Source organism: Paraliobacillus ryukyuensis, assembly GCF_003315295.1.
GTDB classification, from domain to species: domain Bacteria; phylum Bacillota; class Bacilli; order Bacillales; family Amphibacillaceae; genus Paraliobacillus; species Paraliobacillus ryukyuensis.
In genome coordinates this window covers 1-207,957 of sequence record NZ_QNRI01000004.1, presented here as the reverse complement: position 1 = coordinate 207,957, position 207,957 = coordinate 1, and the positions used below count along the sequence as shown (strand labels likewise).

Here is a 207,957-nt window from a genome sequence, read left to right as displayed (position 1 = left end):
TTAACGCGTTTCTCTAATTCATTTTCTGTTAATGTGTCTAAGCGTTCTTGCGTCATTTCTTGATCGGTTGATTGCGGATAGTAGACAGCATATAAGTGTTTTAATTGACCGTTACTATCCTTCACACCCCATCTTTGCAAAGCTTGATAATCATATTTTAAAGACGTTTTTACATTCCCGTCTGCATCTGCAGGACTAACACCTAACAATGCAGTGACTACTCCACTTGATTTACTTTTTCGTTCTATACCTAACAGATTATGGCCAAATGTAGCTTCAAAACCTCGCCAACGCCCCACACGCTCAAGCATATCAACATAGCGAACAATTTCACCATTTTCTATTGCGATGCGGAACTGTAATTCTAAATTAAATTCACTTGCTATTCGTTTCAAAAATGCATATGGATTCGTGTGCTCTTCAATCACAAACGTTCGCAATCCTGTATGCGCAATCTTGCCGCGCTGCCATCCAGTATCGACTAATGTATCTGTTACATGTTTAGCAGCTGTATCAGTACCGGTTGTTTTAGGGCTGATTATTTTGGTTTTTTTTAATCGTAAATAACTAGCCGTTGACCATACGTTAATATGGTGACTACCATTTTGATTAAGCGCCTGTTTATGCTCATCAATAATAAATTCGGCGTAACCTACTTTTCGATCAGGTACAACAATACGGTTTTGATCATCAATATACTTAGAAAATGATTTATCAGAAAAAGTCGTAAAATCAAACGTATCACGATTGTTTTGTAACTCAATCGTTCGTACATCGTTCCAATAGTTTTTCTCGGAGATGTAATCAGCAACTAATCCAGTCTGTTTATCTGTGATATGAATTAAAGATTGCAACGATTCTCACCTCCATTCTACTTATACGTTGGTCGATAGCGCACATAACCTTCTATCGCTCCATCTGGCAATAATGCCAATGTGTTTTGTCCTGACTCTAAGGTAAATGGCGTTGCACCAAAGTCTTTTAGATCATTGCGTAGTTCGCCATTAATACGTATTTCTGGATCGTAATTTTGATTATCTCGATGATCAAACGTGATCATATCGCCAGCTTGCGCAATATACGGTATACCTTCCACATCATTTAATTTAAAACAGCGCATGAGCAATACTTCCATATCTTCTTCGTTCGTATCATAAAACTTTTGAAAAGCTAATTGAATTTGAGATACCTCTTGAAGCACTTGATCGGATTCTAAGGTTCTTGTCCATTCACGAACAACGACACGGCCAGAACCATCTTGCAATTGTTGCATGATAAGTGTCCAGTTGTTACCTTCACGCTTCACTTTCATTCTTCCGTAAATATCTTCTAAGTTTTTTGGCAAGGTTAAATATTCTGTTCGCTCCCCGTTTCCAATTTCTAAGCAAATACCAAAGTGATCATAGCCATACCATTTATCTTCAATCCAAGCACGGAAAACAATATTATTCAGATCGTCTAAACCGTACATTTCAATCCGACCTACCGAACCACCTCGTGATTCCGCATAAAAACGAAAGCCCATATCAGCTAAAAAATCTTGAACAGGTTCTGATAAGCTATGTTTTTTTGCAGGACCGTACCATTCATAAGCGCCTGCATTTGGATCTAAAAAAACAGGATAGAATCCATAATTAGTAACGCCGAATGAGCCTTTTATATAGCCCTCACCTATCACATCTGTATCTACCCAACCAAGCATAGCTTCCATATCATGATGAAAAATTTTTTCTTCTTTGTTTACTGGTGTTGTCGTAACATCTGTTGGTTGCCCGATTAACATGAACTCTCGTCCGTTAGACACCATCGCAAATGTAATAGGTGCTAATACTTCTAATTCAAACACCGGTTGCGCTTCTGCGGTACCTTGGACATCGATAATTGTCCCTTGACCTGTTAGTCCCTCAACAATTTCTTCACCAAAAGCATATGGATCTGGACAGACAAAGGTGATGGTTCCACTTCTTAATACGGATATCTTTTCAAAGTCATCTATTGTATTTTCAACAACTGCATAATAAATGCGCCCTGGTTCATCATCAAATTCTAATGGAACAGGTTCATCAGTCAAAAGCCATGCTGCTAATTCATCTTTTTTGGCTAATGCATCATCATCATCGATAATACGAAAACCGATAGGTTGATGAATGACAAGAGAATCAATCTCAGTACTTTCTAACCGAGCACCATGATAACCTGGCATGGTTAATAAATTTCTTTTTCTAGCAGCAAAAGGAGGTTTGCTTCGACCACGTTCAATATATAACCATTCTTTTCTGATCCCGTTAAACGTTAACGATTCGTATTTAGGCAAATTCGTTTCTCACCCTCTCATTTCTAGTTTGGATTTCTGTCACAACAGGTTCAAGGCTTTCACCTAGTACATTACTATCTAAATACATATTAGTATCTTTACTTAATAATTGAACTAGTATTTTGTTCTGTTCCAACGTTGCATTTAATAGTTCTTTTGTATAATCAACAACTGAGGTTGATCTAGTAGATTGACTTGGTGATGTAGTTTGTTTACCTAGTAAAGCTAATAGCTTATTAAACGGATTGTTTTTTAATGTTTGAACAATCTTATCCGCCTCACCAGTTGGACTAATTCCAGAAGCATAACCAGGAATAGAACTAATCATGTTTGTAGTTTCTTTGTGCGTGAACACTTGTGTACCTTTTGGAACGTCATACAAACCAAATCCAGCCATCGCCCAATTGTTGTTATGCTTCACTAATTCTGGACCTTCTTCACCTAACCAAGAGACACCACCAGGATGAGAGTCAGTGCCTTTTGCAAATCCTAAGGCTCCACCAATTAAATTAACACCCACATTTACACTGCTCGGTATTAAATCCCAAATATTATTACGTCTAGCTAAACTAACATCAACGTTTTTGTTTTCTCTTTTCGTTACTTCATCGTTAAGTTTATCAGCTGTTCCGTTATCATCTACATCAACGTTTTTATTAACATCTTGGCTTAAAATATCATTAAGCAACAAGCCATTTTGTTGTACATTTTTAACCTTATTGTTGTTGTCATCTATGCCATAACCTTGACCGGCAATGGCATCGCTACCCATATTAATTTGATCTTTCACTTGATCCCATAACCCTGCTTCGCGTAAGACATCTTCTAAGACTTGATCGTTACGAATAAGCTTACTATCTAGCTCGCCTACCTGGTTATTAATCTCACTTGTTGTCGCACCTTCTTTTTCAAGGTTTTTGATAAGTTCTTCTCTTGTTTTAGCAAGCTCACCATTTTTCGTCTGTATCTGGCCAATGATGTTTCCTTCTTCAACTTTAATCTCTGAAGTCTTGGCTAAATTATCTATTCGTTGTTGTTCTTCTTGTGATAGTTTACTAAGTTTGTTATCAAGCAAAGAATTAATATTGTTGTATAGACCTAGTTCTTCAAAAATATAAAGCTTGGTCTTTTCTCTTTCGTTGTTACTTTCAATCAATTTATTTAAACGATCTTGTTCTTCTTCATTGAGCTGACCATTCTTTTGTCTTTTTTCTTCTAATTTTGCTATCTCTTCATTATTCTTAGCTATGGATTGATCTAATTGTTCAAGTCCTTTCTGTCCCTCTTCATTGATACCTATTTGCTTTAAGATAATGTTTTGATATTCAGCATCAAATGCTTTTATCTTTTCTAGACTTTCTTTTTCATTTGCTATTTTTTCACGCGTCTCTTTTGTGCTATTTGTGAGAGTATCATAAATTTCACTATATTTTCCGTTTTGAATATCTATTAAATCGTTTTTTTCGTTTGTTAATTTAATTTGTTCTTCCGTAGATAAAGTTTCTGTATCTATTATGTTTGCAATTTCACGAATTCTTTCTCCTCTTGCTTCCTCTGACATTTCTTTAGCTTTTACAAGTTGAGTAATCCTGTCCTGGTATTGTTCATGCTCTTTATTAAGCTTATTAATCTCTTTCCTTGTTTCTTTTTCTTTTTCAAGATTCTTTAATCTTTCACCTTCCAACTCAATTCGAGTAGCTTCGTACATAGAAGAAATATATTCATTTACTTCCTCCGTGTTTTTAGCAAATGCATTACCTTGTTTTGAAACATTGGTCTTCACATCAGGTGTTTGATCAATAATTTTCTTATTTGCTTCAAACAGTTCATTTAACTCATCTTTTGAAAGTCCACTTTCTTTAGCTAGATTATTATATTGTTTTTGAAGTTGTTCAATTTCGCCCGGATTACTAGATTCTGATATCCTGATATTTAAGTCATTTAATCTAGCTAATTCTTCGTTACTTATTTTTGCTTTTTCTGAGAGCCTATCAAAGGTTTCGGCGCTATTTTCTAATTCCAAAGCTTGATCATTTAAAGACTTCGCCACTTCTAATGTCGCTTCTTCAGTTTCATTGTTTCTTTTAGTCAAAGTATATAAACCGACACCCAAAGCACCAACACCTGCAACAGCCAAACCTACTGGCCCTGTTCCTAAAGCCATTGCTCCTATACGACCAAGTAATCCTTTACCGCCTACTTTACCTAGACCTTTAAATAGACCGCCTGTAACTTTCATTAAACCGCCTATACCAGAACTTAATCCGCCAACAACGGATAAAACAGGACCAGCTGCCGCTGCAATCCCGCCTAACATGACAATGTTTTTCTTACCTTCTTCGTCTAATTCTTCAAACCAATCGGTTACATCTTCAATACCATCTTTCACATCTGGTAATACATCTCTCGTAAAATCGAGAAGTGTTTCTCCAACTGGTAATAATACCTCTTTAGCTTCTCGCCAAGTAGAAGCCCATTGTTTAGAAATAGATTGCTCGGCATTTTTTGTCATATCTTCCATGGTGCCATCGACACCTTCAATACCTTCGCCTATTTCGCCCATAGAATACATAGCTGTTGATTCGAGATCTTCCCACTTGGTACCGTACAAATCAACGCCTACTTGATTCGCTTCTACTTGATCGTCCATGCCCTCTAGTTCTTTCAACACAGCATTGGATACATCTTTGACCGTTTTTTCACCGTCTTCGTACTGTTCCCATACTTCCTGTGTCGCATCAGAGAGTTTACCTATGGCATCGGATGTCGTTGCGCTACCATCTTTTATACGAATTTGGAATTCTTTCATTACGTCGTTAATGTAATCTAGATTATAAACACCTGCATCGGTACCTTTTTGTAGTAACTCAAAATACTCTTCAGCTGAGTACCCCATACTAGCAAATAAGGTGGAATATTCGCTTAAGTTGTCAAACATCTCATTGCTAAAGTTAAGACCTTTTTGTGCTCCTCTAGCCATCAAATCAAAAGCTTCGTCTGCCTCAATACCGAACCCTTTCATCACATTGTTTCCAGCTCTCGTGACCTCATTGACATCTGATTCAAAGGTGTCTGCAAGAAGAAAGGCTTTTTCTGTAATACGTTCTAGATCTTCATTGTTTACATTACGTATGTTTTGCTTCACCTGTAGTAAAGCTTGATCAATTTGATCGGCACTCTCTCCAAAACCGTTGTTATATATGTTGCGCGAGATATTCGTTAATTCTTTGGTTTCTTCAGCAGTTAGACCTAAAGTGTTTTGAATTCGTACAGCAGAATCTTCATAACTTCCTGCAACAACTCCTGCAGCAGCTCCTAGACCTAAGATGGCAGGTGTGACGGTAGTAGACATTGTATTACCAACAATGGAGGTTTTATCACCAAAGGTTTTCACCTTATTTCCAACTTTGTCTAAATGGTTACCCATCTTTGTCCAATTACTATTAGAAATACGTTGCTCTTCTTTTAGCTTTGCAAGATCATTTTCCACACGACCTACATAACGGCTAAGGTTATTTAAAGAAGCAACTTGATTGTTGTATTCTTTTGCTGCCTTTTGCGCTTCTTTAGACCCTTCTCCATACTCTTTGACCATTTTTTCATACGTTTTACGAGCACTATCAGTAACAGATTGCTGAACTTCTAGTTTTCGATTTAAGCCACGTAACCGTGTTTCATATTTTTCAATTGATTTATCACTACGATCAAAGGCAGACATATTGGCTTTCATTTCACTATTAACCACGGTTAACTGTGATTTTAAGTCTTTCAATCCAGAATTGACTTTCATCGAATCTAAATCCAGTTCAATGGACAACCCTTCAATTCTTTCAGGCATACACATTACCTCCTTTCCTTAACCACCAAAGGCAGCTATTAAAGATGTTTCTTCTTTCGGTTTGTTCTTGTCTTGTATCAGCTGTACAACATAATGGATAGGCATTTCTAGTATCTCGTTGATATCTTTACCGTTGTTCATTAATTTAAGGACGAGTTTGTCTAAGTATTCTGCTTGCTTGGCGATTGAAAAATCCTCATCCTCTAATCTTTCTTCGCCAGGAAGTTTTTTGTTTCATCACTTTGTTGACCCTGCGCTACAAATATCAATTGTTGTTTGACAACATCTTGGCCACCTGGCGCATGCAAACGATTATAAATATCTTCTGTCGTGATCTTTCCTGCAAAGACTTCGTTTGCTACAAACTCAGCAATTCGATCAAACTTGTCCACTTCAGAAAGCTTTTTATTTGTTTCTACGTCATGCCATACTTCGATAGCGTTACGCGCTACGCGCAACGGAATAAATGCTGGTGTCCATATTTTTTCAATTTCTGGTTCATCACCTTTTAGTACACCTTCAGGATTTTTCACCAGTTCTAGCATATTCCGTTTTAAATTGGCCATAATAATATTCCCCTCTCCTAAAATAAAAAGAGCAAGAATTTAATCCTGCTCTTTAATTAATGGTTTTCCTATTTTATTTTGATCTGACATTAATTCTTGGAATCTCTCTTCACTAATTTCAGAATCAACTCTTTTTGGATATACATCATCTTTTACATAGATAATATCTCTGTCTTTGAGATCTTTAAAATCATGAATGACAACATACTGTTTTGGTTCTTTTGGTTGTTCATTTTCTTCGTTTTCTGCGGCAGTTTCTTCTTGCTGAGGCTCATCTTCTGTATCACTGGTTAATAAGTCCAGCAGCTCATCACGATTCATACTGCTTTTATACTCGATCTCTTTTTCATCTAATTGTGATTTGATTTCATCGATAGTCATTTTTTTACTCATGATTTATGCTCCCTCCGGTTCCGCTTCAGGATGCGCTTGTCCGAAAATCTTCTGAAATAAAGCATCTCGATTGGTTGTTTCACCTTTAGGATCTACAGCAAATAATACCGATTTTTCTTCTTCAAACCCTGTCACTTCACGATCCATAAATTGTGCAGAAATTTCTTCACTAGAAAATTCCGTATTTTCACCTTTTGTATTACCGGTTACTTGTGGTCGTGTGAACATTCCTTTCGGAAGTCCAACATATTCTGTTGAACCATCTTCATACGTTCTAGCGAAGATAACGGCAACATATGGTGGATTATCCATACTCCCTGTTGCTGTAATACCTTCTACGGTTTCCCAGCCAAGTAAAGTTTCCTTATCCTGAATAGGAATCTTATGAAAACCTGCAGTAACAGATACATTTCCAGATGACACAGCAATTTCTGCTGTTTTATTATCACCATAAGCCCGAACTGGCTCTTGTGGCATTTCAACCGTGATGGTTTGCAAAAACTTTACACGATCAATTGCATCAGCTGTTATTGCGTCATCAACTACTCCATAATAAAATTCATCTACTCCAGTAGAAGCTCTATAATTCTTTTCTTCTGCCATTCTTATCACTCCTATAAATTATTAAAATCTTCTATATACAAAGAACCACGATATCTTCTAGCATCGCGGAAAACACCTTGATCATATTCTTTTGGACCTGCTGTTTGTCTAAAGCCAAATTGATTCCAAATCACATCGCGAATCTTATCAGCGATTGAATCAGTTAATTTTAGATCACGGCTCCATACATCAATCTGCAAGTAGTAATCTAGTTTTGTCCACTTGTTATCTGCAAAATCAATTGGTGTCGGTGGATCTACTGGATCAATTACGACAAAAACACCAGATACATCACCTGTCTCTGGATATTCATAAAATTTAATACGTCCTTCAGCATTATCTTTAATATAGGTCTCAGCAATTAAAGCATCATAAACCATGTCTAATATATCCATCACAAAGCCCCTTTCAATGCTTTCTTGACCGCATTTCGATAAGCTTTTTCACTATTTTTTAACGCTCTAGCAATAGCACCTTTACCAGCCGGATTAGGATTGTTGATGGTTCCCCATTCGTTTAGATGAATAATACGGTAACGACCCTCAGGACCACGCCAGTGTATTTTCATTGTCCTTATATCATTCTCCCAAACAGGACCCGTAATAGTAATTTCATTAATACTTGCACCCGTGTCTTTAAAACTCTCGAACTCTTGTTTTAAAACTTTCACGAATTCATTGGCAGCATCTAGTAATGCTTTATCACTAATACGCTGCATGGCTTGTTGTCCAAGTTTTTTCTCAAGTTCATTTTGTAGTTTTTTTAGTCCCTTTATTTTCACACTCACGTTACCAACTCCGCTATCACATTAATAAAACGATTGTTCTGTGGATCTGGCTGAACGTGTTTCACGTTGTACCGATTATTCTTGTACTGTGGATGATCGATCGAAATATAATGCTTATCTGTCGGTATATAATCCTGTAACGGATCTCGAATGACAATCGTGATGTCTGATAACGTGCCATTTGACTTGGCTAGTTCGACATCTTTTAACCACACCTCATCAATCTTGGCCATGCATTCATATAAAACATTCTTCTCTTGCTCACCTGGTTCAGGACCTTGATTCGGTTCATATTCATAGAATATAGTAGGTGTTCTCAGCTGACCACTGTGTACTCTAGGCGGTTTATACTTAAACTCCCTCATCGGTTTCACCTTCTTTATAAAAGAGCATATCTAAACCCAGACCCAAAATATCACTTTGGAAATTGTCATCAAAATATTCAACCGCATCATTGTAAGCGTACCTGGTACGTTCTAGTACTAATTCTTTTGCTCTAATATCCAAGTTCGTTTCTCCTGTTAAATCAAAAGATCCACATGTACTTTCTACAAAAGCAACAGAAAAGGACAACAACCTTGTGAGATTGTCATCCTCTCCGCTATGTGATATGTGCATGCGTTCTTTAAACGTTTGTATTAATTCTGGTGTGATGCTCAACCACATCACCTCCCTGCTTAGGCTCCTTCTGGTTCGGTAACAGCATTATTGAATTCAATATTGAGATCATAAACTACCGCTGTTTTATTATCATCTGGTTTACCGTTTGCAAATTGTTTAATGGTATATAAACGCGCATCTTCGATAGCTAATGTTTCATCAAACTTATTTGTTTTGTAACCCCCTGCTATAGCAGCGAGATATTTGCCTTGAACGAAAAACAATACTTTTCCTTCTGGAACTTCCTCAGATTCTATTGGGTTAATATTGTAAGGTAAGTTTAATACCCACTGGCCATTCGGTGTTTGAATAGTATTTCCAATTTCGATTTTGATTTTATCGATAGGATTAGCAACCATCACAATCTTATTGGCTACTTTACGAGTCTTGCCTTTTTCATCTTTTGATAAATTGACAATTACCTCACCTAATTCTTTAGCAACTACTTCTCCTTTTTCAGATGACGAAAATGTCAATGTTCCGGAAGATGTTTTGTCAGTAACAGCACCTTCAGCTGAAACATCTTTCATCAGTCCGATTGGTTCACTTTGAGCTGGTCCGCGTCCACTAACTAAACCATATTCCATACCAACAGAATAAGACTCCACCAGAATTGTACGAACATAACGCTCAACCCATACTGGACCAAGTGCTAACATATCTTTTGGAATGACAGCAAAAGCCGTAAGTTTTAAGTGACCAATTTCTTCTTCAGTAAATGCAGCACTAATTTGCCCTTTAATTTCACCGAATAATTTTCCCCAAGCATAAGCCTTCGTTGGATCTGATTTAATAAAACGTGTAACCGCCCCTAAATCTTGTAACCCAATTGCATCCAATAAAGGATGAGACTCAACTAAATCTTCAAATACTCTTTCTTGGGTTGTAACAGGTAGAATAGAATCTTCTTCAAATCCTTCAGAACTGATGACCTCATTGAAGAATTTCTTTTCTTCTGTGGTTAATACATTTTGTCCACGAGTAGCTAAAATTTGATCATCCATTTGTTGCGTTCGAACCTCTGCAGTAATTTTCTCTGTTAAATCTTCAGCAAGAGCTGTCTGCATTTCGTCCCAGGCAGTTGCGACCTTCTCCTGGTCTTGCTCATCCGCTTTTACTAATTCCATATAGGCTTCTTTCTTAGCCTGAAAATTGTCCATTTTCCCTTTTAATCTAATTGTCATTCTATATTCCTCCAATATTTTTGAATTAAAAAATGAACCCTTTTCGCTTATTCTGCGTTGGTGCAGAAGGCTTAGGTTCATTTGATTGATTATTATTTAATTTTAATTCGTTTAGGATTTCTTGCTTAAAATCTACAAACATTTGTTTTACTGTTTCTTTATCGATTGCCTGTTTAGTTTTACCTGGTACTTTGTTTAACTTGCCTTGTCTAATACCATCTATAACTTCTTGCGGTATTAAATTAGCTTCACCATTACTGGCAGAAAGCTTTATCTCATTATCAAACATGATTTCATCAACAAAGCCTTTCTCAAGGGCATCTTGAGGTGTGAGCCATGTTTCTTCTCCCATTAATTCAAGCAGTTCTTTTTCTTCCATCCCACTTTTTAATCGGTATGCATTAGCAATGGTTTTATCAGTGTTTTGTAGCATATGCGCTGTTTTACCCATTTCACGGTGGTCTCCCCTAGAAATCATTGAAGCATTATGAATCATGATTTCTGCTGTTGGCGCTATCATCACCTTATCCCCCGCCATTGCAATAACGCTTGCAGCTGAAGCAGCTAGTCCAACAATTCTTGTTTCCACGTTTCCGTCATAAGATTTTAAGTCAGTATAAATTTCAGATGCAGCATAAACTTCACCGCCTCCACTGTTTATTATAACTTCTAAATCCTCACCATTTGCATCTGTAATCTGATCTGCAATCAATTTGGGTGAAGTGTGTTCAATATCAAATAGCTCATAAATCCATCCAATATCACTAGATACGATAGCACCTTTTACGTTAATTCGTTTCGGCATTATTATCACCTCCTTCAGATGATTGATAATTTTTCGTTTGGTAGTGCTCATCAAGTCTTGGATCAGTAGATGGCTCATCTCCCAATTTGACCCTTATTTCATTTGGCGTGTATGCCATGCTGGCAATCAGCTTGTCCACAGCATCTGCTACTTCGAGTGGATTTAACTCTGCAATCCCACGCACTTCTATTCTCTGACCAGTAAGATAATCTGCTTTTTCGATTAGTTTTGTGTTCAGCTCATCAGATAGTTTTTTTGTAAGAGGACCAATGCAAAATTTGATATAGGCTTTTATACTTGTTTCATATTCTGCTAATTCTCCGTGCACAAGAGCAGTTGGAATGCCAAGTATATTCGCTACATTGTCAACTAGCGTTCTCTTCAACTTTGAAATTTCTTCTACCGACTGCCCTTTGCTATCACCATTTGCTACTTCATCGTACGTAAAACCTTTAAGCTTAGGTACCAAGGCAACCGTATTATTTCTAAAAGATGTGAAAAGTTTATCTATAAATTTCTGGAGCTTGTTTCGATTCTCTTCCGATAAGTCTTGGTTTGTTTCTACCCCTACAGTTCCCCTAATTTGATGATTTCGCATACTTATTTCAATCATGCGACTATACAAATTGCCAAAATCATCAAACATACCTGACATAAATCTTTTAAGTTTCTCATTGTTATATTCAAGATAAATGACTTTATCCATCTGAAACGTCCGGTTAAAAGTATAATCTTTTACGGTAACGTTACGAAAAGTATCAGGGTAAACAGCATATTCGACTCTTTCAAAATCATCCGCAATTAGAAGGTCATTATTATCTGTCAAAATAGCCAGCACTTCGTTTTCGTCAATCAGTCGATAAATAAAATCTTGCCAAAATGCAGAAGCTGTCTGATCTGTGTTAGGTCGAACATTTAATAAATAATGCCAGTCGTCAATTTGACGTGACCCATCTTTCATAATCCTAAAATCAGATTGACTCATTGATCTACCGATAAAACTGATGCACGTTTCTAAAGCCATTTGTTTTAAATAAGCACGGTAGTGCGTTTCATCAAAAAAATCCAAATCAAACATAGACTCAAGTTCACTATTACGTCCTAAAATTTTATCTATCCACCCCACTTGTTGTAATCACCTCCTTTAGAAATTCAAAGATTCGAGTGCATCAAACGAATTATCTACGTCTACGGCATCATCTAGCTCAGTGGCTCGATATAAAGCATGGACAAATGCTTGGAAACCGTCTGTTTTTCGCTTCACTTCTTCTTTCTTTAAAAACTGCTTTCCGGCTTGTGTTTCCTTTACATAAACGTTGTTAGTGAACCACCGCATCAGTGGATTATCTCCAAAAATAAATTTATGATTGGCAAATCCGTCTTCTACACGAGGAGCAAGTAAAGGATGAATGCTTGAAGGTCTTCTTATAGCTTCCACTTCAAAACCTTCTGCTTCAAGTAAAGGCCTCAATATATCTAACTTATAATTATCAGCAATGATCTTCTCAACACCATATATCTCTCGCATTTCCTTAAACCAATTAACTACGTGCATTGGATTTAAGGATGGCTCATCAACAACCTTCATCAATCCATCTTTTTCCCACTTCTTAATTGGCGCTTTTTTCTCGGTGCCAAAATCATTATTGGTATTCGAATAGCCATAATGCACATCGCAGAAATGCTTAATAGCAAACGTAAAGGATTTGAATGCATATTCATCAGCTTTTTTAAACAAAAGTCCGCAAGTAGTAAAATCTCGAACACTACCAAAGTCTAATGATCCAATAGGTTTTGTATCAAGTTCAAAGAATGGTCTATTGGTTGCCATTAACTCTTCACGGGTAGCAACTGAATTTTCCATGTTATCTTCTATGAAATTCATACGCTTGGTAACAAATGCTGCACGACCAGAAGGATTATAAGCTAACTTATCGTATTCCTTCTTAACCTTGTTAAATAATCGTTTGCCTCGTTTGTTTAATGGTTCTTGAAGTGCGGGATTAGCTTTCGCCCAATTCTCCGGATTGTCCATTTCGTTTAAATCATCTAGTTCACAAATGTATGGGAATACACCACCAAACTCAACCAAGCCATTCAGAACATCTTCGCATTCCCGATATTTAATATCGAAAAATCCTTCTCGAACATAACCTTTTGTTCCAATAAAGAATTGTCTACCGCAATCAACTTTACCAAGTCCACCAGAAAATACGTCAACAATGTCCGTATCTTCCATTTCGTGATACTCGTCATAGATAACCGCACCTTCACGCCCACCATCTTGGGAGCTGGCATTACTGGTTTTATATTCGAAAACACTTTGCGTATCTGTACCAGTAATGCTACTTTTGAAAGCTTCAAATTCTTGTACTAAGTCCTCGTTACCTTTTTTGTTAATGACACGAAAGCACTCTAAGAAACTTCTCTTTGCCTGCTTTTCAGAGTTAGCAACAATCGAAACATCATAGTAGTCAATCCCGTGTAAAGGACTGATGAAGTAATTAGCAAGGGTAGAGATGAAACCATTCTTACCACCCCCGCGCCCCATGTTAATGACAAATTCATCAAATACAGGTTCATCATCTTCTTTACGGAACAAAAAAATGAATGGGGTTATAAATTTCTCCCATTCATCTAATTCGAAATACCAGGTTTCACTGAACTCTATATAATTTTCGATTTGTTCCTCATCAAAATAATAAAGTTCATCCCGTGGTAATATGTGTTTTTCAATTAAACAGATCAACTGTATTCTTTTTTTGTTAAGTAATAGTTTGCCACATTTCCAGTTCTTTATATAATCTTCAACATACTTATTGTGCAACATAGGCTATCGACGACCTAATAACTTCGATTTCCCATCATTTTTAGGTTGTGGCAATAGATCGGTTAATTGTTTAATGATCGTCTGATAGGTTTTATCTCGGTTGTCATAGTTTTCAACAATAGGTCGTTTGCGATCATAGGGTACCTGGTTCTCACTTTGCGAAAACTTTTCATACTCCCCATTTTCTAAGATGTCTTTCCAGTTATCATCTAATAAAATTCGTAGTCGTGCAGCTTGAGTGATTAATCCTTCCGCAACATCCAGTTGGTTTTTAGGGATGTTTTTAAAAAGACTTTTCAATCTTTTAGTTTCTGACTCTACACGACTCTCCATGTCATCAATTCTATCGTTTAATAAATAAAGTACAGATACACCCAACGCTTCTGCAATTCTAGCCAAGAGCTCTAAACTAGGTGAATTTTTACCTTGCTCCAGGCTTGCATAATAATTTGTTGAAATCCCTGCAAGCTTTGCAAATTCAACTTGCGTTAAACTTTTTTGTTTTCGTTTTTCTCGCATCCGAAAACCAACTTTTTGTTTATCCAAATTAATCACCTTCTTTCTGTATGGCCTACCGGGAGGGAGGGGGTAAAATATTTTGATTCATCTGCAGAGTTGATCCCCCTTCACCGGTGCCCCCGATGGTTAAAATAGCGAAACTTTTTAGGCGGGGGGCTATTTTATTCTGTATCGCTCCTTCAATTTCTCTGTTTCTACCGTAATCTCTTCTAGCAATCTTTTTTCTTTTGCGATATCCTTAGCGCCTGCACCAGGTCTTTGAATGTAATGTTGAAGCGCGTGTTTGATTATCTGTTTCTTAATATAAGGTTTCATGTTAATCTACCACCATTCATCATCCCATTTAGGTTTCTTTCTCCATAAAGAATAATCAACATATCTTCCATGCTTTTTGTTATGACAGGTAACACATTTAGTTTCTAAGTTATCAGGATCCAACGCTAGCTCCGGATAGTCTTCCAGTTCTTTAATGTGGTCAACTACTAACATGATCTTCTTACGTTTAGCAGATTCACTATACTCATTGGTGTCAACAGATACATCTCCATTACGTTTACATTCCTGACACTCATAGTTATCGCGTTTTTTTATATCTTCACGTAATAGCTTCCAAGGTTTACTGTCATAGAACTTACGCTTCTGTTGTTTGGTTTTGTATTCAGCAATCAATATCACCACATTCCCATAAATACATATATAAAAAAAGCACCCTAAAGGATGCTTTAATATACTATTCTGCTTTTATTATTGATTGAATATCTTCATCAAACTCTACTGGAGAGAGAATTAATCCACCATTATCATCATACAATTCCGAAGTGTTATCACCCCAACCATAAACTTTTCCACTTTCTCCAAGTGCAATTACAAAGTTCTTTCCAATTACTAGATCGATGATTTTTTCTGGTAAATCAACTTTCTCTCTTGAAGAAATATCTCTGTTTTGCATATCCCCAAGACCTAGCTGACCATACTGATTATTTCCCCAAGCGTATATGTCACCAGAACTTAATTTATATAAAGATTCATTTCCCACATACAATTTCGTACCTTCTTTTATTTCTGGATTCTGTGGATCAGGTGTTGGTTCAGTATTATTTTGTTCTTGGTTATACATTTCAAGAGCACCAATACTAGTAAATTTATATCCATTATTATCAGTAACATTGAGTCTATATTTTTTAAATTCATCTGTATTATTAAAGGAAAATTCTTTTGAATCCTCCCAATTAGTTACATTAGTCTGCTCATCAAGTACTAACCATTCATCTCCATTCCAACCCTCAAAAGTCCAATCTTTAGGTATTTCTTCTGAGACCTTCATGTGTTTAGTTCTTTTTTTAATTATGTACTTGTTAACTACTTTAGGTTGTTCAAATTCATAGGAAAGCCACCCTGTCTTCTCTCCTTCAGCAGTAACCCAACCATAGTCATCATTGGACTGATTAAAAGCATTGTAGGGTTGATGTCTATTACTCCATATAGTACTTGAACTAGCCTCACCAGTTGGTTCTGTATTAGATGTTAATACTGGAATCAAATTTTCAGTTTCTGAGGTTTCAGCATAAGTATTTGATAAACAAAGAAATAAAACAGCTAATATAATGATTGTTAGACGTATAATTTTTTTTGTCATGTTTTTCCTCCTATTCTTCTAACTTATATCGGTTTAAATTTAAAAAAGTTTAATCTCCTTTTATGCATAATAAAAAGACACCTCGTTATGAGATGTCTAAAAATCTTCAAATTTTGGTTCACCTGTACTTATCATTTTCTCAGTAACTTCAATATCCTCTGCAATTTTATCAACTTCTGACTGCAGCAAGCTACTTCTTGCGTATTTTGAAACTACAGTTATGCCAAAAGCGATAATCTGTTCATCAACTCCATTCAGACTATCATCCTGTTCATATTTATCTTTGTATTTTGACATAATTCTTAAATCTTCATCTGGTAGATCTTCAACTACTGTATTGTTATTAATTGCGTCTTTTACTATTTCTATAGATTGCATTGTATCTTTTGCAATATTCTCATCTACATTTTCATCGATACCATTTCCACATGCACTTATTAATAAAAGTATAACTGCTAAAAACAATAATAGCTTTTTCAAACGATAACCCCCTATGTATGTTACATGGAATTTTATCAGTTATTGGATTGTTTTGCCAGAAGAAAAGCCACCTCGTTATGAGATGTCTATAATTTAACCCAATCTCTTAATTCTTTTACTAAACCGTAAACGGTTTTCATTTTAGAGTGTTCATCAACATATTTTTCTCCTTCAGGAGTAAGTCTTGGGCTACCAACAAACGAACCCGAAAAGTCAATAGTGACATTAGTAATATAACCATCTTCTTTGAGTTCATTTACAAAAAAAATAAAAGTTTCTGAATCTAATCCATATAATTCCTTTGAGATGTCATTACCTTTATCTAACTCTTTAAGAATACTATACCTTAGTTTTCTTCTATCAATATTATTAGGTGCTTTATGGTCAAACGGATTATTTTCTATAAATTCGTAACCTTTTAGTGTTACTCTTCCACCTCTGGTTAGTAGAACTAAAACCTTATTTTCTTGCCCTCCTCTTTGCACAGTGATATTTTCTGCTAATTTTTCATCCCGCAGAATTTCCACATAACTACCGAATTTTTCTTTATCTAAATCATAATTGGACATTTTAATATCGTTATTTTCATCCAATTCTTTTAACATTTTAGACAGAACTACCTTTTTCACTTATATCTCCTCCTTCTCATCAATCATTTCGACAAAAATAAGTAAATTCCTGCAAAAGTAGCAGGAAGATTTAATCATTTATAGAAATGTTATAAAAAGGAGGTGATGAAATGGAGAAAAGACCCAGTAGTAAACCAATAGAGAAACCAAGTGGTTTACCATCAAAACACATTAAACATTCTGCCGACAAACCATCTTATACTAGTAAACCATCAAGACCAGTAAAACCTAAGAAGTAATTCCATCTGGAAATCTTTCGTTAAACTTTTTTTGTGCCTCCAGAGCACGATTTAAATTGTAGACATTTATAATTACACCATTATCTAAGTCTACATAAGTTTGTTCAATTTCAACATCGTAATAATCCATTACATTTGCCCAATGTTCTACAGCCTCGAGTACAATTGCATGTCCAGTTTCATGTGCTCGAGGTACTCTTATTAAAAATCCTTTTATAGATTTTTCTTGTCCTTCTCTTTTCAACTCAACTACTTGCCCTTGATTATTCAGAAACATTGAATCCCATACTGTTGAATGCGCTCCTAATGACGCTATTTTATTATTTGTTCTTACCTTGTTCACTTGATCAATCAGTTTTTTATAAAGATCTTTCGAAATGAATCTAGCTAAAAAGAAACTAACTATTACTGTCAATAGAGTATAAAATAAAATAAACCATATATTCCCCGACAACGTCATTAAATCTGTTAAATTATCAACATAACTCCATTCTTTCTTTAAAATTGGTATATCAAAGCTTGGATGAAGAGCTTCCCAGCGTGAAGCAAATGCTAGTATATTATAGATTGCAAGGATAATACATATGATTGGGATCCACAATAAAATACTAATGACTGCCATTTCACCATTATTCTTTTTAGAACTCGGAGTTATCCCAAATAAATTTATCCAGAAATACGTTATTAATCCTGGTACAGTGAAAATAATCAATGCGATAATTTCTTGCATCCAAACCCCTGCCTTTAAATTTAAATTGTACTACCCTAGGTTTATGTTGCTACCTAACAGCACATTAAAGTATAAATTGTACTTGTAAAGTTTTCTATACTATTACTATAATTCATTTTTTCAATAGTTTCTATCGCATTTATTCATGTTAAATTAATGTGAAGTGCAAAATCTATCATTTTCATAATCTGAGCATGCTTATTATAAATGTAGTTTGAACTGTAATTCATTTCATGAGCGATTAGCGCTAACGTTTTTCCTTCTACGTATTTTTTATAAAGGATGCGGTTTTCCAATCCTTTGAACATGCTAATAAGTTTTTTTGCATCATACAGATCGTTCATCTTATGCGCTAATTCATATTCTACATTCTCTATTACCTCTTCTAGTTTAGCTGCTTTTGACTGATCGTTTAATTTAATATTTTCTAAATCGCCTTTTATCCATCTATCTAATTCTTTTTTATTTCTGGTAAGCTCGAAGTCTAAGTAAATTATTTCTTCTTCTATCTTTTGATAGTCTTGTAACCATTCGTACACATGCTCACCTACCTTTTAATCTTCCACAATATTCAAATAAGAGCTCCGCTTCATACTTATCATAAATATCAACCATAATGTATTGCTATATGATAGGGTAATATTTTTGCACCATCTTTAAATTTGGATGCTGCATGCTTCCCATTGCCCTTTAGTATCCTTTATATATGATAATTACCTACCTTCCTAAACAAATGGGTATATTTACCGATATAATTATTAAAACTAAAAGGAGACTATTATATTGAATATAAACCTATTAAACACAATAATTACTACAGTAGCTGCAATTTTTACAATAATACAGATTACAAAGGAGTTTATTAAACCAAAGACTTCTATATTAGTCCAACAAAAATTTGTGAATGGAGATGACATTTATATCGATGCATCCACTACAATCAATAAACCTCCTTATCATAATAATAACGATGATGGATTTGAAACTGCAGCTCTCAGAGTGGGCTTGGCGTTCTTAATAATTAGCATTATACTAAGCTTCTATTCTTTAACTTATGAGTTCATTTCTATGATTGGATTATTGATTCTTAGTATTACTATATACAAGGACACTAAAATTCCTTTTGAAAATCATAAGGCTAAAATTCAATGGGCTTTTAAAAATATCACTTATATTGCTATTATTTTTAGTCTTTTATTTATCCCTAAGTCCGTAGAAGCTGTAATTGTCCAAATACAACCAATGCAATTTGATTCTTTACAAACATTATTAAATTCCATAACTTACAACATTAAATTTGTTTGGAATCTACTTTATAATGATACGTTAACTGCTAATAATGTAATAGGACGTGTCTTAGTTAATCTAGGTATAATTTATTACTTCACCGTTTTATTAATAACAAAACGAAAAGTACATAATGAACGTAGTTTAAAAGATATGAGCACTTTTATTCTTGTTATGATTCTTATTATCATAGTGTCAAATATAGATTCCTTTTGGAACTTAATAGAACCTTTAAGAGACAATATAGAAACTTGGTTTAACTCAACTAACTAAGCAATCCTTAGTGTGTTTATTTGATAAATCGAGATACCTCCAGTAATCTAATTTACTTGGTATCTCTTATTTTGTTATAGAGACTTGAGTTACAGGTCTCTTTTTTAAAAGACGCTATTGTTACTACCATCTGCAAGATCTATTCGAACTTTATATTTAAGAGCATTGATTTCTTCAACAGTTGTTTTAAAAGCAGTATTCCAACGCTTATATTGTATATCCGCTTCGATTTCTTTTCTTCTTATGTCTGCAACAGCTAAATCGGCTGCAGCAGACTTATTACCTTTTGCTTTTATATACTCTTCGCTATGTATTAATTTCCGCTTAATATATAGCTGTTTGTTAATTTCATAATATATCGTGGATAGTCGGCCAATAAATATTAATTGCTTTGATAACAAATAGATTTTGTCTACTTTATCTTCCTGAGTTAATTTATCAATTATTTTTTGATATCGAATAACCTCAGTTTTGTTCTCTACGATTTTTTGGTTGACTTTCTCCATAGACAAATCATTCCTCATTTTAGTGACAAATTTTAATCGGAGTTTGACTTAGCTAACTTTGTAGACTGTCATTAAATTATGGTGTAATGGAACATCTAAAATATTTCTGTAGAAATCCCCTTTTCCAGTTATAAACCCATAAGGAACCTTACAAGGGCTTTTTCCAAATTCTATCCAAGCACTTTCAGCATCATATTGTCCGAATTGCTTTACCCAGTAACTCTTTTCTTTTTCAGATAATTCCGCCCAATTTTTGTAAAGTGAATCTACATTTTCAATATCACAAATTCTCGCCCAACCTTTATTATTTTCGCACCAGTTAAGAGCATTGCGAGAAGCTTGTTCTACTGAATAAGTCTCCATTTTAATCCTCCTTCCTTACTTCACATTTTGTATCTAATAGTGTTACCACTGTTCAAAACGGTAAATCATCGTCACTAATATCAATAGGCTCTCCTTGCTCTACAAGCGGATTATTATCACCAGTTTTTTTATCATCTTGATTTGAAGAGGATATTTTATTCTTTGATTCTAAGAATTGAACGGATCCAGCTAATACTTCCGTGACAAAAACCATTTTTCCGTCTTGGCCTTCAAAATTTCTTGTTTGGATGCGCCCATCAACGCCAATTAAATTTCCTTTGTTCATAAAGTTTGCTAAGTTCTCAGCTGGTCTTCTCCAGATTACACAGTTAACAAAATCCGCTTCATGATTACCTTGTTGACTGGAAAAAGGTCTATTTACTGCAATAGTAAAGTTAGCTACAGCGATGCCATTAGGTGTATATCGTAAATTTGGATCTTTCGTTAATCGTCCTACTAGTACTACTCGATTCATCATTTTAATGCTCCTTACTCAGATAAAAATAATATAGCTATAATGTGTAGGCTTTGATTTATATGTCTTGATGGTAGTAATTACATCACCATCGGGAGTTTCCTGATGGTGTTCTTGTACATATAGTTTTGTCATAAAAGATCACCTTTTTCATCAAGCTTTGCTTCCTGCCAATATTCAAACCATTTACGACCTTGTTTACTTGGCTCACCATATGGTCCAAGGCATTTATGATGCGCCCAATCATGGCACAATCGGCACACAGTTGCTCCATTCCGTTTGGTACCTAAACCACCCTTACTTTTATAAATAATATGATGTGGTACCGATTCTATCTTATGACTGCCACACTTTACACATCGATATCCATCGCGTTTGAAGATTGCTAGTTTAATAGCTTGAGTAAAGTTTTTATTTTTAGGTGCTTTCAGCTTCTTTTTTGTTTTTAACCCAAGCTGTTTCTCCTTGGAATACGGATGAAATTCATTACTTAGGTTTACCGTCATGCCTATCTTCCTCGATCGTTGCTTTAAATAATTTTCTATAGCATTCCCAACATAGATGACTGCCCCAATGATGCGCTGGTTGTTTCTTGCACTCGACACATGTACTCACTTGCAGCACCTTCTTATAATTTAATTTGTAAATCCTTGAATTTAGTTTATGAAGATTTGCTCCTAGAACCTTTTTTCTTGTTATATTGATTTAATAGCTGACTAACATCTTGCTTCTCTTCAAGCGATTCTGATGATACAGTAGCCGCTTGTTTCGCTTTTTCTTCGCTTTTCTTTTTCTGTTCAAGGTACCAGTTCGGTACATCCTCAACTTTATAATTGGAATAGCCTTTTCTGCTTTTAAGCATCTGTTCGTTATAACGACGAGCATCCTCCAAAGTCTTAACACCGTAAGTACGCCAATTATTAAAAACCGCTTCGATAAAAGCTACACCTTTGGCCTCTTTTTTAGCTGCTAGTTTTAATGCTGCCAACATCAAATCTTTGCCCCACTCAGCGTAAAATTTACTAAGCAATTCATAATTAAAAGGTGTTTCTGTAATTGCCTTTTGAAGATTATCGCGGTAGAAATCAAGTATTTCTTTAAACCCAGGGTCATCAATACCACTACCACCACTATCTTTTATATTTTCTATTTCTTGTTGTTGTTGTTTTTCTTTATATTCTTCTTTTTCTTCTTCTTCTTCTTTATTTTGTCCACTTATCGTTAACGAGTCGTTAGACGTATCGTAAGAAGCATTGATATGACTGGTTTCTTCATTTTTGCTATGTTGCGAAACGTTGGACGTATCGTGTGACGGTTCGCTAGACGTATCGTTATCCGTATCGTGCGACGATACGTTATACGAATCGTACAACGCTTTTATTTCCTTTTTTTGAATGCGTTCTCCAACATAAGTAATTAAACTAGTATCTTTTACTTCTTTTAATTCAGATCGGACACAATCTTCAACGGGTTTTCCGCCTTTATTAAGGTTGTATCTGCCCCAATTCTTTATGGCTATTTCTCGTGTTTCGTCATTGTAAGAAATGACTTTATGATGATTGATGAAACGATCCATAATCGCGTTTACACTTTCAATTGAATAACCTGTATCGAAAGCAATATGTTTCTTAGTAATTACATAAATGCCTATCTGCGTTGTCTTTGGGTTAGTTAATAAGTATAAAAAGAAATATTTATCTTCAGGAGTAAATTCTTCAACAATCTTAGGGTCACTCCAGAAATCTGTTTGTATCATTCTAAATTTAGCCATGTAGACCACCTTTTCTTATGTGATGTATAATAGGTAGGTGTAGGACAGTGTTGCAGCACCATCCTACGTTTGTTTTAAGCAGATCTATCTAATAATGGATAGATACCGCGAGACTTTAAGATCTCGTGAATAAATAAACGTCCTTTTTGGGTCCACCTGGTATGTAATTTAACACCAGTGGTCCCATCTTTTTTGTTATACTCTGTTGTCTTAGATTTCGTATAACCTTTTCCTTGGTGCTTACCATATAAAAGCCATTGGCCATTCATCTTGTACTGAACCCCCGCTTCATGAAGAAGATCATTCAGCTTTTTACCGCTTAGACCATAATCTTTGGATATTTGTGTTATATTAACAGCATCTTTAGAAGCAAGTATTTTATCTACGTAATTCACCTTTGGTTCATATTCCTGAACACGCTGTTCTAACATTAACTTTTCTTTTTGCTCTTCAATCCAGCGCTCTGCTCGTTTTATTGGATCTTCAATTGTATAAGAAGCGGTACCTAATTCATATTTACCTGACTTTCGAATCGAAGGAATAACTTCATGGGTTACCCATCGTTTAAATTGCTTTGCCTCAGGTTTTCGACTTGATAAAACTAAGTTATAAAGACCAAATTCATTAACTGCTATCATTGATTGTTTTCCTCCAAGGGTGTCCACTTGTACCGGCTCCCTTTCATCATCATCTAATCTAGAAACAGCATCACGATATTTGGTAATATTCAAAATGGTGCAAACATCCTTAGCAATGAACCACAATTCATTTTCTTTCGTGAGTATTCTTAACTCATTACCTTCAAACATCTTCATCAGTTGGTTCATATCTTCACCTCGTTGTTATAGATTAATAGGTACCGCTTAAAAGCAGTACCTATGTATTTGTTAAGAGATAATGTGAACGTCACCCGAATCAATTAAATCTTGTAACTCTCTCATAAGATGATCTTTTATATTATCCATAGCTTCTAACTCCCAAGCCCCACTATCTGCTTCAAATAGCGCACATTTTGCCCCTTCCTTCATTCGAAAAACAAAATTGCTTTCTGGTTGATCGATTTCAACAAAGGTACGGTAAGGTGATAACATAACTGGGTTAGGTACTTTTACATCGCCAACTTGTGCAATACCAGTTCGTGCTACAACAGATTGACTCACTCCATCATCACCAAAAGTTTGAACCGCTTCTTCTCTAATATTGCCTACAACTTGTAACATGATTTTTCGATCATCATTGTCTAGAAAACATGACTGTAATTTAATATTGAAACTTTCTGAATCGTAAAATGAATCAAATCGAAAATCCGGTAACAAAGCGGAAGCTCTTATCCATTTTTGTCGATTATAATCATCATTAAGAGTTGAATAAGCCACAACCGATGTTGCACTTTCTATTTGAATCAGCACATTGTCTAGTTCATCAAAATTTGACTTTAAGTAATCAATTAAACCTGACAGCGATCGAACATCTATTGTTCTTGCAGAAGGGCTTTCTAATAGATTCATAGAACCTGTTGCATATGCTTGACCATTAACCTCAACAACATCCTTGTTACCCAACTTCACTAAGTATTCCAATGCTTCTTTGATCATTATTTACTTCCTCCTTGTTTTTGAAGATCTACAACATTTTGTCCTCTGTCGTCTTTTACTTCATAAGATTCTGGATCAAAATAGGTCTGATCTTTAATACCACTCTTTAATTCAGCTGCAGTGGCATATCCTGCTTCGTCTCGATCTAGAATAAGTGTTGATCCGATACTCTTTCTTGGAGCAGGAGTTGCTTTCACATCAATATTTACATCAGCTAGTTCCCTATTCTCATTAGCCTCTAGAGTTAAAGTAACTTGCAACTTCCGCTTTTTTTGAGCATCCGTATTAGGGTCTGCGATGTTTTGAAGTAAGTTTTTTAATTCATAATTAATGCGTTCAGCAAATGCCCCATCCGCTAATGTATTTAAGTTAATTATTGGTTCTACCATTTCCCCTTACCTACCCTTCATGCTATAATTGGTTTATATAGTTTGTTTATAGATTCGTGTTGGTAGCACGGATCTTTTTTGCGTTAATTAAATCTAAAAGCGTCTTTTCATTACCAGATAATGAATCAACTAACCAAAATTCCTCTTCATAAATATAAATTTCATCGCCACAAAATACTTCATTCCCAAAAAAGTCATTTCCGTATTTATCTTTATCTATTAGGTAATCCCTTTGTTGATTGACCAACTTTTATCGCCACCTTTCATTAAATAAACCACTACATAAACCTTGCTTATTTTGTTCAAGTAATTTTATAGCTTCATCTGTGCTTAACTTTTGTTTATGCATTCTTTTAAGTTCCATTGTTATAGCCGTAGCATGGTTGCTATACAATAAAGACTTATCAAAGTTCCCCTCATCTCTTTCGATTTTTGCTAGATTCAAATAGTGTTCGTGCTGTTGCATCAAAGTGTTAGCTCGATATTCATTAGACTTTGTAAAATAATCACTTAGTTTCAATCTACGTCACCTCGATCCGCTTTTTCGTACTCAGCTATTTTGTCAGCCTTACGAGCAAGAATTAAATTTGTCACAGTTATCAATACTGCTGCAGTAATGAAAACAATCATCGTTACCGTTGCCATCAGATCACCCTTTCTTGACTAATTTCTTTATACAGAGACATCACTTCTGGATAAGCTTGCTTAAACGCGGCTATTCTTAACTGGCCGGTACGTGGGATATCATAAACATTTTCCATATCTGTCGTGAGTGCTGATAGTCTAATTGCTTTAAGGGTGTTGTCTTGAACTTGTTTGATCTCTTCGAAACGATTACAAAATTGATTAAGATCATTTGTTTTTGTTATCATTGTTCTCCTCCTTTAACTCTTGCGTAGAAGCCAGCAAATAGTGGCCAGCCTTCAGGTGTTTTTTCATGTAACATTTCCTCATAAGTTATCTCATGATACTTAATACCGTTATCATCATAGGTTTGAATTTCAATTTGACTATAAGTATTCAAGTCAACTCGACCATCTTCAGTTGCTAAATATGCTTCACCATTTTCTACTACTGTTGTTCCAATTCTGTAACCATCCATACGATCAATAAGATCTTGGTAATAAATCATTCTGACTCACGTTCCTTTCATTTATTTCCTAACCACTCATCAATAGCATCTAGATTAAAAACAAGAATTCTTGGTGATGGTCGCTGATGCGGTATCTTGCCTTGCCTTAATAGTGAAAATATTGTTGACTCACTGATTGGTACCCCCTGAGTATCAAGGTATCTTGATAATGCTTTTGCTCCCCTTACATTTCTCATTCCTACACCTCCTGTCTGTCTTTTAGCTGTTTCTGGAAATATTATGTTTTGCATGAACTAAATCCGCTTTTAATTTATCTACTTAAAGTAGAGTGTTTTTTAAAAAAAATTTCATCAATTGAAATACCTGTAATTGTACAGAACTCTTTAGCTTTACCTAACGGCATTGCATCGGGGCATTGCTCCCATTTCATGTATGTTTGGCGGTGGACACCAAGATTTATCGCCATTTCCGCTTGACTCAACTCACTAAATTGTCGAGCCTGTTTTACTGTCAACCCCATATTGTTATCACCTCGTTTTTGTTTTATAAGTCAATACTAATCTACTAAAAGTAGAATGTCACAACAAAATGGCTGTGTTTTTCTACTTTTAGTGTTGAATTTATTCAACTTCTTATATATAATCTACTTATAATAGAATTTGTAAAAAAAGGGAGATAACAATGGGAATTAGTGAAAATTTGAAATTATTACGAGATAGATATGATCTTACACAACAAGAATTAGGCGAAATTGCAGGTGTATCTGATAAAGCAGTTTCTACTTGGGAAAAAGGAGAAAAGACTCCTAGGATGGGTGCTATTCAAAAAATAGCAGACCACTTCAATATTAAGAAAAGTCAACTTATAGAAGATAGTGGATTAGATCGCGTTAAAGAAGATAAAGGTCAATATACAATAGCTGCGCATCATGATGGTGAAGATTGGTCTGAAGATGAATTAGAAGAAATAAAGAGATTTAAAGAGTACCTGCGCTCAAAACGCGATAATAACTAGGGGGATATTTATGTATGAATGCTTACAGTTAGAAGCTGCAAAACTACATATAGACGTTCAAGAACATCACATGAAAGGAAAAATAAAAGGTCTCTATAGTGACAATGTGATCTGGATTAACAAGCGGATTAAAACACAAACAGAAAAAGCTTGCGTATTAGCAGAAGAATTGGGTCATCATCATATGACCGTTGGAGATATTCTAGATCAATCCAAAATATTTAACGTGAAACAAGAGAAGCTTGCTAGAAAATGGGCCCATCAAAAGCTAACGCCACCAGAATTGTTTATAAAAGCATATAAGAATGGTTGTAGGTCAAGATATGAAATTGCAGAGTACTTAAACGTGACAGAGGAATTTTTGAAGGAGAGTATTAAATACTTTCGCGAAAAGTATGGAAGAGAAATAAAAATAGACGATTTTACTTATCTTATGCTGGATCCACTTGGGGTATATGAATTATTTTGATGCCGTGTAAAAAATTAGAACGTGTATTCTTACAAGGAGATGAAGGTTATGGCAAGTTATGATGATTTAGGCTTTGGAAAGTTTAAAATTTATGTAGAGCTTGGTTACGACGATCGAGGAAAACGAAAAAGAAGAACAAAAACGGTTTCAGCTAGGAGTCAGAGAGACTTAAATAAAAAAATACGTGATTTTGAAATTAAGTGTTTTAATGAAAAAGATGAACCAATCGACAAAATTAGTTTTAAAAGTTTTGTGGAGCGTTGGATAAAAAATCACGTTAAGCCAAATTTGACGTTAACTAGCAAAGAGTCCTATGAGTATTTATTAAACGACTGTGGCATTTTAAATCACTTTGGAGAAATGAAATTAAAGGACATAAAAAAATATCATATTGTAGAGTACCTAGCTAATGAACAAGCAGAAAATAAGCCGCTTATTCCTAATAAGTATCTTTTATTAAAAAGTATTTTTGCTCGTGCGTTTGAATGGGATGTAATTAGCAGCAATCCGACAGCCGGTATCAAAGAACCAAAAAGAGATAAGAGAAAAGTAGACTTTTACAACGAACAAGAATTAAACCATCTCTTTACTGTACTGAATGATTGTTATCCCAAGCACAGAATTATGATAAAATTAGCCGCTATAGGAGGTTTAAGAAGAGGAGAGATACTAGGGATACGTGAAGAATCAATTAATTATGATAATAATTCTATCTATATCGACAAGCAATTAAGATATGATAAGCATTCAAAACAATTTTATCTAGCACCAGTAAAAAACAAAAAACCACGAACCGTATATTTTCCAAAAGAATTTATGGATGAATTGGACAAATATCATCTGCAGTTTAAAGCAAGACGTATGCAAATGGGTAATTTATGGCGTGGAATATATGACGAAAATGACGAGATGATTAATTTATTACTGGTAAGAGAAGATGGTTACCCTACTCACTTAAATACAATGCGAAACCAATGGGATAAGATTAAAAAAAGGTATGACTTAAAAAATATATCCTTTCATCAATTGCGCCACTCTTGTGCATCTTTAATGGTTAAGAAAGGCATTAACTTTAAAGTCATACAAGAAAGACTAGGACACGCTAATATTGGTATAACGCTAGACCTTTATTCTCACTTAGAAGAGGATCAGCATAAAGAAAGTGCTAATGTTTTTGAACATTTATTTTAACGTTGGTCACTTTTTCGTCACTCCAGGCTATTCCGAATCGGAAAACATTGATATATCAGTACCTATAAAGCGAAGGTGTACAATGGAGGCATTCAAACTTCCGATAAAAATAGTCTGACGATGGATAACTTGATTTTTTGTATTTAGAAACAAACAAACAAAATGTTCTTGTTTTAACAAACGCATCTCTTCCATCACAAAATCGGCTCCATCTTCTGGACTACGGATACAATAACGATCTTGTGGCTTTAATTGATTGATACGTTTTCCAAGTTCCACAGCAGCTAAAAGTGTAACAGCTTTGACGTTTCCAATCCCTTTAATTGCGGTTAATTCTTCAAGCGTACAATCTTGTAATAAGCGTATCCCTTCAAAATGCATTAGCACACGTTCAGCCAAAGATTGGACAGATTCATCCCTTGTTCCAGTTCCTAATAAAATAGCGAGTAACTCTTGATTTGAGACATGTGCTGCGCCTAATTTAGCCAGCCTTTCTCTCGGGCGATCTTCTCTAGGTACATTTTTCATCATAACGTGTAGATTTGTCACTACTTTCACCTCATTCAGTTTGAATAATGTAACTAGTTTACGAAGATGCGAATCAAAAAACAACTAGCTAAATATTAACTACAATGCTATTTTGTTGGCTATTCTGCAATTTCACAGTTGGATTGATGAGAAATCGATGAACAATAATAGGGTGATTAGTAATTTTGTCACATTGAAACAAATTATAATTGGCTATAGTAATACCATACTTCAAAAAGATTTATATGAATAGTTGGCACTGCTTGTTTTTCCTCTAATGCGACTAAGAGGTTTTGGGCCGATTTATTGAATGAATGAAGCGAATCTGGTGACTCTTTTGGTGCTGATTCTAGCCAAGCTTTCCACGCTTCCGCTTCTTTATATAAAGCTTGTTCATCTGTTATGCTAGTGACGGTAGTATTCCATAAACTAGAGAATACGCCCAACCACTCTTCTACATTTGCGTTTATACTTGCCTCTCTTTCTTCTGTCCTCCACTCTCTTGCGTATCCTTCAAGTCCTTTTTCCGACATTGCAGCGACTAATTGATCAGCTTCTGACTCGGTTGTAAATAGGTTAGTAAATAACCGCACTCCTTCATCCGTGTTCCAGGAAAAAGCTTGATACCCGGCATCGCTGAGCTTTTTTTTCCATTCATCCGCTTGTGCCGCAGTGGAAAATACGCCTGCTTGAACGACATAAGCACTCATAGCATTTATTGTAATTGTTTGTTGTATTTCATCATTTGTTGTTTGCCCACTCTTTTCTTCCACTTGATCTGAACTTACCTCCGTTTCTGTTAGCTGTTGATTTGTAGCATTTATACTAGGATCTTTCATTTCGACAAACATTTTTAACACAATGAACCCAAAACTAATGCCAACAATAATAGCAACGATGACTGTTAATATAGTTAACTTTAACTGGTTATTCTTTTTATTTGCAACGTTAGTATACGTCGATTCTCTACGCTCATATATATCTGGTTCTTCTTGGGAGTCGATAGATGCAGCTTGTTCGTGAAACCATTTTTGTGAAGACGCATCCGTTTCATCTGAATCGTTGCTTTTATTTAACGTTCTATTATTCAATTTGACAATGACTTTTTTCTTATTATCCATCAAATCCGCTCCATTTCTACTTTTCCTATTGATCGATACTCTATCACAATCGGGTTAAAAAGAAAGGCGAGACGTGTCTATTGCGGTATGCTATTTTTCTACAAAATTATGTTTCGTTAAAGTGAGATACTAAAAAAAGTGATGCCATATGCATCACTCTTAAAAAAGTTGTTATTCTGCTGATTGTTTCATTTCTTGCTGGGGAGCGGATTCAAAAGCAGAGATTGTAACTGTAGCTTCAATTCCTTCGCCTTCACTCGCTTGGGTATATTCTAATTGTGTAATCTCTAGTAGTTGTTTTGCATCATTTAAGGCACGAATAAACTTTTCCATATTTACATAACTGTCAGCACTAAAACCAATTTGAAAGTCTGCTGATTGCAAGCTAGGATAGTTTTCTGGAAGCGTGCGTGCTTCACCTGTGTTTATATTCAGTAGGTTAACATTAGAAGTTCCTTCGATTGCTTCTAATTCAAGTAGTAATGTATCAACTGATGTGGCAATTGGTAGCTGACTGTGCAATTTTTTCGATCGTTCGTTGGCTTCGTTAAGAGCTTCTTGATTTTCATTCGCATTATTAATCACTTCTCTTTGTATAGCTATTTCTTTTTTAAGTTGATTTACTTGTGCTTGATCAGTATGAATAAATTGAGAATATCCGTATAATCCAACAATAAGCGCAATAAGTAAAATAAGGATAAGTGCGATTGAATGTTTTCTATTCCATTCCAAATTCATATTAATCAACTTCCTCTATTAAAGACTGTTTATCAACTGTAAACGTAAATACAGTAAGATAGGATTCATTTTTATTTTCCATGCTAACTAGACTAGATTGGCCAATAAAAGGTAATGCTTGCATTGAACGTGCAAATGCTGCTCCATCACTAATCGAATTTGTGCGAATACTTACCCGCAATCCTTCCGCAATAGTAAATGCATAATTCTCTATAAAGCTTTGCTCCGGCACCACGCTATTAATTTGATTAACCAGAAACGTACTAGGATAAATAACTTCCCCTAATTGATTAATTTGATTTTCTAACGTATCTACTTGCTGGAATACTTGATTTTGTTGATTAATCTCAGTTAATAAAAGCCTATTCTCAGCTTTCGTTTCAAGTAACGCATTTTGTTTATTTTCTAAGTGCGCATGGTAGATCAAGAAACTAACACTAATTAGCGCGATAAGCAACAAACTAATACCAGCCAAAAGATATGGAGACGCGTCACTTTTTTTCTTTTCAATTAAATTAATCTCTATCATGCTGTTATCTCCTTCGCTCACAATGTGTTCTACTGACTTTTTAAGCTCAAACCAGATAATTCTGCATATTTTGCAGGTAGCTCATGATAAGAATCAAGCGTCTGAACAGGAAGATTAAATCGTTCATTTAGCGCTTTATTTACATAAGGTAAATTCGGAAAATCTCCTGTTAGTAATATACTATTAATTTGTGCTTCATTATTCATAATAGAATACTGATAAAAATCCAAGAAACGTTCAATGGTAATAAATTGTTCTTCGATTACATCTTGAAAAAATTCATCAGTTGTCTCAATGGATTCCACAAAATCAAATCTAGAAAGATGAATATGACGGTTAAATATCGGCCGATTAGCATGAAACACTGTTAACACAAGATCAGTTTTTCTCCACTGCACTAATAAAAGATGCTCATTTTCCCTAGTTAGCTCAAACTGCTTGAAGACACGGTACACTGATAAGAAAGATAGATCAGCAACCGTTAATTTGCAATTAGCCTCTTCAAATAACGCAATATAAGATTGTAGTCGTTCTTTTGGATAAGCAAATAGTAAAATCCTTCTACCTTCATCCGTTTCTTCAATAGAAGCAAAATCAATTACCGGATCCTTAAATGGGAGACGTATACTATTATTCAATTCAAAATAAATATATTTCTTTATCTCTTCTTGCGTCAACTGCATCGGAACGGTTTCTTCACGTAAAGTTACGAATGCATCTGGTACGCAGATAGCAATATTTTTTCGTTTCCACTTTTTATCATTTATTAATGCTCGAACCATACCTAATAAGGTGACTTTATCGATGATCTTGCCATCTTCTATTAAACCCGGCTCTAGTTCGATTTCCCCGTAATCCATACCTTTTTTATCTTCATGAAGGTAGCGGAGCACTGTGTCCGTTAGCATTAGATTAACGGTGTCTTTCGTGAAAAATTGCATAATAATCCATCCTTAGAAAAATGATGTCGTATACCAGGTAATTATATCATAGCCAAAAAAATAGGTAACACATGCAGCCATACAGATGAATGGCCCAAATGGTACTGGCGTCTTTCGTTGCACTTTTTTTAGTAGTAATAAGATAAGAGTGATTATCGCTCCGAGTAAGGTAGCAAGAAAAAAGGTCAATAGGATACCTTTGTAACCTAGTACGATACCTAATACAGCTAATAGCTTCATATCACCAGCACCCATGCCACCTTTACTTACTAAAATGATCACAAAAACTACCACAAAACCAATTAGTGCACCAGCGAGTGGAGACCACCACGGGTGAGGGGGATTTATCGCACGAAGCAAAATAAACAGTGGCAAGAAAAACAGCAGTATTTTATTGGGGATAATCATATACCTGATATCAGATACTAAAATAATAGCACACATGGAAGAAAGTAGAAGCGCAATTATTAACTCAAATTGCAACCCTAAGCGTGCATAGCTAAGTGCAAATAACACTCCTGTAAACAATTCAATGATCGGATATAATACAGAAATTTTCTGCTTACACCCTTTACAACGCCCCAGTTGAAAGACATATGATAGGATTGGAATTAACTCTATCCAAGTTAATTGTTTTTTACAATTAGGACAATAGGAACGATCGGAATCAAAAAAAGTATGGTTCGGGATCCGCATCCCAACTACATTAAAGAAAGATCCAAAAACACTTCCAAAAACAAAAAAGACGATAATCATGTATAATTCCATTATTTACTCCTATATATGTATAGAGATCTCATATGGAGTATGAGATCTCTTTTTATTATGATATGATTTTAATTAATTAGCTGCTTTTTCACTTTCTTCAAAAGTGTATCCACCAGAATCCGCTTTTCTATATACTGGTGAATCTGCGCTAAAGCTAGTTCTGTCTAATTCCTCTAAGTTTAAGTCTTCTAAATATCCAGCTTCTTTTAACTCAGTAACTGTCATACCGTTAGAAAAATTACCCTCTACATCCGCTAAACGCGCTGCATCTAATACTAATTCATCTTGTGCTTTGGCCGCATCATCTTTAGCACCATCTGTAATATTCCCTATAGCCGGTACTGCAATTGCAACGATAATACCTAAAATAACAATAACTGCTAAAAGTTCAACTAGTGTGAAACCTTTCTCATTGCGAAACAATTTTTTCATTTTGTTTAACATGTTAACCCCTCCACTTTATTAAATGTGTCAGTCGGTTGCACTACTAGCTCCGATCTATCCAAGTGCCCAAATATAGATAGATTTTCCTCGCTCCTAGCTTTTATACACTACTATTATACTATATCTCTGTTAATTGTCTACAACTTTTTCACCATGGAAGTATTTCCTATTTAGATTGATTCAAATAAGCTGAACATTGGAATAACAATTGCTAGCACGATTGCTCCTACGATAACAGCTAGAAAGATTATCATGATTGGTTCTATTAATGCTTTTAATTTATCAGAGCTTTCATCTAATTCTTGTTCATAGAATTCAGAAACTTTCTTTAACATCGCATCAATCGAACCTGTCCGCTCCCCTACATGAATCATTTGTGTTATTAATTTGGGAAACACCCAATGATTTTGCATCGGTTCGGCTAATGACTCTCCTTTTTCCAATGAATCTCTAGCATTACGCAATACATGTTTAATCACTCGATTCCCAATCACATTTTCAGTAATACTAACTGCCTGTAAAATTGGAACAGAGCTATTTAATAGCGAACTTAATGTTTGAGTCATACGTGATAAAATTGCTTTTTGTACAAATGAACCGAAAATAGGCATACGTAATTTTATCGTGTCAAACATATACGCCATATTCGGATTGCGGTTCAGCAATCGGATACCTACGGCTATTAGAATGACAATAAGTAAGACGAGCCACCAAAAAGTTTGGACAACATCGCTGATCTGCAGAACGATAGATGTATATACGGGTATCTCTTGATCAAATTGCAAAAACATATCCGTAAATACTGGTACAATAACAGCTAATAAAAAGACAGTAATAACAATTGCTATTACACCTACTACGATTGGATAGGTTAATGCGGTAACTATTTTTTGTTTCAGCTGATATTGTTTTTCATAATAGTTTGCCATACGGTTCATAATTTCATCTAAATTACCACTTACTTCTCCTGCTTGTACCATACTGATAAGTAATTCAGGAAATAATCTTGGAAATTCAGCTAAGGCATCTGATAGACTTGTTCCTTCTTCTAATGAGTATTGAATTTGTTTCAACGCTTTCTTTAATGGCTTACTTTGGGTTTGCTCTTCCAATATTTTTGTTGTTTCAACTAAAGTAATACCTGCATCAATCAATGTAGAAAACTGCCTTAGAAAAATAACAAAATCTTTATTTTTTACTGGATTTCCAATATAAATATCTTGATACAACAATGGATTTAATTCTTTTAATTCAAACAGAATCAAATCGTTTAGTTTGATCTGTCGAATCGCTTCTTGTTCTGTTTCGCCTGTTATTCGACCTTTAATTAACTTGCCTTGATTATCTTTTGCTTTATAAGCATAATACTTCACTTTTTCACCTTCTTTCCCAAGAAAGAATTAATAACTTAGTTCTTTAAGATAGGCAGCTGCATGTTTCTCACTAATCATGCCTTGTTTTAGCAAACGATTAATGTCCATGGTCATGGTGTGCATACCATATTCTTTTGAAGTCTGCATCGTATTCGGAATTTGGTGCATTTTCTCTGATCGGATTAAATTCTTAACTGCCGGCGTATTAATCAGTATTTCGGTTGCTGCTACTCGACCGAATCCTTTCATTAATGGGAACAAGCGTTGCGAAACAATCGCTTCCAGCACGTTCGCTAACTGGATACGAATTTGCCCTTTTTGATGCGCTGGAAACACATCAATGATTCGATCCATTGTTGATGAAGCGTCTGTCGTATGCAATGTCCCCAATACTAAATGACCGGTTTCTGCTGCTGTGATAGCAGTCGAGATGGTTTCTAAATCTCGCATCTCACCGACTAAAATAACATCTGGATCTTGTCGCAAACATGCGCGAAGTCCGTTTTGGAAACCTCTTGTGTCAAAGCCGATCTCACGTTGATCAACGAGACACTGGTTATGTTGATGCAAGTACTCAATCGGATCTTCTAAGGTAATAATGTGACGGTTCATTGATTGATTCATAAAATCAATCATCGAGGCTAACGTTGTACTTTTCCCACTTCCAGTTGGTCCAGTTACTAATACTAACCCTTGGGAAAGTTGCGCAATATCTTTTAATACTTCAGGTAGGTCCAATGAGTCAATCGATGGAATGTTCGTTGGAATTGTTCGAATTGCTAAAGAAAGACAATTACGTTGAAAGTAAATGTTCATCCGGAAGCGTGAGATACTCTTAATTCCATGAGATAAATCTAATTCTCTCTCTTCCATTAATCTATTCCACATATCTTCTGTTAAAATTTCTTGTGTCATTCGTTCGGTATCTTCAGGTTCTAGTTTCATCTCACCATAAGGTTGCAGTCTTCCATCAATTCGAAAAACTGGCTTAGAACCTACGGTAAGATGGATATCAGAAGCATTTTTCTTATGTGCTGTTATTAATAATTCTTCTAGATTATAAGTCAATTCATTCACCTACTCTTCTGTTGCAACTCGTAAGACTTCATCTATGGTCGTTAGTCCTTGCTTAACTTTAAATAAACCATCCTCTAATAAAAAACGCATATTGTTATCTTGTAAATAAACCTTCATTTCTGACATATCTGAATGATTCATCATCAATTTCTTCACGTTATCATCAACCACTAATAGTTCATGAATCGCTAAACGTCCACGATAACCAGTATGTCGACAACTATCACAGCCTACACCTTCATACACTTCATCCATCTCTAACCCACGGCTAGCAACAATCTTTTTCTCCATTTCCGTTATTGGACGAGCGGTTTTACAATCTGGACAGACTTTCTTAACTAGACGTTGTGCCATAACAGCCGATAATGCAGAAACAACCAGGTATGGTTCAATTTCCATATCAAACAGACGTGGGATTGCGGCGATTGCACTGTTGGTATGCAATGTACTAAAGACAAGGTGACCAGTTAACGCAGATCGAATGGCAATCTCCGCAGTTTCTCGATCTCGAATCTCCCCTACCATGATAATGTTGGGGTCTTGTCTCAGAATCGAGCGCAGTCCTTTGGCAAAGGTTAAGCCTACTGTACTGTTTACTTGTACTTGATTGATCCCTTCTAACTGATATTCAACCGGATCTTCAACCGTAATAATGTTGACATCTTCTTGATTTAATTCATTAATCGAACCGTATAATGTTGTTGTTTTCCCTGAACCCGTTGGGCCTGTTAACAGTACTAGACCAGATGGTTTCTTAATCACCTTTCCATACCGATCTAACGTATCTTCCGAAAAATCCAGTTCCGTTAATGTTTTGAAAATATTGGTTAGATCTAAAATACGTATAACAATTTTTTCACCATACACAGTAGGTAGCGTAGCTATTCGCAAATCAACAGGTTTCGTATCAATCATTAAACGAATTCGCCCATCTTGCGGAAGTCTGGTTTCGGTTATGTTTAATTGAGATAGAATTTTCACCCGCGCAATTAATGCATTTTGTAATTTTTTCGGTACCGTTTTTTCGGTACGAAGCATGCCATCCACCCGATACCTGACATTCAATTTTGTTTCCGCCGGATCAATATGGATATCACTCGCTTTCAAAGTGATACCAGTTTGCAAAATTTGATCTAACACACGAATAGCAGGAGCATCTTCATCTTCAATCGCTTCATCCGTATAACCATTTTCCACATCATAATATTTATTAATTGCTTGTTGAATATCATCTTTCGTAGCGATCACCGGTTTTACCGTGAATCCTGTAGAAAGCTCTAAATAATCAATTGCATAGTAATCAAGCGGATCATTCATCGCTACAGTTAGAATGTTTTCCCGCTGTTCAATCGGTAATAAGGTATTTTCTTTAGCAAATTCTTTAGGAACGAGTTCCATTAAATCGGAATCAATAGGAAAGCGATATAAAGACACGCTATTTATTTTTAAATGAATTTCTAGCACTTCTAATAACTGACGTTCGGTAATATAGCCTTGTTCCACAAGGGCATCGCCAAGTTTTTGTCTTGGTTTCTTATGTTCAAGCACCTGAACAATTTCTTGTTCAGTAATTAAGCCGCCTTCTTTTAGCACATCACCGAGCTTACGTTTATTTCGTGTAACCATGTGATACCTCATTTCTTTTTTTAATCTAGCTCAATGGAAGGTTCTTGAGTGATTATTTTTTGTTTTGAATTATCTGATCCGAAAGGGAAATCTTCGATGTTTAATGCCTGAAAAATGACATTTGTTCCACCAGATCCTATTAATTTTTTTCCAATAAGCGTTCCATAAATATTTGCTCCTCCAGAAGCGCTAATCTCTGCATTAGGAGCAAGTAGAAAAATTTCCGAAAATGATCCGCCATCAAAAGTTACCTGATCCCCTCCAGTGAGAATGTAGCCTTGAAATCCGCCCCCACCAGTTAAAGTTAAATTTGAGTCTTGAGCAAATAAAGAACCATTAATTTTTTGATTTCCACTTAGCTTAAGCGATTTGTTAGTTCCTGCTAAATAAATATTTAATTGAGAAGTTTCACCATCCATATTTATCTTAGTACCTCCCCCAAGACTAAAATCGTTTTTAATATAAAGGTTAACTGTTCCAGAACCAACAAGACTAATTTTCCCTTGAGAAATATTTAAGTTATTAACGACAATATCACTTGTTTTATTATTAGTATCTATGTTTAATGAGTTGTTACTAGTTACATTAATATTGTTAAAGGATACATGCTGCTTCAAATCTAGATTATAGCCATCTGCTTGCCAACTATTTATGTTTAAATCTCCATTTTTTATAACCTCAAAACGATTATACTGTCCACCAATTGTTTGGTTAGGTAGAAACGCATAGGATGGTATCAAAGGAAAAGCATTAATTAATTGCTGATAATCTGACCACGGAACTTGATATTGACTAGCTACAATTTGCACTGAATCTTTAAGGTGATTGGGTGCGTTTAAAGCATGATTAGCAGCTTCCTTACTGGGAACGTATATTTTTCCATCTTTAAATTTGGTTCCACCACTCATAGATACTGTGTCTTGTTTTAGTGAATCTAGATAGACATCACCCGAAACAGTTGCTCCACCATTTAGCGAAACACTATCTTTTAATACCGCTACAGCATTACTAGGAAATTGAACACCACTACCAGATTTCCAATTCACTTGAAATCCCTTTGTAACTGAGCGCTCTCTCTTGCCTATTTCGCCTTTGGAAACAATCTGGTACTGACGCGGATTCCCTTCAGATATTGATTGAATCGATATCTCCGCTGTCGGTTGCTCACCAAAACTAGAGGAGAAATTTGTTAATTCTTGACCGCTTAATACCGTTATTTTTTCATTTAGTTCATTGAAAAATTCGGCTTGACTGGCCGTGCTTTCATAAGCCGAGTTTACCATGTCTTCAATTTCAACATACGTCTGATTCGCGCCAGCCTCAGCTATATAATATGTCGATTGATAGTCACGATCGACAGTCGTTAAATTAACATTGGCAAAGGATACAGTCGCAAGTGCTAATCCTAATATCGATAATAGGGCTAACGTCATGACCACAAGTGCTAAAATCGACCCTTGCTCTTTCATGAAATAGTGTCTTTTAAGTAAGTTTCTCATCATCTCACCTACTCTCTTAAATAAATGACAGTTGATAATGTTTGTTTTTCATTATATTCGTCTGAGGTACTTCCGATGGTAATATCAATTTGTTCGTCTTGTTTGATTACATTAAACACTGCAATTTGATCGCTTAGCACAACACTATTTTTTAATAATTGCGAAGTATTTAGTTTATATTGATCAGTTCCTATTGTTAACACACTATCTGCAACTGTTACTTCATCAGCGTGGTGGGAGCGAATTGCTTTGGTTATTGTCGACATTACGAATCGTACTTCATCTTGTTTAGCGATTGTTTCTGTTTGTTTACTGTACTGTTTTTGTCCAAAAAACATAACTGAACCTACAAGCATAATAATAATAGATAAAAGAGCTAAAGCTGCTAGTAATTCAACTAATGTCATTCCTCTTTCTTCTCTCACACAAAAACACCTACTATTCTTCCCAAAGAATTTTTGTTTCCATCTGGCCTTTTAATTTATTCGACTGGTCATACACTTTTACTAATACGTTTTTTAACTTATCATCTATCACATTACCGTTACTATCTTTTGCTGTTGACATAGTTACTTCAACCTTTTCACCATCTACTTCCTTCGTAAATTGAACCTCTCCATCACCATCAGGATCATTAACTTTCAGATCGTTGAGAGCAGTATCAAAATCTTTTGTCTCACTTAAGTGATAGATGTATTCCACTTCGGTCTGTGCAGTATACGTAGCATCACTAATATCATCCGATAAATTAACTGTTTTTCTTGATTGTATAAAAAATGTTAAGAATGTAACGACAATAATGGACAATATCATAATCGACACTAGTACTTCTACTAGAGTCATTGCTTTTTCTTCCTTCATTAACGTTTGTTGTCGTTGAAAACGAAGCATTCACTTCATTCCTTTTTACTAGTATTTATCTCTAATATAGTATATAAGTCACAATTTGTATATCCTTCATACAATATAAATGACTATTTTAAATATAAAGCTTTCTTTTATTGATCTTTTCGTAGTCGTTTGGAAACCTTACCAATAAAATCCATGGAACCAGTAATAAATGTAGTCATTTCTTGTCTTAATACTTGATCTACTACTTCTTCCCAGTTTTCAATGAATTGCTTATTGGGATTATTAGAATGAGTGAATAATTCAGTTGCCTTGGCCGCTCTTGGATGATCAAAACTAGTAAATAAAATGCAATCAAACACAGGATCTACTCTTTTTATCATTTCTTTAACTGGTTTATCTTTAAAAGCTGCAAAAATCAACTGTTTTTCTTGATTCGGATAATTTTGTTGTACGGTTTGTACAAAGGCTTCTATACTTTCCGTATTATGCGCTCCGTCCACAATGATAGTTGGTGAATGTGCTGTTACTTGTTCAAACCTACCCGTTACTTTTGTATCTGACAATGATGTTGCTATCATTTCTTCAGTAATGGCGTAGCCTTTTGCTTGTAGTTGCAGTAATGTCGCTATAGCTATGCTTGCATTATGTGCTTGATGGGATCCCTTCATGGCTAACGTAAAAGCAAAATCATGTTTCAACCCTGCAAAATGATAATATCTATCTTCTATTTTCGTGTAAATGAATGCTTTACCCAATTGATATAGCGGAGCATCCTGTTCCACAGCATATTGTTTGATAACTCTATTTGCTTCCTCGGGCAAATCACCAATAATAACTGGGGTGTTCTGTTTGATAATCCCTGCTTTGTGACTAGCAATTGAGGCGTAACTGTCACCTAAGAATTGCTTATGGTCCAATCCAATAGTCGTGATAATACTTATAAGTGGAGATAATACATTTGTCGCATCTTCTTTACCACCCATTCCGGTTTCAATAATCGCGATATCTGCATGATCATGTAGGTACTTAAAAGCAATAGCGACAATTATTTCAAATGGACTTGGTGAGTCGCCTGCTTGATCAAGTTGATTAATTTCAGCAGAAATCAAGGAAAAATAATCTAATAATGCCTGATCACTAATAGGTTCGCCATTGATTTGAATCATTTCATTTCTCGTAGCCAAGCTCGGTGAGGTAAAAGTACCTACTCGATAACCTAACCGTTGTAAGGTGTTTGCTAAAAAAGCCACGGTAGACCCTTTGCCATTAGTACCAGCGACATGGATCGCTAGCATCTTTTTTTCTGGTTGATCACATACCATTAGTAAATGCTTGATACGATGTAAACCAGGCTTTATCCCTAATGTCTCTCTTTTATTTAAAAAACTATTTAATTCTTCCATTGTCTCTATCATGTTTTCCCTACTTCCATAACGTATGTTTATCCGTCATAATATACATTATATCAAATATGAACAAGGAGAATTCTGTCGATGTACGGTTGGATAATTTATAATGGCCATTTGCAAAGTGACGCATTTCTGACGTTTGCAAATTGGGTTAGCGATGCAGGGACGAAAAAAGGAATACAAATCGATCAAATAAAAAACAATGAATTGCTCGTGATGTTGGACGATGAAACACCGTTACTTTCTAGCGGACAACAGCGACCAAAACCTTCTTTTGTTATATTTATTGATAAAGACATTTCATTAGCAAGACAGTTAGAATCATTAGGTATTCCTGTCTTCAACACTTCTCAAGCAATCGCTACTTGTGATAATAAAGTTGAGATGTACGAGGTATTGCATCAAGCAAATATTCCAATACCAAAAACAATACTTGCGCCGAAAATTTTTTCAAAACAACAAAATATCGCTTTCGAATCTTTCTATCCGATTGAGAAAGCTTTAAACTATCCGATAATTGTAAAAGAAGGGTATGGTTCGTATGGGGAACAAGTTTATTTAATACATAATCGTGAAGCATTGATAGAGAAAATACAAGATATTGCCGATCGACCATTCGTGTTTCAATCGTTTATCCAATCAAGTTATGGCAAAGATGTTCGTTTGTATGTGGTCGGTGATGAAGTAGTGGCAGGATTACGACGGGAAAATACGAATGATTTCCGAGCTAATGTAGCGGCTGGGGGAAAAGTGATGCCTTTCATCCCAAATGAACAACAAAAGCAACTCGCCATTGCAGCGACAAAAGCAGTTGGCGCAGACTTTGCGGGGGTTGATCTCTTATTTGGTGAAAGTGATGAACCAATTGTATGTGAAGTAAACACAAGTGCGCACATTAAAAACATTTATGATTATACCGGTGTTAACATAGCCGAACATATCTTAGCATTGATTATAAAATAGATAATTGTATGTTTGTAACAAATCCAATGATGCCAGATAAATTAAAAAACTTGTAAAGTAGATGATCGTATTAAAAAGCCCAAGCAATTGACCTGCTTGGGCTTTACTCATTATCCTTGTAATTCTTGCAGTCTTTCTTGAATTTTTGCACGTTTATCAAGATAATCTTTTTCTTTTTGACGTTCCTCTTCTACCACTTTTTCTGGTGCTTTACTTACAAATCCTTCATTGGATAGTTTTTTCTGAACGCGTTCCACTTCTTTGTTTAATTTTTCTAATTCACCTTTTAAACGTTCGATTTCTTTATCAATATCGATTAAGCCTTCAATTGGTAGATATAGCTCTGCGCCAGTGATAACAGCAGACATCGCTTTTTCTGGAGATGCTACGTCCGTGCCAATTGTTAATGAGCTTGTATTACAGAAACGCTCTAAATACGGACGATTGTTTTCTAATTGTGTTGCAATCCCTTCATTATTTGTTTTCACTAGTAGCACAATTTGTTTCGACATTGGCGTGTCTACTTCTGCACGGATGTTTCGAACAGAACGAATAATAGCAATTAATCGATTCATTTCTTCGGCAGCTTGTTGGTCATGTAATTCATCTCGAACCACTGGCCAAGTTGCAAGTGTAATCGAATCTCCTTGATGGGGAAGGTGCTGCCAAATTTCTTCTGTAACAAATGGCATAAATGGATGCAGCATGCGCATGATCTGATCCAGTACATAAGCCAGTATAGATCTGGTTGTTGTTTTAGCTGTCTCATCTTCGCCGTAAAGCGGAAGTTTCGCCATTTCAATATACCAGTCACAGAAATCATCCCAAATGAAATTATAAAGATGACGACCTGCTTCACCAAAATCATAACGATCGGTATGTTTATTCACTTGTTCGATCGTTTCATTCAATCGCGTGAGAATCCATTTATCTGCAACAGATTTATCGCCTGATAAATCAATATCTTCATAACGGAAGCCTTCAATATTCATCAACACAAAGCGGGAAGCATTCCAGATTTTATTGATGAAATTCCAGGTTGCTTCGATTTTTTCATACTGGAAGCGTAAATCTTGCCCAGGTGTAGAACCTGTTGCTAGGAAATAGCGCAATGCATCTGCACCGTATTGGTCAATGACATCCATTGGATCGACACCATTACCTAATGATTTACTCATCTTTCTACCTTCTGCATCACGCACTAGACCGTGAATAAGCACGTCTTTAAACGGACGCTCCCCATTAAATTCAAGTGATTGGAAAATCATTCGTGATACCCAAAATCCAATAATGTCGTATCCAGTGACAAGGACATTCGTTGGGAAGAAATGTTTAAATTCTTCATGGGCTGTATCTGGCCATTGTAATGTAGAGAATGGCCATAATGCAGAAGAGAACCATGTATCTAATACGTCGCTGTCCTGTTGCCAGTTTTCTTCATCCACTGGTGCTTCTTTTCCTACATACACTTCGCCAGTCTCTTTATGATACCAAGCAGGAATTCGGTGGCCCCACCATAACTGCCGAGAAATACACCAGTCACGTGTGTTTTCCATCCACCGTAAATAATTCGTTTCAAATCGTTCAGGTACGAAATGAACTTTCTTATCATCTGCTTGTTGTTGTAAATCAATCGCTACATCAGCCAGAGGTTGCATATTAACAAACCATTGTGTGGATAGATAAGGTTCAACGACAGCACCACTTCGCTCGGAATGGCCTACCGAATGCATATGCTCTTCAATCGCAAACAAAATACCTTCTTCTTGCAGGTCTTTTACGATTTGTTTACGACATTCGAAGCGATCCATTCCAGCATATTTACCTGCTTTATCATTCATTGTTCCATCTTCACGCATTACTAGAATACGTTCTAAGTTATGGCGATTCCCAATTTCAAAATCATTCGGATCATGTGCTGGTGTAATTTTGACCGCACCAGAACCAAATTCCATATCCACATAATCATCGGCAACAATCTCAATTTCGCGTCCAACAATTGGCAGGATAACTTTTTTACCAATTACATGTTTATAGCGATCATCTTCTGGATGCACAGCAACCGCAGTGTCCCCTAACATTGTTTCTGGACGAGTTGTTGCAATTTCAATCGAACCTTCGTCATCTTTTAGCGGGTAACGCATATGATAGAAATGTCCTTTGACTTCCTCGTGAATAACTTCAATATCAGAAAGCGCTGTTTGTGTAGCAGGATCCCAGTTTATAATGTATTCGCCACGATAAATTAATCCTTTTTCATATAACGTAACAAACACTTCTTTTACAGCTTCAGATAAACCTTCATCTAAGGTAAAGCGTTCCCGTGAATAATCTAAACCTAGTCCAAGCTTTTCCCATTGCGCACGAATAAATCCAGCATATTCTTCTTTCCAATCCCACGCTGTCGCTAAGAATTTCTCTCTGCCTAGATCATAGCGACTTTGTCCTTGTTCGCGTAGCTTTGCTTCTACTTTCGCTTGGGTGGCAATACCTGCGTGATCCATTCCTGGTAAATACAGCGCATCATAGCCTTGCATGCGTTTCATTCGCGTAATAATGTCTTGTAATGTCGTGTCCCAAGCGTGTCCAATGTGTAATTTACCTGTAACGTTTGGGGGTGGTATTACAATTGTAAAAGGTTTTTTATCTGTTGACCTTGTTGCTTCAAAAAACTTACCGTCTAACCAAAACTGATAACGATCTTTTTCTACCGCTGTTGGATCATATTTTGGGGGTAGATTTGTCTGATTGTCTTCCATAACCATCCTCCTAATTTGCTTACATCTGTCAATTTAAATAAAATAAAAACCCTTTCCATCCTTGTAAAAAAGGACGAAAAGGGTTTGATTTCCGTGGTACCACCTTTATTTGCATAACAATTATGCACACTTATTTATGACGTAACGATTCTTCACCGGCTTTTCTTACTACTGTTCAGAAAAACTGCATCAGAGGCGACATTCCAAGATAGACATTCCTAGAAGACCTTTCAGCAAAATGGTCTTCTTCTCTGTTGGCGACTAAACTGTACTCTTCCTCTTCATTGCATTTCGTACTATTAAGTTTGTATATTCGTTATTTTATACAATCATCAACTGAAAAGTCAATATATACGAGAAAACTTTCCTATATTGGACGAGATTATTCAACTAATCCTGTAAACGCTACGCCTTACACTTAGTAAATTTCTTAACAGGCACATATATATTTTAACTACATACAATACACCAAAAGAAGGAAGCTGAGGTGTTTATCATGAGTCGTTATTATCGCTATCGGTTACCACCTTGGTGCCGAAACTGGTTAATTATTATTGAGCGATGTATGTTACCAATTCTTATTGTGCAATGCTTGCGTACATTATTCTTTCCTACTACATTAGATGTGTTTTTACTTGGTATTTTTACTGGTATTTATGTAGCATTTTATTTAGAGTGGATTTAATCTGCTTGTTCTTCATCTGTTTCAAGTAATTGGTCACGCTTTTGCTGTAAGTGGCCTTGAATCGATAATCCTGCTATTATTCGACGATAATTTTGTAGTAACAGTGGTGTTAATGTTAATTGACGGCTTTGTTCTTCCAAATACTGTTGAATAACTGCTAGGTAAGCATCTGGTTGTAACAAATAAATAGCTAACAAATCTCGTTGGCTAAGGGTTAGAGGGGACTGTTTCTCATAGTACGGTATCGCTTCAGTGATGTGTAAAATATTTGTATCATGCCGATATGTTTGATAGTAAATAGCTGTTGCAAGCTCCATCATAGGATCACCCATATGGGCATAATCCCAATTGATTAAACAACCCGCATCAGTGGTAGCTAAATAATGAGAGGCAGTCGGATAGCCATGACAAATGGATTGAAATTCAAATTCTTCTGATTTCACGTCGGTTAGGTAGTTATCATAAGAACGAGCTAATGCTTGAAAAATCTGTTCTACTTGATGAAATTGCGTGCAAACTTCTAAACCAAATGGCGACATGTAACGTTTCTCCTCTAACCTATCTATATACATTAATAAGCGCTCGTATTTTTTCTCCATTTCTAGTTTATTCCACTTGATTTGTTCTTCTGTAGCAGTATAGTTTACGTAATAAGATTGTTTCGTGACACCGTGTAATCTGCCAAGACTAGCAAAGAAGTCTTTCGTCGTACCTTGACCTGGATGTTCTTTTTCTTCAGGAATCCAAGGCATTAAGTAATAAATTGAATTGTCCACTTTTGTATAAATACTACCTGTTATATTCTGATAGACAGGCACTATAAAAAACAATTGTTTGCTCTCCCTTAACCGGTAAAGGGTATACCACTGACCAATGGTTTGATCAGTAAGGGTGGATTTCTTCAAAGCAAATATCCTTTTCTGAGTCATTATCTTCCATACACGTGGTGTCATTTGTTCTTGACTAAACACGTTGATACCATATTGCCTTAATACATGAACAAGTGGATTCATATGATCCATCTCCAATCAAAAAAGGTAACAACACATGATCTGTGTAGCTACCCCGAAATTTCCCTATCGAAATGTTTCTTTTTTTCTTTTGTTTGGAATGTATACCATTTGCCCTGCGGTTAAGTCTTGGTTCTCTAACCTATTTGTTTGTGATAAAAGACTGGCTGACACTTGATACCGTTCAGCAATCGTTTGAATGGTATCTGATTCTTGCACAATGTAAATACGCAATTTCGTATAAGATTCTTCTTCTTCCGTATCAAATAAGCTAGTAAAACTTGTGATGTCGTCTTGTCGTTCATTATCTTCTGATTGTTGTTCCATAGGCTCTTCATTAACTTCAATGGATTCAATAGGTTCAGGTGATTCCACATCCTCGATTGGATCAATTGATTCAATCGACTCTATCGATTCTACAGATTCTGGGGATTCAATAACTACTTCATTTGAGGCCGATTGTTTACCAAAAAATGAAGCAAATGATTCCGTCTTTGCATGTATCCAACGATTTTTATCCTCTACTTCCCCCTCTGACAGTGCATTGTCGGAAGGCTGGTCTTTTTGACTACTCTCTGATAAGTTTTCCTCTTCTTGATATTCTTGCCTATCCACTTGGTCTTCAGGTGGTTCTGGTGGTTCCTCTACCTCAAAACGAAAGGTATCTTCTTCTGCTGTTTTTTCTTCCATATTATTAGTCTCTAGTGTTTCTTCTCCAACCTCGTCAGCAACATCAGCTTCCATATCTCCTTCTATCGTGTCTTTTCGTTCCGATTGTTCTTCTACTATGCCGTTTATTTCAATCGTTGCTTTTACACGTAATTTACTCGCTTCTGGCAGTTCATAGTCAAACGCTTCAATACCTACGGTGACATCCTTTAGATCACTCACTCGATATAATGGAATAGAAATCTCTACAGGGAATTGATGTGCGAAATGATTCACTCCGTCTTCACGCATTTCTACTTGATCCATGTATCTTTTGTTAGGAAACTCACGTATATCAGTTACTGCGGTTTCATCCCCCAATTCTTGACTGTCTTCACCAACATAATATTCGCCACTAAGCTCTATTACACCTCGAATGGAAACATGATCGTCAAACGCTTGAATAGATATTTCAGGTTCTAATGATATATTAATCATTTCTGCTACTTGTTGCCCATCTTTTAAGCGCAATGACTCATCTAATTCAAAGGTGAATGCATCCTGACTATTATTTGGCATGTGCTTCCTCCTCTCCAAATCAACTTATCAAAGACAAACATGCTTCTCTTTTACAGATATATGCTTTTGGATAAGAAATATGCTCAGCTACCATTGATATTTACGTTTATAATAAGCAAAGAAGAAGTGATACAAAACTAATTTGTAACTACAGTATACGAATGATTGATGAGAACTTAACCATCGCAACTGGAAATACACTCGCGTTCTGCGGGCACGTCCTCGGGCACACAGGACGTGGGTCAGTTAGACGTTGTCACAGGACGTGACGGTTTTCGTCTAACTTCTAGCCGCTTTACAAAGTGGCTCTTCGGCTCGTGGGACTGCGATTACTCGTCCCATCGAAAACATACGCTGTTCCCGCTAGAGTCTCGTATATTTCCAGTTACTTAGTTATATTTTCTAATTAAAACGAACGATGGATAAAATAGGTTATCCATCGTTCGTTTATCAGGGATCTTCATTCACTTTTGGCCCAGCTGCTTCACTATTAAAGTTGTTGAAATGCTATATTTGCTGCTTTAATCGTATTTTCAATATCTTCATCTGTATGGGAAGTAGATAAAAATAAACCTTCAAATTGAGATGGTGGCAGGAATACACCTTGCTCAATCATTGCACGATAATAAGTGGCGAAGCGCTCTACATTTGAGCTATTAGCGGTGTCATAATTGACAACCGCTTGATCATTAAAGAAAAAGCCAACCATCGAGCCAGCTCGATTTACTTGTAAAGGAATGTCATTCTCCGCAGCAGCTTTTGTGAATCCAGCAATCAATTTATCAACTTTTTCATTGATTGCTTGATACGCTGTTTTATCCATTGCTTTAAGTGTTTCTAAGCCAGCAGTCATTGCTAATGGATTTCCAGAGAGCGTACCGGCTTGATAAATGTCACCTGTTGGCGCCATTTTTTCCATGATTTCTCGCTTTCCACCATATGCACCAACTGGTAGACCCCCACCGATCACTTTACCAAGACATGTTAAGTCTGGCGTTACATTAAAATGTCCTTGTGCGCAATGATAACCAACACGGAAGCCAGTCATCACCTCATCAAAAATTAGTAAAGCACCATACTCTTCGGTAACTTGGCGTAATCCTGGTAAAAATTCTTCTTTTGGTGGTACAACACCCATATTACCAGATACCGGCTCAACGATTATCGCCGCAATGTCATCGCCAAACTGTTCAAAAGCATAACGCACACTTTCCAAGTCGTTGTATGGTACGGTAATGGTGTGCTCTGCAATTGAGGCTGGCACACCTGGACTATCTGGTAAACCAAGCGTAGCAACGCCTGAACCAGCTTTAATTAACAAAGAATCTCCGTGCCCATGATAATTACCTTCAAATTTAAGTATTTTATTTCGTCCAGTATAACCCCGGGCTAATCTCAAGGTACTCATGGTAGCTTCTGTTCCCGAATTAACCATTCGAACCATTTCTATTGATGGAACACGTTCGATGACAAGTTTAGCTAATTGATTTTCTAACTTGGTAGGTGCACCAAAGCTTGTCCCATTTGAGACTACTTTTTTTAATCGATTCACTACGTTTGGATGCGCATGCCCTAAAATTAGCGGTCCCCAGCTAAGCACATAATCAATATACGTGTTTCCATCAATATCATAGATTTTCGATCCTTCTCCACGTTCCATAAAGATGGGGTTCATACCGACTGATTTAAACGCACGTACAGGTGAATTAACCCCACCAGGCATTAGATCTACCGCTTCTTTGTACGCATCAATCGAATGATTAAATGATCTCATTAGTACATTCACTCCTTATGATTGTTGTATCCAATTAGCTACGTCTTTTGCATGATAGGTGATGATTAAATCAGCTCCCGCTCGCTTCATTGCTGTTAATGTCTCAAGTACAATCGCTTTTTCATCAATCCATCCGTTTTGTGCAGCTGCTTTGACCATCGAGTATTCACCACTCACATTGTAAGCAACCATAGGAAGATCATGTCGTTCTTTCACGTCGCGAATGATATCCATGTATGCTAGTGAAGGTTTAACGATTAAAAAGTCTGCTCCCTGTTCTACATCTGAAGCTGCTTCACGAAATGCTTCTCGTCGATTGGCTGGATCCATTTGATACTGTTTTCGATCTCCAAATTGTGGGGCACTTTCTGCAGCATCACGAAATGGACCATAAAAAGCAGAAGCATACTTCACTGCGTAAGACATAATTGGAGTTTGTTGGAATCCTGCTTCATCTAATCCTTTACGAATGGCAGCAACAAAGCCATCCATCATACTAGAAGGGGCAATGATGTCTGCGCCAGCTTTTGCTTGTGAGATTGCAGTCTGTACATGTAGTGGCAAAGATTTATCATTATCGACGTGGCCATCCGCATGAATAAGACCACAATGTCCATGAGATGTATATTCACATAAACAAGTATCTGCGATTGTGACCATCGATGGAAAATTCGCTTTAATTTGTTTTAGTGATTGTTGCACAATCCCAGTCTCACAATATGCCTGTGTACCCTCTTCATCTTTTTCCTTTGGTATGCCAAACAATAGTACACTACGAATACCTAATTGCTCTAATTCACTAATCTCTTGATCCAAGTAGTCAAGCGAAACCTGAAAAACACCTGGCATAGAGGATACCTCTGTACGCACTTGTTCCCCTTCTACTACAAATAATGGATAAATTAAATCACTGGTAGTTATATGATTTTCACGAACCAACTCACGCATCGCATTAGAAGTGCGAAGACGTCGATGTCTATTAAAATTTAAGTCATGCATGGTTACACACCTTCACTTTCTTGTAAAAAATGATGAAAAATTGTCTGAATCATTTTTTCTGTGGTAAATTGTTTTGGGGTAAGTACACGTTGAAAACCGCTTTCCTGCGCAGCTTCCTTCGTTGTAGAACCAATACATACACACAAACGAGTCGCTTTGATTTGTTTCATCTCTGTTTCCAAGTCTTTGGTTTGATTATCAAACGAAACAACTGTAGAAGGACTAGTAAATGTATATACATCCAAATTATCTTGTTGTATGAGTTCATTCAATCGCTGTTGATAAGCTGTTTCATATACTGTTTCATATACAACTAATGCTGTCGTTTGCACTTGCTCTGCTTGTAATACTTCTTGAATTTCAAAAGTCGATTTACTACCTACCACTAGCAATACACGTTTATCATTTCCAAAAAATCGCACAAATTGTTTCCCCATGCTATTAGCTTGATAACTACTAGGAAAAAAACTTGCTTGGTATCCATATAATTGCAACATCTGATCAGTTTTCTCACCAATTACAGCAAATTTTATGGTGTCTAATTTACGTTGCACGATGCCATAATGCTGCAAATTATCAAAGAAAAATCGAACACCATTCGCGCTTGTGAAAAAAAGCCATTGAAATTGCTCTATAGTTTCCAGACCTTGTTTTATTTCGTCTGATCGTATTGCTTGAAAGGTGATTAACGGAATATGTACCGGATTAGCTTCCATTACACGTAAACGCTCCATCATAGGTTTTGCTTGTGCAGTCGAACGCGTCACCAGAATATTTTTACCTTTCATTGGATTTTTCATTAATCATCTAGCTCCTCTTTTGTTTGATCAATGATTTCTTGAGCACCTTGTGCTTTTAATTTTTCAGCAGCAAGTTGACCAACTTGGTTGGGTTCATTACCTCGTACAATTTCATGTAATACTGTTTTTCCATCTGGTGTAGCTACTAAAGCAGATAACACAATGTCTTTACCTTCCATGGTAGCATAGCCTGCAATTGGAACCTGACATCCACCTTCAAGTAAGTGTAAGAATTTCCGCTCAGCAGTAACCGTAGTCGTTGTGTGTTGATCTTGAATTTTTGCAAGCCACGTTAGTAATTCTTCGTCTGTTTCTCTACACTCGATTGCTAAAGCACCTTGACCAACGGCTGGAACACTCACTGTTGGAGCTAAATACTCTGTCACAATTTCTTTACTCCAGCCCATTCGCTGCAAACCAGCTGCCGCTAGAATAATTGCATCATAATCCTCTTCTTGCAACTTTCGTAATCTTGTGTCTATATTTCCGCGGATCCATTTAATTTCCAAATCAGGTCTTACAGCAAGAATTTGAGAACCTCTACGCAAACTACTAGTTCCTACAATTGCGCCTTTAGGTAAATCCATTAACCGCACATGATCTTTCGAGATAAAAGCATCGCGGTGGTCTTCTCGTTCTGGAATTGCGCCAATCGTTAATCCTTCTGCTACTATTGCTGGCATGTCTTTCATACTATGTACTGCCATGTCGATTCTTTCATCGTACATCGCTTGTTCAATTTCTTTCACAAACAACCCTTTGCCACCAACTTTTGATAGCGTGACATCCAATATTTTATCACCTTTTGTTGTTATTTTCTCAATTTCAAACGTAAATGGAGCACCAACTTCTTTCAGTTTTGCGATTACCCATTTCGTTTGTGTCAAGGCTAGTTGACTTTTTCTTGAGCCAATTACAATTTTTCGCACGTAAGTCTCATCCTTTTCATCTTTAATTGGAATAATACCCCACCTTTACACTTATAGGTGGGGTAAGCCTTAACGCATTGCAGCTGATTCTAATTGTTTCTTCGGTTGCTTACCTACTGCTTTCAGCGCTATTACATTATTTTGTTTCACTTGTTCTTGCACTTTTTTATTTACTAAATCTTCAATACCAAATATTCTGGTAAAGAGATTTAATGATTCTGCTGCATTTGGTTCAACAGCTAACTCTTTTGCCTCTGCTACAGGTTGTTTGAGCAGTTGGTTAATAATACTTTTGGTATGCTTACTAATTACTTTTCTTTCACGTTCTGATAAATCTGGTATTTTGCGGTCAATACTTTTCATCGTATCCGCTTGGATCGCTAGTGCATGCTCACGTAAAGAAGAAATAATGGGAACAACACCCAACATATCAACCCATTCATTAAAATCAACAATTTCCGCTTCAATCATCAACTCAATTTCTTCAGAAGCTTTTTTTCGAAGTGATGCATGATCATCCACAACACCTTGTAAATCGTCAATATCATATAAATAAACATTGTTAATTTCAGCTACTTCTGGAGCGATATCACGAGGAAGCGCAATATCAACAATGACTAATGGTTCTTGTCGATTCTTCATCACTGCTTCTATATTTGCTTTTGTAAGCACAACGTCTGTTGCATTTGTCGAACTAATAAAAATGTCAACAGTAGCTAATATTTCTTCCATTTTATTGATAGGTAATGCATGTCCATTAAATTCTTTTGCTAATTTTTCTGCTTTTTCAAATGTACGGTTTAATACAGAAATCTCTTTGACTCCCGAACCATACATATTTTTCGCAGCCAATTCACCCATTTTTCCAGCACCTAAGATTGCTATGTGCTTGGAACTTAAATCATAAAATAGTTTCTTGGTTAATGTTACTGCTGCATAACTAATTGAAACACCGTTCTCGTTAATTCCTGTCTCTTTATGTGCGCGTTTAGCTAAGGTGATACCCTGTTTGAACAACTGATTAAACATTGTACCAGTTGTTCCGTTTTTTTGCGCTAAAGCAAAAGCATTTTTGACTTGACCTAAAATTTGCGTTTCCCCTACAACCATTGAATCAAGTCCTGAAACAACACGAAACAGATGATCAATCGCGCCATCTTTTTCATAAATCACTAAATGTGAAGTGAACGCTTCTTTATCTATACCAAACCAATTGGCTAAGAACTGTTTTAGATAATAACGCCCTGTATGCAACTGATCCACCACAGCATACAACTCTGTACGATTACATGTGGAAATAATCACATTTTCTAAAACACTTTTTTGTTGATTTAATTCTTTCATAGCATCAACTAGCTTATCCTGTTGAAAAGTCAATTTCTCCCTAATATCTATTGGAGCGGTACGAAAGTTGACTCCAACCATAAGGATATGCATAATATCTCCCCCTAGCTAACAGTAACAAAACGTTACATTACTTATTATAACAGTTTTTTCAGATCTAATCAGTTTATTAAAGCTCTGTTTTTTAACAATTTTATGAATTAAATAATGCGTTACTTTTTTCATATGATAAAATAAATACTAAGTATATTTATGAAACAATACTAATGTACTTTATCACAATCATTTTGTATAATCAACAAATTAATATTAAATAATAATTATTATAATTAAGGAGAAGTAAATGCGCAAACAACACTCATTAACAGCATTCTTATTAATCGGTATTGGTGCATATTTTTTATTAAGACAGCTCAAACTACCGATAATTACTGACTTTTATTCGTGGCCTACATTATTAATTATTCTTGGTGTAGCTTTTTTGTTACATGCTTATATAGGTAAGGACTATGATAAATTGTTTCCTGGGGCTATTCTTTTAGGGTTTGGCATTCATTTTCATGGACTCAACCACTATGGATTTTGGATTGATCATTGGGGAATTTACACTTTAATTGTAGGGGTAGCCTTTATGATTCGATTTCAAAAAACAAAAACAGGATTATTACCGGGTCTATTGCTTATTATTCTATCTATCTTTGCCGTTTTTGTTTCTAACAAACCAAGCTGGTTTCACTGGATTAATTCATTTATGGCACTGTTGGAATCCTTCTGGCCAGTAGCTTTAGTGGCTTTGGGTGTTTATTTATTAATTAAAAGAAAGTAACAAACATACTAAGATTAGTGGGTAGGGTCATGGACGGATGACTTTATCCAGTAATCTTAGTATGCTTTTGGTACTTCCCATCTATAGTATTTAACTATTGCTGTTCCACTCTATGAACCCAATCCTTAAATGTTTGAATCGAATGCAAAAAATCGCTTTCTTTAAACGTTTCAGTAAATTCCGTTTTACCGACTCCAAGATGATCAAGGTAAATTCACTTATAACCTAATTTAGACTCAAAAACAGATTCAAAACTATCTCTAATATAACTTAAATCTGTTGCAAAACCACTTAAATTAATGAAATGATTGGCATACCTTCGCCATATGTTTCATAATAATAGTTCACATCACCCATTTTTCTCTACATAACAGTTTAATCCTCCTTTACATTAGATATATAAATGATCTAATGTGCATTTATTTCCTTTTTTACAATATAATTATATTACTATAAATGTGGTCATCAGGTGATTAGAAATACGAATAAAAATTGGACTGTAACGATGCATGCTGCACATCTTTACAGTCCAAAGATTTTCTATTCTTATCTTATAAAAAAGATTGAATTGCTTTCCAAGCTTCTTCTTTTCCTTGTGCAGTTTCTGCAGAAAAAGGAATTACCTGATCTTCCGGTTTGATTTCTAATGTTTCTTTTACACGTTTAACATGTTTTGATACTTGTGATTTTTTAATCTTATCTAACTTCGTCGCAATAATAATCACCGGAATATCGAAATGCTTTAAAAATTCGTACATCGCAACATCATCATTTGTTGGTTCATGTCTAATATCAACGATTAATGCCGTTGCTTTTAGTTGTTCACGAGTAGAAAAATACTCTTCCATCATTTTTCCCCAAGACTCACGCTCTTTTTTGGAAACTTTAGCATACCCATAACCAGGAACATCGACAAAATGCAATACGTCGTTAATGTTATAAAAATTCAATGTTTGTGTTTTACCTGGCTTAGAAGAAGTCCTAGCTAAAGCTTTTCGATTAATTATTTTATTAATAAATGATGACTTACCTACATTTGATCGGCCTGCTAAGGCGATTTCTGGCATTGATACTGCTGGATATTGTTTTTGCGAAACAGCACTTATGACCAATTCTGCTTTGGTTACTTTCATATTACTCCCCCACTAATGCGTGTTCTAATACCTTGTCTAAATGTTCTACAGGAATAAAAGTTAAATCTTCTTTCACACTCTCCGGAATATCTTCTAAATCTTTTTCATTCTCTTTTGGCATTATGATCGTTGTAATTCCAGCACGGTGTGCACTTAAAGTCTTTTCTTTTAAACCACCGATTGGCAGTACTCTACCACGTAACGTGATTTCACCAGTCATACCTACTTCTTTCCGAACAGGTCGCTCAGTTAATGCGGATACTAAGGCCGTTGCGATGGTGATTCCTGCAGACGGTCCATCTTTTGGCGTAGCGCCTTCTGGTACATGGATATGAACATCTTTGTTTTGATAAAAATCTGGATCAATTGCTAATTTATCTGCTCTACTTCGAATATAACTAAAGGCCGCTTGGGCAGACTCTTGCATAACGTCACCCAGTTTTCCTGTTAGCGTAAGTTTTCCTTTACCATCCACAATACTTACTTCTATCGACAGTGTGTCTCCACCAGCTGAAGTGTAAGCAAGTCCTGTTGCTGCGCCAACTTGATCCTCTTCTTCCATCATACCATAACGAAAGATGGGTTTGCCCAGTAAACTTTCTAATTGTTTTTCCGTTATAATTACTTTCTTTTTGTCTTCTGAGATAATGATTTTGGCAGCTTTTCGGCAGAGCGAAGCAATTTGACGTTCTAATCCCCTAACACCTGCTTCACGAGTATATCGACGAATTAGTTTCAATAGGGCATCATCTCTAAGCTGCAATTGTCCTTTTTTTAAACCATTCTCTTCAATTTGTTTTGGCAATAAATGCTCTTTGGCAATATGCTGTTTCTCTAATTCTGTATAACCTGCAAGTGAGATAATTTCCATTCGATCCAACAATGGACGTGGTATGGTTTGCAGATTATTAGCAGTAGCAATAAACATCACTTTAGATAAGTCATATGTTTCCTCAATATAATGATCACTGAACGTACTATTTTGTTCTGGATCAAGCACCTCTAACATAGCAGCAGAGGGGTCACCACGAAAATCATTTGCCATTTTGTCAATCTCATCTAACAAAAATACTGGATTAATTGTTTCAGCCTTTTTCATCCCTTGTATTATTCTACCAGGCATTGCTCCAATATAAGTTCGACGGTGCCCTCTAATTTCTGCTTCATCACGCACGCCACCAAGAGAAATTCTTACAAATTTCCTATTTATTGCCCGGGCAATAGATTGAGCTAATGAGGTTTTACCAACACCAGGAGGGCCAGCTAAACAAAGTATTGGGCCTTTTAACGACTGTGTTAAGTGCTGTACAGCTAAATATTCTAATACACGTTCCTTGACTTTTTCTAAGCCATAGTGGTCCGTATCTAATATTTCTTCCGCATGATCGATGTCTAAATTATCTTCCGTTTGTTCGGTCCACGGTAAATTTACTAACCACTCAATATAATTGCGTATAACAGAGCTTTCGCCTGAAGTTTGAGGAACTTTTTCAAACCGATCTAATTCCTTGTAAGCTATTTGTCTTACACGATCTGGCATGGGAGACTCATTAATTCTACGCTTTAATTCTGCTACATCGCCTGTTTTTCCATCTTTATCACCAAGTTCATTTTGGATAGCTTTCATTTGTTCGCGTAAATAGTATTCCTTTTGTGTCTTTTCCATTGATTTTTTTACGCGCTGACCAATTTTTTTCTCAAGATTTAAAACTTCTCGTTCGTTTGAGATGTAATAAATAAGATTCTGCAAACGTTTGTTGACATCAACTGTCTCTAAGATTTCTTGCTTAATACTCATTTTCAAAGTTAAATGCGAAGCAATTATATCAGCTAAACGCCCCGGTTGTTCGATATCAACAACAGTATTATATGTTTCTTTTGTAAGTTTTGTTGATACTTGTATGTATCGCTCGAATTGATCTAATAGAGAACGCATTAAAGCTGCTTCTTGATTGGACTCCGCGTGAACATCAGACAGGTGCTCTACTTCCACAATAAATGCCTCTTCTGTAGCTGTAAACGTGTTAATTTTTCCACGTTCAATCCCTTCCACTAAAACACGAAAGGTACCGTTAGGAAGCTTTAACATTTGCTTTACATTTGCAATGGTACCGAACTCAAATAGATCCGATTCTGTTGGTTCCTCAATACTACTTTCTTTCTGCGCTACTAAAAATATTTTATTATCCTCCATCATGGCCTTTTCTAAGGCTTCTATGGAGTGTTTTCTCCCTACATCTAAATGTAAAACCATTGTTGGAAAAACTAAAAGTCCTCGTAATGGGAGGAGTGGTAATTGTGTAATACTTTTCTCTGACATATGATTCCCTCCTAAAACAATACTACCCGGATTTAACTCAATTTCTCTTCATTATATTGGTTATCCATTAATAAGTTTGGTTCTAACACCCGTGTTAATGCTTGTTGAAAAGTTGTAACCGGGATGATTGTTATTCCATCTATCTGTTTAACTATTGATTGATAATTTTCTTGCGGAATAATTACCGTTTTTGCTCCTGCTTGTTTGGCAGCTTTTATCTTAGTAGGCACGCCTCCAACAGGTAATACTTTTCCCGATAAACTTATCTCACCAGTAACTGCGACTTGGTGATTGATTACTGTTTTTTTAATACAAGAGTAAATTGCAAGTGTCATCGCCAAGCCAGCTGATGGCCCATCTACAGGCGTTCCTCCAGGAAAATTGACATGAATATCATATTGATGGGCAGGTATGCCGATGGATTTTAAATATGTAAGAACAGTTTCCACCGATGCTTTCGCCATACTTTTTCTTTTGATTGACTTAGTCTGTGTACCTAACGTTTCTTCTTCAGCTATGCCCGTAATGGTGATTTTCCCCTGATGCGGCGCCGGCAAAGTGACTACTTCAATTGGCAATAGATGACCACTACTGGGACCTGATAATCCTAAGCCATTAATTTTCCCTACTTCACTTTCACTACTAATTTTCTGATTTAATCGTGGTGTTAAACGACTTACTTCCGCTACCCACGTTAAATCTGCTTGCTTAATTTCCTGTCTTTGCTGTTTTAAAGCGACACTTGAAGCTATTTGAATCATATTGACTGCTTCTCGCCCATTACGCGCATACATTGTTAAGATTTCTAACGCACCTGACGATAGTGTTGCACCAATTTTCTTTGTTGCTCGTTCACCGATAACTTCCATATCGTTTTGATCTAGTTCACGAAAGAAAATCTCAAGACATCTCGAGCGAATGGCAGGCGGAATTTCTTCAGGCATTCTAGTGGTCGCTCCTATTAGCCGAAAATCAGCTGGTAAACCCTCTGCGAAAATACGATGAATATGTCGCGGAATTTGTTTATTTTCCTCGCTATAATAAGCACTTTCGAAAAAGACTTTTCGATCTTCCAGTACTTTGAGTAATTTATTCATTTGAATGGGATGTAATTCACCAATTTCATCAATGAACAACACGCCACCATGTGCATTTGAAACAGCACCTTTTTTTGGTTGTGGAATTCCTGCTTGGCCCATCGCACCCGCCCCTTGGTAAATTGGATCATGAACAGAACCAATTAAGGGATCGGCTATTCCTCTTTCATCAAATCGCGCTGTAGTAGCGTCCAATTCAATAAACGGAGCATTTTGCTCAAACGGGGAATTAGAATTCTTTTTTGCTTCTTCCAATACTAAACGCGCTGCTGCTGTTTTACCAATACCAGGTGGTCCATAAATTAATATATGCTGAGGGTTACTATGACAAATGGCGGCTCGTAACGCTTCAATACCAGCTGTTTGTCCTACCACATCATCTAATGTCTGTGGACGAATTTTTTCAGACAATGGCATTGTTAAGTGTACCCGTTTCATCGCTTGTAACTTTTCTAATTCCTTCTTTGATTCTTTATCGACACCTTGTTTGGTGGCACGTTGACTTTTCAACAAGTTCCAAAAGTAAAGTCCGATAATTAAACCAAAAAAAAGTTGAATAAACATAACAATACTAACAAGTTCCATTCCGTTACCTCCAATAAAGAAAACAATGGTTGAACATGAATAACCTAATAACTAAAATTATTTAAAAGGCTATCAATAATACTTGTTAGTATTTCCGCAAATGTGGAAGATAAACGAAAAAATCACAAGAAAACCTGTATATGTATAGCAAATCCCTTGCTATTGACATAACAAGGGATTTACATCTCTTTTAATTCAGTAACGTTACGCACTTTCTTTAGGTATTTCTTCATTTTCATCTTTAATTGTTCCATCTTCCATTACCAACTTCGGACGACCATTCTCTAAAAGAACAGTCTCTTTTGTAATGATACATTCTTCAATGTCATCACGAGATGGTAATTCGAACATAACGTCTAACATTATGCTTTCTAAAATGGAACGCAATCCACGTGCACCTGTCTTACGTTCGATGGCACGTTTGGCAATCTCACGAAGTGCTTCTTCTTCAAATTTCAATTCCACATGATCAATTTGGAATAACTTTTTATACTGCTTTACCAATGCATTTTTTGGTTTTGTTAATATTTCTACTAATGCTTCTTCATCTAGTGGTTCTAAACTGCCTAGGACAGGGAGACGACCGATGAATTCTGGAATTAAACCAAATTTAAGCATATCTTCTGGCAATACTTTAGATAGTAATGCTGCTTTATCTAATTCATCAGAATCAGATTCCGCACCAAAGCCGATTACTTTTTTACCTAGACGACTTTTAACAATTTGTTCAATACCATCAAATGCTCCACCACAAATAAATAAAATGTTTGTCGTATCAATTTGAATAAATTCTTGATGAGGATGCTTTCTGCCACCTTGAGGAGGAACACTTGCTGTCGTACCTTCTAAGATTTTTAGCAATGCTTGCTGCACACCTTCACCAGAAACGTCTCTTGTAATAGATGGGTTCTCAGACTTTCTTGCCACTTTATCGATTTCATCAATATAAATAATACCTTTTTCTGCTTTTTCAACATCATAATCAGCTGCTTGAATTAGCTTAAGTAAGATATTTTCTACATCTTCCCCAACATAACCCGCTTCTGTTAATGACGTTGCATCAGCAATTGCGAATGGTACATTAATAATTCGTGCTAATGTTTGTGCAAGTAATGTCTTACCACTACCTGTAGGTCCTAACATTGCAATATTACTTTTCGCTAATTCTACATCATCTTTAGCTTTTGGCGCATTAATACGTTTGTAGTGGTTATATACTGCTACAGAAAGATTTTTCTTTGCTTTCTCTTGACCAATCACATAATCATCAAGAATGTCGCAAATTTCTTGAGGTTTAGGAATATCTTTAAACTCAACTTCTTCTTCTGTACCTAATTCTTCTTCAACAATTTCCGTACATAATTCAATACACTCATCACATATATAAACGCCTGGTCCTGCAACCAGCTTACGTACTTGATCTTGGCTTTTTCCACAAAACGAACATTTTAATTGTCCTTTTTCTTCATTAAATTTGTACATCTATTTCACCCCTTAAGTGTAAATATCTCATGTGAATGTAAAGCACTTTTTTATCTTCTAGTGCCTCTTCTTCACATCATATCAGATAATACCATCTATACATAATAATACACTTTATATCAACTATTTTACATAGTCTATCCACACCAATCATCCACTAAACAATTCATTTTTATACTTTAATCATAAATAAAATGAATCTTAACTGACACGATAAAAAGTAATCGTTTACTTTTATATATTCATCATCAAGTTATAATTTGGTGTATTACAAACAAGCTTCCCCTAGTCACTAAGGGTACATTCAATTATGTATATAATTATTTATTTGTCAACTATTATGTTATATGTATTTCTAAGATAAAATGTGCTTGTTTTATGTAAGAAGTAGAGAAAACAAGGCAATAAAGCCTTGTCTCTCTGATCATTATTTACTTCGTTTTACTTTGCTCTACTAAGAAATCAATAGCTTTCTTAAATTTAAGATCTTCTTTAATTGCATCAGTGTTTCCGCCAAGCATTTGTGTTAATTGCTCAGTATCTACTTGATACATGCTAGCCATTTCTTCAAGTTCTTTGTTAACATCTTCTTCTGTAACTTCAAGCTCTTCTACATTAGCAATTGCTTCTAATACTAGGTTTGTTTTCACACGTTTACCAGCATCTTCTTTCATTTGCTCTTTCAATGCATTCTCATCTTGCCCAGAGAATTGGTAATACATATCCATTGTCATACCTTGCATTTGAAGTCTTTGTTCAAATTCACGAATCATACGATCTAATTCAGAATCAACCATTGCTTCAGGAATATCAACTTCTGCATTATCAGATGCTTGATTAATTAATGATTCACGTTTGTTGTTCTCTGCTTCTGTTTGCTTTTGATCTTCCAAACGTTTTCTTGTTTTTTCTTTTAATTCATCTAAAGTTTCTACTTCTTCATCAACATCTTTTGCGAATTCATCGTCCATTTCTGGTAATTCTTTCGCTTTAATCTCATGAATTTTCACTTTAAAAGTTGCTTCTTTACCAGCTAATTCTTCTGCATGGTAATCTTCAGGGAAAGTAACCGTTACTTCTGTGTCTTCTCCAGCTTCTTTACCTACTAATTGTTCTTCAAATCCAGGAATAAATGAACCAGAACCAATTTCTAGAGAGTGATTTTCAGCTGTGCCACCTTCAAAAGCTTCGCCATCAACAAATCCTTCAAAGTCCATAACGACAGTGTCACCATTTTCTACTTTTCCATCTTCTTTCACAACTAATTCTGCTTGATGCTCACGTTGATGTTCTAATTCATGTGCAACGTCTTCATCTGTCACTTCTACTGATTGTGATTCTACTTCTAAGCCTTTGTAATCGCCTAAAGTGACTTCAGGTTTCACTGTAACAGTTGCACTAAAAATAAGTGGTTGACCTTTTTCAATTTGTTTCACATCAACTTCTGGTTGAGCAACTGGCTCAATACCAGTTTCGTCAATTGCATTTGAGTATGCTTGAGGTAAAATGATGTCCACCGCATCTTGATATAGGGACTCTACACCAAAACGTTGTTCGAAGATACCTCTAGGTACACGTCCTTTACGGAACCCAGGTAGTTGTATATCTTTTACTACTTTTTTGAACGCCTGGTCCAATGCTTGATCAAATTGTTCAGCATCCACTTCAACGGTTAACAGGCCTTGATTGCCTTCTTGTTTTTCCCATTTAGCTGTCATGTTAATTCCCTCCAAAAAACTTAAATATAATTCTATTTGCCGTTCATTCAATGTAGGATTCTACTATACGAGACCGAACGCAAATTGCAACCATCTTATTATAACATAATCATGTGCCCTTTCAAGATTTAGTCACCTAGAACTCGAATTAGATTATGTTATTCTTTCATTAATGAAAAATAGACTTTTTCATAATATAAAAGATCTTCTATGTATAATGCAAGTGATTCCTTAATTTTTGTTTGGTTTAACGCCTCTTCATCCATGAAGGAAGCAGATACTAAATAGATGATTGCTTCTTTCAATAACGAAATGTCCATATCTTCATTGATAAAAGGATAAACAACGAAAAAATATCGATAAAGTAACTGATCCGCTAATGCGTGCAAGGATGGATTATCCTGTTCTAGTGTTTCCAGTTCTTTTTTAATTTTTTGATAAAACGGATGATCTGTCATATAAGGAAAATCATTAGGATTAATATACATTTTATCGGAAAACTTTACTATTTCAATCAGTTCATCATATGTATTAGCTTGTAACAAACTTATAATCACTGTCTTAACTATCGGATTTACTTCTTCGTCTTTCAACATCTCTAAAAATATAGAATTATATAGAGAGATGTCACTATCATTCAAATGATTGACAAGATGCCACTGCATCACATCATCTTGTTTTTCCACTGCTTCTTTCAGTTGCTTTAACGTTACTGTGAGTTGCTGATCTGTTTGCTGTTTCAAAAGTGTACTATTTAACGAACGCAATGTCGTTAGTTGTGATAAATAGGGTTCAGGAATCGTATTTTCGTCTTCAAATACATCTTCGATTAATTCAGCTACACCTTCATACTTATTTGCTTGAAATAACAGCGTTGCATAGATATGTACATAAGCAAAATAATGATCATCTTTCTTTGTCAGTAACTCTTCACATAACAATTCAGCTTCTCGTTGTCTACCTAATTCAATTAAACAAGTTAATTTGGCAATATCAATTTCCTGGTTACTAACTTGATAATCTAGTAATGTGTTTAAATTTTCTAATGCCTCTTCAAATCGTTTATTTCGTAATGCTTGAAATGCCCTTGCCTCAATTTTTTCTTTCCATTTTGGAAACAAAACGATTTTTTTATCATGTTGTTCCATGATTTATTCCTACTCTCACTTCAATTTTAAGAATCACAGCATCCCTTCTTGTTTATTGTTTACTTAGATTCCTTAGTCATTCCTTCCCTTTTATTCACGATTTCAAACAATCCAGTTGCAGATAAACCCGCAAGTCCTCCTGCCCATAATCGCAATACCAATTCCATCGACGTGAATGGATAGCTAATTGCCCCGATTACAATACCAACAATAAAACTAATCATCGGAATAATATTCTTCGGTAACGGAAATGTTTTTTTAACTAGTTGAACTAGTGAAGATACAATTGGTAAAAGCACCGTCGAAAACATTAAAACTTGATCCAAGCTACTCACCTCCACTATAGCATACGATTGTAGTGAACGGAAAATGAATATGTGAAACAATGTAAAGAAATTTTTAAAAAAATTTATTATTGATTTTTATACAGAATATGTTATTCTTAAACTACATTGCATAACAAGTTAGTTAGTTTGCGATGTTTTTTAAAACGCAACTATATTGTAAAACAAGATAGTTGCCGATTTGTACAAGGAGTGATCTCATTGTCTTCTAGTCAATTATTAAAAGGGATTTTAGAAGGATGTCTTCTATCCATCATCGCTAAAGGCGAAACATATGGGTATGAAATGATCGAAAAATTATATACTTATGGGTTTACCATGGTTAAAGAAGGAAGTATCTATCCTTTATTACTTCGGATGAAAAAGGAAGGCCTTGTCACAACGACACAGAAGCAACTACCATCTGGCGGCCCAAAACGTAAATATTATGTTTTAACCGATCATGGGAGAACAGAATTACAAGCATTTAAAAGAAAATGGAATGATATCTCAAAGAGTGTTGAACAGTTACTAGGAAAGGAAGGGTAAGCGTGAAATTATCGAAGCAAAGCCAAGCATTTTTAGAAGACTTAAGGTTATATCTGTTTACCAGTGGCAAAAACGAACATGAGATAGAAGAAATTATCTCTGAACTAAAAGACCATTTAAAGCAAGCAGAAGCAAATGGCAAATCAGTTGATGATATCATAGAAGGAACACCAAAAGAATACATGCAACGAATAGCAGGTGAAATGACTTTAGATTGGAAAAGTTGGATTAAATATATCCCTATACTCCTTATATGTCTGTTATCCTATGATACTTTGAGTAACGCATTAAATGGTGGAATTAGAATTTCATTATTGGAATTAAGCGGGAACATTATCATTTTCATACTATTTTCACTAATGGTCATCGTCATTTTTAAACATGTAGCTAGTACAAGATTATCCAAAACCACGGAATACACTTGGTTTGCAATTATCGGTGGAGGACCTATTTTCTTATATATAGCTTTAATTTACTTAGATAGATTAATCGCTACACCGATCATAACTTTTACTACTACTGGCACTATTATCGCAATCGTTTTAGCTATTGCTGCATTGATTGGATTTTCGATTTGGTCCAAAACCTGGATTACTATTATTATCCCAGTGATTTTGTTCTTACCAGATCTTATCTTAAATCAGTTTCAATTTAATGAATCATTACAATCAGTTGCTTCATTAGTTATAACTTTTTCAGCGCTTGTTGGTTATTTATATGTGGTAAATAAAAAAGCAAAAAAATAATGGAAGAATAGTAAATTAAAGGATTTAGCAAGATTCTCGTTCACTTACTACAATAGTTATAGGTTTTCCAGGGAATTGCTTTCGGCTCACAAATCACATTTGATTTTACATCTATCTTTGTGCCTTCGCACCAGTTAATGAAAAGTGCACTACACCAGTTATTATAATATTACTTCGATATATATAGGTATCTTCCTAATTTACTCGTTATAAACTGCTGGAATAGAGAAGGAAATTAATAAACTTTCTAGAATTACTAAATTACAGACTATTTTTATTGGAGGAATGACTGATGGGAATATTAGATGGATTAATGGGCAATGCCTCAAACGTAGATAAAAGCGAAATCAGTAAAGAATATAGCCAATTATTGGTTGATGGCGAGGAAGTTAACGCTGCCTTTAAAGTGATTCGTGACCTCTTCATTTTCACTGATAAACGTTTAATTTTAGTTGACAAGCAGGGGTTAACCGGAAAAAAAACGCAATTTCATTCTATTTTATATAAGAGCATATCACATTTCAGCGTTGAAACAGCAGGGCACTTTGATCTAGATGCTGAACTAAAAATTTGGATATCTGGCAACCTGGAACCTCTTGTATCAAAGAACTTTAAAAAAGATAGCAATATCTATGATATTCAAAAGGTACTTGCTGCTGTTACTGGCTAACTACATTTAAATACAATGCTAAAGTGGGAGTGTTAATGCAACTTTACGCTTCCACTTTAGTATATAACACAAAAAACTTCAGTAGCCATTATTACTAACAAAGTCCACCCAGTTACCAAAAAATGTTGAAACTGAAATAGATCGCCTTACTACATCAAACATATATCTTCTTGGAGGAAAAGTAGCTATATCTGAAACTGTTCAAACTCAGCTCAAAAACAAAGGGTATTCAGTTACTCGAATTGCTGGAGATAATAGATATGGTACTGCTGTTAGTATTGTAAAAGTAACCATCATTGGCGGGGTGACAGCCATATCTAAAAATGTACAGACTACACTTAAGAAACTAGGCGTCCAAACGATTCATCGAGTGGAAGGCAACAACCATTAAGAAACAAGTGTGGAAATAGCTAAATATTATTAAGATGAACTAGATTTTTCAGATATTTACTTTGCCAGTAGAATTAGTTATGTTGATGCTTTACCAGGTTCTCCCCTTGCATCAACAACTAACTCACCAATAATATTAAAATTAATAATCGATCGCTGCCTTCACCTGTTGTTATTTTCGTGAAAAACGAACTTAAATCAAACCAAAATATAAATATTTTAGAGGGATACAGCGTCATACCAGAATCAATAAGAACGACACTATTCCAAAAATTGAAGTAAGTAAATGATACTTGGGTTCAAATGTATTAAACCTATTCTTTTGAGTAGGTTTTTGTTTTAAACAACATTTATTCCTTGATAATTAATTTTCAGCATTATTTAGTTATTTTCACGCGGTAAATAAACAAGCAAAAAATAACGAGAAAATTCTAGCTAAAAATCTTTAACCTAAAACTAATAATTTTTTGTCTTTTAAAGTAATTTTAGAATAAATAAAATGACATCCCTCGTGTCTGAAAAGAGTCTATACATTCATAAACTTACCTAATTTTTTTAAATGATTGATTTAACATTTGTACCTCTTCTTTTACTTTATTCATCTCATCTAAAGTACTTGAAACGGTATTATTTAATTCCACTAACTGTTCAGTTGTTTGTTCTGTGTTGTTAGTTACTTGTTCCATTGTGTCAGAAATTTCATTACTAGATTGTGTTAATGTTTTTGTATGCTCATTCATTTCTTCAATCCGATCAATATTTGAGATAATAGTCGATTTAATGTCAACAAACCGATTGTTAATAGCTAGAATATTATTAGATTCCTTATCTATGCTATAAGCACGATCTTCAGATTGTTTTGCGATTTCATCGACATTACTCAAGATATGCTCAACAGTTTCACTAATTCGCTCCGTCGCACGCACTGATCTCTCAGCTAATCCCCTAATTTCATCAGCTACTATAGAGAACCCTTTTCCATGTTCGCCTGCTCTTGCCGCTTCAATAGATGCATTGAGAGCCAAAAGATTAGTTTGTTCTGAAATATCGTTAATTAAAGTTACAACTTCATTGATCTTTCCTACTTCTTTTGACAATTCTAAAATATTATTTTTCGCATCTTGGGACTGTTGCGCAATATTAACCATCGTTTGAGATGAATCATTTATGTCTGCAACACCTTCTTCCGTATTGGAGCGCATGTTATGAAAAGAAGAGGTAATTTCATCAACGTCTTTTGCAATAGATTGAAATTGACCGTTCATGTTATCAACTACCGTACTTGTTTGTTCAAAAGCACTTAATTGTTCTTGCGAAGATGCAGTAATGGTTTCAAAATGGTGTTGCAAAGATGAAACATTGTCTGTCATTTGATTAATTTTATTTGAAATTGTACTTGATTTGCCTTCTACAAGATTTATTTGTTCTTGCTGGCTATCATGGTAACTACGAATATAGGTAAATAATTCATTTAAACGATTACCTAACATATCAAGCTCATTTTTTGACTTTGTTTCAATTTGCACGTTAGCTTCATTATTTTCAAAATCACGAATTTTACTTTCCATCGTTTTGATTGGCTTAATAACAAAGTATTGTAGAAAAACACCGATTATCGTGGTTGCCACAATTACATTCATAAAATTATTTAGCCAGATACCAATCATCCCTAAATTAATACCCGTCATATCAATTAAACGAAGAATAAAGTTTGTAATCGTTGAATTTACCAGCAAAACTACTATAAGTAAAATAATAATCCGAAATTGTATTTTATTCCAAAAAACTGTGTTATTCGATTTTTTCATAATTAACCCCCCTTTTTTTCATTTTTTTCCCGTCAAAAAAACCATTAAAACCTAATCTTTGCAGAAAGACATTTGAATGTTTCATGTTCAGAGTTATCTAGACACTGATATAGATACTCATCACAAGCCAGCGTCAAAATAGGATGGTTAAAAGAAGAAAATCGAAAGCACCCAATTATAAACTTCATTTGGCTGGAGCATTTACAAAAAAGGAATTTTATTTATGAAAAACTAATGTTTATCTTATTAATGGCACTTCACCAAAAGGTGTTCTTGGTCATTATTGCCCGATGAAAGTGAAGGAAAAATAAAAGATATTAAAAATGTTTACATGATAGTTTTTTGAAGATTTTTTAAAAAACGAAAGCATTTGGATGACCATGAGGGTACATTTTATCGTCAAGTAGTTTTAAAAATATATACAAAGCTATAAACTCTGTATTTAAAGTACATGCATAATACAATATAAATTTATTTTTGAAAGTATAACGAAACACCTACAAATCAACTCTTTAGTAATTTCATTAAAAAAAGAATAAAATTATATTTTGATTAAAAGTGTACATTTAAAGTATTACAAAAATGATGGGAGATAACTAACTCTTAGATATAAAAAAGATCTAACTTGTTTTGAACCCGTTCACTAAGTCAAGGGGTGATACGTTTTACTCCTAGTAATAAATACACAGGATAAAGCTAAAAAAGGTTTCATGATATAAAGCATACGTCAATTACTTTACTAGTTAATCAAGGAGTTCATACAAAAGTGTTCCAAGAGCAATTAGGACATTCCAAAGTCAGTACAACATGGATATATGAAAAAAAGCCTCACAACCATTGAGGCTGTAAGGCTTTCACTAGCGTCCCAGGAGAGATTCGAACTCCCGACCTACGGCTTAGAAGGCCGTTGCTCTATCCAGCTGAGCTACTGGGACATGGAGCGGGTGAAGGGAATCGAACCCTCGACATCAGCTTGGAAGGCTGAGGTTTTACCACTAAACTACACCCGCATTTCAAATAATTTAAAGTATTCTATTTTTTATTACGCACTTACATGTCCCTGCATCTTCTAGCTAACTCAAAGACGATAATGCTTCGGGACAACTTGTAGATTACTCGACGATGGTTTGCTCGTGGCTGAGGTTTTACCACTAAACTACACCCGCAATATTCATTAATAATATGTATTTCCTGCCACTCTTTCATAACAGACAAGATTTATTATATAAAGTATAGGACAATTTGTCAACATTTTTTAAAAATTTTATAGTAGAGAGGCAATTTTCTTTGTTGCCTCTCATCTATATTACTGCAACTTCGTCTGACAAGCCAAATCTTTTACTTCATATCCATTGATATCATAAAAATTAACGTAAAAAGAACCTTCTTCATCCCAAGATGCAATAGCATAAGTTTTTTCTTTACGTGCCCTAGGTAATCGTATACTACCAGGATTAATAATAATATGATCCACAACGCGCCATACTCCCGCAATATGAGAATGACCATGACAAATAATGTTTGCGCCTACCTCTTCTGCGCGATAAGAGATGGCCATTAATGATGTTTTTACTTGATGTAGATGTCCATGGGTGACAAAAAATTTCAGATTACCTACTTCAAAATCAAGTTCATTTGGATAGCGAAAATCAAAGTCACAATTTCCAGCTACTTTCTTAAACCCTTCCATCGGTTGTTCATCAAAATCTAATTCAGAATCGCCACAATGAATCATATAATCCACATCATCTTTATATCTTTCTTTAATTGTTTGTACTTCATCTGTCCAACCATGGCTATCACTCATAATTAATACGCGATGCATTTGATCAACTCCTTACTGCCCTTTTACCCAATTTTCTAGTTTGTCTAACGCATTTCCTCGATGACTAATATTATTTTTTTCTGAAGGTGAAAGCTCAGCCATGGTTTTAGTCATACCATTTGGTTGAAAAATCGGATCATAACCGAATCCATTTGTTCCAATTGGTTCACGTGTTATTGTTCCTTCACATATGCCACGTTTTGTAATGGTTTCTTTTCCTGGTCTTGCTACTGCTAATACACACACAAAACGTGCTGTTCGCTTCTCGTCCGGCGCTCGCTTCATTTCTGTTAATACTTTATGTAGATTGTTGTGATCGTTTTTATCTTCACCTGCATAACGCGCACTATATACACCCGGTCTTCCATCTAAAAAGTCGATCTCTAATCCAGAATCATCTGCTAGCACTGGCATAGCTAACTTTTTCGAAATGGTTTCCGCTTTTAGCGTTGCATTTTCTTCAAAAGTCATACCAGTCTCTTCAACGTCCTCAATTGGTTCTTCTAAGTCAAGTAACGAAATCACTTCGATACCATGCTTCTCAAATAATAGCTTAAAGTCTTTTGCTTTCCCTTTGTTTTTTGTTGCGATCAACCACTTTTTCATGTTTATTACGCTTCCTTTTCCTTCAAATATCCTGCCCATTTTCCTAAAGCTTCTTTTTGTTTTTGGAAAATTTCTTTTAGACCATGATCTGCAAGGCCAAGCATCGTTTGGAGTTGAGTTACAGAAAATGTAGCTTCTTCCCCTGTACCTTGAATTTCAACAAACTCACCATTTCCAGTCATTACAATGTTCATGTCTACTTTTGCTTGTGAATCTTCTTCATATTGGAGATCAAGTATTTCTGTATCATTTGGCATCACCCCTACAGAAGTAGCTGCTAAATAATCACGGATTGGCATTTCTTTTATTGCTTTTTTCTCAATAAGCGTACCAAAAGCTAATACAATAGCTACAAAAGCACCTGTAATAGACGCTGTTCTGGTTCCACCATCCGCTTGAACAACATCACAATCAACCCAAACGGTTCGTTCACCAATTTTATCTAAATCAACGACTGCTCGCAATGACCTTCCAATTAAACGTTGAATCTCCATTGTTCTTCCTGATACTTTTCCTTTGGAGGATTCGCGAATATTTCGTTGATCGGTGGCGCGTGGCAACATCGCATATTCAGCGGTAATCCATCCTTTTCCTTGTCCACGCATGAATGGAGGGACACGATCTTCAATACTTGCATTACAAATTACTTTTGTATCTCCAACTGTAATTAATACCGAACCCTCTGGATGTTTTGTATAATCAGTTTCAATTGTTATGTCACGTAGTTGATTTATTTCTCGATTATTTGGTCTCATATTCATTCATCCTTCCTTCTAATTCTTACTAATCTTAACATATTTTCACCTACTTAGAGAACTTCATGCGCAAAGAAAACATTTCATCAAAAATCACATATTTTCATCAACTAAAAATAAAAAGAGCTGAAATCACTCAGCTCCCTCACCGTTTTATAAACTCCCCGTTGGTACGAATGTGTCTCTTGTGACTGGCTCTGTATACGGTACACCATGTTCATTAAAGACTTGATCTACGCCCTCCACTTCAACAGATACCGCTTCGACTTCCTCTTTATTCGTTAAAGTTAACACTAAGGTTTCCATCACTTCATCTGAGATCGAAGCATTATTTTCATCATTTAAAATTTCTTTAGAGAACGAAACATGTAGCACACCATCTTCTACAGAAGGTTCTGCTTTGATCGATACGTTTGGATTAAATACATTTAATAAATCCATATCATAAGCAGGACCTTTTAAAAGTGCCTGGACCATAGACTGGTAATCGGTTTGCTTGTCCATCTCAACATATTGTGTAACAGGAACATAATACATTTGTTCATTTTGTTGAGTCGGATAGTAAAGCGTTACTGCTTTACTATCCATTAAATCTACTCCATCAGGGTGATAAATATTAATCCCATTTGCGCGAGAATAACCATTCTTTAATGGTGTGCCATTCACAGGCATCTCTGTCTGTTCTTTTCCATCAATCCAAAGTGTTACTCGTTCGACATTATCGAATTGAGTTAACGTGTATGTCATCGCTTCAATAATATTTTTTTCTTCTTCTGGCTGATACTCTTTAAATTCTTCAGAGACATCTACAATCAATGTTCCGTCTTCTTGAATATTCATCTGATTAATTTCCGTTCCTGCTGGTAGTACTGCTTCAAATCCATTTGGAAGCATCGAAGTAACAGGTCCATCTTTGATTAAATACTCTAGCACTTGTTGTGCAACTAAATCCGTCTTTGGAAGTTCAACTGTTTGTGGTACAATTAGTCCTTCTTCATTCAGTAAATACAATTCTCTAGGAACTGTTTCTGCTTGATCAGCAGTAACCTCAATACCCTCTTTATCTGACTCACTAGCCTTTTCCGTCTGTTTTGTAGCATCCGTTGCAATATCCGTTTCTGTGTTAGTGGATTGATCTTTTGGAACATCTATCTCTTCTAACGTTTGTTCACCTTGAAATAATCCACAGCCAGTTGTCAAAAAGAGAACAAACAACATAAGGAATCCCATATATACGCTTTTTTTCACCACGATCTTCTTCATGCTTTTTCCCTCCTACGATGGTTTGTACTATGATGTATACGAGCAGTATGATCAAAATAGACCAAGCAGTTATGTTTGATTGAAATAGACATGAAAAAACATGAAGAATATGAAGCATCCCACAGCGCTATTGGTGGTTTATGCTAGAATAAATATAAAGTTTGTAAAAAACATAATCAAATAAGAAACCAGAAATGTTGAAAGAACCTTTTTAAAACTGAAACGTCACTATATCAATACTTCAAAAGTTTAAGGAGAATCAAAAACAATAAAGGAGTTATTAAAATAGAAAGGCAACAAAGAGTTGTATATCGTGAAATGCAAAACCGCGTTCGTTATTATTATGGATATTTATTTTATTATTTGCCTATGTGGTATATCTTTATTCAACAAATAATAATGAATAATCCCATTGGCACTAAGTCAGCTCGTGATCTTTTTGTAATTATTCTTTGGTTCTTTATTGGCATTATTCTTCCAAAAAAATAATTTTTCTATGAAGCAGTCTTTATCTAATACGAATGATACACTTTTTACTTACAGCATTAAAGAACGCTTAAGTATTTTACTACCCAAGCGTCCTTTTTTGTATAGTTAGTGTTACTTTTATAGCCATTATGCTGTTGTTAAATAAGCCGTTTCTAATGTTGTAATCGGGATTTCTAACCACTGACTTGCAATATGAGCAAATACTTGCCATGAACCAGTGGTGTAAAATGCGTGTTCGGGAAGGCGTTCACCTTCGTAAAGTAACTCTTGATAACCTAAGATAGCACTTACTTCGCGCGCTGTTTCTTCTCCTGATGAGATAATAGTTACGTCATTTCCCATTACTGCTTGAATGGTATCTTTTAACAATGGGTAATGGGTGCATCCTAAAATTAGTGTGTCAATCAATTGCTTTTCTTTTAATGGTTGCAGTGTTTCTTTCACAACTTGATAAGCTTCGTCACCTTCAAGGACACCGTTTTCGACCATGGGAACAAATCGAGGACAAGCAAGATCATACACTTCTATATCAGAGTGAACGCTATGTAATGCTTCTGGATAAGCTTTACTTACGATTGTCCCTTCTGTTCCAATAACACCTATACGCATCTGTTGTGTAACTTTAATGGCAGCACGCGCACCTGGTTGAATGACCCCGATCACTGGAATATCCAACGTTTCCCTTAGCAAATCTAATGTGAAAGCTGTTGCCGTGTTACAAGCTATCACTAACAATTTTATATTCTTTTTTAATAAAAAGTTAACCATCTCCATGGTATATTGAATCACTTCTTCTTTTGGTCTTGGACCATATGGACATCTCAACGTGTCCCCTAAATAAATTAATTGTTCCTTTGGTAATTGACGCATTAGCTCAGTTGCTACTGTCAGACCACCAACACCTGAGTCAATGACCCCTATCGGCTGATCCACATAAATCCCCTCTTCTTCTCAATCTTTTGTCTGTTTAATCTGCTTTTCCTTATCTAGTTTCATCTGATTGTGTAGTAAATGTAAAATATCATGAAGTGTATCTATCCGATCGGTTGATACGTCTTCTAAAACAGCTTGTAAATAGGCTTGCCTTTTTACAATCACTTCGTTAATTATTTGTTTGCCTTTCTCTAACAAGTGTATTCGCACGACACGACGATCCTTGGTGTCTTTCTTTCGTTCTACTAAATGGTTTTTTTCCATACGATCCACTAAATCTGTCGTAGTGCTAAAAGCTAAGTTTATTTTATTCGATAATTCGCCGATTGTTAAGTCACCATCTTCTAACAACCACTGTAATGCAATAAACTGTGGTGTCGTAATCGGATAATTATTTAATATTTCGCGTCCTTTTTGTTTGATAATCCCAGAAATATAGCGTAGTTCTTTTTCGATCTCTGCTATTGTCGTTGCACTTCTGTTATCATTCACGAGTGCAAATCCCCCTTTAATAGTACATTCTTCATTATCATATCACTTTTTAGTCCAGATGGGTAATTTAGGAGATCATTACTTTGCTATTTTACTATACTCCTCCCTTTTTCTCACAGGAAAGCGTCCTCTACAACCAATCATACCAATCCACATAATTGTGTCGGTATAATTAATGAAGAGGACGCTAATACCTACTAATATGAACGGAGCGATAAGTTTATTAAAATTCATTTGCAATGTAGTTTAATATAGCTATTGGATTGCTTGTCTGTTCTTTAACAGCGTAAACAATATTTCCCTCCTGCCAACGAACGATCGTCTCGGCATTATCACTAAAACCATTAATTTTGATAACGCCTCGTTGCTCAGGGGCTGGTAAATAGATTTTTTCTAAACGATCAACTACCGATTTTGCCAATTCTTCTCCACTCTGATAATTGTCAATCGCATATTGTGGATCAGAAGGAAAATTCACTTGTATTAACCAATTCCCTTCATTCCAGGAAATGTAATGATGCCCAGTAGCTCCTTCAGAAAAACCTTTTATTCCATGACCGAGATCAAGATTAGTCTGTTTTATTTCTCGATAACTATCCATCTCATCAACTGCTGTTTGAGCATTTTTGAATTCTTGTTTATTAATTGAGACATTCATTCTCTCAGAATTGCTGGCTTTCGTTTGTTGATCATTCACTCTATCCGAATTCTCTGTTTCTTCTTCTACAGCATTATCTTCTTGGTTCAATTTATTTTCATTGTTATTTGCTGAGTGTTTATCTTGAGAATCACTGGGATCATCAGCTTCATCGTGTGAATCTGTCATACTATTGTCAGAAGTTTGTTGGTTGGGATTTGTTTGCGTATTCTGTCCTGTACCAGGTTCATCTATATCCGTTTGTTGACACCCACCAACTATTACTAAGGTTAATAGAGTAACTATAGCATAGACATAACGTTTTACCATTTAAACGCGCCTCCTTTGTTGTGGTTTTCCACCTACCAAAGAAACTAAACACCTCTTTATCTATGTTGCTATCTAATTGTTTTTTACAACCTTAACTTGATTTCTTCCGTTAGTCTTCACTCGATACAACCATTGATTAGCTATGCGATAAATATCATCTAGAAGCTGTATACCTCTGAAAAAAGTAGCTAACCCAATAGAAACCGTGATATTGTTCTTGTTCATTCTACTATCAATATAAAAGGGTTTTATCTCCGCTGTTTCACATACACGCTCAGCGATTTTTAACACTTCTGTTTTAGAACAATTAGATAGCATTAATTATCATAAATTCTTCTCCACCATTTCTTGATACGGCATCACTTGGTCGACATGTTTGTCGGAGTATTTCGGTAAAACGTGAGACTAATATTAATATCCCCTAATAAACGTCGGTATCCAATCACCTATAGATTGATCCTTATGAAGTTGTATCGAATTTTTAAATAGACATATGGTTTATATTATTACGATTATTTCATGGCAGAGAATCCCTCTAATGTTAATGAACTTACAAAAATGTTACATTCGTTAATATAGCTAAGAAAAAGATTAGGAGATTATTCAATAGTATCTACGTTTTTCTTACTTTAGAAAACGCAAAAACCGACTTCCCATAAAGAAAGTCGGTTTTTATTAGAGCTTTAATTCCCCCATACGAAGGAGCTCCACTACAGCCTGCGAACGCCCCTTTACACCAAGCTTTTGCATTGCGTTCGAAATATGATTTCGTACTGTTTTCTGGGATATAAACAATTCCTGGGCAATTTCTTTCGTCGTTTTATCTTGGACTAATAGTTCGAATACTTCTTTTTCACGTTTAGTCAATAATTGCTTCGGCTTGTAGTCACTATCTTTCAAGTTTTAACCCCTCCTTGCTGTTCTTAGTGTCGCATTTCGAAGGGTATTTATTTAGTCAAGGTATTTTATGTTCAAAAAATTCTTTCTGTGCTTGCTTTCCCGCTAATTTAGTTGAAATACACCAATGACCTATCAAGATTACCTACCTAGTTACTTTTCCATGTTGTCGCTTTATTTTTTAATCAATAATATACAAGTAAAAATAATAACTCTTCTCATAAAAATGAAATATCGAAAGGAAACCTAAAAGAAAATAATCTCCATAAATTCAACAAATTTGTGAATGCAACTTGATAATAGTCAAACAAAATTTATTTACAAAGAAAAAAATACATTTATGTTAAATTTAATTATATAATGTGAAAAAAGAGGAAATTAGATAATTATTATACGTTTACTATTTTTAAACGTGGGCTGCCTATTAACGCAAAGGCAGTAAGAAGTACAAATTGTATCAAAAAGAATACCATATAGTCTATGCGACCGGGAAGAATACTCCTACAGGTAAATCAAAAACTGGATACGCTTATAAACCAGCTGCCGGAAGTATCGATTGGGTAAAAAGATAGGAAAAAACCAAATGAAAAAATTTATTTGTTTTATTGTTCTTTTGATAATATTAACTGGTTGTAGCAATAATGAAAAATTAACTGGGAATCAGGCGCCAGATTTCGAATTCTCCGTTCTACATTCTGGGCAAGAAATTAACGAACCTACTCCTCTAGATAAGAAAGAATTGATTATTGAGCATATATATTGGAATGAAGAGCATGCTACTACTACAAATGATGACATATTGAATCTGCTACTGAACTTAGAAAATAGTAACATCCACACCTTATCATGTCGTGTTAGATCAATTTCTTATAAATTTTGATTTCTCAAAGGCGGAAAACAAGCCAAATTACTTCATCTGTTTGATGGAAAATGCAAAAGAAGAAGGTTTTTACTGGGAGGGTGAAATACCCGAGAATGGTGTTTTTAATTTTTCTCCGCCACAGACTGGTACTGGCATAACGAAAGCGAATGTAATCTTGCAGTGGAAACGTGATGAATCCACCGTTCTAGGAGAGCAATCCATTCGTTTTAAACTTAATGTAGCAGATAAATAAAAGCTAAGCAGAAGAAATATGCGAGACTCCTGCGAAAAAATAATCACAGTCCCCCGAGCCAGAGATCCACTTGGTAAAGTCATTTTCATTACAAAGTTAGCTGAGGCCGTTCCCATTGAAAGCGAGAGTATTCTCCTACGGTTCAGAAATGTGAAATTTTCACCGTATTCATCAAATAAAAGAGATGGTGGTTTAAAAACCCCCTCTACTAGATTTAACTGGAAACCTAAATAAAAATAAAAAGTAGAAGCTTTTGTTTTTAGCCAAAAGCTTCTACTTTTTAATATACTCAAATCGACATAACTTAGTGAATTAACCCACTCTTCTTAGCTTGCTCTGACACTTTTTTAATACGTGGATCGAGTGGTTTCTTCAACAGAATAGCAAATAAAATGGAACCAATCATAAAACCAAATAGGACAATGACATCTCGAATAACGATCTCTGGCACCATACCTCCAACCATTTCTCGTAGTAAACTAATCGCGTACGTAAACGGAAGGAATGGATTTATCATTCGGAAAAAGGTTGGTGCTACTTGAATAGGGAATGTTCCCCCAGCCCCTGATAATTGGAGTACTAATAAAATAATAGCTAAACCTTTTCCTACGTTTCCAAATACAGAAACTAACGTATACACAATGGACATGAAGGTTAGACTGATAAAGATAGCCGCTACGACAAACCAAACAGGTTCTTTTACATATGCACCTAATATAAACATATCACCTAATGTTACAATTAACGCTTGCACAAACCCGATCGAAACAAAGGTTAAACCTCTACCGAAATATACATGATGATGCTTATATAATCGTTCCGGGTCATGCACATCGACTGTTAGAAGTGAGATTAATAATAATGCCCCTACCCATAAACTTAATGTGGTATAAAAAGGTGAATTGGCTGATCCATAGTTTGGAATCGGAAAAACTTTATTTTCATCTAGCTTGATGGGATTAGCAAGAAAATCACTTTCTTGTTGAATATCATTTTTTAGTAATTCAATAATATCTCCCAAGTCATTTTCTGATTCAAAATTCCTTATTTTATCAGCAGTTTTTCTAACGGTGTCTTCTAGTCCTGGTAAATCATTTTGCACAACATCGGCTATTTTATGAACCGAATCCTCAAGTTCAGGTAGTTTATTATTAATAAAATCTGCTACTTTTTCTATTTCTGCTGCAGCTTCTGGTAGGTCATTTTCCACGAAATCAGCTGCTCGTTGTACTTGTGCTTTCACTTCAGGAAAACGATTTTGATAAAAATCAACCGCTTGGTTAATACCAGATTCAACATCATCCATTTTTTCTTTTATCGTTTCAGCAGTTTGATGAATGTCTTCTTCTAACTTCGGTAAATTTTCTTGTAATCTCTTCACTTGCTTCTCACCATAAGTTAGCGATTCTTTGGTATCTTTTAAGATTGTTTCTACCTTTGGAAGAGCCTCTTTTGCTTTTTCCAAATTATCACTTGCATTAGCGGCATCTTTTTTTAATGTGGCTAAACCTTCATTCATAATTGGTTCAATTGTCTCATCATAGGCCGTAACAAGATTATCCGCTTGTTTTACAGCTTGTTGAGAAACTGTTAGCAAATTATTTTTTTGTTCCTTTGAAATCGACGTAGGTTGTTTTGCAATAGCTGTTAACTGATCTCGTTCTGTTTCAAAGTTTTTTTGTAATTTTATCAGATTTTCTTTATATTCAGTTAATGCTTGATCTGATGACTGTTGATTGACTGTTTCAATCAATTGAACCGACTGATCAATACTAACAATACTTGCTTCTAAATCAACCAACAGTTTTCCAGACTGCTGTCTAATTGCTTGTTCATTAAGATCATTGTTATTTAACTCTGCAGCAAATTTATTTACATCATTGGCTGTCTGCTGATAAAGTAATAAATTCTGCTTTAATACAGGCGTTACCTTATCTAATGCGTCACTATTGGCTTCTAAGAAAGCTGATAATGCGTCAGCAAACGCGTTGGCGTTATCTGCTACTTTTTTTATTTCAGGTAACGCCTCTTGTGCTGCGTTAACCACTTTTTGTGCTTTTTGAATATCTTCTAAGGTGGTTGAAACAAGTTCTTCAATTTTTCCAAAGTTTTCGTCTACTTCAATAACTGCATTTGCTACCTTTTTAATTTCAGGCATTTTTTGTTGAAGCTTGGTAATATCCTCACCAGCTTGTTCTATCTTCGGCATCTTTTCATTTAACAGCACAACATTATCTGCTGCATCCATGATTTCAGGCATAGCAGCTTCTAATTCTAGAATTTTATCTGCTTTTTGATTAATTGTCGGAATTTTTTCTTCTAGAGCAACTGCTTTATTCCCTAATTCTTCAATATCAGGTAAATGATCTTCTAACGTAAATATCTTGTTTTCTATATTTCGAATAGTCGGTAGTTCTCTTTCTAGTTCGATACCTATTTCATTAAATTCTGTTAACACTGCTTTACTAACTTGCTCTATAAAATTCTCACTCGTTTGTGTTACTAACGAAGTGGCACCACTTGATGTCATTTTAGGTGCAATTGCATTAATCTTTTCATTAACACTGTATTCAATTGTTGGTCTAATTTGCTCATCGTCTAATAATGTACCAATTTTATCTGAAAAATCGGCTGGTATATAGATGCTAGCATAATAATCACCATGCCTGACACCTTTATCTGCTTCTTCTTTTGAAACAAATGTCCATCCTAATTTATCATTCTCTTTTAAATTTTTCTCTATTCGATCGCCGACATTAATTTCTTTTCCTCTTATTGTGGAACCTTCATCATCATTTGTAACAGCAATAGCAATGTCGCTCGTATTGGAATATGGATCCCAAGAAGCTTTTAAATTAAACCAAGCATACAATGAAGGAAGAATCATTAATGCAACAATCAAAAAAGCTGCGACTGGTGTTTTTATCACATTTAACCAATCATTTTTAAAAATCTGAAATATCCTTCGCATCTTTACACCTTCTAAAATAATATGTCTTTATTGTCACGCAAGTAATTGTAAAACTTTATTTAAGAATTGTCACGTTATTTTTTGACCTTTTTTGCTAGATATTAGTAGTGATCAATATTGCATTCCCTCTAAATTCAAGCCATAATAAGAGTAGTAGAAGTTAGGAAGGGGAAAATCTTGTGCATAGCAATTTACAAAAGATAGAAGAAATCACAGAAAACTTACAAACTAATGGATGCGGATATGATTTACTTCGTTATGTCTGTTTACCCGATTTACTAGGTAAAGATGCAACCACCATTTTGTATGTATTAGGAAAAAATATAGCTAGACAATTAACATGGGAAAACTATGATCAAGTAAAAGCATTCTTTTATAAAACTGGCTGGGGTGAATTAACAGAAGGCAAAGAAAAACGTGGCGAACATGAGTTTACGCTCACTGGTTCTGCAATTACCCAACGAATGAAACGAAACCTAGATACCGATTATCGCTTAGAAGCTGGTATACTAGCTGAAGCAATGCAACAAATAAAGGGAATTGATTGTGAATGTAGGGAAGAAATCAAACCTCGAAAAAATTGTGTTGAATTTAAAGTTATCTATATTAAGTAAACAAAAGAGAAAGGCCAGGCTATTCTGGTTCTTTCTCTTTTGTTAAATGCGTTAAGATCTCTTTTGCTGTAGGCTCTGGAATCCCCAACCGTTGCATTTCTTCAATAGATGCTTCCTTGATTTCTGTAATGGATTTAAAATGTGTTAGTAATAATTTTCTCCGCTTTTCACCGACACCTGGGATAGCATCCAATTCCGATTTAAATGCGCTTTTTCCTCTTAGTTGACGGTGAAACGTAATGGCAAAGCGATGCACTTCATCTTGAATGCGTTGTATCAGATAAAACTCTTGTGATTGACGATCTAAGGGTATGACTGTTGGTGGTACACCATAAAGCAGCTCGCTTGTTTTATGTTTATCATCTTTAGCTAAACCACATAATGGAATTTCTAAACCAAGTTCGTTTTCCAATACATCAGAAGCTGCGTTCATTTGCCCCTTACTACCATCAATTACAATTAAATCTGGTAATGGTAATCCTTCTTTTAGAACTCTGGTATAGCGACGTCTAACTACTTCACGCATCGTCTCATAGTCATCAGGGCCTTCCACATTCTTTATTTTATATTTTCGATACTCTTTCTTTAATGGTCGTCCATCCATGAATACCACCATAGCAGAAACAGGATCCGTTCCTTGAATATTAGAATTATCAAATGCTTCTATACGACGCGGTGTTTCAATATGCAGTCTTTCTCCTAATCCTTCTACTGCTTTGATTGTTCTAGCTTCATCACGTTCGATTAGAGAGAATTTTTCTTCTAAAGCAATTTCTGCATTTTTACCTGCTAGATCAATCAATTCTTTTTTTCGCCCACGATAAGGAATCGTAACGTCAACTTCTAGTAACTCACTTAATAGCTTATAATCGATTGGAGCAGGTACTAATATTTGTTTTGGTTTTAGATGATTTTGATGTAAATAGAATCGTCCAATAAAACTCATAAATGTTTCTTGTGCTTCATCATAAAATGGAAAGATTGATACGTCTCTTTCAATTAACTTACCTTGTCGGATAAAGAATACTTGCACACACATCCAACCTTTATCATAAGCATAATGAAATACATCGCGATTCACTTGATCGTTTAAGGTCATTTTTTGTTGTTCCATTACTGCTTCAATGTGTTGGATTTGATCTCTAAGTTCCATTGCTCGCTCAAAATTTAAGGATTCACTTGCTTCAAACATTTTTTGTTCGATTTGCTTTTTTATCTCTTTATGTCCACCGCTTAAAAAGGAAACAATTTGTTGCACAATCTCTTTGTATTCTTGTTCAGAAGGGGGCTGATCGGCACAGGCTAAACATTGACCCATATGATAATACAAACAATGTCTTCCTGGTGGATTATTGCATTTTTTTAACGGGTACATTCTATCGAGTAATTTTTTTGTTTCCCTTGCGGCTAATACGTTTGGATATGGACCAAAATATCTTCCTTTATCCTTTTTTACTTTACGTGTTATTAATAATTGCGGATGACGCTCATTAGTAATTTTTAGATATGGGTAACTTTTATCATCTTTTAATAAAACATTATATTTAGGATCGTATTTTTTTATTAAATTCATTTCTAAAATTAATGCTTCGATTTCTGATGATGTCACAATATATTCAAAATCCACAATTTCTTGAACTAAACGCTGAGTTTTCTGGTCATTCGCTCCAGTAAAATAAGAACGCACCCGATTTTTTAATAGTTTTGACTTCCCTACATAAATGATGGTGCCATGCTTATCTTTCATTAAATAACAACCTGGTTGTGCAGGAAGTACTGCTAATTTTTCTCTAATTTTATCTGCCATAGCTGACTCTCCACTAAACATAATTTAGTTTAATTGTATACTATAAAATAATCCCTTGCTACGATAAAGTAACAAGGGATGAATTGAATTTTGACTTCGTCTTAAGCAGCATGTTTGTTGATTAATTCAACAAGTGCTTCTTTTGGTTGATAACCAACTACTTGATCAACTACTTCTCCATCTTTAAATAGAAGAAGTGTTGGAATACTCATCACACCGAATTTTCCTGCAGTTTCTTGGTTATCATCAACATCTAATTTAACGATTTTAACTTTATCGCTCATTTCACCATTAATTTCTTCTAATACAGGTGCAATCATTTTACAAGGTCCGCACCAAGTTGCCCAAAAGTCTGCAAGTACTAGACCTTCACTTGTTTCATTGGTAAATGTTTGGTCAGTTGCTTTTACAATTGCCATATATTTCATCCTCCTTATTGCTTATCCAATTTACTTTAGTAAGTATATCATGCTGGGTATTCACTGGCTACTAGTTTGCTCACGTGTTACTTTTCCCAGAAAAAAACGGATTCATACCAATCTTATATAATGCTTGCACCAATAATATAGGATAAAGCGACGGATATGACCATAGCGATAAAACCTACAGCACGGTTATCTTTGCCGATTTCATGATCAATTTTATAAGATGGGGTTAGAAATTCAAAGATAAAATAACCTAGTAATAACAAGAAAAAACCAAAAGTTCCCCAACCAATGCTTTCTAAGATCGTGTCATTGTGCTGAACAGAAAAGCGAAACACATTAATAATTCCGAATATCTTTCCTCCAGTTGCCATTGCAACTGAGAAGTTTCCTTTTTGAATCTCTTCCCAATTTTTATAAGAAGTAACTAATTCAAAAACTGCTAGAAAAACAACCATACAAAGAATAACTACACTGTAACGAGCTGCTGATTCTATAAACGGATTTTCCCAAAAGACCGACATGATATACAATTTCCTCCTACCCTTCTTCTTTCACTGTCTATTTGAATTCCAGTATAGTAACGCCACTACCACCTTCGTTCATATCACCTGCTCGTTGATTGCTAATGTGTGAATGACGCTTAGCAAAATCTTGTACCGCTTTCCGAAGTGCTCCTGTCCCTTTTCCATGAATAATGGAGACACGTGGATATCCAGCTAAAAGCGCATCGTCAATATATTTTTCTAATTGATGGAGTGCATCTTCATATCGCTCTCCACGTAAATCCAGTTCTGTTTTTACATGATAATTGGATCCTTTAACAGTAGCCATTGGCCTTTCTACTGTTGGTTCTTTCGGTTTAATAAACTGTAAGTCTCTACGCTTGGCCTTAATTTTCATAATACCAACCTGTATCTGATATTCATGCTTACTAATTTTTTCAACTACACTTCCTTGTTGATTTAAGGTTAACACAAGTACTTCATCGCCAGGCTCTAATTCCCTATCAGATTCTCTAATAACCTTTTTCGGTTTTGTCTTCTTATTGGCAAGTTGAGGCTGCGCTTCATCAAATAGTTTTTTCGCTTCGATCCATTCATGTTCTTTTAACGATGCTTGATGTTTCATATCTTTAATGGTAGAAACAATTTCTTCTGCTTCTTCTCGAGCTTTTTGTACTGCTTTTTCTGCTTTTTCTTCTGCTTTTTGATATAACGATTCTTTTTTCTGATCAAACTCGTGCCACTGGTTATCTAAATCTTGTTTTAATTGCGCTGCTTGTTGCAAGATTTGCTCTGCTTTTTCATAATCTTGTTCTGCTTCGCGTCTAGCTTTTTCTAACGAAGCAATCATATTTTCCACACTAGTAGAATCAGTACCAATATGGCTTTTTGCTGTTTCAATCACTTGTTCATCTAGCCCCAGACGGCGTGAAATTTCAAAAGCATTACTTCGTCCTGGTACACCGATAAGAAGACGATAAGTGGGTTTTAACGTTTGTATATTAAATTCAACAGAAGCGTTGGTAACTCCTTCTCGATTATAGCCATAAGCTTTCAACTCAGGATAGTGTGTTGTCGCTATAATCCTTGCATGACGATTAACAACATTATCTAGAATAGCCATTGCTAACGCTGCTCCTTCTTGAGGATCAGTACCTGCACCTAATTCATCAAATAAGACGAGGGTTTTATCATCTACTTGGTGTAAAATGTCTACAATATTTGTCATATGAGAAGAGAATGTACTAAGACTTTGCTCTATCGATTGTTCATCTCCTATATCTGCAAATACATCTTGAAACACAGCCAATTCACAACCATCTAATGCTGGAATTTGCAAGCCTGATTGCGCCATTAAAGTACAGAGCCCAACCATTTTCAATGTTACGGTTTTTCCTCCAGTGTTTGGTCCAGTAATGACGATCGCATGAAAATCTTTTCCTAAAACAATATCGTTGGCAACTACTTCATCAGTAGGTAGCAACGGGTGTCTTGCTTGCTTCATTTCAATGATACCTTGGTCGTTCATTGCTGGTTTAGCAGCGCGCATCGCTTGTGCTAAATTTGCTCGCGCAAACATAAAATCTAATTTAGCTAACACATCTACATTATGAGCTAAGAAATCATGATCAGCTGCAATTCTAGTTGATAGTTCACGCAAAATTCTTTCGACCTCGGCTTTTTCTTGTACTTTTGCCTCTTGGAGCTGATTATTCAACTCTACCACCGCTTGTGGTTCCATAAATAACGTTTGTCCAGAGGCTGATTGATCATGCACAATACCACCGATAGCCCCTCGGTACTCTTGTTTTACTGGCAACACATAACGGTCATTCCGAATCGTAACAATAGCGTCGGACAGCATCTTACTCTTCGATTTCGTATAGTTATCTAAACGATCTCTTACTCTTGATTCATTCGTACGTATCTTGGAACGCAATGAACGTAGTTTCTCTGAAGCCGCATCCATCACATGACCATGATCATCGATACAGCTTTTAATCTCTGTTTCTAATTCATTTAACGAAGTGATTTGTTCGGTTAAACCTCGAATAAGCTGTAATTCAGGTTCTTCCATCGTATCAATGAATCGTTTGAATTGTTTTCCTCCATAAATTGTTCCGGCAATGTCTAAACATTCCTGCGCATTTAGTGATCCTCCAATGAGAGCACGTTTAATACTTGGTCGAATATCAACGATTCCACCAAAAGGTATATTTCCTTTCAAACGTACTACTTGAACTGCTTCATCCGTCTCTGCCTGTAACTGCAACACTTCGGAAAGATCAGTAGATGGCTTTAATTGACGCGCTTGATCTTTCCCTAACGAGGAAGCTGCATGATTTTCTAATTGTTCAATAATTTTATAGAATTCTAATACATGAAGAATTCGATCATTCATATAACGGCCCCCTTATTTTTATCGTTTGCTCTGAAATAATTGACGTAACTTTTCTACTGCCCACGTATTAATTACCGTATCTTTCTGTAACCAACCTCTTCTTGCTACACGCACTCCATCATCCATAAAAGCAAGTGATCCTTCACTATGTGCATCTGTATTTATCGCAATGTTAACTCCTTGCTCTTGGGCTTGTCGTAACCAAGGTGCTGCCAAATCGAAGCGGTTTGGGTTTGCATTTAACTCTAACACTGTACCTGTTTCTTTGGCTTTTTCAATCAATTGTTTCACATTAGCTTGATAACCTTTTCTCCTACCAATAATTCGTCCCGTTGGATGGGCAATCAATGTGATATATGGGTTTTCACATGCATGAAACAGTCGATGCATAATTTCTTCTTCTGTTTGATTAAAGCTAGAATGGATCGCCCCTATCACGTAATCCATTTCTTGAAGAAATTCATTGGCAAAATTCATGCTACCATCAGGTAGTATGTCCATTTCCACTCCACAGAATATTGTGATATTGGGATACAAGGGACGTAACCGTTCAATTTCTTCTCTTTGCTTTCGCAACCTTGTTTCGTCTAATCCATTAGCAACTTTTAAAAATTTTGAGTGATCGGTAATTGCGATATAAGCATAACCTCGATTGACTGCTGCTTGTACCATTTCTTCTACAGATTGAGCACCATCACTCCAGGTTGTATGCATGTGTAAGTCACCTTTTATATCAGCATGTTTTATTAAAGATATATCTGATTCAAATGCTGTTAATTCTCCTGCATGTTCACGTACTTCAGGCGGAATATACGTAAGGTTAAAATGATTAAAAAATGCTTCTTCTGTCTCAAATGTTTGGACTTCGCCTGTTTCACTATTCTCCACACCATATTCACTAATTTTTTCATTCTGTGCTTTCGCCCGTTGACGCATGGCAACATTATGATCCTTAGAACCTGTAAAGTGATGGAGTGTTGTCGCAAACTCTTTTGGCGCAACTATTCGAAAATCAATTGATACATCATAATCTTCAGCTACGATGACGGATACTTTTGTGTTCCCAGCAGCAACAACTTCTTTTATATTATCAATAGCTAATAAAGCTTCTTTTACCAAACTAGGTTCAACACTAGCGATAATGAAATCTAAATCTTTGACTGTTTCTCGCATACGTCTAATACTACCAGCACGAGAAAAACGTTGGACAGATTCTAATTCTTGTAGGTAAGCTTCGATTTTATCTACTACAGGTAGCATAGCTGCAATCGGCAAACGGTCAGGCTGTGAACTAGCTTCCTCAAGTGCTTTTAAAATTTTTTCACTTGTTTTCTTACCGAATCCTTTTAATTCGGCTACTTCTCCACTGAGACAAGCTTCTTTAAGTGTGGTAGCGTCAACCACATTTAATGCTTGATATAGCTTAGCTAATTTCTTTCCACCTAAGCCAGGTATCTGTAGTAAAGGAACTAAACCAGTAGGTATTTCTTGCTCTAGTGCCGTTAATGTGTCCGATTGTCCATTGGCAATGTATTCCGTGATAACAGATGCTGTACCTTTTCCAATGCCATTTATTGCAGTGAAATCATCTATTTCTGTTAATGAGCGGTTGTCTGCTTCCAATCCTTGGGCCGCTTTTCGATAAGCTGCAATTTTAAAGGAATTCTCTCCTTTTAACTCTAAATAGATAGCGATTGTTTCTAATAAACGTATGACATCTTTTTTATTTATTTTTGACATATTGTTATCCTCCGGTCTTTATTCAGTAACGAAAACCCTTGCTTTTATGATACGCAAGGGTTTTCGTTTCCATATACAATCAGTATTATTTCAATAAACTAACAACATGTTCAAACCATAGCGTTTTAATTTGTTGTGATAAGATAGGTGTATGCTCGATGATAAATTGAGCAACTGAAGAATTTCCTATTGCTTGTTGCACCATTCCAAGTGGAAGGAGTGCAGCTATGTAAAGGAAAACGAATAACACAAAATAAGCTTCAATAAAGCCTAAAACTGCACCTAGGATTCCGTTAACAGAGTGAAGGATCGGTAATTCTGCGACAAAATCAAGCATGGAACTAATGATACTAAGAATAATTTTAACACCAAAGAAAAGAATCGCAAAAGCAATCGCATTATAAAAAGCAGCTTCAAGTGGTAAAGTATCTAAGAATACTGCCCATGACTCCCCTTCTGGTAATTCTGGATAAGGAATCCACATCGGTAAATGTTCCGACAGTTTATCATAATAAAGAGCCGCTACAATAAACGCTACAATAAATCCTATTAGGTGAAACACCTGTAAGATAAATCCTCTCTTTAACCCTCGTAGTATACCTAATAGTAAAATAGCTAGTAATAAAAAACTAATCATGGTCCTCTTTTTCCTCTTTCTGTTTTATTGAATTTTTCAGCTTGTCAAATTCTTGTTGTAATTTTAAGTAATCATTCATGGTATTGACAGCAGTTAATACTGCCAATCTACTTGTATCTAAACTTTTATTTACATCATGAATTTCGCGCATTTTTTCATCAACTAAACTAGCGACCAATTTTACATGATGTGCATTTTCTTCCCCTATTATGGTATAGGTTTTACCGTATATGTCAACGGTTATCCGTGTTTTATCAGATCGGGACACGATACTACCCCCTCAATTCTATCAAATCCTAAACTTAATATTAACATGAACGAATTCATTTAGGAAACTATTCTCAATGGTTTTCTTTTGCTATACTAAATCTATCTTATCAAAGAAGGAGTTATTATGGGACAAATTGTGTTAACATTACCATTATCCAAAATTGAAACAATGCAACAAGCTTATCAAAATCAGTTGAAAACAGCCCCACAAGGTGCTATCTTTGCTGCTAAAACAACCACAAGTTCAATAACAGCTTATCGATCTGGAAAAGTGTTATTTCAAGGAAAACAACCGGAAGTTGAAGCGGCAAAATGGGGAAATATCGATACTCCCCTTCCTAAAAAACAAACAAAAGCGAAAAAAGCGCATGCCTTCTCTCCTAGCAACACGCTCTTTCAACAATCCCATATTGGTTCTGACGAAGCTGGTACCGGTGATTATTTTGGGCCTATTACCGTTTGCGCAGCTTATGTAAAAGACTCACAAATTGAACTGTTAAAAGAATTAGGTGTAAGGGATTCTAAGAACTTAACAGATGACTCCATTCGTGCTATCACAAAAAAATTATTACAGCTAGAATTGCCATATTCACTTGTTGTTCTACATAATGAAAAATATAATCAATTACAAGCAAAAGGTTGGACACAAGGGAAGATGAAAACGATGTTACATCACCATGCAATAAATAAGTTGCTAACGAAAATAGCTCCTACAAAGCCTGCAGGTGTACTTATTGACCAATTTTGCGAACCACATGTTTATGAGCGGCACTTAAAATCAGAAAATGCTACCATACAAGAAAATGTTTATTTCTTAACAAAAGCAGAAAGTCATTCAATCGCTGTTGCTGCTGGTTCTATTATTGCAAGAGCTAGCTTCGTTAAGGAAATGGAGAAGTTATCAGATAAAGCAGGATTTAACTTACCTAAAGGTGCTTCTGCAAAAGTAGATCAATCAGCTGCTTATTTAATGAAGAAACAAGGAAAAGAGAATCTCCAATTTTTTGCGAAAGTACACTTTGCAAATACAAAAAAGGCCGCAAAATACTATAAAAAATAAAAAAGCTACACCACTATATACAAGGCTGGGACAAAACAAAATTAGAAGAAGCCGAACATTTTGAACGTCCCGGCTCTAGCTGCTTCAATTGCAACGTTTAATGCAAGTAAGTATGTTTGTTCAGAAATACTACTAACATCTGACTTGCCAGTAGAAATTTTCTCTACAGTAGCATTAGTTGTCACAATATTTTCTTTCAACAAAAGCGGCAAAGCAAAATAAGCATCTTTTTCTTAATTATTTATATCCACTTGCAAATACGATATAAATGCATTTCCAGCTAACGCTTCTTGAAAATTTGTTTCTTCATTACTGTTTTCATTTTCATCAGCACTATTATAAGTTCCATTACCAATGGTATCTGCAAGACTAATGGATACATACCCCTTTAATATAGTATATACGAGCTTCATTTTTGCATTAATTGACTTCTTCTTGATGTCCCCATTTTTTGTGTAGTTTTAACTAATTACTTTTTAATCAACCTATTATAGTTCTTTTTGCTTCAATCTAAGGGTCTGTTTTCTAAAATCCATAAAAGCCTAACGACTATTTAGTCATTAGGCTTTTATAAAATAATTGTATTGGGTTTTCAACCTCTTAACACTGCTTGATGCTGTTCTTTAACCACATGTAAGATTGATTGATAGGATGTTTCTACTTCATCATCAGTTAATGTACGTTCTGGGTCAAAATACAACAAGCGGAAAGCTATTGATTTTTTGCCTTCTTCTAAATGCTCTCCTTGATAAAGGTCAAATATAGTAACATCTTTTAATAGTTTTCCTGCATTGTCTTCAATGGTTTTTTGAATATCACCAGCTGCAACTTCATCTGCTACCTCTAAAGCAATATCACGCGATACTGTAGGGAAACGTGGGATCTTTGCAAAACTTGGTTCATTTTCAAAATGAACCAGGATATAATCTAAGTCTATATCAAATACAAATGTATCTTTTAAATCGAACGATTGTTGTAGTTGTGGGTGAACTTGCCCGATAAACCCAATGGTAATGTCATTTACTTTTACTAATGCTGTACGACCCGGGTGCATACCTGCTATTTTTGTTGCTTCAAAGCTAGCTTCCACATTTAACTTGGCAAACAACCCTTCTAAAATTCCTTTAATTAAGAAAAAGTCTGCTTGTTTCTTTTCTTGCTGCCAAGGATGCGTGAGCCACTCACCCGTTAGAGCTGCTGCTGCACGTAATTTTTCTTTTGGTTGCTTGGTTACTTGTTTTTCGGTAGAAATAAATACAGTTCCTAATTCATAGTAACCTAAATTCATTTGCTTACGAGCTACATTATAGGATAATGAAGCTAGCATTTCCGGTAGAATGCTGAGACGAAGTGTGCTATGTTCTTCGGTCATTGGCATGGACAATCGAATTGGATTCACTGCTTCTTGTTCAATTTCAGGACTAACTAACATGGTTGCACGTTCTGTTGTCGTTAATGAATAGGTGATTGCTTCCATTAATCCAGCACTTTCAAAATAATTTTTTACGTAACGTTTTAATGCTTGATGTTTCGTTAAACCACCAGCCTGTGCTGCTCCTTGCGGCAAGGTATATGGCAAGAAATCATACCCATAAATTCGAGCAACTTCTTCTAACATGTCTTCAAACATCTGAATGTCTTGTCTTCTGGTCGGAATCGTAACAACAAATGCATCATCTTTTTGTTCATAGTTGAATCCTAGTTTTTTTAGAATGACCGACACTTCATTGTCTTCCAATGTAGTACCAAGTCTTGCATTTAAACGTTCTGTTGTTATCGTTACTTGTTTTTCTGATTTATCCAATTGATCAAAAATAGCTGGTTCGCTTAATACTGTCCCATTTGCATAAGTATGCAACAATTGACACGCACGAAGACCTGCTTGATGAACACGATTAGGGTCCACACCTTTTTCAAAACGAACACTAGACTCACTACGTAACCCATGTGCCTTGGAAGAGATCCGCACCATCTTTGGATCAAAATATGCAGCTTCTAATAATACGGTAGTTGTTGTCTCAGATACTTCGGAGTTTGCTGCACCCATCACACCCGCTAAAGCCGTTGGTTCTGATCCATTTGTGATTACTAGTTGATCTGGTGTTAATGTACGTGTTTCATCGTCTAATGTAATCATCGTTTCATCTTTTTTAGCGCGTCGTACTACCACTTGGTTGGAAGCGAATTTATCAAAATCAAATGCGTGTAGTGGTTGCCCATACTCAAGCAAGACATAATTCGTAATATCAACCACATTATTGATCGGACGAACACCTGCAGCCATCAAATAATTACGCATCCATAATGGAGATGGACCAACTTGTATATTCTCAACAAGAAAAGCACCATAATATGGATTTAGCTCAGGAGCATCTACTTGAACAGCTACTTTATCATTCGCTTTGACTGGACTTGTTTCCATTGATGTATCCGGAAGCTGAACTGGAACATCTAGGATAGCAGCTACCTCATAAGCTACACCTAACATACTTAGCGCATCAGAGCGGTTTGGCGTTAAACCTAGTTCTAGAATTGCATCTTCTAGATTCAACAGTTCACTTACATTTGTACCAACTTCTGCATCGCTAGGGAAGACGAAGATCCCATCAGCTACATCTTTAGGTACGTATTTCTCTTCCACACCCAATTCTTGTAAGGAACAAATCATTCCATTTGATTCAACACCACGTAGTTTTGCTTGTTTAATTTTGAAATCGCCTGGTAAAACGGCTCCAGGTTTAGCAACAGCGACTTTTTGACCTTGTGCAATATTTGGTGCACCACAGACAATTTGTAAAGTTTCTTCTCCAACATTTACTTGGCAAAGATTTAATTTATCTGCATTTGGATGCTGTTCACAACTTTCCACATACCCTACAACAACGTTAACAATTTTTTTAGCAATATATTCAATGCTTTCTACTTCTATTCCCGTTTTTGTAATTTTATCCGCCAATTGTTCTGGTGTTGATCCTTGTAGATCAACATAATTTTTCAACCAATTTAATGAAACTAGCATGTTATTCCTCCTTCAAACGTTCGTCACGCTTTATGATATTGTTTTAAAAATCGCAGGTCATTTGTATAGAAATGACGAATATCATCTACACCGTATTTCAACATCGCAATTCGTTCTGGCCCCATACCAAAGGCAAATCCACTATATTCTTTCGGATCATAGCCGGCCATCTCTAATACGCGCGGGTGTACCATGCCGCCGCCTAAAATTTCGATCCAGCCAGTTCCTTTACACACCGAACATCCTTCCCCATGACAAACTTTACAAGAAATATCCATTTCAACCGATGGCTCTGTAAATGGGAAAAAGCTTGGTCGTAAGCGAATTTCTCTCTCTTCACCAAAAAATTGTTTGGCAAACTGATTAAGGACACCTTTTAAATCACTCATGCGCACATCTTTATCGACATACAATCCTTCAACTTGAGTGAATTGGTGGGAGTGAGTCGCATCATCGGTATCACGACGATATACTTTTCCTGGACAAATCATTTTTACAGACTTATTGCCTTTGTATTCGCCCATTGTTCTCGCTTGTACTGGTGACGTATGGGTACGTAACAATAACTCTTCTGTAACATAAAAGGAATCTTGCATATCTCTTGCTGGGTGATCTTTAGGTAAATTCAACGCTTCAAAATTATAGTAATCTGTTTCCACCTCTGGTCCTTCTCGAACTTCAAAACCCATTCCAATAAAAAGGTCTTCAATTTCCTCAACTATATGGGTTAATAAATGTGGTCCTCCGACAGCAACTGGACGCCCAGGTAGAGTAACATCAATTGTTTCTGCTTCTAGCTTCTTATCTAATGCTAGTTTTTCTAATTGTTGTTTTTTCTCATCTAATTGGTTCGCAATTGTCTCTCTCACCTTGTTTGCTAGTTCACCAATAACCGGACGTTCTTCCGGAGACAACTTACCCATGCCTCGAAGTACTTCCGTTATTGGTCCTTTCTTCCCTAAATAGGAAACACGAATCGATTGTAATTCGTCTAATGTTGTCGCTTCTTTTACTTTTGCTAAAGCCTCCTGTTGCAAGGCTTGTAATCGCTCTTTCATTCTAAAACCTCCTAGAACTGTTTTTTTACAATAAAAAAAACCTCTGTCCCTAAAAAGGGACGAGGCTTTGATCGCGGTACCACCCTTGTTGACAAAACATTCTTTGCCCACTCTATCATTGATAACGGGAAAATCCCGGTAACGTCCTTACTTGCTTAGACAAGGTCCCGAACGCCAGCTCCAGAGTGAAATTTCAATTTTACACCGATGAAAAAAGCTTTCAGTCTAAGGCTTTTTTTCCCTATCCATGGCTCCGTAAAATTTACTAACTCTTTCTATGCTTGTTTATATTTATATTTTTGCAATTTTGCACTAATTGTTCAAATTTCTCTTTATATTATAGAAAAGGAAGCAGTAAGATGCAACTGTTTATCAGAAAATGTTTGAAATTAGTTACTTACGATTTGATAAAGCATAATGCCAGTTGCTACACTTACATTTAATGATTCTGCTTGCCCATAAATCGGAATATGTACGCGTTGATCAGATTGTTGTAATAACGAAGCTGAAACACCCGCTCCTTCATTACCTACAATCAAAGCAATTTTTTCTGAGACATCTAATTGATTGATTGGCTCAGCTTGTTCTAATGTTGATGCCCAAATGGATACACCTTGCTTTTTCAAATCTTCAACTGCTAGCGCTAAGTCACTTTGAACAATTGGTAAATGAAAAATTGACCCTTGTGAAGCACGGATTACTTTTTCGTTATATAAATCCGCTGTCTCCGCACCTAGTATAATACCAGAAAAGCCCGCTGCATCTGCTGTTCGTATCATGGTTCCTACATTACCAGGGTCTTGAATCGCATCTAATAATAATAAGCGATTTTTACTTGCAAGGGTTCTTTCTTTCATATGTACAACAGCCATAATACCTTGAGGCGATTTTGTATCGGCTAAATGTTCCATGACATTATCCGACACAGTTACGACTGCGATGTCTTTAAGGTCTATCATCGATTCTACACCTGTTTGGATGATAATTTTTTCTACTGTATGCTGGCTATTGATTGCTTCTTCCACTAGGTGAGCACCTTCAACTAAAAATTGTTGAGCTTGATCCCGATATTTTTTTTGTTTTAACTTTTTCCATTGTTTAATCGTTTCATTCTTAACCGATGTTATCATATTTATCATCCTCTTTAGGTTGCTTCTGTTTTATCATACATACTTTATAGGGAAATGGTCAAACTATGAGAGAAAAACGGTCTGTCAAAAATTATTGTTGAGGTGAATAAAATGGATTTAAATTTACGTAAAGCTATTTTAGCTAATGTGTCGGACAATAACAAAGAACAATTAGAAGCAACGATTATTGATGCCATTCAAAGTGGAGAAGAAAAAATGTTACCCGGTTTAGGCGTTTTGTTTGAATTGATTTGGAATGAATCTAGTGAATCTGAAAAAACAGAAATGTTGGACGCCCTAGAACAAGGGGTAAAACAAGCGCATTAACATATAATTCCACTTATAAGAAAAGGATTGCCAATCCTATCTTTTTCGGATAAACTATAAGTAAGATTATAGACGGAAATGAGGATCTGCAATGGATATTCGCTTGATACAAAATATGATGAAAGCACAGGCTATGGCTAATTTCACCCAAGGTTCTACTATCCCTACATCGAATGGTTCTATGTTCCAAGATATGCTGCAGATGATGCTTTCAAAACAATTTCAACCAGCAACTACGTCTTCTATCCGAAGTCAGTTACAACAAGGTGATCGTATCACGAATCAAGCGCTATATCGAACTATCTCACCTGTTCAGTCCAATTTAGGGACAGATGTCCAAAGCATAATTGATGAAGCTGCTAATAAATATGGAGTAGATCGTAATTTGATTTCAACAGTTATTAAAACCGAATCTAATTTTGACCAACATGCAGTAAGCCATGCTGGTGCACAAGGGTATATGCAACTGATGCCTAAAACTGCAGCTGGACTAGGTGTTACCGATCCTTTTGATGCGAAGCAAAATATTTTTGGTGGGACAAGCTATCTAAAACAAATGCTGAATCGTTATAATGGAAATACATCTCTTGCACTCGCAGCTTATAATGCTGGCCCTGGTAATGTAGATAAACATGGAGGCGTCCCACCTTTTAAAGAAACACAAAACTATGTGAATAAAATTATGACCCAATATGTGTAATTAAAAACACTAATTACGCTTTTTGAGATAAAATGCTGAAACTACTTTTGTTTCAGTATTTTTTTGTGACATTATGAAATTGGTCTTAGTTATAATTTAACATCTCCGGTTCTTAAGAACTGTATTTTACATTAATTTAACATTAAATCAATACTTTATATGTATAATAAACTATAAAATAAGTAGAGAATTATTAATTAAATTTTAATTTCATTCGTAATGTATTTTCATAACTTTTTCAAAGTTTCCTGCTTTCAATATGAGAGATTAATTATGCTATAAAAGTGATAGTCCTAATTAATTTATTTTCATGTTTTTCTGCTATTTTAGCATTTGCTAATAGAATGGAGGTCAATATATTGGGCATTGCAATTGGTGATATCGCAGAGTCCACTTTACAAGTCACTCGTAACACAAAAAACACATTTATTGATGAACATTTCCGTGCAGACCCTGATTGTCAAGGAATTGTCGTCGTTGAAGATGATCGTCCAATAGCTCTCGTTACTCGAACTTTTTTTTATCAAAAATTAGGTTCTTTATATGGTTATAACCTATTTATCAATCGATCTTCATCACTATTAATGAAAACAGATATCCTCTGCTTTTCGTATGAAACATCCATTATCGAAGCAAGTGAACAAGCGATGGATCGAATGAATGCTGATCTATATGATTACATAATCATTACGAAAGATGATAAATACTTTGGTATTGTTACCATCCGCTCATTGTTGATGAAATTTGCACAAATTCAATCTACCATTGCTTCTTCCAAAAATCCATTAACACAGTTACCAGGTAATCCTCTGATTGAAGAACACTTAAATAAACTACTATCTGAAGAAAAATATAGTGTTTTATATATCGACTTAGACCAATTTAAAGCTTATAACGACTTATACGGATTTGCTAAAGGTGACCAAGTTATTCTCCAAACCGCTGAAATTTTAAGAAAGAATACCACCAATGGTTTTATAGGACATATCGGTGGAGATGATTTTATCATCATTCTGCCTGATTGGAATTTTGAATCTTTAGCAGAAATGATTATTGAACAATTTAATTTACTAATTGCCAAAGTATATAAAAACGATCATTTAAAAAATGGTTACGTGATTACAAAAAATCGAGCAGGAATTCCTGAAAAAACTCCACTTGTTTCTATTTCAATTGCGGTAGTGAACAATAAAAACCGAGCATTTTCTAGTGTTGAAGAAATAGTAGATTACGCAACAAAAATAAAAAAAGAATGCAAATCTATCAAAACTAGTTGTTATTTAACGAATGACCTAGTTAAATGCTTATAAACACTAAATGGGAAATAAGGAAAGGGTCTCCTTCCAGAAATCTTTTCTTTATTTTTTGAAGCTACTTAGAATCAATGAAACGTGTATGCCTCCACGCTTTCTTTCCCAGTGGTCATATCTTTTATCGTGATTTGGTTTTGTTGTACTTCATTTTCTCCAATGATAACCACGTTTTGAACGTTTTCCTTGTTTGCTTTTTCGAGTGCCTTCCCCACTTTATTAATTCGCATTTCTATTTCAACTTTATATCCTTTTTTTCGTAAATCCTTTGCAACGAGTAAGGCCTCTTGTTTTCTCGTTAAAGGTACTACATAATAGTCAATTTGATTACCGTCGATATTTGATATTTTCACTTGACTCAAAATGGTATATATAACATCTAATCCAAAGGAAATACCCACTGTTGCAAAGTTTTCATTTGTACCTAAAAAGCCACCAATTGCGTTATCATATCTCCCCCCACTTCCAATACTTGATTTCATCATCTGGTTCATTAGAAATATTTCATAAATAGTACCTGTATATATTTCTAGTCCTCTTGCCAAAAACGGATTAAAAACACACTGGTTACCAATGTATAGAAATTCCAAATAAGATTGTAGCTCTCTTACTTCTGCTAATCCTTCTTGTATTTCTTGATTTTGATTTGCATAACAGTCAAAAAAAGAGAGTTCTCTGTTCTTTTCCTCTGTTAGAAATAATTGAATTGCATTAATTGCAGCTATAGTTAAGGGCAAATCCTTTAATTCAGATATTACACCATCTACTCCTATTTTCTCAATCTTATCCAGTATTAAGATGGCTGGGTTGATATGCTCAAGTTTCACCCCAAACAGATTAAGCATACCGGTTAATAGTTTTCAATTATTGTACTGAATAGTTATGTCTAACTTTAGGCGTTCAAAGGCATCTATAGCCATTTGCATTAATTCTGCTTCTGCTATCTGCGAATCGATGCCAACAATATCAACATCACACTGAGTAAATTCACGAAATCTACCTGCTTTAATTGGTCCGTCGCGAAATACTTTGCCAATTTCATAGCGTTTGAATGGAAGTTTTAAGGTTGGATTCATTGCCATTACTTTCGCAAACGGAATAGTTAAATCATAACGGAGGGCTAGATCTCTTTCGCCTCGATCGGTTAGTGTATACATCTCTTCTAAAATTTCTGCACCACCTGCATACTTAGAAGCAAGTAACTCTGTATAATTTAAAATAGGCGTTTCTATTGGCTTACATCCATATTGAATAAACACATCTTCCAATGTTCTTCTAACATCTCTACGAATTAGTTCTGCATTGGGTAGGTAATCTTGTGTTCCTTTGACATTTTGATAATTCATTTTTTTCAATTTCTTTTCCTCCTCGCTTAGTCAAAAATAAAAACCGCACTTGAGTTAAGTGAAAAACTTAAGTCAAATGCGGTTCATGAAAAATAGCCTTCCTATTCACGATCAAAAAATAAAAATCGGATAGCAAAGCTAGCGTGTATGATGATGTAATTGTGCAAACGATCTAAATAGAAATTTCATAACGTTCACCTCTAATTTTACGTTACTATGGCACAACTAAACTTTTAAATCAAACGATAAGATTGGAGAAGTTATATCTATAACATCAACACCAACTCTTGCTAAATAGCAATAGCCGGTGTTGTTCATTGGAAGTATCTATTTTTATTCAGATTTCTTTAGTTTGAAAAAATCAATTTTTTGCTTCATTTCATTTGTCATGTCACCAAGACTTGAAGCGGACGTACTAACTTCAACAATGGAAGCAGACATTTCCTCTGCGGAAGCTGAAATTTCTTCCGCAGAAGCAGCTACATCTTCTGAGATAGCACTTGTTTCTTCCAGTTCTTTAATAATACGTGCTTTTTCTTCTTGAATTTCTTTTGAAGAAGCTTTTGTTCTTTGGACTTTAGGTGACATTTCTTCTACAGCTTTTACAATCTCTTCAAATGATTGGATAGTAGCATTAATCTGCTCCCGTTGCAATAGAAGTTCATTATTCACTTCATCTGTAGATTGGACGACTTTATTGGTATCCTGAGACACACCTTTAATAATCGAATCAATTTTCTCAGATGATTCCCTGCTTTTTTCTGCAAGATCTCTAATTTCACTTGCAACAACAGCAAATCCTTTACCTGACTCACCTGCTCTAGCTGCTTCTATCGCAGCATTCAACGAGAGTAAATTCGTTTGATCAGCAATTGAATTGATTAATTCAGTCATCTCGTTAACATTACTGATATTCGTTTCTACTGATTTTACGCGGTCAATCAGTGCACTAAATGTTTCTGTTAATGTTTCGAATGCTTTTGTCATTTTATTCATTTCTTCTTTACTGCCATTTGCCATAGATAAAATAGCACTTGCACCATTATCTACGTCATTAATCGAATGATCCATAATAGTTAATCCTTCATCAAATTGTGCAACTCTTTTATTTACACTTTGTAATTTCTCATGTTGTGTAGTTGCCCCCTCTGCTACATTAGATATTGCGGTAGCAACATTCTCTGAAGTCGCACTCATTTCTTCTGAGAAAGAGGAAAGATTTTGTGCGTGATCATCAATAAGTAGCGCATTTGTTTGGAAATTCTCCACTACATCTGTTAAATTCGTCTGCATTTCATACAGTGATTTTCCAATATCACCAAGTTCATCATTTCTAGCCAAGTCCCTTTCTTCAAAGGTATTATCCAACCCGCCTTCTGCTACAACTTGCGCTATGCCACTATATTTTTTGGCTGTTTTACTCATACGTCTCGCATAAATCACAATTACAAACGTAACAATCGCAATAGCTAATACACTTGAAATAATAAATGTAACTAATAAATCATTCGTACTTGCCATTAAATTTGCTTGACTAACACTAATAGCTAGTTTCCAATTCGTTTCTGGAACGTTTATATAATAGAAATAATAGGTTTCTCCATCAACCGTATAAGTCGTATCACCTGTCTCATTTGCTATCATGGTTTCTCCAGCTTCTGCAAACGAAGTGTTCTTATCTTGTAACACATTCTCTTTGATTAAACGCGAATCATCTACACCAGCCAGGAAAGCTCCATCATGCTGGACTAATAACGCTCGTCCGTCATAATCAATATTACTGGATGTAATCAATTCTTGAATACTGCTAATATCAATATCTACAGTAACAACTCCCATTTGATCTCCATTTGGTTGATAGAATGGGTAAGCTGTGGTTACCATCGTAACATTTGTTGAGGGATCTTCATAAGCTGCTGTCCAACCACCATTTTCTTCAGAACCAACTTGGTACCATTCTGTTTCCCATATATTCAAATCACCTGTTGTATAGGAATCGTCCAATACAACCTTTTCGCCATCTTTATGTGCAAATGGGGCATACTTTTCTTTATTATTAAATTCATTCGGCTCAAACCATACACCCATTCCAAATGTTTCATTATTCATCGGAATAAAGTTTTTTAATAAAGTGTTAATACCATCCTCAGTTAATTGACTTCTTTGCGACTCAATTGTTTTCGCTAAACTTTTAGCCGCGCCTTTTTCTTTTTCTAAGATTGTAATAACTTCTTGTTCTATCTGTTTAAGTTTTGTATTCATTGCATAATCTAACTGATCATCAATAATGTTTTTGGAAAAAACATAACCAATTGCTGATATAGTTACTAGAGCAACGACTACAATAGGAATAATAAAAGAAATTAAAGACTTCGCAATACTTTTTTTACGCTTTTTCATTTTCTGCCCCTCTATTCATGATGTATTTGTATCTCAATAATAGTATCGGACTAGAGCAGAATTATTTAAGTAATTCCCTTTATAAAATAAACATATTTCGACATAAATCGACTTAAGTTACACTTTTTTTATAAACAAAAAACAATGCAAACAATATGAAATAAATGTAAGATACTTCTTTCAAAGATAATATTTAAAATTTATCTTATGATAATGGCAAACGTATCGAAAGGTAGGGATGCAAAACAACAGGCCTAAGGAAAATTGCTAAGGTAGCTGGGTTACCATTGAGACGAATTTATTCATTTAAATTCACTTTTTAAAGGTGTTTTTTTATGAGCAAAATTCTTAATAAGTTAATTTTTTGATAAATAAATAGCAAAGTGGAGAGTGACGTTATGAAATTAGCTTTAAAGAATACCATTATTATAAGTATTTTAATTACAATATCCATGATAATTATATCTATATTTGGTTATATAAAAGTAAAAGAATACTGTATAAAAGAGTTGAATCGCAAGCTTACGAGCAACTTAACTCGGTAAAGCAAATATAGATATCTGGATAAAAGGTAAACAAGAAACAATGAAATATATGGAAGAGACAGATGATTTAAAACATTGATGGAGAATTTAAAGTGACCAATGTTGAATTAACGAGATACAGACATGTTGTAGCTTCCTCCTTTGAGGAACAATTAGCATCTATTGAAGACATAACAGCATTAATTGATAAAACAGCAAGATTAGCTGAAGAATTAAGTCAGTTATTACAGAGGTTTAAGCTATAACCATTTCATTTAATCAGTATAATTTTTCATAAGTAAAACCCTCCAAAAATTGGAGGGTTTTACTATTTTTATCCAAATGAATTATTAGGAAAAAGTAATTTCTTTAACTTTATCTGCATCTAAACCTTTGATTACTTCAACAATCAACTTCACCGCATTGTCAAAATCATCTTCATGAATGATAGCAGCATGAGAATGAATATATCGCGTTGCAATCGTAATTGATAATGCTGGGACACCATTTGCTGTTAAGTGAATAGAACCTGAGTCCGTGCCACCACCTGCAAGGCTTGCGTATTGGAATGGAATATCGTTTGATTCAGCTGTTTCAACAACAAAGTCACGAACACCTTTATGGGAGATCATAGATGCATCATATAAAATGATTTGTGGTCCATCACCAAGTTTACTGTCTGCATCTTTGTCAGAAATGCCTGGTGTATCTCCTGCAATACCCGTGTCTACTGCAAATCCGATATCAGGCTTAATCGTACTAGTTGCTGTTTTTGCTCCACGTAAACCTACTTCTTCTTGTACAGTACCAACACCGTAAACAACGTTTGGATGCGCAGCACCATCTAATTGTTTTAGCACCTCAATAGCAATAGCGCAACCAATTCGATTATCCCACGCTTTTGCCATCAACATTTTTTCATTGTTCATTTGAGTAAATTCAAAATAAGGAACTACAGAATCGCCAGGACGTACGCCGAATTCCTCTGCCTCTTCTTTGCTAGAAGCACCAATATCAATAAACATATCCTTAATTTCATATGGTTTTTTACGTGCTTCAGCAGACATGATGTGTGGTGGTTTTGATCCGATTAAGCCAGTGATATCACCTTTGCTTGTTTGAATGGTCACACGTTGGGCAAGCATCACTTGACTCCACCAACCACCGATGGTTTGGAAATACAAAAATCCGTTGTCATCAATACGGGTGATCATAAAACCAATTTCATCTAAGTGGCCTGCCACCATTACTTTTGGTCCGTTTTCTTTTCCAACTTTCTCAGCGATTAAGCTTCCCAAGTTGTCAGTGTAAACTTTAGTGGCATATGGTGCGATGTGTTTTTTCATCACTTCTCTTGCTTCCGCTTCATTACCAGAAATCCCTTTTGCATCTGTTAACTCTTTCAGCATTGTTAATTTTTCGTCTAATTGTGTCATTATGTATTTCCTCCCTTTCTAATATCTATTATAGCGCTATTTTTTGACCATTTGCAAAACTTAGACTTAATAATTTTGATCTTGTCTCTCGAAGTTTACTTCATTTTTATCAATATATGCTTGCATGATCGCATTTTCCGAAAAACCTAGTGCTTGTCCTAAACAAATAAATACACCAAATAAATAGCGATAGTTCGCTTCGTTAGTCTCTGCTCTAAATGTTTGAACGGATTGATATAACTCAAGAAATAATGATGTTGTATCGCCGTCTATAGATGAAATAGTAACTACGTCCATTTCTAAACCTTGATCAATTCCTAGTGATAAAATAAAGTGCAATCCATCAACATATTCCTCTAGTATCACGTTTTCTTCACTAGCTGCTTTTTTACTCCAAAATTTAAAACAACGTGTTTCATTGGCGAGCTCACCTATCTCGACTAGTAATGCTAGTACTTTCCTATCAAATAACTCATTGGCCACTAATTGATGGTTGTTTTGAATATACGTATCTAATTGCCGTTGCATTTGAAACAATTGTTCCCAGTTCATTGTTATCCCCCTTGGATTTCAAACTTTTTTTATTATAACATGAATAATTTTATTTTATTGAAACTTATCGTTATAATAATTCGTATAGTAAGGTGATCTTGCTAATAGGAGTGATCCACATGTTTATTGTATATCTATTCCGAACGTTAATCGTTATAGCAATTGTTTTCTTAGTATATATTGCGTATAAATACGTTGTTAATCCTAAAAGAAAATTGAACGTTGCAAAAGAGAAAAAGCAATTTTATTTTTTAGATGAAGAAGAAAATGTCCAGAAGAATTTTTCAATGACTTATAAGGGAATAATTTTTGAAGGTGAAAAATATATCGGGACTATTGAAAATGCTTTTGATGTTGTTAGCATCAGCGTTTATGCTAAAGAGCCTGAAGCATTAAAAGGATTAGAACGAGATGATCTATTTTTTCTAGAAAAAGAAATTCTGATTCACTATCCCTTTGCAACTGTTGAATGGAAATATCCGATTAATGAACTATTAAATCATTCACCATCCTAGATGTGTAACGTTAGATAAATGGGAAAGGGAACTTCTAATAACAGAAGCTCCCTATTTCGCTAGGACTGATACAATTGTTTTTTGATTAAATCCGTATCTTGTACACGTGATAGAATTAGCAACCCGATAACAGCACCAGTACATGTGCTTACTAAGAAACTAGGAATAAAGAAAAAGACACCATAGGAAGTTCCCATTAGTAAATTAGCATATGGCACTGATACTAGAGAAGCTATAATACCTGTTCCAACAACTTCCCCTATTGCTGCTAAGCTATTTTTCATTGTGAATCGGTAAAGATAACCAGCAAGCAAAGCACCGATCATACCACCAGGGAAGGCTAGCAAAGATCCTAAACCTACTAGATTTCGAATAAGCCCAGTCACAAATGCGATAATAACAGCCGGGATTGGTCCTAATGTCACTGCAGCTACTACATTCACAGCGTGCTGCACAGGATACGCTTTCGCAATTCCTGTTGGGAACCATAAAAAACTAGAACCCAATACTCCGATAGCTATAAATACTGCCATTGTGGTCATCAATCTTGTTCTACTAATAAAATCTCCTCCATTTTTTATACACCTGATTAAACTAGTAAATAAGAAAACCAGCTCCCATGAAGACACAGGACCTGGTTATGTAGTATCAGAAATGAACTACTTCCCTACGCTGGTATCAACCAGATCAGGTCCTTAAGAGTTAAAAAGCATCGATGCGCTTTTCTCTCAGCCTATGCTATATAGGCACCCCTAGTAGTAATCAACTATATTTTTTGTAGTTCCATTAAAATACATAATAGCACATTAATTTACGCTTGAGAACATCATTATCTTAATACTTATGCTACATCTTTTTTGGTTTCATTTGGTTGAAAGAAATCTTGCCAACTAATATAAATTTCTTTTCTTCTCATGAAATAGACAACAGGCAAAGCACCGATCACCATACTCCCCGTCATAACTGGTGAAAAATTCGTAATCGATTGACCAATGGATGTGTAGATTACAGCCAATGGTATATTACTGACAAAAGAAGCTCGCATATAATCTTTTAATTGCTTGGATAACTCTAATATACATAAGGATAATAAATGGAAATGGATAAACGGGATCAATCGTAAAACAGCAATTTGAGACGTCGTGAAGTGGCTATGCTTTCCTAGTAGTTTTTGTTTCATTCGAACAAAGCGGTGCATGGTGCTTGGCATTTTTTCAGTCATTTTATAAAAAATCAGACTGGACATCGTCATTCCAACTAGAGAGTAAATAATCGCAGGTACAACGCCAAATAGGACGCCTCCAGTAATGCATAAAAAAATGACTGGAAGAAATAATAATGGGCGAACCAAATGTAAGGCAATGAATACAAGAGGTGCAAAAATTCCTGCTGTTTCTATAATCATGGTGACAGAAGCACCAATGTACTCCATAATGCCAATCCCCCTTCCATAAGATTCTATGACAGAAGACGAGCCTTTATGACAATGCTATGTACGATAAATCAAATAAAAAATTAAAGCTAATTGTAAGATTAGTAGTACAGGCATTCCTAGTCTAAATAGTTGGTGTTTCGTTTTATGGTGAAAAATGCGCATACCGATGATACTTCCAAGCGAGCCACCTATCCATGCGAAAAACCAAAGGCGTGCTTCGGGGATCCGCCATTTGTTCTTCTGTGCTCTGTTTTTATCTACCCCCATAAAACTAAATGCAACAACATTAACAAGGATTAGATAGATTAGGACAAGTTCTTTCATTTTTCTCCTCGTTTCATTTCGTATTTATTAACTGTTTTGCTACTCCCTTCCATCTTATAGGCTCTATACTAAATGTAGTGTTATCCCTTGATTTTATCAAAGGTTTCATCGAAGCAAAAAAAACACAGTCAATCCCTCTCTTTTGTTCCCCTAAAGCAGAGGAAATATGCGAGTCTCCTACGCGAACAACGCCCGTTCGAAGATCCACTTGGTTAAGCGGCTAGAAGTTAGACGAAAACCGTCACGTCCTGTGTGCCCGAGGCCGTGCCCGAGGAAAGCGAGTATATTTCCCCTGCGGTTCAGGCACAAGTATGATTAATAATGTAAGTGTAATAAAAGAGATAGTGGAGTGAAAATGACACCACCACATTTGACAGAAAACCATCTTATATCGACTTAACATATATAAAAAAAGAACTATCCACTTTACTTCAAAGAGAATAGTTCTATCTTTAGATCCTTATTTCAAAGCTGACTTTGCTTTATCAGCTAGTTGTGCAAATGCTTGCTCGTCATTAATAGCTAATTCAGAAAGCATTTTACGGTTTACTTCGATACCAGCTAATTTCAAACCGTGCATTAAACGGCTGTAAGAAAGATCATTTAAACGCGCTGCAGCATTAATACGGGCAATCCATAATTTACGGAAGTCACGTTTTTTCTGTCTACGGTCACGGTATGCATATTGACCTGATTTCCATACTTGTTGTTTTGCTGTTTTAAATAGCGAGTGTTTTGAACCATAATATCCTTTTGCAAGCTTTAGTATACGTTTACGACGCTTACGTGTAACTGTTCCACCTTTAACACGTGCCATAATTATTCCCTCCTATATATATCAACGAAATCTTTTATTTTAATTATTTGTTAGGTAGCATTTGTTTAATGCGTTGATAGTCACCACTTGATACAAGTGCACTTTTACGTAGTTTACGCTTTTGTTTTTGAGATTTATTAGCGAACAAGTGACTAGTATATGCATGCGAGCGTTTAAGCTGTCCAGTACCTGTTTTTTTGAAACGTTTTTGTGACCCTTTATGAGTTTTCATTTTTGGCATGAATAGTTCCTCCTTTAAAGCAATGTAAAATATTATTTTTCTTTAGCTGGTGCAAGCATCAAGAACATACTACGACCTTCCATTTTAGGCTTTTGCTCTATTGTAGAAAGATCATTACATTCTTCAGCCATACGTTCTAATACTTTTTGACCTAGCTCTTTGTGTGTGATTGCACGTCCGCGGAAACGAATCGATACTTTCACTTTGTCGCCTTTGTCAAGAAATTTTCTAGCGTTACGCAATTTGGTATTAAAATCATGCTCTTCAATACCAGGGCTTAATCGAACTTCTTTGACATTAATCACTTTTTGTTTTTTACGAGCTTCTTTGTCTTTCTTTTGCTGCTCGAAACGATATTTACCGTAGTCCATAATACGGCATACCGGTGGTTTTGCATTTGGTGCAACAAGTACTAGATCTAAGTTTCTTGTTTGTGCAATATCTAATGCTTCGTTACGTGATTTAACACCAAGTTGATCGCCATTGGAATCAATGAGTCGAACCTCACGAGCTCTAATTTTCTCATTGACATTCATATCTTTGCTAATAATCAGCCACCTCCATGAATTTTTAAAAGCGTGATAAGCTATGATCCATCACTATTATCTATTCATAACAGCAATTAGACCGTGTGAATGGTCCTCTTGACAAGTAATTCAATTTTGTTCATTAAAAAAGTGTCGGTACACAATTGCACCCACACGTCTCCAAGTTAATACTCATAGATGATGACCTGCCAACTGCAAGAACTGCGTCGATCAGGCGAGAAGCGGGTGCCTCTACTTGTCTTCAGATCATATTCAATTTCACTCAAATAATAATAGCATGGTTTCTCACAAGTGTCAACCATTACTTATTTAATATCTACAATGGATGCTTTCAAGCATGCATGATGAGCACACAATAATACTGTATGAATATATATATAGGAAGTTTACTAAACTTTTGTTGTTAATTCAACGCCCATTACTTTTCCCAATAAATAATTGTTGCACAAAGGAAACTTTTGGGTGTATAATCAAATCAGAATTTACAAATTTTTTTGTTTACATCTTTCCCTAAGGAAACTTTTATGCGTTGATGAAAAGAAAGAGGTGTTTCATTTGCAACAAACGATGGATCAATTTCAAGTTGGAGATCAGATACGTATAACCAAATTAGAGCTTGATGGCGTAATGCGTCGTCGATTATTGGATCTTGGTTTTGTGCCGGGTGTGATCGTTACCGTATTTCAAAAAAGTCCATTAGGCGATCCAATCGCTTATCAAGTGTTTCAAACAATTATTGCATTAAGAAAAGAAGAGAGTTCTTTGATATATGGAGAAAAAATCAATGAGGAGGTTTGTATCCATGAATAAACGTATTGCACTAGCAGGAAATCCTAACACAGGAAAGAGTACCTTATTCAATTTACTCACTGGGTTAAAACAACACACAGGAAATTGGCCTGGAAAAACGGTTGCGCATGCAGAAGGCGAATTAACGACTGAAAAAGCGACTTATCAAATTATTGACTTACCTGGAACCTATTCTCTATATTCTAATTCAGAAGATGAAGAAGTTGCGAGAAATTATATTATTTTTGAAAAGCCTGCGCTGACTTTAGTTGTGCTTGATGCAACTTCCATTGAGCGTAACTTAAATCTTGCATTACAAGTGATGGAAATGACAAGTCAAGTCATTGTTTGTATTAATTTAATCGATGAGGCTAGACGGAAAGGAATAGAAATCGATGCAAAGAAAATGTCAGAACAACTTGGTGTCCCGGTCATTTTACTTTCAGCCAGAGAAAAAATAGGCATTATTCAATTATTAAAAACAATTGATAACATGATGGAAAGAAAAATTACAACAAAACCATTTCAAATCGCTTATAGTGATGAGATTGAACAAAAAATAAAACAGTTAGAACCCCATATAAAAAAAGTTTTTGGTGATGATCTTCCAACTCGATGGATTGCCCTTCGTCTACTGGATAATGACCAAAGCCTATTTGATGAACTGAAAAGTTACCTTGGACAGGATAAACAGACTTCTATTGAAAAAGTAATTTATTCTAATAAGGAGAGATCGTATGGAGCTTAATTCGTCACAAAAAATCGCACAGTTAACCGATTTATATCGGCAGGCAGCAACCCAATCCACTACGACTTTACGTGATGAAATTGTCGGGAAGATATATCAAACATCACAAGAGCTAAGCGAAAAATCAGTGAACTATGATAAACGAAAAACAACATGGCTGGATAAAAATTTAGATCAAATCCTTACATCTAAAACCTTTGGCTTTCCAATTATGTTGCTCATGTTAGGTATTGTCATTTATTTAACAATTGCTGGCGCAAATTATCCTGGAGTAGCTATTGCAAACTTGTTTTCTGTCGTCGAAGGTTGGTTGACATCTTTATTTGAATGGATGCACGCCCCAGATTGGCTATATGGCATCTTAATTGAGGGATTTTATAAAGGAACGTCATGGGTTGTTACTGTAATGTTACCACCAATGGCTATTTTCTTTCCGATGTTTGCATTACTAGAAAATTTCGGCTATTTACCACGTGTAGCATTTAATTTAGACCGTTTTTTTAAACAATCTGGTGCGCACGGCAAACAATCATTAACGATGACAATGGGATTCGGATGTAATGCTGCTGCAATTATGTCTTCTCGTATTGTGGAATCACCGCGCGAGAGAATGATTGCTATTTTGACGAACAATTTCGTTCCTTGTAACGGACGATGGCCAACACTTATTTTGCTAGCTGGATTATTTATGGCGGCAGGATTTTCAGGGGGCATGAACACGTTTATTTCTGCGGGTGTAGTGGTAGGAATTGTGTTATTTGGAATTGCCATGACATTATTTGTATCATGGTCATTATCAAAAACATTATTACGAGGTGTGCCTTCTCATTACACACTGGAATTACCACCCTATCGTAAACCAAAAATATGGAACACGATCATTCGTGCAACGTTAGATAAATCAGTTTTTGTGTTAAAACGAGCAGTTGTGGTTGCGGCACCAGCTTCTATTATTACCTGGATACTAGCTAATATCAATATTGGTGACACAAGCATTCTGCAACATTTTGTTGGTTTTCTTGATCCTTTTGCTCAATCCCTTGGATTAGATGGATTTATTTTAGGAGCGTTTATTTTAGGTTTTCCTGCAAATGAAATTGTTTTACCTATTTTATTAATGGGCTATTTAGCTACTGGGTCGTTAGTTGATGTGGATAGTATGAATAATATTAAAGATGTCTTTCTAGCTCATGGTTGGACGTGGCTAACTGCACTTAATATGATGTTATTTTCCTTGTTACACTACCCTTGTGGCACAACAATGCTAAATATTTGGAAAGAAACCAAAAGTATTAAATGGACATTTGCTGCATTTGCTATCCCAACTGGAATAGCGATCATTACTACTTTTATTATTGCGCAAGTTGTTCGAGCATTTGGGTTAGTATAGATAAAAAGGTCCCTTTATTAGCGTGATGCAAATAAAGGGACCTTTTTATCTATTTAACGCTTTTCTTTTATTTCAGTTGTAATCAGTTCAATAAAAGTATCTAATGAAATAGTGTCTGAGTCTTTTTCTCCATAGCGACGAACATTTACTGCGTTGTCTTCCATTTCTTTATCTCCCACGACAAGTGCAAACGGAATTTTTTTCGTTTGTGCTTCCCGTATCTTATAACCGATTTTTTCATCGCGTTGATCTACTTCTACACGCACGCCAGCAAAACGAAGTGCCTCTTCCACTTTGCTCGCATAGTCTGCATGTACTTCAGGAGCTACTGGAATTATTCTCGCTTGCAGTGGTGATAACCAAGTTGGAAAAGCCCCCTTATATTCTTCAATTAAGAAAGCAACAAAGCGTTCCATTGTAGAAACAACACCACGGTGAATAACAACCGGTCGATGTTCTTTTCCATCTTCACCAATGTAAGTTAGATCAAATTGGTTTGGTAAGTGAAAGTCCAATTGCACGGTAGATAGTGTTTCATCTTTCCCTAATGCTGTTTTTACTTGAACATCTAATTTAGGACCATAAAAAGCCGCTTCTCCTTCAGCTTCAACATAATCAAGGTTCATTTCTTCCATTGTCTCTTTTAACAAGGATTGTGCCTTATTCCACATTTCGTCGTTATCAACATATTTATCTGTATCTGCTGGGTCACGATAAGATAAACGGAAATAATAGTCATCAATACCAAAATCTTTGTAAACGTATTGAATAAGCTCAACCACTCGAATAAATTCCTCTTTTAATTGATCTGGGCGTGCAAAGATATGTGCATCATTTAACGTCATCGCGCGTACACGTTGAAGACCAGCCAATGCGCCAGACATTTCATGACGGTGCATCATACCTAATTCAGCAATACGAACAGGTAACTGACGATAACTATAACGTTGATTTTTGTATACCATCATGTGGTGCGGACAGTTCATAGGTCGTAACATCAAATCTTCATTATCCATTTCTAACAATGGGAAGTTGTCATCTTTGTAATGATCCCAGTGTCCACTTGTTTTATACAACTCAACACTTCCTAGTACAGGTGTATAAACATGATCATAACCTAATCGCTCTTCTAAATCGACAATATAACGTTCAATTGTACGTCTGATTGTTGCACCTTTAGGTAGCCACAATGGTAGACCTTGCCCTACTTTTTGCGAGATCGTAAATAAATCAAGTTCTTTTCCTAGTTTACGATGGTCTCTTTCTTTTGCTTCTTCACGTATACGTAAATACGCATCTAGATCTGCTTGTTTCGCAAATGCGGTACCATACACACGTTGTAGCATTTTATTTTTACTGTCACCACGCCAATAAGCACCAGAAATACTTAGTAACTTGAATACTTTAATCTTGCTAGTTGTCGGTACGTGCACACCACGACATAGGTCAAAAAATTCTCCTTGTTTGTAAATAGAAACTTGTTCACCCTCAGGGATCGCATCAATTAATTCTAATTTAAGGTTATCGCCAATTTCTTGGAAACGTCGTTTTGCTTCGTCACGAGTGACATCTTCACGTACGATTTCTAAATTCTCATCAATAATTCGTTGCATCTCTTTTTCAATCTTTGGTAAATCTTCTGGCGTAATCGATTCTTCCATATCAATATCATAATAAAAGCCATCTTCTATTGTCGGTCCGACACCTAATTTTATCTCTTGGCCATACAGACGTTTAATCGCTTGAGCCATTACATGAGCAGTTGAGTGACGCATGATATCAATGCCCTCTGGTTGCTTATTGGTAATAATCGCGATTTCTCCATCGTGTGGAAGTACGGTACGTAAATCAAAATATTCACCGTCTAGCGTAACTGCCAATGCTTGTTTTTTTAATCCTGGTGAAATAGATTGCGCGATATCTTCACCAGTTGTTCCTTTAGGAAATGCTTTCTTTGCCCCATCCGGAAACGTAATTACAACTTGTTCATCCATGTCGTTCAGCTCCTTTTTCATTTATTACTGGCAGAGGAAAAGATTATCAAAAATAAAAACGCTCATCCCTCTGCCTCGTAAGCAAAGGGACGAGCGTTGACTCGTGGTTCCACCCTAATTTCTGAATCCAACACAACTAGTTGACTCAGCTCCATTCATCCTTTAACGCAGGTATACGCTGTTTTCTACTAAACTTTCAAAAACAGAGTTCAGAGGTGGTAATAAAATGTAGACCGAACAGGAAATTTCCAGCAAATATCTCCCTCTCTTGGATCGTCTTACAGCTATCTTGTCCTCATCACAACTTTTCATTCATTCATGGATATGTTTTGTATTATAGAACGAGTTACCGGAAAAATCAAGCCTATTTTAATTTATCGGTGTAAAAGGGAACGATTGCAAACTTTTAAAGGCTACACGTTCTTGAAAAATTGTCTGAACAGCAGTCGTTTTAGCATCATTTGGATCCTGACCGTAGATATAAATGTAGGTTGGTAATAGTGTAATAATTGGCGTAATATTTAATTCATCTTCATCTAATCCAACGATATATATCGGTTCCTTTTGAATATGAAATTGTAATTCTTCAGCAGTGTACCGATGACCTTTTTCATTATAAAAAGTAAATGGCTCGCCTTGCACAATATGTAGAATTCTCGTTTTGTCTGGCTGATTTTTAATATACTCTCGTAAAGACTGAATAAAATGTTGATACTGTTCTTCTTGTTTACATTCATCAATGGCATATCCCACCTCCGAAATCATTAGCAACTGAAAATGTTTATCATGGTGGGCAATACAGGCATCAAAATCAAAGGGGGCTGGTGTATCCAACTCAGAAATGAGTAACTGTAATAATTCCTCTCTTACTTCGGAACTAGCTTGTCCTAAAGGCTCTTTCGTCAATAGTCGTTCATACAAAACTTCTAAAATATGATTAATCTCTTGTTGATCTTCGTAGTAGTAATACTGCTTAATAATTTCCATAATGGTCTCTTTTTTTGATTGGACAATCCATAATTCCAATAGCAACATCCCTAGCGCTTGCGTACTACCCTTATGTTTATCCGGTATGATGGTAATTATCTTACCTGTTTGATTATCTGTTATCTGACTATTTAATTGATACCATGGAAATCTGTTTCTTACATAAGCTATTTCACTTTTATCTTTTAGTATAATTTGACACATATACATCACCCTATCCCAATTAAACTGTTATATTATATGGGATAAGTTTTAAAAAAATGAGTCTTTAACCGAACAATAGATCTTAAGGATCGATTTGATTTAGGATCGTCAGTAGTAGACTGCGGATTTGCCACAAAATATTACATTAAAAATAAAAAAGCCGTCTTACAAAGACAGCTTAAAAACTATTCTGTTCTACGATTTTCAGCAAATAACGGAACTTGTTTACTAACCTGTTTAATTCGTTCAATGATACGTCCAGCTTTTAATTCTTCAATATCGCCTTTAGAAGAAATAGCTAAGTGTTTCTCTAATTGTGAAAGGCTATAATTAGAACTAAAAAATACTGGTAGTCGCTCCATCATTCGATATTGAAGGATTGACCCTAAAATTTCATCTCTGAACCAAGCAGAGATTGATTCTGCTCCAATATCATCAATCATCAGCACAGGAATATTTTTGAACTGTTCTATTTTTACTTGTAAGGAGTCATTTCCTAATGAAGCTTTCATTTCACGAACAAATTCCGGCATATAAATGAGCATGGAAGCAATATTGTGGTCTGCTAACTCATTGGCTAGCGCACCAAGGAAATAGGTTTTTCCGACACCAAACGGTCCATAAAAATACAATCCTTTCTCTGGTGCTTTGCCAGTCTCTAGCTGGGAGGCATAAGCAATCACAGCACGAATCGCATCATGTCGGTTTGTATCTTGATCATCTAGTTGTTGAATCGATGCCCCAAGAATGTCTTTTGGCATATGCAAACTTTTGATTAACTTCGCACGTTCTTGCTGACTTTCTTGTTGTATCGTATACTTGCATTTTTCATAATAGAGGTGTACTTCCTGTCCATTAATTTCAATTCTTGGCTTATAACCAGGCAACACATTGTTGGCGCACCCTTGTCCATTTTTACAGTTATCACAGTCTTTATTTTGTGAATGATATTCATATAATTTCATTAACTGACGGTCGATAGCCTGATTAGATAGTGAATGTTTCTCTAACAATGATTGGATATCTGGATCATTTAATATTTCTTGTTTCATTTCACTATAAATGGTTTGAAACGAACGGTTTTCTCGCATCCATTTTTTTAATGATGCTTGAATAGACTCCATCTAGGCACCTCCCCTTTAAGAATGATGTTTTTTCTGATTATAATTGCGCAATAGCTCACTAACGTCTTCAGTGGACTTTGTTGATTTTTCTTGATGATTTTGCTTTGTTTGTTCAGCTTGCTTTTGTTTTTTGAACCAATCAGGTACAACTTCTTTTTTAGTTGATTTTTGGTAAGAAGATTTTCTAGGTGTTGACCATTGTTGATACTTATTATGCTCTGACTTCGCTAATGTCATTGCTTGTCTTACCGTCTTTACATTTTTTCGCGCCCAATGACTGGCGATTTTTTCTAGATAAGATTTGGTTAGCTTCATGTCGGTTTTTAACATCACATAATGGATTAGTACATTCATCACACCAGGAGTTAGACCCTGTTGCTGCATTACATCAGCAATCATCTTTAGATCCTGCGTAGAAGCTTGATTTCCATTTGATAAGTCCGCTAACAACTCTCTTGGTGATATTTCTTCCAGTAATTGAATAAATTGATCTTGTTTATTTTTCGGTTTCGTATCTTTTGCTTGTATCTTCTCTCGTTGGTTAGTGACGTCTTTTTTTCGTGATTGTTTAGGTGTTATCTGTTGGTATAAATCAAGACATGCTGCTTTAAATTCGTTTTGAATCAATTGATTTTGCTCAGATAATGCCCATATAACGGCTTTCTCAATATCAACAATTGTTAATTGATATAATGCTGCCATCTGATTGATTAATTTTTTATTTGTCGGGGTTAAGATCTGTTCTGTTGGCAACATACGTTCGTTTAGTAATTGCGTTAATTCTGCTAGATCAATTGCATTTCCTTCAATGTTTGGACCTAGATTCGCAGACTGGACGATCGCTTCTACATTCTCTTTTCTAGGAGCTGTATCAGTCTGAAAAACTTGCTCAAATGATGTGGTAACATTCTGCCCGTGCTTTTGTTCCTGTTGCTTATGTGAAGCATACAATTGATACAGTTGATTACTTTTATCTAACCCAATGTGATGCGTCAGCATTTGTGACAGCATGCCATCTCTGAAAAACTGTAAAGGCGTACATGGAGCAATGATCTGATAGGTAAACAATGTTTCATTATCATTCTCTATTTTATATGTTTCTAATAAACCAATTGCTTCTAACTTTTGTCTTGCTTGATAAATTTCAGGCAAGGGTAGATTAACAAATTGCATTAAAAAATGATGGGTATAAGGTGTATCTTTTGTTGGATTACTTTCGTATTGACTAACCAACGTCATATATAATGAAACAGCATAAACCCCAATTAACGGCTGATACAATTGCATTAAAGCCTGCAGATGAGAATGCGTGAATTCATCGTAAAACGATAAACGATACCCTTGATTAGGTAATATTTTCCCTATTTGATCCATGTTACAACACCTCTTTTCTATCATACGTGAAGCCCATAAAGAAAAAAAGAGCCAAATCGGCTCACCTCAATTAAGATTTGTCATCAGCATTATTTATAATGTCTTTTAACTCATCCAAAAAGACATTGATATCTTTAAATTGACGGTAGACAGAAGCAAATCGAACATAGGCAACCTCGTCAATCGCAGCAAGCCTGTCCATAACTAATTCTCCTACTTCTTGACTTTGTACTTCTGAGTTACCTTGATTGCGCAATTCTACTTCCACACTCAGCGCCAATTCTTCTAATTGCTCCAAAGCAACTGGACGTTTTTCACATGCTCTAATCAATCCCCGTATAAGCTTTTCTCTACTAAATGCTTCTCTTATTCCCTCTTTTTTAACGACGATTAGTGGAACTTCTTCTGTTCGTTCGAAGGTAGTAAAACGATAGTCACATTCTTCACATTCTCTTCTTCTACGAATCACACCGCCTTCCTCTATCGGTCTAGAATCTAATACTCTTGTATGTTTGACATTACAATTTGGACAACGCATAATGACTCATCCTATTCTTTCTAATTGTTCTTACTAATTTGCTCTTTCGATACAGGTCATTTTTTCGGATAATGTTTGATATAGCGTCGGTATTAGACGGTGGCTATATCCTAAATCAAACGGCAAAACCGATTCTGTCGTAACTGAAAAATCAATTGCTGTTCGAAATGGCTTGACCATTACAATTGTTATGATAATAAATGCTTTCTTTTTACCATGTAAATTTAAACTTATTTCCCCGTGTTCATGTGATGTAGCTATGATATCACAACCAGATTTATTATGGAAATATGATTCGACAATTTGAAACGCTTTATCTTTTGTTGTTTTAAAATAATGTGTCTGTAGTTGGGGATCCGAATGCTTTTCTGACGTTTCTGAATGATTATTGAAAAATTTATCAACAGTTTCTTTTAAACCCAAAGTAATGCACCTCAATCCTATTTTTATAAAGGCATTTCTCGCCATTTGAAACCATGACTTTAATCACGAATTCATTACGCTTTTTGCGCCTCTTAATAAGATAAGTGTACCATGCTTCAAAAAAGAAAGCGATAACACAAAGGTTAATTTTCTATATTTTGTATCTATTATTATAACAGAAGCTCCTTTTACCGTAACGATGCAAAAGGAGCTTATTTATTTCATTATTAATATTTAAAGCGTACTGTATTTCGGAACAACAACTGGTCCCATGCCGCGTGGTAACTCAACTTTTTCACACTTCTTAGATTCTAACGCTTCTGAAATGAAATCACAGGCAACGTTCGGATCAATAATATCTCCACATGTGTAAACATCAATACTTGCATAACCATGTTCAGGAAAACTGTGAATGGTTAAGTGTGATTCAGATATGATCACGACACCACTAACACCTTGAGGTGCAAATTTATGAAAAGCTACCTCACGAATTTCCGCACCAGCTTTTAATGCTGCATTAACAAATATTTGTTCAATACTTCCCATATCATTTAATGTATTTATGTTACAATCCCACATTTCAGCAATTACGTGTCTTCCCATTGTATCCATAATAAATTCCCCCTCGCAATTATTCTTTTCAATCAAGTGCATGTGTTGCCACGGGGGAAAGTTAGTCCAAAGAGGTCCTAACCCTTTAAGCAACCATTGTCGCACTTATTAAAAAGTATATCTACATTACTCGACATGCTTCTTGTCAAAAGCACATGCAAAAAAAGTATATATTGTTTTTCGTCATTTGGCAAGATTTTTTTCAAATGTTCTATCCTTAAGTTAACCAATTACATTATAACATATGTACCAGAAATAAAATTATAATTCTGATTGTAAATCTTCGAGCAATTTGTTACATTGTTGCTTTGTTTCTTTGAATGTACCACTGTTATCAATAATCATGTCTGCCTGTTTCGCTTTCGTATCAATAGAGGTTTGGGCATTTATCCGAGATTGCGCTTCTTCTCTTGTTAATTGATCACGTTCCATTAACCGTTGCAATTGTATTTCAGGAGTAGTATACACTACAACAATAAGGTCAACATATTGTTGCAAGTGGTTTTCAAAAAGAAGCGGAATATCTAACACAATGATCGGTATTCCTTCATTCAAATAATGGTCACGCTTTGCCAACATTGTCCGATGAACTTGCGGGTGTACAATTTCATTTAATTGCTTTCTGCTTGTTTCATCAGAAAAAACAATGCGTCCGAGTGCTTTTCGATCAATCTGACGATCACTTTGCAAAATTGACGTCCCGAATGTTTCAATAATTTGTTGATACGCAACTTGCCCTGGTTCTACTACTTCTCTCGAAACAACATCAGCGTCAATTATGGGAATTTGTTGTTCTTTCAAAAAATTGGAAACGGTACTTTTGCCCGTTCCAATGCTTCCAGTTAGCCCAATAACTTTTGACATCTTATCACTTCCTTTTTGACTATACCATCTTAATAATACCAATTAAAATCAAAAGAATACCTGGTAAAACACCGAAACGTTCCAAATGACTCTGATTGGATAAGCTTTTTCCTGCATGCAAACCTAAAAATAAACAAATACTCGTAGCAATTCCAATACTAAGAACGGATGCACTTTTGGGGAAATCAACCAAAGCCGATCCGATTCCAGCCCCAAATGAATCCAATGAAAGTGCAATACCTAATAAAACCACTTCAACACCTGTAATGTGACCTGATTTATCCATATCCGCCATTAATGGTTTTTTCAAAATTTTAATCATAATTCCAAGTGACTTTATTTCAATTTTCCACTCTAATGGTTGCTGATTAGGGGTTAAATCTTTTTTTCTAAAAAAAGAAATAAGAACCCCTCCACCTAATATGAACAATAGCACTCCACCTAATTTATCTGCAATAGATGGAGAGATAAACGTAGAAATTGAGTGACCAAGTAACATAGCAATAAAAAACACGGTTGACGAGATCAAACCAATGCCAATAATTGCTTTTATAGAGAGTGAAATCCTGCGCATTCCATAAGTGAAAGCTACCATAAAACTATCAAAACTAACCGCTACTGTAAGTAAAATGAGCATAAATATTGGTGCCATATAGACATACTCCTTCCATACACTAAAAGCTTATCAATAGTATATGGATGGAGGTCTTAGGCGTGCATACACATCCTATTTACTTTTTAAGAGTTTAACGGCTGACACACCTCACAAATATGAGTTCCTCGATTAGAGACTTTCATTTTTGTTATTGGGTGGCCACATCGTTTGCAGGCTTTATTTTCTTGTCCGTATACAAATAAACGCTGCTGAAACATGCCGATTTTCCCTTGACTGTTGACGTAAGAACGTATCGTTGTTCCACCCTGTTCGACTGCCTCTAACAGCGTCTGTTTTGCTTCATCTAAGATCGCCATTACTTCTGGCTCAGTTAAAGTCGTTCCTTTACGTAACGGATGAACTTTTGCACGAAATAGGGTTTCATCAACGTATATATTGCCTAGTCCCGCAATGATTTGTTGGTCTAATAAGATGTTCTTAATCGCACGTTCACTTTTCGTTATTTTAGGAAGAACATATTCCAATGTATACGCACCTTCAAAAGGGTCTGGTCCTAATTGATTTAATGGTTTTTGTTCCAACGCCTGTCCTTTCTCAAATAAGTGCATGGTTCCAAATTTACGGACGTCATGATACCGAAGTTGCTTGCCACTTTCCAAATGAAAAACGACATGTACATGCTTATCTAGTGGATCGTCATCAGAATAAACACCATATTTCCCTTCCATTCTAAGGTGAGATACTAAAGTGTAATTAGTCAATTCGAACATCAAAAATTTACCCTTGCGCTGAATGTTGTGGAAGACTTCTCCAATCACTAATTCACTAAATAGACGGTAATCATCTGGTGATTTTATGATTTTCGGCCAGTAAACCGTAATACGTTCAATTGTTTCCCCAATAATGAGTTGTTCTAATGTTTTACGAACCGTTTCTACTTCTGGTAATTCTGGCATCTCTTTTTTCCTTCCTTATTTTGCATCAAACCAGGTTTCCCCATAGGCATAATCTACTTTTAACGGAACAGATAATTCAACGGTTTGTTCCATCACTTCAGGTACAAGTTGTTTAAGGGTTTCCACTTCTTCTACCGGTGCCTCCAAGATTAATTCATCGTGCACTTGTAACAACATCGTTGCCTTGAGTCCTTTGTCTTTTATCGCGAATTCTAAATCAATCATTGCCTTTTTGATAATATCAGCAGCACTACCTTGAATTGGTGTATTCATAGCTGTGCGTTCTGCAAAACTTCTTAAATTAAAATTTCTACTTGTGATATCTGGTAAGTAGCGTCGGCGATGCATTAAGGTTGTTACATAACCATTTTGCTTTGCATCGCGTACAATCTCCTCCATATATTCTTTAACACCAGGATAGCTTTCAAAATATCGATCAATAAATGCTTTTGCTTCTTTTCTGGTAATGCCAAGATTTTGTGAGAGACCATAATCACTAATACCATATACGATTCCGAAATTAACAGCTTTCGCTTGGCGGCGCATATTGCTGTCAACTTGATCTGCTTCAACGTGAAATACATCCATTGCTGTTCTTGTATGAATATCCATATCATCTCGAAACGCTTGAACTAATTTCTCATCTTTTGCTATATCCGCGAGCACACGTAATTCTATTTGTGAATAATCGGCTGCAAAAATCACCCAATTATCTTTTGATGGAATAAATGCTTTTCTAATTTTTTTCCCTTCCTCTAAACGAATAGGGATATTTTGCATATTTGGATCGGTTGAACTTAATCTTCCTGTCTGTGTTAATGCTTGATTAAAACGAGTATGGATTTTCCCATCTGCATGAACTACTTTTAATAACCCTTCAATATAGGTTGATTGCAATTTACCTAATTGGCGATACATTAACAATTTTGGAATAATCGGATGTTCGTTTTTTAATTGCTCTAAGACATCAGCCGATGTTGAATAACCAGTCTTGGTTTTTTTAATCACTGGTAACCCTAATTTTTCAAACAAAATAGGTCCTAATTGTTTAGGTGAATTCAAATTAAATGTCTCACCAGCTAATTCATGGATTTCTTGTTCCATTGTATCTAGGCGTGCTTTCAATTCCTTTTGCATCGTATTTAGTTGCGTTTGATCAATTTCAACACCTGTATATTCCATTTCCCCTAAAATCATCGCCAATGGCAATTCTAATTCTTTTAACAATGCAGTTTGTTGATTAGCTTCTAGACGTTCTTCCATTTCAGGCTTTAACGTATATAGCATCGACGATTTTCTTCCGACGTGTTCTGCCAATTGAGCTTGTTCAGGAAGTTGAAGTTTTGCTCCCTTTCCATAAACTTCTTCATCAAATCGAACTCGATTGTACCCCATGCGATTACTAATCGCTGGTATATCATGATGATTTTCAGATGGGTTAATGAGATAAGATGCGAGCAACAAATCAAATGTAATGCCTTTAATATCAATACCTTCACGGTGTAAGGCAACGGTCACTTGCTTCGCATCAAACACCCATTTCTCTTGTTCTGGATTCTCTGCCCATTGTTTAAAGACATCAGATTCGATTGCCACACTAGTAGGTATAAAATATACGTTATCTTTATTTGCTAAACCAAAACCTTCAATAGGTGCAACATGATAGTTGTCAGTAAGCATTTCAACGGTTAATGCTGTTGCATTTGTCAACATATCTTGCGTAATATCTTTTGTACTATCTACTTTTATTTCATCTAAGGTAGTAGGTTCTACTTGATCATTTGTTTCTCCACTCACACGAGCAAGTAAAGATTGAAAACCTAAATCTTTAAACATACTACGCAAACGTTCTACATCATATCCGTTATAGTGAGTATCCGCTAAATTGATTTCAATTGGAGATTCACAATTAATGGTTACAAGCTGTTTACTCATTTTAGCATCTTCTTGATGGTTCACTAATTTTTCTTTAAGCTTTTTCCCACTTACATCATCAAGATGGGCAAATAGATTATCTAATGTATTAAATTGCTTTAATAATTTCACTGCAGTCTTTTGCCCCACCCCAGGTACGCCTGGGATATTATCAGAACTATCGCCCATTAATGCTTTCATATCAATCACTTGAGCTGGTGTTATCTCCATTTTTTCTTTCATAAATGAAGGTGTGTAGGCATCAATATCACTTAAACCTTTTTTGGTAAGTTGTACTTGTGTCTGATCAGATACGAGTTGGAGTAAATCTTTATCACCAGAAATCACTCGGACTGAAAAGTCGCTTGCCTCACCAGCTTTCGTTAATGTACCAATAATATCATCTGCTTCATAGTTCTCTAACTGGTAATGTTTAATGGAGCTCGCATCTAATAATTGCTTCACTAACGGAAACTGTTCCGATAATTCGGGTGGTGTTTTCTGCCTGCCCCCTTTATATTCTTTGTAAGTTTCATGTCGAAAGGTAGTTTTACCTGCGTCAAACGCCACAAGTACATGTGTTGGCTGTTCATCTTCTAGAATTTTTAATAGCATGGTAGTGAAACCATAAACTGCATTTGTATAAACGCCTTTATCATTATTAAGTAAAGGTAATGCAAAGAATGCTCGATATAAAATACTATTTCCATCAATTAAGACTAGTTTATTGCTCATTCTATATAATAACTCCTTCCAAGTAATGGTTGTCATTATGGTAAGATTGTCTTTACTATTTTAACATGTTTATCGTGAAATAGAAAAAAACAACCCGCCTATACGTAAGCTAAGCGGATTGTGTAGTATTAGAAAGCTATAAAAACGTACTACGTGTTTATAAATATTGTCTCGTTTTAGGTAAATGAATGGTGAAAGTAGTCCCTTCTTCCAAACGGCTGTGTACTTCAATTTTCCCTTTATGTGCTTCTACAATATGTTTGACAATGGCCAGCCCTAAACCAGTACCTCCCGTATTACGGCTTCTTGCTTTATCAACTCGATAAAAACGTTCAAAAATACGCGGAATCTGATCTTCAGACATTCCAATACCAGTATCGCGAACTTCAATTTGAATAGTATCATCAATTTGTTTTACATTTAAATAGATACACCCACCAGCAGATGTATAGTTTACTGCATTATTAAGTATATTAATAAAAACTTGTTTTAAGCGATTTAGGTCTCCTTCTAATGTGAGATCATCTTCCACATCAACAATAAATTGTATATTTTTATTTTCCGCTTGGTGCTGAATAATCGGTAAGATCTCTTGGTTAACATCTTCAGATAATTGTACATGCTGATAATGTAATTGCATTTCATCTTTCTCTAACTTGGAAAGTTCTAATAAATCATGAACAAGTGCTTGAATTCGATCGCTTTCTTTGTAAATTATTTTCAAAAATTTTTGTTGGAGTGCTAGATCATCCAATTCCTCATCAAGTAAAGTTTCCGCAAAACCTTTTATCGAAGTAATCGGTGTTTTTAGTTCATGTGATACATTCGCTACAAAATCTTTTCGCATTTGTTCTAAATGTTTTAAGTCCGTTATATCATGAAACACTAAAACAGCACCTTTTAATGTTCTAGTTTCATTAAAAACAGGTGCGCCTACTATCTCTAAATATCTTTTTTCAATTTCCATCTCAATTGTAAAAGCATTTTTCACTTTTTCTTCGTATAAGAACGCTTCTTGGACCGCTCGATGGATACTTTCTTGTTCTAACACATTATAATAGAGATAACCGACATAGTCTTTTTTTGATCGACCAAAAAGTTGAAGAAATTTACGATTAACTAGGTTCACATAGCCACGTTCATCAATTAGCATAACACCACTTTCCATGTTATTAATAACCGTGCGTAGCTGATTACCTTGAATTTTTTCTTGTATCGTGGTTTCTTGTAGAAATCTCGCCAACATATTAATCGAATTACTTAGTTTACCAGCATCGCCGTATTGTTTTTCATATGTTCTGACTTTATAATTTCCTTTGACTAGTTCGGAAGCCGCTGTTGCCGCAGACTGCACAGGTTTTATATAACGATCCATAATCTGATGAATCATAATTAGGAAAATGATTAAACCACAAAATAACGTAAGAAAAACGATTAATCGCTCATTATTAGTAACTAATGGCATTATAATAAAGCCAATAGCAGTTAATATAAGCGTCACCACAAATGCATAGAGAATAAACAATTTAGTTGACGATTGTTTCATTAAGAAGGATCCTCCATTTTATAACCTAATCCACGAATCGTCTTAATGTAAATGGGGTGTTTCGTATCCGGCTCTATTTTGTCGCGAAGATGACTAACATGCACATCAACAATTCTAGTATCACCTACAAAATCATAATTCCAAACCGCACTCAATAATTGATCTCGGGATAATACTTTTCCTTTATGTTTTGCTAAATACAGTAATAGTTCAAACTCTTTTCTTGTAAAAGATAAGGTTTCATCTCGAATTACCGCTTCATATTGTTCTGGGTAAATTGTTAATTCAGCTATTCTAAATACGGGTGATTCAAATGTAGGCTGTTGCTTATTGGTTCTTCTTAAAATTGCTTTAATACGAGCAACAACTTCTTTTGGACTAAACGGTTTCGTTAAATAGTCATCCGCACCTAATTCTAGTCCTAACACTTTATCAAATTCATCATCTTTTGCTGTTAACATTAAAATGGGTGTTTCCACTTGGCGTTGTCGGATTTGTTTACACACCTCTGTTCCTTCTAATTCAGGAAGCATCAAGTCTAATACAATGATATCAAAATCGTAAGTAACAGCTTTCTCTAGGCCTTCTAAACCTGTATAAGCAATATCAGTTTGGAAGCCTGCTTTTTCAATATTATATTGTAAAAGTGTTACAATAGACTCTTCATCATCCACGATTAAAACTTTCTGATTCATTCTGGTGCCCCCTTAAATTTACTTACTCTATCTCTATTGTTCATCATACAATGAAGCTTGTATAATGTGAATACAGATAAAGCATAAAGTGTCTCATATTAATGTAAAAATTTATTTACAAAATTAATATTATGTTTATTTTTATATTTCTTTTTTATTCTACTTCGCTTTACTTTTGGTCAATTATTTACAGATGAACATCAATTAGCTTGTTAATAACCTAAAATATTTATTTATAATAAAAGCTGTCTCCTAGTGTCTTTAACGACCTAGGAGACAGCTTTTACTCTATCCTATTTGTCCATATTATCAATTAATGCTTGTCCAAAGCCTGATGTTTTTACTTCTGTTGCATTTTCCATCATACGAGCAAAATCATAGGTAACTACTTTCGAACCAATGGTTTTGTCCATTGATTTTATAATTAGATCTGCTGCTTCTCGCCAGCCTAAGTGTTCTAGCATTAGCACACCAGAAAGAATTACTGAAGATGGGTTTACTTTGTCCAAACCGGCATATTTGGGCGCCGTTCCATGTGTCGCCTCAAATATTGCATGGCCTGTTTCATAATTAATATTTGCTCCAGGTGCAATGCCAATGCCACCAACTTGTGCAGCTAGGGCATCTGAAATATAATCCCCATTTAAGTTCATGGTTGCAACAACATCGAATTCTTTTGGACGTGTTAAAATTTGTTGAAGAAAAATATCTGCAATTGCATCTTTCACAATGATTTTCCCAGCTTGTTCCGCAGCTTTCTGTGCTTGATCAGCCGCTTCTCTTCCTTGAGCTTCAACGATCTGGTCGTATTCTGCCCAAGTGAATACTTTATCTCCATATTCTTCTTCTGCAAGTGCATATCCCCAGTTTTTAAAAGCACCTTCTGTAAACTTCATGATATTACCTTTGTGAACTAAGGTAACACTTTTTCTGCCTTCTTTTATTGCATAATCGATAGCAGCACGAACAAGACGTTCTGTCCCCTCAGATGAAACTGGCTTAACACCAATTCCAGATGTTTCTGGGAAACGAATATTTGTCACGCCCATTTCGTTTTGAAGAAAATCAATTACTTTCTTCACCTCATCGGAACCTTGTTGCCACTCTATTCCAGCATAAATATCTTCTGTATTTTCACGGAAAATAACCATATCCGTATCTTCTGGTCGTTTGACTGGAGAAGGTACACCTGCGAAATAGCGTACAGGACGTAGACAAGTAAATAAATCCAGCTGTTGGCGTAATGCTACATTCAATGAACGAATTCCTCCCCCTATCGGTGTAGTTAGGGGGCCTTTTATTGCGATTTTATATTCTCTTATCGTATCTAATGTTTCAGTTGGTAACCACTCACCAGTCTTGTCAAAAGCTTTTTGTCCTGCATAAACTTCTTTCCAAGTGATTGATTTTGTACCATTGTAGGCTTTTTCAACCGCTGCTTCAATTACACGACTAGCAGCAGACCAAATATCAGGACCAGTACCGTCTCCTTCAATATAAGGAATTATTGCATTATCTGGTGTATGTACGACACCATTTGTTACTGTGATTTTTTCAGCATTTGTCATTTTCATTTCCTCCTTCAACTATTACAATAGTATGCTACGATTACTGACGTTCCGTTAATGGAACAAATGATTGGTGAATCGGTCCAACATATTCAGCACGCGGACGAATAAGTCGGTTATTTTCATATTGTTCTAGAATATGGGCTAGCCAACCAGATGTCCGGCTCATAGCAAAAATAGGTGTGAATAGATCATGTGAAATACCAAGACTGTGATAAACAGATGCAGAATAAAAATCTACATTTGCTGGCAAGCCTTTTTCTTGCTTGATAAATGTTTCTATTTCCACAGACATCTCATACCATTTTGGCTGTCCAATCATTTCAGTCAATTGTTTTGACATCTTCTTTAAGTGTTTGGCCCGAGGATCACCTGTACGATAAACGCGGTGTCCCATCCCCATTATTTTTTCTTTATTATTTAATTTTTGTTTAATATAAGGAATAGCATGTTCTATTTCACAAATTTCTGTTAGCATGCGCATCACTTGTTCATTTGCGCCCCCATGTAATGGTCCTTTTAAAGCTCCAATAGCAGCTGTGATACCTGAATATAAATCAGATAAGGTGGCTACACAAACACGAGCAGTGAAGGTAGAGGCATTTAACTCATGATCAGCGTGTAAGACTAAAGCTTTATTAAAAGCTTCTATTTCTAGCTGATTTGCTTCTTCTCCACGTAACATGTACAAGAAATTAGCTGCATATCCTAGTCCTTCTTTAGGTGATAGTGGTTCTTTTCCAGATCGAATTCTAGAAAATGCGGCAATTAGGGCACACATTTTGGCCTGAAGGCGAATCGCTTTTCGTATATTAGCCTCTGCATTCATATCATCTATTTCTGGGTCATGCAATCCTAACAGCGAAACAGTCGATCGTAAAACTGCCATTGGATGTACAGTAGAGAGATTATATGTATTCAGGTGTTGGATAATCTCTTTCGGTAAAAACATATTTGTTGAGATGCTTTTATTAAACGAGTTAAGTTCCGTTTTAGTCGGGAGTTTTTTATGCCATAACAAATAAATTACTTCTTCAAAACTACAATATTCTGCCAAATCATCAATTTGATAACCAACATAAGTTAATTGATCATCGCTGATAGAACTTATCGATGACTCTGTTGCAATAACTCCTTCCAATCCCTTGGTAGTTGACATGTATTCCCCTCCTTTTGTTTTACATTTCAGCTACCAGTTAGCTAATTATTGTCTGTTGTATTATTATGTAGCAAAAAAATCAACGATACGCATAACCATATAAGCAATACCAGCCCCGATTAATGGACCAACTGCGACCCCTTGAAAGAAAACAACAGCTAGTATGGTCCCCATCACTAATGCAGTTGTTAAATGCGGATCATTTGCTAATAAATCTAATCCACCTTTGGCAACCAAAGCAACAAACATACCTGCCCCTAAAGCAATCCAACCATAATAAGATTTGACACTTTCCAATAAATCTTGAAACCCAATTTCTCCACTTGCTATTGGAACCAAAACGGCAATTGTAATAATCGTAACTCCCCAGAGCATCCCTTTATCTTGTATGTACGGAAATAACTTATGATCCATTTTAAATAATTGAATTCCTAATAACACATATACAGCAATCATAATGGATTGGTTTTTTCCGATATAACCTAGAGCAAATAAAACTAATAAAAATAAAGTAGACTGATTAAACATACACACGCCTCCAACTATTTATTTCTACGGCGATTTATTTTAATATTATCACATATTTTGCTTAAATGAAAAATATCTTTATCATAGATACTACTTTTGGAGCGAGATAGATGAAAACAGACCTTATTATGAAACGACTATTACGGTTATTTTTAGTCATAGCTACAACTACCATTACGATTGCTACTTGTTATGTTGCTATTATTTATCTTTACCCTTTTCTTCTTGCATTTTTATTAGCTTTCATACTTCAAAAACCAATTGCTTTTATTGAAAAACAAACTCCAATGTCTCGGGCTTATGCTAGTTTTTTTGTCCTTGTCATTTTATTTGGTTTACTCGCTTCACTTTTTGCAATTGGTGCTATTGAATTGGTACAAGCTTTTTATTATCTCACTAAACAGATACCCAAGCATATCCATATTTTTTCGGATTATATACAATTACAAGTGGAAACACACCTTACACCTATCTATAATCAATTAATGAGCCAATTCGATGCATTACAACAAAATCAGCAGCAAACGATCATTGAACAGCTTGAACATTTTTTACAACGATTCACACAACAAAGTACCTCATGGATTGAATCTGCCTTTACTTCCATCATCCATACATTACAGATGATCCCGAGTCTTTTTTCTATTTGTTTTTTCATCTTTTTAGGCACTTTCTTTATTTGTCAAGAATGGTACAAGCTGAAAAATGTGTACCATGCTCACATGCCACTTTTATTCAAAGAAACAATACACGCAATGAAGCTCACATCACAAAAAGCTTTATTTGGTTATATAAGAGCCCAATTGTTATTAACATTGATTTCAATCATTATTATCTATCTTGGATTATTAGTAATTGGAGTGGATTATTCTTTTACATTAGCTCTAATAATAGGGTTAGTAGATTTTATTCCATATTTAGGAACGGGGTTATTTTTCATTCCTTGGATTGGCTATCTCTTCCTTACCGGAGACTATACATTAACCATCCAACTAGCCATATTATATGGTATTATTGTATTGCAAAGACAATTGACAGAACCTAAACTACTCGCAAGTCAGATCGGGGTTAATCCATTACTCATGCTAATGATTACTTTTATTAGTTTTCGTATCTTTGGATTATTTGGTATTTTCTTAGTACCATTATTCAGTATTATTATTCAAGCCTTGTATCAATCTCATTTATTTCATCATCTTTGGAGATATATTAAAAACGGAACTATCACCTAAAATAAATAATGTTTCCATTGTCCATCATTTTTTGAATAAGTCTGCGTAATAACGATTTTAATGGTCTTCTAGTAGCAGGGAATAGAAGCAAAAAACCGATCGTATCTGTAATAAAACCCGGTGTCAAGAGAACTACTGCACCTACTAGAATACATATACCATCAAAGATCTGTTCAGCCGGCATTCTTCCATAACTCATTTCTCTTTGAGCCATTTGTAAGGTTTGTAGCCCTTCCCTTTTAGCAAGATATGCACCAAGAACGCCTGTCAAGATAATAAGAAAAATCACCCACCATGCTCCAATTAAATTACCAGCCCAAACAAAAATACCAATTTCTAATGCTGGTACAATAATAATAAATAAAAATAACCAACGAAACATGATAAAACTCTCCTCTTTGCAGTGATGGTTAAAAAAGAAGGGGAATCCCCCTTCTTTTTCTCATCTTAATTATAGAATACTTGCATGACCTTCGTAAATGTCACCTTTTTTTGCATCAATTGTAATTTCTGAACCATCTTTCACGATATTCATTGCTTTTTTTACACCGACAACGACTGGAATGCCTAAATCTAACGCTACTAAAGCAGCGTGTGAGGTTAGCCCACCTTCTTCAGTAATAATACCACTTGCTTTTTCAAGAGCAGACATCATATCTTTATCTGTACCATAAGTGACCAAAATGTCGCCTTCTGACATTTTTTCATTTGCTTCTTCAGCATTTTTAGCTAAAACAGCTTTACCGAAAGAGCTTCCTTTTCCAACACCCTGACCGTCAGCGAGTACATCGCCAATCACGTGAATCTTCATGAGGTTCGTTGTTCCACTTTCGCCTACAGGTACACCTGCAGTGATAATTACACGGTCACCTCGTTTGAAGTATCCTGTCGATAGACCACGTTGAATCGCAAGGTCAAGGACATCATCTGTAGAATATGCTAATGTTCCTTTAATCGTTTGTACACCCCAAACTAAAGCAAGACGGCGTGTAATGCGTTCATCAAACGTTAATGCAATAATTGGTGCTTCTGGACGATATTTTGAGATCATACGAGCAGTGTGACCACTTACTGTTGGCGTTAAAATCGCATCTACGTTTAAGTTCATAGCAGAGTGATTTACCGATTGACTAATCGCATCTGTAATTGTCACATCACTAGATTTAGACAGGTTATCTAAAACAGACGCATGATCAAGACTAGTTTCAGCTTTTGTAGCAATATTACTCATTGTTTGGACCGCTTCAACAGGGTAATCACCTGCAGCTGTTTCGCCTGATAACATAATGGCATCTGTACCATCAAAAATCGCATTAGCAACGTCAGAAGCTTCCGCACGAGTTGGTCGTGGGTTACGTTGCATCGAATCTAACATTTGTGTAGCTGTAATAACTGGCTTACCAGCAACATTACATTTATGGATCATTTCTTTTTGAACAAGCGGTACATCTTCAGGTGGAATTTCCACTCCTAGATCCCCACGAGCTACCATTAATCCATCACTAACTTGCAAGATAGCGTCTAAGTTGTCGACACCTTCTTGATTTTCAATTTTTGGTATAATTTGAATATGAGATGCATTATTTTCATCTAATAATTCTTTAATTTCTAAGACGTCTGAAGCACGACGCACAAAGGAAGCAGCAATAAAATCAACTTCTTGTTCAATACCAAATTTAATATCTGCTGCATCTTTATCTGTAATTCCTGGTAAATTAACACTTACATATGGTACATTGACACCTTTTTTATTTTTAAGGATACCTGAGTTTAACGCTTTTGTCTTTAATTCATTTTTGTCTTTAAGAATTTCTTCTACTTCTAATTCAATTAAACCGTCATCTAAAAGAATTTTTGATCCTGGATGTACGTCATTAATTAATTCAGGATACGTTACTGCAAATTTTTCTGTAGTTCCAAGTACACTCTCATCCATAGAAACATTAATGTTATTTCCTTTAATAATTTCTACAGCGCCATCTTCCATTACACCAGTTCTGATTTCTGGTCCTTTGGTGTCCAATAGAATAGCTACTGTCTTACCAGTTTTCTCTGCAGCTTCACGAATATTTTTAATACGCTGACCATGCTCTTCGAAATCTCCGTGAGAAAAATTAAGCCTAGCCACATTCATTCCGGCTTCAATTAATTGGACTAATTTTTCTACGGATTCAGATGCTGGTCCAATCGTACTTACAATCTTTGTTCTTCTCATAATTTTATTTCCTCCTTGAGTAATCCAAGTGTACTACACTTGATAAAAATCGTCTAAATTTAAATTGATAATTCATTTGCTAAATTAACCATGTTCATGTCAAGTTCATGTTTGTGTGTAAGTACTTGTGTAATTTCATGATCCACTAATTCATTGTTTTGAATACCTACCATACGTCCAGCTTTTCCTTCCATAAGAAGATCAACTGCCTTTGCACCTAATCGACTTGCTAATACTCGATCTTGGCCAGTAGGTCGCCCGCCACGTTGAATGTGACCTAACACAGTAACTCTTGTTTCCATTGCAGTAGACTCTTGTATTTTTTCACCAAGGTCCATCCCTTTTCCTACACCTTCTGCTAAAACAATAATACTATGTTTCTTACCGCGTTCATGTCCACGTTTTAATCGATCAATAACCATATCAAAGTCATGCGGTTTTTCTGGGATTAGAATACTCTCTGCTCCGTCTGCTAAACCAGCCCAAAGCGCTAAATCTCCAGCATCTCGTCCCATTACCTCTATCACATATGTACGTTCATGCGAAGTCGCTGTATCTCTAATCTTATCAATTGCATCAATAATTGTATTTAGAGCTGTATCAAATCCAATAGTAAAGTCAGTTCCTGGTATATCATTATCAATTGTACCTGGAACTCCGATACAAGGGTAGCCTTTCTCTGTCAGCTTCACTGCCCCTTGGAATGAGCCATCTCCACCTATAACAATAAGCCCTTCGATACCAAATTTGTTTAATTGCTCGATCGCAACTTTTTGTCCTTCTTCTGTTTTAAATTTTTCTGATCGTGCTGAATATAACATCGTGCCGCCGCGTTGAATAATATCTCCTACTGAACCAATTTCGAGCTTTTCAATGTTACCCTCCATCAAACCTTGATACCCATTATAAATACCATATACTTCGATACCATGGAAGATTGCTTTTCGAACGACAGCTCGTATAGCAGCATTCATACCTGGAGCATCTCCACCGCTAGTTAATACACCTATCTTTTTCATTTTGTCACCTCTTCTATGTTAGTTCTCATACTCCATTATAAACCTATCTCTTTTCATAATAAATATAATCACTGATTATTTCAATTAAGATTATACATGAAAGAGTGAATAATCACACCCGTAAATATGACAATTTAGTTGCTATTTTTGTCAGGGAGGGTTATTTTATGCAAATCAAATAAAATTATAGTGGTAAAAATCCTCAATTATTAATTATAACATAAATAAGGGATGAGCAAAGGTTGCTATCATCCCTCATTCATCCATGGATCCGATATTTTTATATTTTTGCCATCTTCCTTCGATTAATGCATCCTTATCCATTTGAACCAGCGTAGCTAATGATTGTTCAATTTGTTTATCAATTTCTTTCGCTTGTGCTTGCATGTCCCGATGTGCTCCACCACGAGGTTCTGAAATAACTTGATCAATAATTTCTAATTCTTTTAGATCTCTGGCAGTGATTTTCATCGATTCAGCAGCCTCTTTAGCAAATTTAGCATCTTTCCAAAGGATACTTGCACCGCCTTCAGGTGAGATTACCGAATAAGTGGAATTCTCTAACATAAAGATTTGATCAGCAACACCAATCCCTAAAGCTCCACCACTTCCACCTTCACCAATTACGATAGAAATAATCGGTACTTGCAATGATGCCATTTCCATTAAATTACGTGCAATTGCTTCTCCTTGGCCTCTCTCTTCAGCTGCTTTACCAGGATGAGCACCTTTTGTATCAATAAACGTAATAATTGGTCGATTAAATTTTGCTGCTAACTTCATTTGTCTCAATGCTTTTCGATACCCTTCAGGATGGGGACTGCCAAAATTACGATAGATATTGTCTTTGGTATTTTTACCTCGTTGATGCCCAATAATTGTGACGGGATTCCCTTGATATTTCGCAATACCAGTAACAATAGCTGGATCATCTCCAAATAAGCGATCCCCATGTAATTCGATAAAACCGGTAAATATCTCATTTACATAGTCTAATGTAGTTGGTCGCTTTCCATGCCTGGCAATTTGAACTCTTTCCCATGAATTTAAATTACTGTATATATCAACTTCTAATTTCTCTAATCTCTTTTCTAACGTGCTTATCTCATTTGACAGATCCATTTCGCTACCTTCTGTCAATCTTTTTAATTCGCTTATTTTTTCCTTTAATTCAACAATTGGTTTTTCAAATTCTAATACTTGATTCAAGTTTGATCGCCCCCAACTTGGTGCATCTCTAGTACAACCGAGAGTGTTTTCTTCAAATCATGACGAGAAATAACTTTATCTACTTGACCGTGTTCTAATTGAAATTCTGCAGTTTGAAAGTCCTTAGGCAACTTTTCCCTAATCGTCTGTTCGATAATTCTTCTGCCCGCAAAACCAATTAATGCACCAGGCTCCGCAAAATGATAATCTCCGATAGAAGCAAAGCTTGCTGACACCCCGCCTGTTGTAGGATTTGTCATGACAACAATCATACAACCGCCAGCTTGATTAAAACGATCTACTGCAATAGATGTTTTAGCCATTTGCATTAAGCTTATCATACCTTCTTGCATTCTAGCGCCACCGGAAGCAGTAAAGATAATGATTGGTAACTGTAATTCTTTTGCTCGCTCAATCGCTCGAGCAATTTTTTCTCCAACTATGGCTCCCATACTAGCCATTCGAAATCGCGCGTCCATTACTGCAATAGCTGTTGGCGAACCGTTAATTTCTCCTTTTCCTGTAACAACCGCTTCTTTTAAACCAGTTTTTTCTTTATCTTTTTCTAATTTTTCCTCATATCCAGGAAACGCTAAAGGATTTTTTGATGTTAACTCTTTATCCCATTCTTCAAATGTTTGCTCATCCATTAGATGTTCAATTCGCTCATATGCTCCTAATTTATGATGATGACCACATTCTGGGCATACATTCAGTTGTTTTTTCCATTCTTTTTGATAAAAGATTTTTTGGCAACTTTCACATTTTTGCATTAATCCATGTGGAATATCTTGTTTTGCTTTTTCACTAGGGATTGATGCATATTTTTTCTTTTTCGTAAATGGGTTTTTAAATGCCAAGGATAATTCCTCCTAATCCAGCAATTTCTGTATAAATTATTTCTCATATAAATCTTCAATAATTTCAATAGTATTATGTTTAAATATATAAATTAAATCTTGATAAAATTCTTTATTATATTGTATGAAATCTGTATGATGTGAGAAATCCATTAGGAAATGCCACAATTTTTGTAATAATGGATGTTCAATATTTTTAAAAACTACTTGAAAGAAAAGATAATGGTGATCGGTATCAAATGTAGTTTCTTCAGTAAAAAGTTGCAACCATTGCTCAGAAACAAGTTGACGTGTCTGTTTAAAAGCAAGCTTTAGGGCTTCTTTCTCAACCAGGCGTCTTAGATCACCCACTTCTTCTACTGTATGCTGCTCTTGCAGTATAAAGCTTGACAGAACTCGAACCGTACTTAGTGATTGATATTCACGAAGAAACGTACCTTCTCCTTGTCTCGTTTCTATTAGACCTAACAGTTCGATAGCACGCAAAGCTTCTCGCACAGATGATCTTCCTACCCCTAATTGTTCAGCAAATTCACGTTCAGATGGTAGTTTATCTCCAGGCTGTAGCTGTTTATCATTAATAAAATGTTTAAGCTTGTCTAATACACTTTCATATGCTTTTTGCTTAGCTAGCGACACTGATTGTTGGCCACTCCTTTACATGTATTAAAAACCTTTTTAAATTTTTCTAGCCACACCTGTTTCTATAGCTGCTCTAGCGACCGCTTTAGCAACAGCAGGAGCAACTCGTTCATCAAATGGATTCGGAATCACATAATCCTCATGTAAATCATTCTCATCAATTAAAGTAGCTATCGCTTTTACTGCAGCTACTTTCATCTCCTCATTGATATCTGATGCTTGTACATCCAAAGCACCTCTAAAAATCCCAGGAAAAGCGAGCACATTATTAACTTGGTTTTGGTAATCCGATCTTCCAGTACCTACGATTCTAGCACCTGCTTGTTTAGCTAGTGCTGGCTCAATTTCAGGATCAGGATTAGCCATAGCAAATACTATTGCGTCTTCATTCATTGATTCGATCATTTCAGAAGTAACTAAGTTCCCTAGTGATACACCGATAAATACATCCGTACCTTCAATAACTGTTGCTAAGTTACCACTTTTTTTATTCACGTTTGTGTACGTAGCAATTTCTTCTTTTATTTCATTCATGCCTATTTCTCTACCTTGATAGATAGCACCTTTTGAATCACATAAAATAATGTCTTTGACACCAAAGTAGTGTAATAGTTGCACAATAGCAACACCAGCTGCCCCCGCGCCATTGACAACAACTTTAATAGAATGGAATGTTTTATTGACTAATTTAAGTGCATTAAATAGCCCAGCAAGTGTAACAATTGCTGTTCCGTGCTGATCATCATGAAAAACCGGAATATCTAACGCCTGTTTTAAAGCTTTTTCAATAGTAAAGCAGTTAGGAGCTGCAATATCCTCTAAATTAACTCCACCAAAAGTAGGGGCTAACAATTTTACTGTTTGAATAATAGTATCTACGTTCTGTGTAGCCAGACATATTGGAAAAGCATCAACATTAGCGAAGTTTTTAAACAGCACTGCTTTTCCTTCCATTACTGGCAGCGCAGCTTGGGAACCTATATTTCCTAACCCTAATACGGCCGAACCATCGGTAACTACCGCAACCATATTAGACTTCATGGTATAGGTATATGCCAAATCAGCCTCATTGGCAATTGCTCTACAAGGCTCTGCCACTCCTGGAGAATAAGCAAGGCTTAGATCTTCTTGATTAGAAATGTCGACTTTAGAATGCACCGTCAATTTACCTTGAAAATCTTGATGCATAGCTAATGCTTTTTCATTTAACGTAGACACATGAAACTCCCCTTCTTGACACATGATTTATTATCATTACTTGTCTGGTCAGACCAATAACCCATTCTATTATAGCAGATCGTCCATACGTGTAAAGTTTGAGCAATTAGGTTTCATTATGCTGCTTGATAACCACATTACTTTTTCCAAATATGTTATTTAGAGTTTGTATACAGCCTCGTTCGATCTTTAAATTATAAGAAGAAGCTAGTTGGTAGGTCTGATCCGTTCGACTATGATAAATAATTACTGCTGCGCTACCTGGATACTGCTCTGCTAACTGATTAAGATGTGAAAGTGCTTGTTGCTCGTTCTCTGCTTCTAGTTTAATATAGATTCTCGCTAATGCTTTCTTTTCTAGTGATGCCATGTCGAGTTGCTCAACTTCATTGATGATAAATTGTAGTTTACCATTACGTCCTTCGACCTTACCGGTCATAGCTACTAGTAACTCTTCACTCAACCATGGTTTTATTTCTCGGAATAGATTTGGAAAGATAACTGCTTCTAACTCAACGGATTCATCAGCAATGGTTAAGAAAGCCATCTGATCGCCTCGTTTCGTTCTTATGACTTTGATACTTTGAATAATGGCAACTATTTGTTGCTTATTTTTATTAACCAATGTTTTCACTTTGGCTAACGTTACAAATCCATGTTTACGCAATGATTTTCGATATTTCTGCAATGGATGGCTAGAAATATATATACCTATTAAGTCTTTTTCATACTTTAATTGTTGCAAATCGGAAAAAGGTTTAACTTGCACATAATTGATATCTAACTCTAACTCATCTTGAAATAAAGATGACTGATCATCAAACTCATTAAAAAGTTCTGCTTGCTCCATGGCACGGTCTATTGTAGCAAGTAATGAAGCGCGATCAGAAAATAATGCATCAAATGCACCAGCCAAGATCAATGATTCTATCACAGAACGATTAATTATTTTTAGTGAGACACGCATGCAAAAATCAAATAAACTTCGAAAAGAACCATTTTTCCTTATCTCTATGATATGGTTAATTGCTTGATGACCAACACCTTTAATCGCCCAAAGGCCAACCCGAATTTGATTTGCTTCTACATGAAATTTTCCAAAACTTTTATTAATTGATGGTGGTAACAGTGATAATCCAAATGTTTGTGCTTCATTCGTATATATCCTCACTTTATCTTGTTGTCCAGCCACACTAGAAAGGATTTCGGCAAAAAAATTAGCAGCATGGTGCGCTTTTAAAAAGGCTAATTGATAGGAGATCTTACTATATGCAACCGCGTGACTACGATTAAAACCATAATTTGAGAAACGTACGATCCAATCAAAAACGTCGGTTGCGACTTTTCGATCGTATCCATTTCTTACACAACCATCTAAAAATGTTTGTTCTAATTGCTTAATTTCATTTTCATTCTTTTTACTCACAGCTCTTCGTAAAAGGTCCGCTTGACCTAGTGAGAAACCCGCTAGTTGATTGGCAATTTGCATGATTTGTTCTTGGTAAACTAATACACCATAGGTAGATTGTAAGATCGGTTGCAAATCTGGGTGCGGATACGTTACTTGTTCCTTTCCATGTTTACGATTGATATAGGTAGAAATAAACGCCATTGGACCAGGTCGATAAAGTGCATTAACAGCAACAATATCTTCAAATGTTGTCGGATGTAGTTGTTGTAATACACCTTGCATCCCTTGGGACTCTAGTTGAAAAATACCATTTGTCTTCGCATGCTGTAACAATTCAAAGGTACGTTTATCATGTAAAGGTAAATGATGAATATCTAAATCATCTTTCGTAGATTTTTTTATTGACTGAAGTATCCGTTCAATTAAGGTCAAATTACGAAGCCCCAGAAAATCCATTTTTAATAACCCAATTGTTTCAACGTCTTTCATTGCAAATTGCGTTAAATAAATCGATTCATGACTAGCTGTGAGCGCTACACGATTGACTAAAGGTTCTTCACTTATAATAATACCTGCTGCATGCGTAGATAAATGTCTAGGTAAACCTTCTAATTTAGTTGCAACAGTGAAAAATTGTTGCAGTTTTGGCGATGTTTTGATGTAGTCTCTTAGTAATGTAGAGCCTTTGACACTCTCAACTACTGATTTTGATGAATGACTTGGAATCTCTTTTAAGATAAACGCTAAATCCTCTGGTGAAATCTCCATTACCTTTGCTAGCTCTCTAATAGTCGATCGTGTAGCAAATGTACCAAAAGTACCAATTTGGGCAACATGATCTTGACCATATTTTTGTTGCACATAGGCAATCACTTCATCTCGACGAGTGTCGGAAAAATCAATATCGATATCTGGCATGGAAATTCGCTCTGGATTGAGAAAACGTTCAAACAAAAGCTGATATTTTATCGGGTCTATTTCTGTTATATTCAATAAATACGCAACCAGAGAGCCTGCTGCTGAACCTCGTCCAGGGCCAACCATAATGTTGTTATTTTTCGCATATTGTACAAAATCCCACACAATTAAAAAATAATCACTAAATCCCATATTTGTAATAACCTGCAACTCATGATTCATACGATTTCTTACCACTTGATTGGCATCCGGATATTTATTTTTTAAAGCCCGTTCACACAATTCACTTAAATAACTACTTGCTGTGTGCCCAGACTCCAACGGATATTTTGGTAGCGCATGTACATGTAGCTCTAGCGAAATGTTACATGTATTAGCAAGTTGATTCGTCTCTTCAATTAGTTCAGACCAATCTTGAAACCAATGATGCATCTCTTCTGATGTGGCAAAATGTTGGTCATTATTATCTTGATTTTGCTGCATACTTGTCCAAGTAGTTCCTTGATCCATTGCCCTTAAACAACGATAGGCCTGTTGGTCTTCTTGTCTTAAATACCGAACATCTTGGATGGCAATTGCTTGATTTGGTAGCTGCTTTACTATTTGCTTAAGAATTGGAAACGAAAGCCGTTGTTTTCGGTCAACACCAATACATACCTCTTTATGAAGTAGTTGATTCCAATTATTAAGGTAGTTCTTGATTAAAGCTTCCTCACCTGTTTGTAAAAAAGAAGCAATAGGAGAGCTTGTAATTGGTAAAATCACATGCACATGCTCTGTGTAACCAGCTAATTCTGGCAATGATAGGGATGTTTCACCTGCTACATTAAGTGCTGTACTTAGTTTCAATAGGTCTTGATACCCTTGATTATTCTTTGCTAGTACTGTAATTGGAGTGGTACCACCAGTTTCTTCTGTGACATAAACAATCATACCGATAATAGGTTTAATTCCCGCTTCTATAGCTAGCTGATAAAATTGAACAGCACCGTGTAGTACTTGTTCATCTGTTAGAGCAACAGCTTGTATATTGTATTGTTTAGCTTGCTCAATTAACTCTTTTAATTTAACAGTACTTTTCAAAAAGCTGTAACCGCTTCGTACGAATAAATGAGAAAATGTCAATCTATTACCTTCTTTCTCTCCTCCACTATGCTTGTCTCATATTATAGCTGATTTCCTATTAAGTTGAAAATCAATAACATACGTGGATCAAGCCCATCATATAATTTATCTAGAAGTAGCATTTGTCGATCCATAAAAATGTTAGTTCCGTTATGAGTGTAAACGCACAAGGTGATTTTTTCAATTAAAGGAGTTATAGACCAATGGAAGAGCGTTTCCTTGCAACAATGATACAGTGTTATTTTATTGCGCTTGGCGTTGTGATCGGCGGTGCTTTTATCGGCAGTATTGGCGCTTTCGCAACAGGCGAACCCCCAATGACAATGATGGGAAGAATTGCGAAAAGTTTACGTATTTGGGCAATTGTTGCAGCAATCGGCGGCACCTTTGATGCTATATCTAACTTTGAGCGAGGCATCCTGGAAGGATCTACTTTAGATATGATAAAACAAATTATCATTATTATTACAGCAATGGGTGGTGTACAAACAGCTCTATTAGTTATTGAATGGTTAATACAAGAGGAGATTGACTGATGCACATACCTCCTTATTATAAAAAAGAAAGTTGGCAACGTTTTTTAGCAGGAACTTTTGTTGGAGCAATTATTGCGTTTGTGGTTTTTATGTATATGTATGGACAATTGTATGAAGGCTGGGTTGAAGAAAACTTAGAATTGCGCTCGCAATTAAGCGATAGTAAAGCAAAATACAAAGCATTAGAAGAGAGTAATAAAGAATTGGATCAACGATATCAAAAGCAAGCAACCATTTCTTCGATACAAATACATATTTCAAATAGTGAACAACTTGATTTAGATCCACTCATTATTAGAGAATTCGAGGAAGCTATTAAGAATGAAATAGAAGACGCTATAGGACAAGAAATTGAACGTATATCCGAAAGTTATTCATTCGTAATACGATCAATCGAAAATAAAGTATTTAGTATTGATGGTTTCGCTTATCAAGCAAAGGTAGATCACCTATTTATTATGGAAACATTAGAGATTCATGTTACCCTTAAACTAGCGAACTAACATTAAGATTTCAAGGAAATGTTTGTATCGTATAAATGATAAAAAGCAACGTGGGTCAGGGTCAGTGAAGGAGGCTGGGACAAAAGAGTAAATGAACAAGAAAAATCCGAACATTAACGTGTGAAAATATGACGCTTTGGCAAAATGCTTCGCTTTCCACGGGCACAGCCTCCCCTCACTTCTACCCTACTTGACTTATTTGTATACAACATTTTAGTTGTAGTTAATCATTAAAAAGCTTGGCAGACTTTCTCCAATTCATTGATGACTGCTTCGCTATCTTTCCAATCATAAATCGTTGCCCCCGAGGCTAAAGGGTGACCTCCACCGTTAAATTCAGCTGCAATTTCATTGATGACTGGTCCTTTTGACCGTAAGCGAACTCGAATTAAATCACCTTCCTCTACGAAGATGACCCAAGCTTTAATCCCTTCAATATCGCCTAGGACACCTACTAATTTACTTGTTTGTTCAGATGTTAAGTCATACCTTTTTAGTATATCTTTTGTTATTTTAATGGCACTTACACCATTGGGAGTTACAGTGAAATTCTGTAAAATGTACCCTTTTAAATGGGCAATATTTTCTGATGTTTTATAGAGATCATTGTATAATTGTGGTCGATCAAACTCATAGCTTACTAATTCAGCTGCATAACGAAATGTTTTTTCTGTAGTGCTAGGGAATAAGAAACGTCCTGTATCGCCAATTATACCAGCATATAAAAATTTCGCTACCTCCGATGTTAGTTGTAGCCCTTGATGGGATTCATTCTTAACGAGTTCATAAATCATTTCACTTGTTGAACTAGCTTCTGTGTTTACCCAAGAAATATCACCATAACTGTCCACTTCAGGATGATGATCGATTTTAATCACTTCTTTTGCTTGTACATAACGTTGGTCTGAAATTCTTGCTTTATTTGCTGTATCACAAATTATCACTAACGCATCTTGATAATAATCATCTGGAATATCTTCAGTAATAGCCAAGAACGCTAGCCCAGGATCATCATCACCAACAACGAAAACTTCTTTTTCAGGAAAACTAGCTTGAATAATTTTTGCTAATCCGATTTGTGAACCATATGCATCAGGATCTGGTCGAACATGTCGATGAATAATGATACACTTATAAGCTTTAATTTTTGCTACAATCTGTTCAGTTAATTTCATCCTCAAACTCTCTCCTCTAGTAACGGTCGATTAATTGTGCAATTAATATTGCCTTACCTACAATATCTTTCTCATTAAAAACTTCAATATCAATTTTGGCTGATTTGCGTCCAATTTCAAGTAAACGTGGTCGAATATCTAATTTATGGTCAAGTTGTACTGGTTTGATAAAATACGTAGAAATATTTTCGACAACAATATCACTTTTTTTCAATTGTCGAATCAAACGACTCCCAGCTTCTGAAATAAAAGATACAAGTACACCATTAGATAAAGTTCCTAAAGCATTTGTCATTTGGGGAGTAACTTCCGAACGAAGGATCATATCGTGCGGATCATCCGAAACAACCGATAGTCGATTTGTAACAATGTCATCAATTGTTTCACCAACTTGGGGTTGCCTTTGTACATGTTGTAACGCTTTTAACACATCCTGTCTAGAAATTAAACCAACTAACTTATTATGATTATCAACTACAGGCATAATTTCTATCCCTTCCCATACCATCATATGAGCGGCATAAGCGAGTGAGGTTTCTTCTAAAACTGTCATTGGATTTTTGGTCATGACTCGATCAATCGTTATATTTCGATTTTTGCCAATCACATCTTTAGAAGTAACAATACCAATAACCTTATTTTGCTCATCAACAACTGGATATCGGCTATGCTTCGTATGTTCATTTAATTGATACCATTTATCTAACACATCTTTTCCTGAAACAAAATAAGTGTCATCGTATGTAGTAAAGATATCACCAACTAGTACAATCTCTTTTTTAATTAATTGGTCGTAAATTGCGCGATTAATCATGGCAGCTACCGTAAATGTATCATAACTTGTAGAAATAATCGGTAGCTGCTTTTCATCTGCTAAGCGTTTAACATGGTCTTCTGTATCAAATCCACCTGTAATTAAAACTGCCGCTCCTTCATTAATGGCTAATTCATGAGCTTCGACACGATTACCCACGATTAATAATGAATCTTTTTCTGTGTAACGCATCATTGCTTCAAGCTTCATTGCTCCAATGACAAACTTATGTAATGTTTTATGTAGTCCTTCTCTACCACCTAATACTTGTCCATCAACAATTCCTACAATTTCAGCAAATGTAAGATGCTCAAAATTTTCCTTTTTCTTCTGTTCAATTCGAATAGTACCAACACGTTCAATTGTGCTTACCAATCCTTGATTTTCCGCCTGTTTAATCGCTCGATAAGCAGTTCCCTCACTTACGTTAAGTTCTTTTGCAATCTGTCTTACCGAGATTTTATTTCCTACCTTGAGTGATTCAATGAATAGAAGAATCTGTTCATGTTTTGTAGCCAAGGCCCTTCACCATTCTTTCTATCTGTACTAATATTTATTCTTTAAGTGTTATTATACAGATAAGTAGCTTTTGTATCAATTTTTCATTCTTTGCGGAACTTTTTCTGCCATAATAGAACGTTCTGGTTGGTAGTTAATTTTTAATATAATCGCTAAATTACCACCCACCACTAAGGTAAACAATACCAACCAACTAAACCAAAACAAGTGTGCTAATCCTACAGAATGAGCGTGCAGCGAAGGAAAAGCCATATATAACAAAAAACCTGCCAATAGTATTCGCAACCATGCATATTGCTTCAATTATTAAACCCCCTGATCATTCATTTATAACTAGTTTATGAGACCCTGTATGGGAACATGTCTTTTAATCTATAAGGTGTTTTGGGAACTAGTGTTTTAAATAGACAGGATATAGAACGAACTACAAATGATCATTTATCATTTGTAGTTCGTTCTTATCTTGATGAGATGTTGTTGTAACTGAAGATTTACTTATTGACTCTATCTTTGTTTTGATCTAGTTTAGTTTTGTTGGAATTTAATATTCGAAAGATTCTCCTGGCTCCAATGCTATACCTTTCCCAGGAGTGACATTAGCAGCAAACGCTTTTCCGTCTTGTTCAATGAGCGGGAATGTATTGTAATGAACTGGGACGACATAAGAAGCATCAATCCATTTAGCAGCTATTAAAGCATCTTCTGGCCCCATCGTAAAATTATCACCGATCGGTAAAAAGGCTACATCAATATCATTCATCTCCCCAATCATTTTCATATCAGAGAACAACCCTGTATCTCCAGCATGATAAATGGTTTTACCTTCCGCTTTAAATAAGATACCTGCTGGCATTCCAGAATAGATACCATTCCCTTCTTCATCGTAAAACATCGAACCATGAAAGGCTTGTGTTAATTTGACTGTACCAAAGTCAAATGTATGGGCACCGCCAATATGTAGCGGATGTGTCTGAAGGCCTCTGCTTTCAAGATATTGTGCCAATTCATTTGGTGCAACCACTAATGCATTAGTTCGTTTAGCTATAGGTATCGTGTCACCAACGTGATCATTATGTCCATGCGTAAGCAAGATTACATCTGGATTAACTTCATCTACATCCAAATCACATCTTTCATGACCTGTAATAAATGGATCAATTAAAATCGTATGTGTTTCCGTTTTTATTTGTACAACTGATTGTCCATGATAAGATAGTTTCACTGTTACAGTCTCCTTTCGATATTCTACATTCCTTTAGCTTTACCCACTTTTTAAGTGTATTAAAAGTATGAATTAATAATATTTCCATGATCGCTCATAGATTTGAATTAACCTTGGATCAATTAATGTGTTCGGTTTGATAGCAATTTGCTTCCCATTCTCTACAATGTCTTCATCCGTGTCTTTACCGAATTTGGCTAATGAAGGTAACAAGTCAGCAGTTAAAAAATTGGTTTTGACCTCTATTTCTAATTGATTCAAATTGATTTCGTTTCTACTTGCCATAACAAACCCCCAATTGCCGAAACTTGGAATGTCTACATGCAAATTCGCTACTTGTAAATCATTAGACTCAATTGTTTCTGAAATAGTCCAATACACTTCAGTTGCAAAGTACGGGCTCGTTGCTTGTACCATCATCGCACCATTTAATTCCATATGATTACGAGCTAATGCATAAAATTCTTTCGTATATAATTTGTTTAAACTTTCATCATTTGGATCTGGTAAATCAATAATAATAACATCGAAAATTTTCTCTGTCTCTTCTAAATATTGATAAGCATCTTGATGCTTGATATGTACTTTTTCATTTTGCAGAGAATGTTTATTTAGTGCTAATAGTTTCTCATTCTCATTGGCCAGGTCTACAACAGCTGGGTCTAAGTCTACTAGTGTAATATTTTTCACATCATCATATTTGAGAACTTCTTTCGCAGCTATTCCATCTCCGCCACCTAATATAAGTACATTTTCAATTGATTCTGCTTGTGCCATGGTTGGATGAACCAATGTTTCATGATAACGATGCTCATCAATCGAACTTAGCTGTAATCCACCATTTAAGTAAAACCTTACATCATCCTCATTTTGGGTCAATACAATCTTTTGATATTGACTTTCTTCCATATGAATAATTGGATCCTTATATAATTTCTGTTCAAACGAAAAAGCCATTTCTTCGCCAAAAAGTAAACCTAACAGTAAAGAGATACCAATAACAATAGCCACAAGTAAATGAGTAGTAAAACGCTTGACTTCTTTTCTAAACATAATCAGAACGATGATCGCTACAATCAAATTGATACAACCAACTAAAAAAGCAGTTTTGACCATGCCTAATTGCGGGCGTAAGAAAAAAGCAAATAACATCCCACCAACAAGTCCCCCAGCATAATCAGAAAACAGCACTCTTGCAGTGCTTCGATTTAAAGAAACGCCTATCTCGTTTGCCTTTCGAATTAAAATCGGTAGTTCTACCCCAGTTAATCCCCCAATGGTTAACGTTATAATATATAAAAATAAGGCATCTGTTCCTGCCGGTGAAAAAGCAGTAATACCAAACATCACAAAACTTGAAAAACCACCGATTAAAGCAACAAAAAATTCTATGTAAATAAAAGCAATAATTAAATTTTTTAACACACGTTCACTTATACTTGCTCCAATTCCCATCCCGGTTAAGAATAAAGAAATGGTTAATGTGTATTGTTTTACCCCATCACCTAGAATGTAAGAGCCTAACGCTCCAAAAAGCACTTCAAACACAATCCCACAAATAGATACAATACCGGATGCCCAATAAATAAAATTACTTTGTCGAACTGCTAAACGATTCAATATACTTCACTCCATCAACCATCATTTTAAAAACTGCATTTTCTCAATTTTTTTGAGTATTGCCATATCTATCTTACCCTTGGTTATATTTAAAATAGAAAGGCCTAACTTAATGTGTAAAAAAGAAGATCTGACTATTGAGCCAGACCTTCCGCTTTAACGTGTCTTTACTTATGTAATAGAAGCACCAATTACAAAAGCTAAGCCTAGTGATACCGCAAAAGAGATAATACCAACTGCCATATTGTTTTCTTTTACTTTTTGTTGAACAGAGAATTTTCTTGTGAATAATTCAAACAAGACATAGGCAATCATTTGTAAAATGACTCCATATCCACCCCATATTACTGTCTCCCAGATAGTGACGCTATGATAAATCGCAAACGCCAGAATAATACAAATACCAACGATTTTTCCCGCAACAGATAAGGCTACTGCTTGATTATCATTAGCGATTTCTTCCCAATCTTTGTATTTTGTTGTGATCCATTCAAAAATTACCAAACCAATTAACACGACAATGATCGCTAGTAAAAAATAAGTGAATGTTAAAATAAATGCATTCATTGAAATTCCTCCTTCAATATTATTTTCCGGCGCTCGGGCCGCCACCTCTTGTAGAAAACATTCCTCTATTGGTGCGATTGGTCGTTACATCGCCACCAAATGAAGTTCTTCCTGTTGTATACCCACCATAACAACCTCCATTAGAACAATAGGACTGTCTACTTCGTGCCCAATTATCTGCTGACAACATGCGATTTATTAATGCAAAAGCAAAAAAGTGATTAAGATAATTAGGAGAATAATTATTTCGTACAAACGTGTCTGATGCAACTTCCATCAGTACCACTTGGTTATCTTCTTCACTTTCTTTAAATGTGACAAAGTAATTTGGATAAACTAACATTCGTTCATTATTGTATTTCTCACTTTGTTGTTCTGGTTGTAATACGTTTGCTACTTCTGTTACCGCTTCATCTACAGTAAATTGTCTTGTTGCATAAACATTAGCTTCTGATGAATCACTAACTACGGTATCCAATTTATAAAATGTATTTGCAAGTAATGTTTCAACATTTGCAGCATTAGAAGTTTGTAATTGCGTAATCAATTCTGCTTGTGATTGCTCTGACGGGATTTCATCTACTGATGCAGGTTCTGTTTCACCACAAGCTGTCAGCACAAAGATTGCCAGCAAACTTAATAACAAAAGCCATTTTTTCATGTTCCATATAACCCCCTTTCACCTTAGAAGCTGACTATCAACATTATGTAGCATACAAAAATTCATAGGAGAAGCCTCTGTAACGTGTTATTACAGAGGCTACTTCAACATTACCTATTATTCTTTACCCATTTTCTTTTTCAATGCCGCTAGTTCATCATCTACATGATTATTTTCTAAATCTTCAAACTCATCATCTAATGAACGACTTTCTGCTGACATATCGTCACTAGTATCCGCTTCTGCTTCGTACTGTAAAACTTTTTCTTCCATGCGAGAGAATCCTTGTCTTGACTCATCACTGCCGATAGAAGACATGGTACGATTAATTTTCGTTCTTGTTTTAGCCGATTCCGCGCGAGCTTTCAGTGAATCTTTTTTCAATTTCATTTCTTGATATTCTTTTTTCATTTCATCTAACTTTTTACGTAACTGCTCGGAATCTTGTTTTGCCCGTTCCCAAGATTCTTTTAAGGTTTCTACTTGTTGCGCATGCTCTTGTTTATCTTCTAATGCACGTCTTGCCAAATCTTCATTACCTGCTTCTATCGCTTTTTCTGCTTGTGATTGACGTTTGTCAACCATTGCTTGCGCATCATCATATTTACGTTTTAACATTTTTTCATTAGCGATTTGTTTTGCTACTGCACTCTCTGCTTCACGGATATCTGATTCCATGTCCCGCATAAATTGATCAAGCATTTTCACTGGATCTTCTGCTTTATCCAATAGAGTATTTAATTCTGAACTTACGACAGTTTTGACACGATTAAAAAATTTAAACATAGTGTGTTTCCTCCTTGTTAATTAGAACCTGCAATTATTTTTAACTCAAACTCTTCAATCTCATAACCTATACTTGCTTCTACTTCGCTTCCCCAATCTTCTAAACTAAGAAATTTTTCTTCAGAATCATCATAGTATTCAGCATAGGTCATCAATCTACCATTAATATTACGACTTCTTCCTTCTCCAACGACACGAGCTTCTCCTTGTTCATCTAAGTAAAACGTCTGGCCTTCGTGTTCAAGTTGTTTTGGAAATGGTTTTTGCACAGATAGTGGGATCGTTTTATAAATACCCAATTCTAACGCATCATCCATTTCTACTGATAACCAGATTGTATTTCTACCCTCTAGAAGCTGGTAGCTAATCCATTCATATGATCCCTGACGATACGTAATCTTACCAACAACTTCATAATCGGCAAGATCATATTCAATGATATCTCCCACTTCAATCGATAATGGATCCCTTTCTTTCACTTCTGACTTCTTCTCTTTTTTTTGAAAAAGCTTAGAGAATATTCCCATTGACGCACCTCTCTCTAACTTTTGTAGTAATATTTACGTAAAACCAAACAAATGGTTTCATTTTTTAAAAATTATTTTCTAATTTTACTTTAACATATTTCGATGCAAGAGATAAGTAAAAGGATAGTTGATTTGTTATACTTGATTTAGAAAAAAAGAAAGGTGGATTAGAATGGAACAATCTAAAAGCGTACAACAAACGTTAGCGAACCAAAATTTTGAGAGTATATTTTTAACTTCTACAGCTAATGTATTTTATACAACAAATTTTTATACAGATCCGCATGAGCGATTAGTAGGCGTTTATTTTCATGAACAAACCGCGCCAGTTCTTATTGTGCCTAGTCTAGAAAAACAAGATGCCATTCAAGCTGGATGGACGGGGGATATCATTAGTTATCAAGATCATGAAAAACCTTGGGAACTTTTTTATCATTATTTAGAGAAAAATGATACTATTCCTAAAACGATGGCAATTGAAAAAGAGCACATGACCGTGGATCGCCTAGAAAGTATTCAAGCTAACTTTCCTAACCTAACATTACATAATGGCAGTCAATTTATGTACGACAGTAGAATGATAAAAACAGCTGAAGAATATAAAATTTTAAAACAAGCAGCTAAACTAGCAGATTATGGTGTGGAAATTGGTGTGCAAGCAATTAAAGAAGGAAAATCCGAGTTAGAAATTGTTGCTGAAATTGAATACCAACTTAAAAAACAAGGTGTTCAAGAAATGGCTTTCTCTACTATGGTATTAACTGGCGAGAAAACCGCTTCGCCACACGGTAATCCTTCATTAGACACGATTAAACCTGGTGACATGGTATTATTTGATTTAGGTGTGGTTTACCAAGGATACTGTTCTGATATTACTCGTACGGTTGCTTATAAATATGCATCCGATGAACAGAAGAAAATTTATCAGACGGTATTAGAAGCACAAGAAAAAGCGATCAAAGCTGCAAAATTAGGAGTAGCTTTAGGACAGTTGGATCAAGTTGCTCGTGGTCATATTGAAACAGCAGGGTTTGGAGAATATTTCACCCATCGACTTGGACACGGGATTGGTATTGACGTGCACGAATTTCCATCATTAACTGCAACCAATGACTTACCTTTAGCATCAGGTATGTGTTTCACTATAGAACCAGGTATTTACGTACCTAATGTAGCAGGTGTCCGTATTGAAGACCAAATTTTTATTACTGAAACAGAAACAAAAGTATTGAATCGTTATCCAAAAACGTTACAAATTATTGAATAATCATAACAAATCCTCTAGCTTTTCATTCCTAAAAGTTAGAGGATTATTTTATTTGATTTACTTAAGATGTCGATGAATTACATCTAATCCACCCGTTATTTCAAATACCGTTCCTGTTATCATATCTGAATCATTTTCACAGAGAAATAGAATGGATCGTGCGATATCTTCACCAGTAGCTGATCGTCCAATTGGTGTGTTTGTGTCGTGAATATTTCTACTTGCTTCAATGGTAGCTTCTTTCATGTCACCTGTGCTATTTCCTGGGCATACCATGTTAGATGTTATCCCATATTCAGCCTCTTCGTAAGCGATCGTTTTTGTTAGCGAAACTAGCCCAACTTTAGCAGCAGCAAAAGCTGATCGATAAATCCAACCAGCTGCTGTATTAGCCCCTTGAAATCCATAATTAATAATTCGACCAAATCGTTGTTGACGCATGGCCGGAATTGTTAATTTTAATAGATGGAATACAGCGTCAAGATTCCCCTTTTGCATTAGGTTCCACTCTTCTTCAGAATAATCCACTAACTTTTTCCGTTCAAAAATATAAGGGCCTGCATTGTTAATTAAATAATCGATCGTACCAAATCGCTTATTAGCTTCATGCACCGCCTTCTCCAAATCTGTCTTTTTTGTTACATCCGCTTGGATGACGTGTATTTTATCTATTGTATAGTGTGATTCTAATTCTTTCACTTTTGAATGATCGGATCGATAGGTTATTGTTACGTTGTGTCCAGCTCGAAGAAAATATTCGGTGACCTGACGACCTAGTCCTTTACTTCCAGCAGTTATAAACGCATGGCCCATATATAAGCTCCCTTCTTATCTAGATACTGACACAACTATCGTACACGATTCGTTGGTCGATTTCTAATCATTTGAAAGTAATAATAAATTATTTTTTAAAAATGTATTACTAGATCACTTGTTAGAAACAGAGACTGATATGGTATAATAAAGATAACTTAACGAAAAGGGAGTGCTTATATGCCAAGTGAATACCAACATATCGTAGTCGCAGTAGATGGCTCTAAAGCTTCCGAAAATGCATTTCAAAAAGCTATTGCGATTGCTAAACGAAATGATGCACAATTAATCGTTGCACATGTACTTGATACAAAAACCGTATCTAGTGTGGAAGCGTATGATCAATCATTAGTGAATCGGTCAGAAGTATACGCTAAAACATTACTTGAAGATTACTACAACCAAGCGGTTCATGCAGGCGTTTCAAAAGTAGAGACCAACATCGATTATGGTTCACCAAAAGTTCGTATCCCTAAATATGTCGCTCCGGCTTATCAAGCAGATTTAATCGTATGTGGAGCAACAGGCTTAAATGCTGTGGAACGATTCTTAATTGGTAGTGTTTCTGAAAACATCACGAGACACGCAACTTGTGACGTTTTAGTAGTTCGTTCAGTAGAAGAATAAAATTACTGTTATCCCTATTCGTTTTAATAAAAAGATAATTAGGATAAAGGGCTCAACACTACTCATTTATGAGCCCTTTTAATTTTGAATATAGGACATCCGTACTATCTCTATACCACAAATATAAACCGACCTTTTCTTAAATAAAGGTCGGTTTATATATAGTACTATTCGTATGTCGTAATTATTGTTCATTTAACCCTAAACGTTGTACGTCACGTGCAATCATAACTTCTTCGTTTGTTGGGATAACGATAACTTTTACCGGTGAATGCGGGTAGTTAACAAACGCTTCTTTTCCTCGGACATCGTTAAGTGCTGGATCCCAATAGACACCCATAAATTCTAACCCTTCCAATACACGCTCTCTTACTTCTTTACTGTTTTCACCAACGCCGGCTGTGAAAACAATTGCATCTACGCCGTGCATTTTAGAAGCATAAGAACCGATATATTGGTGGATACGTTCTGCGAAGATCTTAAGAGCTAACTCTGCACGATCATCCCCATTTTCAGCTTTTTCTTGGATATCTCTTAAATCACTAGAGAAACCGGATAAAGCTAACATACCGCTCTCTTTGTTAAGTACTTGAAGCACTTCATTTACTGTTTTACCCGTTTTTTCCATAATATACGGAATTAAAGCAGGGTCAATATTACCAGAACGCGTACCCATTGTTACACCAGCTAATGGAGTAAAGCCCATTGATGTATCAATTGATTTTCCGTTCTCAATCGCAGCAATACTTGCTCCATTACCCAAGTGACAAGTAATTAAACGTAATTTATCTAATGGTGCGTTCATTAAATCTGCTGCTCGTTCTGAAACATATTTATGAGATGTTCCGTGGAAACCATATTTACGAATGCCATATTTCTCATAATATTCATAAGGTAAACTATATAGATAAGATTGCTCAGGCATCGTTTGGTGAAATGCTGTATCAAATACCGCTACAGCCGGTACATTTGGTAGGATTTCTTTAAATGCACGAATACCAGTCAAGTTAGCAGGATTATGTAACGGTGCTAATTCTGATACTTCTTCAATTTCTCTGATTACTTCATCAGTTACAAGTACAGAATCACTAAATTTCTCTCCACCGTGAACGACACGATGTCCGATACCATCTATTTCATCAAGTGATTTAATCACACCAGATGCTTGTAATTTTTCTAGTAATAATTTAACTGCTACTTCATGATTAGGAATATCAGTTGTTACCTTATCTTCTGTATCTCCATATTCTAATTTAAACACAGAATCATTAATTCCGATTCGCTCTACTAGTCCTTTTGCTAATTCGTTTTCTTCTGGCATTTCAATTAATTGAAATTTTAATGAAGAACTACCAGCGTTAATTGCTAATACATTACTCAAACTAATTCATCCCTTTCAATTGGCTATTAAACGTTTTTTCACGTGCCTATTTCTATTGTAAACAAGTCAGTTGACAGATTGCAACACGAACCTACGATGTTACCGTTTTCTTCATAAAGTTTTAATTTTTCTAATAATTATACCCTTCTTCTTTGAACCATTTGTTTATTTTTTCAACAACTTGCAATGTTGAACGTGGATCTTTAAAAGAAGGTAATTGCGCGATTAATGCTTGTTTAGGCGCTTTCGCTGCTTGTCCTTTTTTCTGTAGAATCAAGATACTTTTTGCCTGTTTTTCAGATGTAAACATACTAGTTGGTAGCTGCAGCAATCCAACAATGTGTGCATGTTTTTGTAAATACACATGCAATTTATTAGACTGATCACTATCAAATAAAAAGTTAGGTATGACAAAGATTGAAAAACCTGCTTCTTTCGTGTAATGAAGACTTTGTTCAATAAACAAATGATGTGCATAAGCATGGCCTTCTGGTGCACGTAGTTCAAAAGATTGCGCTCGAAAATCATCCGGATAATAGCCAACTGGTAAATCCGCAACGACAAAATCTACTGGTTCTAATAGAAATGGTTGCAGGCTATCCTGATGAAATAGTTCAATTTCAGTTTTTTGTAAATTTGCGTTAAGTAGCCCTAACTGAATTAACGTACTATCCACTTCACTACCATAGGCTTGTACATTCGTTTGTAATTGATTCATTACCGCGGTTAATAAATTTCCGGATCCGAATGCGGGATCAAATATGCGAATATCTTTACGATTTCCAACTAGATTATTTACTATGTACCCCATAAACATAGCAACTGTATCAGGCGTTATAAGATGCTGTTGTTGTGTAGCCCCTCGCATTCCTTTTAAAGTTGCTAGCTGTATAATCTTTCGAATCGTTTCTTTGTCCAACGTATCAAATTGTATTTTAGCTATATTTTTTCTCACGAATTTCTTGGTCGGTTCAGATAGTTCTTCGTTCGGCATTTTTGAAAATGCGCATTCCAATGCTACTACCAAACTATCTAAATAAGTCATACTTTCGTTCTGCTCAATTGTCTCTGTTATCTCATTGATTAGGTTAAAATATTGCTCTACATTCTTTTGTTCCATCTATCTCCCTGCCTTTCTTTTACATAAAACACGTTATGAGTTTCAACATTCTCTATATGAGGTAGAAAACGAATAATATATCCATTATGAAATTGACTTATGCTCTACTTACTTGCTATTTAACTATGTAAAAAAAGAATGCCAACAATATTATGAAGGCATTCTAGGCAGATGTCTAGCATTTTAATCGCTTGTTTCTTTTCCTTTTTGGTTATTGGAAAGGATTTCTTTCACTTTATCAAGTGCTTGCGGTGCAACTTCAACCATCTTCTCATATAAATTAGCATTCTGATGGAGGTGAATCATTTGTACACCTTGTTTATTTGCGACTAAAAAACCGATAGGTGTAATGGTTACTCCGCCACCACTCCCTCCACCGAATGGATATGATTGTTCTGATTCATCACTGCTCTGATCACTATCACTTTTGCTATTTACTTGTCCAAACTCACTACCACCTGCAGCAAATCCAAATCCTACCTTTGATACCGTGATAATGGTACTTCCATCTGGGGATTGAATGGGTTCACCAATAATTGTATTTACATCTACAATTTGCTTCAGATTTTCCATCGCTGTCGTCATAAGTCCTTCAATTGGATGGCTATTAGTCATTATGCATGTCTCCTTTTTGATGATATAAACTATCCAGTCGACTTGTTTATTTTTCGTAATGTACGCATAGCTTGCCCTAAACGGATAGAAAAGATACACGCACATGTTGATTGAAAAACTGCTTCATTAAAGTGAGTAGCAATATCAAAATTTGGTCTTGTATCGAGATAAAAAAAATGATCTACGGCTGCCAGCAAGCCACCTTTTATTGACCATAAAGCTCCTGTCACCATACCTGTTGTTGCAGCATCCTCTAATCCAATTATCGTATGCCATTGAAAAGATTCTACTCTCACTTTTTTAAACTGTTGAAATATCGATTCACCCCCAATTTTACTATTCCTTTTTTTATTAATTACGTTTTTCAATGATTCTACTGTTTCTTTCCAGACTTCCTCTTCTTGCTGTAAGAACTCAAAATCGCTATCAAATTTTTTATCATATGTTATAACCGGTATACCTGCAATATTTCCTTTAATAAATACGGTTATTTCATCTTCATAAGCGAAGTTGCAGTATATTTTCACAGGTAAAAGAAGGAAGAGCAAAAGTAATAATAGTAGAAATATAATAGCAACGATACCAATGGCTATGAACATAACACGCCCTCCTTCATTACTATTAGTATAGGAAAAAAGTTTTTTTCTAAACCAATTTCATTGTGTTTATTCGTCTATGAAGTCGGTTATAAATGAATAACTATATTTTTAACTAGGAGGAATCGTATGACCTCATCCATTTATTTTTATTATAAAAAAGATCACGTTACGAAAGAAACATTGGAATTATTAGAAAAACTAGCTATTTCTTATCAATTTGTGGTGACCAAGAAAAGTAATGTAGCGGATTACATTATTTGTTTAGGAGATGATGGCGTTTTTTTACAAAGCGTCAGAAACACAGGTTTTCGCGAAAATTGCACGTATATTGGGATGTCACTTACCAATGCGCATGGATTGTATAATGACTTTTCGTTAGAAGAACCGGAAACACTGTTTCAAACACTAACTTTTGCACCTGTTGAGACGGAACAATTTCCTCTGGTTGATGTGTCTATTAATGATGAGGTACCTTTTTATTGTCTTAACGAAGTTAGTATTCGATCTTCTATTATTAAAACAATTGCTATCGAAGTATATATCGATAACCTATATCTGGAACGATTTCGAGGTGATGGTCTCATTGTATCCACACCATCAGGAAGTACCGCTTATAATAAATCGTTAAATGGAGCGATTTTAGACCCTACGATGCCTTGCTTTCAAATGACTGAAATTGCTTCTTTAAACAACAACGACTATCGCACACTTGGAACTTCCCTTGTACTGTCACATAACAAAAAACTACGTTTAGAAATTATTCAAGATGGCAACGATCATCCTATTATTGGGTTAGATAACGAGGCATATGCCATACGAAATATTAATAATATCTCTGTCCAAATGACGAATAAATTTATTCATTTAATTAAACTCCCTAACAATAATTATTGGGAAAGAATTAAACGAACTTTTTTATAAAACTAACTAATATTAAAGGACCTGAAGACGGGGAATTGTCCAGGTCCTTATTTGCGCGTACTACCTCTGAAACATTACTTCTCCATCCACCACTGTTTTTACCACTCGTACTTGATCAATCTTTTCTTTGCTTACTTTAAAAAGGTCTTGATCAAGTATTGTAAAATCAGCTACATAGTCAGGTGAAATAATACCACGTTCATATTCTTTATTGATGATATAGGCACTTCCTTTAGTGTATAAAGAGATTGCTTCATAAATTGATAATTGTTGTTCTTTTTGATATATGTTTCTGTCGATACTTGATTGTCGCAACACAGCAGCTTTTATTCCAGCTAACGGGTTAACATTTTCAATAGGTGCATCTGAACCTGCTGCGCAAGGTATCTCTTTTTCTAAATAAGTTTTCCAAGGATATGCTTGTTTTGCACGCTGCTCTCCTAATCGTTTAATTACCCACGGAAAGTCAGAAGCAACAAAAGACGGTTGAATATCCAGAGTAATGTTCATTTTAGTTAATTTGTCGATAATTTCTTGATCAACAATTTGTGCATGGATAATACGATCACGTCTTCCATTGTTTAACGGATATTTTTGTAATAATTGAATCACACGAAGGATAGCTTGATCGCCGATAGCGTGTATGGCTACAGGTAAACCAAAACTTCTCGCATGTGTAATTAATTCTTCCAGTTTCATTTCCGAATGAGTTGGAATGCCTTTATTTTCTGGATCATCCGTATAAGGTGCGCGTAACCATGCTGTACGGCCCCCTAAAGCACCGTCAGAAAAAATCTTCATCGCACCTAATTCCACAAAATCATTTCCATCACCGTAAGATAAACCGGCATGTACCATATCATTGACTACTTCGTGATGAACTAATAAGTGTGCGCGAAATTTCTTTGTTTCACCTAATACACTTTGATAAGCGCCTAATGTTTTCGTAAAACTATCCTTTCCGTAATACCCTAAATCTTCTGTGTGTCCACCTACTAATCCTAAAGCCAATAGATCATTAACAGAAGTTTCAATTAATTGTATCAATGTTTCTTTCGATATATCAGGAATGATTTGTTTAATAAGTTCTTGCGCAGTATCTAGAAAATATCCCGTTGGCATTCCCGTTGCATCACGTACAATTTTACCTCCAACCGGGTCGATCTGATCCTTTGTAATACCTGCTAATTCAATCGCTTTTGAATTGGCAATAATCGCGTGTCGACAAACTCTTGTTAGCATGATCGGATGATCAGTGCTAATTTGATCAAGTTCTATGCGATCGATAATTCTTGGCACATCCCATTGGTTTTCATTCCAACCTTCAGCTATTAACCATGATCCCTTTTCCAATAGCTTGATGCGATCATCTAAGGCTGACAACACTTCTTCCGCACTTCTCATAGCTGATAAATCTAAATGTTTTAGTTTTTCGCCATGACCAACAATATGTAAATGACTATCGACAAATCCCGGATACATACATGTACCATGTAAATCTTCTATATGGGTTATACTCATTCTGTATTGGTTCATAAGCTCCGCATAGTTACCGACTTTAATAATCTTTCCTTTATCAGTATATACTGCTTCATACACTTCATTTTCTTTTGTCATTGCATAAATAGTGCCACCATACCATAATGTCCCCAATTTACTTATCCCCTTTATTACGATATATGTATCATACCATACCAGAAGTATCACCTATTTAAAAGAGTAGTGCTTCGAAAAGCACTACTCTATAGCCAATTGTATTTTATTTTGGTTGTCCACCTAATTGTTGTTCAGCCATTTGAACTAAACGTTTTGTAATTTCTCCACCAACAGAACCGTTAGCACGAGAAGTTGTATCTGGACCAAGATTTACATTAAATTCTTGTGCAATTTCATATTTCATTTGATCTAATGCTTGGCTTACACCAGGTACTACTAATTGATTTGAAGTGTTACTTGCCATGATGTTTTCACCTCCTCTGTGGTACATCTCTAGAATGTGCAGAAAGAGGTGATGTCATACAGAAAATTCACTGGTAGTTGTTTCATCTAAAACCTGTATTTTGGTAGTAACTCAAGTTTAAAATAAATCTGCGAAAGTGTCTTTTTCCTGTTTTAGAGGGAAGGTGATGGTCTCGATGTCGTTCATAATGTCCGTAATATCGCCTTCCACATCCATTAATCCCTCAAAATATTTTACTTTGTCCAGTTTTGGTTTCGTCTTTGGCGCATTTGGTACAAAAACGGTACAGCAATCTTCATAAGGACGAGTGGAAATATCATAGGTATCAATTTGTTGAGATATGCGTATGATGGCTTCTTTATCCATTGAAACTAAAGGACGTAATAACGGATAATTTGTAACTTCATTTATCGCATGCATGCTCTCCATTGTTTGACTGGCTACTTGTCCTAAACTTTCACCTGTCGTAAGCGATAAAATATTTTCTTTAGCTGCAATTTTTTCACTAATTTTCAGCATCATACGACGCATAACTGTCATCGAATAACCATAAGGAATCTCACGGTGTATTTTTTGTTGTAAAGCAGTAAACGGTACAATGTGCACTTTGATCTCATTACCAAAAAATGTTAATCTGTCAGCTAAATCAAGTACTTTTTGCTTCGCTGCTTCACTTGTATAAGGTGGAGAGTGGAAGTGTACAGCTTCTAATTTCACTCCACGTCCCATCATTAAATAACCTGCAACAGGACTGTCTAATCCGCCAGAGAGAAGTAGCAATGTTTTACCAGCTGATCCCACCGGTAAACCTCCTGCACCTTTAATCCGAGTTGATGTAATATAAGTTCCTTGTTTGCGAATATCAATATGCAATTCCACATCTGGATGATGCACGTCCACCGTGTAATCTTCAGTATTTGTTAGCAGATGGGAACCAATAACATGATTAAATTCTTGTGAACCAATTGGAAAATCTTTATCTGCCCGCTTGGTAGTGATTTTAAATGTCCGAGCGTCAGTTGCTTCTTTCAGTGCTTGTAAAGCAGCATGTTTAATCTGCTCTGTGTCATTGTCAACTTTAATCGCTAGACTAAGACTTTGTACACCATAAATAGTTTGACACGCTTCTATAATTGGTTCAGGGTCTTGGCCATTTAACAAAATGGTCATGCGATCACGGGAATTTTTTATTTTTAATTCAGGATAATTAATTAATTTTGTTCGAACATTTTCGTGTAACTGATAAATGAATTTTTTTCGATTTTTATTTTTTAATGATAGTTCGCCATAGCGAATTAATATATGATCGTATAACATGTTTATCTACCCCATTACTTTACTCAATTGTTGAATTACTTTCCGCAAGGAACGACAAAATAATTCAATTTCTTCTTTTGTGTTTTGATAAGACAAACTTACGCGCAAACCAGATTTACTACGTTCTTGTGAAAAACCAACTGCATGAAGCACAGCACTTTCATCTGGTTTTTTAGATGAACATGCTGATTTTGTCGAGATAAAAATCTCTCTCTCTCCAAGTGCATGGATGATTACTTCTGGTTTGTAACCAGGTATAGAGAAATTCAATATCTGTGGTGCTTGACTAGGAGATGTATTAATCATGATTTCTGGGATTTCTTGTAGTAATTCTCGAAGCAACTGGTTAAGTTCATCCAAGTGGTTCTTGCTATTTATTTCTTGTTCTTTTATTAAACGCATTGCCTTCACAAGTGAAACATCACCCGCTACATTTTCTGTTCCAGAGCGATAGTTCCCTTGCTGATTACCACCATGAAATAATGAAAATAACGTTGTTCCTTTTTTTACATATAGTATACCAGTACCTTTTAGTCCATGTATTTTATGTCCAGAAATTGTACATAAATCAATACCGCTATCATGTAATGGTAACGTTTGTTTACCAAAACCTTGCACATGATCAACATGAAAATAAGTTGTTGGACGTTTTTTTATTAATTGACCAATTGCTTCTATTGGTTGAATAGAGCCAAGTTCATTATTGATATGCATAATACTAACGAGTATCGTTTTATCTGTTAACGCTTGCTTCACATCTTTTACATCTACCGTTCCATGTTCATTAACAGGTAAATAAGTGACATCAAACCCTAATGTTTCTAATGAGTGACACGCTTCTAAAACAGACGGGTGCTCAATTTGAGTGGTAATAATATGATTTCCCCTATTTTGATGTGCCAACGCAATGCCTTTAATAGCTGTATTGTTCCCCTCTGTTCCACCTGAAGTAAAAATAATTTCACTTGAAGTAACACGTAAAATCTCTGCTGCTTGTTCATGTGCTTTTCTTAACAGCGTCTCTGCTTCAAGACCAAAACGATGAACAGAAGAAGGATTACCATAATATTTTTGTGATATTTGAAGAAAACTCTCTAAAACGGAAGGATCAGGTTTCGTTGTTGCACTATTGTCAAAGTATATCATTAATTAGTCCCCTTGTTTTCCATTATGCAATGCAATATATTAACATACAAAGCCAAGAATAGAAAGTTATTTGCGTGAAGTTTGTTGATAGCTATTCTAAATTAGAAATTTCCATCAAAAATCCCTTACTACTTATCAGCAAGGGATTTACTTACATTATTACTCAATATTTAATTCAGCCAACAAGTTATCAATAGAAACAGGATTGCTTTTCTCTAAATCATACATTACATCTTGCGTCGGATTAGATTCCTTCTGTTCATTCTTTGGTTTCGCTGATTTTTTTTGTTCTGATTGTTTGACTGTATTAGCGTCATTTGAATGATGCTCAAATCGAGCAAACTGCCCGTGTTGGGCATTGATTTTTACTTTTTGGTATGTCACTTCTTTTTGATTACTTGCAAGTTTTGGATCGGTTTGCCCTATTAGTAAGAAGAAAAATAAAACCCACACACTGATTGCAGTAACTGACACTCCTATGACAAGCCATCGTCTCACTATTAATTTCCTCCTAGCTTGGAACTTTAACGAAGTCTTCTAGTTTTTTTAATGCTCCTGGTTCAATTTCTTCTAGAGCACTAGCCGCTGCTTCCAAGGCATCTTCATAAGCATAATCTCTAAATTTGTGCTCTGCTTCCTCTAACTTCGAAGCTAATAATGGATATTTACTACGGTAGCGATTTGCATATTGTATGACCGTTTCAACTAAATAAGCTTGTTCAATTAATGCATCACTTTGTTCAATTAAAGTATTAACGGAAGTTTCTGCTTCTTGCAAAGCATTAGATACTTCTCCCATATCCAATGGTTGTTCCTCGAGTTTGTGCATAACTAAATCACTTTTATCCGTTGCTTCATCAAGTAAATTCCATATATACGATGGTACACCAGGTAAATTACTTTTTTGTAATTTTTTATTCGTATGAAGCAAGTCTCGCTTCAACGTTGTAACTTTTTGTCGTGCTTCGATTTCATCTTTTCGAATATTTTGTAGTTGTTCTTTAAACTCTTGATGAGAATGCTGTAATTGTTCTAAATCATTTCGACTAGCTTTCAATTGATCTTGCAAAGTGACATAGGTTTGCTTTTCTCCCTCAAGATCTTGTTCAATCTGACCCAATTGTTTTTCTAATTGATGGATCCATTTATCTAGATTTGCGTATAATTCCAAATCACTAGCCTCTAAATAATACGTTTGTTGCAATCGTTCTACTTCTTCGTTTGTTCCTTGGAACTCATTAACGATATCATCTAAATTTGATTTAACAGTAGTGATATGTTTCTCGATATAATTCTTCGCTTTTGCTTCATCTTCAAGCAAATTGTAGATATCTGCAACACGATCCTCAATCGATTGTGTAATGTCATTAACTTCGCTCATATCACCATTTTCAAGTTGCATGACACTTGTAGAAAGTTGTCGTAAATGATTATTTAATTCGCTTTCTAAACCTAGGTTATCAATACGGTAACCTTCTTGTTTCATTTCTCGAATTCCTCTTAACAATTCCTCGATACGATCTGGTAGTTCTCTTTTTGTTTTTTTGTAAATAACGGGGAATTCATCTATTCTTTCTTCTTCAGTGACAACATTTTCTCTTAATTGATCAACAAGTTGTTTCGCTTCATAGTAATTTCCTAAATCGACAGCTTCTTGATATTCTTCAAGTAGTTGTTGCAATCCTTGAATTTCCATTTCAAACTTTGGTTCAGCATCGCCATATAAATATCTGTTTTGGATTAGTTTATGGCGTAATTCTTTGATTTTCGGCTGTATTTCTTCAACTTCTTTACGACTCTGTTTTTCAGAGTCAAGCAAATCATCTAATTCATTAAACATTTGCTCAATCATATCTTCAATGTTTTGCAATATTTGTTTCACTTGTTTCAAATTTTTATTCGCAGTTGAAATTTTAAATCGATCAGCAGCCTCTTCAGCATCTAGTAGAAATTCTTCAATATCAGGAAGCTCTCTTGTCAATATTTGATCCCAAGTACTTTTCCAACTTTCAAACTGTTCTTGCGTCTCGCCTGATAAATTTAAACTTTTTACTCGTTGTAGTTCAATGGACACATTACGATTCATAATATCCATTTTCCAACTCTCATGTCGATCAACTTCATCATATACTCTTTTTCTCAGTATCAATCCAATAACAATTAATACGATGATTACTAGAATTCCACCTATGATATAAGGAACCATGCCAATCCTCCTCAAACAACCCAATCTATATCTTATCTATTGATTCGTTCTTATTTATTTTAAAAATTTTTAATTTACGTAAGCTTTTATTCACTTACGATACTATTGAAACACTTCAATTTCTTATGGATTACAACTATAATATCATGTTCCGACAGTTTTTGGCTAAAAAATTTCAAAAATATTGACTGTTTGACATTATTCTTTATAATTAGCATTTATTTTGGACCTTGATGAAAGTAATTGATTGCGTCCATTTTGCTTTCATTTTATAATGAAACCAGTTTGGTGTTCACCATTGGAGGGGATCTTATGTTTCAAGCAGAATCATACTTATCAACAAGAGAAAAAAATTATCAATTAGTTATAAAACAAATAGAAGCACTACTCGAAGGAGAACCGGATCAGCTAGCAAATCTTTCGAATGCCTCAGCACTTTTAAACCAATTCTTAACAGAAGTGAATTGGGTAGGATTTTATTTATTGAAAGAAGATGAACTGGTATTAGGACCATTCCAGGGCTTACCTGCGTGTGTGCGCATCGCTGTGGGTAAAGGTGTATGCGGAACAGCGGTTAGCGAAAAACAAACGCAGCGTGTGGCAGATGTTAATCAATTCCCGGGACACATTGCTTGTGATGCCGCTAGTCAGTCTGAAATCGTGGTGCCTTTGATAAAAGATGATAAAGTAATCGGTGTATTAGATATTGATAGTCCAATTAAAAATAGATTTGACGAAATTGATCAAACCTACTTAGAGAAATTTGTAGAAACCTTAAATCGTTTTATATAAAAAATAAAGCTCCTCATAAACATAAAACACATGAGGAGCTTTATTTTATTAATTAATTTTTACTACACCGTTTTTTCCTAATCGCTTTGCTTCATAAAGAGAGCGATCTGCTTGATCAAATAATTGTTGCATATTTATCGGTCGATATCGATTCCAACAAGCCATTCCAATGGAAATAGTGATACTAGGATTTGTTTTTTCTTCTACATCAATGACTAAATGGGATGCAATCTTCATTCCCGCTTCCGTTGTTAATTCTGGCAAGTATACAGCAAGTTCTTCTCCACCCCACCTAGCAGCGAATCCGATCTCTTCTGTACATTCACGTAATATATGGGAAACTTGAACGAGTAATTTATCCCCCATTTCATGTCCGTAAGTATCATTGATGTTTTTAAAATCGTCAATATCTATTAGTAAAAACACCCCGCGCTCATCGTTTTCCAGATGATATTCGCATTTCTCATCTAAAAACCTGCGAGCATATAACTTAGTCAAATAATCAGTAATTAACGACTGTTCAAGTTGTTCTCTTAACTGCGAGTTGACAAATGCAAGTGTTGAGTGTTGGACAATCGATCGAATTAATTTAAAGTCATCGAATGAAAAGAAATTGGGTTGATGATTCAGTAAGATAACAATACCTTTTAATTCTTCGGATTGGATCATTGGCATCATCATCACAGACTTTAATTTCGTATGGATTTGCGGATATTTCTTTTCAAAATCACCGACAAATATGGCTTCTTTTTGTTTCTTGATTACAGGGAATATATCTCTCGCTAACGTATCTAGTAGATCGCTATGAAAACAATCAGATGATTGTTGTAGTAGGACATAATCTGTACTATCATCTTGAAATAAAATGAATCCAATATCTTCAACTTCAAACGATGTTTTTAATTGCTCTTTCAGAAAATTTGCCGTATCCGCTAATCGTAAGTTTGCATTTAATCGATGTGTAATCTCATTAATTAATTGCAAATCTGAGATTAACTGTGTAGATTGTTCATATAACTGGGCGTTTTCTAGTGCATTCCCAGCAGAATCTGCTAATATGCGAAAGAAATCAATGGCATCATCGTCAAATTGAATCAACTGCTTTACTTTGATTTGAAGCACCCCGTATATCCCTTGTTTCCCACGCAAAGGTGCAAATAAATAAGATTTGTTTTTTTCGATGTTTTGTTCTTGTCGCATCTCTCCTGTTAAAAAAGCCTGAATACTTTGTTTTTCTACATACTTATCATTATAATTTAATTCTTTTACAGGTAATTTTCGCTCATTTTTATAGTTGCGTGATAAAAATAAATTACATGTAAAATATGGGTAGATAGATTGTATCGTATTAACTATTTCCTCTAATACGTCTGAAGGGTTCATGGACGAATTTAATTTTTGTGTCACTCGATACATTAGCTCATATTTATTAGCTTGTTCTTTCGTTTGAAGGTGTGTTTTAGTATTGTTTAATAAGGAATAACTTTCTTTACAAATAAATTTACAGCGTTTCTCAAATTCTTTTGTTTTTATTTTTCCTTTTGAATATCCTAATAGCATATAGCCAATGATAGATTGATCTTGTTGTATCGGTATCAAATAATTGATACTGGTTGTTAGCGAGTGAAGTGCTTGATCACCATTATGTATTACAATTTTTTTATCATCTGTTACATCCTTATTTATTACTTTATCCTTATATAAAAAACGTTTAAATTGATTGGTTTTTCGAGTACTAACTTGTACCAGTTCAAAGTCAGAAGAAACTGGTGAATATAGGTATAAAACTACATATTCTGCTTCCATATACAATTTAATACGTGAAATTAATTCTTTTTGAAGCGCATGTTCACTATTAATTGTTAACAAGTTATCATTGGTAACAAGTCTGTTATTCAAATCATGCTTGTTTGTTTGATGTGTCATAGTTATCACCTATATTTTAATAAATGTGTAAATCTACTTAATTATCTAAAGTGTTAAAAAATTCAATATATCTATTATATACCAAAGTTTTCTAGGTTACCACCAAAAAATAGTTCTTATGTATCATTTATTTATTCTCCATCTTCCCTATTGACTAAAGTGTTAAAAAAACATATAATGGACTTTGTGTAAAAAAGGTAGCCTTTGTGAACCACCGGTTGTTCATTTTGTTCCTTAGCTTTGTAAAAAGTAAGGTGTATCGTGTAACTCTCTGCTGCTGGAGCGATGGTACATGAAAACAAAATGACAGGCGATTATGGAACACTCTGTCTTATTTTATGCAAATCTTATATATAAAGGAGAAGATGTACAATGGCTCGCTATACAGGTCCTGTATGGAAAAAGTCTCGTCGTCTCGGAATTTCACTAACTGGTACTGGTAAGGAGTTAGACAAACGCCCTTACGCACCTGGACAACACGGTCCAAATCAACGTAAAAAGCTTTCAGAATATGGTATGCAATTGCAAGAGAAGCAAAAACTTCGCTTCATGTATGGTGTGAATGAACGCCAATTCCGTAACCTATTTGATAAAGCAGGTAACATGAAAGGTATTCATGGTGAAACATTCATGATTCTATTAGAATCTCGTTTGGATAACCTTGTTTACCGTCTAGGTCTTGCGCGCACACGCAGACAAGCTCGTCAATTGGTTAACCATGGTCACGTAACTGTTGATGGAGGTCGTGTTGACATTCCTTCTTACAGTGTAAAACCTGGTCAAGTTATTGGTTTACGTGAAAAATCACAAAACCTTAACATTATCAAAGAAGCGGTTGAAGCTAACCCATTCGTACCAGAATATCTTTCTTTCGATGAAGAAAAATTAGTAGGTACGTACACTCGTTTACCAGAACGTTCTGAACTACCAGCTGAAATTAACGAAGCACTTATCGTTGAGTTCTACTCTCGTTAATCGGAATGAACTGAATAAACAATGCAAAAAAGCCTTGAAAATGTTGTTATATCAACGTTTCAAGGCTTTTTCTTATGTTTTAATATGTGCAAGATAATGCAGAAAAATGTATGTATTTTCGGTTGGTTTTCGGCCAACAAAATAGGTTCTACCTCAAATATTGGGGTAGGAGTAATAGCTCCTATCCCTTACGTGTTATATTTTGCTTAATTTTTTCATACCCCAACGTATATAATAGAGCCAAATAAAAACTCCTTATAAGGTAAGATCCACTCTACCTTATAAGGAGTTTGTTTAATTTCGTATTAAGTAATCAAAAGCGCCAAGGGATGCTGTTGCACCTGACCCCATCGAAATAATAATCTGTTTGTATGGTGTATCAGTACAATCACCTGCGGCAAATACGCCTGACAAACTAGTTGCACCGTGCTTATCTACAACAATTTCTCCGACACGATTACGTTCCACTATATCGCCTAACCATTCGGTATTTGGAACTAAACCAATTTGAACAAACACACCTGCTAATTCAATATGATGCTCTTCATTGGTATCACGATCAATATAAGTAATACCGTTCACCTTACTATCACCAGTGATTTCAGTCGTTTGTGCATTTTTAATTACTGTCACATTAGACAAGCTATTCACTCGATCTTGAAGCACTTGATCTGCTTTCAATTCAGGTGCAAATTCAAGTACTGTGACGTGCTTAACAATCCCAGCAAGATCAATTGCTGCTTCTATTCCCGAATTACCGCCACCAATAACAGCAACGTCTTTTCCTTCAAATAACGGACCATCACAGTGTGGGCAATAAGCAACACCTTTATTTTTGAACTCAGCTTCTCCCGGAACACCAATATTACGCCAACGTGCACCTGTAGACAGAATCAATGTTTTACTTTTTAATACAGCACCATTTTCAAGTTCCAACTCAACAAAGTCATTTTTTGTTAATTTTTTTGCTTGTTGCAACTTCATGATGTCAACATTATAATCATTGACATGCGCTTCAACACTAGCCATTAACTTAGGGCCTTCTGTGTAGGAATTACTAATAAAGTTCTCAATTCCTAAGGTATCCATCACTTGGCCACCAAAACGTTCTGCAACTATTCCTGTACGGATTCCTTTTCGGGCAGCGTAAATAGCAGCACTTGCACCCGCTGGACCACCACCAACAACTAAGACATCATAAGGATCTTTCCCTTCTAGATCAGATGCATCTGGTGCTTCGCCAAGCTTACCAAGGATTTCTTCTAATGACATACGGCCGCTTCCGAAAAATTCACCATCTAAATAAACAGAAGGTACAGCCATAATATCTTTACGCTCAACTTCTTCTTTGTATACTGCTCCATCAATCATGGTATTTGTAATATTCGGGTTAATTACACTCATAATGTTTAATGCTTGAACCACATCAGGACAATTATGACAAGTTAAACTTACATAGGTTTCAAAATGAAACTCTCCGCGAATATTTTTGATTTGATCAATGACACTATCTTCTACTTTAGGCGGACGTCCACTTACTTGTAATAAAGCCAAGACTAAAGACGTGAACTCATGGCCAAGTGGATTTCCAGCAAATACAATGCCTGTATCTTCGCCAGGACGATTGACACTAAAGCTTGGTGTTCGTTCTAACTGTGTTTCTTCAACAGTAATTTTTTCTGTCATATCAGAGATTTCGTTCACAAGTTCTTTTGTATCTTCTGAAGCTTGATCAGTTCCCGCGCTAACCTTAAGAACAATATTGCCTTCAAGTAATTCAAGGTATTGTGCGAGCTGCTGTTTGATATCTTTATCTAACATGTTTACCGCGCTCCTTAAATTTTACCAACGATATCTAGACTAGGTTTTAAGGTTTCAGAACCTTCTTCCCATTTCGCAGGGCAAACTTCTCCTGGATTTTGACGCACATATTGAGCCGCTTTTACTTTATTAATTAATGTACTTGCATCACGGCCGATTCCGTCTGCGTTAATTTCAACAGTTTGAATCACACCATCTGGATCAATAAGGAACGTTCCACGATCAGCTAAACCAGATGCTTCATTTAATACATCAAAGTTGCGAGAAATTGTTTGAGATGGATCCCCAATCATTGTATATTCAATTGAACCTACTGCAGTAGAATGTTCGTGCCACGCTTTGTGTACAAAGTGCGTATCTGTTGATACAGAGAATACTTCCACACCAAGATCTTTAAGTGTAGCATATTGTTTTTGTAAATCTTCTAATTCTGTTGGACACACAAAAGAAAAGTCTGCTGGATAAAAGCAAACAATGCTCCATTGGCCTTTAAGATTTTCTTCTGTTACTTCAAAAAAGTCTTCGCCAGCTTTAAATGCTGAGGCAGTGAATGGTAGTACTTCTGAACCGATTAATGACATAATTATTTTCCTCCTAGAATGTTAATTAATAATAATTCTAACTCGATATAAATTATTATAAAGTACACATTATGAAAGTCAACCCCATTTTATTTTTTCACGAAATAGTAAAAGTTTATATAATAAATTGAAATAGGTATGCGCTTAGTCTTATTCTCATTTATTATATTTTCATGAGAATAAGTACGATCAATCTATGTTATGATGACAAAACTTTAGACTAAGTCTTCAAAAATTTGATACAATTTGTTGTCCACCGCGTTTTTGGCAGCAAATATGTCATCAAAGGTATGATAGGTAATTTCATTTTTTTGCATACCAAGTGCTACGTTTGTTACATTTTCTTGAATCAATTCAATTACTTTATGTCCCATACGACTAGTAAATAGTCGATCAAAGGCAGTAGGTGTCCCACCACGTTGGATATGTCCTAACACAGTTGGCCTTGTATCTAATTTGGAGTGCTCTTTTATTAAAGCTGCAACCTCTTCTGCAGTCCCCACTCCTTCTGCTACCATAACAATGCTATGTGTTTTTCCGCGTTCAAACCCCTGTGAAAGTTGATTTGCAATCGCTGTAATATCATACGTATACTCTGGAATTAACACAGCATCGACACCACTAGAAATACCTGCTTGTAAAGCAATATCGCCACAATTTCTTCCCATCACTTCAATCACACTTACGCGTTCGTGACTGCTCATTGTATCACGCAAATTACTAATTGCATCCTGCACAACATTTAACGTGGTATCAAAGCCAATTGTATAATCTGTTAGCGGAATATCGTTGTCAATTGTCCCTGGTAACCCATAAGTTTTTATCCCTTTTTTCGCTAATGCTTGTGCTCCACGGTAGCTACCATCTCCACCAATAACAACTAAATAATCTATCCCTTGCTCTTTTAAATTATTCACTGCTTTATTTTGACCTGCATCTGTTTTAAACTCTTCCGATCTAGCTGATTGTAAAAACGTTCCACCACGATATAAGATATCACTCACATCTTTGGTGCCAAGTGTAATAAAGTCGTTTTCCATTAAACCCTTGTACCCTCTTTTCACACCAATCATCTCATATCCATGTGCTAGGCCCGTGCGAACAACCGCACGTATTGCACTGTTCATGCCCTGTGAATCACCACCAGAAGTTAATATTGCAATTTTCTTCATCACCTTCACCCTTTCCAGCTATGTACTAGCGCTTCATTACTTATTCTATCATAGAAAAATATTACAGATAAAAAAGGGATACTCTCTTTTGAGAATACCCCTTTTCAGGTGACATTATTACAGGAATTTAATTAAAAAGTATTTCTTTTTACCTCTTCGAATTATAGTGAATGCATCATCAATTCGATCCATTTCACTCAACTGATAATCCAATGCCTGCTGACGGTCTCCATTAATGTAAATCGCACCATTTTGGATATCTTCACGCGCTTGTCGTTTAGAGGAGGAAATCTTTGCTTCTACCAATAGATCGATTAGTGCTTTTTCTTCTTTTACCAACTCTGTTGTTGGCACATCCTTAAATCCTTGTTCAATCTCTTTTCCATTTAATGCTTTGATATCGCCACTAAATAGCGCTTCAGTGATTTTTTTTGCTTGAGCTAATGCTGCTTCGTCATGAACAAGTACCGTCATTTCTTCAGCTAATCGCTTATGAGGGACACGTTTTTCAGGTGCTGTTTCCAACGCTTGTTCAAGTTCTGCAATCTCTTCCATAGTTAAGAAAGTAAAGTATTTTAAAAACTTAATAACGTCACGATCGTCCGTGTTGATCCAGAATTGGTAGAACTCATATGGAGACGTTTTTTCAGGATCTAACCATACTGCACCTCCAGCTGTTTTACCGAATTTTGTACCATCTGCTTTCGTGATTAGTGGCACGGTAAGTCCGAATACGTTCGCTTCTTCCCCATTTTGTCTTGTGCGACGGATTAGTTCTAATCCAGCTGTGATATTGCCCCATTGGTCACTCCCACCAATTTGAAGGGTACAGTTTTCTTTTTCATACAAATTGAGAAAATCATAAGATTGCAAGATCATGTATGTGAATTCGGTAAATGAAATACCATTTTCTAATCGTGTTTGCACGGAATCTTTAGCAAGCATATAGTTAATACCAAAATGTTTACCTGTATCACGTAAAAATTCAATTAATGTTAAGTTACCTAGCCAATCTGCATTATTTTTAGCAATTGCTGCATTTTCTCCTTGATCGAAATCTAAAATACGTGCCAATTGTTGTTTAATTCGATCACTAAAGTATTGTACGGTTTGTTCATCATTTAATTGACGTTCATCGGATCGTCCACTTGGATCCCCGATCATACCAGTGCCTCCACCAATTAGACCAATTGGACGATGCCCCGATTGTTGAAATCTTTTTAACATAAGAGCAGGAACTAAGTGGCCAATGTGCAAACTATCAGCAGTAGGGTCAAAACCAGCATATACGGTTACCGTTTGCTCACGTAAGTGTTTTACCAATCCTTCTTCATCTGTTGTTTGTTGAATTAATCCACGCGCTTGTAGATCCTTTAAAATCTCCATTGTGTTCAACTCCTAATTTATAATAATAAAAAAAGCGACTAATATGAAATCCCCAAAAGGGACGAATATTAGTCGCGGTACCACCCTTGTTGCAACGTATGCTCGTTGCCACTTCATTTCTTAACGATGCGTGTATTGCACCGTCCTCTATCACAATAGAAGAAGCTCCAGAACGTAATTCACCATTAAATTATGTACTAACTTGCAGCACCGTTAGTTCTCTAAAACAGGGAATTTAATGATTACTTCAATCCTTCTCAGCTAAATTTATTTAACATTGTGTTACATTAATATCACAATACTATTACAAATGCAAGTGAAAGTAATTTTTTTTATCTCAATTCCTTATCATGCTACACATCTGTGCTATAATGTAGATTGGAATTTTAGGAGGGCTATCATGAAATTAAATGAATTATTTCATAAATGGATACAAACTGTCAAACAATGGTGGGAAAAAGGGATTATTCAACGCACATCACGAATTACCTATGACGTAATTTGGAATATTATATTATTTTTTATTGTTATTGGAGTAATCGGTTTATTCTTTGTCGGAGGAGTTGGCGCTGGATACTTTGCCTCACTGGTGAAAGACGAACCCGTTCGATCTGAAGAAGACATGACAACTGCCATATACAATTACTCGGAAACCTCGGAGATATATTTTGATAATGATGTTTTTATGGGAGAAATTAGTTCCGATCTATATCGAGAAGAAGTGGAACTAACCAATGTTTCAGACTGGGTACAGAAAGCGGTTATTGCCACAGAAGATGCTGAATTTGAAGAACACCATGGTGTCGTTCCAAAAGCAGTTCTTCGTGCCATGTTTCAAGAGGTCACCAATTCTGCTGTGAAAACTGGTGGTAGTACATTGACACAGCAAATTATTAAAAATCAAATTTTAACTAATGAAGTATCCTTTGAACGTAAAGCAAAAGAGATATTACTAGCAATGCGTGCCGAACAATTCTTATCTAAAGATGAAATTTTACAAGCTTATTTAAATATTGTTCCATTTGGTAGAAATGCAAACGGCCAAAATATAGCAGGCGTCCAAACTGCTGCCCAAGGAATTTTTGGTGTCGATGCAAAAGACCTTAATTTGCCGCAAGCAGCTTTTATAGCCGGATTACCACAAAGCCCCTTTGCCTATACACCATTTCAAAACGGAGGTAAGGTAAAGGACGAAGAAGGATTACAAGCTGGATTAAGTAGGATGAAAACTGTCCTCTCACGAATGCTAGAAGCAGGTTACATTAATCAAGATGAGTTTGATGAAGCGATCAACTATGATGTTGTTGGTAACTTAGCTGATTCAAGTTCTTCAGCATTCGAAAAATATCCTTATCTAACAAATGAGATTAAGGATCGTGCAGCTGCCATTCTTCAAAAGCAATTGGCTGTTGAAGACGGTTATACAATAGAAGATTTAAACAATAGTGAAGATTTAAGCGAAGAGTATTCCATCAAAGCAGAAAGAGCACTGAGTCAAGGCGGCTATAAAATCAATACAACCATCAATCAAAAGATTTATGACAAGTTTCAAGAAGTCACCAAAGACTATAATAACTTTGGTGTTGAGAAAGTAGCGCGAAATGAAAAAACGAATGAAGTAATCATGACAGAAAACGAAGATGGTGAAGAAGAACCATTAGTACAACCGGTCCAAGCAGGAAGTGTACTTATCGAAAACTCTACCGGTAAAATAATTAGCTTTGTTGGTGGGCGTGACTTTGATATTGCACAGCTTAATCACGCTACACAAGCGAAACGTTCTATTGGTAGTACAGCAAAACCTATACTGGTGTATGCACCAGCAATGGATTTAGGAAAGGTTCAACCAGGCTCCATTATTGCTGACTTGAATGTTGGTAATTATAGTTGGTTACCAGGTAACTATTCAAAAAACACTCACGGGTTAGTAACAGCTAGAAAAGCATTAACAAGTTCTTATAATATCCCTGCAGCTAAAGTATATCAAGATATTTTACCAAACGATCCTGTTGGAAAATATTTCTCAAAAATGGGCTTTAGTAATATTACAGATATACAACATGAAATACCTTCAATGGCAATAGGAACATTTGAAGCGACAGTTGAAGAAAACGTTAATGCTTTTTCTACTTTTGGTAATGACGGAAACTTCGTAGATGCTTATATCATTGAAAGTATAGAAAATATTGATGGGGACAAAGTTTATCAACATGAGAGTAAACCTACTAAAGTTTTCTCTCCGCAAACGAATTATCTTATTTTGGATATGATGAGAGATGTCTTAACACAAGGTACAGCAACTACTGCAAGAGCATACCTAAACAATTCTGGAGTGGACTGGGCAGGAAAAACTGGTACTGGTAGTAGTTATACAGATGGATGGTTTGTTGCTACTAATCCAAATGTATCGCTTGGAACTTGGATTGGATATGATTATAAACAATCATTAGATAGTGGTTATAGTGGTCGAAATCAAGCTTATTGGGCAAAATTAGTCAATGCTGCTACAGCCATTGATCCTGAGCTTATGGCACCAAGTAAAAACTTTAATAGTCCTAGTGGAATTGTATCTAGATCATTCTGTAAAACATCCGGTTTATTAGCGACTAACACTTGCAGTGATTTTGGATTAGTCGGGTCTGACATATACAATGCAAAATATGTCCCAACTAAAAAAGATAACAGTTTAATTGACGGTAGATACGTGGAAGTTAATGGTGAAGCTGTGATTGCAGGTGAAAACACACCTGAAGAATTTGTTAAAGGCGATGGTGTGGCCTTTAATCCAGAATGGTTAGAGGAAAATGGCTATGATAAACTTGGTGATTTATCACAACTTTTCCCAAGAAATAATTCCTTATTCTCAGGTGTTGATATACCTGCTTCAACTGATGAGATAAAGAATGATGGGAAAGCACCAGGCGCTCCAACGTCACTAAGTAAATCAGGAAAACAACTAACATGGAAGAAATCATCAAGTAATGACGTAGTTGGCTATCGTGTGTATCGCGCAGCTAACCCTGATAGTAAATTCAACTTAATTGGAAATACGATAAAAACAAGCTTCTCTATTGGGAATAGCAATGCCGTTTATCAAGTGAAAGCAGTTGATTACTTTGGAAAAGAATCTAATACTTCCAAAGCGTTAGAGGTTGGGGATTTCTCAGAGCCAAAAGAAAAAAAGAAAGAAGAGAATAAAGAGAAATCTAAAGATAATGAAAAACCTACAGAGGAAGCTGAAGAAACAGCTAAAAAAGAAGAAGAAGCTAAAGAAGAAACAGCTAAAAAAGAAGAAGAAGCTAAAGAAGAAGAAGAAAACACTAAAAAAAATAAACCAACTGATGACGACACTAAAAAAAAGAGTGACACCCAACAATAACTAAAATACTACTTTAAGCTACCAATAAGAGTTGGTGGCCTAAGGGCTTGTCAAGAAAAGTGTGGCTCTTCTGCTATTTTTTGCTTTGGAATAAATTAAAAAACTAATTCAAGTACTAAATTTGTAAAACTCTCTATCTTATTGATGGAGAGTTTTTTAGATTTTCTCTTCTCATCTATGGGATAGAAAAATTGCAATTCATTTAATATTAGGTGAAAAGTAATTATATTCCTAATGCACCAAAAAAAATAATTATTCCATAAAAAGAAGGATAATAGAGATAGATGCAGAATGTATAGATCTGTAAGTACAAAAAAGGGAGTGAAGAATATTTTTTAAGTTTTCTAGTCGTTTGTTACGTGTGGTAATGGTTTTAACTTTAATTACTTCAACATTCGTTACAGGTGTTACTCTAAGTAGAACTCTTGAGCTTCACTCGCAACTTAACTATGCTAGAACTTATTATGGTCGTGTATAGTTAGAATGAAGACTCTTACAGAATGATTTTATTAAATAGTTTGCTTTTAATAGTTATGGTTATAACAATATGTTTCGGGATATATTTTTTAGTATTTAAGCATTCTAAAAATAAAATAAGCTATAGTCTAGGCTATTTGTTCATATTAGTTGGTGGATTAGGAGTAGCTTTAATTATTTTCATATAATCAGAAGTAATGGTATAAGTAAACGGGCAGTAATGGTGGTAATTACATTCTTATCTTAAATGCGAAATTATTTGGAGTGGTCAGGAGAAGTACTTGAACTTGTCAATTTTTCTAAGGATATTTTGCTTGTCAAAAAATGCACACCGGAAATTTTGAATTTGACTTCTTATATACATTTCTTTTAAATGGTGATAATAGCTGTGCGGAGTTTTGAGCCACCATTTGCGGAGAATAAGGCCACTTAGTGCGGGGGAGAGAGCACTACACTAAATAAAAAAACTGTGCGAGTAAGAAATCGGATGCATTTCTTACTTACACAGTTAATATTACACTCTCATTCTCTATTGAGAATTGCTTTTTACGTTTCTTCATCTAACTCTAAAATAACAATTTCTACGCGTCTATTTTTACTCCAATTTTCTTCAGAGTTTTTGACTATAGGTCTGGTATCTCCATAACCAACAGCAATGAATCTACTTTCTTCGAGATTACTCTCGTCAGCAATATAACGTATAACACGACTAGCTCTTGCTCCTGATAATTCCCAATTTGAAGGGTATTGCATCGTAGAGATCGGACGGTCATCTGTGTGGCCTTCCACACGCACTTCATTAGGGATGTTGCTTAACAATAAACCAACTTTTTGTAAGAATGGCTTACCAGAAGATTTTAGCTCAGCCTCTCCTGAATCAAATAACACACGCTCTTGTAATATGAGCACAACACCTTGATCTGTTCGGTTAGCTGTTATCGTATTTTCTAAATCATTTTCTCGCAAAAATGTTCTAACTTCAGCTAATAACTCATCTAAAGAATCTTGATTTTCATCCATCACTTGACTGTTCTTTGGTTCGTCTTTATTATTTTCTGATTCAGCTTCACTTGCTGATAAGTTATTTAACCGTTCCTCTGCCCCTTCGTTCTCTTCACGGGGTTCAGAGTTTTCTGTCGGGTGATCCATCTTAAGTGGAGATGGGTAGGTATCAAAGATCATACGATTACGAAATGACTCTGCAACAGCTTCAAATTTCACTTTATCAATTTGTGACATAGAGAACAGCAATATAAAGAACACCAAGATTAGTGTCATCATATCTGAGAATGTTGTCATCCACTTTGGCGCGCCTTTGTCAATCTTTTTTTTACGACGCTTCATTTGCAGCTTCACCTACTACTTCTTCGTCTTCTGTTCCTTGGGCTTTTTTCATATCTTCTGATAAAAAGGCGCTTAATTTTTCTTTTAGAATTCGTGGATTTTGCCCAGATTGAACACCTATGACACCCTCAATAACGATTTGCTTCATGAACACTTCTTCTTCTGTCTTCATTTCTAACTTACCAGCCATCGGAATAAATACAAGGTTAGCTAGTAAAGAGCCATAGAAAGTGGTTAATAAAGCAACTGCCATCTGCGGTCCTAATGTCGATGGATCAGTTAAATTGTTCAGCATTAATACCAAACCAATTAGTGTACCAACCATACCCCAGGCAGGTGCATATTCTCCTGCTTTTTCAATGATTGTTCGACCCTTTTGATGACGATCTTCCATAGCATTAATCTCTGCACTCATAATATCATTAATAACTTCTGGTTCGATTCCGTCAACAGCTAATAAAACACCCTTTTTGATAAAAGGATCATCTACATCTTCCAGTTCATTTTCTAAAGCCAGCAGACCTTCTCTTCTTGCACGTTCTGATAAGCGCTCAAAAAGTCCAATTAACTGTGCCAGGTCTTGTTCATTCTTATTAAATGCTTCCTTGACTACTTTTCCAGTTAACTTAATCTGTTTGAGATTGAAGTTAATCAATAATGCAGCCGCTAGCCCTCCCAATACAATTACAACGGAGGATATTTGTATAAATGAAATAAAACCTCCCATACCACCACTTGAAATTATTCCAAAGGAAATCATAATAAAGCCTAATGTTAGACCAATTGGTGTTAAAATATCTGTTTTTTTCATATACTCTCTCCCTATATGATTACAAACTTGCATGCAATACTCTTACATGCCAAGGGTTTGCATGTTTGATATTTTTTATATCGGCATTATTTTGATTTTGTTGAGTTTCTTTCTATAATTTGGTGAGGTAAAATTACATTTGCATCTTGAACCTCTTCTTTATTCATATATTTTGTTAACAAACGCATCGCAACAGCACCTATATCATACATCGGTTGTACAATTGTAGAAAGGGTTGGACGTACCATTGTCGCAAGCCGTGTATTATCAAAACCAAATACTTCAATGTCTTCTGGTACACGTAACCCTTTATCCTGTATACCATGAATGACGCCCAATGCCATTTCATCAGAAGCTACAAAAATAGCTGTCGGTTTATTTTCTAGTTCTAATAATTTGTCCGTTGCTTCTTTACCAGCATCATATGAATAATCTCCTTTAATTACATAAGAAGGATCAATTGTCTGGTTTGTTTCAACTAGCGCACGTTCATAACCTTTATATTTTAATTCGTTTGTTACAGTTTCTTCTTCACCAGTCACAAAAGCAGGGTGCGCATGCCCATTGTCGATTAGATAATTTGTCGCTTCATAAGCTGCTTGTTCATAATCAATGTTAACGGATGGGACAACCTCGGATGGATCTACAGTTGCCGCTAAAGCAATTGGTACTGGAGATGTTTTGAATTGCTGTGTATGTGCTTCTGTTATTTTCCCACCCATAAAAACAATTCCATCTACTTGTTTTTCTAACATTGTATTAATTAATTGAACTTCTTTTTCTACATTTTGATCTGAATTACTCAAAATAATATTATATTTATACATATTTGCTATGTCATCAATTCCTCGAGCTAGTTCGGAAAAGAATATACTAGATATATCTGGGATAATAACTCCCACAGTGGTTGTTTTTTTACTAGCTAATCCACGAGCTACTGCATTCGGACGATAACCTAATTGTTCAATTGTGTTAAGGACTTTTTTTCTTGTCGCAGGTTTTACATTAGGGTTACCATTTACCACCCTTGATACAGTTGCCATCGATACATTTGCTTCTCTTGCTACGTCGTATATTGTTACGTTCATCTTTCATCAGCCTCCATTGTCTATTCTATCAGATTCATGCATCATTATTAGTTTTCTATTAGAAGTATAGTGGTTATGTACATATTTTTCATGCGTACACATACACAATTATATCAAATTTTTGGTTACTATGTTAGACAATATTATTACTGACTCATTAAACAGTATAAAAATTGCTCTATAGTTGCAAAAAAAATCTACTTACTGGTAAAGTAAGTAGATTTCACCAAAAATATGTTTACTATTTTCTTACTTCTTCCATGAACTTGTTGAATAATTCAAAATCCATTTGTTGTGCTGCATCTGATAAAGCAACCGCTGGATCTGGGTGGACTTCTGCCATTACCCCGTCCGCACCAATTGCTAATGCTGCTTTTGCAGCTGGAATAAGTAAATCTCTTCGACCAGTTGAGTGTGTAACATCAACCATCACTGGTAAATGGGTTTCTTGTTTTAAAATCGGTACCGCAGTAATATCTAATGTATTCCGTGTTGCTTTTTCATACGTCCGAATACCACGTTCACAGAGAATAATATCGCCATTCCCTTTTGAATTAATATATTCTGCTGCATTAATAAAATCAGAAATAGTAGCTGACATTCCTCGTTTAAGCAGAACAGGTTTATTTACTTGACCGGCTGCTTTTAATAATTCAAAGTTCTGCATATTACGCGCGCCAATTTGAATCACATCAATGTACTCTAATGCTTTTTCAATATCTGCTGGATTAACGATTTCACTAACTACTGCTAAATCATATTCATCGGCAACGCGTTTTAAAATTTTAAGGCCTTCAAATCCTAGACCTTGGAAATCATATGGAGAAGTACGTGGTTTAAAAGCGCCCCCTCTCAGTAACTTCATGCCTTTTTCTTTTACTTGTGCTGCAACTTGCGCAACTTGTTCGTAACTTTCCACTGCACAAGGTCCAAAAATAAAGTGTTCATTTCCATCGCCAAATTTTTCTCCGTTTATTTCAATAACCGTATTTTCAGGTTTTTTCTTACGAGAAACCAGTAGCGCTTTACTATGATTATCTTCTTGTAATTCTAATCCTGCTTTAAAAATTTCTTTGAAGAGATGAATAATCGTGGCATTTTCAAATGGGCCGTCATTATGTTCTTTGATTAAATCAAGCATATTACGTTCACGTACAGGATCGTAATTCCGATTTGCTCCTTGTTTTTCTTTCGCTCTCGCCGTTTCTTGTACTAGTTCCGCTCGTTTATTAATCAACTTTAAGATATCTAAATTCACCTGATCTAACTCTTTTCGAAGTTGAGATAATTGTTCATTACTCAAAGTTACTACCCCCTGTTTAGATTTCACGTTATAATGGAATAAGATTTTAATAATTAGGGATTATTATAGCTAATATTTTTGCTATTGTCATCATTATGTTGAAATATTTCGTAAATTCTTTATATTTTATCGCTTACACTTTTATTTTTTGTAGTAGCTTACGTTAATTAATCTTATTGTTTAGAAAGGAACAGGTGTATGAAGGAACAAATATTTGCACTAGATATCGGTACACGTTCTGTTGTTGGACTTCTTTTGGAACAAACAGAAACGCACTATACTGTTCTTGACTATGTTGTTCAAGAACACCAAGAACGTTCTATGTTAGATGGACAAATTCACGATGTGGTATCTGTTTCAAGAGTAATTCAACAAGTAAAAGAAAAACTTGAACAAAAACATCACATTACATTAACAAAAGTATGCGTTGCGGCCGCGGGGAGAGCATTAAAAACAAAACGAACCACGATTACCAAAAATATTGCAACTCACCCCTTACTCTCAAAAGAGGATCTATTATTTTTCGAATTAAGTGCCGTACAACAAGCACAACATGATTTAGCGTTGGAAGAAAAAGAACACTCAACCACACACTACTATTGTGTTGGTTATTCTGTGCTTCAATATAAATTAGATCAAGATAGCATTGGTTCCTTAATTGATCAACAAGGGGAACAAGCAGAAGTAGAAATTATCGCTACGTTTTTACCAAAAGTGGTAGTAGAATCATTAATTGCAGCTCTACAACGAGCAAATTTAGAAATGGAAGCTTTGACATTAGAGCCAATTGCAGCAATTAATGTTTTAATTCCAGCATCTATGCGGCGCTTAAATGTTGCACTTGTTGATATTGGAGCAGGTACAAGTGATATTGCTTTAACTGATGCAGGTACGATAACTGCATATGGTATGGTTCCAAAAGCTGGCGACGAAATTACTGAAGCCATTAGTGACCAATACTTATTAGATTTTAATGAAGCAGAACGAGTGAAAAAAGATATCACTACCAACGGACAAGCTCTATTAACGGACATACTTGGTTTTGAACAAACGATAACCATGCAAGAGCTTGCTGATTCCATTAAACCAGCAATTGAACATCTTGCTGATGCGATTGCAGAAGAAATAATAATGCTGAATGCAAAACCCCCTAAAGCAGTAATGTTAGTAGGTGGCGGTAGTTTGACACCATTTTTAACTGAGATTATCTCACAGAAATTACAATTACCTGATAATCGTGTTGCAATCAGAGGAACGGATGCGATTCCTTCGTTGAAATTTGCAACAGATATGCCAGAAGGGCCAGCATTCATTACACCAATTGGAATCGCAATTGCTGCAAAACAAAATCCTGTTCATTATATCAGTGTCACCGTTAATAATCGTGCAGTAAGGCTATTTGATATGAAACAATTAACGGTTGGAGATTGTTTGTTAGCAGCCGGCATTCATATAGACAAATTATACGGTCGTCCTGGTATCGCTTATATGATTCGTTTTAATGAACAACCAATTACGTTACCAGGTACCTATGGAAAACCACCAAAAGTATGGTTAAACGGGGAATTAATTCATATTAATGAACCGATCAAACATGGTGATGTCTTGCATGTTGAAAAAGGGGAAGATGGTACAGAACCTACTGTGGCAATTGAAGAACTTGTTGGAGATATGGAAACGTTCACTGTGTACTTTAATCATCATCCTTATCCATTAAAACCTGTTTTTATAGTTAATAACAGTAAAGTAGATAAACATTATCTACTGAAAGATAATGATAAAGTCCATGTTTCCTATATAAAAACGGCCAAAGATTTCTTTGATTCCATTAATTTGAACCTTAAGGACAAAGAAAAAGATAATTTTACGTTATATATTAATGCTGAAAGAAAGCATATTCCTGCTTTTACACAAACAATAATAATAAACGGGGAAAAATCCAGTGCCTCCACTCGGTTAAAAACAGGCGATCGCATTGAAATAACAGAACATATCTCACCCACTGTTTCAAATTTATTAGATCAACTCAAAGAATCTATTTATCGTTCTATTAGTGTTACGTTTAATGGAGAGCCTATTACCATCCAAAAACAACATAAAAAAGTATTTCGTGATGGAAAAGAGTTAAATTTAGAGGATAGTATTCAACAGTTTGATCATATTGAGTTAAAATCAATCGAAAACGATCATTTTATTTTTCAAGATATCTTCAATTTTGTGTCAATTGATCTTAGTGAAATAAAACCGGGAGTTGAAATTAAAAAGAACGGAGAACCAGCTACATTTTTAGATGTATTAGCACCAAATGATGCAATTACAATAAAATAATAAGATTACAAGTTTAGCGGAGACATTACGATAGCCAATCTAGCAAAAGAAAAAGAAGCTGGGACAAAGCTAATTTTTAACTACAGTACACGAATGATTGATGAGAGCTTAACCATCGCACCCGGAAATACACTCGCCTTCTGCGAGCACGGCCTCGGGCACACAGGACGTGGGTCAGTTAGACGTTGTCACAGGACGTGACAACGTCTAACTTCTAACCGCTTTACAAAGTGGATCTTCGGCTCGTGGGACTGCGATTACTCGTCCCATCGAAAACATACGCTGTTCCCGCTAGAGTCTCGTATATTTCCAGTTACTTAGTTATGTTTTCTAACTAAAACGAACGATGGATAAAATAGGTTATCCATCGTTCGTTTATTAGGGATCTTCATTCACTTTTGTCCCAGCCTCTTCATTTTATGATTGTTTTTTCACATCATCTGCTGCTTCCTCGATTGCTTCCGCTACTTCATTTGCTGCTTCATCAGCAGTTTCTTTTACAGCAACGGCATCTTCTTGAGCTGTATTCATTTTATTTTGAATCGTTTGCGTTGTTTCTTTAAATTTATCACTTAACTCTTGAGATTTTTGTGCCACATTTTGCTGCACTTGTGTGGACGTTTCTTTCGCATAGTCTTTCCATTCATTCCCTTTTACATAAGCGATGTCTTTCCATTCATTAGCGCGATCTTTCAACACGCTAGCTCCTTCATTTAAGTCACCGCGAAGCTCTTTACCAGATTTAGGGGCAAATAGCAATGCTACAGATGCACCTACAATACCACCAATTAATGAACCAATTAAAAAGTCCTTGCTATTAATATTATCTTGTTGTACTTGATTTTGTTCCTCACTTCTACTCATTCCAATTCCTCCTAATAAAAAATTATTGTTACTTACTTATTGTTTCTAGATCTTCTTTTTTTAAATAACTCTGTTACTACTGTTCCCCATTTAATCGCTTGCGCTGTTTCTTCTTTATTTTTTTCAGCTACAGAAGAGACACTATCGGAAACTTTACGAATTGATTGGTTGAAACTTTTAATTGTTTCTCCAATACCCTTCACCCCATCAACCACTGTGTTTAAACGCGTAGACTTATCATTAATATCTTCAGCTAATTGATTAGTTTTATTTAATAATGCAGTTGTTTCTGTTGTTATACCTTCCATTTGTTTCTCTAATCCCTCTAATGTGTCAGCCACATGAGACATCGTTCTTTTTGTTTCTTTTAATACTCTAGCTAAATAAATAACTAGAACAGCAAATGCAATAGCAAATATTAATGCAGCAATGTAGAGTAAGATAATCATTATCGAGTTCAACCCCTTTGATATGTATTAGATATTATGAAAGTCTATGCCTATATTATGCTAAATACCCAGTTAAACTGGGTATAAAACTTCATCTCTTAATAAAATTTACATTTGGCTCAAATTTATTCCTAATTAATTGAAAAATAACTGTAAAAAAGAAGAGTGGCCATCCCCTCTCTTCTTCATTCGAAAAATATAATCTAATTTCTTTTTAGCTATAAATTTATGCTTCGCTTGTTGATTCTTGTGCTATTTTCTCATAAGCTTCTTGAAACTTTTGAATATCTCCAGCTCCCATAAATACGAAAACACTGTCTGTATAAGCCGCTAGCACGTCTATGTTGCCAATCGTTAAAAGCTGACTGTTTTCAATTAATGCTTGTAGATCATGTATCGTAAGCTTACCGGATCCTTCTCTTGCCGAACCAAAAATATCACATAAAAATACATGATCTGCGGTATTTAAACTATCCGCAAATTCTTGTAGAAAAGTCTTCGTTCTAGTATACGTATGTGGCTGAAAAATAGCTGTCACTTTTTTGTTTGGATATTTTTTTCGAACGGAGTCTAACGTCGCTTCAATTTCTTTAGGATGATGTGCATAATCATCAATAAGTATTTGATTTCCCAATTGTTTTTCCGTAAAGCGTCGTTTCACTCCAGTAAAAGTACTGATTTTTTGTATCTCATCAGCCGTCATATTCTCATAATGGCAAATTGTAATAACCGATAAGGCATTTAAAATATTGTGGTTGCCATACATCGGAATGGTAAAGGTTGCATAGTAATTATTTCTTACAAATACATCAAATGTTGTACCCTCTGATGTCTCGTTAATATTTTTAGCCTGAAAATCATTGCTTTCAGCAAAACCATAATAAAGAACGGGTACCTTTGCTTGAATTTGTTGCAGATGTTCATCATCCCCACAAGCAATAATACCTTTTTTAACATTTTCAGCCATGCTCTGAAAAGCATCGAATACATCATCAATACTAGTGAAGTAATCTGGATGATCATAATCAATATTTGTCATAATCGCATAATCAGGTTGATAGGCTAAAAAATGTCTTCGATATTCACATGCTTCAAAGACAAAATATTTACTATCGATTTGTCCATGTCCGGTACCATCACCAATAAGGTAAGATATTGGATAGTTTTGATAAAGAACATGCGCTAACAACCCAGTAGTTGAAGTTTTTCCATGTGCCCCTGTAACCGCAATACTTGTATATTGTTTTAACCATTCCCCTAAAAAGTCATGGTAGCGATAAAAAGGTAAACCAAGTTCTTTAGCAGCTTGGATTTCTGCATGATCATCAGAGAATGCATTTCCTGCAATTATAGTTAATCCTTCAGTAATATTATCTTTTGAAAAAGGTAATATTGGAATCTGTTTTTCTTCTAAACTTCGTTGGGTGAAAAATACTTTATCTACATCAGAACCTTGCACCTTCTCGCCTGAGTCATGTAAGATCTGAGCCAAGGCACTCATCCCTGTTCCTTTTATACCGATAAAATGGTAAATTGTCATAAATATGAACCTCCAAAATAGAGCGTTAAATCTTTTAATGAATTCGTGTTGTTTTACCCAAATAACCATTTTAGCACAAAGTTATGTTGAGCACACGCTTTTTTGCAACTACTTTATATTAATTTACAAAAGCAACTTTTTCCAACCTTGAATTTGGTCGGTATTTTCGACCTTCTTTTGATTCTGGCTTTCCATTAAGTAGTACATTATCACCAGTGAATCCAATGTGGATATGCAACAAACTTCTACCAATACCATACATATCAACAGGGACGTTTTGTTTTTCAAATGTTCGGATTCGTTGTTCAGTAAAACCACCGCTAGCGATAATTTTCACATGCTGAAAGCCTTCTGCATCCAACGCTTCCCGCAAAGCAAAGATCAATTTTGGATTTACACCTCTCGGATCAAAAGTTCCCATTAGATGTTGGTTACGGAGAAAATATTTATCAACCATGTGACCTGAAGTATCTAACCGAACCCCTTTTAACGTATCCCCAAACTCACGTGCAACTTTTAGTGCATCTGTAATTACATCATTATTATAATCAACAAGTACCATTAAATCATCATTAGGGTAAACTTCATGATACGCTTTAGAAGCAGCTACAATATCACCTTCAAACATTTGTATCATGGCATGCGGCATCGTACCCATACCTGTTTTTCCCCACCATTCATTCATGGCATGAGTTGCTTGAGCCGTTGAACCACCGATGAACGCTGCATAGCCGTCCCCAGCTTGTTGGGTATAGTGATCATCACGATCACCCATGAAAATTACCGGTTTTTGTTTACCAGAGGTTCGGGCTGCTTTCACCACATTATATACATTGGTTGCTACAGATGTTCGACGTGCTAAAATCCCATCAATAATACCTTCTAAATAACCAAATGATTGATAGGGGCCGGTTATGGTAAGCACGGTTTCATAAGGGCTTATTTTATCACCATCTTTTAGCGCATGAATTTCCAATTCTTCAGGGTGGTCTGCAAACGTATGTATAAGTGCAATAGCCTCATCTGAACCACATAATACAGCTTCACTTTTTTGAAAAAACTGCATGGTTACAGTATTGTTTGGACGGATCTTTTCAGCTATTTCTTTTGTTTTCAGAAAATATACAGCTGAAAACCAGCCTTCTCCAATTCGTTTGTCAAATTTGAATGTTTGATTCGTTAAACGATCTATTTCTCCATTTAATTTTTTTGTTATTTCTTTTTTCATTTGTATTTACCCCTCATTACGTTCTTTTTCTTTGCCTAATGTCTATCATATAAGATTCTACCGTTATCTACAAGCTTTTATCACTTTATGGCGTTATTCATTCCAATTAGCAGAAGAAACTAGCACATCTCTTGGTTTACTACCTTTTTGAGCCGAAATAATCCCATTATCCTCTAAAGTGTCAATTAACCTTGCAGCTCGGTTATAGCCAATTTTAAAACGTCTTTGTAGTAATGAAGCACTAGCACCTTGTTGTTCGATAACAAAAGATAATACCTCTGGATACAAATCATCTTCGATCGCTTCTGTTTCTACTTGTTGTAATAATTCTTCTTGTTCAAATAAGTAATTTGCAGGAGCTAGTTTTTTTACATAACTTGTCACACGTTCAATTTCATCATCCGTTACAAATGCACCCTGAATACGAACGGCTTGTCGCGCTCCATTTTCTACAAATAACATATCTCCTTTTCCGAGCAACCGCTCTGCTCCATTGGTATCAATGATAGTACGAGAATCTACCTGAGATGAGACACTAAAAGCAATACGTGTAGGGATGTTAGCTTTAATTAATCCAGTAATAACATCTACTGAAGGGCGCTGCGTGGCTAATAATAAATGTATACCACATGCTCTTGCCTTTTGCGCAATACGACAAATGGCGTCTTCTACATCTTGTGGCGACATCATCATCAGATCAGCTAACTCATCAATTACAATAACAATGTACGGCATTTTTTCTGATGTACGTTGTTGTTTCGTCAATTTTTCATTGTAGCGTTCAATATCCCTTGTTCCTTCTTTAACAAATCGTTCGTAACGATTTTCCATTTCTGCTACCGCCCATTTTAATGCATGTGTCGCGGCTTTTACATCTGTAATAACAGGCGCAACCAAATGCGGAATTTCATTATATGGAGCAAGTTCCACCATCTTTGGATCAATAAGCATTAATTTAACATCTTCTGGATCTGCATGATATAATAAGCTAACAAGTATGGTATTAATACAAACACTTTTACCAGAACCAGTCGCTCCTGCGATTAATCCATGGGGCATTTTCTTAATATCCGTAACGATTGGGTTACCAGCAATGTCTAACCCAAGTGCTGTATTCAAAGAAGAGCGATGTGTTTGGAATTGTTCTGATTCAAATATTTCTTGTAATCCAACAGCTTTTGATTGTTTATTAGGAATCTCAATTCCGATCGCATTCTTACCAGGGATTGGTGCTTCCATTCTAATATCTTTCGCTGCCATATTTAATTTAATATCATCACTTAAGTTTTTTATTTTACTTACCTTAACCCCTGCTTCTGGTTGAATCTCAAATCTGGTTACGGTTGGGCCTTGCATCGTAGCAATGACTTTTGCATTAACATGAAATTGTTTTAACGTATTTTCTAGTAATACTGCTTGCTGGCTAACCCATTCATCATCGCCTGTTTGTTTAGAAAATGAATCATTAAGTAAATGATAAGGAGGTTGTTTATGACGCTTTGGTGATACTTGTATGTTACTCTCTTGTTTTTTTCGTTCAAAATATCTTTTTTTATCACTTGGACGCATGCGAACATTAAATGGTTGTTTACTTGTTTTTCTTTGTTCTTTTTTATTTTCCAAGCTATTTTCATCTGGTGAGGTGCTAGTTTCGTTTGCTATAGATAATGTCGCACCAAGTGTTGGTTGCATTTCTTTATGGTTGACTACTTCTTCTTGAATATCAAGAATTTGCTCAGTATGTGCAGCTCCAATCTCCACCGTGGTTTCTACATTGTCTATATCGTTTCCATATGCCATTTCTGCTATCTGATCTGTTTCTTGATCTAAATTATCCTCTGCATCATTTAGCTTATCATTTAATTCCTTCGTTTCTACTACCTCTGTATACGTTTCTTTCTTTCTCAAGAAGGCTGGTGTTTCTAAATTAGTTGCCTCGTTTGGTCTTTCTCGAAATCCATGTACAGGCGAAGGAACCGAAGATGGACGAAATGGTTTACGGTTTACAAAATCCTTTTTCGATTTAATATTTTGATTATATGGTGGTTGTTGGATTGCTGTTTCTTGTCGATCGCTTCTAGCCGTTCGACTCTTTGGTGACGCATTAGTTTCATCTGGTATAATCGGAAAGTTAAAATTTTTCTTTGTTGGATATTGATAAACTACTTTTGTCTCTATTTGCTGTTTTACCGGTTGACTTTGATTGTTCGTTGGCTCGAATTCTTCTTCTGATGAATTGTCTAACCATTTCTTTATTTTATCTTTCCATCGTTCTAGCATATTACTTCACTCTTCCCTACTCAATTATTAATTCTATTTTAACAGGTTTTTGACTGTTTTAAAGACTCTTATCAAGACAAACGCTAAAGATAAGATTTTATGCTGACTATAATTGTATGAAATGGAATAAAAACTGGGTTAGTACCCATGTGTGGGCTCAATCGCTTTCACAATTACTTATCGGAATTACATTTACGAATGAAATAGTAAAGATGAAGTGGACTTAAGTTCATAGAATATTAAAAAGCAAAAAGAGACGTATCCCCTTTTGCTCTTGATCCTGCAATCATTCCTATTTAAAGTACCACTTGTTATACAGGGAATGGTTGACCAGCTTTCACATCTTCTCCTAATACATAGATACCCTTTTCTTGTGGTGCATTTGGTAAACCTAATTCTTTCTGAGAACAAATCATACCGTGAGATGGAACACCTCGTAAACTTGCATCTTTAATTTCCATACCACTTGGCATAATTGCACCGACCTTAGCAACAACAACATGCTGTCCTTTGTCTACATTTGGTGCGCCACAGACTATCTGTACTGTTTCATCCCCAATATCTACTTGACAAACACTTAACTTATCAGCATTTTCATGTGGCTGTTTGTCTATCACATATCCAACCACAAACTTAGGTGACAAATCGACTTCTAATGTATCCTTTAATCCGTTTCTGTGAAAAACTTCTTCAATTTCCTCTACTAATACTGGCGTAACGTCTATATTGTTTGTATCTAGTAAAAAATAATTAGAAGCTTCAAAAATATTATAACCGAGTACCTCATTGGATTGTTTATCAGTAATTTTCACGATATTACCGAATTTTTCTTGTGTGATTTGATATCGATTTCCTTGTTTAAACATAATGATTAGGCAATCGCCAATTCCTTTTTTGTTATAAAAAACCTGCATATTATTCATCCTTTTTTGTATTTTTATTTGGAGTTGGTCTGTTTTTCGCCAATATAAAAATCGGCTCTAACTTTTTATCTTCATAAATGAAAGATAACGAAGTAATTGGTACGCGACCCTCAGCAAAAAATTTCATTGTCATTTGTGCTAAAATATCATAACCAGTATCATTCTGCACGTCAACTAGTATTAATACATCTTGATGTGGAACAGCTACTGCTAATTCCCCTTTTGCATTTAGACGCATCTCTTCTAAAAAAGCTTCATTTAATACTCGACTGGCATCATAACCATCATTAGTCGAGATAAAATAAAAGTCATTACCTGCTACTTGATCATGTTTTGAATTAGTAGACAATGAACGCAGGTTAAAACTTGCGACTTCCTTTACCCGTTCTTCTGTCCAACCTTCTTGTTCAAGCATCCCTTGATCAATTAATTGATACGTTTTTCCTAAATCAAGTGCATAATAAATCCGAGTCTCAGCTGTATGTTCAGCGTAAATTAAAGCCAACTCTGCGTTTGTTTGTGTAGGAAATGAAGTCGATCGGATGACAGGGAATACGGCATTTTCTTTTCCTTGTAGGGTTGGCGTTTGATTCATCACTTGTAATGCTTCACGAATGTGAAAAACGAGTTCTTCAATTGCTTTTTCGCCTTTTTGCTCATATTTAGCGACCACATTTGGTAAGGTGATGGTTATCCCTTGATGTGAATCTTGCCATTCCACACGATATGTATCTTTATCCCGATTAAATGACGTACGCCATTGTTCCTCATTTAATTTACTGTCTAATATTTTTTTTAGTTGTATGCTTGTCATTTTCACTATTTTTTCCTCCTTAGGAGAGGGATCTCATATAAAACTATTTTAGCATGAATAAATGTTGTTACAAAACATGACTTTCAGCAGAGAATCCACTCTACTGAAAGATAAGTAATACTTGACGCACTTTATAAGGTGTTAAGAAATGTCTCTACTTCTTCTTTTGTTTTTGCATCTTTACTTACAAATCGACCAGTTTCCTTGCCATCCTCAAATGCCAAAAAGCTAGGAATACCGAATATGTCATAAGAGATACAGACATCAATAAATTGATCACGATCAACATAGACAAATTGAAAACTGTCATATGTTTGTTCTATTTCAGGCATAAACGGCTCAATTAATCGACAGTCAGGGCACCAATCTGCCGAGAATAATAAAACCGTTTTTCCATTTCCTAAAATTGATGTAAGTTCTTGTTCATTTTGTAATGTTTGCATTAAAACTTCTCCTTTTTCTACTCATAGTTGATACGCATATCACCAAGTTTAATCCAACCACGCTTACGCATATATTCTGACAATACCAGACTAATGATAGCTGGACCAATAATATGCACGCCTAGAACCATCCATAATACATCGAGATGGAACCCCATTGTGTTAAAGGTCATAATCTGACCAACAAACCCAGCAGTTCCCATGCCAGCACCTGAAGCATTATTTATCATATCAAACCATACAGAAGCAAATGGAGCCATTATTGCTCCCGCTATAGTTGGAGGAATAATAATGATTGGTTTTTTGATAATATTGGCTACTTGTAGCATTGATGTACCAATTCCCTGCGCTAATAATCCACCAATGCCATTATCTCGATAACTAGATACTGCGAATCCTACCATTTGTGCAGCACAGCCCACAGCTGCTGCACCTGCAGCCAAGCCATCTAATGATAACATTAATGAGATGGCCACACTTGAAATTGGGGCAGTTAGTGCCCAACCCATTAAAACAGCTACAATGATTCCCATTATAAATGGTTGTTGAGCTGTCGACCAATTGATGACATTCCCGATAGCTGTCATAAATGAATCAATTGGGGGCCCGACGAAGCGGCCAACTATATAACCGACTGTAATCGTCAGTAAAGGGGTTAAGATAATATCAATTTTTGTTTCTTTATAAATCATTTTACCGAATTCTATCGCAATTAAAGCACTTATGTAGCTACCCACTGGCCCAGCCAATTCATATCCAAAGGCACCACTGAATAATGCTGAAAACATAACTAAAGGTGGTGCTTTTAGCCCATATGCAATAGCAACGCCAATCGCTCCACCAATAATTTTATTATCCATTGCAAATGACCCAATTTCCATTAAGGAAGTAGTTAGTAGTGATGATCCTAATGCAACATCAAGTTGTTCTCCAATTGTATTAATAATAAGTCCGATAATAAGTGAAGAAAATAATCCTAACGCCATATAACTTAATGCTGTAATAAAATATGCATGTACAGATAATAGTACACCTTTTTTCTTTAAAAACTGTAACATTTCCTAGCCTCCTTTTCATTGTTTATCTTACACAAACAAAGTAACAAACTCAAGAATATATGATGAAATTGAAATATGTCTTTATACTCAATTGTTTTTTTGCAGAATTTTCTCTATAATATGTTATATTCATAGAGAAAACTACTGAGGGGGAGTTAAATGAAGACGATTAGTGGAAGATTACGGTTAATTTTGTTGATATCCGTAGTCAGTATTTTTATTTTAAGTGGATTAACCACTTATTTTTTTATTAATCAAAACCAAGCACGCAAAGAAACACAGCAACTTCAAGAGGCTTTAATAGCTAGTGAACAAATCAATTATGATGTAGCCACCATTCGGGAAGCGGAAGAACGATTCTACGCAAATCCTACTGACGAAAATGCCGAAGCCATTCGAACAGCTATGACTGGTATTCAAGAAGAAGCAACTCAACTTTCAAAGACTTATGATACTTATCCTGAAATAGCCAATAGATACCAAACCATTTACCAAAATGCAACTACATATTTAGAACAACTAGAATCAATGGTCAGCATGTATCGAACAATTGGTTTTACTAATGACCAAGGGTTAAAAAAGACAATTCAAGATTATTATGAGCAGTTTTATCAACTTGTCACGGCAGAGAATAACCCAGCTCTAACAAATGTTTTACTAGAAGTTAAAATTCTGGAACAATCATTCTTGAATAAAAATAGTGAAGAAGTCACGCAAAATATGGACGAAAGTATTGCAGCTTTAAAAGAAGCGGTAAATCAGTCTGATTTAGCAGAAAAAGACGATCGCGTTTTTCAGACCGGCTTGTTGCGTTATGACCAAGCTTTATCCACGGTTGGACGAACCTTAACACAAGCAGAAGAATTGCGAGGGAAGTTTGAATCTGCTACTACAGAAGTAACTGCGAATGTAACCGATGTAGCTGAAATCGTTACGAATTTAAATAATGACATTCAATCTCATCAACTAACTTCTTTCCGAATCATGATGATTGTCTTTGGTATCACAGGACTAATCGCTCTTGCGGCTATTATTGTTACTGGTATTTATTTAATCAGACGAATAACAAATTCTATTCAAACCTTGACAGATGGGGCACGTCAAATAGGCGATGGTGATCTATCTTACCGTGTGCCAATCTCTACTCAAGATGAATTATCAACTTTAGGACAAACCTTTAACCAGATGACTGAAAAAATGGAACAATCGATGATCAAAGTACGTGACGCATCGGAAGTGTTAAATGAATCTTCAACCAGCTTGGCTGCAGTGTCCCAACAATCTGCAGCACAAACAGAACAAGTTAATGTAGCGATAAACCAAGTATCCTCAGGCGCACAAGAACAGGCAAATCAAATTGAAGATAGCACGAACTTCATTAAAGAAGTAGCCAATAAAATTAACAACACAACAAAAGCAACCAATGATATTTCCACTAAATTAAGCGGGGCAATGGAGGAGAGTAATCAAGGAACCAAAACTGTGGATACGCTAGAAAAAACTTCTGCATCATTCATGGAAATTGCTACAAATCTAACTAATAAAGTAAAAGAAACTGCTTCGCAAACCAAAGAGATTACAAAAATTGTTTCAGCGATTGAAGATATTGCAGATAGTACAAACTTATTAGCATTAAATGCAGCCATTGAATCAGCTCGAGCAGGAGAAAGTGGCAAAGGGTTTTCCGTTGTTGCACAAGAAGTTCGAAAACTCGCAGAACGTTCAAAAACAGAAGCACAACAAATTAATGAACTGATTGATCACATGAGTAAGCAGATGGAGAGCTTATCAAGCGAAGCTGCGCAATTTGAGACCTATCAAGAAACCCAAAGTGAGGCAGTTGATCATACCAAATTTGCCTTTAATAAAATTACCGATCATATTCATAACATAAATCAAACATTAGATCATGTACAAGTTGCCATAAGAGATGTTGATGATGCGAATGGGTCATTGGAACAACGACTACAAGAAATTCGTACGATATCTGAAGAGTCCGTCGCGACTGTTCAGGAAGTGGCTGCTTCAAGTGAATCTCAAGCTCAGGCGATCGATGAAGTTAATCGTTCTGCTATGAACTTACAAGACTTATCACAAACATTGGCTGAAGAAGTTCAACAATTTATTATCCAAGGTAACCATACTACTTTAGACGATCAAGTAGCTATCACAGAGCAAGAGGAGAATAATCCTACGAATGAAGCATTCGCTGAGACAAATCAACCTTCTTCAGTAACTAGTGAAAATGAAATAACAGCTACTATGGAAGAACCAATACAAATCGAAGAAGATGAAGTAGAAGAAGATCATTACAGTGAATCCCCAGAAGATTATGAAGAACAAATCAGCAATGAAGATAGTGAAAAAAAAGAAGAATAATTAAAAGTGCATGATATAAAAACAAACGATAAATCGAACCTAATCGATTTATCGTTTGTTTTTTGGTTGCTTTCTTATTTTAAAGTATCCTACTGCCTGCAACCATACTATATACTTATTCCGTTTGATCAGAATATGCCATTGAATTTGCCATCTGCATCATCTCTTTTACATCTTCTGCCATATTTGATAACGTTGTTTGAGTGGTAATCTTGACACCACCAATACCAACTTGTAATTCATAATCTTTATCTAATCCTGTTACTCTGACATAACCAAAACGTTCTTCCGTTTCAAAAGCTTCTAACAACTCATTATTACCATTAGATTCAGCAGCCTGATAATTTAACTGACTTGTTGTAGACTCCAAAGCATTATAGAACAGAATATACGTCTGGTTACCACTTTCTAAAATAAGATTACTTTTAGACTCATCAACCACGTTGTATCCATCTGGAATATATATAGAAAAGTTATCAAACTGCTCATTTGATTGTAATGGTTCTTCATGAAATACAGTACTAGCGTTCTCTTTTACCGCTGATAAAGCTTCTTCTTGTGAAGGTCCACATCCAATTAGAACAAACAAACTAGCAATAGTAAATAAACTGATTACCGTTACAACTCGATTCATTGTTATCCTCCTTTATAGTACAATTTAACCATTACCTATAATACTACGAATTCAAGATTTGACAAGTGTATATGAATAAGTTCACAATTTTTTCTTTTAACGCTTAAAACTCATTTTATTTAAGTGTATGTAATATTCTTTAATTTCTGCTTTGCCCATATGCATACTGTCCTTTAAGTAAATGAACAACATGGACAAACATATCCTTTCGAGAGATTGTTTCATTAGTGAGAATTCCGATCGCACCTTCTTTTTTTCGAATATCCTGTTTATTTGCATAGCTTACCATAATGTCACCAAGTTCATTCCCTTTTTCTAATTCCAATACAATCTCTTTTGGTAAAGGGATACGTGCACCACTTGCTACATATACTTCACCAAACCGATCTACTAAGGCTCCCCAATTACATAGAAAGACCTGTTCCTTAATTCTTGTTACTCCCCCTTCTAATCCAATTCCACAGGCATTTTCTTTAAGTTTAGCCGAGTGTTTTGCACGATTTATGGCGCCTTGCATGGTTTCTTCATCAGAAATTGGTTGAGCACCCACATTGGATGGCACGTCTTTACTAATAACGTTAGCATTTAAAAACACTTCTTGCACCGCATTTATTTTAGCAGGATTTTGCGAACCGATGATAATTTCCATACGATTACCTCACTTGAGAATGTATTTTTCCAAACATGTATCTAATCAAAGAAAAAAGAGGGTATCCCCCCTTTTTCTTATTATTAACCATTATTCTTAATTTGTTCTACCGTGTTTGCATCGGTATTCTTTACTAACTCAATGATTAATGCTTTCGCTGCAGCATAGTCATCCACATGAATAATGGATGCATGTGTGTGAATATATCTTGAAGCAATACCAACAACAGCTGAAGGAATTCCTTCATTAGCCACATGTACTCTTCCTGCGTCTGTCCCCCCTTGAGAAATGAAGTATTGGTAAGGGATATTTTTTGATTCAGCCGTATCAAGTACAAAGTCACGCATACCTCTATGTGTAATCATGGAACGATCAAAGATACGTAAGAGTGCTCCTTTACCTAACTGTCCAAATTCTTTTTGGTCCCCTGACATATCATTTGCTGGAGAAGCATCTAACGCGTAGAAAATATCAGGTTGAATCATATTGGCTGCTACCTGTGCCCCGCGCAGTCCCGCTTCTTCTTGAACTGTCGCACCGGAATACAATTGATTAGGCAGTTTTTCAGATTGTAGTTCTTTTAATAATTCAATTGCTAATCCACATCCATAGCGATTATCCCATGCCTTTGCTAATATTTTCTTCTCATTTGCCATTGGAGTAAAAGGCGTAATTGGGACAATTTGTTGCCCAGGCTTAATACCTATTTGTTTTGCATCTTCCTGATCATCAGCACCAATATCAATAAGCATTTCTTTTTGATCCATAGGTTTTTTCCGTTGTTCAGGTGTCAAATTGTGTGGGGGTGTAGAACCAATTACACCCACAATCGGACCATTGTCTGTCATTATTTGTACACGTTGTGCAAGTAAAACTTGTGACCACCAACCACCTAATGGTTGGAAACGCAACATTCCATTATTGGTGATTTGTGTAACCATAAAGCCAACTTCATCCATGTGACCAGCCACCATAATTTTTGGGCCACTGCCATTTTTTACACCAAACACACCACCAAGGTTATCTTGGATCATCTCGTCTGCGTAATTTGATAGTTGTTCACGCATAAACGATCGGACAAGATGTTCATTTCCTGGTGCTCCTTGTAATTCAGTTAACGTTTGAAATAACTGCTTTGTTTCTGTTTCCATATGTAAGACCTCCCAAGTATTAACCATATCTTTATTGTAACGGACTATTATGATGGATTCCACTAATTCATGTTGCAGAATATTTTGCGATTTAGTATATATCAGTTATACTAATGATTAAAAGGTCCAGTCAAAGTATATAATGGATGTATGTTATAATAGTGAAGAAAATTTATACTTTAAACAATTGAGGTGAAAAAATGAATTGGAAAAAGCTTTTAGGCGCAGCTGGAGTTGGAGTATTGATTGGGTATACGATTCGTGATCAAATGTCACAACAATTCGTTAAACCGGAAAATGCACTAAAATTAGCTAAGGAAGCTTTTAAACAAGAAGGCCCTGTGAGTGGCTCGTGGATTTATATGAAGCCAGAGGAAGTATCGAAAAATAATTTAACTTACATGGTTTATCGTGGTGGAATTACACGTACGATTGATGAGCTTAACAAACAGTACGAATTTTATGTAGATGCTCATACAGGTTCTATCATTGATGTAAACGAAACTGCCTAATAAAACAAGCAATGAAAATGTACAACCTTAATAAAATCGTAACTTATTAAAATTTGAACGTTAAAATAATTGATACTCAAAGTAAAAGCACAGTGCTAATATGAATGCACTGTGCTTTTATTTTAAACAAATGTTGCACGACAACGATAAATTGGTTGTCCTTTGGCAGAAAATTTTTCTTCATATTCTGTCATTATATTGGTAGGATCATTGAATTCATGCAGATCTAATACTACTTCTTCAAGTTCCATACCAAATTGAGAAAAACTCACTAACGAATACTCAAAAAGATGCATATTGTCGGTTTTCAAAACGATTTCTCCACCCGGCTTAAGAATGGATTGATACTGTTCTAGAAACGTTTTGTAAGTTAATCTTCTTTTAGCATGTTTATTTTTAGGCCAAGGATCGGAAAAATTCAAATAGATTTTATCTACTTCATTCTCTCCAAAAATGTCCGTAACATTATCTGCATCGTCACTAATGAAACAAACATTGCCTGGTTGTTCTTCTACTACTTTTTGGACAGCGCTAACCAAAATGCTTTGCACCACTTCAATTCCGATAAAATTTACGTTTGGGAATTGTTGCGCCATTCCCATAATAAATTGACCTTTTCCTGTACCGATTTCTAAATGTATTGGGGCATGATTGGTAAACTTCGCTTGCCAATCTCCTTTGTAGTCACTTGGATTTGGAACAACAATATTGTTATTTTCTTTTAAATAATCATCTGCCCAGGGTTTGTATCTTGCACGCATAATTTTTCTCCTTTTTAAAGGATTATTCTTAGTGAATTTTTACAAGTATAATATATGATTCCTAACAAAAAATATAGTCAAAGGTGGTGATGACCAATGACTTTAAATGCTTACAATCAATTAAATCTTTTAGCTGATCTATTAAGTGAACAAGCTGAAGATTGCTGCGGGAGTGTTGCAGAATATCAACAAATTAAACGATTAGTTCAGTCTCTCATGGCTAATGAAGCAGTAGATGATCAGTATTTAATGCAAGTATTGCCTGAAATATATAATTATGGTCGTCAAGGTGAAATTGCTCAGAATTTAGAGCAACATATCCAATCAAACCAAACCAATATTACCAATTGGTTACAGCACATTCCTACTTCTTATAGCTAATTGCTCGATTAAGAAGTCGTTCGAGTTCTTGTAATTGCTGAGCGGCTTCTTTTTCATTTTTTTTCACTCGATTACTTGCATATGATTTAAGTTTTTCCATGATCATATACCAGTGCATTCTAATAAACAAGTGTACATTATTATCTATTCCATAGTTATCAAGCCATTCGTCCCAGTCTGATTCAGGAATATACCAATGTAACAACATCCCTAAATCCAAAGCTGGATCACCAATCTCAGCATTATCCCAATCGATGAGATATAACTGACCAGAGTGAGAGACCATCCAATTGTTATGGTTTAAATCACAATGACAAACCATCTGCTTTGCTTGGTGTAACTCGTCCATATTATGAGATAAATAGTTAAGCGCTTGATGCACGATTAGAGGCATTACGTCTTCTGTTACCATCTTTAACTTTTGCATAAGGGTTTTATACATATTTGATGGATCAATTGGTTTTTTCCCCATTCGTGTTAACATATCTAATAGTTCGGTTGAATGGTGTATTTTACTTAACAAATTTGCTACTTTTGGATGTTGTATTTCTTCTGGGTTTAACGCTTTCCCTTCTAACCATTCTTGCGCAGTAATTACATCCCCATTTTCAAGTCGTTTTGTCCAAACAAGTTTTGGAACAATCCCTTGTGCGGATAAAACAGCCAAAAATGGTGAAGAATTACGTTTAAGAAAAAGACGTTTATTTTGATTTTGTGCATAATAAGCTTCGCCTGTTGAGCCACCAGCAGAAGCTATTGTCCATTCTTTTCCAAGAATATGTTGCACGTCTTTCACCTTCCATTCTTCTCAATCATTGTTTCTTTTACCTACGTTCAAAAAAAGAGCGATAAATTAAGATTAACGCATGTTAGGGTGAAATATCAAGAAAAAAATTTATTAATTTAATGGTGAAAAATCATCCATTTCCTCTTGCTGCCATTCTGGACGTTTAACAGCTACAGAATCGCAGTGGCTCAATAACGCATCCGCCACTTTAAGTTGCGTGTATTTTAATGGGGAGACTAAATTTCTTTGTTCTTGCAACCAAGTTTCATGCTGACCCTTGCCAATAAATTGTGTTAAGTAAGGTTCAATCTGAAATTCCATATCATTCGTTCGAGACAAGACAATTTTTTTTACAGGAAATTCTGTATCAATTGTTCCTAAGATGCTTTTTATTACGGTTTCCGTACGCTTCAAACCAAGTATAGGGCTTAAAAATTTAGTTTGAATATTATTTTCTTCTGTGTACCAGGTTCGATCATCTCCAGCAATAATTTTGACAGAAGAAGGGCGTTCAATCATGGATATAATCGTTATACCAACCGGCGTGATTAAGATAATCTCTGCGTCAATTGTAGCATTTTTTAATTTAAATACTGGATTATATAATAAAAAGAACGTATCCGGAAAACGTTGTAAAAAATAACGCAAGGTTAAATCTTCATAATAATAACGATCTAAAAATGACATTTCATTTATCGTTGTAGAAGCCCATCTTAACTGAAAAGGAAGTAGTGTATCTAAAAAATATTGTTTTAAATCCTGCTTTGATGTTGGTAATGTAAAGGCATCATCTGTAGTTTCTTCCATTTGTTCTCTTCGTTGAAAAAATTTCTTCCATCTAGATACAGGCATGTCTTCCTCTTTTTCTTCTGTAATTGGCAGCATATCTTGTTCTTTTTGCAATTCCCATTGAATGATTAATTTTTTCCAGTTTTCTTGTTTTAAACGAATAAATTGACCTGGATAATGAAAAGGATCTTTCTCATATCTAGAAATATAGTTTTCTAACTTAATTAATTGTGTCATGTTGGCACCACCTGAATATGAGTTGAATTACTGGCTAAAAGCGTATTGTATCAACCAATTGATACCTAGGAGTTAATTGTGGTTTTACTTGATACAATACCATTTGTGTAACAGATATGGACTTTATTTCATTAATCACCTGTTGCACTTCCTCGTAAGTACTGGGGTCGAAATCGCCCTTCACCCACTTTTTGGTTAAGGTGATGTGAGGTTGATATGCTCTTTTTTCTTGTTGAAAACCATTGTTTAATGTTACTTGTTCAATTTGATTGTATAGATTAATCAATGCTTCGTTCTTTTCTACGTTCAGCCAACTTACTCTTGGATGATTTTCTAATCCAAAAAAACCGATTCCGCCAATAGTGAGCTGAAAAGGAGAGCTAATTACTTGTATTTTTAAAACGTTCATTAATTCATCTATTATAGTTGGAGACATCGCACCAAGAAATTTTAACGTAATATGAAAATCAGCAGAGTCTACGACATGTTTGTACGTTAATTTACCATAATTTAAAAATAAGTTTTGTTGCTTTCGGACCCACTCCTTGATATGGTGCGGTAACGGAATCGCCAAAAAGTAGTGTGCATTCTCTGTCATAAAACCCTCCTAATTACGAATTTAATTTAGTATAAATGGTTTTTATTGCATCCTTATCACAGATAACATATAATTGCGCATTGCTTGGGATTGTCTCGTCTAGGATACGATTAATACCTAAATTGGCTCCATCAGCTATCAAAGTAGCTCCATAAGATAATAATTCTTCAAATGCATCTCGATAGGTGTTCCACCTGTCTGATTTAGCAACATAAAATAAATCATCACCTTTTGTTCGTCTTAAAAGTTGTCCATACACACTTGAGAGACCTTTACGAAACGCTGAACGAACAAACAAGGAAGAGACTGTTTCAGTGGACACAATGAATTCATCCACTTGCATATACTCAAAGTTTTTAATGTGTTCTTCTTCCATTACTTCCACAATCGTATGGACATCTGGAGCAATAGATTCGATGGCTGAAGCGATTAACAATGTTTTCCCATCTGTTAATTGATCATCCTCTATCATATCATCTGCAAATACCAATACGGAATGCGCTTCTTGAACATTCGCTTTCTTTAAAGTCGCCGTATCAGAAGCATTCCCTTTTATATAATGAATATTGTCTTCTAAGATAGGAGCATTTTCAAGATCATCAATGATTACAATTTCGATATCCTTTGACGTATCCAGCATCTCTTTTATGGCAAATGAAGCCTTCTTTGACCAACCAATGATAATATAATGTTGCTTTTCTTTAAACACAATATCTCCCGCCTCTTTTTTTCTTCTAAATGCAGCTAATCCATCAACGACTTTTCCTATAATCACACCTACAACACCAATACCGAAGATGTATAAAAATAACGCTACCATTCGACCGCCGACGGACACTGGTGAATAATCCCCATACCCTACTGTTGTAACAGTTGTCATTACCCACCAAAAACCATCCCACATGCTTGGAAAAGTCTCTGGTTCAACCACAACAATTAGATAGCTAGTCAGTGCTACAAGAATAATGGTAGTAGTGAATAATAAACTGTTATTAATTTTTATAAGTTTTTGCATTAACCTTCTAAGAATAAACACTGATTATCGTTGCTCCTTTCTCCCTATTATACAAAAAAATGACCAAGATTAAGAATATGTAAAATACATCGAATGACTAGCGAAATATTCTGAAAAAGTGTAGAATATAATTGACTTCAATATTTGGCATCACCACAAGTCTAATGACATCATTAAGGAGTGGTTTTTTGAAGCAATCAACAACCCGTATGCTTACTCGTGTAAAGGCTGTTTACTTATTTATCAAAGAAAATGGTTCTGTCACCACAACAGAGATTGCAGATGAATTTGGAATCACTGATCGAACCGTGCAAAGAGACCTCAATGTGTTAGAGTATAACGGCCTAGTTATGAGTCCCAATCGGGGAAGATGGAAAGTTACGAATAAGAAAGTTAAAATTTCGTAAATAATTATATCTTCATATACAATTGCTGACTTGATGTAAAATTGTCAGCTTATTTTTTTGTCGTAAGTTGCTTCAAATAATCAATTTCCTCATCACCTAATTCACGATATTCTCCTTTATCTAACGTGGAATCTAACTCCCAACTTCCAAATGCTAATCGCTTCAGATACAATACAGATTTGTCAACCGCTTCAAACATTCGTTTGATTTGATGATACTTACCTTCTGTAATCGTAACATAGATTTCGGATTCTGTATCACTTGTAATCACTTGTAACTCTGCTGGTTTTGTTATATAGCCATCATCTAAGCGAACACCATTTTGAAACACTTCTACATCAGTTTGTGAAACCTTTCCATTTATTTTTGCATAATAAGTCTTACCTACATTTTTTTTAGGTGAAAGTAATTGATGTGCTAACTTCCCATCATTTGTAATTAGCAACAATCCCTCAGTATCTTTATCCAAACGTCCAACTGGAAATGGTTCACGTAATTGATCTTCTGGTTCTAGCAAATCAATAACGGTCTCTTCTCGGTTATCTTCTGTCGCTGTAATAACTCCACCTGGCTTATGTAACATAAAATAGACAAAAGGTTTATAGTCCACAGGTTCACCAAAAACAGTAATCGTATCACTTTCTGGATCAATGTGAGTCTTGGCATCTTTAATTACTGTCTCGTTTTTCAATACACCCCCTTGCTTAAGGAGTTGTTTTACCTCCTTTCTACTGCCAAATCCTTCGTTTGCTAATAATTTATCAATTCGCATGTTTATTTCTCCTTTTATGCTCTTTTTCTCTTAAACAATCGATCAATAAATCCAATTCTACTGCCCAAGACATGTTCCAACAAGGTCGACACATAGCTTAGCCATAAATAAACACTTGCCCCTGCAAGGACACTTACTGTAAGAATCGCAATACTTGCTAATCTACCATCAGTATAACTGATCCAAAACTGCAATACCCATTTAGACAATAAAACAACAAGCACCATTATGGCTGTAAAAATACCGATAAGTATTGTTCTTTTGGTTATTTGGCGTAAAGAAAATTGAATAGCTAATTTAATTCTCATGATATTAAGTAGTACTGTAACAAATGATGCGATAAGTGTAGCAATAATGGCACCTTTTGCTTCAAATAAATGCATAAAAGGAATATTTAATAACCCTTTTAGTAATAAACCAGCAATTAAACTGATTATTGCATAGTTTTGTTGGCTAATAGATTGAAGTATGGAAGCTGTAACTGAAAATAATCCAAAAAACAATGCTACTGGTGCATACCAGCCTAATAAAGAGGCATTTAAGTTGATATACTTATCTAAGCCATAAAACGCCCCCCACACTTCCGAAGAAAGTACAGACATTCCTAAAACAGCTGGAATAACTAAGAGCAAAACAACCTGTAAGGATTGATTAATCTGCTTAAATAACTGTTCACGATTTTTCTCGACAAATGACTTTGTTAATGTAGGCAGCGAAGCTAATGACATCCCTGTCGCTAATGTAATCGGAATCATGACTAATTTATGGCCATAAAAATTAATAGTAGAAAATGCATTGTCAATGTAGCTACTACTTGTAAGACCAATAGAAATCATTGTCCGTTCAAATGTGATGGCATCGATTTGTTGATAAAGCGGGATAGCTAAACCAACAATTACAAACGGACCCGCGTAACGAAATAACTCGTTAAACATCATACGTGTTGATAATTTATAAGTCGTTACTTGTTGATTTAATTGTCGATCAATATATGGTTTTCGTTTTTTCCAATACCAAATTAGAACAATTCCTGAGGCAATTGCACCAATAAAAGCTGAAAAAGTTGCAAACCCTATAGCTAATGTGGTTGAGCCATTATAGACTTTTATAATAAGTAACACAGCTACTAGTAAAAAACCAATACGAACAATTTGTTCTACAATTTGTGAGATACTGGTAGGCCCCATGGATTCATTTCCCTGAAAAAACCCTCTGGTAATACTCATGATCGGAATAATAAGTAATGCAAAACTAAGCATTTTCAATACCATGGATACATCAGACTCTGTAATTCCTACTGCTTCTTTAGGAATATATAGTTTAGCTAACAAGTCTGCCCCTAAAAACATAATTAAAAAGGCTACAATACCAGTAACTAACATAAACCTTAGGGCTAACTTGTACATCTGTATACTTGTTTTATAATCCCCTAGTGAATTATATTTAGAAACAAATTTAGATACAGCTAGTGGAATACCCACGGTAGACAAGCTAAGAAAAATGGTATACGGACCATAAGCAAGGCCATATAATTTAGCCCCTGAAGCTCCTACCAAGCTTTCAAAGGGAATAGTATAGATCATTCCTAAAAATTTAGATAAAAACGTTGCACCTGTCAGTAATAGTGTGCCACGTAATATTGTTGATTTTGACATTTCTTCACCTTAATCCTTCAAATTATCGAATGGTATTATTTTATCATAGATAACAAGATCAGCCACTATTTGACATTGAATTTTAATATTTGCAGAACATTATTCACAAAAACCTAATTTTCATATATGATGTAAGTTGATTATAACCTAGTCATACATTGATTGCGATAAAATAAGTTTAGCTCTAGCTAATAGGGTCAAATAATGAACGAACAGCTTAAATAATTTTTAAGCAGGATAAAGGAAGGATGAATATTTTGGAACACCAAGTTACTGTGATAGGTGGAGGACCTTCTGGATTAATGGCAGCAATCGCTGCTGCTGAACAAGGAGCTTCCACACTTTTAATAGATAAAGGAAAGAAATTAGGAAAAAAACTCGCTATCTCAGGTGGCGGACGATGTAATGTCACAAACCGACTTCCACAGGATGAGTTGATTAAGCATATACCAGGAAATGGGCGTTTTTTATATAGTGCTTTTTCAGTATTTAACAATTACGATATTATTGATTTTTTTGAAAATCTGGGGGTAGCACTAAAAGAAGAAGATCATGGCCGGATGTTTCCTGCAAGTAATCAAGCCAAAGATGTTGTCAATGCTTTACTAACTCGTTTAGAAGATTTAAATGTCACAGTTCGTAAGAGTACAGTGGTTGATGCGATCCATTATCAATCAGATCAACATACAATCATATTAGATGATGGCGAGAAAATTAATACGAAAGCGATTATCATATCTGTAGGAGGAAAAGCCGTTCCACACACTGGATCGACTGGGGATGGCTATAAATGGGCGAAGATGGCCGGCCATACGATCACTGATTTATACCCCACAGAAGTACCGCTAAAATCAAACGAAACTTTTATTAAAGAAAAACAACTACAAGGATTAGCACTTCGCAATGTTTCGCTATCAGTAATGAATCCAAAAGGAAAAAAAATCGTTTCTCATCGAATGGATATGCTTTTTACCCATTTTGGTATTTCTGGGCCTGCCACCCTCCGTTGTTCTCAATACGTGGTTAAAGAATTCCATAAAGGTGCTGACGCAGTTGCCATGGAAATTGATTGTTATCCTGATCAAAAGGAGCAAACACTACTGGATGAAATAATGAGGCTTACCAATGATACGCCGAAAAAAGCATTTCGAAACATTGTAAAAGGATATGTACCAGAAAGATATCTTGACTTTTTGCTTAATAAAAATGAGATTGCTTCTGATCTAAAAGCAGCCAATATTTCCCGGGAAAAGATTGAGCAGTTTATCCATGATTTAAAAGCATTTTCCTTTCAAGTCCATGACAGTCTTCCAATGGAAAAAGCCTTTGTTACTGGCGGTGGTGTTTCTATTAAAGAAATTGTCCCTAATACGATGCAATCAAAAAAAATGGACCGTCTTTACTTTTCAGGCGAAATTTTAGATATTCACGGTTATACTGGTGGTTATAATATCACTTCTGCATTAGTAACAGGACGTATTGCTGGCATGAATGCAGCATGGGAAGTACTTTAATAGTCGTTTTTTATGTGGCAGGATATTACTATTCCTGCCTTTTTTGTTTTTTAGCGCGATTGTGTGAGCCATTCTCTTACGTATAGATTGAGATCGGTGAATCTATTTATCATTGTTTAGCCAATCTACTTGACTTTATCTTGGGATAATTTTTGGTTCTCTGTCAAATGTGGTGGTGTGATTTTCACTCCACCATCTCTTTTATTACACTTACATTATTAATCATACTTGCACCTGAACCGCAGGGGAAATATACTCGCTTTCCTCGGGCACGGCCTCGGGCACACAGGACGTGGGTCAGTTAGACGTTGTCACAGGACGTGACGGTTTTCGTCTAACTTCTAGCCGCTTAACCAAGTGGATCTTCGGCTCGTGGGACTGCGATTACTCGTCCCATCGAAAACATTTGCTGTTCCCGCAGGAGTCTCGCATATTACCTCTGCTTTAGGGGAACAAAAGAGGGGAAGACGTGTATTTTTTTGTTTCTATTCAAACTTGATAGAGCAGAAGACACCACCACGTTTAGTATAGAACGTAAAGTATCCAAAGTTCTAGTACAAAAAAAAGACTTCATTGATTAAATCAATGAAGTCTTTTTTTGCTTAGCGACGTCCTACTCTCGCAGGGGCAAAGCCCCAACTACCATTGGCGCTGAAGAGCTTAACTGCTGTGTTCGGCATGGGAACAGGTGTGACCTCTTCGCTATTGTCACTAGGCCTTCATGATGAAGGTCATGCAGACGTTGCCACACGATGTGGCGAAGTTAGTCTGTAAACCATTTTCAAAGGTATGTACCTTCAAAACCAGATAAGAAAGACAAGGGTATCAAACGTTAGAATTTCATCCAGTTTCAACTCCCACTGTTGTGGTCGTTTCCACTTTTGTTATTTAGTTAAGTCCTCGATCGATTAGTATTCGTCAGCTGCACGTGTCAC

The 207,957-nt window shown here is 35.6% G+C and carries 209 protein-coding genes, 2 tRNA genes, 1 rRNA gene, 3 pseudogenes, 3 riboswitches and 5 other annotated features; of the genes and pseudogenes, 39 read left to right on the top strand and 176 right to left on the bottom strand.

What is annotated here, in order from left to right:
• The 22 genes and pseudogenes from DES48_RS08670 to DES48_RS08580 form a co-directional block, all read right to left on the bottom strand.
• On the bottom strand, window positions 1-854 hold an 854-nt coding region (locus tag DES48_RS08670; RefSeq protein WP_211318482.1), incomplete at its 3' end, for a phage tail spike protein.
• A 17-nt stretch (window positions 855-871) separates the two neighbouring features.
• The gene (locus tag DES48_RS08665; RefSeq protein WP_113868508.1) at window positions 872-2,314 is read right to left on the bottom strand and encodes a distal tail protein Dit; all 1,443 of its coding nucleotides are present in this window, start codon (window positions 2,312-2,314) and stop codon (window positions 872-874) included.
• Entirely contained in the window at window positions 2,307-6,152 is a 3,846-nt protein-coding gene (locus DES48_RS08660; RefSeq protein WP_170126190.1) for a phage tail tape measure protein, read from the bottom strand. Before DES48_RS08660 ends, DES48_RS08665 begins: the two co-directional genes overlap by 8 nt.
• 18 nt (window positions 6,153-6,170) lie before the next feature.
• Window positions 6,171-6,293: a phage tail assembly chaperone GT gene (gene gpGT, locus DES48_RS16610; RefSeq protein ID WP_425451873.1), complete on the bottom strand. Its 123-nt coding sequence runs from the start codon at window positions 6,291-6,293 to the stop codon at window positions 6,171-6,173.
• 62 nt (window positions 6,294-6,355) lie between these two features.
• Window positions 6,356-6,718, bottom strand: coding sequence for a phage tail assembly chaperone G (gene gpG / locus DES48_RS08655; protein ID WP_113868503.1), 363 nt, complete (start codon window positions 6,716-6,718; stop codon window positions 6,356-6,358).
• A gap of 39 nt (window positions 6,719-6,757) precedes the next feature.
• A complete protein-coding gene (locus DES48_RS08650; protein ID WP_113868500.1) occupies window positions 6,758-7,111 on the bottom strand; it encodes a hypothetical protein in 354 nt (117 codons plus the stop codon).
• Between the two features lie 3 nt (window positions 7,112-7,114).
• The gene (locus DES48_RS08645; protein ID WP_113868498.1) at window positions 7,115-7,714 is read right to left on the bottom strand and encodes a major tail protein; all 600 of its coding nucleotides are present in this window, start codon (window positions 7,712-7,714) and stop codon (window positions 7,115-7,117) included.
• A gap of 11 nt (window positions 7,715-7,725) precedes the next feature.
• On the bottom strand, window positions 7,726-8,109 hold the full coding sequence (locus tag DES48_RS08640) for a DUF3168 domain-containing protein (RefSeq protein WP_113868497.1): 384 nt from the start codon (window positions 8,107-8,109) through the stop codon (window positions 7,726-7,728).
• Complete coding sequence (locus DES48_RS08635; RefSeq protein ID WP_113868495.1) at window positions 8,109-8,501, bottom strand: hypothetical protein; 393 nt, start codon at window positions 8,499-8,501, stop codon at window positions 8,109-8,111. Before DES48_RS08635 ends, DES48_RS08640 begins: the two co-directional genes overlap by 1 nt.
• Window positions 8,498-8,866, bottom strand: a complete 369-nt coding sequence (locus DES48_RS08630) for a phage head-tail adapter protein (RefSeq protein WP_113868493.1) — start codon at window positions 8,864-8,866, stop codon at window positions 8,498-8,500. Before DES48_RS08630 ends, DES48_RS08635 begins: the two co-directional genes overlap by 4 nt.
• Window positions 8,853-9,161, bottom strand: coding sequence for a phage gp6-like head-tail connector protein (locus tag DES48_RS08625; protein ID WP_425451872.1), 309 nt, complete (start codon window positions 9,159-9,161; stop codon window positions 8,853-8,855). The genes DES48_RS08630 and DES48_RS08625 overlap by 14 nt, the downstream gene beginning before the upstream one ends.
• 17 nt (window positions 9,162-9,178) lie before the next feature.
• Complete coding sequence (locus DES48_RS08620; RefSeq protein ID WP_113868489.1) at window positions 9,179-10,345, bottom strand: phage major capsid family protein; 1,167 nt, start codon at window positions 10,343-10,345, stop codon at window positions 9,179-9,181.
• A 25-nt stretch (window positions 10,346-10,370) separates the two neighbouring features.
• Window positions 10,371-11,150 carry a head maturation protease, ClpP-related gene (locus tag DES48_RS08615; RefSeq protein ID WP_113868487.1) on the bottom strand — a complete coding sequence of 260 codons (780 nt, stop codon included), beginning with the start codon at window positions 11,148-11,150 and terminating at the stop codon, window positions 10,371-10,373.
• On the bottom strand, window positions 11,134-12,276 hold the full coding sequence (locus DES48_RS08610; RefSeq protein WP_113868485.1) for a phage portal protein: 1,143 nt from the start codon (window positions 12,274-12,276) through the stop codon (window positions 11,134-11,136). Before DES48_RS08610 ends, DES48_RS08615 begins: the two co-directional genes overlap by 17 nt.
• A gap of 18 nt (window positions 12,277-12,294) precedes the next feature.
• Entirely contained in the window at window positions 12,295-13,980 is a 1,686-nt protein-coding gene (locus DES48_RS08605) for a terminase large subunit domain-containing protein (RefSeq protein WP_113868483.1), read from the bottom strand.
• A gap of 3 nt (window positions 13,981-13,983) precedes the next feature.
• The gene (locus DES48_RS16510; RefSeq protein WP_245911347.1) at window positions 13,984-14,313 is read right to left on the bottom strand and encodes a hypothetical protein; all 330 of its coding nucleotides are present in this window, start codon (window positions 14,311-14,313) and stop codon (window positions 13,984-13,986) included.
• Between the two features lie 27 nt (window positions 14,314-14,340).
• A pseudogene (locus tag DES48_RS16505) lies at window positions 14,341-14,499 on the bottom strand (helix-turn-helix domain-containing protein); the annotation flags it as partial.
• 156 nt (window positions 14,500-14,655) lie between these two features.
• The gene (locus DES48_RS15905; RefSeq protein WP_170126189.1) at window positions 14,656-14,814 is read right to left on the bottom strand and encodes a hypothetical protein; all 159 of its coding nucleotides are present in this window, start codon (window positions 14,812-14,814) and stop codon (window positions 14,656-14,658) included.
• Between the two features lie 6 nt (window positions 14,815-14,820).
• A complete protein-coding gene (locus DES48_RS08595; RefSeq protein ID WP_113868523.1) occupies window positions 14,821-15,165 on the bottom strand; it encodes an HNH endonuclease in 345 nt (114 codons plus the stop codon).
• 64 nt (window positions 15,166-15,229) lie between these two features.
• Window positions 15,230-16,135: an RCC1 repeat-containing protein gene (locus tag DES48_RS08590; RefSeq protein WP_113868481.1), complete on the bottom strand. Its 906-nt coding sequence runs from the start codon at window positions 16,133-16,135 to the stop codon at window positions 15,230-15,232.
• Between the two features lie 96 nt (window positions 16,136-16,231).
• Window positions 16,232-16,615, bottom strand: a complete 384-nt coding sequence (locus tag DES48_RS08585) for a hypothetical protein (RefSeq protein ID WP_113868479.1) — start codon at window positions 16,613-16,615, stop codon at window positions 16,232-16,234.
• An 86-nt stretch (window positions 16,616-16,701) separates the two neighbouring features.
• Entirely contained in the window at window positions 16,702-17,244 is a 543-nt protein-coding gene (locus tag DES48_RS08580) for a YjcQ family protein (protein WP_113868477.1), read from the bottom strand.
• 110 nt (window positions 17,245-17,354) lie between these two features.
• On the opposite strand from DES48_RS08580, the gene DES48_RS16380 reads away from it, so the two are divergent.
• Window positions 17,355-17,483, top strand: coding sequence for a hypothetical protein (locus DES48_RS16380; RefSeq protein WP_281269232.1), 129 nt, complete (start codon window positions 17,355-17,357; stop codon window positions 17,481-17,483).
• Here the strand turns inward: DES48_RS16380 and DES48_RS08575 are convergent.
• On the bottom strand, window positions 17,473-18,213 hold the full coding sequence (locus tag DES48_RS08575; protein ID WP_113868476.1) for a hypothetical protein: 741 nt from the start codon (window positions 18,211-18,213) through the stop codon (window positions 17,473-17,475). The two genes, DES48_RS16380 and DES48_RS08575, sit on opposite strands and share 11 nt — an antisense overlap.
• A 143-nt stretch (window positions 18,214-18,356) precedes the next feature.
• Window positions 18,357-18,752 (bottom strand): hypothetical protein, encoded by a 396-nt coding sequence (locus DES48_RS08570; RefSeq protein ID WP_113868474.1) that lies wholly within the window; start codon window positions 18,750-18,752, stop codon window positions 18,357-18,359.
• Between the two features lie 244 nt (window positions 18,753-18,996).
• Here DES48_RS08570 and DES48_RS08565 point away from each other — a divergent pair, with 244 nt between their 5' ends.
• Entirely contained in the window at window positions 18,997-19,773 is a 777-nt protein-coding gene (locus DES48_RS08565) for a hypothetical protein (protein WP_113868472.1), read from the top strand.
• 104 nt (window positions 19,774-19,877) lie between these two features.
• Here DES48_RS08565 and DES48_RS08560 read toward each other — a convergent pair whose 3' ends face one another.
• The 15 genes from DES48_RS08560 to DES48_RS08495 all read right to left on the bottom strand — a co-directional run bounded on the left by DES48_RS08560 (window position 19,878) and on the right by DES48_RS08495 (window position 26,485).
• Entirely contained in the window at window positions 19,878-20,279 is a 402-nt protein-coding gene (locus DES48_RS08560; protein WP_113868470.1) for a hypothetical protein, read from the bottom strand.
• Window positions 20,280-20,327: 48 nt separating this feature from the next.
• The gene (locus DES48_RS08555) at window positions 20,328-20,642 is read right to left on the bottom strand and encodes a hypothetical protein (protein ID WP_113868468.1); all 315 of its coding nucleotides are present in this window, start codon (window positions 20,640-20,642) and stop codon (window positions 20,328-20,330) included.
• A gap of 52 nt (window positions 20,643-20,694) precedes the next feature.
• A complete protein-coding gene (ssb, locus tag DES48_RS08550; RefSeq protein WP_113868466.1) occupies window positions 20,695-21,120 on the bottom strand; it encodes a single-stranded DNA-binding protein in 426 nt (141 codons plus the stop codon).
• 128 nt (window positions 21,121-21,248) lie between these two features.
• On the bottom strand, window positions 21,249-21,623 hold the full coding sequence (locus DES48_RS08545) for an HNH endonuclease (RefSeq protein WP_113868464.1): 375 nt from the start codon (window positions 21,621-21,623) through the stop codon (window positions 21,249-21,251).
• Window positions 21,624-21,778: 155 nt separating this feature from the next.
• Complete coding sequence (locus DES48_RS08540; RefSeq protein ID WP_113868462.1) at window positions 21,779-22,888, bottom strand: DnaD domain protein; 1,110 nt, start codon at window positions 22,886-22,888, stop codon at window positions 21,779-21,781.
• Window positions 22,889-22,962: 74 nt separating this feature from the next.
• Complete coding sequence (locus DES48_RS08535) at window positions 22,963-23,715, bottom strand: phage antirepressor (RefSeq protein ID WP_113868460.1); 753 nt, start codon at window positions 23,713-23,715, stop codon at window positions 22,963-22,965.
• A 60-nt stretch (window positions 23,716-23,775) separates the two neighbouring features.
• The gene (locus DES48_RS08530) at window positions 23,776-24,483 is read right to left on the bottom strand and encodes a hypothetical protein (protein WP_113868458.1); all 708 of its coding nucleotides are present in this window, start codon (window positions 24,481-24,483) and stop codon (window positions 23,776-23,778) included.
• Complete coding sequence (locus DES48_RS08525; protein WP_113868456.1) at window positions 24,483-24,872, bottom strand: replication terminator protein; 390 nt, start codon at window positions 24,870-24,872, stop codon at window positions 24,483-24,485. Before DES48_RS08525 ends, DES48_RS08530 begins: the two co-directional genes overlap by 1 nt.
• A gap of 46 nt (window positions 24,873-24,918) precedes the next feature.
• Window positions 24,919-25,119 (bottom strand): hypothetical protein, encoded by a 201-nt coding sequence (locus tag DES48_RS08520; RefSeq protein ID WP_113868447.1) that lies wholly within the window; start codon window positions 25,117-25,119, stop codon window positions 24,919-24,921.
• Between the two features lie 3 nt (window positions 25,120-25,122).
• Window positions 25,123-25,392, bottom strand: a complete 270-nt coding sequence (locus tag DES48_RS08515) for a hypothetical protein (RefSeq protein WP_113868445.1) — start codon at window positions 25,390-25,392, stop codon at window positions 25,123-25,125.
• Window positions 25,389-25,517 carry a hypothetical protein gene (locus DES48_RS16375; RefSeq protein WP_281269231.1) on the bottom strand — a complete coding sequence of 43 codons (129 nt, stop codon included), beginning with the start codon at window positions 25,515-25,517 and terminating at the stop codon, window positions 25,389-25,391. The genes DES48_RS08515 and DES48_RS16375 overlap by 4 nt, the downstream gene beginning before the upstream one ends.
• Window positions 25,517-25,744, bottom strand: a complete 228-nt coding sequence (locus tag DES48_RS08510; RefSeq protein ID WP_113868443.1) for a hypothetical protein — start codon at window positions 25,742-25,744, stop codon at window positions 25,517-25,519. Before DES48_RS08510 ends, DES48_RS16375 begins: the two co-directional genes overlap by 1 nt.
• On the bottom strand, window positions 25,741-26,004 hold the full coding sequence (locus DES48_RS08505) for a hypothetical protein (RefSeq protein ID WP_113868441.1): 264 nt from the start codon (window positions 26,002-26,004) through the stop codon (window positions 25,741-25,743). The genes DES48_RS08510 and DES48_RS08505 overlap by 4 nt, the downstream gene beginning before the upstream one ends.
• A gap of 17 nt (window positions 26,005-26,021) precedes the next feature.
• Window positions 26,022-26,201, bottom strand: coding sequence for a helix-turn-helix transcriptional regulator (locus tag DES48_RS08500; RefSeq protein ID WP_113868439.1), 180 nt, complete (start codon window positions 26,199-26,201; stop codon window positions 26,022-26,024).
• Between the two features lie 74 nt (window positions 26,202-26,275).
• Window positions 26,276-26,485, bottom strand: coding sequence for a helix-turn-helix transcriptional regulator (locus DES48_RS08495; protein ID WP_113868437.1), 210 nt, complete (start codon window positions 26,483-26,485; stop codon window positions 26,276-26,278).
• Between the two features lie 161 nt (window positions 26,486-26,646).
• Here DES48_RS08495 and DES48_RS08490 point away from each other — a divergent pair, with 161 nt between their 5' ends.
• Genes DES48_RS08490 through DES48_RS08480 form a run of 3 tightly spaced genes read left to right on the top strand, consistent with a single transcriptional unit; the run spans window position 26,647 to window position 28,639 of the window.
• On the top strand, window positions 26,647-26,979 hold the full coding sequence (locus tag DES48_RS08490) for a helix-turn-helix transcriptional regulator (protein WP_113868521.1): 333 nt from the start codon (window positions 26,647-26,649) through the stop codon (window positions 26,977-26,979).
• A 10-nt stretch (window positions 26,980-26,989) separates the two neighbouring features.
• Complete coding sequence (locus tag DES48_RS08485) at window positions 26,990-27,448, top strand: ImmA/IrrE family metallo-endopeptidase (protein WP_113868435.1); 459 nt, start codon at window positions 26,990-26,992, stop codon at window positions 27,446-27,448.
• Window positions 27,449-27,496: 48 nt separating this feature from the next.
• Window positions 27,497-28,639 (top strand): tyrosine-type recombinase/integrase, encoded by a 1,143-nt coding sequence (locus tag DES48_RS08480; protein ID WP_170126187.1) that lies wholly within the window; start codon window positions 27,497-27,499, stop codon window positions 28,637-28,639.
• Window positions 28,640-28,708: 69 nt separating this feature from the next.
• Here the strand turns inward: DES48_RS08480 and radC are convergent.
• The 14 genes and pseudogenes from radC to DES48_RS08410 form a co-directional block, all read right to left on the bottom strand.
• A pseudogene (gene radC, locus DES48_RS08475) lies at window positions 28,709-29,170 on the bottom strand (RadC family protein); the annotation flags it as partial.
• Window positions 29,171-29,370: 200 nt separating this feature from the next.
• A complete protein-coding gene (locus DES48_RS08470; RefSeq protein WP_113868431.1) occupies window positions 29,371-30,288 on the bottom strand; it encodes an SPOR domain-containing protein in 918 nt (305 codons plus the stop codon).
• Between the two features lie 171 nt (window positions 30,289-30,459).
• Window positions 30,460-31,026, bottom strand: a complete 567-nt coding sequence (gene pilO / locus DES48_RS08465) for a type 4a pilus biogenesis protein PilO (protein WP_079708368.1) — start codon at window positions 31,024-31,026, stop codon at window positions 30,460-30,462.
• Between the two features lies 1 nt (window position 31,027).
• The gene (locus tag DES48_RS08460; protein ID WP_079708367.1) at window positions 31,028-31,555 is read right to left on the bottom strand and encodes a hypothetical protein; all 528 of its coding nucleotides are present in this window, start codon (window positions 31,553-31,555) and stop codon (window positions 31,028-31,030) included.
• A 29-nt stretch (window positions 31,556-31,584) separates the two neighbouring features.
• Complete coding sequence (gene pilM / locus DES48_RS08455; protein WP_113868429.1) at window positions 31,585-32,496, bottom strand: type IV pilus biogenesis protein PilM; 912 nt, start codon at window positions 32,494-32,496, stop codon at window positions 31,585-31,587.
• A 12-nt stretch (window positions 32,497-32,508) separates the two neighbouring features.
• A complete protein-coding gene (locus DES48_RS08450) occupies window positions 32,509-33,264 on the bottom strand; it encodes a prepilin peptidase (protein ID WP_113868427.1) in 756 nt (251 codons plus the stop codon).
• 72 nt (window positions 33,265-33,336) lie between these two features.
• Window positions 33,337-33,708, bottom strand: coding sequence for a competence type IV pilus major pilin ComGC (locus tag DES48_RS08445; protein ID WP_113868424.1), 372 nt, complete (start codon window positions 33,706-33,708; stop codon window positions 33,337-33,339).
• Window positions 33,709-33,728: 20 nt separating this feature from the next.
• Window positions 33,729-33,812: riboswitch (cyclic di-GMP riboswitch) on the bottom strand.
• Window positions 33,813-33,878: 66 nt separating this feature from the next.
• On the bottom strand, window positions 33,879-35,081 hold the full coding sequence (locus DES48_RS08440; RefSeq protein WP_113868422.1) for a type II secretion system F family protein: 1,203 nt from the start codon (window positions 35,079-35,081) through the stop codon (window positions 33,879-33,881).
• A gap of 27 nt (window positions 35,082-35,108) precedes the next feature.
• Window positions 35,109-36,149 carry a type IV pilus twitching motility protein PilT gene (locus DES48_RS08435; protein WP_113868518.1) on the bottom strand — a complete coding sequence of 347 codons (1,041 nt, stop codon included), beginning with the start codon at window positions 36,147-36,149 and terminating at the stop codon, window positions 35,109-35,111.
• A gap of 9 nt (window positions 36,150-36,158) precedes the next feature.
• Window positions 36,159-37,784, bottom strand: coding sequence for a GspE/PulE family protein (locus DES48_RS08430; protein ID WP_113868420.1), 1,626 nt, complete (start codon window positions 37,782-37,784; stop codon window positions 36,159-36,161).
• Between the two features lie 20 nt (window positions 37,785-37,804).
• Window positions 37,805-39,286 carry a pilus assembly PilX N-terminal domain-containing protein gene (locus tag DES48_RS08425; protein WP_147232396.1) on the bottom strand — a complete coding sequence of 494 codons (1,482 nt, stop codon included), beginning with the start codon at window positions 39,284-39,286 and terminating at the stop codon, window positions 37,805-37,807.
• Window positions 39,287-39,291: 5 nt separating this feature from the next.
• A complete protein-coding gene (locus tag DES48_RS08420) occupies window positions 39,292-39,708 on the bottom strand; it encodes a PilW family protein (protein ID WP_113868416.1) in 417 nt (138 codons plus the stop codon).
• A gap of 13 nt (window positions 39,709-39,721) precedes the next feature.
• The gene (locus DES48_RS08415) at window positions 39,722-40,174 is read right to left on the bottom strand and encodes a type IV pilus modification PilV family protein (RefSeq protein ID WP_113868414.1); all 453 of its coding nucleotides are present in this window, start codon (window positions 40,172-40,174) and stop codon (window positions 39,722-39,724) included.
• Between the two features lie 107 nt (window positions 40,175-40,281).
• Window positions 40,282-41,550: a bifunctional folylpolyglutamate synthase/dihydrofolate synthase gene (locus tag DES48_RS08410; protein ID WP_113868412.1), complete on the bottom strand. Its 1,269-nt coding sequence runs from the start codon at window positions 41,548-41,550 to the stop codon at window positions 40,282-40,284.
• Window positions 41,551-41,628: 78 nt separating this feature from the next.
• Between DES48_RS08410 and DES48_RS08405 the strand changes: the two genes are divergently transcribed.
• Complete coding sequence (locus DES48_RS08405; RefSeq protein ID WP_113868410.1) at window positions 41,629-42,507, top strand: RimK family alpha-L-glutamate ligase; 879 nt, start codon at window positions 41,629-41,631, stop codon at window positions 42,505-42,507.
• A gap of 110 nt (window positions 42,508-42,617) precedes the next feature.
• On the opposite strand, the gene DES48_RS08400 is transcribed toward DES48_RS08405, so the two are convergent.
• On the bottom strand, window positions 42,618-45,266 hold the full coding sequence (locus tag DES48_RS08400) for a valine--tRNA ligase (RefSeq protein WP_113868408.1): 2,649 nt from the start codon (window positions 45,264-45,266) through the stop codon (window positions 42,618-42,620).
• A 66-nt stretch (window positions 45,267-45,332) separates the two neighbouring features.
• Window positions 45,333-45,560: a binding site (T-box leader), on the bottom strand.
• Window positions 45,561-45,762: 202 nt separating this feature from the next.
• Between DES48_RS08400 and DES48_RS08395 the strand changes: the two genes are divergently transcribed.
• Window positions 45,763-45,951, top strand: a complete 189-nt coding sequence (locus DES48_RS08395) for a hypothetical protein (RefSeq protein WP_113868407.1) — start codon at window positions 45,763-45,765, stop codon at window positions 45,949-45,951.
• On the opposite strand, the gene DES48_RS08390 is transcribed toward DES48_RS08395, so the two are convergent.
• The 7 genes from DES48_RS08390 to hemA all read right to left on the bottom strand — a co-directional run bounded on the left by DES48_RS08390 (window position 45,948) and on the right by hemA (window position 54,127).
• Window positions 45,948-46,964: a protein kinase family protein gene (locus tag DES48_RS08390; protein WP_170126186.1), complete on the bottom strand. Its 1,017-nt coding sequence runs from the start codon at window positions 46,962-46,964 to the stop codon at window positions 45,948-45,950. The genes DES48_RS08395 and DES48_RS08390 overlap by 4 nt on opposite strands.
• A 63-nt stretch (window positions 46,965-47,027) precedes the next feature.
• Complete coding sequence (gene spoVID / locus DES48_RS08385) at window positions 47,028-48,188, bottom strand: stage VI sporulation protein D (protein WP_113868403.1); 1,161 nt, start codon at window positions 48,186-48,188, stop codon at window positions 47,028-47,030.
• 490 nt (window positions 48,189-48,678) lie between these two features.
• A complete protein-coding gene (gene hemL, locus DES48_RS08380; RefSeq protein WP_113868401.1) occupies window positions 48,679-49,962 on the bottom strand; it encodes a glutamate-1-semialdehyde 2,1-aminomutase in 1,284 nt (427 codons plus the stop codon).
• A gap of 15 nt (window positions 49,963-49,977) precedes the next feature.
• A complete protein-coding gene (hemB, locus tag DES48_RS08375) occupies window positions 49,978-50,961 on the bottom strand; it encodes a porphobilinogen synthase (protein ID WP_079708350.1) in 984 nt (327 codons plus the stop codon).
• Window positions 50,962-50,963: 2 nt separating this feature from the next.
• Window positions 50,964-51,761: a uroporphyrinogen-III synthase gene (locus tag DES48_RS08370; protein ID WP_113868399.1), complete on the bottom strand. Its 798-nt coding sequence runs from the start codon at window positions 51,759-51,761 to the stop codon at window positions 50,964-50,966.
• Window positions 51,761-52,690 (bottom strand): hydroxymethylbilane synthase, encoded by a 930-nt coding sequence (hemC, locus tag DES48_RS08365; RefSeq protein WP_113868398.1) that lies wholly within the window; start codon window positions 52,688-52,690, stop codon window positions 51,761-51,763. The genes DES48_RS08370 and hemC overlap by 1 nt, the downstream gene beginning before the upstream one ends.
• A 69-nt stretch (window positions 52,691-52,759) precedes the next feature.
• On the bottom strand, window positions 52,760-54,127 hold the full coding sequence (gene hemA / locus DES48_RS08360) for a glutamyl-tRNA reductase (RefSeq protein WP_079708347.1): 1,368 nt from the start codon (window positions 54,125-54,127) through the stop codon (window positions 52,760-52,762).
• A 250-nt stretch (window positions 54,128-54,377) separates the two neighbouring features.
• On the opposite strand from hemA, the gene DES48_RS08355 reads away from it, so the two are divergent.
• Entirely contained in the window at window positions 54,378-54,860 is a 483-nt protein-coding gene (locus tag DES48_RS08355; protein WP_113868396.1) for a LiaI-LiaF-like domain-containing protein, read from the top strand.
• Window positions 54,861-55,411: 551 nt separating this feature from the next.
• Here the strand turns inward: DES48_RS08355 and yihA are convergent.
• From yihA to DES48_RS08320, 7 genes are all read right to left on the bottom strand, one after another.
• A complete protein-coding gene (gene yihA / locus DES48_RS08350) occupies window positions 55,412-55,993 on the bottom strand; it encodes a ribosome biogenesis GTP-binding protein YihA/YsxC (RefSeq protein ID WP_079708345.1) in 582 nt (193 codons plus the stop codon).
• A gap of 1 nt (window position 55,994) precedes the next feature.
• A complete protein-coding gene (gene lon, locus DES48_RS08345; RefSeq protein WP_113868394.1) occupies window positions 55,995-58,313 on the bottom strand; it encodes an endopeptidase La in 2,319 nt (772 codons plus the stop codon).
• 32 nt (window positions 58,314-58,345) lie between these two features.
• Window positions 58,346-59,995, bottom strand: a complete 1,650-nt coding sequence (gene lonB, locus DES48_RS08340) for an ATP-dependent protease LonB (protein ID WP_113868392.1) — start codon at window positions 59,993-59,995, stop codon at window positions 58,346-58,348.
• Between the two features lie 204 nt (window positions 59,996-60,199).
• On the bottom strand, window positions 60,200-61,477 hold the full coding sequence (clpX, locus tag DES48_RS08335) for an ATP-dependent protease ATP-binding subunit ClpX (protein WP_079708342.1): 1,278 nt from the start codon (window positions 61,475-61,477) through the stop codon (window positions 60,200-60,202).
• Window positions 61,478-61,908: 431 nt separating this feature from the next.
• Window positions 61,909-63,195: a trigger factor gene (tig, locus tag DES48_RS08330; RefSeq protein ID WP_079708341.1), complete on the bottom strand. Its 1,287-nt coding sequence runs from the start codon at window positions 63,193-63,195 to the stop codon at window positions 61,909-61,911.
• A gap of 158 nt (window positions 63,196-63,353) precedes the next feature.
• Window positions 63,354-64,343, bottom strand: a complete 990-nt coding sequence (locus DES48_RS08325) for a hypothetical protein (RefSeq protein WP_113868390.1) — start codon at window positions 64,341-64,343, stop codon at window positions 63,354-63,356.
• Window positions 64,344-64,402: 59 nt separating this feature from the next.
• A complete protein-coding gene (locus DES48_RS08320) occupies window positions 64,403-64,669 on the bottom strand; it encodes a holin (RefSeq protein WP_113868388.1) in 267 nt (88 codons plus the stop codon).
• A 219-nt stretch (window positions 64,670-64,888) separates the two neighbouring features.
• Here DES48_RS08320 and DES48_RS08315 point away from each other — a divergent pair, with 219 nt between their 5' ends.
• The 3 genes from DES48_RS08315 to DES48_RS08305 all read left to right on the top strand — a co-directional run bounded on the left by DES48_RS08315 (window position 64,889) and on the right by DES48_RS08305 (window position 66,631).
• On the top strand, window positions 64,889-65,215 hold the full coding sequence (locus DES48_RS08315; RefSeq protein ID WP_113868386.1) for a PadR family transcriptional regulator: 327 nt from the start codon (window positions 64,889-64,891) through the stop codon (window positions 65,213-65,215).
• A 2-nt stretch (window positions 65,216-65,217) separates the two neighbouring features.
• A complete protein-coding gene (locus DES48_RS08310; protein WP_113868385.1) occupies window positions 65,218-65,961 on the top strand; it encodes an HAAS domain-containing protein in 744 nt (247 codons plus the stop codon).
• A 292-nt stretch (window positions 65,962-66,253) separates the two neighbouring features.
• Window positions 66,254-66,631, top strand: a complete 378-nt coding sequence (locus DES48_RS08305) for a PH domain-containing protein (protein WP_113868383.1) — start codon at window positions 66,254-66,256, stop codon at window positions 66,629-66,631.
• Between the two features lie 932 nt (window positions 66,632-67,563).
• Here DES48_RS08305 and DES48_RS08300 read toward each other — a convergent pair.
• Complete coding sequence (locus tag DES48_RS08300) at window positions 67,564-68,829, bottom strand: methyl-accepting chemotaxis protein (RefSeq protein WP_113868381.1); 1,266 nt, start codon at window positions 68,827-68,829, stop codon at window positions 67,564-67,566.
• 715 nt (window positions 68,830-69,544) lie between these two features.
• Between DES48_RS08300 and DES48_RS08295 the strand changes: the two genes are divergently transcribed.
• Window positions 69,545-69,670 (top strand): tyrosine-type recombinase/integrase, encoded by a 126-nt coding sequence (locus DES48_RS08295; RefSeq protein ID WP_113868516.1) that lies wholly within the window; start codon window positions 69,545-69,547, stop codon window positions 69,668-69,670.
• Window positions 69,671-69,690: 20 nt separating this feature from the next.
• Here the strand turns inward: DES48_RS08295 and DES48_RS08290 are convergent.
• From DES48_RS08290 to DES48_RS08235, 11 genes are all read right to left on the bottom strand, one after another.
• A tRNA-Arg gene (locus DES48_RS08290) sits at window positions 69,691-69,764 on the bottom strand.
• A gap of 1 nt (window position 69,765) precedes the next feature.
• A tRNA-Gly gene (locus DES48_RS08285) sits at window positions 69,766-69,839 on the bottom strand.
• A gap of 296 nt (window positions 69,840-70,135) precedes the next feature.
• Window positions 70,136-70,654 (bottom strand): metallophosphoesterase, encoded by a 519-nt coding sequence (locus tag DES48_RS08280; RefSeq protein ID WP_113868379.1) that lies wholly within the window; start codon window positions 70,652-70,654, stop codon window positions 70,136-70,138.
• 12 nt (window positions 70,655-70,666) lie between these two features.
• A complete protein-coding gene (locus DES48_RS08275; protein WP_079708333.1) occupies window positions 70,667-71,260 on the bottom strand; it encodes an XTP/dITP diphosphatase in 594 nt (197 codons plus the stop codon).
• A 5-nt stretch (window positions 71,261-71,265) separates the two neighbouring features.
• Window positions 71,266-72,015, bottom strand: coding sequence for a ribonuclease PH (gene rph, locus DES48_RS08270; RefSeq protein WP_113868377.1), 750 nt, complete (start codon window positions 72,013-72,015; stop codon window positions 71,266-71,268).
• 153 nt (window positions 72,016-72,168) lie between these two features.
• The gene (locus DES48_RS08265; RefSeq protein WP_079708331.1) at window positions 72,169-73,278 is read right to left on the bottom strand and encodes a GerMN domain-containing protein; all 1,110 of its coding nucleotides are present in this window, start codon (window positions 73,276-73,278) and stop codon (window positions 72,169-72,171) included.
• A 615-nt stretch (window positions 73,279-73,893) separates the two neighbouring features.
• Window positions 73,894-74,700, bottom strand: coding sequence for a glutamate racemase (gene racE, locus DES48_RS08260; protein WP_113868375.1), 807 nt, complete (start codon window positions 74,698-74,700; stop codon window positions 73,894-73,896).
• An 18-nt stretch (window positions 74,701-74,718) separates the two neighbouring features.
• Window positions 74,719-75,192, bottom strand: a complete 474-nt coding sequence (locus DES48_RS08255) for a MarR family winged helix-turn-helix transcriptional regulator (protein ID WP_079708329.1) — start codon at window positions 75,190-75,192, stop codon at window positions 74,719-74,721.
• A gap of 223 nt (window positions 75,193-75,415) precedes the next feature.
• Window positions 75,416-76,159 carry a hypothetical protein gene (locus tag DES48_RS08250; protein ID WP_113868373.1) on the bottom strand — a complete coding sequence of 248 codons (744 nt, stop codon included), beginning with the start codon at window positions 76,157-76,159 and terminating at the stop codon, window positions 75,416-75,418.
• Between the two features lie 72 nt (window positions 76,160-76,231).
• Window positions 76,232-76,477 (bottom strand): diguanylate cyclase, encoded by a 246-nt coding sequence (locus tag DES48_RS16605; RefSeq protein WP_113868371.1) that lies wholly within the window; start codon window positions 76,475-76,477, stop codon window positions 76,232-76,234.
• Window positions 76,478-76,834: 357 nt separating this feature from the next.
• Window positions 76,835-77,059, bottom strand: coding sequence for a helix-turn-helix domain-containing protein (locus DES48_RS08235; RefSeq protein ID WP_079708326.1), 225 nt, complete (start codon window positions 77,057-77,059; stop codon window positions 76,835-76,837).
• A 580-nt stretch (window positions 77,060-77,639) separates the two neighbouring features.
• Between DES48_RS08235 and DES48_RS08230 the strand changes: the two genes are divergently transcribed.
• Together DES48_RS08230 and DES48_RS08225 are read left to right on the top strand one after the other, a co-directional pair.
• Entirely contained in the window at window positions 77,640-77,936 is a 297-nt protein-coding gene (locus DES48_RS08230) for a membrane lipoprotein lipid attachment site-containing protein (RefSeq protein ID WP_147232394.1), read from the top strand.
• Between the two features lie 40 nt (window positions 77,937-77,976).
• Window positions 77,977-78,171: a hypothetical protein gene (locus DES48_RS08225; protein ID WP_147232393.1), complete on the top strand. Its 195-nt coding sequence runs from the start codon at window positions 77,977-77,979 to the stop codon at window positions 78,169-78,171.
• 304 nt (window positions 78,172-78,475) lie between these two features.
• On the opposite strand, the gene DES48_RS08220 is transcribed toward DES48_RS08225, so the two are convergent.
• A complete protein-coding gene (locus DES48_RS08220) occupies window positions 78,476-81,142 on the bottom strand; it encodes a YhgE/Pip domain-containing protein (RefSeq protein ID WP_113868365.1) in 2,667 nt (888 codons plus the stop codon).
• Between the two features lie 179 nt (window positions 81,143-81,321).
• Between DES48_RS08220 and DES48_RS08215 the strand changes: the two genes are divergently transcribed.
• Window positions 81,322-81,756, top strand: coding sequence for a YslB family protein (locus DES48_RS08215; RefSeq protein ID WP_079708323.1), 435 nt, complete (start codon window positions 81,322-81,324; stop codon window positions 81,754-81,756).
• A 19-nt stretch (window positions 81,757-81,775) separates the two neighbouring features.
• On the opposite strand, the gene uvrC is transcribed toward DES48_RS08215, so the two are convergent.
• The 7 genes from uvrC to zapA all read right to left on the bottom strand — a co-directional run bounded on the left by uvrC (window position 81,776) and on the right by zapA (window position 89,540).
• A complete protein-coding gene (gene uvrC / locus DES48_RS08210) occupies window positions 81,776-83,563 on the bottom strand; it encodes an excinuclease ABC subunit UvrC (protein ID WP_113868363.1) in 1,788 nt (595 codons plus the stop codon).
• A 101-nt stretch (window positions 83,564-83,664) separates the two neighbouring features.
• Entirely contained in the window at window positions 83,665-83,982 is a 318-nt protein-coding gene (trxA, locus tag DES48_RS08205) for a thioredoxin (protein WP_079708321.1), read from the bottom strand.
• A 122-nt stretch (window positions 83,983-84,104) separates the two neighbouring features.
• Window positions 84,105-84,512: a DUF350 domain-containing protein gene (locus tag DES48_RS08200; protein WP_079708320.1), complete on the bottom strand. Its 408-nt coding sequence runs from the start codon at window positions 84,510-84,512 to the stop codon at window positions 84,105-84,107.
• 37 nt (window positions 84,513-84,549) lie between these two features.
• On the bottom strand, window positions 84,550-86,895 hold the full coding sequence (locus tag DES48_RS08195; RefSeq protein WP_113868361.1) for an endonuclease MutS2: 2,346 nt from the start codon (window positions 86,893-86,895) through the stop codon (window positions 84,550-84,552).
• Window positions 86,896-86,913: 18 nt separating this feature from the next.
• A complete protein-coding gene (gene polX, locus DES48_RS08190) occupies window positions 86,914-88,635 on the bottom strand; it encodes a DNA polymerase/3'-5' exonuclease PolX (RefSeq protein WP_113868359.1) in 1,722 nt (573 codons plus the stop codon).
• Between the two features lie 85 nt (window positions 88,636-88,720).
• A complete protein-coding gene (locus DES48_RS08185; protein ID WP_113868357.1) occupies window positions 88,721-89,272 on the bottom strand; it encodes a CvpA family protein in 552 nt (183 codons plus the stop codon).
• On the bottom strand, window positions 89,265-89,540 hold the full coding sequence (gene zapA, locus DES48_RS08180; protein WP_079708316.1) for a cell division protein ZapA: 276 nt from the start codon (window positions 89,538-89,540) through the stop codon (window positions 89,265-89,267). Before zapA ends, DES48_RS08185 begins: the two co-directional genes overlap by 8 nt.
• Before the next feature lie 126 nt (window positions 89,541-89,666).
• On the opposite strand from zapA, the gene rnhC reads away from it, so the two are divergent.
• Complete coding sequence (gene rnhC, locus DES48_RS08175; protein WP_113868355.1) at window positions 89,667-90,602, top strand: ribonuclease HIII; 936 nt, start codon at window positions 89,667-89,669, stop codon at window positions 90,600-90,602.
• A 41-nt stretch (window positions 90,603-90,643) separates the two neighbouring features.
• Here the strand turns inward: rnhC and DES48_RS15895 are convergent, their stop codons facing one another.
• From DES48_RS15895 to DES48_RS08155, 5 genes are all read right to left on the bottom strand, one after another.
• On the bottom strand, window positions 90,644-90,787 hold the full coding sequence (locus tag DES48_RS15895; protein WP_170126185.1) for a hypothetical protein: 144 nt from the start codon (window positions 90,785-90,787) through the stop codon (window positions 90,644-90,646).
• A gap of 48 nt (window positions 90,788-90,835) precedes the next feature.
• Window positions 90,836-91,015 carry a hypothetical protein gene (locus tag DES48_RS08170; RefSeq protein ID WP_113868353.1) on the bottom strand — a complete coding sequence of 60 codons (180 nt, stop codon included), beginning with the start codon at window positions 91,013-91,015 and terminating at the stop codon, window positions 90,836-90,838.
• A gap of 179 nt (window positions 91,016-91,194) precedes the next feature.
• Window positions 91,195-93,621, bottom strand: coding sequence for a phenylalanine--tRNA ligase subunit beta (gene pheT / locus DES48_RS08165; protein ID WP_113868351.1), 2,427 nt, complete (start codon window positions 93,619-93,621; stop codon window positions 91,195-91,197).
• A 23-nt stretch (window positions 93,622-93,644) separates the two neighbouring features.
• Window positions 93,645-94,679 (bottom strand): phenylalanine--tRNA ligase subunit alpha, encoded by a 1,035-nt coding sequence (gene pheS / locus DES48_RS08160; RefSeq protein WP_113868349.1) that lies wholly within the window; start codon window positions 94,677-94,679, stop codon window positions 93,645-93,647.
• Between the two features lie 52 nt (window positions 94,680-94,731).
• Window positions 94,732-94,966, bottom strand: a binding site (T-box leader).
• 102 nt (window positions 94,967-95,068) lie between these two features.
• The gene (locus tag DES48_RS08155) at window positions 95,069-95,809 is read right to left on the bottom strand and encodes a TrmH family RNA methyltransferase (protein WP_113868347.1); all 741 of its coding nucleotides are present in this window, start codon (window positions 95,807-95,809) and stop codon (window positions 95,069-95,071) included.
• Window positions 95,810-95,920: 111 nt separating this feature from the next.
• Between DES48_RS08155 and sspI the strand changes: the two genes are divergently transcribed.
• From sspI to DES48_RS08140, 3 genes are all read left to right on the top strand, one after another.
• Entirely contained in the window at window positions 95,921-96,136 is a 216-nt protein-coding gene (sspI, locus tag DES48_RS08150) for a small acid-soluble spore protein SspI (RefSeq protein ID WP_113868345.1), read from the top strand.
• 91 nt (window positions 96,137-96,227) lie between these two features.
• Complete coding sequence (locus DES48_RS08145; RefSeq protein ID WP_113868343.1) at window positions 96,228-96,836, top strand: lytic transglycosylase domain-containing protein; 609 nt, start codon at window positions 96,228-96,230, stop codon at window positions 96,834-96,836.
• Between the two features lie 359 nt (window positions 96,837-97,195).
• Window positions 97,196-98,146 (top strand): GGDEF domain-containing protein, encoded by a 951-nt coding sequence (locus DES48_RS08140; RefSeq protein ID WP_170126184.1) that lies wholly within the window; start codon window positions 97,196-97,198, stop codon window positions 98,144-98,146.
• 71 nt (window positions 98,147-98,217) lie between these two features.
• On the opposite strand, the pseudogene DES48_RS16600 reads toward DES48_RS08140, so the two are convergent.
• Together DES48_RS16600 and DES48_RS08130 are read right to left on the bottom strand one after the other, a co-directional pair.
• Window positions 98,218-99,501 (bottom strand): annotated as a pseudogene (locus DES48_RS16600) (histidine--tRNA ligase).
• Between the two features lie 324 nt (window positions 99,502-99,825).
• Window positions 99,826-101,892: a methyl-accepting chemotaxis protein gene (locus tag DES48_RS08130; protein WP_113868339.1), complete on the bottom strand. Its 2,067-nt coding sequence runs from the start codon at window positions 101,890-101,892 to the stop codon at window positions 99,826-99,828.
• A 205-nt stretch (window positions 101,893-102,097) separates the two neighbouring features.
• Window positions 102,098-102,181: riboswitch (cyclic di-GMP riboswitch) on the top strand.
• Window positions 102,182-102,529: 348 nt separating this feature from the next.
• Here DES48_RS08130 and DES48_RS15890 point away from each other — a divergent pair.
• Entirely contained in the window at window positions 102,530-102,682 is a 153-nt protein-coding gene (locus DES48_RS15890; protein WP_170126183.1) for a hypothetical protein, read from the top strand.
• An 84-nt stretch (window positions 102,683-102,766) separates the two neighbouring features.
• On the opposite strand, the gene DES48_RS08125 is transcribed toward DES48_RS15890, so the two are convergent.
• Window positions 102,767-103,852 (bottom strand): M42 family metallopeptidase, encoded by a 1,086-nt coding sequence (locus DES48_RS08125; protein WP_113868337.1) that lies wholly within the window; start codon window positions 103,850-103,852, stop codon window positions 102,767-102,769.
• 66 nt (window positions 103,853-103,918) lie between these two features.
• Window positions 103,919-104,404 carry a dUTP diphosphatase gene (locus DES48_RS08120; protein WP_113868336.1) on the bottom strand — a complete coding sequence of 162 codons (486 nt, stop codon included), beginning with the start codon at window positions 104,402-104,404 and terminating at the stop codon, window positions 103,919-103,921.
• Window positions 104,405-104,523: 119 nt separating this feature from the next.
• Here DES48_RS08120 and DES48_RS08115 point away from each other — a divergent pair, with 119 nt between their 5' ends.
• On the top strand, window positions 104,524-104,919 hold the full coding sequence (locus DES48_RS08115) for a sigma-w pathway protein ysdB (protein ID WP_113868334.1): 396 nt from the start codon (window positions 104,524-104,526) through the stop codon (window positions 104,917-104,919).
• A gap of 59 nt (window positions 104,920-104,978) precedes the next feature.
• Here the strand turns inward: DES48_RS08115 and thiW are convergent, their stop codons facing one another.
• From thiW to infC, 6 genes are all read right to left on the bottom strand, one after another.
• On the bottom strand, window positions 104,979-105,479 hold the full coding sequence (gene thiW, locus DES48_RS08110) for an energy coupling factor transporter S component ThiW (RefSeq protein ID WP_113868512.1): 501 nt from the start codon (window positions 105,477-105,479) through the stop codon (window positions 104,979-104,981).
• Between the two features lie 87 nt (window positions 105,480-105,566).
• Window positions 105,567-105,683, bottom strand: a riboswitch (TPP riboswitch).
• Between the two features lie 77 nt (window positions 105,684-105,760).
• Window positions 105,761-106,351: a TVP38/TMEM64 family protein gene (locus tag DES48_RS08105; RefSeq protein WP_113868333.1), complete on the bottom strand. Its 591-nt coding sequence runs from the start codon at window positions 106,349-106,351 to the stop codon at window positions 105,761-105,763.
• 57 nt (window positions 106,352-106,408) lie between these two features.
• Window positions 106,409-106,678 (bottom strand): DUF1294 domain-containing protein, encoded by a 270-nt coding sequence (locus DES48_RS08100; RefSeq protein ID WP_113868331.1) that lies wholly within the window; start codon window positions 106,676-106,678, stop codon window positions 106,409-106,411.
• Between the two features lie 460 nt (window positions 106,679-107,138).
• Window positions 107,139-107,495 (bottom strand): 50S ribosomal protein L20, encoded by a 357-nt coding sequence (rplT, locus tag DES48_RS08095; protein WP_079708301.1) that lies wholly within the window; start codon window positions 107,493-107,495, stop codon window positions 107,139-107,141.
• Window positions 107,496-107,538: 43 nt separating this feature from the next.
• On the bottom strand, window positions 107,539-107,736 hold the full coding sequence (gene rpmI / locus DES48_RS08090; RefSeq protein WP_079708300.1) for a 50S ribosomal protein L35: 198 nt from the start codon (window positions 107,734-107,736) through the stop codon (window positions 107,539-107,541).
• Window positions 107,737-107,768: 32 nt separating this feature from the next.
• Complete coding sequence (gene infC / locus DES48_RS08085; protein ID WP_113868330.1) at window positions 107,769-108,272, bottom strand: translation initiation factor IF-3; 504 nt, start codon at window positions 108,270-108,272, stop codon at window positions 107,769-107,771.
• A gap of 129 nt (window positions 108,273-108,401) precedes the next feature.
• Window positions 108,402-108,527 (bottom strand) — a sequence feature (ribosomal protein L20 leader region).
• A 324-nt stretch (window positions 108,528-108,851) separates the two neighbouring features.
• Here infC and DES48_RS08080 point away from each other — a divergent pair.
• The 3 genes from DES48_RS08080 to DES48_RS08070 are packed head-to-tail and all read left to right on the top strand — an operon-like array spanning window position 108,852 to window position 111,211.
• Window positions 108,852-109,094 (top strand): FeoA family protein, encoded by a 243-nt coding sequence (locus DES48_RS08080; RefSeq protein WP_079708880.1) that lies wholly within the window; start codon window positions 108,852-108,854, stop codon window positions 109,092-109,094.
• Window positions 109,087-109,821 (top strand): FeoB small GTPase domain-containing protein, encoded by a 735-nt coding sequence (locus tag DES48_RS08075; protein ID WP_113868327.1) that lies wholly within the window; start codon window positions 109,087-109,089, stop codon window positions 109,819-109,821. The genes DES48_RS08080 and DES48_RS08075 overlap by 8 nt, the downstream gene beginning before the upstream one ends.
• Entirely contained in the window at window positions 109,811-111,211 is a 1,401-nt protein-coding gene (locus tag DES48_RS08070; RefSeq protein ID WP_113868325.1) for a nucleoside recognition domain-containing protein, read from the top strand. Before DES48_RS08075 ends, DES48_RS08070 begins: the two co-directional genes overlap by 11 nt.
• A 53-nt stretch (window positions 111,212-111,264) precedes the next feature.
• On the opposite strand, the gene thrS is transcribed toward DES48_RS08070, so the two are convergent.
• From thrS to DES48_RS07990, 16 genes are all read right to left on the bottom strand, one after another.
• Entirely contained in the window at window positions 111,265-113,205 is a 1,941-nt protein-coding gene (thrS, locus tag DES48_RS08065) for a threonine--tRNA ligase (protein WP_113868323.1), read from the bottom strand.
• Between the two features lie 82 nt (window positions 113,206-113,287).
• Window positions 113,288-113,516: a binding site (T-box leader), on the bottom strand.
• 58 nt (window positions 113,517-113,574) lie between these two features.
• Complete coding sequence (gene ytxC / locus DES48_RS08060) at window positions 113,575-114,396, bottom strand: sporulation protein YtxC (RefSeq protein ID WP_170126182.1); 822 nt, start codon at window positions 114,394-114,396, stop codon at window positions 113,575-113,577.
• Window positions 114,397-114,581: 185 nt separating this feature from the next.
• Entirely contained in the window at window positions 114,582-115,520 is a 939-nt protein-coding gene (gene dnaI / locus DES48_RS08055; RefSeq protein ID WP_113868319.1) for a primosomal protein DnaI, read from the bottom strand.
• Window positions 115,521-115,535: 15 nt separating this feature from the next.
• Window positions 115,536-116,894, bottom strand: coding sequence for a replication initiation and membrane attachment family protein (locus tag DES48_RS08050; RefSeq protein WP_113868317.1), 1,359 nt, complete (start codon window positions 116,892-116,894; stop codon window positions 115,536-115,538).
• 70 nt (window positions 116,895-116,964) lie between these two features.
• A complete protein-coding gene (gene nrdR / locus DES48_RS08045; RefSeq protein ID WP_113868315.1) occupies window positions 116,965-117,432 on the bottom strand; it encodes a transcriptional regulator NrdR in 468 nt (155 codons plus the stop codon).
• 33 nt (window positions 117,433-117,465) lie between these two features.
• A complete protein-coding gene (locus DES48_RS08040; RefSeq protein WP_079708290.1) occupies window positions 117,466-117,855 on the bottom strand; it encodes a cytosolic protein in 390 nt (129 codons plus the stop codon).
• Window positions 117,856-118,089: 234 nt separating this feature from the next.
• Window positions 118,090-118,467, bottom strand: a complete 378-nt coding sequence (speD, locus tag DES48_RS08035; protein WP_079708289.1) for an adenosylmethionine decarboxylase — start codon at window positions 118,465-118,467, stop codon at window positions 118,090-118,092.
• Window positions 118,468-118,728: 261 nt separating this feature from the next.
• Window positions 118,729-119,331, bottom strand: coding sequence for a dephospho-CoA kinase (gene coaE / locus DES48_RS08030; protein WP_113868313.1), 603 nt, complete (start codon window positions 119,329-119,331; stop codon window positions 118,729-118,731).
• Window positions 119,332-119,350: 19 nt separating this feature from the next.
• On the bottom strand, window positions 119,351-119,983 hold the full coding sequence (gene ytaF / locus DES48_RS08025) for a sporulation membrane protein YtaF (RefSeq protein WP_113868311.1): 633 nt from the start codon (window positions 119,981-119,983) through the stop codon (window positions 119,351-119,353).
• Window positions 119,984-120,069: 86 nt separating this feature from the next.
• Window positions 120,070-120,903: a DNA-formamidopyrimidine glycosylase gene (gene mutM, locus DES48_RS08020; RefSeq protein ID WP_113868309.1), complete on the bottom strand. Its 834-nt coding sequence runs from the start codon at window positions 120,901-120,903 to the stop codon at window positions 120,070-120,072.
• A gap of 15 nt (window positions 120,904-120,918) precedes the next feature.
• Complete coding sequence (gene polA, locus DES48_RS08015) at window positions 120,919-123,552, bottom strand: DNA polymerase I (protein WP_113868307.1); 2,634 nt, start codon at window positions 123,550-123,552, stop codon at window positions 120,919-120,921.
• 157 nt (window positions 123,553-123,709) lie between these two features.
• Window positions 123,710-125,098, bottom strand: a complete 1,389-nt coding sequence (gene pnpS, locus DES48_RS08010) for a two-component system histidine kinase PnpS (RefSeq protein WP_113868305.1) — start codon at window positions 125,096-125,098, stop codon at window positions 123,710-123,712.
• A complete protein-coding gene (locus tag DES48_RS08005; protein ID WP_079708283.1) occupies window positions 125,098-125,793 on the bottom strand; it encodes a response regulator transcription factor in 696 nt (231 codons plus the stop codon). The genes pnpS and DES48_RS08005 overlap by 1 nt, the downstream gene beginning before the upstream one ends.
• Before the next feature lie 293 nt (window positions 125,794-126,086).
• A complete protein-coding gene (gene icd, locus DES48_RS08000; protein ID WP_113868303.1) occupies window positions 126,087-127,361 on the bottom strand; it encodes an NADP-dependent isocitrate dehydrogenase in 1,275 nt (424 codons plus the stop codon).
• 40 nt (window positions 127,362-127,401) lie between these two features.
• A complete protein-coding gene (citZ, locus tag DES48_RS07995; protein ID WP_113868301.1) occupies window positions 127,402-128,520 on the bottom strand; it encodes a citrate synthase in 1,119 nt (372 codons plus the stop codon).
• 63 nt (window positions 128,521-128,583) lie between these two features.
• Window positions 128,584-129,048: a DUF441 domain-containing protein gene (locus DES48_RS07990; RefSeq protein WP_113868299.1), complete on the bottom strand. Its 465-nt coding sequence runs from the start codon at window positions 129,046-129,048 to the stop codon at window positions 128,584-128,586.
• Window positions 129,049-129,158: 110 nt separating this feature from the next.
• Here DES48_RS07990 and ytvI point away from each other — a divergent pair, with 110 nt between their 5' ends.
• The gene (gene ytvI, locus DES48_RS07985) at window positions 129,159-130,280 is read left to right on the top strand and encodes a sporulation integral membrane protein YtvI (protein ID WP_113868297.1); all 1,122 of its coding nucleotides are present in this window, start codon (window positions 129,159-129,161) and stop codon (window positions 130,278-130,280) included.
• Here the strand turns inward: ytvI and DES48_RS07980 are convergent.
• The 8 genes from DES48_RS07980 to dnaE form a co-directional block, all read right to left on the bottom strand.
• Window positions 130,273-130,662, bottom strand: a complete 390-nt coding sequence (locus DES48_RS07980) for an FxsA family protein (RefSeq protein WP_079708278.1) — start codon at window positions 130,660-130,662, stop codon at window positions 130,273-130,275. The genes ytvI and DES48_RS07980 overlap by 8 nt on opposite strands.
• A gap of 69 nt (window positions 130,663-130,731) precedes the next feature.
• Window positions 130,732-132,495: a pyruvate kinase gene (gene pyk / locus DES48_RS07975; RefSeq protein ID WP_113868296.1), complete on the bottom strand. Its 1,764-nt coding sequence runs from the start codon at window positions 132,493-132,495 to the stop codon at window positions 130,732-130,734.
• Between the two features lie 59 nt (window positions 132,496-132,554).
• Window positions 132,555-133,514 (bottom strand): 6-phosphofructokinase, encoded by a 960-nt coding sequence (gene pfkA / locus DES48_RS07970; RefSeq protein WP_079708276.1) that lies wholly within the window; start codon window positions 133,512-133,514, stop codon window positions 132,555-132,557.
• 255 nt (window positions 133,515-133,769) lie between these two features.
• Window positions 133,770-134,723, bottom strand: coding sequence for an acetyl-CoA carboxylase carboxyltransferase subunit alpha (locus DES48_RS07965; protein ID WP_079708275.1), 954 nt, complete (start codon window positions 134,721-134,723; stop codon window positions 133,770-133,772).
• Window positions 134,720-135,583 carry an acetyl-CoA carboxylase, carboxyltransferase subunit beta gene (accD, locus tag DES48_RS07960; protein ID WP_113868294.1) on the bottom strand — a complete coding sequence of 288 codons (864 nt, stop codon included), beginning with the start codon at window positions 135,581-135,583 and terminating at the stop codon, window positions 134,720-134,722. Before accD ends, DES48_RS07965 begins: the two co-directional genes overlap by 4 nt.
• 36 nt (window positions 135,584-135,619) lie before the next feature.
• Window positions 135,620-136,222: a FadR/GntR family transcriptional regulator gene (locus DES48_RS07955; RefSeq protein ID WP_113868292.1), complete on the bottom strand. Its 603-nt coding sequence runs from the start codon at window positions 136,220-136,222 to the stop codon at window positions 135,620-135,622.
• 39 nt (window positions 136,223-136,261) lie between these two features.
• Window positions 136,262-137,443, bottom strand: a complete 1,182-nt coding sequence (locus DES48_RS07950; protein WP_281269230.1) for an NAD(P)-dependent malic enzyme — start codon at window positions 137,441-137,443, stop codon at window positions 136,262-136,264.
• A gap of 106 nt (window positions 137,444-137,549) precedes the next feature.
• Window positions 137,550-140,897, bottom strand: a complete 3,348-nt coding sequence (gene dnaE, locus DES48_RS07945; RefSeq protein WP_113868288.1) for a DNA polymerase III subunit alpha — start codon at window positions 140,895-140,897, stop codon at window positions 137,550-137,552.
• 203 nt (window positions 140,898-141,100) lie between these two features.
• Here dnaE and ytrH point away from each other — a divergent pair, with 203 nt between their 5' ends.
• On the top strand, window positions 141,101-141,433 hold the full coding sequence (gene ytrH, locus DES48_RS07940; protein WP_113868286.1) for a sporulation membrane protein YtrH: 333 nt from the start codon (window positions 141,101-141,103) through the stop codon (window positions 141,431-141,433).
• The gene (gene ytrI / locus DES48_RS07935; RefSeq protein WP_113868284.1) at window positions 141,433-141,936 is read left to right on the top strand and encodes a sporulation membrane protein YtrI; all 504 of its coding nucleotides are present in this window, start codon (window positions 141,433-141,435) and stop codon (window positions 141,934-141,936) included. The genes ytrH and ytrI overlap by 1 nt, the downstream gene beginning before the upstream one ends.
• A 230-nt stretch (window positions 141,937-142,166) precedes the next feature.
• Here ytrI and DES48_RS07930 read toward each other — a convergent pair whose 3' ends face one another.
• The 9 genes from DES48_RS07930 to DES48_RS07890 form a co-directional block, all read right to left on the bottom strand.
• Entirely contained in the window at window positions 142,167-143,111 is a 945-nt protein-coding gene (locus DES48_RS07930; protein WP_211318481.1) for a DHH family phosphoesterase, read from the bottom strand.
• A gap of 16 nt (window positions 143,112-143,127) precedes the next feature.
• Window positions 143,128-144,444 (bottom strand): DRTGG domain-containing protein, encoded by a 1,317-nt coding sequence (locus tag DES48_RS07925; RefSeq protein WP_113868280.1) that lies wholly within the window; start codon window positions 144,442-144,444, stop codon window positions 143,128-143,130.
• Window positions 144,445-144,519: 75 nt separating this feature from the next.
• Complete coding sequence (locus DES48_RS07920; RefSeq protein WP_079708266.1) at window positions 144,520-144,747, bottom strand: hypothetical protein; 228 nt, start codon at window positions 144,745-144,747, stop codon at window positions 144,520-144,522.
• 238 nt (window positions 144,748-144,985) lie between these two features.
• Window positions 144,986-145,666: a metal-dependent hydrolase gene (locus DES48_RS07915; protein ID WP_079708265.1), complete on the bottom strand. Its 681-nt coding sequence runs from the start codon at window positions 145,664-145,666 to the stop codon at window positions 144,986-144,988.
• Between the two features lie 72 nt (window positions 145,667-145,738).
• Window positions 145,739-147,289, bottom strand: a complete 1,551-nt coding sequence (locus DES48_RS07910; protein ID WP_113868278.1) for a polyamine aminopropyltransferase — start codon at window positions 147,287-147,289, stop codon at window positions 145,739-145,741.
• A gap of 168 nt (window positions 147,290-147,457) precedes the next feature.
• Window positions 147,458-147,853: a DUF350 domain-containing protein gene (locus tag DES48_RS07905; protein ID WP_079708263.1), complete on the bottom strand. Its 396-nt coding sequence runs from the start codon at window positions 147,851-147,853 to the stop codon at window positions 147,458-147,460.
• 19 nt (window positions 147,854-147,872) lie between these two features.
• Window positions 147,873-148,514: a DUF4247 domain-containing protein gene (locus tag DES48_RS07900; protein WP_079708262.1), complete on the bottom strand. Its 642-nt coding sequence runs from the start codon at window positions 148,512-148,514 to the stop codon at window positions 147,873-147,875.
• A gap of 117 nt (window positions 148,515-148,631) precedes the next feature.
• Window positions 148,632-149,300: a PspA/IM30 family protein gene (locus tag DES48_RS07895; protein ID WP_079708261.1), complete on the bottom strand. Its 669-nt coding sequence runs from the start codon at window positions 149,298-149,300 to the stop codon at window positions 148,632-148,634.
• 17 nt (window positions 149,301-149,317) lie between these two features.
• Window positions 149,318-149,827 (bottom strand): DUF4178 domain-containing protein, encoded by a 510-nt coding sequence (locus DES48_RS07890; RefSeq protein ID WP_079708260.1) that lies wholly within the window; start codon window positions 149,825-149,827, stop codon window positions 149,318-149,320.
• A gap of 172 nt (window positions 149,828-149,999) precedes the next feature.
• Between DES48_RS07890 and DES48_RS07885 the strand changes: the two genes are divergently transcribed.
• Window positions 150,000-151,094, top strand: coding sequence for a M24 family metallopeptidase (locus DES48_RS07885; protein WP_113868276.1), 1,095 nt, complete (start codon window positions 150,000-150,002; stop codon window positions 151,092-151,094).
• A gap of 57 nt (window positions 151,095-151,151) precedes the next feature.
• On the opposite strand, the gene DES48_RS07880 is transcribed toward DES48_RS07885, so the two are convergent.
• Entirely contained in the window at window positions 151,152-151,907 is a 756-nt protein-coding gene (locus DES48_RS07880; protein ID WP_113868274.1) for an SDR family oxidoreductase, read from the bottom strand.
• A gap of 180 nt (window positions 151,908-152,087) precedes the next feature.
• On the opposite strand from DES48_RS07880, the gene DES48_RS07875 reads away from it, so the two are divergent.
• Window positions 152,088-152,534, top strand: a complete 447-nt coding sequence (locus DES48_RS07875) for a universal stress protein (protein WP_113868272.1) — start codon at window positions 152,088-152,090, stop codon at window positions 152,532-152,534.
• A 184-nt stretch (window positions 152,535-152,718) separates the two neighbouring features.
• Here the strand turns inward: DES48_RS07875 and DES48_RS07870 are convergent, their stop codons facing one another.
• From DES48_RS07870 to DES48_RS07855, 4 genes are all read right to left on the bottom strand, one after another.
• Window positions 152,719-153,915, bottom strand: a complete 1,197-nt coding sequence (locus tag DES48_RS07870; protein ID WP_113868270.1) for an acetate kinase — start codon at window positions 153,913-153,915, stop codon at window positions 152,719-152,721.
• 130 nt (window positions 153,916-154,045) lie between these two features.
• The gene (locus tag DES48_RS07865) at window positions 154,046-155,035 is read right to left on the bottom strand and encodes a class I SAM-dependent methyltransferase (protein WP_113868268.1); all 990 of its coding nucleotides are present in this window, start codon (window positions 155,033-155,035) and stop codon (window positions 154,046-154,048) included.
• Window positions 155,036-155,218: 183 nt separating this feature from the next.
• Window positions 155,219-155,650, bottom strand: a complete 432-nt coding sequence (gene ytfJ, locus DES48_RS07860; RefSeq protein ID WP_079708254.1) for a GerW family sporulation protein — start codon at window positions 155,648-155,650, stop codon at window positions 155,219-155,221.
• A 29-nt stretch (window positions 155,651-155,679) separates the two neighbouring features.
• The gene (locus DES48_RS07855; protein ID WP_113868266.1) at window positions 155,680-156,249 is read right to left on the bottom strand and encodes a DUF2953 domain-containing protein; all 570 of its coding nucleotides are present in this window, start codon (window positions 156,247-156,249) and stop codon (window positions 155,680-155,682) included.
• A gap of 126 nt (window positions 156,250-156,375) precedes the next feature.
• On the opposite strand from DES48_RS07855, the gene DES48_RS07850 reads away from it, so the two are divergent.
• Complete coding sequence (locus tag DES48_RS07850; RefSeq protein WP_113868264.1) at window positions 156,376-157,170, top strand: NAD kinase; 795 nt, start codon at window positions 156,376-156,378, stop codon at window positions 157,168-157,170.
• A 60-nt stretch (window positions 157,171-157,230) separates the two neighbouring features.
• Here the strand turns inward: DES48_RS07850 and DES48_RS07845 are convergent, their stop codons facing one another.
• The 6 genes from DES48_RS07845 to ezrA all read right to left on the bottom strand — a co-directional run bounded on the left by DES48_RS07845 (window position 157,231) and on the right by ezrA (window position 163,799).
• Complete coding sequence (locus tag DES48_RS07845; protein WP_113868263.1) at window positions 157,231-158,823, bottom strand: amidohydrolase; 1,593 nt, start codon at window positions 158,821-158,823, stop codon at window positions 157,231-157,233.
• Between the two features lie 106 nt (window positions 158,824-158,929).
• Window positions 158,930-159,130: an alpha/beta-type small acid-soluble spore protein gene (locus DES48_RS07840; RefSeq protein ID WP_079708250.1), complete on the bottom strand. Its 201-nt coding sequence runs from the start codon at window positions 159,128-159,130 to the stop codon at window positions 158,930-158,932.
• Between the two features lie 117 nt (window positions 159,131-159,247).
• Entirely contained in the window at window positions 159,248-160,447 is a 1,200-nt protein-coding gene (gene thiI, locus DES48_RS07835) for a tRNA uracil 4-sulfurtransferase ThiI (RefSeq protein WP_113868260.1), read from the bottom strand.
• A gap of 6 nt (window positions 160,448-160,453) precedes the next feature.
• Window positions 160,454-161,593, bottom strand: a complete 1,140-nt coding sequence (locus DES48_RS07830; RefSeq protein WP_113868258.1) for a cysteine desulfurase family protein — start codon at window positions 161,591-161,593, stop codon at window positions 160,454-160,456.
• Between the two features lie 159 nt (window positions 161,594-161,752).
• Window positions 161,753-162,091 carry a hypothetical protein gene (locus DES48_RS07825; protein ID WP_113868256.1) on the bottom strand — a complete coding sequence of 113 codons (339 nt, stop codon included), beginning with the start codon at window positions 162,089-162,091 and terminating at the stop codon, window positions 161,753-161,755.
• A gap of 13 nt (window positions 162,092-162,104) precedes the next feature.
• Window positions 162,105-163,799, bottom strand: a complete 1,695-nt coding sequence (gene ezrA / locus DES48_RS07820; RefSeq protein WP_113868254.1) for a septation ring formation regulator EzrA — start codon at window positions 163,797-163,799, stop codon at window positions 162,105-162,107.
• Window positions 163,800-164,111: 312 nt separating this feature from the next.
• Here ezrA and DES48_RS07815 point away from each other — a divergent pair, with 312 nt between their 5' ends.
• Entirely contained in the window at window positions 164,112-164,591 is a 480-nt protein-coding gene (locus DES48_RS07815) for a GAF domain-containing protein (protein WP_079708245.1), read from the top strand.
• A 48-nt stretch (window positions 164,592-164,639) separates the two neighbouring features.
• On the opposite strand, the gene DES48_RS07810 is transcribed toward DES48_RS07815, so the two are convergent.
• Window positions 164,640-166,517, bottom strand: coding sequence for a sensor domain-containing diguanylate cyclase (locus tag DES48_RS07810; RefSeq protein ID WP_113868252.1), 1,878 nt, complete (start codon window positions 166,515-166,517; stop codon window positions 164,640-164,642).
• Between the two features lie 372 nt (window positions 166,518-166,889).
• Between DES48_RS07810 and rpsD the strand changes: the two genes are divergently transcribed.
• Window positions 166,890-167,492: a 30S ribosomal protein S4 gene (gene rpsD / locus DES48_RS07805; RefSeq protein ID WP_079708243.1), complete on the top strand. Its 603-nt coding sequence runs from the start codon at window positions 166,890-166,892 to the stop codon at window positions 167,490-167,492.
• 294 nt (window positions 167,493-167,786) lie between these two features.
• Here the strand turns inward: rpsD and ahpF are convergent, their stop codons facing one another.
• From ahpF to tyrS, 4 genes are all read right to left on the bottom strand, one after another.
• Window positions 167,787-169,313: an alkyl hydroperoxide reductase subunit F gene (ahpF, locus tag DES48_RS07800; RefSeq protein ID WP_113868250.1), complete on the bottom strand. Its 1,527-nt coding sequence runs from the start codon at window positions 169,311-169,313 to the stop codon at window positions 167,787-167,789.
• Window positions 169,314-169,327: 14 nt separating this feature from the next.
• Complete coding sequence (gene ahpC / locus DES48_RS07795) at window positions 169,328-169,894, bottom strand: alkyl hydroperoxide reductase subunit C (RefSeq protein ID WP_079708241.1); 567 nt, start codon at window positions 169,892-169,894, stop codon at window positions 169,328-169,330.
• A gap of 215 nt (window positions 169,895-170,109) precedes the next feature.
• Window positions 170,110-171,066, bottom strand: coding sequence for a 6-phosphofructokinase (gene pfkA, locus DES48_RS07790; RefSeq protein WP_425451867.1), 957 nt, complete (start codon window positions 171,064-171,066; stop codon window positions 170,110-170,112).
• Window positions 171,067-171,183: 117 nt separating this feature from the next.
• Window positions 171,184-172,452, bottom strand: a complete 1,269-nt coding sequence (tyrS, locus tag DES48_RS07785) for a tyrosine--tRNA ligase (protein ID WP_079708239.1) — start codon at window positions 172,450-172,452, stop codon at window positions 171,184-171,186.
• A 54-nt stretch (window positions 172,453-172,506) separates the two neighbouring features.
• Window positions 172,507-172,720: a binding site (T-box leader), on the bottom strand.
• Between the two features lie 132 nt (window positions 172,721-172,852).
• Here tyrS and DES48_RS07780 point away from each other — a divergent pair.
• A complete protein-coding gene (locus DES48_RS07780) occupies window positions 172,853-175,831 on the top strand; it encodes a transglycosylase domain-containing protein (protein WP_113868246.1) in 2,979 nt (992 codons plus the stop codon).
• Window positions 175,832-176,854: 1,023 nt separating this feature from the next.
• Here DES48_RS07780 and motS read toward each other — a convergent pair.
• The 4 genes from motS to DES48_RS07760 form a co-directional block, all read right to left on the bottom strand.
• A complete protein-coding gene (motS, locus tag DES48_RS07775) occupies window positions 176,855-177,652 on the bottom strand; it encodes a flagellar motor protein MotS (RefSeq protein WP_079708236.1) in 798 nt (265 codons plus the stop codon).
• Complete coding sequence (motP, locus tag DES48_RS07770; protein ID WP_079708235.1) at window positions 177,639-178,463, bottom strand: flagellar motor protein MotP; 825 nt, start codon at window positions 178,461-178,463, stop codon at window positions 177,639-177,641. The genes motS and motP overlap by 14 nt, the downstream gene beginning before the upstream one ends.
• An 86-nt stretch (window positions 178,464-178,549) precedes the next feature.
• On the bottom strand, window positions 178,550-179,551 hold the full coding sequence (gene ccpA / locus DES48_RS07765) for a catabolite control protein A (protein WP_113868244.1): 1,002 nt from the start codon (window positions 179,549-179,551) through the stop codon (window positions 178,550-178,552).
• 241 nt (window positions 179,552-179,792) lie between these two features.
• Window positions 179,793-180,854 carry a bifunctional 3-deoxy-7-phosphoheptulonate synthase/chorismate mutase gene (locus tag DES48_RS07760; protein ID WP_113868242.1) on the bottom strand — a complete coding sequence of 354 codons (1,062 nt, stop codon included), beginning with the start codon at window positions 180,852-180,854 and terminating at the stop codon, window positions 179,793-179,795.
• A 198-nt stretch (window positions 180,855-181,052) separates the two neighbouring features.
• On the opposite strand from DES48_RS07760, the gene pilM (DES48_RS07755) reads away from it, so the two are divergent.
• Complete coding sequence (gene pilM, locus DES48_RS07755; RefSeq protein ID WP_113868240.1) at window positions 181,053-183,182, top strand: cell division protein FtsA; 2,130 nt, start codon at window positions 181,053-181,055, stop codon at window positions 183,180-183,182.
• A gap of 417 nt (window positions 183,183-183,599) precedes the next feature.
• Here pilM (DES48_RS07755) and DES48_RS07750 read toward each other — a convergent pair whose 3' ends face one another.
• From DES48_RS07750 to DES48_RS07710, 9 genes are all read right to left on the bottom strand, one after another.
• Entirely contained in the window at window positions 183,600-184,046 is a 447-nt protein-coding gene (locus tag DES48_RS07750) for a YtxH domain-containing protein (RefSeq protein WP_079708231.1), read from the bottom strand.
• A gap of 32 nt (window positions 184,047-184,078) precedes the next feature.
• Window positions 184,079-184,495 carry a DUF948 domain-containing protein gene (locus DES48_RS07745; protein WP_113868238.1) on the bottom strand — a complete coding sequence of 139 codons (417 nt, stop codon included), beginning with the start codon at window positions 184,493-184,495 and terminating at the stop codon, window positions 184,079-184,081.
• Window positions 184,496-184,721: 226 nt separating this feature from the next.
• Window positions 184,722-186,035, bottom strand: a complete 1,314-nt coding sequence (murC, locus tag DES48_RS07740) for a UDP-N-acetylmuramate--L-alanine ligase (protein WP_113868236.1) — start codon at window positions 186,033-186,035, stop codon at window positions 184,722-184,724.
• Window positions 186,036-186,153: 118 nt separating this feature from the next.
• Window positions 186,154-187,263 (bottom strand): nicotinate phosphoribosyltransferase, encoded by a 1,110-nt coding sequence (locus tag DES48_RS07735; protein WP_079708228.1) that lies wholly within the window; start codon window positions 187,261-187,263, stop codon window positions 186,154-186,156.
• Between the two features lie 93 nt (window positions 187,264-187,356).
• Complete coding sequence (locus DES48_RS07730) at window positions 187,357-189,543, bottom strand: DNA translocase FtsK (RefSeq protein WP_113868234.1); 2,187 nt, start codon at window positions 189,541-189,543, stop codon at window positions 187,357-187,359.
• A 311-nt stretch (window positions 189,544-189,854) separates the two neighbouring features.
• Window positions 189,855-190,457: a YtpR family tRNA-binding protein gene (gene ytpR / locus DES48_RS07725; RefSeq protein WP_079708226.1), complete on the bottom strand. Its 603-nt coding sequence runs from the start codon at window positions 190,455-190,457 to the stop codon at window positions 189,855-189,857.
• Between the two features lies 1 nt (window position 190,458).
• Entirely contained in the window at window positions 190,459-191,286 is an 828-nt protein-coding gene (locus DES48_RS07720; RefSeq protein ID WP_113868232.1) for a DUF1444 domain-containing protein, read from the bottom strand.
• A gap of 125 nt (window positions 191,287-191,411) precedes the next feature.
• Window positions 191,412-191,723 (bottom strand): thioredoxin family protein, encoded by a 312-nt coding sequence (locus DES48_RS07715; RefSeq protein ID WP_113868230.1) that lies wholly within the window; start codon window positions 191,721-191,723, stop codon window positions 191,412-191,414.
• Window positions 191,724-191,740: 17 nt separating this feature from the next.
• Window positions 191,741-192,781, bottom strand: coding sequence for a PTS sugar transporter subunit IIC (locus DES48_RS07710; protein WP_079708223.1), 1,041 nt, complete (start codon window positions 192,779-192,781; stop codon window positions 191,741-191,743).
• A gap of 159 nt (window positions 192,782-192,940) precedes the next feature.
• Here DES48_RS07710 and DES48_RS15885 point away from each other — a divergent pair, with 159 nt between their 5' ends.
• Complete coding sequence (locus DES48_RS15885; protein WP_113868228.1) at window positions 192,941-195,160, top strand: methyl-accepting chemotaxis protein; 2,220 nt, start codon at window positions 192,941-192,943, stop codon at window positions 195,158-195,160.
• A 115-nt stretch (window positions 195,161-195,275) separates the two neighbouring features.
• On the opposite strand, the gene DES48_RS07700 is transcribed toward DES48_RS15885, so the two are convergent.
• From DES48_RS07700 to DES48_RS07690, 3 genes are all read right to left on the bottom strand, one after another.
• Window positions 195,276-195,794: a hypothetical protein gene (locus DES48_RS07700; RefSeq protein WP_113868226.1), complete on the bottom strand. Its 519-nt coding sequence runs from the start codon at window positions 195,792-195,794 to the stop codon at window positions 195,276-195,278.
• 139 nt (window positions 195,795-195,933) lie between these two features.
• The gene (locus tag DES48_RS07695; protein WP_113868224.1) at window positions 195,934-196,443 is read right to left on the bottom strand and encodes a DUF84 family protein; all 510 of its coding nucleotides are present in this window, start codon (window positions 196,441-196,443) and stop codon (window positions 195,934-195,936) included.
• A gap of 83 nt (window positions 196,444-196,526) precedes the next feature.
• On the bottom strand, window positions 196,527-197,594 hold the full coding sequence (locus DES48_RS07690) for a M42 family metallopeptidase (protein WP_113868222.1): 1,068 nt from the start codon (window positions 197,592-197,594) through the stop codon (window positions 196,527-196,529).
• Window positions 197,595-197,794: 200 nt separating this feature from the next.
• On the opposite strand from DES48_RS07690, the gene DES48_RS07685 reads away from it, so the two are divergent.
• Window positions 197,795-198,106: a PepSY domain-containing protein gene (locus tag DES48_RS07685; RefSeq protein WP_079708218.1), complete on the top strand. Its 312-nt coding sequence runs from the start codon at window positions 197,795-197,797 to the stop codon at window positions 198,104-198,106.
• 122 nt (window positions 198,107-198,228) lie between these two features.
• Here the strand turns inward: DES48_RS07685 and trmB are convergent, their stop codons facing one another.
• Window positions 198,229-198,867, bottom strand: a complete 639-nt coding sequence (gene trmB / locus DES48_RS07680) for a tRNA (guanosine(46)-N7)-methyltransferase TrmB (protein WP_113868220.1) — start codon at window positions 198,865-198,867, stop codon at window positions 198,229-198,231.
• A 96-nt stretch (window positions 198,868-198,963) separates the two neighbouring features.
• Here trmB and DES48_RS07675 point away from each other — a divergent pair, with 96 nt between their 5' ends.
• Window positions 198,964-199,248 (top strand): YtzH-like family protein, encoded by a 285-nt coding sequence (locus DES48_RS07675; RefSeq protein WP_079708216.1) that lies wholly within the window; start codon window positions 198,964-198,966, stop codon window positions 199,246-199,248.
• On the opposite strand, the gene DES48_RS07670 is transcribed toward DES48_RS07675, so the two are convergent.
• The 4 genes from DES48_RS07670 to DES48_RS07655 all read right to left on the bottom strand — a co-directional run bounded on the left by DES48_RS07670 (window position 199,232) and on the right by DES48_RS07655 (window position 202,674).
• A complete protein-coding gene (locus tag DES48_RS07670; protein ID WP_079708879.1) occupies window positions 199,232-200,035 on the bottom strand; it encodes a phosphotransferase family protein in 804 nt (267 codons plus the stop codon). The two genes, DES48_RS07675 and DES48_RS07670, sit on opposite strands and share 17 nt — an antisense overlap.
• A gap of 111 nt (window positions 200,036-200,146) precedes the next feature.
• On the bottom strand, window positions 200,147-201,061 hold the full coding sequence (locus DES48_RS07665) for a nuclease-related domain-containing protein (protein ID WP_113868218.1): 915 nt from the start codon (window positions 201,059-201,061) through the stop codon (window positions 200,147-200,149).
• A gap of 34 nt (window positions 201,062-201,095) precedes the next feature.
• The gene (gene thpR / locus DES48_RS07660; protein WP_113868216.1) at window positions 201,096-201,659 is read right to left on the bottom strand and encodes an RNA 2',3'-cyclic phosphodiesterase; all 564 of its coding nucleotides are present in this window, start codon (window positions 201,657-201,659) and stop codon (window positions 201,096-201,098) included.
• Window positions 201,660-201,672: 13 nt separating this feature from the next.
• Entirely contained in the window at window positions 201,673-202,674 is a 1,002-nt protein-coding gene (locus tag DES48_RS07655) for a potassium channel family protein (RefSeq protein WP_245911341.1), read from the bottom strand.
• 188 nt (window positions 202,675-202,862) lie between these two features.
• Between DES48_RS07655 and DES48_RS07650 the strand changes: the two genes are divergently transcribed.
• Window positions 202,863-203,081 carry a DeoR family transcriptional regulator gene (locus DES48_RS07650; RefSeq protein ID WP_079708212.1) on the top strand — a complete coding sequence of 73 codons (219 nt, stop codon included), beginning with the start codon at window positions 202,863-202,865 and terminating at the stop codon, window positions 203,079-203,081.
• Between the two features lie 49 nt (window positions 203,082-203,130).
• Here the strand turns inward: DES48_RS07650 and DES48_RS07645 are convergent, their stop codons facing one another.
• Both DES48_RS07645 and DES48_RS07640 read right to left on the bottom strand, forming a co-directional pair.
• A complete protein-coding gene (locus DES48_RS07645; RefSeq protein ID WP_113868212.1) occupies window positions 203,131-203,853 on the bottom strand; it encodes a pseudouridine synthase in 723 nt (240 codons plus the stop codon).
• Window positions 203,854-203,867: 14 nt separating this feature from the next.
• Complete coding sequence (locus tag DES48_RS07640) at window positions 203,868-205,508, bottom strand: putative polysaccharide biosynthesis protein (protein WP_113868210.1); 1,641 nt, start codon at window positions 205,506-205,508, stop codon at window positions 203,868-203,870.
• A 257-nt stretch (window positions 205,509-205,765) separates the two neighbouring features.
• Here DES48_RS07640 and DES48_RS07635 point away from each other — a divergent pair, with 257 nt between their 5' ends.
• Entirely contained in the window at window positions 205,766-207,022 is a 1,257-nt protein-coding gene (locus DES48_RS07635) for a BaiN/RdsA family NAD(P)/FAD-dependent oxidoreductase (RefSeq protein WP_113868510.1), read from the top strand.
• A 600-nt stretch (window positions 207,023-207,622) separates the two neighbouring features.
• Here the strand turns inward: DES48_RS07635 and rrf are convergent.
• A 5S ribosomal RNA gene (gene rrf / locus DES48_RS07630) occupies window positions 207,623-207,738 on the bottom strand.
• Window positions 207,739-207,957 lie beyond the last annotated feature (219 nt).

Bases quoted from the DNA above. Each gene is read 5' to 3' on its own strand.
- DES48_RS07885 (WP_113868276.1), top strand. From the start codon at position 150,000: ATGGAACAATCTAAAAGCGTACAACAAACGTTAGCGAACCAAAATTTT.
- ytrI (WP_113868284.1), top strand. From the start codon at position 141,433: ATGCACATACCTCCTTATTATAAAAAAGAAAGTTGGCAACGTTTTTTA.
- gpG (WP_113868503.1), bottom strand. From the start codon at position 6,718: ATGGCCAATTTAAAACGGAATATGCTAGAACTGGTGAAAAATCCTGAA.
- thiI (WP_113868260.1), bottom strand. From the start codon at position 160,447: ATGTTATACGATCATATATTAATTCGCTATGGCGAACTATCATTAAAA.
- DES48_RS08510 (WP_113868443.1), bottom strand. From the start codon at position 25,744: ATGATAACAAAAACAAATGATCTTAATCAATTTTGTAATCGTTTCGAA.
- DES48_RS07895 (WP_079708261.1), bottom strand. From the start codon at position 149,300: ATGTTTAAATTTTTTAATCGTGTCAAAACTGTCGTAAGTTCAGAATTA.
- DES48_RS08200 (WP_079708320.1), bottom strand. From the start codon at position 84,512: ATGTCGGTCTTTTGGGAAAATCCGTTTATAGAATCAGCAGCTCGTTAC.
- DES48_RS08590 (WP_113868481.1), bottom strand. From the start codon at position 16,135: ATGACAAAAAAAATTATACGTCTAACAATCATTATATTAGCTGTTTTA.
- pheT (WP_113868351.1), bottom strand. From the start codon at position 93,621: ATGCTAGTTTCATTAAATTGGTTGAAAAATTATGTTGATCTACAAGGA.
- dnaI (WP_113868319.1), bottom strand. From the start codon at position 115,520: ATGGAGTCTATTCAAGCATCATTAAAAAAATGGATGCGAGAAAACCGT.
- DES48_RS08450 (WP_113868427.1), bottom strand. From the start codon at position 33,264: ATGGAATTATACATGATTATCGTCTTTTTTGTTTTTGGAAGTGTTTTT.
- pfkA (WP_425451867.1), bottom strand. From the start codon at position 171,066: ATGAAGAAAATTGCAATATTAACTTCTGGTGGTGATTCACAGGGCATG.
- DES48_RS07685 (WP_079708218.1), top strand. From the start codon at position 197,795: ATGAATTGGAAAAAGCTTTTAGGCGCAGCTGGAGTTGGAGTATTGATT.
- spoVID (WP_113868403.1), bottom strand. From the start codon at position 48,188: ATGCCAAATAATAGTCAGGATGCATTCACCTTTGAATTAGATGAGTCA.
- DES48_RS08470 (WP_113868431.1), bottom strand. From the start codon at position 30,288: ATGGATAATAAGAAAAAAGTCATTGTCAAATTGAATAATAGAACGTTA.
- DES48_RS08545 (WP_113868464.1), bottom strand. From the start codon at position 21,623: ATGACGGTAAACCTAAGTAATGAATTTCATCCGTATTCCAAGGAGAAA.
- DES48_RS07745 (WP_113868238.1), bottom strand. From the start codon at position 184,495: ATGATTATCTTACTCTACATTGCTGCATTAATATTTGCTATTGCATTT.
- DES48_RS07875 (WP_113868272.1), top strand. From the start codon at position 152,088: ATGCCAAGTGAATACCAACATATCGTAGTCGCAGTAGATGGCTCTAAA.
- DES48_RS08230 (WP_147232394.1), top strand. From the start codon at position 77,640: ATGAAAAAATTTATTTGTTTTATTGTTCTTTTGATAATATTAACTGGT.
- DES48_RS07710 (WP_079708223.1), bottom strand. From the start codon at position 192,781: ATGTTACAGTTTTTAAAGAAAAAAGGTGTACTATTATCTGTACATGCA.
- ahpF (WP_113868250.1), bottom strand. From the start codon at position 169,313: ATGTTAGATAAAGATATCAAACAGCAGCTCGCACAATACCTTGAATTA.
- DES48_RS08555 (WP_113868468.1), bottom strand. From the start codon at position 20,642: ATGGAGACTTATTCAGTAGAACAAGCTTCTCGCAATGCTCTTAACTGG.
- thrS (WP_113868323.1), bottom strand. From the start codon at position 113,205: ATGGATGAACAAGTTGTAATTACGTTTCCGGATGGGGCAAAGAAAGCA.
- DES48_RS08560 (WP_113868470.1), bottom strand. From the start codon at position 20,279: ATGGAGAAAGTCAACCAAAAAATCGTAGAGAACAAAACTGAGGTTATT.
- icd (WP_113868303.1), bottom strand. From the start codon at position 127,361: ATGACAAATGCTGAAAAAATCACAGTAACAAATGGTGTCGTACATACA.
- DES48_RS08505 (WP_113868441.1), bottom strand. From the start codon at position 26,004: ATGATTTATTACCAAGATCTTATTGATCGTATGGATGGTTACAGAATT.
- DES48_RS07880 (WP_113868274.1), bottom strand. From the start codon at position 151,907: ATGGGCCATGCGTTTATAACTGCTGGAAGTAAAGGACTAGGTCGTCAG.
- DES48_RS08325 (WP_113868390.1), bottom strand. From the start codon at position 64,343: ATGGAACAACATGATAAAAAAATCGTTTTGTTTCCAAAATGGAAAGAA.
- DES48_RS07700 (WP_113868226.1), bottom strand. From the start codon at position 195,794: ATGAATCGAGTTGTAACGGTAATCAGTTTATTTACTATTGCTAGTTTG.
- uvrC (WP_113868363.1), bottom strand. From the start codon at position 83,563: ATGGCAGATAAAATTAGAGAAAAATTAGCAGTACTTCCTGCACAACCA.
- DES48_RS08575 (WP_113868476.1), bottom strand. From the start codon at position 18,213: ATGCAAGAAATTATCGCATTGATTATTTTCACTGTACCAGGATTAATA.
- DES48_RS07780 (WP_113868246.1), top strand. From the start codon at position 172,853: ATGAAATTAAATGAATTATTTCATAAATGGATACAAACTGTCAAACAA.
- DES48_RS07810 (WP_113868252.1), bottom strand. From the start codon at position 166,517: ATGACACATCAAACAAACAAGCATGATTTGAATAACAGACTTGTTACC.
- ytaF (WP_113868311.1), bottom strand. From the start codon at position 119,983: ATGGCACCAATATTTATGCTCATTTTACTTACAGTAGCGGTTAGTTTT.
- DES48_RS08185 (WP_113868357.1), bottom strand. From the start codon at position 89,272: ATGATTAGTTTTTTATTACTAGCTATTTTACTATTAGGTATACTACGA.
- ytvI (WP_113868297.1), top strand. From the start codon at position 129,159: ATGAAAACAGACCTTATTATGAAACGACTATTACGGTTATTTTTAGTC.
- DES48_RS15905 (WP_170126189.1), bottom strand. From the start codon at position 14,814: ATGAAACCTTATATTAAGAAACAGATAATCAAACACGCGCTTCAACAT.
- DES48_RS08660 (WP_170126190.1), bottom strand. From the start codon at position 6,152: ATGCCTGAAAGAATTGAAGGGTTGTCCATTGAACTGGATTTAGATTCG.
- DES48_RS07850 (WP_113868264.1), top strand. From the start codon at position 156,376: ATGACCTCATCCATTTATTTTTATTATAAAAAAGATCACGTTACGAAA.
- DES48_RS07665 (WP_113868218.1), bottom strand. From the start codon at position 201,061: ATGACACAATTAATTAAGTTAGAAAACTATATTTCTAGATATGAGAAA.
- DES48_RS08120 (WP_113868336.1), bottom strand. From the start codon at position 104,404: ATGAACTGGGAACAATTGTTTCAAATGCAACGGCAATTAGATACGTAT.
- DES48_RS08250 (WP_113868373.1), bottom strand. From the start codon at position 76,159: ATGGTAAAACGTTATGTCTATGCTATAGTTACTCTATTAACCTTAGTA.
- DES48_RS08490 (WP_113868521.1), top strand. From the start codon at position 26,647: ATGGGAATTAGTGAAAATTTGAAATTATTACGAGATAGATATGATCTT.
- DES48_RS08220 (WP_113868365.1), bottom strand. From the start codon at position 81,142: ATGCGAAGGATATTTCAGATTTTTAAAAATGATTGGTTAAATGTGATA.
- lon (WP_113868394.1), bottom strand. From the start codon at position 58,313: ATGTCAGAGAAAAGTATTACACAATTACCACTCCTCCCATTACGAGGA.
- murC (WP_113868236.1), bottom strand. From the start codon at position 186,035: ATGACAATTTACCATTTTATCGGTATAAAAGGAACAGGGATGAGTGCC.
- DES48_RS07655 (WP_245911341.1), bottom strand. From the start codon at position 202,674: ATGCAAAAACTTATAAAAATTAATAACAGTTTATTATTCACTACTACC.
- DES48_RS07675 (WP_079708216.1), top strand. From the start codon at position 198,964: ATGACTTTAAATGCTTACAATCAATTAAATCTTTTAGCTGATCTATTA.
- DES48_RS07735 (WP_079708228.1), bottom strand. From the start codon at position 187,263: ATGAAAAAAGAAATAACAAAAAAATTAAATGGAGAAATAGATCGTTTA.
- tig (WP_079708341.1), bottom strand. From the start codon at position 63,195: ATGACAGCTAAATGGGAAAAACAAGAAGGCAATCAAGGCCTGTTAACC.
- DES48_RS08605 (WP_113868483.1), bottom strand. From the start codon at position 13,980: ATGTTGCACAATAAGTATGTTGAAGATTATATAAAGAACTGGAAATGT.
- DES48_RS08070 (WP_113868325.1), top strand. From the start codon at position 109,811: ATGGAGCTTAATTCGTCACAAAAAATCGCACAGTTAACCGATTTATAT.
- DES48_RS08640 (WP_113868497.1), bottom strand. From the start codon at position 8,109: ATGGATATATTAGACATGGTTTATGATGCTTTAATTGCTGAGACCTAT.
- DES48_RS08355 (WP_113868396.1), top strand. From the start codon at position 54,378: ATGCGCAAACAACACTCATTAACAGCATTCTTATTAATCGGTATTGGT.
- sspI (WP_113868345.1), top strand. From the start codon at position 95,921: ATGGATTTAAATTTACGTAAAGCTATTTTAGCTAATGTGTCGGACAAT.
- DES48_RS07690 (WP_113868222.1), bottom strand. From the start codon at position 197,594: ATGGAAACAGAAACAAAGCAGTTATTTCAAACGTTAACTGAATTACAA.
- DES48_RS08155 (WP_113868347.1), bottom strand. From the start codon at position 95,809: ATGATAACATCGGTTAAGAATGAAACGATTAAACAATGGAAAAAGTTA.
- speD (WP_079708289.1), bottom strand. From the start codon at position 118,467: ATGGATACAATGGGAAGACACGTAATTGCTGAAATGTGGGATTGTAAC.
- DES48_RS08080 (WP_079708880.1), top strand. From the start codon at position 108,852: ATGGATCAATTTCAAGTTGGAGATCAGATACGTATAACCAAATTAGAG.
- DES48_RS08170 (WP_113868353.1), bottom strand. From the start codon at position 91,015: ATGAAGCTCGTATATACTATATTAAAGGGGTATGTATCCATTAGTCTT.
- DES48_RS07695 (WP_113868224.1), bottom strand. From the start codon at position 196,443: ATGGAAATTATCATCGGTTCGCAAAATCCTGCTAAAATAAATGCGGTG.
- DES48_RS08620 (WP_113868489.1), bottom strand. From the start codon at position 10,345: ATGACAATTAGATTAAAAGGGAAAATGGACAATTTTCAGGCTAAGAAA.
- lonB (WP_113868392.1), bottom strand. From the start codon at position 59,995: ATGGAACTTGTTAGTATTGTTATGTTTATTCAACTTTTTTTTGGTTTA.
- DES48_RS16510 (WP_245911347.1), bottom strand. From the start codon at position 14,313: ATGGAGAGTCGTGTAGAGTCAGAAACTAAAAGATTGAAAAGTCTTTTT.
- ahpC (WP_079708241.1), bottom strand. From the start codon at position 169,894: ATGTCATTAATCGGTTCAGAAGTACTACCATTCACTGCCTCAGCATTT.
- DES48_RS08525 (WP_113868456.1), bottom strand. From the start codon at position 24,872: ATGGTAGAACCAATAATTAACTTAAATACATTAGCGGATGGGGCATTT.
- DES48_RS07640 (WP_113868210.1), bottom strand. From the start codon at position 205,508: ATGTCAAAATCAACAATATTACGTGGCACACTATTACTGACAGGTGCA.
- pilM (WP_113868429.1), bottom strand. From the start codon at position 32,496: ATGCAATTTTTCACGAAAGACACCGTTAATCTAATGCTAACGGACACA.
- rpmI (WP_079708300.1), bottom strand. From the start codon at position 107,736: ATGCCAAAAATGAAAACTCATAAAGGGTCACAAAAACGTTTCAAAAAA.
- DES48_RS08650 (WP_113868500.1), bottom strand. From the start codon at position 7,111: ATGAGTAAAAAAATGACTATCGATGAAATCAAATCACAATTAGATGAA.
- infC (WP_113868330.1), bottom strand. From the start codon at position 108,272: ATGAATGTCAATGAGAAAATTAGAGCTCGTGAGGTTCGACTCATTGAT.
- DES48_RS08390 (WP_170126186.1), bottom strand. From the start codon at position 46,964: ATGAATCCACTTGTTCATGTATTAAGGCAATATGGTATCAACGTGTTT.
- pheS (WP_113868349.1), bottom strand. From the start codon at position 94,679: ATGAAAGAGCGATTACAAGCCTTGCAACAGGAGGCTTTAGCAAAAGTA.
- DES48_RS08425 (WP_147232396.1), bottom strand. From the start codon at position 39,286: ATGATGAGAAACTTACTTAAAAGACACTATTTCATGAAAGAGCAAGGG.
- DES48_RS08300 (WP_113868381.1), bottom strand. From the start codon at position 68,829: ATGAAAAAATCGAATAACACAGTTTTTTGGAATAAAATACAATTTCGG.
- DES48_RS08500 (WP_113868439.1), bottom strand. From the start codon at position 26,201: ATGAGAAATGTAAGGGGAGCAAAAGCATTATCAAGATACCTTGATACT.
- DES48_RS07855 (WP_113868266.1), bottom strand. From the start codon at position 156,249: ATGTTCATAGCCATTGGTATCGTTGCTATTATATTTCTACTATTATTA.
- motS (WP_079708236.1), bottom strand. From the start codon at position 177,652: ATGAAGCGTCGTAAAAAAAAGATTGACAAAGGCGCGCCAAAGTGGATG.
- tyrS (WP_079708239.1), bottom strand. From the start codon at position 172,452: ATGGAGATTTTAAAGGATCTACAAGCGCGTGGATTAATTCAACAAACA.
- yihA (WP_079708345.1), bottom strand. From the start codon at position 55,993: ATGAAAGTAACCAAAGCAGAATTGGTCATAAGTGCTGTTTCGCAAAAA.
- DES48_RS08400 (WP_113868408.1), bottom strand. From the start codon at position 45,266: ATGGAAGACAATCAGACAAATCTACCCCCAAAATATGATCCAACAGCG.
- polX (WP_113868359.1), bottom strand. From the start codon at position 88,635: ATGTCAAAAATAAATAAAAAAGATGTCATACGTTTATTAGAAACAATC.
- pfkA (WP_079708276.1), bottom strand. From the start codon at position 133,514: ATGAAAAAGATAGGTGTATTAACTAGCGGTGGAGATGCTCCAGGTATG.
- ytpR (WP_079708226.1), bottom strand. From the start codon at position 190,457: ATGCAGGTTTTTTATAACAAAAAAGGAATTGGCGATTGCCTAATCATT.
- DES48_RS07890 (WP_079708260.1), bottom strand. From the start codon at position 149,827: ATGGGAATATTCTCTAAGCTTTTTCAAAAAAAAGAGAAGAAGTCAGAA.
- ccpA (WP_113868244.1), bottom strand. From the start codon at position 179,551: ATGAACGTAACAATATACGACGTAGCAAGAGAAGCAAATGTATCGATG.
- DES48_RS08460 (WP_079708367.1), bottom strand. From the start codon at position 31,555: ATGATAGAGATTAATTTAATTGAAAAGAAAAAAAGTGACGCGTCTCCA.
- nrdR (WP_113868315.1), bottom strand. From the start codon at position 117,432: ATGCGTTGTCCAAATTGTAATGTCAAACATACAAGAGTATTAGATTCT.
- DES48_RS07645 (WP_113868212.1), bottom strand. From the start codon at position 203,853: ATGCGAATTGATAAATTATTAGCAAACGAAGGATTTGGCAGTAGAAAG.
- thpR (WP_113868216.1), bottom strand. From the start codon at position 201,659: ATGACAGAGAATGCACACTACTTTTTGGCGATTCCGTTACCGCACCAT.
- DES48_RS08105 (WP_113868333.1), bottom strand. From the start codon at position 106,351: ATGGAGTACATTGGTGCTTCTGTCACCATGATTATAGAAACAGCAGGA.
- ytfJ (WP_079708254.1), bottom strand. From the start codon at position 155,650: ATGACTAATAGCCATCCAATTGAAGGACTTATGACGACAGCGATGGAA.
- DES48_RS08280 (WP_113868379.1), bottom strand. From the start codon at position 70,654: ATGCATCGCGTATTAATTATGAGTGATAGCCATGGTTGGACAGATGAA.
- motP (WP_079708235.1), bottom strand. From the start codon at position 178,463: ATGAAAAAAACAGATATTTTAACACCAATTGGTCTAACATTAGGCTTT.
- mutM (WP_113868309.1), bottom strand. From the start codon at position 120,903: ATGCCAGAATTACCAGAAGTAGAAACGGTTCGTAAAACATTAGAACAA.
- trmB (WP_113868220.1), bottom strand. From the start codon at position 198,867: ATGCGTGCAAGATACAAACCCTGGGCAGATGATTATTTAAAAGAAAAT.
- ytxC (WP_170126182.1), bottom strand. From the start codon at position 114,396: ATGTGTCAAATTATACTAAAAGATAAAAGTGAAATAGCTTATGTAAGA.
- DES48_RS08530 (WP_113868458.1), bottom strand. From the start codon at position 24,483: ATGATCAAAGAAGCATTGGAATACTTAGTGAAGTTGGGTAACAAGGAT.
- DES48_RS07900 (WP_079708262.1), bottom strand. From the start codon at position 148,514: ATGAAAAAATGGCTTTTGTTATTAAGTTTGCTGGCAATCTTTGTGCTG.
- hemA (WP_079708347.1), bottom strand. From the start codon at position 54,127: ATGCATATCCTTATGGTTGGAGTCAACTTTCGTACCGCTCCAATAGAT.
- DES48_RS07990 (WP_113868299.1), bottom strand. From the start codon at position 129,048: ATGTTTAATCAGTCTACTTTATTTTTATTAGTTTTATTTGCTCTAGGT.
- DES48_RS08415 (WP_113868414.1), bottom strand. From the start codon at position 40,174: ATGCTTCGTTTTCAACGACAACAAACGTTAATGAAGGAAGAAAAAGCA.
- polA (WP_113868307.1), bottom strand. From the start codon at position 123,552: ATGAGCAATAAACTAGTCTTAATTGATGGAAATAGTATTTTATATCGA.
- DES48_RS08100 (WP_113868331.1), bottom strand. From the start codon at position 106,678: ATGAAAGAACTTGTCCTAATCTATCTAATCCTTGTTAATGTTGTTGCA.
- DES48_RS08050 (WP_113868317.1), bottom strand. From the start codon at position 116,894: ATGGATCAAATAGGGAAAATATTACCTAATCAAGGGTATCGTTTATCG.
- DES48_RS07930 (WP_211318481.1), bottom strand. From the start codon at position 143,111: ATGAAATTAACTGAACAGATTGTAGCAAAAATTAAAGCTTATAAGTGT.
- DES48_RS07905 (WP_079708263.1), bottom strand. From the start codon at position 147,853: ATGAATGCATTTATTTTAACATTCACTTATTTTTTACTAGCGATCATT.
- DES48_RS08275 (WP_079708333.1), bottom strand. From the start codon at position 71,260: ATGAAAAAGTGGTTGATCGCAACAAAAAACAAAGGGAAAGCAAAAGAC.
- DES48_RS08005 (WP_079708283.1), bottom strand. From the start codon at position 125,793: ATGAATCAGAAAGTTTTAATCGTGGATGATGAAGAGTCTATTGTAACA.
- DES48_RS08645 (WP_113868498.1), bottom strand. From the start codon at position 7,714: ATGGCAGAAGAAAAGAATTATAGAGCTTCTACTGGAGTAGATGAATTT.
- rph (WP_113868377.1), bottom strand. From the start codon at position 72,015: ATGAGACCAAATAATCGAGAAATAAATCAACTACGTGACATAACAATT.
- DES48_RS07980 (WP_079708278.1), bottom strand. From the start codon at position 130,662: ATGTTTCGTTGGTTATTTTTATTTATTATTATTGTACCAGCATTAGAA.
- DES48_RS08535 (WP_113868460.1), bottom strand. From the start codon at position 23,715: ATGAACCAACTGATGAAGATGTTTGAAGGTAATGAGTTAAGAATACTC.
- DES48_RS15885 (WP_113868228.1), top strand. From the start codon at position 192,941: ATGAAGACGATTAGTGGAAGATTACGGTTAATTTTGTTGATATCCGTA.
- DES48_RS08540 (WP_113868462.1), bottom strand. From the start codon at position 22,888: ATGGCTAAATTTAGAATGATACAAACAGATTTCTGGAGTGACCCTAAG.
- DES48_RS08265 (WP_079708331.1), bottom strand. From the start codon at position 73,278: ATGAAGAAGATCGTGGTGAAAAAAAGCGTATATATGGGATTCCTTATG.
- DES48_RS07750 (WP_079708231.1), bottom strand. From the start codon at position 184,046: ATGAGTAGAAGTGAGGAACAAAATCAAGTACAACAAGATAATATTAAT.
- DES48_RS08130 (WP_113868339.1), bottom strand. From the start codon at position 101,892: ATGAAAAAGCGTAAAAAAAGTATTGCGAAGTCTTTAATTTCTTTTATT.
- ytrH (WP_113868286.1), top strand. From the start codon at position 141,101: ATGGAAGAGCGTTTCCTTGCAACAATGATACAGTGTTATTTTATTGCG.
- pyk (WP_113868296.1), bottom strand. From the start codon at position 132,495: ATGAGAAGAACAAAGATTGTAAGTACGATTGGACCAGCATCTGAATCC.
- DES48_RS07815 (WP_079708245.1), top strand. From the start codon at position 164,112: ATGTTTCAAGCAGAATCATACTTATCAACAAGAGAAAAAAATTATCAA.
- DES48_RS07865 (WP_113868268.1), bottom strand. From the start codon at position 155,035: ATGGAACAAAAGAATGTAGAGCAATATTTTAACCTAATCAATGAGATA.
- DES48_RS08480 (WP_170126187.1), top strand. From the start codon at position 27,497: ATGGCAAGTTATGATGATTTAGGCTTTGGAAAGTTTAAAATTTATGTA.
- DES48_RS08305 (WP_113868383.1), top strand. From the start codon at position 66,254: ATGGGAATATTAGATGGATTAATGGGCAATGCCTCAAACGTAGATAAA.
- DES48_RS08125 (WP_113868337.1), bottom strand. From the start codon at position 103,852: ATGACACAATTAGACGAAAAATTAACAATGCTGAAAGAGTTAACAGAT.
- coaE (WP_113868313.1), bottom strand. From the start codon at position 119,331: ATGTCAAAAGTTATTGGGCTAACTGGAAGCATTGGAACGGGCAAAAGT.
- DES48_RS16380 (WP_281269232.1), top strand. From the start codon at position 17,355: ATGGAGAAAAGACCCAGTAGTAAACCAATAGAGAAACCAAGTGGTTTA.
- rnhC (WP_113868355.1), top strand. From the start codon at position 89,667: ATGGGACAAATTGTGTTAACATTACCATTATCCAAAATTGAAACAATG.
- DES48_RS08430 (WP_113868420.1), bottom strand. From the start codon at position 37,784: ATGGTTACACGAAATAAACGTAAGCTCGGTGATGTGCTAAAAGAAGGC.
- hemB (WP_079708350.1), bottom strand. From the start codon at position 50,961: ATGCATGACTTAAATTTTAATAGACATCGACGTCTTCGCACTTCTAAT.
- DES48_RS08395 (WP_113868407.1), top strand. From the start codon at position 45,763: ATGAGTCGTTATTATCGCTATCGGTTACCACCTTGGTGCCGAAACTGG.
- DES48_RS08410 (WP_113868412.1), bottom strand. From the start codon at position 41,550: ATGATAGAGACAATGGAAGAATTAAATAGTTTTTTAAATAAAAGAGAG.
- pilO (WP_079708368.1), bottom strand. From the start codon at position 31,026: ATGAATTTGGAATGGAATAGAAAACATTCAATCGCACTTATCCTTATT.
- DES48_RS08115 (WP_113868334.1), top strand. From the start codon at position 104,524: ATGTTTATTGTATATCTATTCCGAACGTTAATCGTTATAGCAATTGTT.
- DES48_RS08485 (WP_113868435.1), top strand. From the start codon at position 26,990: ATGTATGAATGCTTACAGTTAGAAGCTGCAAAACTACATATAGACGTT.
- DES48_RS16375 (WP_281269231.1), bottom strand. From the start codon at position 25,517: ATGGCAACGGTAACGATGATTGTTTTCATTACTGCAGCAGTATTGATA.
- DES48_RS07840 (WP_079708250.1), bottom strand. From the start codon at position 159,130: ATGGCAAGTAACACTTCAAATCAATTAGTAGTACCTGGTGTAAGCCAA.
- clpX (WP_079708342.1), bottom strand. From the start codon at position 61,477: ATGTACAAATTTAATGAAGAAAAAGGACAATTAAAATGTTCGTTTTGT.
- DES48_RS08615 (WP_113868487.1), bottom strand. From the start codon at position 11,150: ATGCCGAAACGAATTAACGTAAAAGGTGCTATCGTATCTAGTGATATT.
- DES48_RS08445 (WP_113868424.1), bottom strand. From the start codon at position 33,708: ATGTTAAACAAAATGAAAAAATTGTTTCGCAATGAGAAAGGTTTCACA.
- DES48_RS08145 (WP_113868343.1), top strand. From the start codon at position 96,228: ATGGATATTCGCTTGATACAAAATATGATGAAAGCACAGGCTATGGCT.
- DES48_RS08630 (WP_113868493.1), bottom strand. From the start codon at position 8,866: ATGAGGGAGTTTAAGTATAAACCGCCTAGAGTACACAGTGGTCAGCTG.
- ssb (WP_113868466.1), bottom strand. From the start codon at position 21,120: ATGATGAATCGAGTAGTACTAGTAGGACGATTAACGAAAGATCCAAAT.
- rpsD (WP_079708243.1), top strand. From the start codon at position 166,890: ATGGCTCGCTATACAGGTCCTGTATGGAAAAAGTCTCGTCGTCTCGGA.
- DES48_RS08075 (WP_113868327.1), top strand. From the start codon at position 109,087: ATGAATAAACGTATTGCACTAGCAGGAAATCCTAACACAGGAAAGAGT.
- gpGT (WP_425451873.1), bottom strand. From the start codon at position 6,293: ATGAACAACGGTAAAGATATCAACGAGATACTAGAAATGCCTATCCAT.
- rplT (WP_079708301.1), bottom strand. From the start codon at position 107,495: ATGGCACGTGTTAAAGGTGGAACAGTTACACGTAAGCGTCGTAAACGT.
- DES48_RS08495 (WP_113868437.1), bottom strand. From the start codon at position 26,485: ATGGGGTTGACAGTAAAACAGGCTCGACAATTTAGTGAGTTGAGTCAA.
- trxA (WP_079708321.1), bottom strand. From the start codon at position 83,982: ATGGCAATTGTAAAAGCAACTGACCAAACATTTACCAATGAAACAAGT.
- pnpS (WP_113868305.1), bottom strand. From the start codon at position 125,098: ATGAAACAATCGTCAACTAAATTGTTTATTCTCTATGCATTTGTGGTG.
- DES48_RS07830 (WP_113868258.1), bottom strand. From the start codon at position 161,593: ATGATATACTTTGACAATAGTGCAACAACGAAACCTGATCCTTCCGTT.
- ezrA (WP_113868254.1), bottom strand. From the start codon at position 163,799: ATGGTTCCTTATATCATAGGTGGAATTCTAGTAATCATCGTATTAATT.
- citZ (WP_113868301.1), bottom strand. From the start codon at position 128,520: ATGTCAACTACCAAGGGATTGGAAGGAGTTATTGCAACAGAGTCATCG.
- DES48_RS07715 (WP_113868230.1), bottom strand. From the start codon at position 191,723: ATGCAAACATTACAAAATGAACAAGAACTTACATCAATTTTAGGAAAT.
- hemL (WP_113868401.1), bottom strand. From the start codon at position 49,962: ATGAGATCATTTAATCATTCGATTGATGCGTACAAAGAAGCGGTAGAT.
- DES48_RS08370 (WP_113868399.1), bottom strand. From the start codon at position 51,761: ATGAAAAATCCAATGAAAGGTAAAAATATTCTGGTGACGCGTTCGACT.
- pilM (WP_113868240.1), top strand. From the start codon at position 181,053: ATGAAGGAACAAATATTTGCACTAGATATCGGTACACGTTCTGTTGTT.
- DES48_RS08195 (WP_113868361.1), bottom strand. From the start codon at position 86,895: ATGAATGATCGAATTCTTCATGTATTAGAATTCTATAAAATTATTGAA.
- DES48_RS07730 (WP_113868234.1), bottom strand. From the start codon at position 189,543: ATGCTAGAACGATGGAAAGATAAAATAAAGAAATGGTTAGACAATTCA.
- DES48_RS08405 (WP_113868410.1), top strand. From the start codon at position 41,629: ATGTACGGTTGGATAATTTATAATGGCCATTTGCAAAGTGACGCATTT.
- DES48_RS16605 (WP_113868371.1), bottom strand. From the start codon at position 76,477: ATGCTATCTAATTGTTCTAAAACAGAAGTGTTAAAAATCGCTGAGCGT.